Annotated in this window: 206 protein-coding genes, 2 tRNA genes, 1 other RNA gene, 9 pseudogenes and 2 riboswitches (2 of these 220 cut by a window edge); of the genes and pseudogenes, 119 read left to right on the top strand and 99 right to left on the bottom strand. The window is 65.2% G+C overall.

Annotated features, from left to right (window positions below; translation table 11 throughout):
- The 4 genes from secA to OKW40_RS14290 all read left to right on the top strand — a co-directional run.
- On the top strand, positions 1-1,553 hold the 3' portion of the coding sequence (gene secA / locus OKW40_RS14305; RefSeq protein ID WP_184058566.1) for a preprotein translocase subunit SecA. It extends 1,264 nt beyond the left edge of the window; only the last 1,553 of its 2,817 coding nucleotides appear in the window; its start codon lies off the left edge, out of view; it ends in the stop codon at positions 1,551-1,553.
- Positions 1,554-1,706: 153 nt separating this feature from the next.
- Positions 1,707-2,948 carry a bifunctional glutamate N-acetyltransferase/amino-acid acetyltransferase ArgJ gene (gene argJ, locus OKW40_RS14300; RefSeq protein ID WP_429490264.1) on the top strand — a complete coding sequence of 414 codons (1,242 nt, stop codon included), beginning with the start codon at positions 1,707-1,709 and terminating at the stop codon, positions 2,946-2,948.
- Between the two features lie 37 nt (positions 2,949-2,985).
- Positions 2,986-3,855, top strand: coding sequence for an ATP-binding protein (locus OKW40_RS14295; protein ID WP_090801949.1), 870 nt, complete (start codon positions 2,986-2,988; stop codon positions 3,853-3,855).
- Positions 3,852-4,298 carry an NUDIX domain-containing protein gene (locus OKW40_RS14290; protein ID WP_429490262.1) on the top strand — a complete coding sequence of 149 codons (447 nt, stop codon included), beginning with the start codon at positions 3,852-3,854 and terminating at the stop codon, positions 4,296-4,298. Before OKW40_RS14295 ends, OKW40_RS14290 begins: the two co-directional genes overlap by 4 nt.
- An 87-nt stretch (positions 4,299-4,385) precedes the next feature.
- Here OKW40_RS14290 and OKW40_RS14285 read toward each other — a convergent pair whose 3' ends face one another.
- The 7 genes from OKW40_RS14285 to OKW40_RS14255 form a co-directional block, all read right to left on the bottom strand.
- On the bottom strand, positions 4,386-4,589 hold the full coding sequence (locus OKW40_RS14285; RefSeq protein WP_084754177.1) for a DNA gyrase inhibitor YacG: 204 nt from the start codon (positions 4,587-4,589) through the stop codon (positions 4,386-4,388).
- Positions 4,590-4,712: 123 nt separating this feature from the next.
- Entirely contained in the window at positions 4,713-5,468 is a 756-nt protein-coding gene (gene zapD / locus OKW40_RS14280) for a cell division protein ZapD (RefSeq protein ID WP_008921182.1), read from the bottom strand.
- A 188-nt stretch (positions 5,469-5,656) separates the two neighbouring features.
- Positions 5,657-6,271 (bottom strand): dephospho-CoA kinase, encoded by a 615-nt coding sequence (gene coaE, locus OKW40_RS14275; RefSeq protein WP_429490260.1) that lies wholly within the window; start codon positions 6,269-6,271, stop codon positions 5,657-5,659.
- A 3-nt stretch (positions 6,272-6,274) separates the two neighbouring features.
- Positions 6,275-7,216, bottom strand: a complete 942-nt coding sequence (locus OKW40_RS14270) for a prepilin peptidase (protein ID WP_184058556.1) — start codon at positions 7,214-7,216, stop codon at positions 6,275-6,277.
- Positions 7,217-7,243: 27 nt separating this feature from the next.
- On the bottom strand, positions 7,244-8,482 hold the full coding sequence (locus OKW40_RS14265) for a type II secretion system F family protein (RefSeq protein WP_429490258.1): 1,239 nt from the start codon (positions 8,480-8,482) through the stop codon (positions 7,244-7,246).
- Positions 8,479-9,735, bottom strand: coding sequence for a GspE/PulE family protein (locus OKW40_RS14260; RefSeq protein ID WP_429490256.1), 1,257 nt, complete (start codon positions 9,733-9,735; stop codon positions 8,479-8,481). The genes OKW40_RS14265 and OKW40_RS14260 overlap by 4 nt, the downstream gene beginning before the upstream one ends.
- A 147-nt stretch (positions 9,736-9,882) precedes the next feature.
- Complete coding sequence (locus OKW40_RS14255; RefSeq protein ID WP_090801938.1) at positions 9,883-11,181, bottom strand: HlyC/CorC family transporter; 1,299 nt, start codon at positions 11,179-11,181, stop codon at positions 9,883-9,885.
- A gap of 95 nt (positions 11,182-11,276) precedes the next feature.
- Here OKW40_RS14255 and OKW40_RS14250 point away from each other — a divergent pair, with 95 nt between their 5' ends.
- Positions 11,277-11,408, top strand: coding sequence for a hypothetical protein (locus OKW40_RS14250; protein WP_429490255.1), 132 nt, complete (start codon positions 11,277-11,279; stop codon positions 11,406-11,408).
- A gap of 16 nt (positions 11,409-11,424) precedes the next feature.
- On the opposite strand, the gene OKW40_RS14245 is transcribed toward OKW40_RS14250, so the two are convergent.
- Together OKW40_RS14245 and OKW40_RS14240 are read right to left on the bottom strand one after the other, a co-directional pair.
- Positions 11,425-11,501 (bottom strand) — tRNA-Pro (locus tag OKW40_RS14245).
- 49 nt (positions 11,502-11,550) lie between these two features.
- The gene (locus tag OKW40_RS14240) at positions 11,551-12,543 is read right to left on the bottom strand and encodes a polyprenyl synthetase family protein (protein WP_429490254.1); all 993 of its coding nucleotides are present in this window, start codon (positions 12,541-12,543) and stop codon (positions 11,551-11,553) included.
- A gap of 285 nt (positions 12,544-12,828) precedes the next feature.
- On the opposite strand from OKW40_RS14240, the gene rplU reads away from it, so the two are divergent.
- From rplU to proB, 4 genes are all read left to right on the top strand, one after another.
- Complete coding sequence (gene rplU / locus OKW40_RS14235; RefSeq protein ID WP_007180329.1) at positions 12,829-13,140, top strand: 50S ribosomal protein L21; 312 nt, start codon at positions 12,829-12,831, stop codon at positions 13,138-13,140.
- A gap of 25 nt (positions 13,141-13,165) precedes the next feature.
- Entirely contained in the window at positions 13,166-13,426 is a 261-nt protein-coding gene (gene rpmA, locus OKW40_RS14230; RefSeq protein WP_184058546.1) for a 50S ribosomal protein L27, read from the top strand.
- A gap of 237 nt (positions 13,427-13,663) precedes the next feature.
- The gene (gene cgtA / locus OKW40_RS14225) at positions 13,664-14,785 is read left to right on the top strand and encodes an Obg family GTPase CgtA (RefSeq protein ID WP_184051016.1); all 1,122 of its coding nucleotides are present in this window, start codon (positions 13,664-13,666) and stop codon (positions 14,783-14,785) included.
- 69 nt (positions 14,786-14,854) lie between these two features.
- Positions 14,855-15,973 (top strand): glutamate 5-kinase, encoded by a 1,119-nt coding sequence (proB, locus tag OKW40_RS14220; RefSeq protein WP_184022882.1) that lies wholly within the window; start codon positions 14,855-14,857, stop codon positions 15,971-15,973.
- 133 nt (positions 15,974-16,106) lie between these two features.
- Here proB and OKW40_RS14215 read toward each other — a convergent pair whose 3' ends face one another.
- Together OKW40_RS14215 and OKW40_RS14210 are read right to left on the bottom strand one after the other, a co-directional pair.
- A complete protein-coding gene (locus tag OKW40_RS14215) occupies positions 16,107-16,664 on the bottom strand; it encodes a CNP1-like family protein (protein WP_184058542.1) in 558 nt (185 codons plus the stop codon).
- A 76-nt stretch (positions 16,665-16,740) separates the two neighbouring features.
- Positions 16,741-17,490: an RNA pyrophosphohydrolase gene (locus OKW40_RS14210; protein ID WP_090801927.1), complete on the bottom strand. Its 750-nt coding sequence runs from the start codon at positions 17,488-17,490 to the stop codon at positions 16,741-16,743.
- A gap of 300 nt (positions 17,491-17,790) precedes the next feature.
- Between OKW40_RS14210 and OKW40_RS14205 the strand changes: the two are divergent.
- Positions 17,791-19,528 (top strand): annotated as a pseudogene (locus OKW40_RS14205) (proline--tRNA ligase).
- Between the two features lie 12 nt (positions 19,529-19,540).
- Positions 19,541-20,140 carry a MarC family protein gene (locus OKW40_RS14200; protein WP_090801923.1) on the top strand — a complete coding sequence of 200 codons (600 nt, stop codon included), beginning with the start codon at positions 19,541-19,543 and terminating at the stop codon, positions 20,138-20,140.
- 98 nt (positions 20,141-20,238) lie between these two features.
- Here OKW40_RS14200 and OKW40_RS14195 read toward each other — a convergent pair whose 3' ends face one another.
- Together OKW40_RS14195 and ffh are read right to left on the bottom strand one after the other, a co-directional pair.
- The gene (locus OKW40_RS14195) at positions 20,239-20,790 is read right to left on the bottom strand and encodes a hypoxanthine-guanine phosphoribosyltransferase (protein WP_008923084.1); all 552 of its coding nucleotides are present in this window, start codon (positions 20,788-20,790) and stop codon (positions 20,239-20,241) included.
- 152 nt (positions 20,791-20,942) lie between these two features.
- The gene (gene ffh, locus OKW40_RS14190; RefSeq protein ID WP_090801921.1) at positions 20,943-22,310 is read right to left on the bottom strand and encodes a signal recognition particle protein; all 1,368 of its coding nucleotides are present in this window, start codon (positions 22,308-22,310) and stop codon (positions 20,943-20,945) included.
- An 81-nt stretch (positions 22,311-22,391) separates the two neighbouring features.
- Here ffh and OKW40_RS14185 point away from each other — a divergent pair, with 81 nt between their 5' ends.
- From OKW40_RS14185 to OKW40_RS14155, 7 genes are all read left to right on the top strand, one after another.
- Positions 22,392-23,315 carry a cytochrome C assembly family protein gene (locus OKW40_RS14185; protein ID WP_090801919.1) on the top strand — a complete coding sequence of 308 codons (924 nt, stop codon included), beginning with the start codon at positions 22,392-22,394 and terminating at the stop codon, positions 23,313-23,315.
- 8 nt (positions 23,316-23,323) lie between these two features.
- Positions 23,324-23,635: a PP0621 family protein gene (locus OKW40_RS14180; protein ID WP_090801917.1), complete on the top strand. Its 312-nt coding sequence runs from the start codon at positions 23,324-23,326 to the stop codon at positions 23,633-23,635.
- Complete coding sequence (gene ampD, locus OKW40_RS14175; protein WP_429490252.1) at positions 23,632-24,228, top strand: 1,6-anhydro-N-acetylmuramyl-L-alanine amidase AmpD; 597 nt, start codon at positions 23,632-23,634, stop codon at positions 24,226-24,228. The genes OKW40_RS14180 and ampD overlap by 4 nt, the downstream gene beginning before the upstream one ends.
- A gap of 533 nt (positions 24,229-24,761) precedes the next feature.
- Positions 24,762-27,785: a ribonucleoside-diphosphate reductase subunit alpha gene (locus OKW40_RS14170; protein ID WP_429490250.1), complete on the top strand. Its 3,024-nt coding sequence runs from the start codon at positions 24,762-24,764 to the stop codon at positions 27,783-27,785.
- A 598-nt stretch (positions 27,786-28,383) separates the two neighbouring features.
- Positions 28,384-29,619 carry a ribonucleotide-diphosphate reductase subunit beta gene (locus OKW40_RS14165; protein WP_429490248.1) on the top strand — a complete coding sequence of 412 codons (1,236 nt, stop codon included), beginning with the start codon at positions 28,384-28,386 and terminating at the stop codon, positions 29,617-29,619.
- A gap of 87 nt (positions 29,620-29,706) precedes the next feature.
- Positions 29,707-30,024 carry a hypothetical protein gene (locus OKW40_RS14160; protein ID WP_084754174.1) on the top strand — a complete coding sequence of 106 codons (318 nt, stop codon included), beginning with the start codon at positions 29,707-29,709 and terminating at the stop codon, positions 30,022-30,024.
- 29 nt (positions 30,025-30,053) lie between these two features.
- Positions 30,054-30,695 (top strand): histone H1-like DNA-binding protein, encoded by a 642-nt coding sequence (locus tag OKW40_RS14155; RefSeq protein WP_184022887.1) that lies wholly within the window; start codon positions 30,054-30,056, stop codon positions 30,693-30,695.
- A gap of 224 nt (positions 30,696-30,919) precedes the next feature.
- Here OKW40_RS14155 and OKW40_RS14150 read toward each other — a convergent pair whose 3' ends face one another.
- From OKW40_RS14150 to OKW40_RS14105, 10 genes and pseudogenes are all read right to left on the bottom strand, one after another.
- A complete protein-coding gene (locus OKW40_RS14150; protein ID WP_187617709.1) occupies positions 30,920-31,396 on the bottom strand; it encodes a glycine zipper 2TM domain-containing protein in 477 nt (158 codons plus the stop codon).
- Between the two features lie 25 nt (positions 31,397-31,421).
- Positions 31,422-32,360, bottom strand: coding sequence for a carbohydrate kinase family protein (locus OKW40_RS14145; RefSeq protein ID WP_184050998.1), 939 nt, complete (start codon positions 32,358-32,360; stop codon positions 31,422-31,424).
- Between the two features lie 95 nt (positions 32,361-32,455).
- On the bottom strand, positions 32,456-32,956 hold the full coding sequence (gene tpx, locus OKW40_RS14140) for a thiol peroxidase (protein ID WP_090801909.1): 501 nt from the start codon (positions 32,954-32,956) through the stop codon (positions 32,456-32,458).
- A 72-nt stretch (positions 32,957-33,028) separates the two neighbouring features.
- Positions 33,029-34,411, bottom strand: a complete 1,383-nt coding sequence (locus OKW40_RS14135) for a zinc-ribbon and DUF3426 domain-containing protein (RefSeq protein ID WP_429490245.1) — start codon at positions 34,409-34,411, stop codon at positions 33,029-33,031.
- Between the two features lie 47 nt (positions 34,412-34,458).
- Positions 34,459-35,361, bottom strand: a complete 903-nt coding sequence (gene prmA / locus OKW40_RS14130; RefSeq protein ID WP_429490244.1) for a 50S ribosomal protein L11 methyltransferase — start codon at positions 35,359-35,361, stop codon at positions 34,459-34,461.
- A 3-nt stretch (positions 35,362-35,364) separates the two neighbouring features.
- Positions 35,365-36,730, bottom strand: a pseudogene (accC, locus tag OKW40_RS14125) (acetyl-CoA carboxylase biotin carboxylase subunit).
- Between the two features lie 116 nt (positions 36,731-36,846).
- Entirely contained in the window at positions 36,847-37,320 is a 474-nt protein-coding gene (accB, locus tag OKW40_RS14120) for an acetyl-CoA carboxylase biotin carboxyl carrier protein (RefSeq protein WP_184058519.1), read from the bottom strand.
- A gap of 77 nt (positions 37,321-37,397) precedes the next feature.
- Positions 37,398-37,853: a type II 3-dehydroquinate dehydratase gene (aroQ, locus tag OKW40_RS14115; protein ID WP_184058517.1), complete on the bottom strand. Its 456-nt coding sequence runs from the start codon at positions 37,851-37,853 to the stop codon at positions 37,398-37,400.
- A 208-nt stretch (positions 37,854-38,061) separates the two neighbouring features.
- Positions 38,062-38,622, bottom strand: coding sequence for a TlpA family protein disulfide reductase (locus OKW40_RS14110; protein ID WP_429490241.1), 561 nt, complete (start codon positions 38,620-38,622; stop codon positions 38,062-38,064).
- A 19-nt stretch (positions 38,623-38,641) separates the two neighbouring features.
- Positions 38,642-39,292, bottom strand: a complete 651-nt coding sequence (locus OKW40_RS14105) for a UDP-N-acetylmuramate--alanine ligase (RefSeq protein WP_090801898.1) — start codon at positions 39,290-39,292, stop codon at positions 38,642-38,644.
- Between the two features lie 188 nt (positions 39,293-39,480).
- Here OKW40_RS14105 and mpl point away from each other — a divergent pair, with 188 nt between their 5' ends.
- The 16 genes from mpl to pyrF all read left to right on the top strand — a co-directional run bounded on the left by mpl (position 39,481) and on the right by pyrF (position 57,497).
- Complete coding sequence (gene mpl / locus OKW40_RS14100; protein ID WP_429490240.1) at positions 39,481-40,875, top strand: UDP-N-acetylmuramate:L-alanyl-gamma-D-glutamyl-meso-diaminopimelate ligase; 1,395 nt, start codon at positions 39,481-39,483, stop codon at positions 40,873-40,875.
- Positions 40,872-41,486 (top strand): YqiA/YcfP family alpha/beta fold hydrolase, encoded by a 615-nt coding sequence (locus tag OKW40_RS14095; protein WP_429490238.1) that lies wholly within the window; start codon positions 40,872-40,874, stop codon positions 41,484-41,486. Before mpl ends, OKW40_RS14095 begins: the two co-directional genes overlap by 4 nt.
- Before the next feature lie 215 nt (positions 41,487-41,701).
- Positions 41,702-43,846 carry a ribonuclease catalytic domain-containing protein gene (locus tag OKW40_RS14090; protein WP_429490236.1) on the top strand — a complete coding sequence of 715 codons (2,145 nt, stop codon included), beginning with the start codon at positions 41,702-41,704 and terminating at the stop codon, positions 43,844-43,846.
- Complete coding sequence (gene aroE, locus OKW40_RS14085; RefSeq protein ID WP_429490234.1) at positions 43,843-44,706, top strand: shikimate dehydrogenase; 864 nt, start codon at positions 43,843-43,845, stop codon at positions 44,704-44,706. Before OKW40_RS14090 ends, aroE begins: the two co-directional genes overlap by 4 nt.
- Before the next feature lie 25 nt (positions 44,707-44,731).
- Positions 44,732-45,475, top strand: a complete 744-nt coding sequence (gene mtgA, locus OKW40_RS14080; protein ID WP_429490232.1) for a monofunctional biosynthetic peptidoglycan transglycosylase — start codon at positions 44,732-44,734, stop codon at positions 45,473-45,475.
- Positions 45,476-45,838: 363 nt separating this feature from the next.
- Entirely contained in the window at positions 45,839-46,867 is a 1,029-nt protein-coding gene (locus OKW40_RS14075) for an IclR family transcriptional regulator (RefSeq protein WP_429356161.1), read from the top strand.
- Complete coding sequence (locus tag OKW40_RS14070; protein WP_184058501.1) at positions 46,864-47,979, top strand: 2-dehydro-3-deoxygalactonokinase; 1,116 nt, start codon at positions 46,864-46,866, stop codon at positions 47,977-47,979. The genes OKW40_RS14075 and OKW40_RS14070 overlap by 4 nt, the downstream gene beginning before the upstream one ends.
- A 45-nt stretch (positions 47,980-48,024) precedes the next feature.
- The gene (locus OKW40_RS14065) at positions 48,025-48,705 is read left to right on the top strand and encodes a 2-dehydro-3-deoxy-6-phosphogalactonate aldolase (protein ID WP_429356159.1); all 681 of its coding nucleotides are present in this window, start codon (positions 48,025-48,027) and stop codon (positions 48,703-48,705) included.
- A complete protein-coding gene (locus OKW40_RS14060; protein ID WP_429408295.1) occupies positions 48,702-49,484 on the top strand; it encodes an SDR family oxidoreductase in 783 nt (260 codons plus the stop codon). The genes OKW40_RS14065 and OKW40_RS14060 overlap by 4 nt, the downstream gene beginning before the upstream one ends.
- Before the next feature lie 120 nt (positions 49,485-49,604).
- Positions 49,605-50,603, top strand: a complete 999-nt coding sequence (locus OKW40_RS14055) for an arabinose ABC transporter substrate-binding protein (protein ID WP_184058495.1) — start codon at positions 49,605-49,607, stop codon at positions 50,601-50,603.
- Between the two features lie 207 nt (positions 50,604-50,810).
- On the top strand, positions 50,811-52,367 hold the full coding sequence (gene araG / locus OKW40_RS14050) for an L-arabinose ABC transporter ATP-binding protein AraG (protein ID WP_429356157.1): 1,557 nt from the start codon (positions 50,811-50,813) through the stop codon (positions 52,365-52,367).
- 54 nt (positions 52,368-52,421) lie between these two features.
- Positions 52,422-53,438, top strand: coding sequence for an L-arabinose ABC transporter permease AraH (araH, locus tag OKW40_RS14045; RefSeq protein ID WP_184022903.1), 1,017 nt, complete (start codon positions 52,422-52,424; stop codon positions 53,436-53,438).
- Positions 53,439-53,489: 51 nt separating this feature from the next.
- The gene (locus OKW40_RS14040; protein ID WP_429490229.1) at positions 53,490-54,290 is read left to right on the top strand and encodes an SDR family NAD(P)-dependent oxidoreductase; all 801 of its coding nucleotides are present in this window, start codon (positions 53,490-53,492) and stop codon (positions 54,288-54,290) included.
- Positions 54,287-55,228, top strand: a complete 942-nt coding sequence (locus OKW40_RS14035) for an SMP-30/gluconolactonase/LRE family protein (protein WP_429490227.1) — start codon at positions 54,287-54,289, stop codon at positions 55,226-55,228. The genes OKW40_RS14040 and OKW40_RS14035 overlap by 4 nt, the downstream gene beginning before the upstream one ends.
- A 220-nt stretch (positions 55,229-55,448) precedes the next feature.
- Positions 55,449-56,510, top strand: a complete 1,062-nt coding sequence (locus tag OKW40_RS14030) for an aldose 1-epimerase (protein WP_429408300.1) — start codon at positions 55,449-55,451, stop codon at positions 56,508-56,510.
- A 171-nt stretch (positions 56,511-56,681) separates the two neighbouring features.
- Positions 56,682-57,497 carry an orotidine-5'-phosphate decarboxylase gene (gene pyrF, locus OKW40_RS14025; RefSeq protein ID WP_184058485.1) on the top strand — a complete coding sequence of 272 codons (816 nt, stop codon included), beginning with the start codon at positions 56,682-56,684 and terminating at the stop codon, positions 57,495-57,497.
- A gap of 141 nt (positions 57,498-57,638) precedes the next feature.
- Here pyrF and OKW40_RS14020 read toward each other — a convergent pair whose 3' ends face one another.
- From OKW40_RS14020 to thiL, 4 genes are all read right to left on the bottom strand, one after another.
- The gene (locus OKW40_RS14020; protein WP_429490225.1) at positions 57,639-58,169 is read right to left on the bottom strand and encodes a cupin domain-containing protein; all 531 of its coding nucleotides are present in this window, start codon (positions 58,167-58,169) and stop codon (positions 57,639-57,641) included.
- Positions 58,170-58,201: 32 nt separating this feature from the next.
- On the bottom strand, positions 58,202-58,702 hold the full coding sequence (locus OKW40_RS14015) for a CinA family protein (RefSeq protein WP_184022908.1): 501 nt from the start codon (positions 58,700-58,702) through the stop codon (positions 58,202-58,204).
- A gap of 109 nt (positions 58,703-58,811) precedes the next feature.
- Positions 58,812-59,387 (bottom strand): phosphatidylglycerophosphatase A family protein, encoded by a 576-nt coding sequence (locus OKW40_RS14010; RefSeq protein WP_429490223.1) that lies wholly within the window; start codon positions 59,385-59,387, stop codon positions 58,812-58,814.
- Entirely contained in the window at positions 59,377-60,378 is a 1,002-nt protein-coding gene (gene thiL, locus OKW40_RS14005) for a thiamine-phosphate kinase (protein ID WP_429490221.1), read from the bottom strand. The genes OKW40_RS14010 and thiL overlap by 11 nt, the downstream gene beginning before the upstream one ends.
- Before the next feature lie 178 nt (positions 60,379-60,556).
- On the opposite strand from thiL, the gene OKW40_RS14000 reads away from it, so the two are divergent.
- The 3 genes from OKW40_RS14000 (at position 60,557) to OKW40_RS13990 (ending at position 64,307) form a co-directional block, all read left to right on the top strand.
- Positions 60,557-62,896: an NADP-dependent malic enzyme gene (locus OKW40_RS14000; RefSeq protein ID WP_429490219.1), complete on the top strand. Its 2,340-nt coding sequence runs from the start codon at positions 60,557-60,559 to the stop codon at positions 62,894-62,896.
- Between the two features lie 420 nt (positions 62,897-63,316).
- A complete protein-coding gene (locus OKW40_RS13995) occupies positions 63,317-63,730 on the top strand; it encodes a ribonuclease (protein ID WP_184058475.1) in 414 nt (137 codons plus the stop codon).
- Between the two features lie 16 nt (positions 63,731-63,746).
- Positions 63,747-64,307: a barstar family protein gene (locus tag OKW40_RS13990; protein ID WP_429356151.1), complete on the top strand. Its 561-nt coding sequence runs from the start codon at positions 63,747-63,749 to the stop codon at positions 64,305-64,307.
- Between the two features lie 129 nt (positions 64,308-64,436).
- On the opposite strand, the gene OKW40_RS13985 is transcribed toward OKW40_RS13990, so the two are convergent.
- The 3 genes from OKW40_RS13985 to speE all read right to left on the bottom strand — a co-directional run bounded on the left by OKW40_RS13985 (position 64,437) and on the right by speE (position 66,617).
- On the bottom strand, positions 64,437-65,177 hold the full coding sequence (locus tag OKW40_RS13985; protein WP_184058470.1) for a 16S rRNA (uracil(1498)-N(3))-methyltransferase: 741 nt from the start codon (positions 65,175-65,177) through the stop codon (positions 64,437-64,439).
- Positions 65,178-65,196: 19 nt separating this feature from the next.
- Positions 65,197-65,610, bottom strand: a complete 414-nt coding sequence (locus tag OKW40_RS13980; RefSeq protein WP_090801864.1) for a VOC family protein — start codon at positions 65,608-65,610, stop codon at positions 65,197-65,199.
- Between the two features lie 104 nt (positions 65,611-65,714).
- The gene (gene speE / locus OKW40_RS13975) at positions 65,715-66,617 is read right to left on the bottom strand and encodes a polyamine aminopropyltransferase (RefSeq protein WP_429490217.1); all 903 of its coding nucleotides are present in this window, start codon (positions 66,615-66,617) and stop codon (positions 65,715-65,717) included.
- Positions 66,618-66,886: 269 nt separating this feature from the next.
- Between speE and tkt the strand changes: the two genes are divergently transcribed.
- Together tkt and gap are read left to right on the top strand one after the other, a co-directional pair.
- Positions 66,887-68,908, top strand: a complete 2,022-nt coding sequence (tkt, locus tag OKW40_RS13970; RefSeq protein ID WP_184022916.1) for a transketolase — start codon at positions 66,887-66,889, stop codon at positions 68,906-68,908.
- A gap of 112 nt (positions 68,909-69,020) precedes the next feature.
- Positions 69,021-70,032: pseudogene (gap, locus tag OKW40_RS13965) on the top strand (type I glyceraldehyde-3-phosphate dehydrogenase).
- Positions 70,033-70,102: 70 nt separating this feature from the next.
- Here the strand turns inward: gap and OKW40_RS13960 are convergent.
- Positions 70,103-70,789 (bottom strand): FadR/GntR family transcriptional regulator, encoded by a 687-nt coding sequence (locus tag OKW40_RS13960; RefSeq protein ID WP_090801859.1) that lies wholly within the window; start codon positions 70,787-70,789, stop codon positions 70,103-70,105.
- A 236-nt stretch (positions 70,790-71,025) separates the two neighbouring features.
- On the opposite strand from OKW40_RS13960, the gene OKW40_RS13955 reads away from it, so the two are divergent.
- The 3 genes from OKW40_RS13955 (at position 71,026) to OKW40_RS13945 (ending at position 74,039) form a co-directional block, all read left to right on the top strand.
- Entirely contained in the window at positions 71,026-72,354 is a 1,329-nt protein-coding gene (locus OKW40_RS13955; RefSeq protein ID WP_090801858.1) for a C4-dicarboxylate transporter DctA, read from the top strand.
- Between the two features lie 134 nt (positions 72,355-72,488).
- On the top strand, positions 72,489-73,499 hold the full coding sequence (gene alc, locus OKW40_RS13950; protein WP_090801856.1) for an allantoicase: 1,011 nt from the start codon (positions 72,489-72,491) through the stop codon (positions 73,497-73,499).
- 27 nt (positions 73,500-73,526) lie between these two features.
- Positions 73,527-74,039: an ureidoglycolate lyase gene (locus OKW40_RS13945; protein ID WP_429490215.1), complete on the top strand. Its 513-nt coding sequence runs from the start codon at positions 73,527-73,529 to the stop codon at positions 74,037-74,039.
- A 102-nt stretch (positions 74,040-74,141) separates the two neighbouring features.
- Here OKW40_RS13945 and fur read toward each other — a convergent pair whose 3' ends face one another.
- Positions 74,142-74,570 (bottom strand): ferric iron uptake transcriptional regulator, encoded by a 429-nt coding sequence (gene fur / locus OKW40_RS13940; RefSeq protein WP_013090534.1) that lies wholly within the window; start codon positions 74,568-74,570, stop codon positions 74,142-74,144.
- A 153-nt stretch (positions 74,571-74,723) separates the two neighbouring features.
- On the opposite strand from fur, the gene OKW40_RS13935 reads away from it, so the two are divergent.
- The 3 genes from OKW40_RS13935 (at position 74,724) to OKW40_RS13925 (ending at position 77,522) form a co-directional block, all read left to right on the top strand.
- On the top strand, positions 74,724-75,572 hold the full coding sequence (locus OKW40_RS13935) for an outer membrane protein assembly factor BamE (RefSeq protein WP_184058620.1): 849 nt from the start codon (positions 74,724-74,726) through the stop codon (positions 75,570-75,572).
- A 354-nt stretch (positions 75,573-75,926) separates the two neighbouring features.
- Positions 75,927-76,724: a 4-hydroxy-tetrahydrodipicolinate reductase gene (dapB, locus tag OKW40_RS13930; RefSeq protein ID WP_184006535.1), complete on the top strand. Its 798-nt coding sequence runs from the start codon at positions 75,927-75,929 to the stop codon at positions 76,722-76,724.
- Between the two features lie 78 nt (positions 76,725-76,802).
- Positions 76,803-77,522: a MotA/TolQ/ExbB proton channel family protein gene (locus OKW40_RS13925; RefSeq protein ID WP_184058458.1), complete on the top strand. Its 720-nt coding sequence runs from the start codon at positions 76,803-76,805 to the stop codon at positions 77,520-77,522.
- Positions 77,523-77,594: 72 nt separating this feature from the next.
- Here the strand turns inward: OKW40_RS13925 and OKW40_RS13920 are convergent, their stop codons facing one another.
- The gene (locus OKW40_RS13920) at positions 77,595-77,720 is read right to left on the bottom strand and encodes a hypothetical protein (protein ID WP_429492061.1); all 126 of its coding nucleotides are present in this window, start codon (positions 77,718-77,720) and stop codon (positions 77,595-77,597) included.
- On the opposite strand from OKW40_RS13920, the pseudogene OKW40_RS13915 reads away from it, so the two are divergent.
- The 6 genes and pseudogenes from OKW40_RS13915 to OKW40_RS13890 all read left to right on the top strand — a co-directional run bounded on the left by OKW40_RS13915 (position 77,671) and on the right by OKW40_RS13890 (position 84,647).
- Positions 77,671-78,046: pseudogene (locus OKW40_RS13915) on the top strand (ExbD/TolR family protein). The gene OKW40_RS13920 and the pseudogene OKW40_RS13915 overlap by 50 nt on opposite strands.
- Positions 78,047-78,230: 184 nt before the next feature.
- Positions 78,231-80,822 carry a leucine--tRNA ligase gene (gene leuS / locus OKW40_RS13910; protein ID WP_429408320.1) on the top strand — a complete coding sequence of 864 codons (2,592 nt, stop codon included), beginning with the start codon at positions 78,231-78,233 and terminating at the stop codon, positions 80,820-80,822.
- Between the two features lie 88 nt (positions 80,823-80,910).
- The gene (gene lptE / locus OKW40_RS13905) at positions 80,911-81,462 is read left to right on the top strand and encodes an LPS assembly lipoprotein LptE (RefSeq protein WP_176078962.1); all 552 of its coding nucleotides are present in this window, start codon (positions 80,911-80,913) and stop codon (positions 81,460-81,462) included.
- Positions 81,463-81,516: 54 nt separating this feature from the next.
- On the top strand, positions 81,517-82,644 hold the full coding sequence (gene holA, locus OKW40_RS13900; RefSeq protein ID WP_429356144.1) for a DNA polymerase III subunit delta: 1,128 nt from the start codon (positions 81,517-81,519) through the stop codon (positions 82,642-82,644).
- Between the two features lie 264 nt (positions 82,645-82,908).
- Complete coding sequence (locus OKW40_RS13895) at positions 82,909-84,180, top strand: glutamate-5-semialdehyde dehydrogenase (protein WP_184058450.1); 1,272 nt, start codon at positions 82,909-82,911, stop codon at positions 84,178-84,180.
- 49 nt (positions 84,181-84,229) lie between these two features.
- Positions 84,230-84,647: pseudogene (locus tag OKW40_RS13890) on the top strand (CopD family protein).
- 112 nt (positions 84,648-84,759) lie between these two features.
- Here the strand turns inward: OKW40_RS13890 and OKW40_RS13885 are convergent.
- Entirely contained in the window at positions 84,760-85,605 is an 846-nt protein-coding gene (locus OKW40_RS13885; protein ID WP_090801838.1) for a MurR/RpiR family transcriptional regulator, read from the bottom strand.
- Positions 85,606-85,903: 298 nt separating this feature from the next.
- On the opposite strand from OKW40_RS13885, the gene edd reads away from it, so the two are divergent.
- The 4 genes from edd (at position 85,904) to OKW40_RS13865 (ending at position 90,689) form a co-directional block, all read left to right on the top strand.
- Positions 85,904-87,880 carry a phosphogluconate dehydratase gene (gene edd, locus OKW40_RS13880; RefSeq protein ID WP_429490212.1) on the top strand — a complete coding sequence of 659 codons (1,977 nt, stop codon included), beginning with the start codon at positions 85,904-85,906 and terminating at the stop codon, positions 87,878-87,880.
- 2 nt (positions 87,881-87,882) lie between these two features.
- Positions 87,883-88,524: a bifunctional 4-hydroxy-2-oxoglutarate aldolase/2-dehydro-3-deoxy-phosphogluconate aldolase gene (gene eda / locus OKW40_RS13875; protein ID WP_090801837.1), complete on the top strand. Its 642-nt coding sequence runs from the start codon at positions 87,883-87,885 to the stop codon at positions 88,522-88,524.
- A 256-nt stretch (positions 88,525-88,780) separates the two neighbouring features.
- Positions 88,781-90,184 carry a gluconate:H+ symporter gene (locus OKW40_RS13870; RefSeq protein WP_429490211.1) on the top strand — a complete coding sequence of 468 codons (1,404 nt, stop codon included), beginning with the start codon at positions 88,781-88,783 and terminating at the stop codon, positions 90,182-90,184.
- 10 nt (positions 90,185-90,194) lie between these two features.
- Positions 90,195-90,689, top strand: coding sequence for a gluconokinase (locus tag OKW40_RS13865; RefSeq protein ID WP_429490209.1), 495 nt, complete (start codon positions 90,195-90,197; stop codon positions 90,687-90,689).
- Positions 90,690-90,787: 98 nt separating this feature from the next.
- Here OKW40_RS13865 and purB read toward each other — a convergent pair whose 3' ends face one another.
- Entirely contained in the window at positions 90,788-92,176 is a 1,389-nt protein-coding gene (purB, locus tag OKW40_RS13860) for an adenylosuccinate lyase (protein ID WP_429408329.1), read from the bottom strand.
- Positions 92,177-92,342: 166 nt separating this feature from the next.
- Between purB and OKW40_RS13855 the strand changes: the two genes are divergently transcribed.
- From OKW40_RS13855 to OKW40_RS13830, 6 genes are all read left to right on the top strand, one after another.
- Positions 92,343-93,299 (top strand): LysR family transcriptional regulator, encoded by a 957-nt coding sequence (locus OKW40_RS13855; RefSeq protein WP_184022932.1) that lies wholly within the window; start codon positions 92,343-92,345, stop codon positions 93,297-93,299.
- Between the two features lie 162 nt (positions 93,300-93,461).
- Entirely contained in the window at positions 93,462-94,784 is a 1,323-nt protein-coding gene (locus tag OKW40_RS13850; RefSeq protein WP_184022933.1) for a Glu/Leu/Phe/Val family dehydrogenase, read from the top strand.
- Between the two features lie 284 nt (positions 94,785-95,068).
- Positions 95,069-95,962, top strand: coding sequence for a glutamate/aspartate ABC transporter substrate-binding protein (locus tag OKW40_RS13845; RefSeq protein WP_090801828.1), 894 nt, complete (start codon positions 95,069-95,071; stop codon positions 95,960-95,962).
- Between the two features lie 91 nt (positions 95,963-96,053).
- Positions 96,054-96,794 (top strand): amino acid ABC transporter permease, encoded by a 741-nt coding sequence (locus OKW40_RS13840; RefSeq protein WP_184058438.1) that lies wholly within the window; start codon positions 96,054-96,056, stop codon positions 96,792-96,794.
- On the top strand, positions 96,794-97,471 hold the full coding sequence (gltK, locus tag OKW40_RS13835) for a glutamate/aspartate ABC transporter permease GltK (protein WP_018421788.1): 678 nt from the start codon (positions 96,794-96,796) through the stop codon (positions 97,469-97,471). The genes OKW40_RS13840 and gltK overlap by 1 nt, the downstream gene beginning before the upstream one ends.
- Positions 97,468-98,193: an amino acid ABC transporter ATP-binding protein gene (locus OKW40_RS13830; RefSeq protein WP_090801826.1), complete on the top strand. Its 726-nt coding sequence runs from the start codon at positions 97,468-97,470 to the stop codon at positions 98,191-98,193. The genes gltK and OKW40_RS13830 overlap by 4 nt, the downstream gene beginning before the upstream one ends.
- A 99-nt stretch (positions 98,194-98,292) precedes the next feature.
- On the opposite strand, the gene OKW40_RS13825 is transcribed toward OKW40_RS13830, so the two are convergent.
- Entirely contained in the window at positions 98,293-99,252 is a 960-nt protein-coding gene (locus OKW40_RS13825) for a class II glutamine amidotransferase (protein ID WP_184050901.1), read from the bottom strand.
- Between the two features lie 163 nt (positions 99,253-99,415).
- Here OKW40_RS13825 and pyrC point away from each other — a divergent pair, with 163 nt between their 5' ends.
- The 3 genes from pyrC to rnpB all read left to right on the top strand — a co-directional run bounded on the left by pyrC (position 99,416) and on the right by rnpB (position 101,867).
- Positions 99,416-100,477 (top strand): dihydroorotase, encoded by a 1,062-nt coding sequence (gene pyrC, locus OKW40_RS13820; RefSeq protein WP_429408332.1) that lies wholly within the window; start codon positions 99,416-99,418, stop codon positions 100,475-100,477.
- An 11-nt stretch (positions 100,478-100,488) separates the two neighbouring features.
- On the top strand, positions 100,489-101,418 hold the full coding sequence (locus OKW40_RS13815; protein WP_429490207.1) for a DUF3025 domain-containing protein: 930 nt from the start codon (positions 100,489-100,491) through the stop codon (positions 101,416-101,418).
- A gap of 35 nt (positions 101,419-101,453) precedes the next feature.
- Positions 101,454-101,867, top strand: an RNA gene (gene rnpB / locus OKW40_RS13810) — RNase P RNA component class A.
- A gap of 86 nt (positions 101,868-101,953) precedes the next feature.
- On the opposite strand, the gene OKW40_RS13805 is transcribed toward rnpB, so the two are convergent.
- Positions 101,954-102,376, bottom strand: coding sequence for an OsmC family protein (locus tag OKW40_RS13805; protein ID WP_026226035.1), 423 nt, complete (start codon positions 102,374-102,376; stop codon positions 101,954-101,956).
- A gap of 636 nt (positions 102,377-103,012) precedes the next feature.
- Between OKW40_RS13805 and rplM the strand changes: the two genes are divergently transcribed.
- The 3 genes from rplM (at position 103,013) to erpA (ending at position 104,441) form a co-directional block, all read left to right on the top strand.
- Positions 103,013-103,447: a 50S ribosomal protein L13 gene (gene rplM / locus OKW40_RS13800; protein WP_090801822.1), complete on the top strand. Its 435-nt coding sequence runs from the start codon at positions 103,013-103,015 to the stop codon at positions 103,445-103,447.
- A gap of 11 nt (positions 103,448-103,458) precedes the next feature.
- Entirely contained in the window at positions 103,459-103,851 is a 393-nt protein-coding gene (gene rpsI, locus OKW40_RS13795; protein ID WP_011489810.1) for a 30S ribosomal protein S9, read from the top strand.
- A 224-nt stretch (positions 103,852-104,075) separates the two neighbouring features.
- Positions 104,076-104,441, top strand: coding sequence for an iron-sulfur cluster insertion protein ErpA (erpA, locus tag OKW40_RS13790; RefSeq protein WP_027198818.1), 366 nt, complete (start codon positions 104,076-104,078; stop codon positions 104,439-104,441).
- A 122-nt stretch (positions 104,442-104,563) separates the two neighbouring features.
- Here the strand turns inward: erpA and OKW40_RS13785 are convergent, their stop codons facing one another.
- Positions 104,564-105,694, bottom strand: coding sequence for an anhydro-N-acetylmuramic acid kinase (locus tag OKW40_RS13785; protein WP_429356139.1), 1,131 nt, complete (start codon positions 105,692-105,694; stop codon positions 104,564-104,566).
- 179 nt (positions 105,695-105,873) lie between these two features.
- On the opposite strand from OKW40_RS13785, the gene tyrS reads away from it, so the two are divergent.
- The 3 genes from tyrS (at position 105,874) to OKW40_RS13770 (ending at position 108,350) form a co-directional block, all read left to right on the top strand.
- Complete coding sequence (gene tyrS / locus OKW40_RS13780) at positions 105,874-107,124, top strand: tyrosine--tRNA ligase (RefSeq protein ID WP_184058432.1); 1,251 nt, start codon at positions 105,874-105,876, stop codon at positions 107,122-107,124.
- Positions 107,121-107,579 carry a D-aminoacyl-tRNA deacylase gene (dtd, locus tag OKW40_RS13775; protein ID WP_429490205.1) on the top strand — a complete coding sequence of 153 codons (459 nt, stop codon included), beginning with the start codon at positions 107,121-107,123 and terminating at the stop codon, positions 107,577-107,579. Before tyrS ends, dtd begins: the two co-directional genes overlap by 4 nt.
- A 102-nt stretch (positions 107,580-107,681) precedes the next feature.
- Entirely contained in the window at positions 107,682-108,350 is a 669-nt protein-coding gene (locus OKW40_RS13770) for a histidine phosphatase family protein (RefSeq protein ID WP_429408338.1), read from the top strand.
- Between the two features lie 36 nt (positions 108,351-108,386).
- Here the strand turns inward: OKW40_RS13770 and OKW40_RS13765 are convergent, their stop codons facing one another.
- The 4 genes from OKW40_RS13765 to ruvC form a co-directional block, all read right to left on the bottom strand.
- A complete protein-coding gene (locus OKW40_RS13765; RefSeq protein WP_429356138.1) occupies positions 108,387-109,364 on the bottom strand; it encodes an oxygenase MpaB family protein in 978 nt (325 codons plus the stop codon).
- A gap of 23 nt (positions 109,365-109,387) precedes the next feature.
- Positions 109,388-110,449: a Holliday junction branch migration DNA helicase RuvB gene (gene ruvB, locus OKW40_RS13760; RefSeq protein WP_429490202.1), complete on the bottom strand. Its 1,062-nt coding sequence runs from the start codon at positions 110,447-110,449 to the stop codon at positions 109,388-109,390.
- Positions 110,450-110,479: 30 nt separating this feature from the next.
- Entirely contained in the window at positions 110,480-111,061 is a 582-nt protein-coding gene (gene ruvA, locus OKW40_RS13755; RefSeq protein ID WP_429490200.1) for a Holliday junction branch migration protein RuvA, read from the bottom strand.
- Positions 111,062-111,137: 76 nt separating this feature from the next.
- Positions 111,138-111,680 carry a crossover junction endodeoxyribonuclease RuvC gene (ruvC, locus tag OKW40_RS13750; protein WP_090801813.1) on the bottom strand — a complete coding sequence of 181 codons (543 nt, stop codon included), beginning with the start codon at positions 111,678-111,680 and terminating at the stop codon, positions 111,138-111,140.
- Between the two features lie 131 nt (positions 111,681-111,811).
- Here ruvC and OKW40_RS13745 point away from each other — a divergent pair, with 131 nt between their 5' ends.
- The gene (locus tag OKW40_RS13745; protein WP_184058425.1) at positions 111,812-112,051 is read left to right on the top strand and encodes a hypothetical protein; all 240 of its coding nucleotides are present in this window, start codon (positions 111,812-111,814) and stop codon (positions 112,049-112,051) included.
- Positions 112,052-112,154: 103 nt separating this feature from the next.
- Here OKW40_RS13745 and ltrA read toward each other — a convergent pair whose 3' ends face one another.
- From ltrA to OKW40_RS13715, 6 genes are all read right to left on the bottom strand, one after another.
- Complete coding sequence (gene ltrA, locus OKW40_RS13740) at positions 112,155-113,525, bottom strand: group II intron reverse transcriptase/maturase (protein ID WP_429490198.1); 1,371 nt, start codon at positions 113,523-113,525, stop codon at positions 112,155-112,157.
- Between the two features lie 463 nt (positions 113,526-113,988).
- Complete coding sequence (gene purH / locus OKW40_RS13735) at positions 113,989-115,554, bottom strand: bifunctional phosphoribosylaminoimidazolecarboxamide formyltransferase/IMP cyclohydrolase (RefSeq protein WP_184058423.1); 1,566 nt, start codon at positions 115,552-115,554, stop codon at positions 113,989-113,991.
- A 55-nt stretch (positions 115,555-115,609) separates the two neighbouring features.
- Positions 115,610-115,843 carry a Fis family transcriptional regulator gene (locus tag OKW40_RS13730; RefSeq protein WP_008919619.1) on the bottom strand — a complete coding sequence of 78 codons (234 nt, stop codon included), beginning with the start codon at positions 115,841-115,843 and terminating at the stop codon, positions 115,610-115,612.
- Entirely contained in the window at positions 115,840-116,916 is a 1,077-nt protein-coding gene (gene dusB, locus OKW40_RS13725; RefSeq protein WP_090801809.1) for a tRNA dihydrouridine synthase DusB, read from the bottom strand. The genes OKW40_RS13730 and dusB overlap by 4 nt, the downstream gene beginning before the upstream one ends.
- A gap of 188 nt (positions 116,917-117,104) precedes the next feature.
- A complete protein-coding gene (locus OKW40_RS13720; RefSeq protein WP_429490196.1) occupies positions 117,105-118,376 on the bottom strand; it encodes a UbiH/UbiF/VisC/COQ6 family ubiquinone biosynthesis hydroxylase in 1,272 nt (423 codons plus the stop codon).
- Between the two features lie 15 nt (positions 118,377-118,391).
- Positions 118,392-119,801, bottom strand: a complete 1,410-nt coding sequence (locus OKW40_RS13715; RefSeq protein WP_429490194.1) for an aminopeptidase P N-terminal domain-containing protein — start codon at positions 119,799-119,801, stop codon at positions 118,392-118,394.
- 211 nt (positions 119,802-120,012) lie between these two features.
- Between OKW40_RS13715 and OKW40_RS13710 the strand changes: the two genes are divergently transcribed.
- On the top strand, positions 120,013-120,627 hold the full coding sequence (locus OKW40_RS13710; protein WP_018421769.1) for a glutathione S-transferase C-terminal domain-containing protein: 615 nt from the start codon (positions 120,013-120,015) through the stop codon (positions 120,625-120,627).
- An 82-nt stretch (positions 120,628-120,709) separates the two neighbouring features.
- Here the strand turns inward: OKW40_RS13710 and lnt are convergent, their stop codons facing one another.
- The 7 genes from lnt to OKW40_RS13675 all read right to left on the bottom strand — a co-directional run bounded on the left by lnt (position 120,710) and on the right by OKW40_RS13675 (position 128,579).
- Positions 120,710-122,467: an apolipoprotein N-acyltransferase gene (lnt, locus tag OKW40_RS13705; protein ID WP_429408348.1), complete on the bottom strand. Its 1,758-nt coding sequence runs from the start codon at positions 122,465-122,467 to the stop codon at positions 120,710-120,712.
- Between the two features lie 131 nt (positions 122,468-122,598).
- Positions 122,599-123,504: an HlyC/CorC family transporter gene (locus tag OKW40_RS13700; RefSeq protein ID WP_184058413.1), complete on the bottom strand. Its 906-nt coding sequence runs from the start codon at positions 123,502-123,504 to the stop codon at positions 122,599-122,601.
- Positions 123,505-123,723: 219 nt separating this feature from the next.
- Positions 123,724-124,383: a gamma-glutamylcyclotransferase gene (locus tag OKW40_RS13695; protein WP_429490191.1), complete on the bottom strand. Its 660-nt coding sequence runs from the start codon at positions 124,381-124,383 to the stop codon at positions 123,724-123,726.
- Positions 124,384-124,424: 41 nt separating this feature from the next.
- Positions 124,425-124,886 carry an rRNA maturation RNase YbeY gene (ybeY, locus tag OKW40_RS13690; protein WP_018421765.1) on the bottom strand — a complete coding sequence of 154 codons (462 nt, stop codon included), beginning with the start codon at positions 124,884-124,886 and terminating at the stop codon, positions 124,425-124,427.
- 84 nt (positions 124,887-124,970) lie between these two features.
- A complete protein-coding gene (locus tag OKW40_RS13685; protein ID WP_184058409.1) occupies positions 124,971-126,053 on the bottom strand; it encodes a PhoH family protein in 1,083 nt (360 codons plus the stop codon).
- A 43-nt stretch (positions 126,054-126,096) separates the two neighbouring features.
- A complete protein-coding gene (gene miaB / locus OKW40_RS13680) occupies positions 126,097-127,482 on the bottom strand; it encodes a tRNA (N6-isopentenyl adenosine(37)-C2)-methylthiotransferase MiaB (RefSeq protein ID WP_184058408.1) in 1,386 nt (461 codons plus the stop codon).
- A gap of 131 nt (positions 127,483-127,613) precedes the next feature.
- Complete coding sequence (locus OKW40_RS13675) at positions 127,614-128,579, bottom strand: LysR family transcriptional regulator (protein ID WP_429490188.1); 966 nt, start codon at positions 128,577-128,579, stop codon at positions 127,614-127,616.
- Positions 128,580-128,689: 110 nt separating this feature from the next.
- Between OKW40_RS13675 and OKW40_RS13670 the strand changes: the two genes are divergently transcribed.
- The 4 genes from OKW40_RS13670 to ribB all read left to right on the top strand — a co-directional run bounded on the left by OKW40_RS13670 (position 128,690) and on the right by ribB (position 132,316).
- On the top strand, positions 128,690-129,097 hold the full coding sequence (locus OKW40_RS13670) for a VOC family protein (RefSeq protein WP_429491973.1): 408 nt from the start codon (positions 128,690-128,692) through the stop codon (positions 129,095-129,097).
- A gap of 26 nt (positions 129,098-129,123) precedes the next feature.
- Positions 129,124-130,290, top strand: coding sequence for an MFS transporter (locus OKW40_RS13665; protein WP_429490186.1), 1,167 nt, complete (start codon positions 129,124-129,126; stop codon positions 130,288-130,290).
- A 130-nt stretch (positions 130,291-130,420) separates the two neighbouring features.
- Positions 130,421-131,128, top strand: a complete 708-nt coding sequence (locus OKW40_RS13660) for a helix-turn-helix domain-containing protein (protein WP_429490184.1) — start codon at positions 130,421-130,423, stop codon at positions 131,126-131,128.
- Positions 131,129-131,265: 137 nt separating this feature from the next.
- Positions 131,266-131,449, top strand: a riboswitch (FMN riboswitch).
- A 147-nt stretch (positions 131,450-131,596) separates the two neighbouring features.
- Complete coding sequence (ribB, locus tag OKW40_RS13655; protein WP_429490182.1) at positions 131,597-132,316, top strand: 3,4-dihydroxy-2-butanone-4-phosphate synthase; 720 nt, start codon at positions 131,597-131,599, stop codon at positions 132,314-132,316.
- A gap of 95 nt (positions 132,317-132,411) precedes the next feature.
- On the opposite strand, the gene OKW40_RS13650 is transcribed toward ribB, so the two are convergent.
- The 3 genes from OKW40_RS13650 to glpD form a co-directional block, all read right to left on the bottom strand.
- Entirely contained in the window at positions 132,412-133,098 is a 687-nt protein-coding gene (locus OKW40_RS13650; protein ID WP_184058398.1) for an HAD family hydrolase, read from the bottom strand.
- Positions 133,099-133,222: 124 nt separating this feature from the next.
- A complete protein-coding gene (glpK, locus tag OKW40_RS13645) occupies positions 133,223-134,722 on the bottom strand; it encodes a glycerol kinase GlpK (protein WP_090805462.1) in 1,500 nt (499 codons plus the stop codon).
- Between the two features lie 259 nt (positions 134,723-134,981).
- Positions 134,982-136,511 carry a glycerol-3-phosphate dehydrogenase gene (gene glpD, locus OKW40_RS13640; protein ID WP_429490180.1) on the bottom strand — a complete coding sequence of 510 codons (1,530 nt, stop codon included), beginning with the start codon at positions 136,509-136,511 and terminating at the stop codon, positions 134,982-134,984.
- A gap of 198 nt (positions 136,512-136,709) precedes the next feature.
- On the opposite strand from glpD, the gene OKW40_RS13635 reads away from it, so the two are divergent.
- On the top strand, positions 136,710-137,084 hold the full coding sequence (locus tag OKW40_RS13635) for a hypothetical protein (protein WP_184050855.1): 375 nt from the start codon (positions 136,710-136,712) through the stop codon (positions 137,082-137,084).
- Between the two features lie 28 nt (positions 137,085-137,112).
- Here OKW40_RS13635 and OKW40_RS13630 read toward each other — a convergent pair whose 3' ends face one another.
- The 3 genes from OKW40_RS13630 to OKW40_RS13620 form a co-directional block, all read right to left on the bottom strand.
- Positions 137,113-137,766 carry a TetR/AcrR family transcriptional regulator gene (locus OKW40_RS13630; RefSeq protein ID WP_429490178.1) on the bottom strand — a complete coding sequence of 218 codons (654 nt, stop codon included), beginning with the start codon at positions 137,764-137,766 and terminating at the stop codon, positions 137,113-137,115.
- A gap of 195 nt (positions 137,767-137,961) precedes the next feature.
- Complete coding sequence (locus tag OKW40_RS13625) at positions 137,962-138,159, bottom strand: hypothetical protein (protein WP_167368606.1); 198 nt, start codon at positions 138,157-138,159, stop codon at positions 137,962-137,964.
- Between the two features lie 306 nt (positions 138,160-138,465).
- A complete protein-coding gene (locus tag OKW40_RS13620; RefSeq protein ID WP_429404459.1) occupies positions 138,466-139,245 on the bottom strand; it encodes a DeoR/GlpR family DNA-binding transcription regulator in 780 nt (259 codons plus the stop codon).
- A 319-nt stretch (positions 139,246-139,564) separates the two neighbouring features.
- Between OKW40_RS13620 and OKW40_RS13615 the strand changes: the two genes are divergently transcribed.
- From OKW40_RS13615 to OKW40_RS13600, 4 genes are all read left to right on the top strand, one after another.
- Positions 139,565-141,205 (top strand): gamma-glutamyltransferase family protein, encoded by a 1,641-nt coding sequence (locus OKW40_RS13615; RefSeq protein ID WP_429490176.1) that lies wholly within the window; start codon positions 139,565-139,567, stop codon positions 141,203-141,205.
- 185 nt (positions 141,206-141,390) lie between these two features.
- Positions 141,391-142,761, top strand: coding sequence for an MFS transporter (locus tag OKW40_RS13610; protein ID WP_187609944.1), 1,371 nt, complete (start codon positions 141,391-141,393; stop codon positions 142,759-142,761).
- A 336-nt stretch (positions 142,762-143,097) separates the two neighbouring features.
- The gene (locus tag OKW40_RS13605) at positions 143,098-143,925 is read left to right on the top strand and encodes a ferritin-like domain-containing protein (protein ID WP_026226031.1); all 828 of its coding nucleotides are present in this window, start codon (positions 143,098-143,100) and stop codon (positions 143,923-143,925) included.
- A gap of 138 nt (positions 143,926-144,063) precedes the next feature.
- Positions 144,064-144,597: a hypothetical protein gene (locus OKW40_RS13600; RefSeq protein ID WP_090801778.1), complete on the top strand. Its 534-nt coding sequence runs from the start codon at positions 144,064-144,066 to the stop codon at positions 144,595-144,597.
- Positions 144,598-144,656: 59 nt separating this feature from the next.
- Here OKW40_RS13600 and OKW40_RS13595 read toward each other — a convergent pair.
- The 4 genes and pseudogenes from OKW40_RS13595 to OKW40_RS13580 form a co-directional block, all read right to left on the bottom strand.
- Positions 144,657-146,238: pseudogene (locus OKW40_RS13595) on the bottom strand (DEAD/DEAH box helicase).
- Positions 146,239-146,462: 224 nt separating this feature from the next.
- Complete coding sequence (trhA, locus tag OKW40_RS13590; RefSeq protein ID WP_035471054.1) at positions 146,463-147,083, bottom strand: PAQR family membrane homeostasis protein TrhA; 621 nt, start codon at positions 147,081-147,083, stop codon at positions 146,463-146,465.
- Between the two features lie 132 nt (positions 147,084-147,215).
- Positions 147,216-148,517, bottom strand: coding sequence for a c-type cytochrome (locus tag OKW40_RS13585; RefSeq protein ID WP_429490174.1), 1,302 nt, complete (start codon positions 148,515-148,517; stop codon positions 147,216-147,218).
- Positions 148,518-148,538: 21 nt separating this feature from the next.
- Positions 148,539-149,270: a c-type cytochrome gene (locus OKW40_RS13580; protein ID WP_184058384.1), complete on the bottom strand. Its 732-nt coding sequence runs from the start codon at positions 149,268-149,270 to the stop codon at positions 148,539-148,541.
- Between the two features lie 394 nt (positions 149,271-149,664).
- Between OKW40_RS13580 and copC the strand changes: the two genes are divergently transcribed.
- Both copC and OKW40_RS13570 read left to right on the top strand, forming a co-directional pair.
- The gene (gene copC / locus OKW40_RS13575; protein ID WP_184022972.1) at positions 149,665-150,042 is read left to right on the top strand and encodes a copper homeostasis periplasmic binding protein CopC; all 378 of its coding nucleotides are present in this window, start codon (positions 149,665-149,667) and stop codon (positions 150,040-150,042) included.
- A complete protein-coding gene (locus OKW40_RS13570) occupies positions 150,039-150,968 on the top strand; it encodes a CopD family protein (protein WP_429490171.1) in 930 nt (309 codons plus the stop codon). The genes copC and OKW40_RS13570 overlap by 4 nt, the downstream gene beginning before the upstream one ends.
- Positions 150,969-151,103: 135 nt before the next feature.
- Here the strand turns inward: OKW40_RS13570 and OKW40_RS13565 are convergent, their stop codons facing one another.
- Both OKW40_RS13565 and dgoD read right to left on the bottom strand, forming a co-directional pair.
- The gene (locus tag OKW40_RS13565; RefSeq protein ID WP_429490169.1) at positions 151,104-151,406 is read right to left on the bottom strand and encodes a hypothetical protein; all 303 of its coding nucleotides are present in this window, start codon (positions 151,404-151,406) and stop codon (positions 151,104-151,106) included.
- Positions 151,407-151,653: 247 nt separating this feature from the next.
- Entirely contained in the window at positions 151,654-152,802 is a 1,149-nt protein-coding gene (gene dgoD / locus OKW40_RS13560) for a galactonate dehydratase (protein ID WP_090801766.1), read from the bottom strand.
- 172 nt (positions 152,803-152,974) lie between these two features.
- On the opposite strand from dgoD, the gene OKW40_RS13555 reads away from it, so the two are divergent.
- Complete coding sequence (locus tag OKW40_RS13555) at positions 152,975-153,688, top strand: FadR/GntR family transcriptional regulator (RefSeq protein WP_429356120.1); 714 nt, start codon at positions 152,975-152,977, stop codon at positions 153,686-153,688.
- A gap of 11 nt (positions 153,689-153,699) precedes the next feature.
- Here OKW40_RS13555 and OKW40_RS13550 read toward each other — a convergent pair whose 3' ends face one another.
- On the bottom strand, positions 153,700-155,169 hold the full coding sequence (locus tag OKW40_RS13550) for a DHA2 family efflux MFS transporter permease subunit (protein WP_260321050.1): 1,470 nt from the start codon (positions 155,167-155,169) through the stop codon (positions 153,700-153,702).
- 205 nt (positions 155,170-155,374) lie between these two features.
- Between OKW40_RS13550 and OKW40_RS13545 the strand changes: the two genes are divergently transcribed.
- Positions 155,375-155,818 (top strand): MarR family winged helix-turn-helix transcriptional regulator, encoded by a 444-nt coding sequence (locus OKW40_RS13545; protein ID WP_184050828.1) that lies wholly within the window; start codon positions 155,375-155,377, stop codon positions 155,816-155,818.
- 76 nt (positions 155,819-155,894) lie between these two features.
- Here OKW40_RS13545 and OKW40_RS13540 read toward each other — a convergent pair whose 3' ends face one another.
- From OKW40_RS13540 to OKW40_RS13505, 8 genes are all read right to left on the bottom strand, one after another.
- Positions 155,895-156,233 carry a hypothetical protein gene (locus tag OKW40_RS13540; RefSeq protein ID WP_184066583.1) on the bottom strand — a complete coding sequence of 113 codons (339 nt, stop codon included), beginning with the start codon at positions 156,231-156,233 and terminating at the stop codon, positions 155,895-155,897.
- Positions 156,234-156,347: 114 nt separating this feature from the next.
- A complete protein-coding gene (gene atzF / locus OKW40_RS13535) occupies positions 156,348-158,180 on the bottom strand; it encodes an allophanate hydrolase (RefSeq protein WP_429490167.1) in 1,833 nt (610 codons plus the stop codon).
- Positions 158,181-158,197: 17 nt separating this feature from the next.
- A complete protein-coding gene (gene uca, locus OKW40_RS13530) occupies positions 158,198-161,797 on the bottom strand; it encodes an urea carboxylase (RefSeq protein ID WP_429490165.1) in 3,600 nt (1,199 codons plus the stop codon).
- A 172-nt stretch (positions 161,798-161,969) separates the two neighbouring features.
- Positions 161,970-162,611, bottom strand: coding sequence for an urea amidolyase associated protein UAAP2 (locus OKW40_RS13525; protein WP_429490163.1), 642 nt, complete (start codon positions 162,609-162,611; stop codon positions 161,970-161,972).
- A gap of 15 nt (positions 162,612-162,626) precedes the next feature.
- Positions 162,627-163,343: an urea amidolyase associated protein UAAP1 gene (locus tag OKW40_RS13520; RefSeq protein ID WP_429490161.1), complete on the bottom strand. Its 717-nt coding sequence runs from the start codon at positions 163,341-163,343 to the stop codon at positions 162,627-162,629.
- 13 nt (positions 163,344-163,356) lie between these two features.
- Positions 163,357-164,148 (bottom strand): ABC transporter ATP-binding protein, encoded by a 792-nt coding sequence (locus OKW40_RS13515; RefSeq protein WP_187616419.1) that lies wholly within the window; start codon positions 164,146-164,148, stop codon positions 163,357-163,359.
- The gene (locus OKW40_RS13510; RefSeq protein ID WP_429490159.1) at positions 164,145-164,957 is read right to left on the bottom strand and encodes an ABC transporter permease; all 813 of its coding nucleotides are present in this window, start codon (positions 164,955-164,957) and stop codon (positions 164,145-164,147) included. The genes OKW40_RS13515 and OKW40_RS13510 overlap by 4 nt, the downstream gene beginning before the upstream one ends.
- Before the next feature lie 75 nt (positions 164,958-165,032).
- Positions 165,033-166,103 (bottom strand): putative urea ABC transporter substrate-binding protein, encoded by a 1,071-nt coding sequence (locus tag OKW40_RS13505; RefSeq protein WP_429356113.1) that lies wholly within the window; start codon positions 166,101-166,103, stop codon positions 165,033-165,035.
- Positions 166,104-166,160: 57 nt separating this feature from the next.
- Positions 166,161-166,260, bottom strand: a riboswitch (guanidine-I (ykkC/yxkD leader).
- A gap of 299 nt (positions 166,261-166,559) precedes the next feature.
- Here OKW40_RS13505 and OKW40_RS13500 point away from each other — a divergent pair.
- Positions 166,560-167,771, top strand: coding sequence for an MFS transporter (locus OKW40_RS13500; RefSeq protein ID WP_429356112.1), 1,212 nt, complete (start codon positions 166,560-166,562; stop codon positions 167,769-167,771).
- A gap of 182 nt (positions 167,772-167,953) precedes the next feature.
- Here the strand turns inward: OKW40_RS13500 and OKW40_RS13495 are convergent.
- From OKW40_RS13495 to OKW40_RS13480, 4 genes are all read right to left on the bottom strand, one after another.
- A tRNA-Met gene (locus tag OKW40_RS13495) sits at positions 167,954-168,030 on the bottom strand.
- Positions 168,031-168,116: 86 nt separating this feature from the next.
- Positions 168,117-169,775, bottom strand: coding sequence for an MFS transporter (locus OKW40_RS13490; protein WP_429404486.1), 1,659 nt, complete (start codon positions 169,773-169,775; stop codon positions 168,117-168,119).
- Positions 169,776-169,982: 207 nt separating this feature from the next.
- Positions 169,983-171,542 carry a sensor histidine kinase N-terminal domain-containing protein gene (locus tag OKW40_RS13485; protein WP_429490157.1) on the bottom strand — a complete coding sequence of 520 codons (1,560 nt, stop codon included), beginning with the start codon at positions 171,540-171,542 and terminating at the stop codon, positions 169,983-169,985.
- Between the two features lie 9 nt (positions 171,543-171,551).
- A complete protein-coding gene (locus OKW40_RS13480; protein WP_429490155.1) occupies positions 171,552-172,349 on the bottom strand; it encodes a response regulator in 798 nt (265 codons plus the stop codon).
- 254 nt (positions 172,350-172,603) lie between these two features.
- Between OKW40_RS13480 and recA the strand changes: the two genes are divergently transcribed.
- The 8 genes and pseudogenes from recA to OKW40_RS13440 all read left to right on the top strand — a co-directional run bounded on the left by recA (position 172,604) and on the right by OKW40_RS13440 (position 181,096).
- Positions 172,604-173,680, top strand: a complete 1,077-nt coding sequence (gene recA / locus OKW40_RS13475) for a recombinase RecA (protein WP_018421721.1) — start codon at positions 172,604-172,606, stop codon at positions 173,678-173,680.
- A 7-nt stretch (positions 173,681-173,687) separates the two neighbouring features.
- Entirely contained in the window at positions 173,688-174,455 is a 768-nt protein-coding gene (gene recX / locus OKW40_RS13470; protein ID WP_429490153.1) for a recombination regulator RecX, read from the top strand.
- 130 nt (positions 174,456-174,585) lie between these two features.
- Positions 174,586-175,260 (top strand): DUF2889 domain-containing protein, encoded by a 675-nt coding sequence (locus OKW40_RS13465; RefSeq protein ID WP_176078965.1) that lies wholly within the window; start codon positions 174,586-174,588, stop codon positions 175,258-175,260.
- 55 nt (positions 175,261-175,315) lie between these two features.
- Entirely contained in the window at positions 175,316-176,485 is a 1,170-nt protein-coding gene (sucC, locus tag OKW40_RS13460; RefSeq protein ID WP_429490150.1) for an ADP-forming succinate--CoA ligase subunit beta, read from the top strand.
- Positions 176,486-176,615: 130 nt separating this feature from the next.
- Positions 176,616-177,497 carry a succinate--CoA ligase subunit alpha gene (gene sucD, locus OKW40_RS13455; RefSeq protein ID WP_184058350.1) on the top strand — a complete coding sequence of 294 codons (882 nt, stop codon included), beginning with the start codon at positions 176,616-176,618 and terminating at the stop codon, positions 177,495-177,497.
- A 164-nt stretch (positions 177,498-177,661) separates the two neighbouring features.
- Positions 177,662-178,367: pseudogene (locus OKW40_RS13450) on the top strand (TerC family protein).
- Positions 178,368-178,524: 157 nt separating this feature from the next.
- On the top strand, positions 178,525-179,148 hold the full coding sequence (locus tag OKW40_RS13445; protein WP_090801738.1) for a pilin: 624 nt from the start codon (positions 178,525-178,527) through the stop codon (positions 179,146-179,148).
- Between the two features lie 163 nt (positions 179,149-179,311).
- Entirely contained in the window at positions 179,312-181,096 is a 1,785-nt protein-coding gene (locus OKW40_RS13440) for a PglL family O-oligosaccharyltransferase (protein WP_429490148.1), read from the top strand.
- A 53-nt stretch (positions 181,097-181,149) separates the two neighbouring features.
- Here OKW40_RS13440 and OKW40_RS13435 read toward each other — a convergent pair whose 3' ends face one another.
- Both OKW40_RS13435 and moaC read right to left on the bottom strand, forming a co-directional pair.
- Entirely contained in the window at positions 181,150-181,500 is a 351-nt protein-coding gene (locus OKW40_RS13435; protein ID WP_090805453.1) for a nucleotide pyrophosphohydrolase, read from the bottom strand.
- A 31-nt stretch (positions 181,501-181,531) separates the two neighbouring features.
- Positions 181,532-182,011 (bottom strand): cyclic pyranopterin monophosphate synthase MoaC, encoded by a 480-nt coding sequence (moaC, locus tag OKW40_RS13430; RefSeq protein WP_184058346.1) that lies wholly within the window; start codon positions 182,009-182,011, stop codon positions 181,532-181,534.
- A gap of 186 nt (positions 182,012-182,197) precedes the next feature.
- Between moaC and OKW40_RS13425 the strand changes: the two are divergent.
- Positions 182,198-182,921: pseudogene (locus OKW40_RS13425) on the top strand (hypothetical protein); the annotation flags it as partial.
- A gap of 64 nt (positions 182,922-182,985) precedes the next feature.
- Here OKW40_RS13425 and OKW40_RS13420 read toward each other — a convergent pair.
- The 7 genes and pseudogenes from OKW40_RS13420 to OKW40_RS13390 all read right to left on the bottom strand — a co-directional run.
- On the bottom strand, positions 182,986-183,561 hold the full coding sequence (locus tag OKW40_RS13420; protein WP_429490146.1) for a DUF2946 family protein: 576 nt from the start codon (positions 183,559-183,561) through the stop codon (positions 182,986-182,988).
- Positions 183,554-184,606 carry a hydrolase gene (locus tag OKW40_RS13415; protein ID WP_429490144.1) on the bottom strand — a complete coding sequence of 351 codons (1,053 nt, stop codon included), beginning with the start codon at positions 184,604-184,606 and terminating at the stop codon, positions 183,554-183,556. The genes OKW40_RS13420 and OKW40_RS13415 overlap by 8 nt, the downstream gene beginning before the upstream one ends.
- A 52-nt stretch (positions 184,607-184,658) precedes the next feature.
- The gene (locus tag OKW40_RS13410) at positions 184,659-185,105 is read right to left on the bottom strand and encodes a nuclear transport factor 2 family protein (protein WP_184051410.1); all 447 of its coding nucleotides are present in this window, start codon (positions 185,103-185,105) and stop codon (positions 184,659-184,661) included.
- Between the two features lie 165 nt (positions 185,106-185,270).
- Positions 185,271-186,296: a lipopolysaccharide heptosyltransferase II gene (waaF, locus tag OKW40_RS13405; protein WP_184058338.1), complete on the bottom strand. Its 1,026-nt coding sequence runs from the start codon at positions 186,294-186,296 to the stop codon at positions 185,271-185,273.
- On the bottom strand, positions 186,296-186,490 hold the full coding sequence (locus OKW40_RS13400) for a hypothetical protein (protein WP_429293882.1): 195 nt from the start codon (positions 186,488-186,490) through the stop codon (positions 186,296-186,298). Before OKW40_RS13400 ends, waaF begins: the two co-directional genes overlap by 1 nt.
- Positions 186,491-186,542: 52 nt before the next feature.
- Positions 186,543-186,662 (bottom strand): zinc-finger domain-containing protein, encoded by a 120-nt coding sequence (locus OKW40_RS13395; RefSeq protein ID WP_429491971.1) that lies wholly within the window; start codon positions 186,660-186,662, stop codon positions 186,543-186,545.
- A gap of 168 nt (positions 186,663-186,830) precedes the next feature.
- A pseudogene (locus OKW40_RS13390) lies at positions 186,831-187,736 on the bottom strand (branched-chain amino acid transaminase); the annotation flags it as partial.
- Between the two features lie 226 nt (positions 187,737-187,962).
- Here OKW40_RS13390 and OKW40_RS13385 point away from each other — a divergent pair.
- The 9 genes from OKW40_RS13385 (at position 187,963) to OKW40_RS13345 (ending at position 197,645) form a co-directional block, all read left to right on the top strand.
- Positions 187,963-188,718: an AzlC family ABC transporter permease gene (locus OKW40_RS13385; protein WP_429490141.1), complete on the top strand. Its 756-nt coding sequence runs from the start codon at positions 187,963-187,965 to the stop codon at positions 188,716-188,718.
- Positions 188,715-189,038, top strand: coding sequence for an AzlD domain-containing protein (locus tag OKW40_RS13380; protein WP_090801726.1), 324 nt, complete (start codon positions 188,715-188,717; stop codon positions 189,036-189,038). The genes OKW40_RS13385 and OKW40_RS13380 overlap by 4 nt, the downstream gene beginning before the upstream one ends.
- 278 nt (positions 189,039-189,316) lie before the next feature.
- A complete protein-coding gene (locus OKW40_RS13375; protein ID WP_184058330.1) occupies positions 189,317-190,510 on the top strand; it encodes a phosphoglycerate kinase in 1,194 nt (397 codons plus the stop codon).
- 487 nt (positions 190,511-190,997) lie between these two features.
- Positions 190,998-192,434 carry a pyruvate kinase gene (gene pyk / locus OKW40_RS13370; protein ID WP_018421702.1) on the top strand — a complete coding sequence of 479 codons (1,437 nt, stop codon included), beginning with the start codon at positions 190,998-191,000 and terminating at the stop codon, positions 192,432-192,434.
- Positions 192,435-192,621: 187 nt separating this feature from the next.
- Entirely contained in the window at positions 192,622-193,686 is a 1,065-nt protein-coding gene (gene fba, locus OKW40_RS13365; RefSeq protein WP_429490140.1) for a class II fructose-bisphosphate aldolase, read from the top strand.
- Positions 193,687-193,818: 132 nt separating this feature from the next.
- Positions 193,819-194,709 carry a phosphoribosylaminoimidazolesuccinocarboxamide synthase gene (locus OKW40_RS13360; protein ID WP_429356100.1) on the top strand — a complete coding sequence of 297 codons (891 nt, stop codon included), beginning with the start codon at positions 193,819-193,821 and terminating at the stop codon, positions 194,707-194,709.
- 56 nt (positions 194,710-194,765) lie between these two features.
- On the top strand, positions 194,766-195,284 hold the full coding sequence (gene purE / locus OKW40_RS13355; protein WP_429490138.1) for a 5-(carboxyamino)imidazole ribonucleotide mutase: 519 nt from the start codon (positions 194,766-194,768) through the stop codon (positions 195,282-195,284).
- Between the two features lie 104 nt (positions 195,285-195,388).
- A complete protein-coding gene (locus OKW40_RS13350; RefSeq protein WP_429490136.1) occupies positions 195,389-196,585 on the top strand; it encodes a 5-(carboxyamino)imidazole ribonucleotide synthase in 1,197 nt (398 codons plus the stop codon).
- 10 nt (positions 196,586-196,595) lie between these two features.
- A complete protein-coding gene (locus OKW40_RS13345; RefSeq protein WP_429404550.1) occupies positions 196,596-197,645 on the top strand; it encodes an L-threonylcarbamoyladenylate synthase in 1,050 nt (349 codons plus the stop codon).
- Between the two features lie 151 nt (positions 197,646-197,796).
- Here the strand turns inward: OKW40_RS13345 and OKW40_RS13340 are convergent, their stop codons facing one another.
- The 3 genes from OKW40_RS13340 to dacB all read right to left on the bottom strand — a co-directional run bounded on the left by OKW40_RS13340 (position 197,797) and on the right by dacB (position 201,862).
- Positions 197,797-199,020 carry an SGNH/GDSL hydrolase family protein gene (locus tag OKW40_RS13340; protein WP_429490134.1) on the bottom strand — a complete coding sequence of 408 codons (1,224 nt, stop codon included), beginning with the start codon at positions 199,018-199,020 and terminating at the stop codon, positions 197,797-197,799.
- Between the two features lie 95 nt (positions 199,021-199,115).
- Positions 199,116-200,033: a sterol desaturase family protein gene (locus OKW40_RS13335; protein WP_429490132.1), complete on the bottom strand. Its 918-nt coding sequence runs from the start codon at positions 200,031-200,033 to the stop codon at positions 199,116-199,118.
- Positions 200,034-200,221: 188 nt separating this feature from the next.
- Positions 200,222-201,862, bottom strand: a complete 1,641-nt coding sequence (gene dacB, locus OKW40_RS13330; protein WP_429490130.1) for a D-alanyl-D-alanine carboxypeptidase/D-alanyl-D-alanine endopeptidase — start codon at positions 201,860-201,862, stop codon at positions 200,222-200,224.
- Between the two features lie 264 nt (positions 201,863-202,126).
- On the opposite strand from dacB, the gene OKW40_RS13325 reads away from it, so the two are divergent.
- From OKW40_RS13325 to OKW40_RS13300, 6 genes are all read left to right on the top strand, one after another.
- Positions 202,127-202,789 carry a response regulator gene (locus OKW40_RS13325; protein WP_027198735.1) on the top strand — a complete coding sequence of 221 codons (663 nt, stop codon included), beginning with the start codon at positions 202,127-202,129 and terminating at the stop codon, positions 202,787-202,789.
- A 4-nt stretch (positions 202,790-202,793) separates the two neighbouring features.
- Positions 202,794-204,092: an ATP-binding protein gene (locus OKW40_RS13320; RefSeq protein ID WP_429490128.1), complete on the top strand. Its 1,299-nt coding sequence runs from the start codon at positions 202,794-202,796 to the stop codon at positions 204,090-204,092.
- Between the two features lie 168 nt (positions 204,093-204,260).
- Complete coding sequence (locus tag OKW40_RS13315) at positions 204,261-205,778, top strand: DegQ family serine endoprotease (RefSeq protein WP_429490126.1); 1,518 nt, start codon at positions 204,261-204,263, stop codon at positions 205,776-205,778.
- A 278-nt stretch (positions 205,779-206,056) separates the two neighbouring features.
- The gene (locus OKW40_RS13310; RefSeq protein ID WP_429490124.1) at positions 206,057-206,551 is read left to right on the top strand and encodes a carboxypeptidase regulatory-like domain-containing protein; all 495 of its coding nucleotides are present in this window, start codon (positions 206,057-206,059) and stop codon (positions 206,549-206,551) included.
- A gap of 147 nt (positions 206,552-206,698) precedes the next feature.
- A complete protein-coding gene (locus OKW40_RS13305; protein WP_429490123.1) occupies positions 206,699-207,079 on the top strand; it encodes a DUF427 domain-containing protein in 381 nt (126 codons plus the stop codon).
- 34 nt (positions 207,080-207,113) lie between these two features.
- Positions 207,114-207,836, top strand: coding sequence for a CoxG family protein (locus OKW40_RS13300; RefSeq protein ID WP_018421687.1), 723 nt, complete (start codon positions 207,114-207,116; stop codon positions 207,834-207,836).
- Between the two features lie 107 nt (positions 207,837-207,943).
- Here the strand turns inward: OKW40_RS13300 and OKW40_RS13295 are convergent, their stop codons facing one another.
- On the bottom strand, positions 207,944-208,939 hold the full coding sequence (locus OKW40_RS13295; protein WP_429490121.1) for a helix-turn-helix domain-containing protein: 996 nt from the start codon (positions 208,937-208,939) through the stop codon (positions 207,944-207,946).
- Between the two features lie 170 nt (positions 208,940-209,109).
- Here OKW40_RS13295 and OKW40_RS13290 point away from each other — a divergent pair, with 170 nt between their 5' ends.
- Positions 209,110-209,748: a cysteine hydrolase family protein gene (locus OKW40_RS13290; RefSeq protein ID WP_184058304.1), complete on the top strand. Its 639-nt coding sequence runs from the start codon at positions 209,110-209,112 to the stop codon at positions 209,746-209,748.
- 92 nt (positions 209,749-209,840) lie between these two features.
- Here OKW40_RS13290 and OKW40_RS13285 read toward each other — a convergent pair whose 3' ends face one another.
- Positions 209,841-210,482: a TetR family transcriptional regulator gene (locus tag OKW40_RS13285; protein WP_184058302.1), complete on the bottom strand. Its 642-nt coding sequence runs from the start codon at positions 210,480-210,482 to the stop codon at positions 209,841-209,843.
- 428 nt (positions 210,483-210,910) lie between these two features.
- Between OKW40_RS13285 and OKW40_RS13280 the strand changes: the two genes are divergently transcribed.
- From OKW40_RS13280 to OKW40_RS13270, 3 genes are read left to right on the top strand one after another with little or no spacing between them, the layout of a single operon-like run.
- Positions 210,911-212,134 (top strand): efflux RND transporter periplasmic adaptor subunit, encoded by a 1,224-nt coding sequence (locus OKW40_RS13280; protein WP_429490119.1) that lies wholly within the window; start codon positions 210,911-210,913, stop codon positions 212,132-212,134.
- Positions 212,135-212,152: 18 nt separating this feature from the next.
- Positions 212,153-215,383, top strand: a complete 3,231-nt coding sequence (locus tag OKW40_RS13275) for an efflux RND transporter permease subunit (RefSeq protein ID WP_429490118.1) — start codon at positions 212,153-212,155, stop codon at positions 215,381-215,383.
- A 1-nt stretch (position 215,384) separates the two neighbouring features.
- A complete protein-coding gene (locus OKW40_RS13270; protein WP_184058296.1) occupies positions 215,385-216,905 on the top strand; it encodes an efflux transporter outer membrane subunit in 1,521 nt (506 codons plus the stop codon).
- 115 nt (positions 216,906-217,020) lie between these two features.
- On the opposite strand, the gene OKW40_RS13265 is transcribed toward OKW40_RS13270, so the two are convergent.
- Complete coding sequence (locus OKW40_RS13265) at positions 217,021-218,430, bottom strand: nucleobase:cation symporter-2 family protein (RefSeq protein WP_184058294.1); 1,410 nt, start codon at positions 218,428-218,430, stop codon at positions 217,021-217,023.
- 466 nt (positions 218,431-218,896) lie between these two features.
- On the opposite strand from OKW40_RS13265, the gene OKW40_RS13260 reads away from it, so the two are divergent.
- The 3 genes from OKW40_RS13260 (at position 218,897) to fghA (ending at position 222,508) form a co-directional block, all read left to right on the top strand.
- Positions 218,897-220,363: a xylulokinase gene (locus tag OKW40_RS13260; protein WP_429490116.1), complete on the top strand. Its 1,467-nt coding sequence runs from the start codon at positions 218,897-218,899 to the stop codon at positions 220,361-220,363.
- A 171-nt stretch (positions 220,364-220,534) separates the two neighbouring features.
- Positions 220,535-221,641: an S-(hydroxymethyl)glutathione dehydrogenase/class III alcohol dehydrogenase gene (locus OKW40_RS13255; protein WP_184023024.1), complete on the top strand. Its 1,107-nt coding sequence runs from the start codon at positions 220,535-220,537 to the stop codon at positions 221,639-221,641.
- A 15-nt stretch (positions 221,642-221,656) separates the two neighbouring features.
- Positions 221,657-222,508: an S-formylglutathione hydrolase gene (fghA, locus tag OKW40_RS13250; RefSeq protein ID WP_429490114.1), complete on the top strand. Its 852-nt coding sequence runs from the start codon at positions 221,657-221,659 to the stop codon at positions 222,506-222,508.
- 82 nt (positions 222,509-222,590) lie between these two features.
- Here the strand turns inward: fghA and OKW40_RS13245 are convergent, their stop codons facing one another.
- From OKW40_RS13245 to OKW40_RS13230, 4 genes are all read right to left on the bottom strand, one after another.
- Positions 222,591-223,373, bottom strand: a complete 783-nt coding sequence (locus OKW40_RS13245) for a metal ABC transporter permease (RefSeq protein WP_429404570.1) — start codon at positions 223,371-223,373, stop codon at positions 222,591-222,593.
- Positions 223,366-224,316 carry an ABC transporter ATP-binding protein gene (locus OKW40_RS13240; RefSeq protein WP_429490112.1) on the bottom strand — a complete coding sequence of 317 codons (951 nt, stop codon included), beginning with the start codon at positions 224,314-224,316 and terminating at the stop codon, positions 223,366-223,368. Before OKW40_RS13240 ends, OKW40_RS13245 begins: the two co-directional genes overlap by 8 nt.
- Positions 224,313-225,248: a metal ABC transporter solute-binding protein gene (locus tag OKW40_RS13235; protein ID WP_429491969.1), complete on the bottom strand. Its 936-nt coding sequence runs from the start codon at positions 225,246-225,248 to the stop codon at positions 224,313-224,315. The genes OKW40_RS13240 and OKW40_RS13235 overlap by 4 nt, the downstream gene beginning before the upstream one ends.
- Before the next feature lie 155 nt (positions 225,249-225,403).
- Positions 225,404-225,901, bottom strand: coding sequence for a Fur family transcriptional regulator (locus OKW40_RS13230; RefSeq protein WP_184058283.1), 498 nt, complete (start codon positions 225,899-225,901; stop codon positions 225,404-225,406).
- A gap of 298 nt (positions 225,902-226,199) precedes the next feature.
- Between OKW40_RS13230 and OKW40_RS13225 the strand changes: the two genes are divergently transcribed.
- Together OKW40_RS13225 and OKW40_RS13220 are read left to right on the top strand one after the other, a co-directional pair.
- Positions 226,200-226,979, top strand: a complete 780-nt coding sequence (locus tag OKW40_RS13225; RefSeq protein WP_184006440.1) for an L-iditol 2-dehydrogenase — start codon at positions 226,200-226,202, stop codon at positions 226,977-226,979.
- Between the two features lie 97 nt (positions 226,980-227,076).
- A protein-coding gene (locus OKW40_RS13220; RefSeq protein ID WP_184058281.1) for an ABC transporter substrate-binding protein crosses the window boundary here: on the top strand, positions 227,077-227,684 show its 5' end (the start). The gene runs 715 nt beyond the window's last position; 608 of the gene's 1,323 nt are visible here — the first part of the coding sequence; it begins with the start codon at positions 227,077-227,079; its stop codon lies off the right edge, out of view.

The raw sequence follows: 227,684 nt of genomic DNA, 5'->3' as shown, positions 1-227,684 counted from the left end.
AGCGGATCGACAAGCAGGATCAGATCTACAAGACCGCGAAGGAACGCTACGACGCGGTGATCCGCGACATTCGCGAGTGCTTCGAACGAGGTCAGCCGGTGCTGGTTGGCACGACGTCGATCGAGAACTCGGAGCTGCTGTCGCATCTGCTGAAGCAGGTCAGCTTGCCGCACGAAGTGCTGAACGCGAAGCAGCACGCGCGCGAAGCGGAGATCGTCGCCGAAGCGGGCCGTCCGCAGCGCGTCACGATCGCGACCAACATGGCCGGCCGTGGTACGGACATCGTGCTCGGCGGCAACGCGGAGAAGCAGGCGTCGTTCATCGAGCAGGACGAAACGCTGGCCGCCGACGAAAAGCAGCGCCGCATCCAGAAGCTGCACGACGAATGGCAGACGCTGCACGATCAGGTGAAGGCCGCGGGTGGTCTGCACATCATCGGCACCGAGCGTCACGAGTCGCGCCGGATCGACAACCAGCTGCGCGGCCGTGCGGGCCGTCAGGGCGACCCGGGTTCGTCGCGCTTCTATCTGTCGCTGGAAGATCCGCTGCTGCGCATTTTCGCGGGCGACCGCGTGCGCGCGATCATGGACCGCCTGAAGATGCCGGAAGGCGAGGCGATCGAAGCAGGCATCGTGTCGCGCTCGATTGAATCGGCGCAACGCAAGGTCGAGGCGCGCAACTTCGATATTCGTAAGCAATTGCTCGAATACGACGACGTATCGAACGACCAGCGCAAGGTGATCTACCAGCAGCGCAACGAACTGCTCGAAGCGAACGACATCACCGAGACCATCAGCGCGATGCGTCACGGCGTGGTCGGCGACATCGTGCATCAGTTCGTGCCGGTGGGCAGCATCGAAGAGCAGTGGGACGTGCCCGAGCTCGAGGAAGTGCTGCGCAACGAATGGCAGCTCGACCTCGCGATTCAGGAAATGATCAACGAGTCGAACTCGATCAGCGCGGAAGAGATTCTCGAAGCGGTCGAGGCCGCCGCGGACGAAGGGTACGAGGCGAAGGTCCAGCTGGTCGGCCGCGAATCGTTCAGCGCGTTCGAGCGCTCGATCATGCTGCAGACGCTCGACCGCGCGTGGCGCGAGCATCTGGCCGCGCTCGATCATCTGCGTCAGGGCATCCATCTGCGCGGCTATGCGCAGAAGAACCCGAAGCAGGAATACAAGCGCGAGGCGTTCGAACTGTTCGCCGCGATGCTCGACGCCGTGAAGCTCGAAGTCACGCGCATCGTGATGAACGTGCAGATCCAGTCGCCGGAGCAGCTCGAAGCGGCCGCGGAGCAGATGGAAGAGCAGGGCGGTCATCTGGAGAACGTCGAGTTCCGTCATGCCGAGTTCGCGGAAGCCGGCGCCGCCGCACCGGTCGCGGCCGAAGCGGCCACCGCCGCGATGATCGGCGACGCGATGAGCCACGGCCACGGCGCAGCGCCGCAGGCGGCCGTGCACATGAATGCCGACAACGTGCCGAAGGTCGGCCGCAACGACCCGTGCCCGTGCGGCAGCGGCAAGAAGTACAAGCAGTGCCACGGCAGGATCGCCTGATGGCGATGCGGCGCGCTTCCGGGCGCGCCGTGTCGTTTTTAAGCGCCGTTTGGCCGTTTTGATTTCGCGGGTGACCCGGCAACACACCCGGGTCATCAGTTCCGTTTCCCCGATGCCGGCGTCCGCCGGCATTTTCTTCGACAGGTCGCGACCATGGCTGTCAACTTTCCCTCGATCGATCCCGCTCAACTTCACCCCGTCGCCGGCGTCACGCTAGGCTGGGCGGAAGCGAATATCCGCAAACCGAACCGCAAGGACGTGCTCGTCATTTCCGTCGACGAAGGCGCGACGGTAGGCGGCGTGTTCACGCAGAACCGCTTCTGCGCGGCGCCCGTCACGGTCTGCCGCGAGAACCTGCAGCGCGTGCGCGCGGGCGGCAAGCCGATTCGCGCGCTGGTGATCAACACCGGCAACGCGAACGCGGGCACCGGTGAGCCGGGCCTCGCCGCGACGCGCGAAACCTGCGCGGAACTCGCGCGTCTCGCCGACATCGTGCCCGACCAGGTGCTGCCGTTCTCGACGGGCGTGATTCTCGAACCGCTGCCGGTCGATCGTCTGAAGGCGGGCTTGCCGGCCGCGCTCGCGAACCGCAAGGAAGCGAACTGGTACGACGCGGCGCAGTCGATCATGACGACCGACACGCTGCCGAAGGCGAGCTCGCGCCAGGTCACGATCGACGGTCACACGGTCACGCTGACCGGCATCAGCAAGGGCGCCGGCATGATCAAGCCGAACATGGCGACCATGCTCGGCTTCCTCGCGTTCGACGCAGCCGTCGCGCAGCCGGTCCTCGACGAGCTCGTGAAGCACGTCGCGGATCGCTCGTTCAACTGCATCACGATCGATGGCGATACGTCGACCAACGATTCGTTCATCCTGATCGCGTCGGGCAAATCGAGCCTGCCCGCGATCACGTCGACCGATTCGCCCGTTTATGCAGCGCTGCGCGACGCGGTGACCGAGGTCGCGCAGAACCTCGCGCAACTGATCGTGCGCGACGGCGAGGGCGCGACCAAATTCATGACCGTGCATGTCGAAGGCGGCTCGAGCGTCGGCGAATGCCGCCAGATCGCCTACGCGATCGGCCACTCGCCGCTCGTCAAGACGGCCTTCTATGCATCGGACCCGAACCTCGGCCGTATTCTCGCGGCCATCGGCTATGCCGGCGTTGACGATCTCGACGTCGGCAAGATCGATCTGTATCTGGACGACGTGCTGGTCGCGACTGCCGGCGGCCGCAACCCGGCCTACCGCGAAGAAGACGGCCAGCGCGTGATGAAAAAAAGCGAGATCGGCATTCGCGTCGTGCTCGGCCGCGGTAATGCGCAAGCCACGATCTGGACCTGCGATCTGTCGCACGACTACGTGAGCATCAACGCCGACTACCGCTCGTAATCAGCTTCAAAGCGCGGCCACGGGCCGCCTACTCACCATGGACAAACTCGAACAGTTTCTGAACCGGGCCGAAGCCGTGCTCGGCCGCCTGGAAGCGATGCTTCCGCCCGCCGCGCCGGACATCGACTGGTCGGCCGCGGTCGCTTTCCGCTGGCGCAAGCGCCAGGGTCGCGGCTACTTGCAGCCGGTGCATGCCATTTCGCCGATCACGCTCGACGACCTGCAGAACATCGATCGCCAGAAGGGGTTGATCGAACAGAACACGCGCCAGTTCGTGCGCGGTCAGCCGGCCAACAACGTGCTGCTGACGGGCGCGCGCGGTACCGGCAAGTCGTCGCTGATCAAGGCGTGCCTGAACGCGTATGCGAAAGACGGCCTGCGCCTGATCGAAGTGGACAAGGACGATCTGCACGACCTCGGCGACATCGTCGATCTGATCGCGAAGCGGCCGGAGCGCTTCGTCGTGTTCTGCGACGACCTGTCGTTCGAAGAAGGCGAATCGGGCTACAAGGCGCTGAAGGTCGCGCTCGACGGCTCGGTGGCCGCGCAGTCCGACAACGTACTGATCTATGCGACGTCGAACCGCCGCCATCTGCTGCCCGAGTACATGAGCGACAACGAGACGTACAAGCACACTTCGGACGGCGAGATTCATCCGGGTGAACTGGTTGAAGAGAAGATTTCGCTGTCCGAGCGTTTCGGGCTGTGGGTCAGCTTCTATCCGTTCAAGCAGGACGACTACCTGACGATCATCGCGCACTGGCTGCGCCATTTCGGTTGCGACGACGCCGAGATCGAATCGGCGCGCGGCGATGCGCTCGTGTGGGCGCTCGAACGTGGCTCGCGCTCGGGACGGGTCGCATGGCAGTTCGCGCGCGACTGGTCCGGCCGTAAGACGCCGGCATGAGCGACGCTAACAAAAGCGCCGGCAATAGCGTCGGCGCCAACGGCGCTGGCCGTCCGGTCACCGAAGTCGCGGTCGGCGTGCTGGTGCAGCCGGATGGGCGCTATCTGCTCGCGCAGCGTCCGACGGGCAAGCCGTACGAGGGCTACTGGGAGTTTCCGGGCGGCAAGCTCGAAGCGGGCGAATCGGTCGAGGCCGCGCTCGCGCGCGAGCTGCACGAGGAGCTGGGAATCGAGGTCGAGGCGAGCCATCTGTGGCATACGCTCGAACACGATTATCCGCACGCCTATGTGCGCCTCTTCTTCTGCAAGGTGACGCAGTGGTCGGGCGAGCCGCACGGCCGTGAAGGCCAGGCCTTCGTCTGGCAGAGCTTGCCTGCGGATGTCTCGCCGTTGCTGCCGGCCACGATCCCGGTGCTGGAGTGGCTCGCGGCTGAGAAGAAGTGATCGATTGAAGGCAGTGGCTGAAAAAGCCACGCGGTAGCGGGCGCTGTATCGGCAGCGCCGGTTCGCGTGGCTTTTTTACTGACTCGCTCAGTGCGGGTTGTAGTCGCCGCGCGGCGTTTCCTCTTCGGACGAAGATCCTTCCTGTTCGTTGCCGCCAATCCTGTATTTTTCGGCGGCCCATGCGCCCAGATCGGTCTGTTTGCAGCGCTCGGAGCAGAACGGACGGAAGCGGCTCTCGGAGGTCCAGCGGACATCTTTACCGCAGGTAGGACATTTGACGACGGTAGGCATACGGTCGGACGGTCAATCGCAAACGGAACAAGTAACGAATATAGGGCTATTTCGCGCCGGTTCAAAGGCGCGTTCGGTCAAATCCGGTGTGCGCTGCTCAATGCGGCGGTGATTGACAGGCGATTACAGGCTGCAGAGCGTGAGTTGGAACGGCACGTCGACGTCGACCGCGCGCGGCCGCAGATCGCCGTCCTGCACCGTAAAGCGCACCCACAGCATGTACTTGTTGGCGCTCGCTTCGGGAATCACGCGCAATTCGGGAGCGACGCGAACCTGCATCAATTGATACGAGCGGCCCGACAGCATTTGCTGATAGCTGCCTTGCATCGCCATCACCTTCGATGCCTGGCCCGACTCACGCGCGAGCCGCAGCACGATGGTGGCCGCGTCGCGCAGCGGCAAAAGCGGTGTCACCCACTTGGCGATGTCCTGGCGACGCTGATCGGGATGCAACTGTTGCCACGCGTAATACGAGGGCAGGTCGAATTTGCAGGTACCACCGGGGATGATTGCGCGGCTGCGAATGCTCGCGAGCCACTCGTTGTCTGCAAGATGCTGGCCGGTCTTGCCTTGCATCTGCGTGAGCCCCGCAAGCGTCTGCTCGATTTCGCCGAGCACCGCTTCGAGCGCGTTCTGCTCGATGCCCGGATTGCCGCGAAATGGCGCGAGCGTTTGCCGCTGCCGCTCGAGCTCTTTCATCAGATCCGATTTCAGATCCGCGCGGCCCGCCACTTCGGAGATTTCGAACAGCGTTGTCAGTGCGACGTGATGTTCCCGCGCGTCTTCCTGAGTCAGAAAGAACGTGAAGCGCTCGAACAGATCTTCGAGCCGCAACAGCGTCCGGATTCGCTCATTGAAGGGGTACTCGTAAAGGATCAAGCGGGCTCGCCTCGGGCGTGGTCGGTGACAGGAATGCAAAACATTCTAATGCCGTGGGACTACCCAGGCAATCACGCACTTTTTCTGCGCGCTTTCGCAACTTTTTTGTGAGTTCCCGGTGTTACGAGCGCTTCGGCTCCCGCGTGCGCGCAAAGTTCAATGTGCCGGTGACGACGCGTCTGCGCGCGCTACAACTCGGCATCGCCCTTCGCCAGCGACAGATAGGCTTGATGGTGAGCGTCCACCTGCGCCTCGAGTTCTTCGAGCGGCGCATTGTCATTGACGATCACGTCGTCGGCGGCGGCGAGCCGCGCTTCGCGCGTGGCCTGGCGCGCAATGATTGCGAGCACCTGCTCACGGCTGAAGCCGTTGCGGCTCACCACACGCGCGATCTGCGTGTCGACGCTGCAATCGACGGTGAGCACGCGATTCACGCGGTTCTTCCAGGTCCCGGACTCGACCAGCAACGGCACCACGACGATCACATACGGTCCTTTCGTTTCGCGCTCTTCGCGCTCGGTTTCCGCGCGAATCAGCGGATGCGTGATGCCTTCGAGACGTTTGCGCGCGGTCTCGTCGCTGAACACGAGCGCGCGCATGCGCGCGCGATCGAGGGAGCCGTCGGCGGCGACGAATTGCGCGCCGAATGCGGCGGCGATGTGCGGCATTGCGAGGCCATGCGGCGCGGTGATGCGATGCGCGATCACGTCCGTGTCGACGAGCGGCACGCCGCGCGCGGCGAACAGATTGGCCACCGTCGATTTGCCGCTGCCGATGCCGCCAGTGAGTCCCACAACGAACATGGTTCAGCCCCCCAGAGCCAGATAAAGCGGCGTGCCGGCAAACAGCGTCAACACACCGCCCGCCGCGAGAAACGGCCCGAACGGCAGCGGCTCCTCGAAGCGCATTCGGCCGCGCCACGTCGCCGCGAGGCCGATCACGGCACCGGCCACCGCGGCGACCAGCACGATCTGCGGCAGCGCGGGCCAGCCGAGCCACGCGCCGAGCGCGGCGAGCAGCTTGAAGTCGCCATAGCCCATGCCTTCGATACCACGCACGAGCTTGAACGCCCAATGCACGGCCCACAACGCCAGATATCCGAAGATAGCGCCGAGCACCGCATCATGCAGATTCGTGAACATGCCGTTGAAATTGACGATCAGGCCGGCCCACAACAGCGGGAGCGTCAAGGAGTCGGGCAGCAAATGCGTGTCGACGTCGATCGCGCTCATCGCGAGCAACGTCGCGCACAGGCCGAACGCGGCGAGTGCCATCAGCGTCGGGCCGAACGCTATCAGTGCGCCTGCCGCGAAAGCGGCGCTCGCGATTTCGAGCAGCGGATAGCGTGCGCTGATATGCGTGCCGCACGCGGAACAACGGCCGCGTAACAGCAGGTAGCTCAGCACCGGCAAGTTTTCCCACGCGCTCAGCACATGGCCGCAATGCGGGCACGCGCTGCGCGGCACCCACAGGTTGTAGCGCGCGGGCAGTCCGTGGTCGGGCGGCGGCACGTCGGTGGTCTCGCTGATTTCGGCGCGCCATGCACGCTCGAGCATGATCGGCAATCGATGCACGACCACGTTCAGGAAGCTGCCAATCACGAGGCCAAGCACGATCGCGAATGCGATCTGCACGCCGGCGGGTAGGCTCGCGAGCGCGAGGCCGATATCGCTGGCAAAGCGGCCCGGCAGTAAGCCCGCGAGCAGGCTGGAGGAAGTTTGTGACACGAGCGGAAGAGGAGCCTGCATGGTGACGAAGTGGATTCGGCTGCGATGCTACACCACGTTGCCGAGTTGAATAATGGGAAGATACATCGCGATGACGAGGCCGCCGACCAGGGTGCCGAGCACGACGATCACGAGCGGTTCACACAGGCTCGATAGCGTGCCGATCCTGTCGTCGACCTGGCGATCCGCAAGCGACGCGACATCGAGCAGCATGCTGTCGAGCGCGCCGGATTCCTCCGCGACCGCAACGGGCTGCACGACTTCGGGAGGAAAGCAGCGGGCCGCGAGCATAGCCGCGGCGAGCCGTTCGCCGCGCCGCAATCTGATGGCGATGCTTGCCGTCGCGCGATCGAAGAAGGCATTGCCGGTCGCCTGAGTGAGCGAATCGAATGCGTCGGCGAGCGGCGTGCCGGCGGACAGCAAGGTGCCAAGCGCGCGACTCCAGCGCGCCGCGCACAGCGTGCGCAGCAGCGGGCCGGCCACCGGCAGGTCGAGCGACAGGCGCGCGAAGCGGATGCGCGCGCTTACCGAACGACGCAGCACGAGCGTGATGGCCGAGCTCATTGCGAGCATCAGTATGAACAGCGGCACACTCCAGCGCGCGGCGGCCGCCGAGAGCGCCAGCACGAACTGCGTCGGCGCGGGCAGCTTCGCGCCGAAGCCATCGAAGATCTGCTTGAACGTCGGCACGACCCACACCAGCAATGCGACAGTTATCGCGAGCGCGAGCAGCAGGATCGCGGCTGGATAGGTGAGAGCCGCGCGCACCTTCGCGCGCTGCGCAGCGGCGCGTTCGCGATCGTCGGCGAGGCGGGCGAGCACGGTGACGAGCGCGCCCGCCGCTTCGCCCACCTCGACGAGCTGGCAATACAGCGCATTGAACTGCGCCGGGTGCCGCTGCAAGGCCGCCGAAAACCGCAGGCCGGCGGTGATGTCGCGCGCGACAGTGCCGACGATGCGCGGCATGCCTTGCCGCTGACCCGACGTCGACGCCTGCGCGAGTAGTTCGAGCGCGGGCGCGAGCGCCAAACCGGCACGCAGCAGACTGGACAGTTGTCGCGTGAACAGCGTGACAGCGGCCGCGCTCGTCTTCGGGCGTGGCGCCGGCCCTTGCGTTGCGAGTTCGACGATAAAGAGGTTGTCGCGTTTGAGCATCGTGCGTGCGGCGCTCGCGTCGGGCGCGATCAGCGTGCCGCTTTGGCGCGTGCCGTCCGCGTCGACGCCGCGCCATCTGAAGCGTAGGTCGGCTGAGACGGACCGGGTTGGTGACAGCGCGGCGGTACTCATGCGACCTCCGTGGCGGCGAGCGCTTCGGCGAGACTCGTGGTGCCGTCGCGCACGCGCGCAAGCGCCGCGTCGCGTAACGTCGCGACCTGTTCCATCTGCGCGAGGCGGGCCAGCTCGTGCGCGCCCGCGCTCGCGACGATCTGCTCACGCATCGCGTCGGAGACGGGCATCACCTGATGAATGCCGACGCGCCCCCGATAGCCGATGCCATGACAAACCGCGCAGCCGGTCGCCGCATACGGTTGCCAGCCGTCGAGCTCATGTTCGCCAAAGCCCGCGGCGTGGAGTGCCGCCGGCGAATGCGGCGCGGGCGCGCGGCATGCGACGCACAGTCGCCGCACCAGCCGCTGCGCGGTCACCATGCGCAGCGCGGCGGCAAGGTTGTACGGCTCGACACCGATGTCGATGAGCCGCGCGATGGCCGCGGGCGCGTCGTTCGTATGCAGCGTGGACAGCACGAGGTGACCGGTTTGGGCGGCCTTCACTGCAACGTCGGCGGTTTCGTTGTCGCGGATTTCGCCGACCATGATCACGTCCGGGTCCTGACGCAGAAAAGCCCGCAGCGCGACCGCGAAAGTCAGTCCGGCTTTTTCGCGCACGCTGACCTGGTTGATGCCGGCCAACTGGATCTCGGCTGGGTCTTCCACCGAGCAGAGGTTGCGTGCCTCGCCATTCAGCAGGTTCAGGAAGCAGTACAGCGATAGTGTCTTGCCGCTGCCCGTCGGTCCGGTGACGAGCATCAGACCGTGCGGCGCGCGGATCGCGGCGTCGACGGCTTCGCGCTGCCGCGGATCGAGGCCGAGCGAATCGAGCGAAAGATCGGCGGGCAACGCGTCGAGCCGTCGTAGCACGAGCTTTTCGCCGAACAGTGTCGGCAGCGAATTGACGCGGTAATCCTCGAGCCGCCCTGGCGACGTCGCCAGGCGTAGCCGGCCGTCCTGCGGCACGCGTCGCTCGGCGATGTCCATGCGCGCGAGCACTTTCACACGCGTGACGAACGCGTCGCGCAGATGGGCGGGCGGCCGCGGGATTTCATGCAGCACGCCGTCGATACGCAGGCGCACACGCCAGCCATGCTCGGCCGGCTCGATGTGGATATCCGACGCATTGCGCCGCGTCGCTTCGTGCAACGTGTCGGTCAACAGACGCACGGCCGGGGCGTTGTCGGGATCGTTCAGACTCGTTGCGCTGGATTCGCCGTCGACAGCGAGTGGGCGCGGCAATACCGCGGCGGTGGCAAAAGGTGTTTGCATGAGAGACCGGTGATGAGCCGCCTTTAGAACATGACGGCGTCATCTTCCGGTTGCGGGCGTCCGAATGCCATTCGGCCATTCGGCTAATGGCGCGTTTCGCGAGCCTGTGCGATGCTGACCGTACATCAGCGTGCGGCGGCGCGAAGTTCAGCCTGACCTTGCTTTACCGGCCTTCGTGCGCGACGGCGGTTTGAAAAGCTTGACGGTGCGGATCGCCTGATCGTCGCTGCGCATCACTTCGAGCTTGGTGTCTCCGATGTGCACGCAGACGTCGCCGTCGGGGATGTCTTCGAGGATTTCGAGAATCAGGCCGTTCAGCGTTTTGGGGCCATCGGTGGGTAGCCCGAGTTGCAACCAGCGGTTCAGCTCGCGCAACGGCATGCTTCCCGCGACGATGCATTCGCCCGCCTCGTTCCAGCCGCCGCGTGAGCTGGCGCTACGCGGAATCGACGTGGTGAATTCGCCGATCAGTTCCTCGATGATGTCTTCCGGTGTGACGAGGCCTTGCAGTTCGCCGTATTCGTTGACGACGAGCGCGATGCGTTGCCGGCTCTCCTGAAAGTATTGCAGCTGCTGGAACACCGGCGTGCCGCTTGGCACGAAGTACGGCTCGGCGAGCAGTTCGCGCAAGGTATCGCGCTCGAGCTCCTGGTTGTGCAGCGCTGACAGCGTCTTGCGCACGTGCAGCACACCGAGCACGCGGTCGATGTCGCCCTGGTAGACGATCAGCTTGTTGTGATAGCAGGTCTCCAGTTGATGCAGGATCTGTTCGAACGGGGCATCGAAGTCGAGGGCCTCGATACGGCGACGCGGGATCATCACGTCATCGACGGAGATGTTTTCGAGGTCGAACAGGTTCAGCAGGATGCTGCGGTGCTTGGTGGGCATGAAGCTTCCCGACTCGAGCACGATGGTGCGCAGTTCTTCGGTGGACAGCCGCTGGTCGCGCGCGCCCTTCGTGTTGATGTGCAGCACGCGCAGGATGCCGGTCGCGAACAGGTTGACAAACCAGATCAGTGGTCTCGCGACGCGCATCAACGGCGCGATCAGCAGGCTCGCGGGCAGCGCGATTTTCTCGGGAAACGTCGCGCCGACGATCTTCGGTGTGATCTCCGCGAACACGATAATGAGGAACGCGACGATACCGGTCGCGATCGACAGCACGAGGCTATTGCGGCCGAACGTATGCAGCGCGAGCGATGTCGTGAGTACCGGAATGATCGTGTTGAACAGGTTGTTGCCGATGAGGATCACGCCGAGCAGCTGATCGGTTTTTGCGAGCAGGCCCTGAGTCGTCTTTGCGCCGAGCGTGTTCTTGCTGGCGAGATGTTTGAGGCGATGACGATTGAGCGCCATCATCGCTGTCTCGGAAATGGAAAAGAAGGCGGAGCAGACAAGCAGCAGAAGGACGGCGCCGATCTGCGCCCATAAGGGAAGTTGTTCCACGCGTCGTGAAAAATAAGGGAAAGGATGGAGAGAATATAGCAGAGGGGGCCGCGCGCTCCGGCGTGGACGAAGGCTGACGCCGCTAGGACGACAACGTGGCAACGTACGCGCTGTGCCTGGCGAGCCGGAGGAAAGAAAGCGGCGAAGGGCAGCACGAGAGCAAAGAAAAAAAGCGCCGCGCAAAACAAAAAACCGCCCAGCAACGCTGCGGCGGTTTTGAACCTTGAGCTAACAAGGAGAATCTGGTCGGGGTGAGAGGATTCGAACCTCCGGCCTCTACGTCCCGAACGTAGCGCTCTACCAGGCTAAGCTACACCCCGATTGGGTACTGCTGACTCGATTCAGACTAATTCGGTGTTTCAGTCTCGTTCAAGACTGTCTTGCCGTCGAGTAAGAGCATAATTCTAGCAGGCTCTCCTTGAAAATGGAATGGGGAAATGACGATATTGCTGCCGCGGCTGCATGCGCCTCCTGTTTCGCGCACTCGAGCGTGTGATCCAGCGCGCCCGAGCGCGTGATCGCGTCGAAAATGGTATCGAAACGGTCGGTGCCACCTTGCTCGATGGCTTCGCGCGCAAGCGCCGACTGCTTGGGCGTGCCGCGTTCGATCAGATAGATGAGCGGAAGCGTCGGTTTGCCTTCGCGCAGATCGTCGCCGGCGTTCTTGCCCATCGACTCGGCCGTCCCCGTGTAGTCGAGCCAGTCGTCCATGATCTGGAACGCGGTGCCGATGCGACGACCGTACTCGGCGGCGGCGGCTTCGGTTTTCGCGTCCGCGCCGGCCAGCACCGCGCCGAGCTGGGCGGCCGCCTCGAACAACTTTGCGGTCTTGTAGCGGATCACCTGCATGTAACGGGCTTCGTCGACGTCGGCATCGTGCATGTTCAACAACTGCAGCACTTCGCCTTCAGAGATGATGTTGGTCGCTTCCGACAGAATTTCCATCACGCGCATCTTGCCCACGCCGACCATCATCTGGAACGACCGTGAGTAAAGAAAGTCACCGACCAGCACGCTCGCCGCGTTGCCGAACAGCGCATTGGCGGTCTGGCGGCCGCGCCTCAGGTCGGACTCGTCGACCACGTCGTCATGCAGCAGCGTGGCCGTGTGGATGAATTCGACGACCGCTGCCAGCTCGTGCCGGTGCCCCGTCGTATCGCCGAGCGCGCCCGCCACCAGCAACAGCAGCGCGGGCCGCAGCCGCTTGCCGCCGGCGCTGATGATGTACTCGGAAATCTGATTGATCAGCATCACGTCCGACGCAAGACGTTGCCGGATGACGCGATTGACCTGCTGCATGTCTTCGGCGATTGGAGCAAGCAGGCTGGCGACGTTGGGGGAGGTGGTGGCAGTCGACGACATGATGGCTGAATTGGGTAGTGCCGCGAATTATAAGGCGATCGGGGCGCTTCCGGGTCGTCGGCTGCGGCGTGGATGCGCTCCGCATGGCGCGCGGGGCGCCTGCCAAGGCCGTCTGCGGGGCGCCGCGCGTCGCAGGTATGCCATCTGCGAGCGCCTGCGAGGGAGGGCGAAGCCGGACGGTAGACGGTTTGGCAAGCAGGTTTTGACCGAGCAGCTAACTCTATGTATAATCGACAGTTTCCGCGCGCGGTGCGTGGGAAAAATGAATACAGAGTGAGGTTCTCAATGTACGCGGTCATAAAAACCGGTGGCAAGCAGTACAAGGTTGCCGTCGGCGAAAAACTTAAAGTAGAACAGATACCGGCAGACATTGACGCTGAAATCACGCTCGACCAGGTTCTCGCAGTGGGCGAAGGCGAATCGATTAAGTTCGGTACGCCGCTGGTCAGTGGGGCTTCCGTCAAGGCTACCGTCGTGTCGCAAGGTCGTCACGCCAAAGTGACGATCTTCAAGATGCGTCGCCGGAAGCACTACCAGAAGCATGGCGGCCACCGCCAGAACTATACCGAACTGCGCATCGACGCGATCAACGCGTAAGCGCACCGGTTAAGGAGCAAATCAAATGGCACACAAAAAGGCAGGCGGATCGTCCCGAAACGGCCGCGACTCCGAATCGAAGCGCCTCGGCGTGAAGGTTTACGGCGGCCAGGCTATCAATGCTGGTGGCATCATCGTGCGTCAGCGCGGTACGCGCATGCACGCTGGCGACAACGTCGGCATGGGCAAGGATCACACCCTGTTCGCGCTGAAGGACGGCCACGTCCAGTTCTCGACGAAGGGCGCGGCGAAGAAGCACACCGTTTCCGTCGTCCCGGCAGCCTGAGTTTAATCAGGCACGGGCTTCAGGACCGGAAAAAGGCCCCGCGAAGTTCGCGGGGCTTTTTTTATTGCGGCGCCCCTTTAGCTTGGCGCCCAAGCCGCGCAGCCGACCGCTCCTCATAGGCGGACTATGCCGGTCGGTCGATTGATCAACGCGCGGCGCGCGCGGCAAAATAGCAGCATCCAATCAGTATCAACCCCTGCATCGAATCGGGCAGTACACCACGGGACGGAGTAACACATGAAGTTCATTGACGAAGCGAGGATTGAAGTCATCGCCGGCGACGGAGGGGATGGCAGCGCGTCGATGCGCCGCGAGAAGTTCGTCCCGTTCGGCGGCCCCGATGGCGGTGACGGCGGCCGGGGCGGCAGCGTGATCGCGGTGGCTGACCGCAACATCAACACGCTGATCGATTACCGCTACGCGAAAAAACATCTGGCGCGCAACGGCGAAAACGGCCGCGGCTCGGATTGCTACGGCAAGGGTGGTGATGACATCACGCTGCGCATGCCGGTCGGCACCACCATCACGGACATGGAAACCGGCGAGCTGATCGCCGATCTGACCGAGCACAACCAGAGCGTGCAAATCGCGCAAGGGGGAGCCGGCGGCCTCGGCAACCTCCATTTCAAGTCCAGCACGAACCGCGCGCCGCGTCAGAAGACCGACGGCAAGCCGGGCGAGCGCCGCATGGTCCGCCTCGAACTGAAAGTGCTGGCCGACGTCGGTCTGCTCGGCATGCCGAATGCGGGCAAGTCGACGTTTATCTCGTCGGTGTCGAACGCGAAGCCGAAAATCGCCGATTACCCGTTCACCACGCTCGCGCCGAACCTCGGCGTCGTGCGCGTCGGGCCGAGCCGCAGCTTCGTGATTGCCGACATTCCGGGGCTGATCGAAGGCGCGGCGGAAGGCGCCGGCCTAGGCCATCAATTCCTGCGTCACCTGCAGCGCACCGGGCTGCTGCTGCACATCGTCGACATCGCACCGTTCGATGAATCGATCGATCCGGTCGCCGAAGCGAAGGCGATCGTCAACGAACTGCGCAAGTACGACGAAGAGCTTTATCAGAAGCCGCGCTGGCTTGTGCTGAACAAGCTGGACATGGTGCCTGAGGACGATCGCGAAGCGCGCGTGGCGGCGTTCCTCGAAGGCTTCGGCTGGGACGGTCCGGTGTTCGAGATCTCGGCGCTGACTGGCCAGGGCTGTGAAAATCTTTGCTACGCCGTGTTCGACTACCTCGCCGAGCACTCCGACGCGCAACGCGCGGCCGAAGCCGAAGACCTGGCCTCCGACGTGCGTTTCCGCGACGGGACGCAAGTACCGGCCGCAACCCGCGAAGCCGGAACCGATCCGCAGGAATAACAACTCGAGCGCCGGCGCCAGCGGCGGGTGCCGGTATGCATCACGCGTCATCTTGGGAGACAGCGCACAATGCGTTCCGTCATCGCAGATTCACGGCGATTGGTCGTCAAAGTCGGTTCGAGTCTCGTCACGAACGACGGGCGCGGCCTCGATCATGCGGCGATCGGCCGCTGGGCCGCGCAAATTGCCGCACTGCGCGCGCAAGGCAAGGAAGTGGTGCTGGTCAGCTCGGGCGCGATCGCCGAGGGCATGCAGCGGCTCGGCTGGACGAAGCGGCCGCGTGAAATCGATGAGCTGCAGGCGGCCGCGGCGGTCGGTCAGATGGGTCTCGCGCAAGTGTACGAAAGCCGCTTCGCCGAACATTCCATCCAGACTGCGCAGATCCTGCTTACTCACGCTGACCTTGCTGACCGCGAGCGTTATCTGAACGCTCGCTCCACGCTGCTCACGCTGCTGGGGCTCGGAGTTGTACCGATCATCAACGAGAACGACACGGTCGTCACCGACGAAATCAAGTTCGGCGACAACGACACGCTCGGCGCGCTGGTTGCCAATCTGATCGAGGGCGACGCGCTGATCATTCTGACGGACCAGCAAGGCCTCTTCACCGCAGATCCGCGCAAGGACCCGACCGCGACACTCGTCCAGCAAGCCGACGCCGGCGCGCCCGAGCTCGAGGCGATGGCGGGCGGTGCGGGCTCGAGCCTCGGCCGCGGCGGCATGCTGACCAAGATTCTCGCTGCGAAGCGTGCGGCCCATAGCGGCGCCAATACGGTGATCGCAAGTGGGCGCGAGTCGGACGTGCTGGTGAGACTGGCGGCCGGCGAGGCGATCGGCACCCAACTGATCGCGCGCACCGCGCGCATGGCGGCGCGCAAGCAATGGATGGCCGATCACCTGCAGGTGCGCGGCCACGTCGTGATCGATGACGGCGCGGTCGAAAAACTGACCGCCGGCGGCAAGAGCTTGCTGCCGATCGGCATCGTCGGTGTGCAGGGTGCATTCGCGCGCGGCGAGGTGATCGCGTGTCTGAGCGCGTCAGGCCGCGAGGTCGCACGTGGTTTGACGAACTACAGCAGCGCGGAAACCAAACTGATCCAGCGGCGTCCGAGCGGCGAAATTGAGTCAGTGCTCGGCTATATGCTCGAGCCCGAACTGATTCATCGCGACAATCTCGTGGTGCTTTGATCTGCGAGGCGGCGCGCATATCGCGCGTATGAAGAGCCAACAATTAAGCCGTTCCAGCGCAGGCTGGAACGGCTTTTTAATCGTCACGGATAAGCAACGGCGCCTGAGTCGGGCGCGCGCCGCGCAACCGGCCTCAATGAATCTGCGACGTCTGCGTGCGCTTGTAACGAATGTTCTCGACGATGTGCTGCGCGCTGCCGGTCGGAATCTTGTTTGCGCACATATAGTCCTGATACAACGCGGCCTGGTACGCATTCAGCGCGCCGTTTTCTATCCGCGAAAACGGGTTTGCGACCGTCGTGTCCCAGCCGTCGTGATCGGCGTTCAGGCCCGCATACTGACGCCATTCATACGTGTCGCAGCGGATGCCCTCGTAATTGACGTTGCGCGCACCGCCCGGGCTCGTGACGACCACCGTGTAACGCACCACGCCGTCGTCGCCGACGCTGACGGACTTCGGGTCGATCGCAAATTGCAGCGGCGTATTGCCGGAGACTTCGAACGGCAGCAGGTTCGCGTCGGAGGGCAGCGGCGGCAACGTGTCGACCTTGTTTTCAACCCAGTTGCTCTTGCGATCCAGCAGATAGGTGAACTCGCTGTCGTCTTTGTTGGTCGGTTTGCCGGCGCTCGAACAGCCTGCCAGCAGGGCGCCGGTGGCGACGCACGCCACGGCGAATGCAAGTGCTTTCAATCTGATTCCCTCGAGAGACAGACGCGGCTCGAAAGCCGCGCCAGAGAGAGGCGGCGCGAGCCGCCGCCTGGAATGGTTAATCGCGCACGCCTCGTCGTACTAACGGGGCGACGGCCTCGTCGGCTTCGGCCGTTTCGCGCTCATCCTCCGATCTCATGTTGGCATCCGGTGAGCCGGGACCGCAATCCGGCGCGACCAGCACGTGCGTCGAAGTTTCGACGCTGACCGAAGTTACGGTCGTGACGGTGGTGACCACCGTGCTTACCGTGGAATCCGGCGGGCTTTGCATCGACGACGCTATCCGGGGATAACGCGACCCATGATGCCCGCCAGGTTTTTCCGCACGCGGCGCAGGCCGGCGCATGAAACGGGACAGCTCCGTTAGCGCCAACTGATACACATCCCGCTTGAACTCGATCACACAGTCGAGCGGCACCCAATACTCGTTCCAACGCCACGCATCGAACTCAGGGTGGTCGGTGGCGCGCAAACAGATGTCGCAGTCGCGTCCTACCATCCGGAGCAAAAACCAGATTTGTTTCTGGCCGCGGTAATGACCGCGTACTTCGCGCTTGATGAACTTGTCAGGCACCTCATAACGCAACCAGTCGCGCGTGCGACCGATCACCTTGACGTGCTCAGGAAGCAGCCCGGTCTCTTCGTGTAACTCCCGATACATCGCTTGCACGGGGGTCTCACCATATTTGATGCCCCCTTGCGGAAACTGCCAGGAATGTTCACGGAGTCGTTTGCCCCAAAACACCTCGTTGTGCGCGTTCAAGAGGATGATGCCGACGTTCGGGCGAAAGCCTTCACGATCCAGCATACAACCACCTTCGAATCCTTTAAAATTGCTTTGATTATAAACAGATAACGGACCCTACGCACCGAATCGCATCAGAATGGAGCGATTCGCCGCAACAGGCCCGGGTTTGCGGTAGCCTGTCGGTTTTCCGTGCCTATCCCTTGTGAGAGAGGCTTTGCGCGGCGGTTTCGGCGCCGCACGGGGGCAGGGCGCCGCCAGTCGGGCGAACCCTTCCGGCTTCGCCGCGGATCTGTGTCGATTTCCCTCATTTTCCCCTTTTCTGGCGGTCCTACCGGAAGCCGCCGCTTTTGGACACCTTGAATGAAAGCTTCCCGTTTCTTTATCGGCACTCTCACAAGAAGCGCCCGCCGACGCCGAAATCATCAGCCACAAGCTCATGGTGCGCGCGGGCATGATCCGTCGCGTCGCGGGCGGTATCTATAACTACCTGCCGGTCGGCCTGCGTTCGATCCGCAAGGTGGAAGCGATCGTGCGTGAGGAAATGAACCGGGCGGGCGCGATCGAGCTGTTGATGCCGGCCGTGCAGCCGGCCGAACTGTGGCAGGAATCGGGGCGCTGGGAGAAGTACGGTCCCGAGCTGCTGCGCTTCAAAGACCGCAAGCAGGCCGATTTCGTGATGGGCCCGACGCACGAGGAAGTCGTCACCGACATCGCGCGCAACCAGATCAAGAGCTATCGCCAACTGCCGGTCAACTTCTATCAGATCCAGACGAAGTTCCGCGACGAGATCCGTCCGCGTTTCGGCGTGATGCGCGGCCGCGAGTTCATCATGAAAGACGCGTACTCGTTCGACAAGGACGCGCAGGGTCTGCGCGAGTCGTATCGCAAGATGTACGACGCGTACGTGCGCATCTTCACGCGCCTCGGTCTGGACTTCCGCGCGGTGGCGGCCGACAACGGCTCGATCGGCGGCAGCGGCTCGCATGAGTTCCATGTGATCGCCGACACCGGCGAAGACGACATCGCGTATTGCCCGACCTCCGATTTCGCCGCGAACGTCGAGGCGGCCGAAGCGCTACCGCTGATCGCAGAGCGCGCGGCGCCGGCAGAAGAGATGAAGAAGACCGCGACGCCCGGCAAGGCGAAGTGCGAGGCGGTTGCCGAACTGCTGAACATTCCGCTCGAACGCACGATCAAGTCGGTCGTGCTCGCCACCGAGAACGAAGGCGCCGAGCCGACGATCTGGCTGCTGATGCTGCGCGGCGATCATGATCTGAACGAGATCAAGGCGGCCAAGCTCGCGGGCCTCGGTAATTTCCGCATGGCGACCGAAGCCGAGATCGTCGAGACGTTCGGCACACCGCCGGGCTATCTCGGTCCGATCAACACGAAGAAGCCGGTCAAGGTGATCGCGGACCGCACGGTCGCGAACATGAGCGACTTCGTGGTCGGCTCGAACGACGTCGACTATCACACCACCGGCGTGAACTGGGGCCGCGACCTGCCGGAGCCGGTCGTCGCCGACATCCGCAATGTGAAGAAGGGCGATCCGTCGCCGGACGGCAGGGGCGTGCTCGACATCTGCCGCGGCATCGAAGTGGGCCACGTGTTCCAGCTCGGCACCAAGTATTCCGAAGCGATGAACGCGGCCTGTCTCGACGAAACCGGAAAGCCTCGGCCGATGGAGATGGGCTGCTACGGCATCGGCGTCACGCGGATTCTCGGCGCCGCGATCGAACAGAATTTCGACGACAAGGGCATCATCTGGCCGGAGTCGATTGCGCCGTTCGAAGTCGTGCTGTGCCCGATGGGCTATGACCGCAGCGACGCGGTGCGTGAGCAGGCCGACAAGCTGTACGCGGAACTCGTCGCGGCCGGTATCGACGTGATCCTCGACGATCGCGGCGAGCGGCCGGGCGTGATGTTCGCCGACTGGGAACTGATCGGCGTGCCGCATCGACTGGTGATCGGCGACCGTGGTCTGAAGGACGGCAAGATCGAGTATCAGGGCCGTCGCGAGGCCGAAGCGACGCTGCTGCCGGTCGCGGACGCCGCGCAGACCGTGATCGGCAAAGTGCGCGCGGCGCTGGCGAACTAAGCGGAGCGGGCGGTGGAGTACACCTTCCTGTCCGCGACGGTGCTGCTAATCCTGATCACCGATCCGCTCGGCAACATCCCGATCTTCGTCAGCTGTCTGCGCGGTGTGTCGCCGGAGCGTCGCACGGTCGTGATCCTGCGCGAGGTCGCGATCGCGTTTGCGATCCTGCTGGTGTTCATGATGCTCGGGCAGAGCTTTCTGCGCATGATGAGCCTCAGCGACCAGTCGTTGCGGATCGGCGGCGGCATCGTGCTGTTTCTGATTGCGCTGCGTATGGTGTTTCCGCATCCGGACGGTCCGTTCGGCGGCGACGCGCGCGGCGGCGAGCCACTGATCGTGCCGCTCGCGATTCCTGCGCTAGCGGGTCCGTCGGCGTTGGCGACGGTCATGCTGCTGACCTCGCAGGCGCCGGGCAAAACGGTCGAGTGGGTCGGCGCGCTGACCGTCACGATGATCATCTGTGCGATCGTGCTGATGCTCGCCGAGCGCATTCAGGCGTGGCTCGGTGAACGTGTGATGGCGGCGTTCGAGCGGCTGATGGGGCTCGTGCTCGTCGCGATTTCAGTCGAGATGATGCTCGGTGGAATCCGCTCTTTCGTGCACAAGCTGTGAAACGCGAGCCGGTGCGCGCATTGCCACTGTCGCAGCCATAAAAAAGCAGCCAGGCAGGCTGCTTTTTTTTCGCCGGTGGGGCGGGGCGGATGCCCCGCTCACGCTCCCTCGGTCAACGCCCGAATGGTCGGCAGGTTGCGCCAGTAGCCCTTCGCATCCATCCCGCAGCCGAACACGTACCGGTCCGGCACTTCGAAGCCGCAGTAATCGGGGCGCAGCGGTTTCGCCTTCGGAATGATCTTCTCGCACAGCACCGCGGACAGGAAGCGCTTCGCGCCCATCGCGAGGATGCGGTCGCGGATTGCGGCCATCGTCTCGCCTTCGTCGAGGATGTCGTCGAGCACGAGCACCACGCGATCCTTGACCGACTCGGCCGGCGCGACGCGCCATTGCATCTCGTTGCTGCCCTTCGTCGTATTGCGGTAGCGCGTCAGGTGGATGTAGTCGAACTCGAGCGGGAAATCGAGGTGCGGCAGCAGCATGCCGGTGAATACCGCGGCGCCGCCCATCACCGACAGCACGAGCGGGAAGTCCTCGCTCATCTCGTCGCGGATGGCAGCCGCCATGCGGGCGATCGACGCAGTGACGTCCGAGGCCGAAACTATCTCTTCGGAGTGTTGAAAAATATGGAGGGCTTCTTCGCGGTTCATGACGTCTGACGGACGGTAACTGTATACATAGTGTGAGTGGCAACGTCCCGAGGGACGTTCCCGCGAGGGACGGCGCAATGCGCTACAGAATAAACCCGCACGATGCCGAAGTCATCCGCACTCGGCGCGAGCGCGCGCCGGTCCCATCAAGCTTAGCGCATGCCGGGCATCATGCCCTTCATGCCGCGCATCATCTTCTGCAGGTTGCCGCCCTTGAGCTTCTTCATCATCGTGCGCATCTGTTCGTACTGGTTCAGCATGCGGTTGACTTCCTGCACCTGCACGCCCGCACCCGCGGCGATGCGGCGCTTGCGGGTCGCCTTGATCAGTTCGGGCTTGGCGCGCTCGGCCGGCGTCATCGAGTTGATGATGCCTTCCATGCGGCGCATCTGCTTCTCGGCCTGACTCATGTCGGCGCCGGCCGCGGCTTGCTGAAACTGCGCGGGCAGCTTGTCCATCAGCGACGACAGGCCGCCCATGCCCTTCATTTGCGTGAGCTGAGCGCGGAAATCGTTGAGGTCGAAGTCGCCGCCTTTCTTGACCTTGTCGGCGAGCTTCTGCGCGGCCTGCACGTCGACGCCGCGCTGCGCTTCCTCCACCAGCGCGAGAATGTCGCCCATGCCGAGAATCCGGCTCGCCATGCGGTCCGGGTGGAACACTTCGAGGCCGTCGAGTTTTTCGGCGACACCCACGAACTTGACCGGCTTGCCCGTCACGTGACGCACCGAGAGCGCCGCGCCACCGCGCGAATCACCGTCGAGCTTGGTGAGCACGACGCCGGTGAGCGGCAGCGCGTCGCTGAACGCCTTCGCGGTGTTGACCGCGTCCTGGCCGAGCATCGCGTCGACGACGAACAGCGTTTCCGCCGGCTTCAGCTCGGCGTGCAGCGCGGTGATTTCGTTCATCATCACCTCGTCGATACCGAGACGGCCGGCCGTGTCGACGAGCAGCACGTCGTGATAGTGGCGCTTGGCCCAGTCGAGCGCGGCGCGGGCAATGTCGACCGGCTTCTGGTTCAGCTCCGACGGGAAGAAGTCCGCGCCGACCTGCTCGGTCACCGTTTTCAGCTGCGCGATGGCGGCGGGACGATAGACGTCGCACGAAACGGTCAGCACCTTCTTCTTGTACTTCTCGCGCAGCAGCTTGGCGAGCTTGCCGACCGTGGTCGTTTTGCCGGCGCCCTGCAGACCCGCCATCAGGATGATCGCGGGCGGCGCGACGGCGAGATTGAGCTCGGAGGCCTTGCCTTCGTAATCGCCGCCGATCACCGCGGTCAGTTCGCGCTGCACGACGCCGACGAGCGCCTGACCCGGCGACAGGCTGGAGATCACTTCCTCGCCGAGCGCCTTCTCCTTGACCTTCGCGATGAACTCGCGCACGACGGGCAGCGCCACGTCGGCCTCGAGCAGTGCGAGACGCACCTCGCGCAGCATTTCCTGGGTGTTCGCCTCGGTGAGCCGGGCTTCGCCGCGCAGCGTCTTGACGACGCGCGCCATCCGTTGAGTCAGATTGTCGAGCATGGGGAGCGATGAACGGTGGGGCCCGCGCAGCGCGCGAAGCGCAAGACGTCGCGGAGTAGGGCCCTAGTGTAAACTTCGAATATGGATATTGTACTGTATGCCCTCACCGCGCTTCTCTATGGCGGTCTTGCCGTGGCCGGCTGGCGCTCGCACCGGCACGCGGCCGTGCGGCCGCTGCTCGAGAGCGTGCCGCCGCTGCCCGGTCATGCCGCCAACGCGGGCGCTCTGGTGGCCTCCGGCATGAGCGCGCCCGGGCGCGCGCTGCTGTTCGTCGCGCTGCTCGCTCACGGCGTGCTGCTGCATAGCACGATCTTCCCGCAGAACGCGATGGTGTTCGGCTTCGCGTTCGCGCTGTCGGCGATGTTCTGGCTCGGCGCCGGCATCTACTGGATCGAGAGTTTCTTTTTCCCGCTCGACGGACTGCGCCTGCTGGTATTGCCACTCGCGTGCGTCGCGTCGCTGCTGCCGCTCGCGTTCGGCGGCGTGCGCGTGCTGCCGTATGCGGCCGCGCCGATGTTCAAGCTGCACTTCCTGATTGCGAATATCGCATACGGTCTGTTCGCGATCGCGGCGCTGCACGCGGTGCTGATGCTGGCGGTCGAGCGGCGTCTGCATTCGATGCGCGGTGGTCTCGCGCAAAGGCACGCGGCGGCGGACAATGGCTGGTGGTCGAGTTGGCTCGACGCGCTGCCGCCGCTGCTCACGCTCGAGAAGCTGCTGTTCCGTCTGATCGGCGCCGGCTTCGTGCTGCTCACGCTGACGCTGCTGTCGGGCATCCTGTTCAGCGAGCAGCTGATCGACCGCGCGTTGCGGCTCGATCACAAGACCGTGTTCGCGATTCTTTCGTGGGTGATGTTCGGCGCGCTGCTGACCGCGCGCAAGGTGTCCGGCTGGCGCGGCCGTGCGGCATTGCGCTGGGTGCTGGCCTCGTTCGTCGCGCTGTTGCTCGCGTACGTCGGCAGCCGTTTTGTTTTCGAGGTGCTGTTGCACCGGCCCGTGGTGTGAGTGTCCCCATGCGACAAATCTTTTTGCTGATTCTGCTGTTCATCGTCGGTCAATGGCTCGTGAAGGCGCTGCGCCGCCACGACGCGCAGTCCGCGCAACGCACCGGTGCCGGCGGTGCCAACGCTGCCGGCACCGCGAATGGCGGCGCGCGTTCTTCGAATGGGCAACAGCCGCAGCTTGCCGAGCCGATGATCCGCTGCGTCGAGTGCGGCGTGCACGCACCGAAGAGCGACTCGGTCAGCGTCGCGGGGCAGGCGTTCTGCTGCGCCGCGCACGCGCAGCGCCACGGCGCGCGTCCGAGCGGCCGCGACGCCCGATGAGCGGCGCGTACACCGTCGATGCCGACGGTTGGGTTCCTGCCGCACGCAAGCTTGCCTCGCCAAACTTCGAAGCGCGGCCGCAAGGCGCGCTGCCGACGCTGATCGTCGTTCACAACATCAGCCTGCCGCCGAACCAGTTCGGCGGCACCGCGATTGCCGAGCTGTTCCAGAACGCGCTCGACTGCGACACTCACCCGTACTACGACACGCATCTGCGCGGCGTGCGCGTGTCCGCGCATTTCGTGATTCATCGCGATGGCGCACTCGAGCAGTTCGTGTCGTGCAACGAGCGCGCGTGGCACGCGGGGCCGTCGAATTTTTTCGGCCGCGAGCGCTGCAATGATTTCTCGATCGGCATCGAGCTCGAAGGCAGCGACACCATGGCCTTCGAAGCGGCGCAATACCGCACGCTCGCCGCGCTCGTCAGAGCACTGAAGGCACGCTATCCGATCGACGCGCTTGCCGGCCACTCCGACATCGCACCCGGTCGCAAGAGCGATCCCGGTCCGTATTTCGAGTGGCCGCGACTGCAGCGCGACACGTTGCTCGACGGGCGGTATTTCCCCTATCTCAAGTTTTCCGAAACGCGGTAACCCCTTCGCACGATCTTGCGTGATCCACGGAGAACGAGGCGCAGCCTGCTTCTCCGGGGAGCTTCTGCGCGCCGCGTGAAGCAAAAGTCAAGACTGCGAGCGCAAATAAAACCTTTTGACCTGTCTCGAAACTCCACTATACTTGGTGCCAACAACTGAGTTTCGCACTATATCTTGTGTTGTGCTGTGAATAACCATGTGCATAACCGAGTGAATAGGAGTGGATAAGTCTGCGGCGTCCCGCTCCCCGAGCATGGCGCCGCAAGCATTCCAGACAGCGAAAAAAATTCCTGGGGCGCAGCCGGTAGGGGATCTCCGGCCGCATCCAGAAGCATTCAGGAAAGGACCAGCCAGTGATCGCGACCGACCCGATGAAGACCGTCATCAAATCGAATCAGGCTTCCTCGAAGTTGCATCCCGCCAACCGGCGTAGCCGGCCTTCCTGCACCTCATCGCACGCTCACGCGGCGGCGCGGCGTTCGATTTAATCCGCGGCACTCGCCGCAATATTTCCAAGACCAGGAGCTTTGCACATGCAAACCACCGACAACGTGACGACCCGTTACGAGGGCTCACCGACTGGCCAGGCCTTCGGCCAGACCCAAGGCGCGCAGGCACTCGCGGCGCAAGCGAATTACGCCGACTACAAGGTGATCCGCCGCAACGGCAGCGTGGTGTCGTTCGAGCCGTCGAAAATCGCGATCGCCGTGACGAAGGCGTTCCTCGCCGTCAACGGTGGTCAGGGCGCGGCGTCGGCACGGGTGCGCGAACTGGTCGAGCAACTCACGCAGAACGTGGTGCGCGCGCTGGTGCGCAGCCGTCCGAATGGCGGCACGTTCCATATCGAAGACATTCAGGATCAGGTCGAACTCGCGCTGATGCGCGGCGGCGAACACAACGTCGCGCGTGCTTACGTGCTGTATCGCGAGAAGCGCAACCAGGCGCGCGCGCATGACGCTCATGAAGGTCAGACAGCGGAAGGCGCCAGCACCCCGGGCCTGAACGTGACCGACAACGGCATCACGCGTGCGCTGGACATGGCTGCGCTGCGCGGCATCATCGAATCCGCGTGCGCGAACCTCGGCGACGCCGTTAGCGCCGAGCCGATCGTCGCGGAAACGGTGAAGAACCTGTACGACGGCGTGCCGATGAGCCAGGTGTACGACTCGGCGATCCTCGCTGCCCGTACGATGATCGAAAAGGACCCGGCCTACAGCCAGGTCACCGCGCGCATCCTGCTGCATACGATCCGCCGCGAGATTCTCGAAGAGGAAGTCACGCAAGCCGAGATGGGCGAGCGCTACGCCGAGTACTTCCCGCAGTTCATCAAGCGCGGCGTGCAAGCCGAGCTGCTCGACGACAAGCTGCTGCAGTTCGACCTGAAGCGCCTCGGGGCCGCGCTCGACGCGAACCGCGACCTGCAGTTCGGCTACCTCGGTCTGCAGACGCTGTACGACCGCTACTTCCTGCATCACGACAACGTGCGTATCGAAATGCCCCAGGCATTCTTTATGCGTGTCGCGATGGGTCTGTCGCTGAACGAGATCGACCGCGAAGCGCGCGCGATCGAGTTCTACAACGTGCTGTCGAGCTTCGACTTCATGAGTTCGACGCCGACGCTGTTCAACTCCGGCACGCGCCGCTCGCAGCTGTCGTCTTGCTACCTGACCACGGTCGATGACGACCTCGACGGCATCTACGAAGCGCTGAAGGAAAACGCGCTGCTGTCGAAGTTCGCCGGCGGCCTCGGCAACGACTGGACGCGTGTGCGCGCGCTCGGCTCGCACATCAAGGGCACCAACGGCAAGTCGCAGGGCGTGGTGCCGTTCCTGAAGGTCGTCAACGACACGGCGGTCGCCGTGAACCAGGGCGGCAAGCGCAAGGGCGCGGTGTGCGCGTACCTCGAATCGTGGCACCTCGACATCGAGGAATTCCTCGAGCTGCGCAAGAACACCGGCGACGACCGTCGTCGCACGCACGACATGAACACCGCGAACTGGATTCCCGACCTGTTCATGAAGCGCGTGATGGAAGGCGGCGACTGGACGCTGTTCTCGCCGTCCACCTGCCCGGACCTGCACGACAAGTTCGGCGCCGAGTTCGAAACGGCTTACACGGCTTACGAAGACAAGGTCGCGCGCGGCGAGATCAAGCTGTTCAAGAAGATCCCGGCGGCGCAGCTGTGGCGCAAGATGCTGGGCATGCTCTTCGAAACCGGCCATCCGTGGATCACGTTCAAGGATCCGTGCAACGTGCGCTCGCCGCAGCAGCACGTCGGCGTCGTCCACTCGTCGAACCTGTGCACCGAAATCACGCTGAACACGAGCGACGCCGAAATCGCCGTCTGCAACCTCGGCTCGGTGAACCTCGTCGCGCACCTGAAGGAGCAGGCCGACGGCACGCTCGCGCTCGACCACGACAAGCTGAAGCGCACGGTCAGCGTCGCGATGCGCATGCTCGACAACGTGATCGACATCAACTACTACGCGGTCGCCAAGGCGCGCAACTCGAACCTCAAGCACCGTCCGGTCGGCCTCGGCATCATGGGCTTCCAGGACTGCCTGCACGTGCTGCGCACGCCGTACGCGTCGCAGGAAGCGGTCGAGTTCGCCGATCGCTCGATGGAAGCGGTTTGCTACTACGCGTACTACGCGTCGACCGAGCTTGCCGAACAGCGCGGCCGCTACTCGAGCTACCGCGGTTCGCTGTGGGATCGCGGCATCCTCCCGCAGGATTCGGTGGCGCTGCTCGCCGAGGCGCGCGGCGGTTATGTCGAGGTCGATTCGAGCGAGTCGATGGACTGGCCCGCGCTGCGCTCGCGCATCTCGACCTACGGCATGCGCAACTCGAACTGCGTGGCGATCGCGCCGACCGCGACGATCTCGAACATCATCGGCGTGTCGGCGTGCATCGAGCCGACCTATCAGAACCTGTACGTGAAGTCGAACCTGTCGGGCGAGTTCACGGTGGTCAACGACTACCTGGTGCGCGACCTGAAGGCGCGCGGCCTGTGGGACGAAGTGATGGTCGCCGACCTGAAGTACTTCGACGGCACGCTGTCGCGCATCGACCGCATCCCGGCCGACCTGCGCGCGATCTACGCGACCGCGTTCGAAGTCGATCCGGTGTGGCTCGTCGAGTCGGCTTCGCGTCGTCAGAAGTGGATCGACCAGGCGCAGTCGCTGAACATCTACATGGCGGGCGCATCGGGCAAGAAGCTCGACGAGATCTACAAGCTCGCATGGCTGCGCGGACTGAAGACCACCTACTACCTGCGCACGATGGCGGCGACGCACGTCGAGAAGTCGACGGTCGCGCACGGCGCGCTGAACGCGGTGAGCTCGGGTCATGACGGCTCGGGTGGCGCGGGCGGCGCGGCAGGCGGCTTCGGCGTGGGCGGCGGCGCGGCGGGTGGTGTGGGCGGCGGCTTGCAGGCTGCTGCAGCGGTCGCAGCGACTGCCGCGGTCGCGCTCGACGCGGCACCCGAAGCGGATGGTCCGGTCTGCATGATGCGTCCGGGCGATCCTGGCTTCGACGAGTGCGAGGCTTGCCAGTAAAGATTGGCAAGCAGCGGGAGCGATGCTTGCTAACTGCACGCGAGGGTCGTAGGTGGTGATCCGCAGGCGGTCAGCGACGCGCCCCGTCGATGAAGTAGAAAGCAGGTCGACGAGCGGTGAGCAGTATCGAAGTCTCACCGCTCGTCGATGCAATGAAGCAACCCAGCCGTTGGCAACACCAGACGATCGCACGACATGGCATCGCACCTCGACCGCCAACGCTGACGCAACACGCTCGACACGGCTCACCGCCGACTCTCGCGATGCGCGGCTCGTGCGGCATCGATCAATCCATCGATCAGTCCATCGATCAGTCGGCGGATGCCGTGAACGCACTGCGCAATGCATATAGATAGAGCAACGAAACGTCGTGTCGAAACGTTGCTCTTCGAGTTCGCGAAGGACCTCGGCAACACATGTTCAACACGCGTTCATCACGCGTCACTCGATGCGTCACTGGATGGGTCACACGCAGCATGTCGAACAAAGTGTTGTATGAACGTAGCAACGCGAATCGAAAACAGGAATTTTCGCGAGTGAACTCTTTTATCGCTCGTGAAAAGATGGTACAAACCGTTCTAAATTGATGGTGACATTTATGCTCAACTGGGATGACGAGATCACTGCCGTAACTCCCTCGAGCGCGACGCAACCGAACGTGTTGCGCAACGCTGCGGGGTCGGCTGTTGATTCGCAAATCGGAACGCGTTCCGCTCCGCATGCTCCCTCCGCTCAAGAAGTCTTCGCGAACGACGTCGCTGTCGCTCCCGTCGCTCATATTGGCAACGCGGTTGCCAACGCGGCGGCCGCTTCCGAAGCGCGCGTCAATGTCGCCGACAAGCGCATCATCAACGGCCAGACTGACGTCAATCAGTTGGTGCCGTTCAAGTACAAGTGGGCTTGGGAAAAGTATCTGGCGGGTTGCGCCAACCACTGGATGCCGCAGGAAGTGAACATGTCGCGCGACATCGCCCTGTGGAAAGACCCGAACGGGCTGACCGAAGACGAGCGCCGCGTCGTCAAGCGCAACCTCGGCTTCTTCGTGACGGCAGATTCCCTCGCCGCCAACAACATCGTGCTGGGCACCTACCGCCACATCACGGCGCCCGAATGCCGCCAGTTCCTGCTGCGCCAGGCGTTCGAAGAGGCGATCCACACGCACGCTTACCAGTACATCGTCGAGTCGCTCGGTCTGGACGAGGGCGAAATCTTCAACGCGTATCACGAGGTCCCGTCGATCCGCGCGAAAGACGAATTCCTGATTCCGTACATCCACGTGCTGACCGACCCGGCCTTCAAGACCGGTACGCTCGAAGCAGACCAGACGCTGCTGCGCTCGCTGATCGTGTTCGCCTGTGTGATGGAAGGCCTGTTCTTCTACGTCGGCTTTACGCAAATCCTGGCGCTCGGCCGCCAGAACAAGATGACCGGCGCGGCAGAGCAGTACCAGTACATCCTGCGTGACGAGTCGATGCACTGCAACTTCGGCATCGACCTGATCAACCAGATCAAACTCGAAAACCCGCACCTGTGGACGACCGAATTCCGCGCCGAAATTCGCGCGATCTTCCAGCAGGCGGTCGAGCTCGAATACCGCTACGCCGAAGATACGATGCCGCGCGGCGTGCTCGGCCTCAACGCGTCGATGTTCAAGAGCTATCTGCGCTTCATCTGCAACCGCCGTTGCCAGCAGATCGGTCTCGATCCACTGTACCCGAACGAGGAAAACCCGTTCCCGTGGATGAGCGAGATGATCGACCTGAAGAAGGAACGCAATTTCTTCGAGACGCGAGTGATCGAATATCAGACTGGCGGTGCGCTTTCCTGGGAGTAAGCCGGGATTCGTATCGCGGATGTATTCATTGATGGGGATGCCGCCGCCTGTGGCCGCGGCGCCCCGGGTTAGGAGCAGAACGGCCTGATGCAAAGCGTGCCCGGTGCCTTGACGGCCCACAAACATGACAGGCACTTTGCGGACCCTTCAGTGGGATGGGCAAACTTCCCCCCGGAAAAAGCCGCTGGCGTCGTTGCCGGCGGCCCGATCAAGCAATTGCCGGCGTCGCCTTGCGACGCCGACCAGATTTGGCGCGCGGTGCCTTCGGGCACGGCGCGCCTTACCGCATTCATTAGCGTAAGCGCGCCGCACCTGCGTACGCCGATGAATAGCCCGCTTCGTAGCGCGCGCCCTGAGAAGCGTCCGCGGGAAGCGGGTTTTGACGAAGGGTGTAGTTTGAACTGACCTCATCTGAAAACCTAAAGGAGAAAATGATGGCAACTGCAAAGAAGGCCGCGGCCAAGAAGCCCGCAGCAAAGAAGACCGCAGCAAAGAAGGCTGCTCCGGCTAAGAAGGCTGCTCCGGCCAAGAAGGTCGCCGCGAAGAAGGTCGCAGTGAAGAAGGTCGCTGCGAAGAAGGTTGCAGCGAAGAAGGTTGCAGCGAAGAAGGTCGCGGCGAAGAAGGCAGCACCGGCGAAGAAAGCCGCAGTGAAGAAGGTCGCGGCGAAGAAGGTTGCAGCCAAGAAGGTCGCGGCGAAGAAGGCAGCACCGGCGAAGAAAGCCGCGGTGAAGAAGGTCGCAGCGAAGAAGGTCGCAGCGAAGAAGGCAGCACCGGCGAAGAAGGCCGCAGCGAAGAAGGCAGCACCGGCGAAGAAGGTCGCGGCGAAGAAGGCCGCTGCCAAGAAGGCGGCGCCTGCCAAAAAGGCTGCAGCCAAGAAAGCTGCACCTGCCAAGAAGGCTGCCGCGAAGAAGGCCGCTGCGCCTGCGAAGAAGGCTGCCCCTGCGAAGAAGGCTGTCGCCAAGAAGGCCGCGCCTGCTCCCGCTGCGCCTGCTGTCTCGAGCGCACCGGCGGCGACGGTGAAGACCGCGCTGAACCCGGCAGCGGCATGGCCGTTCCCGACGGGCAGCCGTCCGTAAGCAGTAGCAGTGAGTCGACACATCGTACGATGTGCCGGATGACCGGGTCGTGCTCGATTTCTTGCGGGCGCCACCCGGTCAATGACCCGTTACCGGTGTGTCGGTGGCGGGTTTTTTTGCCCGTCGTCCCCGAAAAGAAAAAACACGCATGGACCCGTGAGGACCCATGCGTGTGAAGTCGTCGTCGCGGCGCTGAACTACGCGCCGCCGCGCGGGAGGTGCGCTTAGTGTGTGACGCGCGTGACGCCGCCGCTCGACAGCAGCCTCACGCGATCGCCGGCGCGGAAGATTTCGCCGGTAGCAGTTTGGGTGACGGCGCGCATGTCGCCGTTGTCGAGGCGCACGGTGATTTCGATACCGTCACGCATGGCGACGCGGTTTTCGATTGCATTGCCGGCGACCGCACCGCCGATGCCGCCGACGATACCCGTCGCGACCGAGCCACGTCCGCCGCCGATCGTGCTGCCGGCGAGCGCGCCGAGCGCCGCGCCACCGAGTGCGCCGATGCCGATCGGCTGACCGTCGTTCGTGCTGATCCGCACCGCGCGCACGCTCTCCACCGTGGCCATGCGAACCGTCTGTTCACGCTGCGCCTGCGAGGCGGTGAAAACGTCGGGAGAGCTGCTGTTGACCGCACACCCCGACATGGCCAGCGAACCGGCGAACAAGGTGACGACGATCAGGCGACTCGATGTTCTCATTCCCAAACTCCCATAGCACGCGATATCAGTGCAGGTCGTATCCGAAGGCCTGCTTGAACCGCTCGTTGATTTCCGCCCGACTGGGCGCGTAGTTTTGCGGGCCTTGATGCTCGATCTTTAGTGCGCCCATCAGGCTGGCGAGACGGCCGGTCGTGGCCCACCCGAGACCCTTCTCGATACCGTAGAGCAAGCCGCCGCGAAACGCGTCGCCGCAGCCGGTGGGATCGAGCACCTGCCTGGCCGTGACCGCCGGAATCTCTTCGATACCGCCGCCGTGATGGATCTGCGCACCCTTCTCGCCGAGCGTGATGATCAGCGCGTCGACCTTGCCGGCGATCTGTTCGATCGACCAGCCGGTCTTGTTGCTCACCAGCGCGGCTTCGTAATCGTTGACCGCTACATAAGTAGCAAGTTCAATGATGCGCCGCAGCGTCTCGCCGTCGAACAGCGGCAAGCCCTGGCCCGGATCGAAGATGAACGGCACGCCTGCGGCGGCAAGCTGTTCGGAGTGCTGGACCATGCCGTCATAGCCGTCCGGCGCGACGATGCCGAGCGTCAGGCCCGCCACTTCGTCGGCGCGGTTCTGATGCGACTGCATCATCGCGCCCGGATGGAAAGCGGTGATCTGGTTGTTCTCGAGGTCGGTCGTGATCATCGCCTGCGCCGAGTAGGTGTCGGGCACGACGAGCACGTTTTCCGTCGACAGGCCGAGCTGCGCGAGCCGGTCCAGATAGAGCCGTGCGTCGACGGCGCCGATCGCGCCCATGATGCGTGCGTCGCCGCCGAGCAGATTCAGCGCATAGGCGATGTTGCCCGCGCAGCCGCCGAACTCGCGACGCATGGTCGGCACGAGAAAGCTTACGTTCAGGATGTGGACCTGCTCCGGCAGGATGTGCTCCCGAAAGCGGCCTTCGAAGGTCATGATGTTGTCGTACGCGAGCGAGCCGCAGATGAGCGTAGCCAAGGCGAGCGTTCCTGTATGAAAGCGGTGGGAAGAGACGCGCCGCGCCGACGGCGCCGCGCGCGAGGCGCGGCGCCGTGGTTCGCGCGCGAGAGGGCTTACTTCAGCGCGGCGAGCGCTGCGTCGTAGTTCGGCTCGTTCTTGATCTCGCCGACCAGCTCGGCGTGCACGACCTTGTCGTTTTCGTCGAGCACGACGACCGCGCGCGCGGTCAGGCCGGTCAGCGGACCGCTCGTCACGTCGACGCCGTACGCTTGCGCGAACTCATGGCCGCGGAACGTCGACGCGGTCACCACGTTCTCGATGCCCTCGGTCGTGCAGAAGCGCGACGCCGCGAACGGCAGGTCGCCCGACACGACGATGACGGCCGTGTTGCTGAGCTTCGCGGCGGCTTCGTTGAACTTGCGCGTCGACGTCGCGCAGGTCGGCGTGTCGAGACTCGGGACGATGTTGAGCACCTTGCGCTTGCCGGCGAAGTCGGCGAGCGTCAGCGGCTTCAGGTCTCGGCCGATCAGCGAGAATGCGGCGGCCTGCTGGCCGACCGACGGGAACGTGCCGCTTACTTCGATCGGGTTGCCACCCAGCGTGACTTGACTCATGTGTTGTGCTCCGAAAAGGGCGTCAGTGATGACAATGATGCGCCCGCTCGGGAGCGGGCGCGCGAGGGTGCGTTACGGATAAAAAATCTGTACGCGAAAATTGGAGGCAATCGCGCTGCCGGTGTCGAGGTGCACGATCATCGTCTGCGTCGCGTGCGCGGGCAGGCCGGACGCGATCACGGTGCCGGGCGGCACGTAATCCTGCGGCCACAGCACGCGCCGCACGGCGACGTTGTTCTGATCGTCGAGCAGCGTGAGTTCGATCGCGGGGTAGGCGAGCGCGATGTTCAGGCGGTTGTGCAGCGGCATCTTCAACTCGAGCTTGTGCGGGCCGTCGATCTGCCGCAGATCGGAGGGCTCGACCAGCAGGCCTTCGATATCGTGCGGCGGCGTCAGCTGACAGCCGAGACGCGCGCAGGCCTGCGCGTACAGGATCTGCGAGCGCGGCAGGTTCACCATCACGGTCTCGCGTTGCCACCACGCGAGTTGCGCGAGCAGCGCAATGACGAGCAGTGCGGCGAGCACCACACCGGCGACGATCCAGCCGACGCGTCCGGCGTCCACCGGGCGGGTTTCGCGCACGACCGGGAACGGATCGTCGCCATCGCTGACGGGCGGATTGACCGAGAATGGCTCGCCGCTCGATGGGGCGAGCGACGGACCGGCCGGCGGGCGCGGGCCGCCGGGACCGCCGGCGCCCGAAGCACCTGCGGCAGCCATGCCTGCGGCGGCGCCGAAGCCGCCCACGCCCCCACCGACCGGGCCGAAGTGCGGCTCGTTGTCGGGCATGCCATGCAGACTTGCTGGTTCGCGCAGCGCCGGTTCATCGAGCGTGGACGGCTCCGGGCGTTCGATCTTGTGCCAGACGCGCGGCGCTTCGTCTTCGACTCGCGGTGGGGAAGCAGGCGCGGTGGGCGGGACAACAGGTGGTTCATCGACCGCGTTGTCGGCGGGATAGGCGAAGGGTTCGAGCGGCGCATCGGCCAGCGTCGGCTCATCGTCCGCGGGTAGCGGTGCCGTGAAAGCGCCGGCGCGCAATTCCGGTTCGGTCACCTGGCGAGGAGTGCCCGATGTGACGGGTGCGTGCTCGTTGCCGCCAGGCGGCAGCGGCGCGAGCGGCACGCTGCTCGCGTGGTCGCGCAAACGGGCATCGAGCGTGCTGCGGGAAATGCTGGTGGAGTCTTGTTCCGAAGCCGGCGCCCATGGGTCCCACGCGACCCCGCTGAAGTCCGGGTTGGGTTGCCGCACACCCGACAGCGCTTCGATTGCCGCCGCGGCGGCAACCGGTTTGGCCGTGGAAAAATCGCCGCCTTCGGAGACGTCGAACAGACTGCTCGACGCGTCGAAGACTTCCTGGCAATGCCCGCACCGCACGAGGCCGCGGCGCTGCGCAAGCTGCGCCGGTTGCAGAAGGAAGACAGTTTCGCAGAAGGGGCAACGCGTCGCCAGGTGCATATCGAGCCGTTAAGCCTGAGGCCGTTAGGTTGACAATACGCCTTATTCTAATTGCTTTCGCGGCGCGTTCCGGCGAGGCACACCCAACCTTCATGTTCGCGCCACACGCTGATATCGATCCAGCGCGCGTAGACCTGCGCGACCTCCTCGGCCTGGCGGGCGAGAATGCCCGACAGCGCGATGTGGCCGCCCGGCTTCACCTTCGACGACAGCATCGACGCCATCAGCTTGAGCGGATTGGAGAGAATGTTCGCGACCACGACGTCGAATTGGCCGGCCGGACAGGCGTCGGGCAGGCCATAGGTGACTTCGGCGTGATTGCGTTCGCTATTGTGACGCGCCGATTCGACCGCCTGCGGATCGATATCGATGCCGATCACCGGATCGGCGCCGCACTTCTTCGCGAGAATCGCGAGGATGCCCGAGCCGCAGCCGTAGTCGAGCACGGACTGGCCGGGCTTGATCGACTGCTCGATCCACTCCATGCACAGACGCGTGGTGGGGTGGCTGCCGGTGCCGAACGCGAGACCCGGATCGAGTTCGAGCACGAGCGCCTCGGGGTCCGGCGCATCGTGCCACGACGGCACGACCCAGATGCGCTCGCCGATCTGGATCGGATCGAACTGCGACTGCGTGAGCCGCACCCAGTCCTGCTCCTCGACCTCGCGCACGGTATATGCCGGCGCGGCATCGAGTCCGATCTCGTTGGCCGCGGCGGTCAGCAGCACGGCCGGATCGTGTTCCGGCGCGAGCAGCGCGATCACGCGCGAATGCTGCCATGCCGTGCGATCCGGCGTGAGGCCGGGCTCGCCGAACAGCGGCTGCTCGTCGGGCGTGTCGGCGTCGGCGTCTTCGACCGACACCGACAGCGCGCCCAGCTCGAGCAGCGCGTCGGACAACTCCTCCGCGTGCTCGCGCGCCAGTTCGGCAACCAGTTCCCGATAGCTCATGACTTACGCTTCTTCCGCGACCTGCTGACGCGCGGCCAGCCGGTTTTCGAGGTAGTGGATGCTGGTGCCGCCTTCGACGAACTTCGCGTCGAGCATCAGCTCACGGTGCAGCGGGATGTTGGTCTGAATACCTTCGACCACCATTTCCGACAGCGCGATGCGCATCCGCATGATCGCCTGTTCGCGCGTGGCGCCGTAAGCGATCAGCTTGCCGATCATCGAATCGTAGTTCGGCGGCACGAAATAACCATTGTAGGCGTGCGAATCGACGCGGATGCCGGGACCGCCCGGCATATGCCACGAGGTCAGGCGTCCCGGTGACGGCGTGAACTTGAACGGATCTTCGGCGTTGATCCGGCATTCGATCGCATGGCCGCGGAACTGGATGTCGCGCTGACGGAACGTGAGCTTCTCGCCGGCCGCGATGCGGATCTGTTCCTGCACGATGTCGACACCGGTGATCAGATTCGGTCACCGGATGCTCGACCTGCACGCGCGTGTTCATCTCGATGAAGTAGAACTCGCCGTTCTCATACAGGAACTCGAAGGTACCCGCGCCGAGATAGCCCATCTTCTTGCACGCGTCCGCGCAACGATCGCCGATGCGGTCGATCAGACGGCGCGCGATGCCCGGCGCCGGCGCTTCCTCGATCACCTTCTGGTGACGGCGTTGCATCGAGCAGTCGCGCTCGCCGAGCCACACGGCGTTCTTGAACGAGTCGGCCAGCACCTGGATTTCGATGTGCCGCGGGTTCTCGAGGAATTTCTCCATGTAGACCTGCGGGTTGCCGAACGCGCGGCCGGCTTCCTCGCGGGTCATGATGACCGCGTTGACGAGCGCCGCTTCCGTGTGGACCACGCGCATGCCGCGGCCGCCGCCGCCGCCAGCCGCCTTGATGATGACCGGATAGCCGACCTGGCGGGCGATCTTTACGATCTCCTTCGGATCGTCCGGCAGCGCGCCTTCCGAACCCGGCACGCAAGGCACGCCGGTCTTGATCATGGTCTGCTTGGCCGTGACCTTGTCGCCCATCATGCGGATCGTTTCCGGACGCGGGCCGATGAAGGTAAAGCCGGACTGCTCGACGCGCTCGGCGAAGTCGGCGTTCTCCGACAGGAAGCCGTAGCCGGGGTGGATCGCTTCGGCGTCGGTGACTTCGGCCGCGCTGATCAGCGCGGGCATGTTCAGATAACTCAGATTCGACGGTGCCGGGCCGATGCAGACCGCCTCGTCGGCGAGCTTCACGTACTTGGCTTCCTTGTCGGCTTCCGAATAGACGACGACCGTCTTGACGCCGAGCTCGCGGCAGGCGCGCTGGATACGAAGCGCGATCTCGCCACGATTGGCAATGAGGATTTTTTCAAACATAGCGGGTTTTCGACTCATCAATGGGCGCCGGGTCGGTCACGACGCCGGCTGCCGCAGAGGATCGGTCGCGCGCCTCGGGACGAGCGGCGCGCGGGCGGCAAATAGTGCGTGCCGCGTTAGCCGACCACGAACAGCGGTTGGCCGTATTCGACCGCCTGGCCGTTTTCGACGAGGATTTCCTTGACCACGCCGGACTTGTCCGACTCGATCTCGTTGAGCAGCTTCATCGCTTCGATGATGCAGATGGTCTGGCCTTCCTTGACCGTGTCACCGACCTGCACGAACGGATCGGCGCCCGGCGACGGCGCGCGGTAGAACGTGCCGACCATCGGCGAGGTAACGACGTGACCCTGCGGCGCGGCGGCGGCCGGCGTGGCCGGAGCGCCCGCGGGGGCTGCCGGTGCTTCGACAGCGCCGAACGGCGCCGGTTGTGCGAATTGCGGTGCGGCGTATGAGACGGACGGTTGGACGTAAACCGGCGGCGCATTCTTGACGATGCGGACCTTGCCTTCGCCCTCGGTCACTTCGAGTTCGGAAATACCGGACTCCGAGACGAGGTCGATCAGAGTTTTGAGTTTACGTAGATCCATCAGGTTGCCCCTTTCAATGCGTAGTGTGCCGGCGTGTACAAGTCGCAGTAGCCGGCTCAAATTGGACGTGTTTGGATTCAGCCGCGCGACGACCCGGCCGCGAGCCGGTCGAGCGCGAATTCGAGCGCGTACAGATACCCCTTCCAGCCGAGGCCGCAAATGACGCCCTCAGCCTGGTCGGAGAAATACGAGTGATGCCGGAACGGTTCGCGGCGATGCACGTTCGACAGATGAATCTCGACGAACGGGATGCCGACCCCCGCCAGTGCGTCGCGAATGGCCACGCTCGTGTGTGTGTACGCGGCGGGATTGATCAGGATGAAATCGGTTTGCTCGGTGCGGGCCGCCTGAATACGGTCGACCAGTGCGCCTTCGTGATTGCTCTGAAACGACGCGAGTTCGACGCCTGCGTCGGCTGCGCGGTCCACCAGCGCCTGATCGATCTGCGGCAGGGTCACGCGACCGTAGACCTCGGGTTCCCGGCTGCCGAGAAGATTGAGGTTGGGTCCGTGCAGTACCAGCAGTCGCGTCATGGTCGCTTCTTTTTCCGTGGAATTGCGCGCACTTTAGCGCTGATTAGAGAAACTTGTCTAGTTTCGCGCGCGTACGCGGCGACGGCCGGCGCGGGCCGCGGCGCAGCCTTGGGTCCAACTTCACTCAAATTCGGGAATTATCCGTGTATTTTTGCTCGTTCTGCACGGAATCGCATGCCAAAAAGCGCAGCGTGGGAAATCGGGGAATTTACAGCGCGTCGAGCGTCTGACGCAGCGCCGTCGGGTCGATCTGGCCCAATTTTGTCGAGCGGATGTTGCCTTTTGCGTCGATCACGACGGTAAACGGCAAACCGCCCGCATTGTTGCCGAACGCGCGCGCGAGGTCGGCGCCGCCGAAGCCGGTCACGTAGACGGGGTACGCGACCTTGACCTTCTGCAGGAAGGTCTGGATGTTCTTTTCCGAGTCGACGCCGAGGCCGACGAACTGGACGCCTTTCTTCGCGTACTCGCGCTGGATCTGCGACAGCGCCGGCATTTCCTCGACGCACGGAGCGCACCACGACGCCCAGAAGTTGACGACGATCGGGTGGCCCTTGAGCAGGTTCAGCGACTGCGGTTTGCCGTCGACGTTCGTGACCGGCGCGCTCCACAGTTGCTGCACGGGACTCGCAGAGGTGGCAGGCTGCGCTCCGGCCTGCGCCGCGTTCGCGACGTCGGAACCGCGATTGAGCCAGTGATTGGCCAGTACGCCGCCGCCCGCGGCAATCAGCGCAACGACCGCGCCCGCCAGCATACGTCTCGTGTTCATCGTGCTCCGTTCTGTCTGATCAATTGGTGAAGGACGGCACTTCGTCGCCGTCGAGCAGCGCCTGCACCGCCGGCAAATTGGCCCGCGCCGTGCGGCCGCGCGCGTCGGCGCGTACCGCGCCACGCAGGTCGTCGGTTTCGTACAGCGCGACGTGGATGCCGACCGGCTCGGCGTTGCGCTCGCCCGCGGGGCGCCACAGAAAGCTCAGCGTCTCCACGTAGCCGCGGCCCGCGAAGTGGCGCGTTTCCGACACGTCGTACTGGATGTTTGCATTGAGCATGTAGATCGCGACTTCCTTCGGGTTGTCGCAAAACACCTGCAGATGCACATCCGAATGCTCGCCGGCCGTACCGCCGAGCACCGCGCCCGTCAGATACGGATTGAACGGCGCGAGCCGCTCCATCCAGTCGACCGCGATCATGCGCAGGCGCCGCAGCAGCGCCGGCTGGCTGTCGCTCTGGAACAGCGACTGATATTCGCGGATTTCTTCTTCGATCTGATCGTTGTCCGGCAGCCATTCGCCGGCAACACGAGTCTCGCCGACGACTTGCCGGGCCGCCTTGCGCTTCGCGCTGGCGTAATCCAGGCCGTCTTCGGCAATCAGGCGTGCCGCCGCGATTGCGATTTCCTCGCGCACGCGCTGCGGGTCGAAATGTGATTTGCGGACCATCCTTGCATGATACTCGATCGAGCCTGCGACGCGGTTCGGCGGCCCGCACGGGGCGGCGCCGGGCGTGGCCGGCAGGGGGCAGCGCGCGTCGCGTCGGTTACAATAGGCGTCCTTTGCAGACGGTCGTTCCGACCGTCCTGTGGCTCTCTCATCCCTCGCAAGAAACGCCCCCGCGGCACGACAGGCTTATGCATATCCACATCCTCGGCATCTGCGGCACCTTCATGGGCGGTCTCGCGGTGCTCGCGCGCAATGCGGGCCACACGGTGACCGGCTGCGACGCCGGCGTCTATCCGCCGATGAGCACGCAGCTCGAGGCGCAAGGCATCGGTCTGATCGAGGGTTATGACGCGGACCAACTGAACGGCCTGAACGCGGATCTATTCGTGATCGGCAACGTGGTCACGCGCGGCAACCCGCTGATGGAAGCGATTCTGGACCGCGGCCTGCCGTACGTGTCCGGTCCGCAGTGGCTCGGCGAGCACGTGCTGAACGGCAAATGGGTGCTGGCGGTGGCCGGCACGCACGGCAAGACCACCACGAGCTCGATGCTGACCTGGCTGCTCGAAGACGCGGGCCTGAACCCCGGCTTCCTGATCGGCGGTGTGCCGCTCAATTTCGGCGTGTCGGCGCGGCTCACCGATTCGAGCTTCTTCGTGATCGAAGCCGACGAATACGACACCGCGTTCTTCGACAAACGCTCGAAGTTCGTCCATTACCGCCCGAAAACGGCGGTGCTGAACAATCTCGAATTCGATCACGCCGACATCTTCCCTGATCTCGCCGCGATCGAAACGCAGTTCCATCATCTGATCCGCACGGTGCCACGCTTGGGCCGCATCGTCACGAACGGTCGCGAGGACGCGCTCGAGCGCGTACTGACGCGCGGCTGCTGGAGCGAGGTCGAGCGCTTCGGCGTCCAGGGCGGCTGGGAGATCCAGGCGGCGGAGCAGGGTGTGCCCGTCGACGAACGCTTCGCCGTCTATCACAACGGCGAGCGCGTCGGCGTGGTCGACTGGCAGGTGCAGGGCGAGCATAACCGCCTGAACGCGCTCGCCGCGATCGCCGCCGCGCGCCATGTCGGCGTGCCGCCCGCGCAGGCCGCGAAGTCGCTGTCCGGCTTTCGCAACGTGAAGCGCCGCATGGAAGTGCGTGGCAGCGTCGAGGGTGTGACCGTGTACGACGACTTCGCGCATCACCCCACCGCGATCGAGACGACGGTGGCCGGCCTGCGCGCGCGGGTCGGCCGCGACAACACGCGAATCCTTGCGGTGCTGGAACCACGCTCGAACACGATGAAGCTCGGCATGATGAAAGCGCAACTGCCGGCGAGCCTCGCCGACGCCGATCTCGTGTTCGGCTACGGCGCGCCGAGCGGGCGCGACGCGCTCGGCTGGAACCTCGGCGAAGCGCTCGCGCCGCTCGACGGCAAGGCGCAGGCGTTCGACAACCTCGACGCGCTCGTGAAGGCGGTGGTCCGCGCGGCGCGCCCCGGCGACCAGATTCTGGTGATGAGCAACGGCGGCTTCGGCGGGGTGCATCAGAAACTGCTCGACGGTCTTTCGACGCGAGGCGCGTCGTGATTCTGTATCTGCACGGTTTCCGTTCGTCGCCGAATTCGTTCAAGGCGCGCCTGCTCGCGGCGCGTCTCGCCGAACTGGGCCGCGCCGACGAGTGGTGCTGCCCGATGCTGCCGGTGTCGCCGTTCGAGACCGTGGCGCTCGCCGAATCGCTGGTCGCCGACGGACGCGCGAAGGGCGATGCGCGGCAGGTGACCGTGATCGGCAGTTCGCTCGGCGGCTACTTCGCCACCCATCTGGCCGAGAAACACGGCTGGCCGGCCGTGCTGCTGAACCCGGCGGTCGTGCCGCAGCGCGACCTGAGCGCGTATCTCGGCGAGCAGCCGTTGTGGCACGGTGGCGGCAGCATCGTCGTCGAGCCGCATCATCTGGATGAATTGCGCGCGCTCGGCGTGGCGTCGATCACGCTGCCCGAACGCTATTATTTGATGGCAGCCACCGGCGACGAAGTGCTCGACTACCGCGAAATGCTCGCGCACTATCCGGGCGCGCGCACCACGCTGATCGAGGGCAGCGACCACGCGATCAGCGAGTTCGCGCAGTATCTCGGCGACGTGCTGGCCTTTTGCGACGCCGAACATGTCGAGCCGCCGGTGCCGCGCGCAGCGGCCTGACGGCACGCAAGGGCGGCGGCACCGAACCCTGCCAGGACGTCAATTAGAAAGACACACCGACCGCCACCGCTGGTCGCAAGATTCAACCCGCTGGCACGCGCAGTGCGCGCCGCGGATTCACTATCACGAACAGGTTGCCGTGCCGCGCATGCAGTGATCGATCGCCACAGGGCGTCGGGCGCGACGGCAGACGCAAGTCAGAACGAGAGTATTGAGTGAACGTCTTCTTCGAGGAATCGGGCAGTTTCAAGGCCGGCAGCGTGCTGTCGCGCCAGGGCGACGCGTTTCAGGTCGAGTTGCCGGGCGGGCGGCGCGCGAAGGTGCGCGCGAAGGATGTGCTGATCGAGTTCGAGAAGCCCACCGCGGCCGAACTGATGCAGCAGGCCGATGCGTTGGCGCAAGAGATCGATCTGGACTTCCTGTGGGAATGCGCGCCGGACGATGAATTCCCGTTCGCGACGCTGGGCGCCGAGTACTTCGGCGCGAGCTTCGGCGCGATCGAGCGCGCGGCGCTGGTGCTGCGCATGCACGGCTCGCCGGTGTACTTCCGCCGCAAGGGCCGCGGCATGTACCAGCGCGCGCCGCAGGAGCAACTGAAGATGGCGCTCGCGGGCCTCGAGCGCAAGCGTCAGCAGGCGCTCGTGCAGGCGCAGTACGAGGAAGAGCTGAAGGCAGGCCGTCTGCCTGAAGCGTTCGCGGGCGGCAAGGGGCTCGCGCTCCTGACGAAGCCCGACAAGAACACGATCGAGTACAAGGCGCTCGAGGGCGCCGCGGCCGCGCGCGGCATCTCGCAGGCGCGGCTGATGCTCGAATGCGGCGCGATCGCATCGCCTCGCGCGCTGCACGAAGCGAAGTTCCTGTCCGAATTCTTCCCGCACGGCACCGGCTTCCCGTCCGTCGCGGCCGCGAACGTGCCCGACGATCTGCCGCAGGCGGACGTCGAAGCGTTCTCGATCGACGACATCACCACGACCGAAATCGACGACGCGTTCTCGGTCGAGCATCTGGCCGACGGCCGTGTGCGCATCGGCGTGCACATCGCCGCGCCGGCGCTCGGCATCCAGCGTGGCGACGAAGTCGATGCGATTGCGCGCGCGCGTCTGTCGACGGTCTACATGCCCGGCGACAAGATCACGATGCTGCCCGACAGCGTCGTCGACACCTTCACGCTTGCCGAGGGTGGGTATCGGCCGGCGCTGTCGCTGTACGTGATCGTCAATCGCGAGACGCAGGAGATCGTCGCGAGCGAAACGCGCGCCGAGCGCGTGTTCGTGAAGAACAATCTGCGCCACAACACGCTCGACGAAATCGTCACCGAGAAGGCGCTCGCCGAGGGCACCGGCGAGTATCCGCACAAGGACGATATCGCCGTGCTGTGGCCGTTCGCGCAAGCGCTGTTCGAAAAGCGCCAGACCGCGCGCGCCGGCTACGGCCTGCGCCGCGAAGTGCAGCGCAATACCGACTTCAATTTCTACGTCGACGGCGAGCATGTCACGATTACGCCGCGCCGGCGCGGCTCGCCGCTCGACACGATCGTCGCCGAGCTGGCGATTCTCGCGAACTCGTCGTGGGGCGGATTCCTGCACGATCACGGCGTGCCGGGCATCTATCGCACGCAGCGCGCGTTCGGCGTGCCGAGCGGCCCGAAGCGCACGCGCATGCAGACCAACGCCGCGCCGCACGAAGGGCTCGGCGTCACGCAGTACGCGTGGAGCACGTCGCCGCTGCGCCGCTACGTCGACCTCGTGAATCAGTGGCAGCTGATCGCGTGCGTGCAGCATGGCGTGACCGCCAAGCTTGCCGCGCCGTTCAAGCCGAAGGACGCCGATCTGTTCGCGGTCGTGCAAGGCTTCGACGACACCTACACCGCGTACGCCGACTATCAGCGTCGCATGGAGTACTTCTGGTGTCTGCGCTGGCTCACGCAGGAAAACCGCAAGCAGGTGGTCGCGTCGGTCGTGAAGGGCGATCTCGTGCGTCTCGAGGAAATTCCGCTGCTGCTGCACGTGCCGGGCCTCGGCGTGCATGCGCGCGGCACGCGTTTGCAGATGGAAGTCATGTCGATCGATGAACTGACGATCGAAGCGTCGGTGCGTCTGTTGCACGTGCTCGATGCACCGACCGTGACGAGCGGCGGCGAAGCCGAAGAAGGCGAGGACGAGAGCGAGGAAGAGTTGCTCGACGCATCCGATGACAGCGCCGAAAGCGAAGCCGAAGCTGAAGCGGAAGCCGAAGCCGAAGGCGAAGGCGGCAATCCCAACGACAACCCCAGCGCAGACGAATCCGCGGCGACCGGCGACGGCAACGACGCCGCGAACAACGCCGACAACGACCAACACGTCACGGAGCCGGGACGATGAGCGGCAACCCAACGCGCGAGCGCTACGCGGTCATCGGCAACCCCGTCGGGCATAGCAAGTCGCCGTTCATCCACGGCCGCTTCGCCGCGCAAACCGGCGAGCCGGTCGAGTACGGTCATCTGCTCGCGCCGCTCGACGCGTTCGTGCCGCACGTGCGCGCGTTCATCGAAGCGGGCGGACGCGGCCTGAACGTGACGGTGCCGTTCAAGCTCGACGCGCATGCATTCGCGAACACGCTGTCGCCGCGCGCGGCGGCGGCCGGCGCGGTGAACACGCTGCGGGTCGACGCCGACGGCATCTACGGCGACAACACTGATGGCTTCGGCCTCGTGCGCGACATCGAGGTGAATCTCGGCGTGTCGCTGAAGGGCGCGCGCATCCTGCTGCTCGGCGCGGGCGGGGCCGCGCGCGGTGTCGTGCTGCCAATGCTCGAGCGCGCACCGCATACGCTGACGATCGTCAATCGCACGGCGCAGAAGGCCGAGGCGCTGGTCGACCAGTTCGCGCAGGCTGCCAGCGACGCGCACTGCCGTCTGACCGGCGGCAGCGCGCGCGCGATCGAAGCGGGCCAGTACGACGTGATCGTCAACGCGACCGCGGGCAGCCTCGATGCGTCGCTGCCCGAGTGCGACGATCGCGCGTTCGGCAACGGCACGCTCGCCTACGACATGATGTACGGCGCGCATCCGACCATCTTCATGCAGCACGCGGCGAAACTCGGCGCGCGCGGCGCCGACGGACTCGGCATGCTGGTCGAGCAGGCCGCCGAATCGTTCCATGTGTGGCGCGGCGTGCGTCCGGACAGTGCGCCGGTGCTCGCCGAATTGCGCGCGCTGCTGACGGCGCCGTCGCCCGCGTAATGTCGGCGCGCGGATAGCACGCACCATGACAGCGACGCGGGCGACGCGGCGCGCCAGCGGTTCGCGCGGTCAGTCCGGCCCGCTGCGCTGGCTCGCCTGGTTGACCGCGGTCGTGGCCATCGCCTGGCTCGCGACGCAGGCGTACTACTTCGCGCAGATCGCAATCTGGAACGTCGTCAATCCGCGTTCGACCGCGTTCATGCGCTCGGACGCATGGCGTCTGTCGCAGGACCGGCCGGATCTGTCGGTGCAGCGAACGTGGGTGCCGTACGAGCAGATTTCGCGCAACCTGAAGCGCGCGATCATCGCGTCCGAAGACGCGAACTTCGTCAACAACAAAGGCTACGAAACCGACGCGATCCTGCAGGCGTGGGAGCGCAACAAGGCGCAAGGCCGGATCGTGCGCGGCGGCTCGACGATCTCGCAGCAGCTTGCGCGCAACCTGTTTCTGTCGCGCGAGAAAAGCTATATCCGCAAAGGCCAGGAGCTGATCATCACGTGGATGCTCGAAACGCTGATGGACAAGCAGCGCATCTTCGAGATCTATCTGAACTCGGTCGAATGGGGCAGCGGCGTGTACGGCGCCGAGGCGGCCGCGCAGTACTACTTCAAGACCTCGGCGAGCAAGCTCACGGCCGCGCAGTCGGCGCGGCTCGCGGTGATGCTGCCACGCCCCAGGTATTTCGATGAACACAGGAATTCGGCGTATCTCACGCAACGCGCGCGCGTGATTGCGCGGCGGATGGGCGCGGCCGAATTGCCGGATTGAAAGAGCCCTCGATCCCGTTGTCCTGCTTCGAAGCCCGCCTCGCGCGGGCTTTTTTGCGTCAGCAGACCGCGACCGCGACAGTTCGCTAAACACTCGATCGCCCACTAAAATCTCACTATATGGACTCAACATTCACATATTGGTGATTCTCAAAAGTCGCCCTACAATCCAAGCCAACATGCATCGCGAGTCGGCGCCCCAGCGCGCCGAAACAGCGAACAGCGACAGAAAAAAACCGGAGACGAGACCGACCATGTCTGGCAGCCAACCACAGCAGCCGCGCGAGCGCGGCGCCGCACCCGTTCCCGCCCTGTTCTCCGGCCCCGCGCGCTAAGCGCAGAAACCATCCGAAGGCGAATCGCCATGAACAAAGCGATGCCCACTCCCGCTGCCAGCGCGGCCGAGGCCGCGCAGGGCTCGAACGGCGGGCCGAACAGCGCCGCGAATCCGGCGCTGAATTCCGCGCCGCGCGAGGCTTCAGCCGTCACCGCCAATGTCGCCGCCAATGCGTCCGCTACCGCGAGGGCGTCGCGCCCGGTGGCGCGCGCGGCGACCGTCGACGGTCTCGGGCTGCCGGTCACGCTGCTGGAAATCACGCCGCAGCAGGCCGGCACGCAGACGCTGTTGCGCGGCCTTGCGATTCTCGAGGCGGCCGCGGCCGGTGTGCGCGATCTGCGCAGCTTCGGCGCCGCGCTCGGCACGACCCGCAGCACCACGCACCGGCTCGTCAGCAGCCTCGTGCAGGCGCGCTATCTGCGCCAGGTGCAGGGCGGCTATCTGCTCGGGCCGAAGCTGATCGAGCTCGGCACGATCGCGCTCGAACAGATGCCGCTGACGGCCGTCGCGCGTGCGCACCTCGAGTCGCTGGCCGAGCAGACGCTCGACACGATCCACCTCGGCGTGCGCGACGGCGACGACGTGCTGTACATCGACAAGATCCCCGGCACGCGCGGCCTCGAAATGCGCTCGCGCGTCGGCCATCGGATGCCGCTCGCGTCGACCGGCATCGGCAAGGCGATGATGCTCGACCTCGCGCCGGACGCATGGCAGTCGCTGTTCGACGCGTCGCGTCGCGCGCTCGCGGGCGTCAGCTTCAAGCCGGACAACCGTCCCGATGCGCCGACCTTCCTGCAGCGCATGACGAACTACGCGGCCGGCGGCTACACGTTCGATCTCGAAGAGAACGAAGCGGCGATCCGTTGCGTCGCGGCGCCGGTGCGCGATGCGTCGGGCGCGATCGTCGCGGCGTTGTCGGTGGCCAGCACGATTCCCTATATGCCGCTCGAACGGATGGACGAACTGATTCCGGTCGTGCAGCGCGAGGCGCGCGCGATTTCGGAAGAACTCGGTTGGCGCGCACCGCGACCGGCCACGCGCAGGATCAAGCGATGAAACAAGCGGGCACCGCCACGCCGGCGGACCACCGGGCGCCCGCCGCGCCCACCTCGGGCGTGAAGCCGGACGCGACCGCCGCCGCCGATACCGCCGCCGTCGATTTCACGCACGCCGCGCTGATCGCGCTCGACTGGGGCACGACGTCGCTGCGCGCCTATCTGTTCGACGCGCACGGCCGCGTGCTGGCGACGCGCGCATCGACGGCCGGCATCATGAATCTGCCGCGTAGCGCGGCCGAGGGCGGCTTCGACGCCGCCTTCGACGACGCCTGCGGCGCATGGCTCGACCGCGCGCGCGGCGTGCCGGTGATCGCGGCGGGGATGGTCGGCAGCGCGCAGGGCTGGCTCGAAGCGCCGTATGTCGAGACACCCGCGAACGCCGATGCGTTGGTGGCCGGTATCGTCCGCGTGCAGACCGCGCGCGGCGCGACGCTGCATATCGTGCCGGGCGTGCTGCAACGCGGTGAATTGCCGAACGTGATGCGCGGCGAGGAGACGCAAATTTTCGGCGCGCTCAGCGCGGACGCGGACGGCGCGCACGACGCGAACTCGGTCGACAGCAACGCCCGCTCGCTGATCGGCCTGCCCGGCACGCACGCGAAATGGGCGGTCGTGCAGGCGGAGCGCATCGAGCGTTTTCATACGTTCATGACCGGCGAGGTGTTCGCCGCGCTGCGCGAGCACACGATTCTCGGCCGCACGATGGTCACGCCCGATCGCCCGGATACCGAAGCATTTCTGCGCGGCGTGAACATCGCGCGCGAGCAGGGCCAGGCAGGCGTGCTCGCGACCGTGTTCAGCACGCGCACGCTCGGCTTGACCGGCGCGCTGTCGAGCGAGGCACAGCCGGACTATCTGTCGGGCCTGCTGATCGGGCACGAACTCACCGGCCTCGAAGCGGTCCTCGCGCAGCAAGGCAGCTCGCTCGCGCAGCAGAGTCTGCGGCTGATCGGCAATGACGCGCTGTGCGAGCGCTACCGCCTCGCGCTCGCGCAATTCGGCTGTCTGCGCGCGGAACCGGTCAGGCATGCAACCGAACGCGGCCTGTGGCGCGTCGCCGTCGAAGCGGGGCTCGTCCGGCCGTCCGCCCAGGCGGCGCGCGCAGGCTGACCGGCGGCAGAGCCCTTTACGACGCTCACGAAACAAGGAACCGACATGCAACCACACATCAATCTGCCCGCACCGTACATGCCGCACGCGGGTCTGATCGCCGCGTTCGAAGCCTGTCCGCTGATCGCGATCCTGCGCGGCGTCACGCCCGCCGACGCGGCCGATCACGGTCAGGCCCTGTACGAAGCCGGTTTTCGCATCGTCGAAGTACCGCTCAATTCGCCGCAGCCGTTCGACAGCATCTCGGCGATCCGCAAGGTGCTGCCGGCCGACGCGATCGTCGGCGCGGGCACGGTGCTGCATCCGCTGTTCGTGGACGACGTGAAGGCCGCGGGCGGCGAACTCATCGTGATGCCGCACAGCGATCCGGAAGTCGTGATCGCCGCGAAGGCGCGGGGCCTCGCCTGCGCGCCCGGCGTCGCGACGCCGACCGAGGCGTTCATCGCGCTGAAGAACGGCGCGGACGTGCTGAAGATGTTCCCCGCCGAGCAGCTCGGCTGCCAGGTCGTCAAGGCATGGCGCGCGGTGATCGCCGCGCAGGTGCCGCTCGTGCCGGTCGGCGGCGTCACGCCGGACAACATGGGGCCGTTCCTGAGCGCTGGCGCGAACGGTTTCGGCCTCGGCTCGGCGCTGTACAAGCCGGGCCAGAGCGCGGCGGTGACCGCGTCGCATGCGAAGGCGTTCATCAACGGTCTGCGGATCGCCCGCGCGGGCGCGAAGAAATGAACCGCCTCGCCGGCAAAGCCGCTCTAGTAACCGGCGCCGGGCGTGGCATCGGCGCGGCGATCGCGCTGGCGTTCGCGCGCGAGGGCGCGGCGGTCGTGCTGGCGGAACTCGACCTCGACCTGGCGCAGCGCACGGCCGCGCAGATCGAGGCGGAAGTTGGCACCGGCGCGCGCGCGCTCGCGATTCAGACTGACGTGACGCAACCGGCGTCGGTGCGGCACGCGGTCAGCGAAGGCGAATGCGCGTTCGGCGCGCTCGACATCCTCGTCAACAACGCGGGCATCAACGTGTTCTGCGATCCGCTGACGATGACCGACGCCGACTGGCGGCGCTGCTTCGCGGTCGATCTCGACGGCGTGTGGAACGGCTGTCGCGCGGTGCTGCCGGGCATGGTCGAGCGTGGCGCGGGCAGCATCGTGAACATCGCGTCGACGCACGCGTTCAAGATCATTCCGGGCTGCTTTCCGTACCCGGTCGCGAAGCATGGCGTGATTGGCCTCACGCGCGCGCTCGGCATCGAGTACGCGCCGCGCAACGTGCGCGTGAACGCGATCGCGCCGGGCTACATCGAAACGCAGCTGACGCACGACTGGTGGAACGAGCAGTCCGATCCGGCCGCCGCGCAGCAGGCGACACTCGATCTGCAGCCGATGAAGCGCATCGGCCGCCCGGAGGAGGTGGCGATGACCGCGGTGTTCCTCGCGTCGGACGAAGCGCCGTTCATCAACGCGAGCTGCATCACTGTCGATGGCGGACGCTCGGCGCTGTATCACGACTGAATTCGCATCGCGAAAAGATGCACAGAACACCGGACGACGCGCTGGCCGCGTGTGTCAGACCGGTACAAGAAGACGCGGCCGATTACCTTCTCGTTATCAATTAGTCAGGAGACACGCATCATGAAACGAAGAATTTTCCTCACGCTGGCAGCGGCGGCGGCGGGTGTGCTCTTCAACGCACCGGTCGTTCAGGCCGCCGATACGGTCAAGATCGGCTTCCTCGTGAAGCAGCCGGAAGAGCCCTGGTTCCAGGACGAATGGAAGTTCGCCGAGATCGCCGCCAAGCAAAAGGGCTTCACGCTCGTGAAGATCGGCGCGCCGTCGGGCGAGAAGGTGATGAGCGCGATCGATAACCTCGCCGCGCAGAAGGCACAGGGCTTCGTGATCTGCACACCCGACGTCAAGCTCGGGCCGGGCATCGTCGCGAAGGCGAAGGCGGACGGCCTGAAGATGATGACGGTCGACGACCGCCTCGTCGACGGCGCGGGCAAGCCGATCGAAGCGGTGCCGCACATGGGCATCTCGGCGTATAACATCGGCAAGCAGGTCGGCGACGGCATCGCGGCTGAAATCAAGAAACGCGGCTGGGACATGAAGGACGTCGGCGCGATCGACGTGACCTACGAGCAGTTGCCGACCGCGCATGACCGCACCACCGGCGCAACCGACGCGCTGGTCGCCGCGGGCTTCCCGAAAGCGAACATCGTCACCGCGCCGCAGGCGAAGACCGACACGGAAAACGCGTTCAACGCCGCCAACATCGCGCTGACGAAGAACCCGCAGTTCAAGCACTGGGTCGCTTACGCGCTGAACGACGAAGGCGTGCTCGGCGCGGTGCGCGCGGCGGAAGGCCGTGGCTTCAAGGCCGACAACATGATCGGCATCGGCATCGGCGGTTCGGAGTCCGCGATGAACGAGTTCAAGAAGCCGCAGCCGACGGGCTTCTACGGCACCGTGATCATCAGCCCGAAGCGCCACGGCGAGGAAACCTCGGAACTGATGTACGCGTGGATCACGCAGGGCAAGGAACCGCCGCTGCTGACGCTGACGACCGGCATGCTGGCGACGCGCGACAACGTCGGCGAAGTGCGCGAGAAGATGGGCCTCGCGTCGAAGTAGTCGCAAGACTGGCGGTGGTATGAAGTACACAGCCGGCGCGTCGCTTTCCCTGCCTGGCGCAGGGGACGGCGCGCCGGCGGCGAGAGACGATCTGCGGTAGACAGACGGATCGCGCGCGATACGCGTACGGTCAACATGAAGCAGCAATATCTTGCATGGGACCGGAGTAAGCGCTAAAGCGCTAACTCCGGTCGACAAGGAGGCGAAGTGTCAGCGACGCTACGTTTTGACAATATCGGCAAGGTTTTTCCAGGCGTGCGTGCGCTCGACGGCGTGTCCTTCGACGTCAACGTCGGCCAGGTGCACGGCCTGATGGGCGAAAACGGCGCCGGGAAATCGACGCTGCTGAAAATTCTCGGCGGCGAGTATCAGCCCGATTCGGGCCGCATGATGATCGACGGCAACGAGGTGCGCTTTCCGAGCGCGGCCGCGTCGATCGGTGCCGGCATCGCGGTGATTCACCAGGAACTGCAGTACGTGCCCGACCTCACGGTCGCGGAGAATCTGCTGCTCGGCCAGCTGCCCAATGCGCTCGGCTGGGTCAACAAGCGCGAGGCGAAGCGCTTCGTGCGCGAGCGGCTCGCAGCGATGGGCGTCGCGCTCGATCCGAACGCGAAGCTGCGCAAGCTGTCGATCGCGCAGCGGCAGATGGTCGAAATCTGCAAGGCGCTGATGCGCAACGCGCGCGTGATCGCGCTCGACGAGCCGACCAGCTCGCTGTCGCACCGCGAGACCGAGGTGCTGTTCAAGCTGGTGCGCGATCTGCGCGCCGACAACCGCGCGATGATCTACATCTCGCACCGCATGGACGAGATCTACGAGCTGTGCGACGCGTGCACGATCTTCCGCGACGGCCGCAAGGTCGCGTCGCATCCGACGCTAGAAGGCGTGTCGCGCGACACGATCGTCAGCGAGATGGTCGGGCGCGAAATTTCGGACATCTATAGCTATTCGGCGCGGCCGCTCGGTGAAGTGCGTTTCGCGGCGAAGGCGATCGAAGGTCATCCGCTCGCGCAGCCGGCGAGCTTCGAGGTGCGGCGCGGCGAGATCGTCGGCTTCTTCGGACTCGTCGGCGCGGGCCGCAGCGAGCTGATGCATCTGGTGTACGGCGCCGAGCATCGCAAGGGCGGCGAACTCATACTCGACGGCAAGCCGATCAAGGTGCGCAGCGCGGGCGAGGCGATTAAGCACGGCATCGTGCTGTGTCCCGAGGATCGCAAGGAAGAGGGCATCGTCGCGATGGCGAGCGTCGCGGAGAACATCAACATCAGCTGCCGCCGTCACTATCTGCGCGCGGGCGTGTTTCTCGATCGCAAGAAGGAGGCGCAGACGGCGGATCGTTTCATCAAGCTGCTGAAGATCAAGACGCCGCATCGGCGGCAGAAGATCCGCTTCCTGTCGGGCGGCAACCAGCAGAAGGCGATTCTGTCGCGCTGGCTCGCCGAGCCCGATCTGAAAGTCGTGATTCTCGACGAACCGACACGCGGCATCGACGTCGGCGCGAAACACGAGATCTATAACGTGATCTATCAGCTCGCGGAGCGCGGCTGCGCGATCGTGATGATTTCGTCGGAATTGCCGGAAGTGCTCGGCGTGTCCGACCGGATCGTCGTGATGCGCCAGGGCCGCATTTCCGGCGAGCTCGCGCGCAAGGACGCGACCGAACAGTCGGTGCTGAGCCTCGCGCTGCCGCAAAGCTCGACCGCGCTGCCTGAAAACGCGAACGCCAACGCCGCCAACCAGAGCGCGTCGCGCGCGGCCTGAACCTTATCCGGACGCGAGTCCGCAACCCGTGGGGAACGGGGAGGAGTATTGAACATGCAAGCCAGAGAAAATCTCGCGCAGCAGACCGCCAAGAGCGCGGCCGACGCGCTGATTCCGCAGACCGGCGACAAGGCCAAATGGTGGCAGCAGATCACCGAATACAGCCTGATCGTGATCTTCATCCTGATGTTCGTCACGATGTCGCTGACCGTCGATCATTTCTTCTCGATCGAGAACATGCTCGGCCTCGCGCTGTCGATCTCGCAGATCGGCATGGTCGCGTGCACGATGATGTTCTGCCTCGCGTCGCGCGACTTCGACCTGTCGGTCGGCTCGACCGTCGCGTTCGCCGGCGTGCTGTGCGCGATGGTGCTCAACGCGACCAACAGCACGGTCATCGCGATCATCGCGGCGGTCGCGGCGGGCGCGGTGATCGGCTTCGTCAACGGCGCGGTGATCGCTTATCTGCGCATCAACGCGCTGATCACGACGCTCGCGACGATGGAAATCGTGCGTGGCCTCGGCTTCATCGTGTCGCATGGGCAGGCGGTCGGCGTGTCGTCGGATACGTTCATCGCGCTCGGCGGCCTGACGTTCTTCGGCGTGTCGCTGCCGATCTGGGTCACGCTGATCTGCTTCATCGTGTTCGGCGTGATGCTTAACCAGACCGTGTACGGCCGCAATACGCTGGCGATCGGCGGTAATCCGGAAGCGTCGCGGCTCGCCGGTATCAACGTGGAGCGCACGCGCGTCTACATCTTTCTGATCCAGGGTGCCGTCACCGCGCTTGCCGGCGTGATTCTCGCGTCGCGTATCACGTCGGGTCAGCCGAACGCCGCCGAAGGCTTCGAGCTGAACGTGATCTCCGCGTGCGTGCTCGGCGGCGTGTCGCTGTTGGGCGGCCGCGCGACGATCTCCGGCGTCGTGATCGGCGTGCTGATCATGGGTACGGTCGAGAACGTGATGAACCTGCTGAACATCGACGCGTTCTATCAGTACCTGGTGCGCGGCGCGATCCTGCTCGCGGCCGTGTTGCTCGACCAGTTGAAGAACCGCGGCTCGCGCGATTGAGTCGCTTTCACCCCATCCCAAGCACATCCAAGCTCATAAAGGAATCGAACGATGTCGTCTCCGGCCAATGCAAACGCCAGCCTCGCTGACACCGCGTACGCGCGCTATCCGAGCCTCGTCGACCGTACGGTGCTGATCACGGGCGGCGCGACCGGCATCGGCGCATCGTTCGTCGAGCACTTCGCGGCGCAGGGCGCGCGCGTCGCGTTCTTCGATATCGACGCGAGCGCGGGCGACGCGCTCGCCGACCAGCTCGGCGATTCGAAGCGCAAGCCGCTGTTTCTGGCCTGCGATCTGACCGATGTCGACGCGCTGCAAAAAGCGATCGCCGACGTAAAGGCCGCGCTGGGTCCGATCCAGGTGCTCATCAACAACGCTGCGAACGACAAGCGCCATCAGATCGGCGACGTGACGCGCGAGTCGTTCGACGCGGGCATCGCCGTAAACATCCGCCATCAGTTCTTCGCGGCGCAGGCCGTGATGGAGGACATGAAGGCCGCGCGTAGCGGCTCGATCATCAACCTCGGCTCGATCAGCTGGATGCTGAAGAACGGCGGCTATCCGGTGTACGTGATGTCGAAGTCGGCGGTGCAGGGGTTGACGCGCGGGCTCGCGCGCGACCTCGGCCACTTCAATATCCGCGTCAACACGCTGGTGCCGGGCTGGGTGATGACCGACAAGCAGCTGCGCCTGTGGCTCGACGACAACGGCCGCCGCCAGATCAAGGAAGGCCAGTGCATCGACGCCGAGCTGATGCCGGCCGACCTCGCGCGCATGGCGCTGTTCCTCGCCGCCGACGACAGCCGCATGATCACCGCGCAGGACATCGTCGTCGACGGAGGCTGGGCGTGAGCGCCAGCCCGCGCGTGCAGCGGGGCACGCTGCTGCTCGACGCGCAATGCGAGCTCGGCGAAGGCGCGACCTGGTGCGCGAGGAGCGGCCGCTTCTACTGGACCGACATCGAAGGCGCGCGGCTGTGGCGCTACGATCCGGCCGACGGCCGCAGCGATTCGTTCGACATGCCCGAGCGGCTCGCCACCTTCGCACTGTGCGAAAACCCGCGCTACGTGCTGCTCGGGCTCGCATCGCACCTCGCGTTTTTCGATCTGGAGAAGGGCGGCACGCAGCGCATCGTCGACGTCGAGCCCGGCATGAATACACGCGTCAACGACGGCCGCTGCGATCGGCAAGGACGCTTCGTGTTCGGCACCAAGGACGAAAGCGGGCAACGGCAGACGGTCGCCGGCTTTTATCGGTTGAATCACGATCTGTCGCTCGAACGCTTACCGTTGCCAGCGCCGGCGATTTCGAACAGCATCGCATTCAGTCCCGACGGCGCGACGATGTACTACTGCGATTCGCCGACGCGTGAAATCCGCGCATGCGACTATCGCGCGGACGGCGGCATCGCGAACGATCGCCTGTTCACTCGCCTGACCGATGCGAACGGCATCCCCGACGGCTCGACCGTCGACAGCGACGGCGGCCTGTGGAACGCGCAATGGGGCGGCGCGCGCGTGGTGCGTTACGGCCCCGATGGCGTGGAAACCGAGCGCATCGACGTGCCCACCACGCAGCCGAGCTGCGTCGCGATCGGCGGTGCCGCGCTCGGCCAGGCCACGGGCAGCGCCCAGGGCGAGTCGGCGCTCGACACGCTGTACATCACGAGCGCCTACGCCGAGCTCGATGCGACGGCGCGCGCGGCCGACACGCTCGCGGGCGACCTGTTCGTCGCGACGCTCGCGCGGCGCGGTGTTGCGGAGCCGCTGTTCCAGGGCGCGCCTATCTAGCGCAGAATGACGCAGCCCCGGCCGCACGCCGGGGCCGCGATCCTGAAGGTGAAGCAGAAGTCGATGTGGCAGTTTCGGTCCGCGAGCAATACGCCCGCGACCGGCCGGCAACGAATCGGCAGCATGCAGTTCGGACTCGAGGCGAATTGGTCACAAAAAGTCGCCCGCCACTCCCGTCAACCCTGACGGCAACGTCCCACGCCTCTCGATGGAGCCAGATATGACTGTTGCGAATCTCGTTTCAGCCTCATCCCCAACCTCTCAAACGCGACGCTCGCGACTCGCCGCGGCGGCCAATCCCGTGCTGGCGGGCCCGAGCACGTCGGCGGTGGCCCTCGGCGAAGGCAGCGCCGGCGATGTCGCGTGCATCACACTCGCCAACTCGCAATTGCGTCTCGATGTCGCGCCGACGCTCGGCGGCGGTGTGACCCGCTTCGACTGGCGCGACGACGGCGCGCTGACGCCGATCTTCCGGCGCTGCAGTCACGTCGGTGTCGATACGCAACCGAACCAGCTGGCCTGCTATCCGCTCTTGCCGTACTCGAACCGCATCGGCGGCGGCCATTTCAGCGTGGCCGGGCGGCGCGTCGAGGTACCGCGCAACCGCGCCGACGAGCCGCTGCCGATTCACGGCGACGGCTGGCTCGCGCAATGGCAGGTGCTCGACGCGGGCCGCGAGCACGTGCGTCTCGCGCTCGACCGCAGCGACGGCAAGCCATACGCGTTCCGCGCGACACAAACCTACACGCTGGACGGCCCAACGCTGGTCGTCTCGCTCGACATCGAAAACGCTGGCCGCGAGACGCTGCCGTTCGGGCTCGGCGTGCATCCGTTCTTCGTGCGCGACGCGGACACCGAGCTGTCGGCGGCGGCCGGCGGCCTGTGGCTCTCGGGCGACGACTGGCTGCCGGTGCGCCACGTGCCGGCGCCCCCCGCGTGGCAGTTCGGCGTCGCGTATCCGCTGCCGGAGACGATCGTTAATCACGCGTTCACCGGCTGGAGCGGCCAGGCGGCAGTGGTGTGGCCGAAGCGCCGTCTGTCGCTGAACATCGCCGCCGACACTGACTATTACGTGCTGTACACGCCGCCCGGCGAAGACTTCTTCTGCTTCGAACCGGTCGATCATCCGATCAATGCAATGAACCTGGCGGGCGGCGCGAGCGAAAACGGCATGACGCTGCTCAAGCGCGGCGAGCGGTTGACGCGCACGTTCCGCTTCACGGTCGAGCGGACTGGACTGCGCTCGATGCCGGGCGGGCGCGGCGCGCGGCGCAGGAAGTAGCCGCAGTCGTAGCCGCCGGGCCGCCGGCCGGACGAACGTCCGAACGGGCGGCCTGGCGCTGCTATCGCCTATGAGGCGCGGGCCGCGCGGTGACCGCCATCGACGGACGGCGTTCGTGGGACAGGTAAAATACGCGCCTCCTCCGATTACCGGCTCGCCGCGAGACTCACCATGTCCAATTTCATCCAGACACTCAACGACGCCTGGCAGCGCACGAACTCGCTGCTGTGCGTTGGCCTCGATCCCGAGCCCAGCAAATTCCCGGGTGCGCTCGCGGGCCGCGCCGACGCGATCTTCGAGTTCTGCCGCACGATCGTCGATGCAACCGCGCCGTACGCGTCGTCGTTCAAGCCGCAGATCGCCTACTTCGCCGCGCATCGCGCAGAAGAGCAGCTCGAGCAGCTGATCGCCCACATTCACGCGAACCATCCGGGCCTGCCGGTGATTCTCGACGCCAAGCGCGGCGATATCGGCAGCACGGCCGAGCAATACGCACGCGAGGCCTTCGAGCGCTACCAGGCCGACGCGGTGACGGTCAATCCGTACATGGGTTTCGATTCGATCGAGCCGTATCTCGAGCACGCAGGCAAGGGCGTGATCGTGCTGTGTCGCACGTCGAACGCGGGTGGCTCGGATCTGCAGTTTCTCGAGACAAGCGGTCGGCCGCTGTATCAGGTCGTCGCGCAACTGGCCGCGCAGAAGTGGAATGCAAGCGGCCAGCTTGGGCTCGTGGTCGGCGCGACGTTTCCGAAGGAAATCGAAGTGGTGCGGGGGATCGTCGGCGACATGCCGCTGCTGATTCCGGGCATCGGCGCGCAAGGCGGCGACGTGCAGGCCACCGTGAGCGCCGGACGCACCGCGAACGGCACCGGCATGCTGATCAACTCTTCGCGCGCGATCATCTACGCGGGCAAGGGCGACGATTTCGTGCAAGCGGCCGCGCAGGCCGCGAAGGACACCCGCGACCGGATCAACGCGTTTCGTTGAACCGGCGGGCGATCCCGCGGCGGGCGATCCCGCGGCGGGCGATCCCGCGGCGGGCGATCCCGCGGCGGGCGATCCCGCGGCGGGCGATCCCGCGGCGGGCGATCCCGCGGCGGGCGATCCCGCGACGGCCGGCGCGGCGCGTCAGCGCGCCGGTGCGAGCCGCCCGATCAACCCCGCATGCCGCGGATGCCGCGCCTTCAGCGCGTCCACCTCCGCGAGTTCGAACTCGCTGAATTCGAAACCCGGCGCGACCGTGCAGCCGACCAGCGCGAACGATGCCGGATCGGCGCACTCGGCCGCGAACCACAAGCCGGCCGGCACGACGGCCTGACAGACCGTATCGGGATGCGTGAGCGGATTGCCGAGCCGGTGCGTGACGAGCGCACCGCCGGCATCGCTTTCATCGAGCACGTGGACCAGCAGCGGCTCGCCGGCATAGAAATGCCAGACTTCATCGGAACGGATCCGATGCCACGCCGAATGCGCGCCGTCGCACAGCAAGTAATGGATCGCAGTCGACGCCGCACGGGCGTTCCCAACCTTGCTCGGCTCGCCGGCGCGCAGCACGCGCGCGGCCGAGCGGTAGGTCTCCGCAAAAAAGCCGCCTTCAGGATGGGGCTTCAGATCGAAGCGGCGGATCAGTTCGTCTGCGATCGCGCGCGAATCCGGCATTGTCCGCCTCCTCGGTGATAGTTAGCCGCCGCTCAATGCTCGCGTTCGTCGAGTAGCGCCAGCAGGCCGCGCAGCGCGTGCGCCGCGGCCTGCACGCGGATCTGGTCGCGGTCGCCCTTGAAAATCTTCGTTTCCACCGACGTGTGCAGCCGGTTGCTCCAACTGAACGACACCATGCCGACAGGCTTGGTTTCCGTGCCGCCGCCGGGGCCGGCGACACCGGTGATCGACAGCGACACCTGCGCTCGGCTGTTGCGCAGCGCGCCTTCGGCCATCGCTCGTGCGACCGGCTCGCTGACCGCGCCGTGCTTTTCGATCAGGTCGGCCGGCACACCGATCATTTCGCTTTTCGCCTGGTTCGAATACGTGACGAAGCCGCGTTCGAACCAGCCGCTGCTGCCGGAGATGTCGGTGATCGCGGTCGCGACCATGCCGCCCGTGCAGGACTCGGCGGTCACGAGCATCAGGCGCTCGTCGCGCAGACGGTTGCTCACGCGGATCGCAAGCTGGTGAACGACGGAATCGGTAGGCATGATCTCAGTCAATCCGGAAAACGAAGCCGGCCGGGCGGCGCGGCGAACGGCAGGGGCCGGGCGGCGACCAAAACAGTCGAACGGTACTCGAACGGTGAACAGGCAGCGCTCAAACCGACATCCGCCACAGCGCAATCACCAGCAACGTAAAAAATGCGGCGATCAGGTCATCGAACATGATGCCAAAGCCACCTTTCAGCCGGCGGTCGAAGTAGCCGATCGGCGGCGGCTTCACCATGTCGAAGAAGCGGAAGATCAGGAACGCCCACACCTGGCCGGTGAGCGTGGCAGGCGTGACCATCAGCAGCACGAGCCAGATCGCGACGATTTCGTCCCACACGACCGCCGACGGATCCTCGACGCCGAGCCGCTTCGCGGTAAAGCCGCACAACGCGATGCCGCCGAGAAAGCCGACGCCGATCAGCACGCCCCATTCAATAACTGTCAGATAACGACTCAGCACCGCGAACGAGGCCCACCCGAGCAGCGTGCCGATCGTGCCCGGTGCGACGGGCGACAGCCCGCTGCCGAAGCCGAGCGACAGAAGGTGGACTGGATGCGACAGCATGAAGCGCGCGGTCGCGCGGCGCGGCTGAGCAGGCTTCGGCTCGCGCGGTCCAGGCGCCTGGGGCGGCTCGCCGCCGAGGAAGTCGTCGGCGGGGCCGAGCGGGGGGTCATTCTGCATGAAAGTGATCGAAACCTTGCAAGGTCAGAGTGAGCGGCGCGCCGCTGGCGTTGCGCCACGCGATGGCCGGGCGGTCGGTGGCCGCCTCCAGTGCGCTTATTGTACCGATGCGGGTGACCGGCACGGCGGCCTTCTGCGCGGCGGCCTCGACCGCGGCGCGCGCGGCGGCGGGCGCGGTGAAGCACAGCTCGTAGTCGTCGCCGCCGGCGAGCGTGCAGCGCTGCTGGACGTCGGGCGGCAGGCGGCGTAGCGCGGCCGAGCGCGGCACCGCATCGACGTCGACGCTCGCGCCCACCAAAGAGCGTTCGAGGATGTGCCGCAGATCGCCGGCGAGTCCATCCGACAGGTCGAGCGCCGCGTGTGCGATGCCGCGCAGCGCGAGGCCGAGCGCGATGCGCGGCTCGGGGCGTTCGAGCGCCCGGCGGAACGTCGCGGCGTCATTCGGGGTGGCGGACCATTCGCCGCGCTGCGCGCCGAGGCCGGCGCGCGCGTCGCCGAGAGTGCCGGAGATCCAGATGTCGTCGCCGGGTTGCGCGGCATCGCGGCGCAAGGCTGTTCGTGGCGGCACGCTGCCGAATACCGTAATGCACAGATTGAGCGGCCCGCCCGTCGTATCGCCGCCGATCAGCTCGCAACCGTAGCGCTCGGCGAGCGCGAACAGGCCTTCGCTGAAACCGGAAAGCCAGGCTTCGTCGGCTTTCGGCAGCGAGAAGGCCAGCGTGAACGCCCGCGGCTGCGCGCCCATTGCGGCGAGGTCAGACAGATTGACGGCAAGCGCCTTGTGACCGAGCGCTTCGGGATCGATATCGGCGAAGAAATGACGGCCTTCGACCAGCATGTCCGTCGATATCGCCAGCATTTCGCCGGCAGGCGGCGCCAGCAACGCGCAATCGTCGCCGATGCCGAGCGTGCTGCCTTCGGCATTGGCGGGCCGCACGGCGGCGGCGCGGCGGGCAAAGAAACGATCGATCAGCGAAAACTCGGAAAGCATGATGGCGGACGGTGAGCGGAGAACGATTGGAGAAATGGCGCGGATCAGGCTGATTGAGCGTGATGCCCCGTCGCAAGCGCCGGACCATCCGGACAACGGGCAACGCGCGCTTTCACGCTGTTTCAGTCGCGGCTGTTGTACCCGTATTGAAGGAATTGCGTAGGCAATTGGGGCTACAATGCCGTCGAACGTCTATTCTAATCTGCCCTCCGAAGCCCGCCTTATGTCGAATCCCGTCAATACCAAACTCCGCGAAGCAGCTCTCGATTACCACGAGTTCCCGACTCCCGGCAAAATCGCGATCGCCCCGACCAAGCAGATGATCAACCAGCGCGACCTCGCGCTGGCGTATTCGCCTGGCGTCGCGTTCGCGTGCGAGGAAATCGTCGAGAGCCCGCTGAACGCCGCGCGCTTCACCGCGCGCAGCAACCTCGTTGGCGTCGTCACGAACGGGACCGCGGTGCTGGGCCTCGGCAACATCGGGCCGCTCGCGTCGAAGCCGGTCATGGAAGGCAAGGCCGTCCTGTTCAAGAAGTTCGCCGGCATCGACGTGTTCGATATCGAGATCAACGAGAACGATCCGCACAAGCTGGTCGAGGTGATCGCCGCGCTCGAACCGACCTTCGGCGGCATCAACCTCGAAGACATCAAGGCGCCGGACTGCTTCATCGTCGAGCGCGAATGCCGCAAGCGCATGAAGATTCCGGTCTTCCACGACGACCAGCACGGCACCGCGATCGTCGTCGCGGCGGCGGTCACCAACGGCCTGAAGGTCGTCGGCAAGGACATCAAGGAAGTCAAGCTGGTCGCGTCGGGCGCGGGCGCGGCGGCGCTCGCGTGTCTGGACCTGCTGGTCGACATCGGCCTGTCGCTCGAAAACATCACCGTGACCGACCTCGCGGGCGTCGTGTACAAGGGCCGCACCGAACTGATGGACCCGGACAAGGAGCGTTTCGCGCGTGAAACCGGCGCGCGCTCGCTTGCCGAGGTGATCGAAGGCGCGGACGTGTTCCTCGGGTTGTCGGCTGGCGGCGTGCTCAAGCAGGACATGGTCAAGCAGATGGCCGCCAGGCCGCTGATCCTCGCGCTTGCGAACCCGACGCCGGAAATCCTGCCGGAACTCGCGCTCGAAGTGCGTCCGGACGCGGTGCTGTGCACGGGCCGCACCGACTACCCGAACCAGGTCAACAACGTGCTCGTGTTCCCGTTTCTGTTCCGCGGCGCGCTCGACGCCGGCGCGACGACGGTCACGCGCGAAATGGAAATCGCCGCCGTCAACGCGATCGCCGAACTGGCGCGCCAGGAGCAGAGCGACATCGTCGCGACCGCGTACGGCATCCAGGATCTATCGTTCGGACCGGAATACCTGATTCCGAAACCCTTCGATCCGCGTCTGATCGTGAAGGTCGCGCCCGCGGTGGCGAAGGCCGCGATGGAATGCGGCGTCGCCGAGCGTCCAATCGAGGACATGGACGCATACGCGCAGCATCTGCAGCAGTTCGTTTATCACAGCGGCACGACGATGAAGCCGATCTTCCAGCTCGCGCGCAGCGTCGAGCCGGAGAAGAAGCGCATCGTGTTCGCGGAAGGCGAAGAAGAGCGCGTGCTGCGCGCGATGCAGATCATCGTCGACGAAAAGCTCGCAAAGCCGATCCTGATCGGCCGGCCGGCCGTGATCGAGCAGCGGATCGCGCGTTATGGCCTGCGGCTCGTCGCGGGGCAGGACTACACGGTCGTCAACACCGATCATGACGAACGTTACCGCGAGTTCTGGCAGGAATACGCGAAGATGATGTCGCGCAAGGGCATCACCACGCAGATGGCCAAGCTCGAGATGCGCCGCCGCACCACGCTGATTGGCTCGATGATGGTCAAGAAGGGCGAGGCGGACGGCATGATCTGCGGTACGGTCAGCACCACGCACCGCCACCTGCACTTCATCGATCAGGTGATCGGCAAGAAGCCCGGCGCGAAAGTCTATGCGGCGATGAACGCGCTGGTGCTGCCGAATCGGCAGATTTTCCTCGTCGATACGCACGTGAACGTCGATCCGACACCGGCCGAGCTGGCTGAGATCACGATCATGGCAGCCGAGGAAGTGCGCCGTTTCGGCATCGAGCCGAAGGTTGCACTCGTGTCGCACTCGAACTTCGGTTCGAGCAACGCGCCGACGGCGCAGAAGATGCGCGATACGCTCGAGATCCTGCGCGAACGCGCGCCGGGGCTGCAAGTTGACGGCGAAATGCACGGCGACGTCGCGCTCGACGCCAACTTGCGCCGCGAGGTATTGCCCGATTCGACGCTCGAAGGCGACGCGAACCTGCTGGTGCTGCCGAACATCGACGCGGCCAATATCTCGTACAACCTGCTGAAGACGGCGGCCGGCAACAACATTGCGATTGGCCCAATTCTGCTCGGCGCGGCCAAGCCGGTGCACGTGCTGACGCCGTCGGCGACGGTGCGCCGGATCGTCAACATGACGGCGCTGCTGGTCGCGGACGTTAGCGCAACCCGCTAACTGCGCATCGTGATCGCGCCGCGACGGGCCCGGCGCCGGTTTTCCAACCGGCGTACCTGAAAAAAAAGGCGTGCCCGCAATGGGCACGCCCTCAGGGCAAGCTGGGGATCGCCACCCCGAAAAATGGCAATGACACGGCCTTTCGGCTCAGTGGTTTCAGGCTCCAACAACCGCAATCGAGCGTCTCGGCCAGCGGCCGCTTGCACCGCCCGCACTGCATTCGATCACGGTTGAGCTCAGTTTAGCCTGATCGAGCTAAACATTCTGTCAAAAGTCGTCAAAGTCCGCGCCACCGGCTTTTCCGCGGGGTGAGGCGGGGTGCCATCGGCCGTCGAACGTTGATTCCAAAGGCTATTAGCGATACCCTTACGACTTTCATGGTCGTCAAACTCGTGATCTGACAGCGGGGAAACCTGATACATGGCACGCAACTGGTTGCGCATGAAAGGCGTGCTGATCGGTGCCGCCGCACTCTGCGCGTTGTCCAGTTCCGCGCCCGAAGCGCTGGCGCGAGATTACTCGGCGCCAGCTGGGGTGGAAGCGCAGGTGGGCACCATCGCGCTGGCGCAATTGCCGCGCGAGGCGGTCGATACGTTGAACCTCATTGCCGCCGGCGGGCCTTACCCGTATCAGAAGGACGGCATCGTATTCGGCAACTACGAACGGGTGCTGCCCGCCCACCGGCGCGGCTATTACCACGAATACACCGTCCCCACGCCTCACGCGCGTAATCGCGGGGCGCGCCGCATCGTCTGCGGAGGTCCGCTACAGCGGACCGACAATTGTTATTACTCGGACGACCATTACACCAGTTTTAACCATATTGTTGAATGACATTGGGATGAACGGCATGAGCGACAACATCTACGCGCACGATTCCGGAGTCGCGACGGATCTTTTCGCGGCCGGCGACGGCAATTTGTTCCAACGCGTCATGAAGATGCGCGCCGACGAGCAGGGTCGCGACAAACAAAGCGAGGCTGCCACGGTGGTTTCATCGAACGAGGAGCCCATGAGCCTTTTCAGGACGGTGCGGCCGAACATCGTGCAGTCGATCCGCGCGTTCCGCGTGCAGGATCTCGCCGACGAGGCCAACCTGCTCGGCCAGCACTTTCTGTATGCGTACTGCGCGAACGCCGCCTCGAAGCAGGAAGTGCTCGAGACGATCGCGACGTCGTTCCTGTTTCCCAAGCATTTCGGCAAGAACTACGACGCGCTCTACGACTGCCTGACCGACCTCGTGCACAAGGCCGGCGCGCAGCCCGGCTTCGTGATCGTGCTCGAACACCTGCCGATCGCGCAGAAATTCGACAAGGAAGGGCGCGAGACGCTGCTCGACGTGTTCCGTGAAGCGGCCGAATTCTGGGCCGAGCGCAAGGTCGCGTTCCGGGTGTTCTACTCGTTCGCTTGAAGTTCGCCGGATTTTCGCCTGTTCAGGCGTAGCTGCTTGAGTCTGGCAGTGAACGTCGCGGTATAAACGGCAAAGGCCCGCTAATTGGCGGGCCTTTGCTTTTGTCGCGCTGCTTGGGCAAGCACTCGCTCACCAGCCGCCCCAGCGTGCCGCGAGCCCCGCCAACACTGCGATTCCGGCGGTCTCGGTGCGCAGCACACGCGGTCCCAAGCCAATCGCGGTAAAGCCCTGTTCGCCGGCGGCGGCTTCCTCGTCGGCGCAAAGGCCGCCTTCGGGGCCGATCAGCAGCGTCACGCCACCAGGCGGCGGCGCGTCAGGCAGCGCCGCAAAGCCGATGCTCGCGCGCGGCGATAACAGCAGGCGCAGCTCGTCAGGCGCCGGCTCGCGCGACAGCGTATCGAGCCACGCGCCAATCTCGCACACCGGCATCACGTCCGGAACCCGATTACGTCCGCACTGCTCACACGACGCCCGCACCACACCCTGCCAGTGCTGCTGCCGCCGCTGCGCGCGCTCGCCGGTAAGCCGCACGATGCTGCGCGCGGTCGCGAGCGGCACGAAGCCCGAGGCGCCGAGTTCGACCGCCTTCTCGATCAGCCAGTCCATCTTGTCGCCGCCGGCGATGCCTTGGGCGAGCGTCAGCCGATACGGCGGCTCGACCTCGATCGCGCGAAATTCGCCGATTTTCACGCGAGCCGCACGACGCTCGACCTCCACGAGTTCGGCGCCGTATTCGCCGCCCTGGCCGTTGAACAACGTCAGGGAATCGCCTGGCTGCAGACGCAGCACGGCCACGTGGCGCACGACGTCGTCGGGCAGTGCGATCACGTCGTCGGCGTAAAGCGGGATATCAACAAAAAAACGGGGCATCGACGGGAGACTCTTGAATTCAGGACAGGTGGCGGGCGAGTGCCCAGCGATAGCCGTCGATATCCTCGACCTGCGCGAAGCGGTCGCCCCAGAACTGGTCCTGTGGCTCGCTCAGCGACTTCGCGCCGGCCGCGAGCGCGCGAGCATACACGGCGTCGACGTCCTCGACATAGACATAGAACGATTGCGGCGCGATCGTGCCCGCGCTTTTCGGCGTCTTCGCGGTCGAGCCGAACGCGCCTTCAGGCGCGAACATCACGATCAGCTGGCCTTGATAGGTCATCTCGACGTGCATGACGACGCCGTCGTCCTGCACGCTGTCGCGCACGTCGAAACCGAACGCCGCCGAGAAGAATGCCGTCGACGCGCGCGCGTCGCGCACCGTCAGATAGGGGGTGAGCCAGGGCACACCGGCGGGGTGGGGGGCGGTCATGGAGTTCTCCGGATCTCGTGAGGCGGCGAGGCCACGGTTGCGGGTTTCGGTCGGGCGCGGCACGCCGGCATCACACGAACCGATTCGCGCAAGGTGTCCGCGCTTCAAAAGGACGACTTCGTCAACGGGCTCAGTTTATCGCGCGCCGATCGCGCCGCCGAGAATAGCCCCGCGTGCAGGGCTGGTTCGTAATGACGCAGCGAATCGATGCCGCGCGCGGCGAGACGCTCGGTGAGCGTGTCGGCGGTGAGCGCGGCGGGGTCGAGCGTGTCGCTGGCGATCGCCATCAGCCATAGCGAGCCGTAGAGCGGCACGAAGGTGCCCAGCGTGCGCACCTGTGCGAACGCGGCGTGCAGATCGCCGAGCAGCGCGGCGATGCGCGGCGCGTGGTGGTACGGCGAGCCGAGATGGAGCGACAGCAACGCATCAGCACGCAGCACGCGCTTCAACTGCGCGTAGAAGGTCGGCGTGTACAGGCCGGCCGCGGGCGAATCGGGTGGCGTCAGGTCGAATACGACGAGGTCGAACTGCGCGGCCGCGACGTTCGTTGCACCCTGCGTCGCGCGGGCCGCCGCCGCGACGTAGTCCGCCGCATCGCCGATCACCAGCTCGACGCGCGGATCGTCGAACGCACCGCCATGCACCTGCGGCAAATGTCCGCGCGTGAGCCGCACGACCTCGGGATCGAGCTCCGCGACGACGATCCGCTCGATGCCCGGATGCCTGAGCAATTGCCTCGCGGCCCCGCCATCGCCGCCGCCGAGCACCAGCGCCGCGCGCGGCGCCGGATGCGCGAGCGCGGCCGGATGCACCATGCATTCGTGGTAGATGAACTCGTCGCCTGCGGACGTCATCGGACGGCCGTCGAGCGTGAACAGCGCGCCGAGCTGCGGCGTGTCCCAGATCTCGATCGCTTGATAACGGGATTCGACACGCTCGACGAGGCGCGCGTGAGGAAAGCCGTAGACGGCGTCGGGACAAGGCTGGAACAATAGCGGGGCGTTCACGGCGGACGGGCTCGATCGGTAGTGCGGGCAAACAGCTGCTCGAATTGTAAATGCCGCCGCCTGGCGGTGTGCGTTGAACCGCACGGCCAGGCGGCTTTCCGGCCGGATAGGGGTTAACCTTCTGCTAGAATGTAACGCTTTCAGCCTTGTCCGCTTGCTCTGCCCGTTTCGCGTCTCCTGGCGCCGCATCGTGCGCCGTAGCGAAGTGACCGCCGAGCTTCCGGGCCTCAAGCGCGCCCCCGCTTTCTGACTCTGTCTCCGGACTCGACATGACGACCCCGTCTCCCGCACCCACCTCCCTGATGGCCAACGCGATCCGCGCGTTGGCCATGGACGCCGTTCAAAAGGCGAACTCCGGTCACCCCGGCATGCCGATGGGCATGGCCGAAATCGGCGTCGCCCTGTGGTCGCGTCATCTGCGCCATAACCCGAAGAACCCGCAATGGGCCGATCGCGACCGCTTCGTGCTGTCGAACGGTCACGGCTCGATGCTGCTGTACTCGCTGCTGCATCTGACCGGCTACGACCTGCCGATGGACGAGCTGAAGAACTTCCGCCAGCTCCATTCGAAGACGCCGGGTCACCCGGAATACGGCATCACGCCAGGCGTCGAGACGACCACCGGCCCGCTCGGCCAGGGTCTCGCGAACGCGGTCGGCATGGCGCTCGCCGAATCGCTGCTCGCCACCGAATTCAACAAGCCCGACGCCAGGATCGTCGATCACCACACGTACGTGTTCGTCGGCGACGGCTGCCTGATGGAAGGCATCTCGCACGAAGCCTGCTCGCTCGCGGGCGTGCTGAAGCTGAACAAGCTGATCGCGTTCTACGACGACAACGGCATTTCGATCGACGGCGAAGTGGTGCACTGGTTCCACGACGACACGCCGAAGCGCTTCGAAGCGTACGGCTGGAACGTGATCCCGAACGTGGTCGGCCATGACGTCGACGCGGTCGACGCGGCGATCAGGCAGGCGAAGCTGTCGGACAAGCCGACGCTGATCTGCTGCAAGACCGTGATCGGTGAAGGCGCGCCGACCAAGGCGGGCTCGCACGATTCGCACGGCGCGCCGCTCGGCGACAAGGAAATCGCGGCGACGCGCGAAGCGATCGGCTGGAAGTGGGAGCCGTTCGTGATTCCGCAGGAAGTCTACACGGCATGGGACGCGAAGGAAGCGGGCGCGCGCTTCGAAGCGGAATGGGACGAGGCGTTCGCTGCCTACGCGGCGAAGTACCCGCAGGAAGCGGCCGAATTCAAGCGCCGCAGCGCGAAGCAACTGCCGGCCGACTGGAAAGATAAGGCGCAAGCGATCATCGCCGGCGCGAACGAGCGCGCTGAGACCGTGGCGACGCGTAAGGCATCGCAGCAGGCCATCGAAGGTCTGTCGGCCGTGTTGCCCGAACTGCTCGGCGGTTCCGCCGACCTGACCGGCTCGAACCTCACCAACTGGAAGGCCGCCAAGCCGGTGCGCGTGAATGCCGAAGGCCGTGCCGCCGGCAACTACGTGAACTACGGCGTGCGCGAATTCGGCATGAGCGCGGCGATCAACGGCGTCGCGCTGCACGGCGGCTACAAGGCGTTCGGCGGCACGTTCCTGACGTTCTCCGACTACAGCCGCAACGCGCTGCGCGTCGCCGCGCTGATGAAGTCGCCGTCGATCTTCGTGTTCACGCACGACTCGATCGGTCTCGGCGAAGACGGCCCGACCCACCAGTCGATCGAACACGTCGCGAGCCTGCGCCTGATCCCGAATCTGCAAACGTGGCGCCCGGCCGACACGGTCGAAACCGCGGTGGCCTGGACCCATGCGATCGAGCATGAAGGTCCGTCGTGCCTGATCTTCAGTCGCCAGAACCTGCAGTTCAACGAGCGCACCGACGCGCAGATCGCCAACATCGAGAAGGGCGGCTACGTGCTGCGCGACTGGGATGAAGAGATCGTCGCGCGTAAGATCATCCTGATCGCGACGGGCTCGGAAGTCGAACTCGCGATGAAAGCCGTCGAGCCCCTCGCGCGCGAAGGCATCGCCGCCCGCGTCGTGTCGATTCCGTCGACGACCGTGTTCGACAGGCAGGACGCCGAGTACCGCGAACGCGTGCTGCCGCATGGCGTGCGTCGCGTCGCGATCGAAGCGGGCGTGTCGGATTTCTGGCGCAAGTACGTGGGTCTGGAAGGCGGCGTGGTCGGCATCGACACGTTCGGCGAATCGGCCCCGGCAGGCGTGCTGTTCAAGCATTTCGGTTTCACCGTCGAGCACGTGGTGGCGACGGTCAAGGCCGCGCTCGGCTGATGGTTGCGTCGCGTTGCCGTCGTGCCCCTCGTGGCTGCGCGCGGCAACGCACCGAACCGGATGTCCGACCAGGCGAACCTAAACGGATTTTTTAGCCATCAGGAGATAAATCATGACGATTCGCGTCGCAATCAACGGCTACGGCCGGATCGGCCGCAATACCCTGCGCGCCTTCTATGAAAACGGCAAGAAGCACGATATCGAAATCGTTGCCATCAACGATCTGGGCGATGCGAAGACCAACGCCCACCTGACGCAGTACGACACCGCGCACGGCAAGTTCCCGGGCGACGTGTCGGTAGACGGCGACTACCTCGTCGTGAACGGCGACAAGATCCGCGTGCTGGCGAACCGCAACCCGGCCGAACTGCCGTGGGGCGAGCTGGGCGTCGACGTCGTGATGGAGTGCACGGGCTTTTTTCACGACCAAGGAAAAGGCGAGCGCGCACATCAAGGGCGGCGCGAAGAAGGTCATCATCTCGGCGCCGGGCGGTAAGGACGTCGACGCGACGATTGTCTACGGCGTGAACCACAACGTGCTGAAGGCGTCGGACACGGTCATCTCGAACGCATCGTGCACGACCAACTGCCTCGCGCCGCTGGTCAAGCCGCTGAACGACAAGATCGGCCTCGTGAACGGCCTGATGACGACGATCCACGCGTACACGAACGACCAGGTTCTGACCGACGTGTACCACGAAGACCTGCGCCGCGCGCGTTCGGCCACGCATAGCCAGATCCCGACCAAGACCGGCGCGGCATCGGCGGTCGGCCTCGTGCTGCCGGAACTGAACGGCAAGCTGGACGGCTACGCAATCCGCGTCCCGACGATCAACGTATCGGTCGTCGACCTGTCGTTCATCGCCGCGCGCGACACGACGGTCGAGGAAGTCAACGCGATCATGAAGGAAGCATCGGAAGGTGCGCTGAAGGGCGTCCTCGGTTACAACGACGCACCGCTCGTGTCGATCGACTACAACCACAACCCGGCTTCGTCGACGTTCGACTCGACGCTGACCAAGGTGTCGGGCCGACTCGTGAAAGTGTCGAGCTGGTACGACAACGAGTGGGGCTTCTCGAACCGCATGCTGGACACGGCTGTGGCGCTCGCGAACGCGAAGTAAGTTTCGGGTTTCACGCTGCATGAAAAAGCCGCTCTTCGGAGCGGTTTTTTTCGTCTGCGATTTTTGCCGTCTACGGCGTGGGGAAATAGACGCCGGCGCGCTGCGCGGCGTTCGCGATGTGCGTCTCGATCGCCTTGCCCGCGGCGAGCGAATCGCGGGCCTTCAACGCGTCGAGAATCGCGCGATGCTCGGTGTACGTGGACAGCACCCGCTCGCGCCGGTAGAACGGCATGCGCTGGCTTTCCTGCATGATCTCGGCGCTGCTGCGCAGGATTGACTCGATCGCCGCATTGCCCGCGATGCTGACGATGCGCATATGGAACGCGTAGTCGAGCCGAGCTGCTTCGTCGAGTTCCTCGCAGGCGAGCGCGCTTTGCATCGCGGTGATGTTTTCCTCGAGCCACGCGAGGTCGTCGTTGGTGACCGCGAGCACCGCCATACGCGCGACGAAGCCTTCGAGCGCGTAGCGCATCTGATACGTGTCGGGCAGCGACGACTGCTCGGCGAAGCGCCACGCCTGCGCGTTTTTCGCCTGCGCGCTTTCCACGTAGACGCCTTTGCCAGGGCGGATCACCAGCAGACCAAGCGCTTCCAGCGTGGAAAGCGCTTCGCGCAGTGACGCGCGGCTGATCGACAGTTCATCGGATAGCTGGCGCTGCGCCGGCAGCAGACTGCCCACCGGATAGACGCCCCCCTCGATACGCTCGCGGATGGTCGCGATGGCCGCGTCGGTGACGGTGTGCGGGACGTTTTTCATGAGGGATCGCTCGGTAGCGTGGTCTGACCGCAATTCTAATACTTGCGCGCGCGAAGGCGTGCCGCGCGCCGTCTGAAATCCCCAATCCGACCGAAATCGCCGAAAAAAATAACGGGTAAACACTGCTCGATGAGTCCTTGACGCGGGTATATCGGCTTCCTACTATTCGCCATAACAGCACTGGTCGGACCAGTCTGAACAGAAGTGACCGACACAACCATCCGCAGGAGGAAGCCGTGTTGAAATTCTTCAATTCGCTATTTGGCCGGGTCGTGATAGCGCTCGTGGCCGGCATCGTGCTCGGTGCCGTGTTTCCGCATTTCGCGCAGTCCTTGCGGCCGCTTGGCGACGGCTTTCTGAAGCTGATCAAGATGGTGATCGGGCCGATCGTGTTCTGCGTGGTGGTGAGCGGCATGGCGCACGCGGGCGATCTGCGCAAGGTCGGCCGCGTGGGCTTGAAGTCGGTGATCTACTTCGAGGCGATGACGACGATCGCGCTCGTGATCGGCGCGGTGCTCGCTTACGCGACGCGTCCTGGTGCAGGGATGAACGTGAACCTGAACTCGCTCGATGCGGCGTCGCTCGCGACCTATACCGAGCACGCGAAGAGCCTGAAGGACACAGCGGGCTTCCTGCTGAAGATCATCCCCGACACGGCGATCAACGCGTTCGCGACCGGCGACATTCTGCAGATCCTCGTGTTCTCGGTGCTGTTCGGCTCGGCGCTGTCGCTGCTCGGCAAGCGCGCGCAGCGCGTGAGCGGGTTGATCGATGAGCTGTCGCAGGTGTTCTTCCGCGTGATGGGCTTCATCATCAAGCTCGCGCCGCTCGGCGTGCTCGGCGCGATCGCGTTCACGACCGGCACCTACGGCGTCGAGTCGCTGAAGCAGCTCGGCATGCTCGTGCTGGTGTTCTACGCGAGCTGCGTGGTGTTCGTCGTGCTCGTGCTCGGCGCGGTGATGCGGCTCGCCGGCTTCAGCATCTTCAAGCTGATCCGCTATCTGCGCGAAGAACTGTCGATCGTGCTCGGCACCGCATCGTCCGACGCCGTGCTGCCGCAGATCATGCGCAAGCTCGAATGGATGGGCGTCAAGGATTCGACGGTCGGTCTCGTGATTCCGACCGGCTACTCGTTCAACCTCGACGGCTTCTCGATCTATCTGACGCTCGCCGTGCTGTTCATCGCGCAGGCGACCAACACGCCGCTGTCTATTCATGACCTGATCGTCGTCGTGCTGGTGTCGCTGGTGACGTCGAAGGGCGCGCACGGCATTCCGGGCTCTGCGATCGTGATTCTCGCGGCGACGCTCTCCGCGATTCCCGCGATTCCTGTGCTCGGTCTCGTGCTGATTCTGCCGGTCGACTGGTTTGTCGGCATCGCCCGGGCGCTCACCAACCTGATCGGCAACTGCGTCGCTACGGTGGTGGTCGCCGTGTGGGAAAACGATATCGACAAGGCGCGCGCGCATCGCGTGCTGAATCGCGACGCGGCGCTGCGCTACGTGCCCGTCGTCGACGACACGCTCGTCGAACCCGGTGCGGCCGAACCCGCGCCGGCGGTCTGACGGCTGCGCGGGATCTGGTCTGACCAGACGAACCCGCATCGCTTCCTAGATAGCTCCTCGACCTTTTTTCGCAAAGCCGGCGGTTGCCGTGGCGCCGCCGGCTGTTTCCGACCTCTTCGACACCGACCGACATCATGGCCAACCCGATCCTCGACCCGAACGCTCCCGCCTTCACACGCCGCTACATGAACCTCGCCGATCCGCGCCTCGGCGCGAAGGCGCTGTTCGCCAGCGACGAATTCTTCGCGCCGAAAGAGCGCATGCTCGACCCGCAGCCGGCGGTGTTCATCCCCGGCAAATACGACGACCACGGCAAGTGGATGGACGGCTGGGAGACGCGTCGCAAGCGCACGACCGGCCACGACCATTGCGTGATCCGGCTCGCGCGGCCGGGCGTCGTGCATGGGGTCGATCTCGATACGAGCCACTTCACCGGCAATTTCCCGCCGGCGGCGTCGATCGATGCCTGTCATAGCGACGCTGACGTGCCGCCCGAGCACGCCGACTGGCAGCCGCTCGTGCCGGCGACAACGCTACAGGGCAACCAGCATCACTACGTCGAGGTGAAAGACGCGCGCCCGGTCACCCATCTGCGCGTGAATCTGTATCCGGACGGCGGGCTCGCGCGACTGCGCGTGTATGGCCAGCCGCAGCGCGACTGGAGCCGCGTCGAGCGCGGCACGCTGCTCGATCTCGCCGCGATCGAAAACGGCGCGTACCTCGTCGCCGCGAACAACCAGCATTTCGGGCCGGCCTCGCAGATGCTGATGCCGGGCCGTGGCGTGAACATGGGCGACGGCTGGGAAACGCGGCGGCGTCGCGAGCCGGGCAACGACTGGGCGATCGTCGCGCTCGCGCGGCCCGGCGTGATCCGCAAGATCGAAGTGGACACCGCGCACTTCAAGGGCAACTTCCCGGATCGCTGCTCGCTGCAGGCGGCATCGGTGACGGGCGGCACAGACGATTCCCTCGTCACGCAGGCGATGTTCTGGCCGGTGCTGCTCGGCGAACAGAAACTGCAGATGGATCACGTGCACGCGTTCGCGGACGACCTCGCCGCGCTCGGGCCGGTCACGCACGTGCGCTTCAACATCTTCCCGGACGGCGGCGTGTCGCGCCTGCGTCTGTGGGGCGAGATCGCTTAACGCAAGCAACGTCATGGAGCGGCACGCATGAAGATCCTGCAGATGGAACGCCTGACGCGCGCGGCCTTCGCGCCGTTCGGCGACGTGATCGAACTCGACGGCGCGCGTCGTTTTCCGATCAACGGCGGTACCACCGAGCGCTATCACGACCTCGCGCGCGTCGACGTGGTGGAGCAGGGCGGCCGGCCGCTCGTCAGTCTGTTTCGCGCGCAGCCGCGCGCGCTGCCCGTCGAGATCACGATGATGGAGCGGCATCCGCTCGGCAGCCAGGCTTTCATTCCCTTACGCGCGGGCCGATATCTGATGGTGGTCGCGCCGGCCGGCGAGTTCGACGCCGCGCGCATGCGCGCGTTCTGGACCGATGCGTGGCAGGGCGTCAATTACGCGAAAGGGGTCTGGCACCATCCGCTGCTCGCGCTCGATCAGGTCAGCGATTTCATCGTCGTCGATCGCGGCGGCGATGCGCCGAATTGCGACGAATTGCAGTTGGCCGAGCCGTGGCGGCTAGCCTTCGAGCCGAGCGCGGAGCTGGTCGGATAGCGGCGATTGCCGCCGCCTGAATAGAAAAGACCCGGCCGATGCCCATCGGCCGGGTCTTTTTTCTGACTTGCCAGGTCGCGTTCGCAGGCGACCCGCGACGCATCAGTGCTTACGATGCGGGCAATTTTCCTTCGTGCACGCCCCATACAGCGCCAGCGCGTGTTCCTGCAGCTTGAAGCCGCGTGCTTTGGCGATGGACTGCTGACGGCTTTCGATTTCGGGGTCGAAAAATTCCTCGACCAGCCCGCAATCGAGGCACACGAGGTGGTCGTGGTGCGACCCCTCGTTCAGTTCGAACACCGCCTTGCCCGATTCGAAATTGCTGCGCGAGAGCAGGCCGGCCTGCTCAAATTGCGTCAGCACACGATACACGGTGGCGAGACCGATATCGAGTTCCTCGTGCAGGAGGTTGCGGTACACGTCTTCGGCGGTCAGGTGACGCACCGGGCTATGCTGGAAAATCTCAAGGATTTTGAGGCGCGGAAGGGTCGCCTTGAGCCCGATGTTCTTGAGATCGGTTGGATTGGTCATGACAAGGGATCCCTAGAGTACAATGCTGGGCTCTCATAGTAATGTGTTTTTGCCGTTCTGGTCATCTTCGATGGAATGAGCGCGGCCCGCAAGCGGGCCCGCACGGTGAGTGAAATGATTTCTAAATCTCAATTGATCTACCGGGGGAGCCGCATGCGGGGTACCTTGATCGCTGTTGCGACTGTCGCGGTTCTTGCCGGATGTTCCACATACGACAGCCTGACCCAGCGCATTGCCCAACGCATTACGCCGTATCGGATTACGGTTGTGCAAGGTAATTTCGTGTCGCAGGAAATGGCCGACCAGATGAAGGTCGGCATGACGCGCGCGCAGGTGCGTCAGTTGCTCGGCACGCCGCTGTTGACCGACATGTTCCACGCGAATCGCTGGGATTACGTGTTCTATTTCAAGCGCGGCTCGACGTCGATCGTGCAGCAGCGTGACTTCGTCGTGTACTTCTCCGGCGACCTCGTGACCCACTGGACGGGCGGCGAGGATCTGCCGACCAATCTCGAATTGCTGGCCGAGATCGACGGCGACCGCCGTGGCCGCAGCCCGAACGCGACGCCGCCGCGCGCGGCGAGCGCGGCCGAGGCCGCCAACGCCGTGGCCGCCAGCGACGCAGCCGCCGCCAGTGCGGCGGCCGCCGCGGCACCGGCTACCGTGGATACGACGCGCTCGCCGTCGGTCGAAGGCGCCCAGCAGGCCGCCACGCCGTCCATGGACGCCAACGCGGAAGCCGCCCAGGCGGCCAATCGCGCAACGAGCGCGGTGCCGACGCCGAGCCGCGCGCCGTCCGTGCGGTCGGCCGTGCCGCGAGCGAACGCTGGCGGGATCCCGACGCAAGGCCCGACGTCCGGCGGTCAGCCGCAGTTCCAGTTCAAGCGTCCGCCGCCGCCCGCTCAGGAGAACGAAAGCAACCCGGTCGGCCCGACGGGCTCGCAAAGCAGCGGCAGCCCGACGCTGAACACTTCGCCGGCGACGCCGGGAACGAGCAACTGATTTGCTCGTCGGTGTTGTGAGGCGGGCTGCGCGCCACATGTGCGGCGCCCGCCAGATGTGTGTTTGTCCGGCACCAGGCGAGCTCGGAAATGCGCCGCTTGGGCCGCATGAATGTGTTGCCGCGGTTTCCGCGGCAGTGGGTCGCCGCAGCGGGCCGTATCGGTCAGTCACCTGAGCGAGCCGTCCCGGTTGGCCGCCCGCATTGGCTCCAGCAGCGAGCCGGGTGACTTTGCTCCCTGCCGCCGCGTGTCCCTATATCGACCGGGCGCATTCCCCGGCACACTGGTCCGGGCATTCGCCGGGCCGCGTTTGCCGGGCTCCATACCGGTTGACTCTTTTCGAATCTTCATCGTCATGAAAATTGCCATTGCAGGCGCATCGGGCCGGATGGGCCGCATGCTCATCGAAACCGTCCTCAACGATGCCGACGCGACGCTGTCCGGCGCGCTCTGCCGCACGGGCGCTGCGCAGCTTGGCCAGGACGCCGGGGCGTTCCTCGGCAAAGAGACCGGCGTGCTGCTGTCCGACGACATCGAGCGTGTGTTCGCCGAATCCGACTATCTGATCGACTTCACGCGTCCCGACGCGACGCTCGCGCATCTCGAAGCCGCGCAGCGCCACGACGTGAAAATGGTGATCGGCACGACCGGCTTCGACAACGCGCAAAAAGCGCAGCTGCGCGCGGCGGCGCAGAAGATCGGCGTCGTGTTCGCGTCGAACATGAGCGTCGGCGTGAACGTTACGCTGAAGCTGCTCGAATACGCGGCGCGGCACTTCTCGACCGGCTACGACATCGAGATCATCGAGGCGCATCATCGTCACAAGGTCGACGCGCCGTCCGGCACCGCGCTGACGATGGGCGAAGTGATCGCCAACGCGCTCGGCCGCAATCTCGACGACTGCGCGATCTACGGCCGCGAAGGCGTGACCGGCGAGCGCGATCCGTCGACGATCGGCTTCTCGGCGATTCGCGGCGGCGATATCGTCGGCGATCATACGGTGCTGTTCGCGGGCATCGGCGAGCGCATCGAGATCACGCACAAATCGGCAAGCCGCCTGTCATATGCACAAGGCGCGCTTCGTGCTGTACGCTTCCTCGAAGGCCACGACAACGGCTTCTTCGACATGCAGGACGTGCTCGGCCTGCGTTGAGCGAAGCCCGTTGCGCAGAGGCGGAGTAGCGCATCCCGAGCGCGCCCTCCCGAAGTCACTTTCCAAAGGCGAGGTCAGATGGCAGGCAGCAGCGGCATCATCCATTACCTGCAAACGAGCGACGCAATCACGCATGGCGTCGCCTATGTGCTGCTGGCCATGTCGATTGCGAGCTGGTGTTTTCTGATCGTCAAGAGCTGGATTCTGACGCGCGCGAAACGCCAGGCCAACCGGGCGATCGCGCGCTTCTGGCAGGCGCCGACGCTCGCCGAAGGCGTCGCCATCCTGCGCCGCACTGATCGTGAGCGCGTGTTCGCGCCGCTCGCCGAAGCGGCGCTGAATGCGGCCGAGGTCGACATTCCGGGCGCGCTGCTCGCGCGCGTCGAGCGCAGCGAACGGGTGCTGCGCGCGCTGCGCCAGGCGCTCAATGCGTCGCAGCGGCGGCTCGAGTTCGGTCAGGTGCTGCTTGCGTCGGTTGGCAGCACCGCGCCGTTCGTCGGTCTGCTCGGCACCGTATGGGGTATCTATCACGCGCTCGGCAGCATCGCGGCGAGCGGGCAGGCGCAGATCGAGAACGTCGCGGGACCGGTGGGCGAAGCGCTGATCATGACCGCGTTCGGTCTGGTGGTCGCGATTCCGGCGGTGCTCGCGTACAACGTGCTGGGCCGCCTCGTGCGGCAATTGTCCGAGGAGTTGGACGGCTTCGCGCACGATCTGCATGCGTACGTATGCTCCCCAACCGAGCACGCGCCGACGCCTCCGCGCGCGCAGCAGGCGGCGCGCGAGGCGCACCGCTGACTTGTCACGCGCGGCGGGCTCGGCACATCGCGACCTTCCTCGCACGACACACCGCCCATCGCACGGGCAAACTCAGACGCAAGGAGGCGACATGGCATTCGGCGGACTCGAGAAGAAGCAGACGGCCGCGCCGATGGCCGAGATCAACATGACGCCGCTGATCGACGTGATGCTGGTGCTGCTGGTGATTTTCATCATCACCGCGCCGCTGTTCTCGCACGCGATCCGGCTCGATCTGCCGAAGGTCGCGGCGGCGCCCGCGCGCCAGACCCCGCAAACCATCTCCCTTTCGATCGACGGCGCCGGGCAAGCTCTACTGGAACGGCAAGCCGATCACGCTCGCGCAGATGCGCGCGCAGTTCGCCGAAGCCGGCAAGCAGGCGGACCAGCCGGACATCCAGTTGCGCGCGGAGCGCTCGACGCGCTACGAAGTGATTGCGCAGGTGATGGGCGCCGCGCAGCAGGCGGGGCTCGAGCGGATCGGCTTCGTGACGGACCCGCCGCCGCCCGCCGCGCAGCACTGAGCGCCACCGGGTGCGCACCGCGTTCACGAATCCGGCATACCCAGTCCCGCACCACGCCGCGCGGCGCACCCGTCCGCGAACGGTATAATCAGCCCTTTCCCCGCCGAAGGGGACACGACGCAACGACATTCTGCAGAGCACCGGGCCGGTGCGAAAGCACCGAACCTGGCGATCCCATCACACCATGCACGAAAAATACGTTCCCTCCGACGTCGAAGCCGCCGCGCAAGGGCAATGGCGCGCCGTCGACGCCTACAAGACGACGGAAACCACCGACAAGCCCAAGTTCTACTGCGTCTCGATGCTGCCGTATCCGTCGGGCAAGCTGCACATGGGGCACGTGCGCAACTACACGATCAACGACGTGATGTACCGTTATCTGCGGATGAACGGCTACAACGTGCTGATGCCGATGGGTTGGGATGCCTTCGGCATGCCGGCGGAGAACGCCGCGATGGCCAACAACGTGCCGCCCGCGCAGTGGACCTACGACAACATCGCTTACATGAAGAAGCAGATGCAGTCGATGGGCCTCGCGATCGACTGGTCGCGCGAAGTCGCGACCTGCAGCCCTGACTACTACAAGTGGAACCAGTGGCTGTTCCTGAAGATGCTCGAAAAGGGCATCGCGTACAAGAAAACCGGCACCGTGAACTGGGACCCGGTCGACCAGACCGTGCTCGCGAACGAGCAGGTGATCGACGGGCGCGGCTGGCGCTCGGGCGCGCTCGTCGAAAAGCGCGAAATCCCGATGTACTACATGCGCATCACGCAGTACGCGGATGAACTGCTGAACGATCTCGAAGGCCTCGGCTGGCCCGAGCGCGTGAAGATCATGCAGCAGAACTGGATCGGCAAGAGCTTCGGCGTGAACTTCGGCTTCCCGTATGAAATCGACGGCGAACAGAAGCTGCTGCGCGTGTTCACGACGCGCGCCGACACGATCATGGGCGTCACGTTCTGCGCGATCGCCGCCGAGCATCCGCTCGCCACGCGTCTCGCGCAAGACAAGCCGGAACTGCAGCCGTTCATCGACGAATGCAAGCGCGGTGGCGTCGCCGAAGCCGACGTCGCGACGATGGAAAAGAAAGGCATGGCCACCGGCTTCTACGTCACGCATCCGCTGACGCAGGCGAAGGTCGAGGTGTGGATCGGCAACTACGTGCTGATGACTTACGGCGAAGGCGCGGTGATGGGCGTGCCGGCGCACGACGAGCGCGACTTCGCGTTCGTGAAGAAATACGGTCTGCCGGTAAAGCAGGTCGTCGCGGTCGAGGGCAAGGAATTCTCGACCGAAGCGTGGGCGGAGTGGTACGGCGAGAAGACCGGCACGCTGGTGAACAGCGGCAAGTACGACGGCCTCGCCTACGACGAAGCCGTAGACCGCATCGCCGCCGATCTCAAGGAACTGGGCCTCGGCGACAAGCAGATCACGTGGCGTCTGCGTGACTGGGGCGTGTCGCGCCAGCGTTACTGGGGCACGCCGATCCCGATCATCCACTGCCCGAAGTGCGGCGACGTGCCGGTGCCGGAAAAAGACCTGCCGGTCGTGCTGCCGGAAGACCTGGTGCCGGACGGCACGGGCAATCCGCTCGCGAAGTCCGAAGCGTTCCTGAACTGCACGTGCCCGAGCTGCGGCGGCGCGGCAAAGCGCGAAACCGACACGATGGACACCTTCGTCGATTCGTCGTGGTACTTCTACCGCTACGCGTCGCCGGATGCGAAGACGATGGTCGACGAGCGCACCGACTACTGGGCGCCGATGGATCAATACATCGGCGGTATCGAACACGCGATCCTGCACCTGCTGTACTCGCGTTTCTGGGCGAAGGTGATGCGCGACCTCGGTCTCGTGAAGTTCGGCGAACCGGCGAAGAACCTGCTCACGCAGGGCATGGTGCTCAACGAAACCTATTACCGCGAAAACGAAGCGGGCAAGAAGACCTGGTACAACCCGGCGGAAGTGACCGTGTCGTTCGACGACAAGGGCCGCCCGGTCGGCGCGGTGCTGAACGCTGACGGCCAGCCGGTCGTGCTCGGCGGCGTCGAGAAGATGTCGAAGTCGAAGAACAACGGCGTCGACCCGCAGATGCTGATCGATCAGCACGGCGCGGACACCGCGCGTCTGTTCGTGATGTTCGCGGCTCCGCCCGAGCAGCAGCTCGAGTGGTCGGGTTCGGGCGTCGAAGGCGCGAGCCGCTTCCTGCGTCGCGTGTGGAACTTCGGCTATTCGAACGAAGCCGCGCTGCGCGCGGGCGGCCAGTTGGACGCCGCACGATTCAACGACACCGACAAGGCGCTGCGTCGCGAGATCTATAGCGTGCTGAAGCAGGCCGATTTCGACTATCAGCGTCTTCAGTACAACACGGTGGTATCGGCCGCGATGAAGATGCTCAACGCGCTCGACGGCGCGAAGGGCGCGCAGACCGCCGTGCTGCGTGAAACCTACGGTGTGATGCTGCGCGTGCTGTACCCGGTCGTGCCGCACCTGACGTTCCAGCTGTGGCAGGAGCTCGGCTATGCCGACGAATTCGGCCCGCTGCTCGACGCGCCGTGGCCGAAGGTCGACGAGAAGGCGCTCGAACAGGCCGAGATCGAACTCGTGCTGCAGGTGAACGGTAAGGTGCGCGGCGCGATCACGGTCGCGAAAGACGCGTCTCGCGAAGCGATCGAGCAGCTCTCGGCCGAGCACGCAATGGTCGTGAAGTTCAGCGAAGGCAAGGCGCCTAAGAAGATCATCGTGGTGCCGGGCCGCCTCGTGAACGTGGTCGTTTGACGTTCCAGGCCCTCATCCGGCAGACGGAGCGCCGCCCGCCCGGCGGCGTTCCTCGGCACCGCGAATCCACTGCGAACCGGGAGCGAATGTGACTCGCAGATCGTTTTTGACGCTCGCTTGCAGCGTAATGATGTTGTCGGCCTGCGGCTTCCAGTTGCGCGGCCAGCAGGACTTCGCGTTCAAGCGCCTCTATGTGGCGGGCGGCTCGCCCGCGGCCATGGCGCGCTTCACGCGCATCGTGCAGGGCGGCAGCGACACCGTGGTGGTCAGCTCGCCCGCCAATGCCGATGCGCTGCTGCAGATCACGCAGAACCGCAACGTCAGCACGCTGACGCTGAATTCGCTGGGCGTCGTCGCCGAGTATCAGCTGAATCTGCAGATGACCTACACGCTGACCGGCAAGGACGGCACCGTGTTGATTCCGGGCAGCGTGATCGCGCTGAACCGCGCGATGACCTATAGCGACCAGTTCTCGCAGGCGAAGGCCGCGGAGTCCGACATCCTGTTCGCCGACATGGAAAACGACGCGGTCGATCAGCTCGTCCGCCGTCTCGGCGTGGTGCGCTCGCTGCATCCGACGCCGGCCGAGGCCGTGCCGGCCATCGTGCCGCGCGCACCGCTGCCGCCGCCGCCGCTGTGAGCATCGCGCCGTTCGTGATTCGTCGAATCTCATTCATCCCGTCAACCGCCAGCCATGCAACTGCGACCTGACGCGCTCGAAGCGCATCTCGCCCGCGGCCTCGCCGGACTGTACGTCGTATACGGCGATGAGCATCTGCTCGCGCAGGAAGCGTGCGATCGCATCCGCGCGGCGGCGCGCGCGGCCGGCTTCACCGACCGCTCGGTGTTCACGGTCGAGCGCGGTTTCGACTGGAGCTCGCTGCTCGGCGCGAGCCAGTCGATGTCGCTGTTCGGCGACCGTCAGCTGGTCGAGTTGCGCATTCCGTCGGGCAAACCCGGTAAGGAAGGCGCCGATGCGCTGAAGGCGCTCGCATCCACCGTCAACGACGACGTGCTGACGATGATTACGCTGCCGCGCCTCGATGCGGCCACGCAAAAGTCGGCATGGTTCACCGCGCTCGCCGACGCCGGCGTCGCGTTGAAGATCGATCCGGTCGAGCGCGCGCAGCTGCCGAACTGGGTCGGGCAGCGGCTCGCGGCCCAGGGTCAGCGCGTCGCAGCCGGCGAGGAGGGGCGGCGAGCGCTCGCGTTCATCGCCGAGCGCGTCGAGGGCAATCTGCTCGCCGCGCATCAGGAAATCCAGAAGCTCGGGCTGCTGTATCCGAACGGCTCGCTGAGCTTCGATCAGGTTCAGGACGCGGTGCTCAACGTCGCGCGCTACGACGTGTTCAAGCTCAACGAGGCGATGCTCGCGGGCGACGTCGGCCGTCTCGCGCGCATGCTCGACGGGCTGCGCGGTGAGGGCGAGGCCGCGGTGCTCGTGCTGTGGGCGGTCGTCGAAGAAGTGCGCACGCTGCTGCGGATCAAGCGCGGCGTCGCGGCCGGCAAGCCGCTCGCGATGCTCACGCGCGAGAACCGCGTGTGGGGTCCGCGCGAACGGCTGATCGGACCTGCGCTGTCGCGCGTCAGCGAAGCGGCGCTCGAGAAGGCACTCGCGCTGGCGGCGCGGCTCGACCGGCAGGTGAAGGGGCTGTCGGGCGGCACGCCGGGCAATCATCGCAACGATCCGCCGCCCGATCCGTGGGACGGCCTGTTCGAACTCGCGATGACGGTGGCGGCGCCAAAACCGTCGGCAGCTTCGCCAGTGCCGCCGCCGCGACCTCGGGTGCCAACGGCGGCGCCAGCGCGGCGGCCAGTCTGAAGCGGCACAGCTGATTCGCGCGAGCGTCGAAGCAGTGGCTGATGCGAGCCATCGTGTACCAACTGCCAGTCGTTCCACACAGACAGACCAGCGTGTTTCGCGTGCCACGCGCCGAACGAAACGCATCGGCGAACCTGTGACAGCACAGTGCACCCGCCGCTCGCGTGCGAGCAAAGCCCCGGTACCCGACTTACAATCGTTTGATCTTTCGCTAATCCTGCCCGACCACCGCATGCCAACGTGCGGGGCATCACGAGAATGACCATGGATATCGACCAGTACATGACCGACCTCGGCCAACGCGCCCGTCAGGCTTCGCGCGCGATGGCGCGGGCGTCGACCGCCGCGAAGAATGCGGCGCTTGCGGCCGTTGCCGAGGCGATCGAGCGCGATGCCGATCTGCTGAAGGCCGCCAATGCGCGCGACCTCGAACGCGCCCGCGGCAAGGGCCACGATGCCGCGTTCATCGACCGGTTGACGCTGTCCGACAAGGCGCTGAAAACGATGGTCGAAGGCCTGCGCCAGGTCGCGGCGCTGGCCGACCCGATCGGCGAGATCAGCAATCTGAAGTACCGGCCGAGCGGCATCCAGGTCGGCCAGATGCGTGTGCCGCTCGGGGTGATCGGCATCATCTACGAATCGCGCCCGAACGTGACGATCGACGCGGCCGCGCTGTGCCTGAAGTCCGGCAACGCGACCATTTTGCGCGGCGGCTCGGAAGCGCTCGAATGCAATACCGCGCTCGCGAAGCTGATCGGCGAGGGCCTCGAAGCGGCCGGTCTGCCGCAGGACGCGGTGCAGGTGGTCGCGACGTCGGACCGCGCGGCGGTCGGCAAGCTCATCACGATGACCGAGTACGTCGATGTGATCGTGCCGCGCGGCGGCAAGAGCCTGATCGAGCGTTTGATGAACGAAGCGCGCGTGCCGATGATCAAGCACCTCGACGGCATCTGCCACGTTTATGTCGACGATCGCGCGGACCTGGCGAAGGCGCTGAACGTCTGCGACAACGCGAAGACGCACCGCTACGGCACCTGCAACACGATGGAGACGCTGCTGGTCGCGCGCGGCATCGCCGCTGAGGTGCTGCCGCCGCTCGGCAAGCTGTATCGGGGCAAGGACGTCGAGCTGCGCGTCGATGCGGCGGCGCGCGCGGTGCTGGCCGATGCGGGCGTCGGTCCTCTCGTCGATGCGAGCGAGGAAGACTGGCGCACCGAATATCTCGCGCCGGTGCTCGCGATCAAGGTGGTCGACGGCATCGACGCGGCAATCGAGCACATCAACACGTATAGCTCGCAGCACACCGACGCGATCGTCACCGAAGACCACGATCGCGCGATGCGCTTCCTGCGCGAAGTCGATTCGGCGAGCGTGATGGTCAACGCGTCGACGCGTTTCGCGGACGGCTTCGAGTTCGGCCTCGGCGCCGAGATCGGCATTTCGAACGACAAGCTGCACGCGCGCGGCCCGGTCGGCCTCGAAGGGCTGACGTCGCTGAAATACGTCGTGCTGGGTCATGGCGAAGGCCGTCAATAAAGCACGAATCGAAGCGCCACAACAACAAGGACCACAAGGACCCCCGCCGATGCTTTGGGTAAAGACGTTTCACATCGTATTGATTGCCTCCTGGTTTGCCGGCCTGTTCTATCTGCCGCGCATCTTCGTCAATCTGGCGATGGAAACCGGAACCCGCCGCGACGGCGCGTCTTCTGCTGATGGCGCGCAAGCTGTTCCGCTTCATGAGCTTCATCGCCGTGCCCGCGATCGCGTGCGGCCTGTGGTTGTGGCTCGTGATCGGCATCGGCAGCGGGCAGGGCTGGATTCACGCGAAGGTCGGCGTGGTCGTGCTCCTCGTCATCTATCACGCGTATTGTGGCGTGCTGTTGCGCAGGTTCGAGCGCGGCGAGAATCGCCGCTCGGACAAGTGGTATCGGATGTTCAACGAGCTGCCGGTGCTCGGTATGCTCGCGGCGGTCGCGCTGGTAGTGATCAAGCCGTTCTGAGCGGCTGACGGCGTTAAGCAGGACGCTGGAAAAGATCAAAGGGCGGTATGCCGGTTGAATGGCACACCGCCCTTTTGCGTTATCCCGTCGTTCCGCGTTCCATCGCAGCGGTTCACCCCTGTGAATCCACCCGCCGCCGGTGGATCACTTCCTTCGTTTGCGCGAGCTTCTCCAGCAGTTCGGGCCCGCGGCTCAGCGCGACGCCGACCGCCAGAATGTCGCCGATCGCCAGATGTGACACGCGCGAGGTCATCGGGGAGAAGATGTCGGTGTCTTCGTCGACGTTCGCAAAGAGGCCCACGGTTGCGAGCCGCGCGAGCGGCGAATTGCCGTGCGTGATCGCGATCACCTTCGCGCCCGCGTTCAGCGCGGCCTTCGCGGCATCGATGATGTCGCGCGTGCGGCCCGTATTGGAAATGGCGACGACCACGTCCCCAGGTCCGAGCAGCGCGGCCGACATCAGAAACGTATGCGGGTCCGAATACGCGACGCTCGGCATGCCGAGCCGAAAGAACTTGTGCTGCACGTCGAGCGCGGCGATGCCTGAGCCGCCCGCCCCGTAGAACTCGATGCGCTTCGCTTGCGCGAGCATGTCGATCGCCGCCGCGACGCTATCCGACGACAGATTGTTGCGCACCTGAATCAGCGCGCCGATCGTCCGGTCGAGCACCTTCGCGGCGACACCCGGCGTCGGCTCGTCGGGCCGCACGTCGCGATAGACGGCGGGCACTTCGCTGGCGATGCCCTGCGCGAGACGGATCTTGAATTCGCGAAAGCCGGAGAAACCGAGCGCGTGGCAGAAGCGCGCGATCGTCGGCTGACTCACGCCCGCGCGCGCGGCGACCTCGGTCATCGACAGATCGAGTACCTCGCGCGGCGCCTCGATCACGTAATCGGCCAGCTTGCGTTCGGACGGGCGCAGCTGGTCGCGCATCTCTTCCACCTGGGACAGCATCATCGGAAAACTCGCACTATGCTGAAGAACGTGTGGACTATATCCGATTGATCGTTGGCGCACAAAAGGTAGGTACAAAAACTACATATCGGCGAGTAAGTGTATTCCCTGGGTTTCTGCTATAAAGCGCTAAGGCGCCGCCAGTAGGGCGACCTGGCGATCCGCGCCATGCGGCGCTGCAACAGAGTTCGTCATTGCGATCGTGTAGTTTTTCTACTAAGATGGCGTCGTTCGATATCACAACCCCGCGATACCGCCAGGTGTCATGCGTGCGCCTGCCGCCAGCGACGAAGGAGCTCCGATGGTTTCCCCGCATTCGCAATTGTTGAAGGTCACGCAACGCGTGATCGAGCGCAGCAAGCCCACGCGCGCAGCGTATCTGGCCCGCATCGAGCATGCGCAGGGGCGCTTTCCGGCGCGCGGCGCGTTGTCGTGCGCGAACCTCGCTCACGGTTTCGCCGGCCTCGAGGGCAACGACAAGCTCGTGATCAAGCAGATCCGCGAGCCGAATATCGGCATCGTGTCGTCGTACAACGAGATGCTGTCGGCGCACGCGCCGTACAAAAACTACCCGGACATCATCAAGCAGGCCGCGCGCGAAAACGGCGGCGTCGCGCAATTCGCGGGCGGCGTGCCGGCGATGTGCGACGGCGTCACGCAGGGCAACGCGGGCATGGAGCTGTCGCTGTTCTCGCGCGAAGTGATCGCGATGAGCACGGCCGTCGCGCTCACCCACAACATGTTCGACGCGGCGCTGTGCCTCGGCATCTGCGACAAGATCGTGCCGGGCCTGCTGATCGGCGCGCTGCAGTTCGGCCATTTGCCGACCATCTTCGTGCCGGCCGGCCCGATGGCAAGCGGCCTGTCGAACGACGACAAAGCCAGGACGCGTCAGCAGTTCGCGACCGGCCAGTGCGGCCGCGACGCGCTGCTCGAAGCGGAAGCGGCCGCCTATCACAGCCACGGCACCTGCACGTTCTACGGCACCGCGAACAGTAACCAGATGCTGATGGAAGTGATGGGCCTGCATCTGCCGGGCTCGGCCTTCGTGCATCCGCACACGCCGCTGCGCGACGCGCTGACCGCGCAGGCCGCGCGCCGCGTGCTCGATCTGACGGTCGAGCGCGGCCACTACATGCCGATCGGCCATGTGGTCGACGAGAAGGCGATCGTCAACGGCATCGTCGCGCTGCTGGCGACGGGCGGCTCGACCAATCACACGCTGCACCTCGTCGCAATCGCGCGCGCGGCCGGCATCGTGATCGACTGGGACGACTTCGACACGCTGTCGCAGGCGGTACCGCTGCTTGCGAAGATCTATCCGAACGGCAAGGCCGACGTGAACCACTTCCACGCGGCGGGCGGCGTCGCGTTCCTCGTGCGCAATCTGCTCGAAGGCGGTCTGCTGCATGAAGACGTGAACACGGTCGCGGGCAAGGGTCTGAAGCGCTACACCGAGGAGCCGAAGCTGCTCGACGGCAAGCTGCAATGGGTGGCAGGTGTCGAGGCGAGCGCTGACACAGCGGTGCTGCGCGGCATCAGGGAGCCGTTCCAGCCGGACGGCGGCCTGCGTCTGATGCAGGGCAAGCTCGGCCGCGGCGTAATCAAGATTTCGGCGGTCGCGGCGCAGCATCGCAAGGTGAAGGCGCCGGCAATCGTGTTCGATTCGCAGGAAGCGGTGCAGGAAGCGTTCGACAAGGGCGAGCTCAAGCGCGACTTCATCGCGGTGGTGCGCTTCCAGGGCGCACGCGCAAACGGCATGCCCGAGTTGCATCGTTTGACGCCGCTGCTCGGTGTGCTGCAGGATCAGGGTTTCCATGTCGCGCTGGTGACCGATGGCCGTATGTCGGGCGCGTCGGGCAAGGTGCCGGCGGTCATTCATCTGTCGCCGGAAGCGTTGCTGCAAGGCCCGATCGGCAAAGTGCGCACGGGCGACATGCTGGTGATCGACGCCGAGGCGGGCGTGCTCGACATCGAGATCGACGCAGCCGAGTGGGCCGCGCGTCCGAACGCCGAGCCGCTGCATCAGGCGGACAACGAAGTCGGCTTCGGCCGCGAGCTGTTCGGCGTGTTCCGTGCGGCGGCGGCGCCGGCGGAGCAGGGCGCGTCGGTGTTCGGCAAGCTGGTCGGCGAGGACGGCGCGGTCGACGGCCAGCACGGCCACGGCAGCCATCACAAGCACGGCCACGACGGTGACCATCAGCACGGCCATCAACCCAGCGACCATCACACGAGCACCGCGCAAGCCGGCGCGGCGCCGCAGAAACAAGGAGTCTGACTATGACGTCGAAAACAGTAAGCGATATCGTGCGCCTTGGCCCGGTGATTCCGGTGCTCGCGTTCGACACGGTCGAACAGGGCGAACACGTGTCGCGCGCGTTGCACGCGGGCGGCGTGAAGGTGCTCGAAATCACGCTGCGCACGCCGGCGGGCCTCGGCGCGATCGAGCGTGCGTGCGAACTCGCGGACGATATCGTGGTCGGTGTCGGCACGATCACGAAGCCCGAGCATTGCGCCCAGGCGAAGAAGGCGGGCGCGCAGTTCGGCGTGTCGCCGGGTCTGACCAAGGACATGCACAAGGCCGCGCAGGATGTGGGTCTGCCGCTGTTGCCCGGCGTGATGACTCCGTCGGACATCATCCTCGCGCTCGAGCTCGGCTACGAGATCGTCAAGTTCTTCCCCGCACAGCAGGCGGGCGGCGTGCCGATGCTGCAGGCGTTCCACGGCCCGTTCCCGGCGCTGAAGTTCTGCCCGACCGGCGGCATCACGCCGGAAAGCGCGCCGCACTTCCTGTCGCTGCCGAACGTGGTCTGTGTCGGCGGTTCGTGGCTCACGCCGAAGGCCGCGCTCGCCGCGCAGAACTGGGACGAGCTCACCCGCCTCGCGCGCGCCGCGAGCCAACTGGCGGCACCCGCGCACTAAGCCCCACAACCCAATAGCGCATCGGTCAGCTGAACCGGGCCCAGGAGTCTCGTCGATACAGCCGCATCAGGCTGTCGCGCCGAGACTCTTTTTTTACCTGATATGCGTGCTGGATTTGCGCGCGCTTTCTGGAAACAAACAGTAGAATTCAGCGTCCGCGCGGCTAGCCGGGTTTTCAGGCATCGCGCAGGTTGCCGTGAGACGAAGTGCCGGCCGCATCCGCACTCTGAAGTCAATAAACCAAAGGAGGGGCTTCATGGAATCTGCCCACGGCAGCTTGCTGCTGGTCTACGCATTGATCGCGATCGCGCTGCTGATCTTGATGATCACGCGCTTCAAGGTCTATCCGTTTCTCGTTCTGATCATCGTGTCGTTGCTGCTGGGCCTCGTGGCCGGCATGCCGATGCAGACCATCGTCAAATCGTTCGAAACGGGGAACGGCAACACGCTCGGGCACATTGCCATCGTCGTCGGTCTCGGTACGATGCTCGGCAAGATGATGGCCGAATCGGGCGGCGCCGAGCGCGTCGCGACCACGCTGATCAACTGGTTCGGTGAGAAACACATTCACTGGGCGATGATGGTGGTCGCGATCATCGTCGGCTTGCCGGTGTTCTTCGAAGTCGGCTTCGTGCTGCTGATTCCGATCGCGTTCAACGTCGCCAAGCGCACCAACAAATCGCTGCTGCTGGTCGGCCTGCCGATGGTCGCGGGTCTGTCCGTCGTGCACGGGCTGATTCCGCCGCACCCGGCCGCACTGCTCGCCGTGCAGGCGTATCACGCGGACATCGGCAAGACGATCGCCTACGGTCTGATCGTCGGCGTGCCGTGCGCGATCGTCGCCGGTCCGCTGTTCGCGTTGCTGGTGAGCCGTCATATCCAGTTGCCGAAGGAAAATCCGCTTGCCGCGCAATTTCTGGGCAGCGACGTGAAGGACGCCAACGGCGTGCAAAGTGGTAACGCCGCGAAGGCCGCTGCACCGAAGCGCGAACTGCCGGGCTTCGGCATCACGTTGGTCACGATCCTGTTGCCGGTGGTCCTGATGCTGGTCGGCAGCTGGGCCGACCTGGTCTTCGAGCCGAAGACGCTGCCGAACGATCTGCTGCGCTTCTTCGGCAACACCGACGTCGCGCTGCTGACGGCCGTGCTGGTCAGCTTCTGGACCTTCGGCGCGAGCCGCGGCTTTAACCGCGAGCAGATTCAGAAGTTCTGCGGCGAGTGTCTCGCGCCGATCGCGGGTATTACACTGATCGTCGGTGCGGGCGGCGGTTTTGGCCGCGTACTGATGGATAGCGGCATTTCGAAGGAAATCACCAGCGTGGCGACCGCGGTGCATCTGTCGCCGCTGCTGTTCGGCTGGCTCGTCGCGGCGATGATGCGTCTCGCGACCGGCTCGGCCACCGTCGCGATGACGACCGCCTGCGGCATCGTCGCGCCGATCGCGGCGGCGGGCGCGGTGCAGGTGAAGCCGGAACTGATGGTGCTCGCGACCGGCTCGGGCTCGCTGATCTTCTCGCACGTGAACGACGGCGGCTTCTGGCTGATCAAGGAATATTTCGGCATGACGGTGGTGCAGACCTTCAAGACGTGGTCGCTCCTCGAAACCATCATTTCGGTGATGGGGCTGGGCCTGACCTTCGCACTCGCGGCGGTCCTGTAAGGAGTTTCAAATGATTCTGATCGCAATGGGCGTGTCGGGCGCCGGCAAGACGAGGATTGGCGAAATGCTGGCCGAGCGCCTGCATTGCGCGTTCACCGACGGCGACGCGTTCCATAGCGCGGCGAACAAGGAGAAGATGCACCACGGCATTCCGCTCACCGACGAAGACCGCTGGCCGTGGCTGAAGACGATCCGCGCGGCGATCGAGGAAAAGCAGAAAGCGGGCGAGACGGCGGTGTTCACGTGTTCGTCGCTGAAGCGCTCGTATCGCGACATTCTGCGTGCCGGCGACAAGGACGTGTGCTTCGTCTACCTGAAGGGTTCGCGCGAGGTGCTCGCGGAGCGTCTCGGGGATCGTACCGGGCATTTCTTCGATCCGTCGCTGCTGCAAAGCCAGCTCGATACGCTCGAGGAGCCCGGTGACGACGAAGCGATCACGGTCAGCATCGATCTGACGCCGGAACAGATCGTCGACGAGGTGCTCAAGCAGGTCGAAGCGCGCTGAGTCGTTGATTGCTTCGCGTTCCAGCTTCGAACGCGGGACGAAAAAAAGCCGCTCCTCGGAGCGGCTTTTTTATGCATTGAAGAAGCTGGGCCAGCCGATCAGCCGATCCGCTTCGCCAGTTCGACGGCCCGGCCGATGTACGAGCCGGGCGTCATCGCGAGCAGGCGGTCCTTCGCGTCCTGCGCAATCGCCAGGCCGCCAATGAAGCTCTGCAGCGCCTCGCGCGTGATGCCCTTGCCGCGCGTGAGCTCCTTCAGCTGCTCGTACGGATTCTCGATGCCGTAACGGCGCATTACGGTCTGCACCGGCTCGGCCAGCACTTCCCAGCAGTTGTCGAGGTCTTCGTTCAGACGCTGCGCATTCACTTCGAGCTTGTCGAGGCCGCGGATCAGCGAGTCGTACGCGAGCAGCGAGTAGCCGAACGCGACGCCGATGTTGCGCAGCACCGTCGAGTCGGTCAGGTCGCGCTGCCAGCGCGACACCGGCAGCTTGTCGGCGAGGTGACGCAACGTGGCGTTCGCGAGGCCGAGGTTGCCTTCCGAGTTTTCGAAGTCGATCGGGTTGACCTTGTGCGGCATCGTCGACGAACCGATTTCGCCGGCCTTCGTGCGCTGCTTGAAGTAGCCGAGCGAGATGTAGCCCCACACGTCGCGGTCCAGATCCAGCAGGATCGTGTTCGCGCGCGAGATCGCGTCGAACAGCTCGGCCATGTAGTCGTGCGGCTCGATCTGGGTCGTGTACGGATTGAACGCGAGCTTCAGACGGTTCTCGACGACGTCCTTCGAGAATGCTTCCCAGTCGAACTCCGGATACGCGGACAGGTGCGCGTTGAAGTTGCCGACCGCGCCATTCATCTTGCCGAGCAGTTCGACCTTCGCGATCCGCTCGATCGCACGCGCGAGCCGCGCGGCGACGTTGGCGATTTCCTTGCCGAGCGTGGTCGGGCTGGCCGGCTGGCCGTGCGTGCGCGACAGCATCGGCTGGGCGGCGTGCGCGTGCGCGAGCGCAACGAGGCGTTGATGCACCGAGCGCAGCGCCGGCAGGACCACGTGTTCGCGCGCGCCGGCGAGCATCAGGCCGTGCGACGTGTTGTTGATGTCTTCCGACGTGCACGCGAAGTGGATGAACTCGCTCGCGCGCTCCAGTTCTTCATGGCCCTTCACCGATTCCTTCAACCAGTATTCGACGGCCTTCACGTCGTGGTTCGTCACGCGCTCGATTTCCTTGATGCGCGCGGCATCGTGCGCGGTGAAGCGCTCGGCCAGTTGCAGCAGGAATTGCTCGGACGCCTCGGAGAAGCGCGGCACTTCAGCGAAGCCGGCGCGCGACAGCGCGATCAGCCAGTGGATTTCGACCGTCACGCGATTGCGCATGAAGGCGGCTTCCGAGAGCCAGTCGCGCAGGGCTTCGGTTTTGGCGGCATAGCGGCCGTCGAGCGGGGAAAGCGCGTTCAGCGCGAACAGGGTGTCGGGGCGGGTGTCGGACATGATGAGGACCGGGTTGAAGCGGGGTTGAGCGCTCAGCGAGCGGGTCGGGAACGGAGGGAACCGTGGATTTTACCACTGTGACGCGATGTGCCCGCCCGGATGCGTCGGTCGCAATCCGCGCCGCTAGAATGCAGACTTCTTCCCTCTCGACGGCAAGCGCAATCGCATGGAACTGAAATGGCTCGAAGACTTCATTTCGCTCGCGGAAACGCGTAGCTTCAGCCGCTCGGCCGAGTTGCGCCACGTCACGCAGCCGGCTTTCTCGCGCCGCATCCAGGCGCTCGAGGCGTGGCTCGGCACGGAACTGATCGACCGTTCTGTTTATCCGACGCGGCTCACGGCGGCCGGTCAGGTGTTCAACGAGCAGGCGCTCGCGATGCTGTCGCAATTCCACGAGGCGCGCGCGCTGCTGCGCGGCCACACGGCGACGCCCCAGGCGACGATCGAATTCGCGGTCCCCCACACGCTGTCGCTCACTTACTTCCCGCGCTGGCTGCAGCGCATCGAGGCGCAGATGGGCCCGATCCACACGCGGCTGCGCGCGCTGAACGTGCACGACGCGGCGCTCTCGCTGGTGGAAGGCGGCTGCGATCTGATGATGGGCTACCACCATCCGAGCCATCCGGTCGCGCTCGATCCGGCGCGCTACGACATGCTGACGCTCGGCCACGAGCCGATCAGCCCGTTCTCGGCGCCGGCCCGCGCGGGGCGGCCGCGTCACACGCTGCCAGGCTCGGCCGAGGCGCCCGCGCCGTATCTGTCGTACACGCCGAACGCGTACCTCGGGCGCATGACCGAGGTGATTCTCGCGAACGCGCCGGAGCGCCTGTACCTCGACCGGCTCTACGAAACCGACATGGCCGAGGGGCTCAAGGCGATGGCGCTCGCTGGTCACGGCATCGCGTTTCTGCCGCATAGCGCGGTCGAAGATGCGGTGGCCGAAGGCCGGCTGATCCGCCTCGATCGCGCGACGCGCGGCACGCCCGAAGGGCAACTGACGCTCAGCATGGAGATTCGCCTGTACCGCGACAAGCTCGCCGCGAAAAGCGACGACGCGCGCCAGATTCTCGTGCGCCAGTTGTGGGACGTGGTGTCGGAGGAACTCCGGCAGAGCGCCGCCTGAGCCGCGGCATAAAACTCAAACTCGAACCTGCCTCGCGACGACGCGAATTTGCGGCTTTGCGAACGTTATGCAAGAAAAACATAACGGGATAAGGAAACGGCATTGGATTTCGATACGGCGTTTTTCCACAATGCCCGTACTCGATCAAACGCCGGAGCGTTCATGTCATCCCAGCAACAAGCCGCAGAATCGGTACAAGCCGCCTCAACGTTGCAAGCCGTTCCCTCCTACCTCAATAAGGAAGACCTCGGCCCTTGGGGCAACTATCTGCGCCAGGTCGACCGCGTCGCGCCGTATCTCGGTTCGCTGTCCCGCTGGCTCGAAACCCTGAAACGCCCGAAGCGCATTCTCGTCGTCGACGTGCCCATCGAACTCGACAACGGCACGGTCGCGCACTTCGAGGGTTATCGCGTGCAACACAACGTGTCGCGCGGTCCGGGCAAGGGCGGCGTGCGTTATCACCAGGACGTTACGCTATCCGAAGTGATGGCGCTGTCCGCGTGGATGTCGGTGAAGAATGCGGCGGTGAACGTGCCGTACGGCGGCGCGAAGGGCGGCATCCGCGTCGATCCGCGCACGCTGTCGCGTGGCGAGCTCGAGCGCGTGACGCGCCGCTACACGAGCGAGATCGGCATCATCATCGGACCGAATACCGACATCCCCGCGCCGGACGTGAACACGAACGAGCAGATCATGGCGTGGATGATGGACACGTACTCGATGAATCAGGGCCAGACGGCCACCGGCGTCGTGACTGGCAAGCCGATCACGCTCGGTGGCTCGCTCGGCCGTCGCGAGGCGACCGGCCGCGGCGTGTTCGTGGTGGGCTGCGAAGCGGCTCGCCGCATCGGCTTCGACATCGAAGGCGCACGTATCGCGGTGCAGGGCTTCGGCAACGTCGGCGGCATCGCCGCGCGTCTGTTCCAGGAGGCGGGCGCGAAGGTCGTCGCGGTGCAGGACCATACAGGCTCGGTGTACAAGTCCACCGGCATCGACGCGGTCGCGCTGCTCGACTACGTCGCGAAGACGGGCGGCGTCGGCGGTTTCCCCGAAGCCGATGCGATCACCGGTGATGAGTTCTGGACCGTCGAGTCGGACATCCTGATTCCGGCGGCGCTGGAAAATCAGATCACCGAAAAAAACGCCGGCAAGATCAAGACCAGGATCATCGTCGAGGGCGCGAACGGCCCGACCACCACGGCGGCGGACGACATCCTGCACGATCGCGGCATCCTCGTGATTCCGGACGTGGTCGCGAATGCCGGCGGTGTGACAGTGTCATATTTCGAATGGGTCCAGGACTTCTCGAGCTTCTTCTGGACCGAAGACGAGATCAACGAGCGCCTCGAGCGCGTGATGCGCGAAGCGTTCGCGGCGGTGTGGCAGGTGTCGAGCGAGCAGAACGTGTCGGTGCGCACGGCTGCGTTCATCGTCGCGTGCAAGCGGATTTTGCAGGCGCGCGAGATGCGCGGCTTGTATCCCTGATGGACCGTGTCCTATCTTGTTTGAAACGGCGGTGACGCGGCCCGGTATCCGGGCCGGGAGGCGCACACTGCCGAAACTTCGTGCATCAACGCGGTCCACAAGACGGCGTGTTTGACCGGCGGGCGGCATCCTATCGATGCCGCCCGCCTTCTCATATGCGCGAAACGGCCGTGCCACGGCGCTGCAAGCCCATCGCGGCGTGCGCGCAACAGAATGGTTAATAGCGATACTTTCAGAAAAATTACTTTGTTACACTGGCGCCGGTTCTTGCCAAGGAGATCAAGATGAAGATTAAAAAAGCTGCGCTGCTGCTCGCGACTCTCGGACTGTTTACGGTTGGCGCGCATGCGCAAGACTCGGGCACGCTGAAAAAGATCAAGGATACGGGCGTCATTTCGCTGGGCCATCGCGAATCGTCGATCCCGTTCTCCTATTACGACGAAAAGCAGAACGTGATCGGCTACTCGCAGGATTACGCGATGAAGATCGTCGAGGCCGTCAAGCAGAAGCTGAACATGCCGAACCTGAAGGTGAAGCTCGTGCCGGTCACGTCGCAGAACCGCATTCCGCTCGTGCAGAACGGCACGGTCGACATCGAGTGCGGCTCAACCACGAATAACCTCGAGCGTCAGCAACAGGCCGCCTTCACGAACACGATCTTCGTGATCGGCACGCGCCTGATGACCAAGAAAGATTCCGGCATCAAGGACTTCCCGGACCTGAAGGGCAAGACGGTCGTCACGACCGCCGGCACCACGTCCGAGCGCCTGCTTCGCAAGATGAACCAGGACAAGAACATGGGCATGAACATCATCAGCGCGAAGGATCACGGCGAATCGTTCCTGACGCTGTCGACGGGCCGTGCCGCCGCGTTCATGATGGACGACGCGCTGCTCGCCGGCGAGCGCGCCAAGTCGAGCAACCCGGGCGATTTCGTGATCGTCGGCACGCCGCAATCGCGGGAGGCGTACGGCTGCATGCTGCGCAAGAACGACCCCGACTTCAAGAAGGTCGCCGACGACGCCATCGCGAAGGTGCAAACGTCGGGCGAAGGCGAACAGATCTACAAGCGCTGGTTCGAATCGCCGATCCCGCCGAAGGGCCTGAACCTGAACTTCCCGATGAGCGACGATATGCGTGCGCTGTTCAAGAATCCGAACGACAAGGCAATCGACTAAACCCTAGCTGCTTTTTCGACACTTTCGAAACGCTGAACGCAACGGAAGGGGCCACGCGCTTCTTCCGTTTCTTTTTGCCGGAGTCTTGGCCATGTCATATCACTGGAACTGGGGCATTCTGCTGAGTCCCGTCTCCACGGGCGAGCCGACCACCTATCTGGGCTGGCTGTTCTCGGGGCTGCGGGTGACGGTCACCGTGTCGCTGTCGGCATGGGTGATCGCGCTGATCGTCGGCTCGCTCTTCGGTGTGCTGCGCACGGTGCCCAACAAATGGGCGTCGGGCGTCGGCACCGTCTACGTCGCGATTTTCCGTAACATTCCGCTGATCGTGCAGTTCTTCATCTGGTATCTGGTGATACCGGAGCTGCTGCCCGTGTCGATCGGCAACTGGTTCAAGCAATTGCCGCCGGGCGCGCAGTTCTTCTCATCGTCGATCGTGTGTCTGGGCCTCTTCACCGCCGCGCGCGTGTGCGAGCAGGTGCGCTCGGGCATCAACGCGTTGCCGCGCGGCCAGCGCGCGGCCGGTCTGGCGGTAGGCCTCACGCAGTGGCAGACGTATCGCTATGTGCTGCTGCCGGTCGCGTACCGCATCATCGTGCCGCCGCTCACCTCCGAGTTTCTGAACATCTTCAAGAACTCCGCGGTTGCCTCGACGATCGGTCTGCTCGATCTGTCCGCGCAGGCGCGCCAGCTCGTCGACTACACGTCGCAAACTTACGAGTCGTTCATCGCGGTCACGGTCGCATACATGCTGATCAATCTGATCGTGATGCAACTGATGCGCTGGGTCGAAGTGAAGGCCCGGCTGCCCGGCTATATCGGAGGAAAGTGATGCATCATTTCGACTGGAGCGGTATTCCGGGCGCGCTGCCTACGCTATGGACCGGCGCGATCATCACGTTCAAGATCACGCTGATCGCGATCGTATTCGGCATCATCTGGGGCACCATTCTCGCGATGTTTCGACTGTCGCCGATCAAGCCGCTCGGATGGTTCGCGCAGGCTTACGTGACGCTCTTCCGTTCGATCCCGCTCGTGATGGTGCTGCTGTGGTTCTTCCTGATCGTGCCGCAGGTGCTGCAAAGCGTGCTCGGTCTGTCGGCCGACATCGACATCCGGCTCGCCTCGGCGATGGTCGCGTTCTCGCTGTTCGAGGCCGCGTATTATTCGGAGATCATCCGCGCTGGCATTCAGGCGGTGCCGCGTGGTCAGGTCAACGCGTCGTTCGCGCTCGGCATGACCTATGGGCAGGCGATGCGCCTGATCGTGCTGCCGCAGGCGTTCCGCGCGATGGTGCCGCTGCTGCTCACGCAGGGTATCGTGCTGTTTCAGGATACGTCGCTCGTCTACGTGATCAGCCTCGCCGACTTCTTCCGCACGGCTACGAATATTGGCGATCGTGACGGCACGAACGTCGAGATGGTACTGTTCGCGGGCGCGTGTTATTTCGTGATCTGCGTGATCGCGTCGAGCCTCGTCAAAGGTCTTCAGAAAAAGGTCGCAAGATGATCTCTATCAAGAATGTTTCGAAGTGGTACGGCCATTTCCAGGTGCTGACCGACTGCACGACGGAAGTCAAAAAGGGCGAAGTGGTCGTGGTGTGCGGGCCGTCCGGTTCGGGCAAGTCCACGCTGATCAAGACCGTCAACGGACTCGAGCCGTTCCAGAAGGGGGAGATCGTCATCAACGGCCAGTCACTGACCGACAAGAAAACCAATCTGTCGAAGCTGCGCTCGAAGGTCGGCATGGTGTTCCAGCACTTCGAACTGTTTCCGCATCTGTCGATCGTGCAGAACCTGACGCTCGCGCAGGTCAAGGTGCTCGGCCGCTCGAACGACGAGGCGACCGCGAAGGCCCTGAAGCTGCTCGATCGCGTCGGTCTGCGCGCACATGCGGACAAGTATCCGGGGCAGCTGTCCGGTGGTCAGCAGCAGCGCGTGGCGATTGCGCGTGCGCTCTCCATGGACCCGATCGCGATGCTGTTCGACGAGCCGACCTCGGCGCTCGATCCGGAGATGATCAACGAAGTGCTCGACGTGATGGTCGAACTCGCGCAGGAAGGCATGACGATGATGTGCGTGACGCACGAAATGGGCTTCGCGAAGAAGGTCGCGCATCGCGTGATTTTCATGGACAAGGGTTTGATCGTCGAAGACGACCGCAAGGAAGACTTCTTCGCGAATCCGAAGTCGGATCGCGCGAAGGATTTTCTCGCGAAGATTCTGCACTGAGGGTGGGTGCGCAGGCCTCGTTTCGGGGCTCGCGCGGGACGAAAAAAGCCGCTCCGTGGAGCGGCTTTTTGTTTCGCAGGCGTAGGGTCACGCGGCGGCTTACGACTCGAACGCTGCCGTGTCATCGGCGGCTTCGAGATCGGTTTCGCTGTCGGGTGAAAGCGTGGTTGCGCTCGTGCCCACCGCGTGCGCGCCGTTCGACGCCGCGATCGTCGTGGCCGACGCCGATGCGTCGAGTGCCGGATTGCGCAGCTTTTCGAGCACCGACTGCGGCACCGGAATATTGGCGCGGCCGATCACGTCGCCATGCTGGAACATCAGCAGATCGCCGGGCTTGAACGCGGTCCACACTTCGTTGTCGGTCAGCGGCTTGGTCGCGATGACTGCAACGCGGTCTTCGGGTGTCGTGTATTTGGCGAAATCGATCGATACGTCCGCGTCGACCAGATGCGCGGTCGAAAACGGCCAGCGACGCACGACGTAATGCAGATGCGTCGAGCAATGCGCGAACAGGGCCTGGCCGTTAGACATCAGGAAATTGAACACGCCGTACTGCGTGATTTCACGCGTGAGCGTCTCGAGCGCGGCGAACAGCTCGTGAAGCGGCGGCTGCTGCGCGCCCGGAAAAGCCTTACGCAAACCTTCCAGCAGCGCGCAGAACGAGAGTTCGCTGTCGGTCGTGCCGACCGGCTGATACACGCCGTTCAGTTCCGGCGCGTAAGCCTGCAGATCGCCGTTATGCGCGAAGATCCAGTGACGCCCCCACAGTTCGCGCATGAACGGGTGGCAGTTTTCGAGCAGGATGTGCCCTTGCGTCGCCTTGCGGATGTGCGCGATCGTGTTTTTCGATTTGATCGGGTAGCGCTTGACCATCTCGGCGATCGGCGACGTGGCCGACGATTGATGATCGATGAACAAGCGGCACGCCTTGTCTTCAAAGAAAGCGATGCCCCAGCCGTCGGCGTGGTGATCGGTGACGCCGCCACGCGCCGCAAAGCCGGTAAAGGAAAACGTGACGTCCGTCGGCGCGGCGCAGTTCATTCCGAGAAGTTGGCACATGTTGCAGGTGAGCCTGTGAACGGAGTGAGCCGTTACAATGATGATTTCCCAAGCATATCACCGAGCCGGAGACGCCAAATAGCAAAATTGACATGTGTTTGGGCCGCTACAACGCGGTTTGACCGGTCGATCAGCGAGGCGCGCGAAGTCTCGTATTCCTGCCATGACTGCTTCCAACGTTTCCCCCGATGCCATCACACTGGTCCGCCCGGACGACTGGCATCTGCACGTGCGCGACGGCGCGATGCTCGCGGCCGTGCTGCCTGACACCGCTCGCCAGTTCGGTCGCGCGATCATCATGCCGAACCTGAAGCCGCCGGTCACGACGACCGCGATGGCGGAGGCATATCGCGAGCGCGTCATCGCCGCGATTCCCGAGGGCGCGAAATTCGAGCCGCTGATGACGCTGTACCTGACCGACAACACGCCGCCCGACGAGATCCGCCGCGCGCGCGAGAGCGGCTTCGTGCACGGCGTGAAGCTGTACCCGGCGGGCGCGACGACGAACTCCGACGCGGGCGTCACCGATCTGATGAAGTGCGCGAAGACGCTGGAAGTGATGCAGGAAGTCGGCATGCCGCTGCTCGTGCATGGCGAGGTGACCGATTCGGACATCGATCTGTTCGATCGCGAAAAGGTCTTCATCGATCGCGTGATGATGCCGCTGCGCCGCGCATTTCCGGCGCTGAAGGTCGTGTTCGAGCACATCACGACGAAGGACGCGGCCGACTACGTCCGCGAAGCGGGCGTCGCGCCGGAACTGCTTGGCGCTACGATCACCGCGCACCATCTGCTGTACAACCGCAACGCGATTTTCCAGGGCGGCATCCGTCCGCATTACTACTGCCTGCCGGTGCTCAAACGCGAGACCCATCGCGTCGCGCTGGTCGAGGCGGCGACCTCGGGCGATCCGCGCTTCTTCCTCGGCACCGACAGCGCGCCGCATCCGAAGGGGCTGAAGGAACACGCGTGCGGTTGCGCGGGCTGCTACACCGCGCTGCACGCGCTCGAGCTCTATACCGAAGCATTCGACAAGGCCGGCGCGCTCGACAAGCTCGAAGGCTTCGCGAGCTTCCATGGTCCGGACTTCTACCGTCTGCCGCGCAATACGGAGAAGGTCACGCTGCGTCGCGAGGAATGGACGCTGCCGGCCGAACTGCCGGCCGGCGATACGCCGGTCGTGCCGCTGCGAGGCGGGGAGTCGATTGGCTGGCGTCTCGTTTGAGGCTGCGGTAGATGCGGGAGCGTGAGGCGGGGCAGCGCGCTGCCAATATTGATAAGGCGGCGAAAGCGGGCTCCGCGGTAGCGCATGAAGCCGCGGCGACCAAAGCTGCGCGCGGCATGGCACCCGAGCCTCTGCCACAGTGCTTCGCCGCGATCGACTGGTCGAAGCCGTGGTTCGCGCAATTCGCCACACGCGGTCAGCGTTGGCAGCAAGCCGCGCTGACCGGCTACGCGGACCTTCTCGCCGCGATGAACGCCGACGCCGCCCAGATGCAACAGACCACCGGCCGCGGCCAGCCTCTTGCGTTCATCGCGCAGAACGACCTGCCACCGGGTGCCGCGTACGAGGGGCATATAGCGTCGACCGGTTGCGTGCCGACGCGCCACAATCTGCACGACTTCTTCAACGGTTCGATGTGGTTCGCGTTTCCGCGCATCAAGGCGGCGCTGAACGCGCGCCAGTCGGCGGAACTCGACGTGCTCGGCGTCGGCCCGACGCGTGGCGGTGTGCGCGACATGCTGACCCTCTTCGACGAAAACGCGCTGCTGTTCGCTTGCGCCGATTCTTCGCTGAGCGCCGCGCTACGCGGCTTCGAGTGGCAGACGCTGTTTGCCGCGTGGCGCGATGCGTGGGGGCGGCGCTGCGAAGTGCGGTGCTTCGGCCATGCGCTGCTCGAAAAGCTGATCGCGCCGTTCAAGGGCTGCACCGGCCATGCATGGATCGTCGACGTTCCGGAAGAGTATTTCGAATGGGACACCCCGACGCGCGACGCATGGCTCGATGAAGCCGTCAGCGCGGCGCTGCTCGGCCCCGACGCTTTGACGAGCCGGATGTTCGCGCCGCTGCCAGTGCTCGGCATTCCGGGCTGGTGGCCCGAGAACGAATCGCCGGCGTTCTACGACGACACGTCCGTGTTCCGCACGGGGCGGCGCAAGCGCTAGGCGCTTCCAAGTTCGGTGTTAAAATTCGCGCCAGCAAAGCAGGCTAGGCAGTCGCGGCCTCGACGGCTTCGGCCAACGAGGGCGAGGAAAGTCCGGACTCCACAGGGCAGGGTGATGGCTAACGGCCATCCGTGGCGACACGCGGAACAGGGCAACAGAAAGCAAACCGCCGATGGCCCGGCGCAAGCCGGGATCAGGTAAGGGTGAAACGGTGCGGTAAGAGCGCACCGCGGCTGTCGCAAGGCAGACCGGCACGGTAACCTCCACCCGGAGCAATTCCAAGTAGGCAGGCGCGCATCTTCGCGATGCAGGACGGGGCCCCCGTCTCGTCTGCGGGTAGGAAGCTTGAGCGCGTCAGTAATGGCGCGCCTAGAGGAATGGCTGCCACGCGGGTCGAGTCTTCGGGCGCGGCGCGTGCACAGAATCCGGCTTATCGGCCTGCTTTGCCGCTGAATAAGAAAAGCCGGCGTCCGTTGGGACGCCGGCTTTTTCATTTGGGGCGGGGTGGCGGCCGTAGCCGCCATCGCTTTCGCGCTCAGAGCGCGACGATGTCGAACGAATGCGTGAGCTCGGCGGTCTTCGCGATCATGATCGACGCCGAGCAGTATTTGTCGTGCGAGAGGTTGATCGCGCGCTCGACGGTCGCCGGGTTCAGATTCTTGCCCGTCACCGTGAAGTGGAAGTGGATCTTCGTGAACACCTTCGGATCTTCGCTCGCGCGCTCGGCCTTCAGCGTCACCGAGCAGCCGGCGATCTCCTGGCGGCTCTTCTTCAGGATCATCACGACGTCGTAGGCGGTGCAGCCGCCGGTGCCGAGCAGCACCATTTCCATCGGGCGCGGCGCGAGGTTGCGTCCGCCACCCTCGGGTGCGCCGTCCATCGCGACCAGATGACCGCTGCCCGTCTCGGCCGCGAACGCCATCCCGTCTTGTCCCATCCAGCTTACTTTGCATTCCATGCTGTCACTCCCACCGCGCATCGCTTTGTCGAGACGGCATTGTAGCCCGGCGTCTGACGATTGGCGCACGCTGAGCGCATCCCGCGTCCATGCACGGTGATTGCTTTCTTGTTGCGGTGCGGAATGGGCGGGTGGTTCCAGAATTCCTCGGACAGTTTAGGGTACTTACTCTAAGGCATGTCTGATGCGATTCGAATTTTTTGGCCTTTAGTGCTTGAGCCAAAAGGAGTTTCGTCAAATGTCCTCCCTGCCTCGAATCTGTCACATTGTGAAAACTAATTTCACAATGCAAATCTTCTTGCGTTGCACAAGGGTGACTCTTATAATTTACTTCATCGTTGCAGCAGTTCTGCAACCTCCGCTGTCTCCTCCACCTCCTCCTTTGGTGGATTAAACCCGAGCCGCTCGTTCGGGTTTTTTTTCGCCCCGTTTGTCAGGCGTTTCGCCCCGTTTCCTGGCCGCTCGCGGCGAGCGCATCGCACGTTTTGACTTGCCAGCACAAATTCCTTTATAATTCAGGGCTTTTCCGCATCCGCGCCCGCGGAAGAAGAACCAGGGAGAGCCTGCACGCGCCTCGATGCGCACACTACAAGCAGGAAAGAACACATTGGGCGCAGCAATTTTTTTGGATCGATCATGAAGACGTTTTCCGCAAAAGCCCATGAGGTGACGCGCGAATGGTACGTGATTGACGCGACGGATAAGGTTCTCGGGCGTGTCGCCAGCGAAGTGGCACACCGTCTTCGCGGCAAGCACAAGCCTGAATTCACTCCCCACGTCGACACCGGTGATTTCATCATCGTCATCAACGCCGGCAAGCTGAAGGTCACGGGCAACAAGGTTACCGACAAGAAGTACTACCGTCACTCGGGCTACCCGGGCGGTATCTATGAAACGACGTTCGGCAAGATGCAGGAACGCTTCCCGGGCCGTGCGCTCGAGAAAGCGGTCAAGGGCATGCTGCCGAAGGGTCCGCTCGGCTACGCGATGATCAAGAAGCTGAAGGTCTACGCTGACGCAACGCATCCGCATTCGGCACAACAGCCGAAGGCGCTCGAGATCGAGATCTAAAGGGAGCCCACATGATCGGTAACTGGAATTACGGCACGGGCCGCCGCAAGAGTGCCGTCGCTCGCGTGTTCATCAAGGCAGGCAAGGGCGACATCGTTGTGAACGGCAAGCCCATCGCCGACTACTTCTCGCGCGAAACGTCGCTGATGATCGTGCGTCAGCCGCTGGAACTCACGAACCACGGTGTCACGTTCGACATCAAGGTCAACGTGACCGGCGGCGGTGAAACGGGTCAAGCAGGTGCGGTTCGCCACGGCATCACCCGCGCGCTGATGGACTATGACGCAACGCTGAAGCCGGAACTGTCGAAGGCTGGCTTCGTCACGCGTGACGCTCGTGAAGTCGAACGTAAGAAGGTCGGCTTCCACAAGGCGCGTCGCCGCAAGCAGTTCTCGAAGCGTTAATCGTTTCGGGCGCGAACCGGCCTTCACGCCGGTTTGCAGCAAAAGCCGCCAACGCCACGCGCGAAGGCGGCTTTTTTTATGGTTCACCGGCCGGTCTCGTTCGCTCAAGCGGCATCGGCTCGCCTTGCATCGACCTTGCAGCAAGAACCCATTGATTTTGTGGGCTTCAGCACGATATCCGGAACAGCCCTACAATATCGGCTAAAGCTATTTGGAGAGTTCGAATGAACGCAGTCACCGACACCCCCGTGACCGAGATGCCGGCCCCCTTCGTCTTCACCGACGCAGCGGCTGACAAGGTCAAGCAACTGATCGATGAGGAAGGCAACCCGGAGCTCAAGCTGCGCGTGTTCGTGCAGGGCGGCGGCTGCTCGGGCTTCCAGTACGGCTTCACGTTTGATGAAGCGATCAACGAAGACGACACCGTGATGAACAAGAGCGGCGTCCAGCTGCTGATCGACTCGATGAGCTACCAGTACCTGGTCGGCGCAGAGATCGACTACAAGGACGACATCAACGGCGCGCAGTTCGTCATCAAAAACCCGAACGCGAGCACGACCTGCGGTTGCGGTTCGTCGTTCTCGGTCTGAGCGGACAGGCTCTTCGTGCCACAGTGAAAACGGCGCCTCGGCGCCGTTTTTTTTATTGTTTTCGCGCCGCAGAGGCAACCCGCGACATCAAGAGGCGTGGGTTTGTTCGCATCTGCCTTTTCTCAGCGCGGGTAAATAGCCCCCAACACCCGCTCCGCGGATGCCCCGGTCACGCTTGGCAGACTGCCCGGCAGACGCGCGATGCAGCGCATCGCGAGCCACGCGAACGCGAGCGGCTCGACCTGGCTCGGCGGCACGCCGAGCGCGTCGGTCGTCATCACGGGCACGCCGCTTACACCACTGTCTTCGAGCGCCTGCTGCAACGCCTTCATGATCTCCGGATTGCGCGCGCCGCCGCCGCACAGGTACACGGCCCGCGCATCGGATGCATGCCGCTCAATCTCGCGCGCGACCGTCACCGCGGTCAGCGCGACGAGCGTCGCCTGTACGTCGGCTGGTGCGAGCGCGGAGAACGGCTCGAGCTTCGCATCGAGCCATGCGGTGTTGAACAGATCGCGGCCGGTGCTCTTGGGCGGCTGCTCTGCGAAGAATGGTTCGTCGAGCAACGCGTTCAGCAGCTTGCGATCGACCTGGCCACTCGCCGCGAAATGACCGTTTTCGTCGAATGGCTTGCCGAGCTGGCGCTCGGCCCATGCGTCGAGCAGCGCGTTCGCCGGGCCGCAGTCGAAGCCGCGCACGCCGCCGGTCGCGTTCAGGATCGTGATGTTGCTGATTCCGCCAAGATTGCAGACGACGCGCGTTTCGTCCTTCGCACCGAAGATCGTCGCGTGAAAAGCGGGCACGAGCGGCGCGCCCTGGCCGCCTGCCGCGACATCGCGGCTGCGGAAATCGGCGACCACGTCGATATGCAGCATTTCCGCGAGCAGCGCCGGGTTGTTGATCTGTCGCGTATACCCCTTTTCCGGCCGATGCCGCACGGTCTGCCCATGCACGCCGATCGCACGGACGTCATCGGCCGATACGCGGCTGTCGCGCAGCAGATCGTGGCAGCACACCGTGTAGCGCGTCGCGAGCGCGTTGGCGGCGAGCGCCTCGCGCTCGATCTCGTTGTCCCCCGGCTGTTGCAGCGCGAACAGCGCTTCGCGGATGCCGGCCGAAAAGCCGACGAACGCTTCGGCCAGCACCTCGGGCGGCTTCCCATTGGCAAACCGGACGGCCACGCCGTCCACACCGTCCATGCTGGTTCCCGACATCAGTCCGAAATAGATGCCGTCTGCGGGATCTTGCGCCACGTCGCTGCTCCTGTCGATGTTCATTCCGATTCGTTGTAGCAGATTATCGGCGCAAACGGCGAAGGCGACGCGAGCCGCAACGAATTGGCCCGTCGCGGGGCCGTGCGGGGCGCGTGAGAGGGCGCGGCGGCGCGCATCTATGGGACAATCCTGTTTTTTCGCGACTTCACGTTTCCAGCATGAGCACCGAGTCCACCCAGCCCAATCCCGCTTCCGCCTTCCCGATCACCGACGAAGTCCGTCACGCGCTCGCCGTGACCAGGCGCGGCGTCGACGAACTGCTGATCGAAGACGAATTCGCGCAAAAGCTCGCGCGCAGCGCGGCGACGGCCAAGCCGCTGCGCATCAAGCTCGGGCTCGATCCGACTGCACCCGACATCCACATCGGCCACACGGTCGTGCTGAACAAGATGCGCCAGTTGCAGGACCTCGGCCACACGGTGATTTTCCTGATCGGCGACTTCACGTCGCTGATCGGCGATCCGTCCGGGCGTAACGCGACCCGCCCGCCGCTTACGCGCGAGCAGATCGAATCGAACGCGAAGACCTATTTCGAGCAAGCCGCGCTGGTGCTCGATCGCGACAAGACCGAGATTCGCTACAACAGCGAATGGTCGATGCCGCTAGGCGCCGACGGCATGATCAAGCTTGCGTCGCGCTACACGGTCGCACGCATTCTCGAGCGCGAGGACTTCACGAAGCGCTTCCAGGGCGGCGTGCCGATCTCGATCCACGAATTCCTGTACCCGCTGATGCAGGGCTACGACTCGGTCGCGCTGAACGCGGACCTGGAGCTCGGCGGCACGGATCAGAAGTTCAACCTGCTGGTGGGTCGCGAGTTGCAGAAGCAGTACGGCCAGGAGCAGCAGTGCATCCTGACGATGCCGCTGCTCGAAGGGCTCGACGGCGTCGAGAAGATGTCGAAGTCGAAGAACAACTACATCGGCATCAGCGAAAAGCCGACCGACATGTTCGGCAAGCTGATGAGCATCTCCGACACGCTGATGTGGCGTTACTTCGAACTGCTGTCGTTCCGTCCGATGGATGAGATCGCCGGCTTCAAGAGTGAAGCCGACGCGGGCCGTAATCCGCGCGATTTCAAGGTGATGCTCGGCCAGGAAATCGTCGCGCGTTTCCACTCGCAGGCGGACGCCGAACGCGCGCTCGAGGACTTCAACCATCGCGCGAAGGGCGGCGTGCCCGACGACATCCCGGCCGTGACGCTCGCGGGCGCACCGCTCGCGATCGGCCAGTTGCTGAAGCAGGCGAACCTCGTACCGTCGACGAGCGAGGCGCTGCGCAATATCGAGCAAGGCGGCGTGAAGATCGACGGCGCCGCGGTGTCCGACAAGGGCCTGAAGGTCGAAGCGGGCGAGTACGTCGTGCAGGTCGGCAAGCGCCGTTTCGCGCGCGTGACGCTGACGGCGTGATCGCGCTGATCCAACGCGTGCGGTGCGCCGAAGTGCGCGTCGCCGATCGCGTGACCGGCGCGATCGACGCGGGCCTGCTCGCGCTCGTCTGCGCGGAGCGTGGCGACACCGAGGCCACGGCCGACAAGCTGCTCGCCAAGGTGCTCGGTTACCGCGTGTTCAGCGACGCGGCCGGCAAGATGAACCTGTCGGTGCAGAATCTCGACGGCGCCGGACGCGCGGGCGGCCTGCTGCTCGTGTCGCAGTTCACGCTCGCGGCCGATACCAACAGCGGCCTGCGCCCGAGCTTCACGCCGGCCGCGCCGCCCGACGAGGGCAAGCGCCTGTTCGACTACTTCGTCGCGGCCGCGCGCGCGAAGCATCCGATCGTCGAGACTGGCGAGTTCGGCGCGGATATGCAGGTGTCGCTCGTCAACGACGGGCCGGTCACGTTCTGGTTGCAGACCAACGCGTAAAAGAACGCAAACGTTCGAGCACGCCGTCGCCGCAGGCGAGCCGTGCCGCTGCTTTTTGCGACAATAGTCGCTCGACACAACCGCGAACGGCACCTCTCTCTCATGACGACGCAGATCCTGTTTATCCGGCACGGCGAGACCGACTGGAACCGCATCAAGCGCATTCAAGGCCACATCGACATTCCGCTTGCGACGACCGGCGTCGCGCAGGCGCGACGTCTCGCGCAGCGCCTCGCCGACGAGGCGAAGCAGGGCGCGCGGCTCGACGCGATCTATTCGAGCGACTTGCAGCGCGCGCAGCAGACCGCGCAGCCGATCGGCGAGGCGCTCGGCCTGCCGCTGCAGTCGCGCGAGAACTTGCGCGAGCGCTCGTACGGCGCGTTCCAGGGCCATGACAGCGACGAGATCGCGCTGCGTTTCCCCGACGAATACGCGCAGTGGCAAACCCGCGATCCCGGCTTTGCGCCGCCCGAGGGCGAGTCGCACCGCGTGTTCTACCACCGCATCGTGCATGCGATCGAGCCGCTCGTCGCCGCGCATCCGGGCGGGCGCATCGCCTGTGTCACGCATGGCGGCGTGCTCGACTGCGTGCGCCGCTTTGCAACCGGCATGCGGCTCGAAGCACCGCGCGACTACCCGCTGCTGAACACCAGCCTGAACGTCGTGGATTACGGGGACGGTCGCGCGACGATCGTGTCGTGGGCGGACGTAACGCATCTCGACGCGGGCAGCGCCGACGATGATGGTTTCAGGAAGGGACCGGGGCGGTAAGCAAAGGCGGGCAATGGCCCGAGACGCGTGCCGCAATCAATCCTGCTCCCGCACCGCCGCCGCCGCGCGGCGCCGAGCCCGCTTCGATACTCCATTGACCAGCGCCCAGCGGATCACCGGCGCGACGACCCGCACGCCAGGCCGCGCGAAGGTTCGACGCAGCGCCGCGTGGCGATTCAAGCCGAGCATCGTCTGCGCCCAGTCGGGCAACAGATCGACCCCCGCGTTGAGCATTAGCGTGCCAGCGGGCCGCATCGCGAAGCTCGGTGCCGGCGCGTTCATCAGAATACTCACGACTTCGCGCGTGCGCTCGCTCGCGACGAGCGCGGGCCGCATCGCGAGCAGGTACGCCTCGATCTCGGCGCGCGAGCGCGGAATATCGACGGCGCCGAGCATTTCCGCGATGCGCGCGGTTTCCGCGAAGTATTGATCCTGCGCCGCGACGGACAGCACCGGATTCACATAGCGCAGGTGCGCGGTCATGAAGCTCGACACTTCCGCGACGTGCACCCACGTCAGCAGCGCGGGCTCGCTCGCGCGATACGACTGGCCGTCCGGTGCGACGCCGGTCACGTCGAGATGAATGCGCTTCACGCGCTCGATCAGCGCGAGCGCATCGTTCTTGCTGCCGTACGTTGTGCCGGCGATGAACGTCGCCGTGCGACGCAGCCGGCCCAGGATGTCGGTGCGAAAGCTCGAGTGATCCCAAACGCCCGCGAGCGCGAGCGGATGCAGCGCCTGAAGCAGCAGCGCGCTGATGCCGCCGGTCATCATCGACGTGAAGTCGGCGTGGACCTTCCAGCAGACGGAGTCCGGCCCGAACAGACCGGGGTCGCCCGGCGGCGACGAGTAGTCGAGCACCGGTCCGCTGCCGGTCGTCAGATGCGTGACGCCGGCGGCGAGCTTCGAGCGCAGGCGGTGGGTGAGGCGCTGCGTGACATTGCCGGACGGGTCGCCGGCGGGATTGACAGGTGAACGGTTGGAAGGGCCGGGTTGCTGGGTCTGGTCTGACATCCTGGTCGGCCTCGTCGCGTGACTCAGTTCGTGGAATCCCACAGACCCGGCCGCGCGCTCGCCGAATCCGGCGCGGCCAGTCCGAAATGCCGGTACGTGAGCAGCGTGGCGATGCGGCCGCGTGGCGTGCGCTGCAGGAAGCCCTGCTGGATCAGATACGGCTCGAGCACGTCTTCGATCGTGTCGCGCTCCTCGCCGATCGCCGCGGCGAGGTTGTCGACACCGACCGGGCCACCGTCGAACTTGTGCAGGATCGCTTCGAGCAGCTTGCGGTCCATCAGGTCGAAGCCGACCGCGTCGACGTCGAGCATGCTGAGCGCGGCGTCGGCCACCTGCGCGGTGATGTTGCCGTCGGCCTTCACTTCGGCGAAGTCGCGCACGCGCCGCAGCAAGCGGTTCGCGATACGCGGCGTGCCGCGCGCGCGACGGGCGATTTCGAACGCGCCGTCCGGATGGATCTGCGCGCCGAGCAGCGCGGCCGAACGCGTGACGATGCGCGTGAGCTCCTCGGCGTTATAGAACTCGAGTCGCGCGACGATGCCGAAGCGGTCGCGCAGCGGATTGGTCAGCATACCCGCGCGCGTGGTCGCGCCGACCAGCGTGAACGGCTGCAGATCGAGCTTCACGCTGCGCGCGGCCGGCCCTTCGCCGATCATGATGTCGATCTGATAATCCTCGAGCGCTGGATACAGGATTTCCTCGACGACCGGCGAGAGCCGGTGGATTTCGTCGATGAAAAGAACGTCGTTGGCTTCGAGATTGGTCAGCAGCGCGGCGAGGTCGCCGGCGCGTTCGAGCACCGGCCCCGACGTTTGCCGCAGATTGACGCCCATCTCGCGCGCGATGATGTGCGCGAGCGTGGTCTTGCCGAGGCCCGGCGGCCCGAACAGCAGCACGTGGTCCAGCGATTCGGAACGGCGCCTCGCGGCCTCGATGAAGATTTCGAGCTGGCCGCGCACTTTCTCCTGCCCGACATATTCGTCGAGCTGACGCGGGCGCAGCGCGCGCTCGAACGCTTCTTCGTTCGGCGACACGGGCGTGGCCGCGATGATGCGCTCGGCGGCGAGTTTGTCGGTTTCGATCATGCGGTCATTGTACCGCGCGCGGCTTGGCGCTTAGCCCTTCGACAGCGCCTTCAACGCGAGCTTGATGCCCTCGGACACGCCCGTACCGGCCGGCACGTTCTTGATTGCCGCGAGCGCTTCTTTTTCCGAGTAGCCGAGCGCGAGCAGCGCATTGAGGATGTCGGAGGCGTGGTCGGATGGCGACGCGGCGCCCGCCATCGCGCCGAGGTCGGCGCCGAGCTTGCCCTTCAGTTCGAGCAGCAGCCGCTCGGCGGTCTTCTTGCCGATGCCCGGTACACGCGTGAGGCGCGCGGAGTCCTGCATCGTGACCGTCTGCGCGAGCTCCGCGACGCTCATGCCCGACAGCACCGCGAGCGCCATGCGCGCGCCGATGCCGGAAATCTTCAGCAGCTCGCGGAACGTCGAGCGTTCCTGCGCGGTGCCGAAGCCGTACAGCAGATGCGCGTCCTCGCGAACGATCATCTGCGTGAGCAGCACGATGCGCTCGCCGGTCGACGGCAGGTTGTAGAAGGTGCTCATCGGCACGTCCACTTCATAGCCGACGCCGTTGCAGTCGACGAGCAGATGCGGCGGATTTTTTTCCAGCAGAACGCCGGCAATGCGACCGATCATGGCGGATTAGTTTTCAGAGTCGGATGGGAAAGCGCGAGTGTAGCGCAGCGGATCGGCGGCGCGGGGCATAGTTGCGCTAGCCCACCAGACGCCCGCGCCGCACGCGCAACCCCTTCTTCGCGAGCGCCGGTGCGATGCCGCCGAGCGTGCTCAGCGTCGAGCCGCCGTGCGCGTGGCAGATGGCCATGCCGAGCGCGTCGGCGGCGTCGGTGCCGGGCACGCCCGCCAGGCTCAGCAGCCGCACGACCATCTGCTGCATTTGCTCCTTGGTCGCGCGGCCATAGCCGACCACCGACTGCTTCAGCTGCAGCGCGGTGTATTCGGCGACCGGCACGCCGCCCGCGACGAGCCCGCAGATCGCGGCGCCGCGCGCCTGGCCGAGCAGCAGCGTCGACTGCGGATTGACGTTGACGAAGACTTTTTCGATGGCCGCCTGATCCGGCGCGTGCTCGCGGATCAGCGTCGAGATGCCCGCGAAGATGGTGCCGAGCCGCGACGGCAGATCGGCGTCGGCGGTGCGGATCACGCCGCTCGCGACGTAGCTCAGTGTGTGGCCGTGTTGTTCGATCACCCCGAAGCCGGTCACGCGCAGGCCGGGGTCGATGCCGAGAATTCTCATGAGGTGCCGCACAAGCGATAAAAACCAGGTGCCTGCGATACTACATCGAACGCGGCGCGCGGCGGTCCGCTGACAGCATGCTTAGCGGAATAAAAGCTGCTAATGGCTTTGCGCAAGGAGGGCGATCGAGAATGGAGCGCTACCGCAATCTCAGCGGCGACTCGGGTGTCGACGCTTACGAAATCGGCGACGATTTAATCAAGGTGCGCTTTCGGCCGGGCGTCGTGTATTGGTACACAGAGGCGAGTGTCGGCGCCGAACATGTCGCGGTGCTGAAGCGTCTCGCGCGGCGGGGCCGGGGTTTGGGCACGTACATCAGCCAGCATGCGCAGGTGCGGGACGGTTACGCGCGCAAAGAGCCGGACGATTGAACGCGTCGCCGCGATCGGGATAGGGGCGGTCAGTTAGCCTGACCGATCCCCTCCCACACCACCCGGCATGCGGGTCCGCACCGGGCGGTTCGAGCAGTTGAGGTCATGAGAGGCGGGGTACGCCAAGACGGTCGAAGTAAGCAACTGGCATGGCCCGGTTCAGCAACAGGTAGCTGTTGTGCCACCAGCGACGGCTGTTCGCCGCCACCAGCCTGGCCTCTGATTCCGAAGCACCCAGCGCTCGCAACTCCCGATACATTGTCTTGCCCCGGCGCCAGTGCTTGAGCTGCAGCGCACGCAGACGGTGCCTGATCCATTCGTCGAGTTCACGGAACACCCGCGGCGTCTGGGCCAGATTAAAGTACGCCTTCCAGCCCAGCATATACGCCCGCATTCGCTCCGCCACCTCCGGCAGGCTGCGCCCGCACGAACGGCGTGTCAGTTCCCGGATGCGTTGTTTGAAGTTCGCCAAGGCCTTGCCAGCTACCGCGCATTTCACCTGCCGGCCTTTCCCGTGCCACAGCGTGTAGCCCAGGAACTTGCGCCGGGATGCTGGCGCGACCGCTGTCTTGGCCTCGTTGACCTTCAGATGGAGTCGTGCATAGAGCCTGCACAGGCCCTCCAGCACCCGTTCGCCCGACCTCCGGCTGCGCACGTACACGTTGCAGTCGTCGGCGTAGCGCACGAAGCGGTGGCCACGCTTCTCTAACGCCCGATCCACCTCGTCCAGCAACACATTGGCCAGCAGCGGCGAGAGTGGCCCGCCTTGCGGCGTACCCTCGTATCGCTCGCGGAGCACGCCGCCATCCATGATTCCGGCCGCAAGGTAATGCCGGATCAGACGCAATACCGCCTTGTCGCCGATCCGCCTCGATAGGCGTTCCATCAGGATGTCGTGATTGACCCGGTCGAAGAACTTCTCCAGATCCACATCGACCACCACCCGATAGCCGTCCTGCACATGCCGCTGTGCCATCAGCACCGCGTCACGCGCCCGACGCCCCGGCCGGAAGCCATAACTGTGTTCGGAGAACGTAGGGTCAATGATGGGTTGCAGGACTTGCAGCAGGGCTTGCTGGATCAGCCGGTCCGTCACCGTCGGTATCCCCAGTTCTCGCATCCCGCCCCCGGGCTTCGGTATCTGCACGCGCCTCACCGGCTCGGGCCGGTAGCTGCCATCCAGTAACGCTTCCCGTATCCAGGGCCAGTGCGTCTTGAGATATGCCGCCGTCTCAGCGATCGACCTCCCATCCACCCCTGCACTGCCGCGATTGGCTTTGACGCGTTTCCACGCCATCACCAGATTCGCTCTCGCGAACGCCTGCGCAAGCAGGTCGTCTCGCCCCAGGCTTCCGGCTTCATCGTGCGCCGCCCGTGCTTCATCACGCGACGCTTCCGGCGCGGCTTCACCACGCCTCCTTTCGTCGCGCTCCGCCTTCGCGGAATTCGGATGCATTGCACGTCCGAGCACCACGGCCTTCGGCCCTCCTACTCGTTCGGCCCTTCGCTGGCGGCTTTAGCCTTCCCGGCCACGCCTTCCAGCTATTACGGCCTCTGCTGACTTCTCGCTCCGGTTCAGCACCGTCGCCCTTTCAGGCATGAGGCGAGATCTCCCCAGGTAAGAACGCACTCCTTCATCGCACAACCGCCGCATCTACGCCGCATCGCCTTGGTCACAAGAGCTTCGCGGCCGTTTGCCCGCTCGCCCTGCTCAGCAGCGCCTTCTATGCAGTTCTTGTTCATCGGCTCACGATTTACGCTCCGCGCTTCCTCCCCACACCCGGTCGCCCTCGTGCAGTTGCGCTTCACTTCATTCGCTGTGACCAGCTTATGGCGGGACTTGCACCCGCAGGAGTGCGCCCATGCTGGGCGCACAAACAAAAGGCCCGGCGGGACAACCCGCCGGGCCTGTCTTGCGGCTACCGAACTTCAGCCGATCAATGACGGAAGTGACGCACGCCAGTCAGCACCATCGCGATGTTGTGCTCATCGGCGGCGCTGACCACTTCGTCGTCGCGCACCGAGCCGCCCGGCTGGATCACGCAGGTCGCGCCTGCCGCGACGACCACGTCGAGACCGTCGCGGAACGGGAAGAACGCGTCCGATGCGACCGCCGAACCGGCCAGCGTCAGACCGGCGTTCTGCGCCTTGATGCTCGCGATGCGCGCCGAATCCACGCGGCTCATCTGGCCCGCGCCGACGCCTAGCGTCATACCGTTCGCGCAGAACACGATCGCGTTCGACTTCACGTACTTCGCGACTCGCCATGCGAACAGCAGGTCGTCCATTTCCTTCGGCGTCGGATGACGCTTCGTGACGACGCGCAACTCGCGCGGCTGCACGTTCTTCGAGTCGAGCGACTGCACGAGCAGGCCGCCGCCGACGCGCTTCAGATCGAACGTGTTATGGCCTTCGCCAAGCGTGATTTCGAGCAGACGCACGTTCTGCTTCGCCGCGAACACCTGACGCGCTTCGGCGCTGAACGACGGCGCGATCAGCACTTCGACGAACTGCTTCGCCACCGCTTGCGCGGTCGCTTCGTCGACTTCACGGTTGAACGCGATGATGCCGCCGAACGCCGAGGTCGGATCGGTCTGGAATGCCTTCGAATACGCTTCGTGAGCGTCCGCGCCGAGCGCGACGCCGCACGGATTCGCGTGTTTGACGATCACGCAGGCCGGCACGTCGAAGGTCTTCACGCATTCCCACGCCGCGTCGGAGTCGGCGATGTTGTTGTACGACAGTTCCTTGCCCTGCAACTGGTTGTAATTCGCGAGCGCGCCGGCCGGCACCGCCAGGTCGCGGTAGAACGCCGCGCTCTGATGCGGGTTTTCGCCGTAGCGCAGGTCCTGCACCTTGTCGAACGCCATGTTGAAGGTAGCCGGGTACTCGTTGCGCGACGAATGCTGCAACTCGTCGGTCAGGCTCGTCAGGTAGTTCGTGATCGCGCCGTCGTATTGCGCGGTGTGTGCGTACACCTTGGTCGCGAGGCGGAAGTTCGTCTTGTACGACACCGTGTTGCCGTTCGAGCGCATTTCGTCGAGCACGACCGCGTAGTCGGCCGGATCGACCACCACCGTCACGTCGCGGTGATTCTTCGCGGCCGAGCGCAGCATCGTCGGGCCGCCGATGTCGATGTTCTCGATCGCGTCCTCGAGCGAGCATTCTTCCTTCGACACGGTCTGCACGAACGGGTACAGGTTCACGACCAGCAGGTCGATGGTCGGAATGTCGTGCTTCTCGAGCGCGGCCATGTGCTCGGGCAGGTCGCGGCGCGCGAGGATGCCGCCGTGCACCTTCGGATGCAGCGTTTTCACGCGCCCGTCGAGCATTTCCGGGAAACCCGTGTAGTCGGCGACTTCGGTGACGGACAGGCCCGCGTCCGCGAGCAGTTTCGCGGTGCCGCCGGTCGACAGGATCTTGATGCCGAGGTCCGACAGCGATTTGGCGAAGTCGACGATGCCGGACTTGTCGGAAACGGAGATGAGCGCTTGCTTGATCATGATGAAGACGAAAAGCCGAAGGGAAACGTGGCAGGGCGCGAGAAACTACGACGCGCTACAGCAAACCGTGTTGTTGCAGCTTCTTGCGCAGCGTATTGCGGTTGATGCCGAGATACTCGGCGGCCAGCGACTGGTTGCCGCCGGCCTGCTCGAGCACCACTTCGAGCAAGGGTTTTTCCACGCATGAAATGACCATGTCGTAGACGTCGTGCGGATTGGAGCCGTCGAGATCCTGGAAATACACGTCCAGGCTGTCGCGGACAGATTGTTCAATGTTGTTCTTGCTCATGCTGCCAGTCGGTCGGAGTTGTCCTCGCTCTCGCTGTCGAGCCCGGGGTTGCCGGGCGCTTCGTCGACGTAGACGAGGCGGTCTGAGATCGCCTTTTGCGCGTCAAAGAACTCGTTGACGGCGAGGAGTTGTTCGCGCGTGGTGTCCAGCGTATTCATGCGATGCCGGAACAGGTTGGCGCCGGAAAGGCCGCGAGTGTACCAGCCGATGTGCTTGCGCGCAGTGCGGACACCGGTAAATTCCCCGTAAAAAGCGTAGTGATCTTCGAGATGTTCGTTCATCACCTGCTGGATTTCGTCGATGCGCGGCGGCGGCAGCAACTCGCCCGTTTGCAGGAAATGCTCGATCTCGCGAAAGAGCCACGGACGCCCCTGCGCGGCGCGCCCGATCATGATCGCGTCCGCGCCGGTCGCGGCGAGCACCTCGCGCGCCTTTTGCGGCGACGTGATGTCGCCGTTCGCGACGACCGGAATGCGCACCGCCGCCTTTACCGCGGCGATGGTTTCGTACTCGGCGTCACCGTGGTACAGGTCCGCGCGCGTGCGGCCGTGCACGGTCAGCATCGAAATGCCCGCTGCTTGCGCGAGACGCGCGACGTTCAGCGCGTTTTTGTTCTCGCGATTCCAGCCGGTGCGGATTTTCAGCGTGACGGGCACCGCGTCGGGCCCGACGCCGACCGCGTTCACGACGGCCTCGACGATGCGCTGCACGAGCGGTTCGTTTTGCAGCAGCGCCGAGCCGGCCGCGACGTTGCAGACCTTCTTGGCGGGGCAGCCCATGTTGATGTCGATGATCTGCGCGCCGTTCGCGACGTTGTAGCGGGCGGCTTCGGCCATCATCTCCGGGTCCGCGCCGGCGATCTGCACCGCGATCGGCTCGACCTCGCCTTCGTGGTTCGCGCGGCGCATGGTCTTTTCGCTCTTCCACAGCTGCGCGTTCGACGCGACCATTTCCGACACCGCATAGCCCGCGCCGAGCCGTTTGCACAGCTGGCGGAACGGTCGGTCGGTCACGCCGGCCATCGGGGCGACGAACAGGTTGTTACGCAGATTGTGGGGGCCGAGAGGGGGCATGGCGTGAGCGCGCGCCGACGACGGGCCAGGATTTGACAATCGTGACAACCGGCGCAGCGCGAAATGCGAGGGAAAACCGCTATTTTAGCGTTAACGGGTTGCCGGGACTCGCGAACCGAGTCTCGTAACCCGTTAAATCTTCTATGAAAGTCGCCCGGCTCATAGAACCGCGCAGCGATTTCTCGCGCTTAACGGCGCTGGCCGAACATCATCTGCCGGGCGAGCGCGGTTTTGACCGGCGGCACGAATTCGAGTGCGGTCAGGGCGAGGCCGCGCAGTACCGCGAGCGGCGCGAAGTCGATGGTAAAGAGGCGCGCAAGCGTGTCGGTCGAGCCGATCGTCAGGCGCCGGTCGAGCGCGCGGCGTTGCGCGAAGGTGGCGAGCGCGAGCGGGGTCGGGCCTTCGGCCGACAGCGCGTCGACGAGTGCGTGCGCATCGCGCAAGCCCAGATTGAGGCCCTGGCCGGCTACCGGATGCAACGTCTGCGCCGCATTGCCGATCGCGACGATGTGGCCGTTCACCAGCGTGTCGACCGTGTTGAGACCGAGCGGGAACGACGCGCGACCCTTGAGGTGCGTAAAGCGGCCCATGCGGTTGCCGAACGCGGCGTCGAGCTCGCGCAGGAACGCTTCGTCGGAAAGCTGCGCGCGGCGCGCGGCTTCGTCGGGCGCGCAGCACCAGACGAGCGCGTAGTCGGCACCACGCACGCCACCCATCGGCAGTAGCGCGATCGGACCTTGCGGCGTGAAGCGCTCCCATGCGACGTGCGGCTGCGGCGCGGACACGGTGACCGTGCCGACCAGCGCGGTCTGGCCGTAGTCGCGCGAGCCGGCGCTGTTTTTACCGATGTCGCGTGCGCCGGCGTATTCGTCCGTGGCGCGGCTCGGATTTTTCGCGTGCTTCTGGTCGCCGAACAGGCCGCCCTCGGCGTTGACCAGAATCCGCGTGCGCAACTGGCGCGCGACGCCCGCGGTTTCGATCGGCAGCGTGACGCCGTCGAGCTCCTGAACCGGCGCGCCGGCCGAGGTCGAGCGGAACCAGTGGACCGGCGTCGCATGCACGGCGTCGGCGAGGCCGTGCACGATCGAGCCATAGCGCAGCACGTAGCCGAGCGCGGGCAGGCCGTGCTCGCGATGATCGATCAGCGTGCGGCCGAAATGACCGCGTTGCGACACGTGGATGCGCTCGATCGCGGTGGCGTCGGCGGGCCAGCGCAGCGGCTCGAGGATCATCCGGCTGCCGTGCGAGACCGCGATCGCGCGCGGATCGGCGATCGAGTCTTCCGGCTCGCGCGCGTCGACGAGCGCGATCTTCAGCTCGCGCGTCACGCTGCGGCGCGCGAGCCAGCCGGCGAGCGCGAGGCCGACCGGCCCGGCGCCGACGATCGTCACATCGAAATCGAACCCCTGCTGGTGGGAGGCGGGCCTCAGGATCACCGCCGAGGGAGATGCTTCGTTCATCGCGGATCAGGTCCTCTATCGATGCGACGCTTGATGGAGGGCTCGTGCTTCCTGCATCAGCGCCTCGATCTCGTCGGCGGCGACCGGCACGTCGCGCGTGATCAGCTCGCAGCCGGTCGGCGTCACGATCGCGTCGTCCTCGATGCGGATGCCGATGTTCCAGTAGCGTTCGGGCACACCCTCGGCCGGGCGGACGTACAAGCCCGGCTCGATCGTCAGCGTCATCGACGCGCGCAGCGTGCGCCACGGCAGCACGCCCGCTTCGTCGCGCGGCGCGCCGCGCTCGCGGTAGTCGCCGCAGTCGTGCACGTCCATGCCGAGCCAGTGGCCCGTGCGGTGCATGTAGAACGGCACGTAGGCGCGCTCGGCGATCACGTCGTCGACCGAGGCGAACTTCGCGCGCGGCACGATGCCGGTGTCGAGCAGCCCCTGCGACAGCACGCGCAGCGCGGCCTGATGCGGATCGTCGAAGCTCGCACCGGCGCGCGTCGCGTCGACGGCGGCCTGCTGCGCTGCCAGCACGATGTCGTACAGCTCGCGCTGCGCCGGCGTGAAACGCCCGCTTGCCGGAAACGTGCGCGTGATGTCGGACGCGTAGCCGTCGAGTTCGCAGGCCGCGTCGATCAGGATCAGCTCGCCGTCGCGCGCGATCGCGTTGCCGGCCGGGTAGTGCAGCACGCACGCGTTCGCGCCAGCCGCGACGATCGACGTGTAGGCCGGCGCCTGCGCGCCAAACTTGCGGAACGTGTAGAGCAGTTCGGCCTCGAGTTCATACTCGCGGATACCGGGCCGGCACAGCGCCATAGCGCGACGATGCGCGGCCGCCGAAATCTGTCCGGCGCGGCGCATGATCGCGAGTTCGTGGTCGTCCTTGACGAGCCGCATCTCGTCGAGCAACGGCAGCAGGTCGCGCGCGGCCGTGGGCGCGACGGTGCCGCCGCGGCTTTGCGCGCGCACCGCGTCGAGCCAGCCGCGCACCTGCTCGTCGAAATGCGCCGAGGTGCCGAACGCGTAGTGCAGCGCCGGCTTGTCGGCGATGATGCGCGGCAGCTGCGTGTCGAGTTCGCCGATCGGGAACGCGGCGTCGAGCCCGAATGCTTCGCGCGCGCCGTCGGGGCCGAAGCGGAAGCCTTCCCATGTCTCGCGCTCGACGCTTTTCTCGCGGCAGAACAGCATCGACGCGGGCGCGCCGGGCGCGGCGCTGGCATCGAGCACCAGCAGCGCTTCGGGCTCGGTGAAGCCGGTCAGATAATAGAAGTAGCTGTCGTGGCGGTACGGGTAGTCAGTGTCGCGGTTGCGCAGCGCTTCCGGCGCGGTCGGGACGATGGCGACGCCGCCGCCCGCGGCGCGCAGCGCGGCGAGAACGCGCTCGCGGCGCGTGCGGTAGACGTCGATGGCGATGGTGGGTTCGGTCGGCTGGTTCATCGTGCGATTGTAGCGCCGCGATTCTCCTGGCCCCATTCTCCGCGCAGGACATTGACTCGCTTTGTGCGGCTCCGGACGGCGCGGCGGCCGCCGTCATGTTGCAATCTGTCCACAGCGGCTCGGCGGGCGGTTCGCGAAGATGGCGCCAGCACGCTCGCGGAAGCCTTGGACCACTTATACTTTCGCCGGATTCAGAAAAAGGCAGAAGGTCATGATGAAACTCATCGGTTCGTTCGGCAGCCCGTTCGTGCGCAAAGCACGCATCGTGCTCGCCGATAAGAAGATCGACTACGAACTGGTGCCCGAGAACGTCTGGGCGCCGGATACCCGGATTCACACCTTCAATCCGCTCGGCAAGGTGCCGTGCCTCGTGATGGAAGACGGCGAGGCCGTGTTCGATTCACGCGTGATCTGCGAGTACGTCGATACGCTGTCGCCGGTCGGCAAGCTGATTCCGCCGTCGGGGCGCGAGCGCGTCGCAGTGCGCTGCTGGGAAGCGCTCGCCGACGGCATGCTCGACGCGGCCGTGCTGATCCGTCTCGAAGGCACGCAGCGCGCGCCCGAGCAGCGCGTGGACGCGTGGCTCGCGCGGCAGCAGCGCAAGATCGACGAAGCGCTGATCGCGATGTCGCAAGGGCTCGGCAGCAAGCCGTGGTGCGCGAGCAATCACTACACGCTGGCCGACATCGCGGTGGGCTGCGCGCTCGGCTATCTGGACTTCCGTATGCCGGAACTGAACTGGCGCGAATCGCATCCGAACCTGGACAAGCACTTCCAGAAGCTGTCACTGCGGCAGTCGTTCATCGATACGGTGCCGAAGGATTGATGAAGCTCGAACGAGCATGAAAAAGATGCGCCTGCATGTCAGGCGCATTTTTTTTGCGGGTGTCGTGCCTTTGGCGTCGGCGTTACCGCTTGCCGTTGCGTCGCCGCGCGAGCCCCGGTCCGAACGCGAAACCGAACGCGAGCAGCAGCGCCGACACCGCGAGCACCGTGTTGTTGCCGCTCGTAACGTAAGGCGTGTAGCCTGAGGTGCCTTGCACGCGCACGTCGAGCGAACCGACCGTGTAGGGCGTCAGGCGCCCGATCACGCGGCCGTTCGCGTCGATCGCGGCGGTGATGCCGGTGTTGGTTGCGCGCAGCATCGGCCGGCCGGTTTCGAGCGAGCGCATGCGCGCGATCTGCAGATGCTGGTCGAGCGCGATCGTGTCGCCGAACCACGCGAGATTGGTCGAGTTGATCAGCACGCCGGCGGGCGTCGCATTCTCGCGCAGCGTGCGCGCGATCTCCTCGCCGAAGATGTCCTCGTAGCAGATGTTCACCGCGACCGGCTGGTTATGCACCATGAACGGCTTTTGTACCGGCGGGCCGCGGAAGAAATCGCCAAGCGGAATGTTCATCAGGTTCACGAACCAGCGGAAGCCCCACGGCACGAATTCGCCGAACGGTACCAGATGGTGCTTGTCGTAGCGATAAATCTCGTGCGAGCCGGGCGTGACGCCGAACAGGCTGTTGGTGTAGTCGACCACCCGGCCGTCCGGCGTGATCGTGCCGCCGATCGCGCCGAACAGCAGCGCGCTGCCGGTCGAATCCGTGAACTGGCGGATCGCGGCCGCGAAGTTCGGCGGAAGCTGCTGCGCGAGCACGGGGATCGCGGTTTCCGGCGTGACGATCAGATCGGCCGGCTTCGACGTGATCATCCGCTGATACTCGTCGACCGCCGCGCGCAAGCCGGCTTCCTCGAACTTCATCTCCTGCTTCACGTTGCCTTGCAACAGCCGCACCGACAGCGCCGCGTTGGCGGGCGTGGTCCACTGCACGAGCGGCAGCAGCAGGCCGATCACGAGCAGCGCGAGCGCGACGCCAGCAGGCACGACGATGGGGGCGATGCGCGTGCCGCGGCCCCGCGCGGCGCGACCGCCGGCGTCATCAGCGGCGCTGGCGTTCGGCTCGAGCGATTCATTCGCCCGCCCGGAGCGCCACGACGGCAGTAGCGCCAGCAACGCCTGCACGATCAACGCGGCCGTCAGCGCAACCATCCAACCGACGCCATATACGCCGACCACCGGCGCAAACCCCGCCAACGGGCCGTCGACCTGCGCATAACCGGTGGCGAGCCACGGAAACCCGGTGAACACCGTGCCGCGCAGCCATTCGCCGATCGCCCACGCGCTTGCAAAGGCGAGCGCGCCGTGCCAGGTCGGCGAGAATGGCGCGCGCTCGTCGGCCGCGCCGTTGCGCGCATGGCCCGCGCAGAACGACCACACCCCCGCGGCGAGCGCCGGATAGACCGCGAGATACAGGCAGAACAGCACGAGCGCCGTGCCGGCGAGCGGTGCCGGCATGCCGCCGTAGAAGTGCATGCTCACATACAGCCACCAGACCCCGCTCACGAAGTTGCCGAAGCCGAACGCGCCGCCCGTCAGCGCGGCGCTTTTCCAGCCGGTGCTGCGCGTGAGCCACGCGAAGAAGAACACGAAGATCGCGAGTTGCAGCCAGCCGCCATGCGGCGTTGGCGCGAACGACAGCGTATTGGCCGCGCCCGCGGCCAGTGCGACGAGGTAGTGCCAGCGCGGCAGCGCGCGGCTGCGCGTGCCGTCTTCGGTGGGAGCGGGAGCGGTGGCGCTCACGCCGCGGTGCGAACGGGAAGTGATCGGGTCGGCCATTGTTGCGCGGTCGGCGTCGGTAGTTGAAAGGGCAACTCAGTAGGCAAACGAGTTGGCAAATGGAGTTGGCAAATGCGCCGGCAATGAAAGCGCGCGGGCGCTCAGGCCGTGCATCGGCCCGAGCCGCCGGCTCAGGTCTGCACGTGCTGTGACTCGCGCTCGCGCTGGCCCGCGAGCGGGTCGCGACGCACCAGCAGCATGTGGATCTGGCGGGCGTCGCCGCGCAGGATCTCGAAGATCAGGTCGTCGAGGCGGACTGTCTCGCCCCGATGCGGCACCCGGCCGAAGTGATGCGTGACCAGCCCGCCGATCGTGTCGACCTCGTCGTCCGAATAATGCGTGCCGAAGGTGTCGTTGAACTGCTCGATCTCGGTCAGCGCGCGCACGCGGAAGCGTCCGTCCGGCGAAGCGATGATGTTGCCGCTCTCCTCGTCGAAATCGTATTCGTCCTCGATGTCGCCGACGATCTGCTCCAGTACGTCTTCGATCGTGATCAGGCCCGCGACGCCGCCGTACTCGTCGACGACCACCGCGAGGTGGTTGCGGTTCACGCGGAAGTCGTGCAGCAGCACGTTCAGCCGCTTCGACTCGGGGATGAACACGGCAGGGCGCAGCATGCCGCGCACGTCGAACTCTTCTTCGGCGTAGTAGCGCAGCAGATCTTTCGCGAGCAGCACGCCGATGATGTTGTCGCGATTGCCCTCGTAGACCGGATAGCGCGAATGCGCCTTGTCCAGCACGTAGGGGATGAATTCAGCGGGATTGTCCGCGATGTTGATCGCGTCCATTTGCGCGCGCGGCACCATGATGTCGCGTGCGCTCAGTTCCGACACCTGGAACACGCCTTCGATCATCGACAGCGAGTCGGCGTCGATCAGGTTGCGCTCGTGCGCGTCCTGCAGAATTTCCAGAAGTTCGGCGCGCGAGTCGGGCTCGGGCGAGATGAAGTCGGTCAGACGCTCGAGCAGCGAGCGCTTTTCCTGCGGTTTGTCGAGTTGACGTCCGGTATGGCGGCGACTGGGATACGTGTCGTTCATGGTAGTGCGCCCGGCGAGACTGGGCGCGCTGTTGCAGAGCGTTAAGGATACACCAGGCGCATGGCGGAACCGTGTCCCGCCGGGCCCGGCGATGAGCGAAGCCAGGGTGAAACGGCCCCGCCGCGACGGCGGAGCGTGGAATCATCCTAACCGATTACGCGGGCAAAAGTGCTCGCCGGCAAAAAAGTCGCGGGTGGGGTTTTCGCCGAGATGCCGCGGTCACACGGTCGGCTTGCAGCGCGCGAGTAGCGCTTCGAGCGCGCGGTCCGGCATGCCGCTTTCGCGCAGCGCGTGCACGGTGCGGCTCACGTAATCGAAGGTCGTGCCGTAGCGGCCGCTCGCGCAGCCCAGCACGGTCTGGATGATGTCGTCGCGCAGCTTGCCGGTGTAGCTCGGCACGTCGCGGCGCATCACGAATGCGAGCGCGTCGACGCGCCGGCCGTCCGCGAGCACGCACGGCAGCCACGCGGGACGGTACGAGCCCATCGGCATTTCGCGGCGCCACAGTGCTTCGAGATGCGGCCTCGAGCCATCGGCCGCGAGCCGGAAGGCCATGCCGGTGCACGAGCCGCCGCGATCGAGCGCGAGCACGAGGCCGGGCTGCTCTGGCGTGCCGCGATTGACTCGCGACCACAGATAGAGGCCGCGGTGATAGCCGTGCACCTTCGAGCGCATCGCCTCGACGGTCGGCAGGCCCGGGTTCCAGATCAGCGAGCCATAGCCGAACAGCCACAGATCGCTTTGGCGGTCCCAGCCGCGCAACGTGGATTCGAGCGACGCGCGCAGTTCGTCGTCCGTCAGAAGCCGCGAGTCGCCGAGCACCGGCGGGTAGTCCGGACAGCGCGCGGGGATATCGGCTTCGGGGGACGGAGTGCTCACGGTGGGTTCGGGCGGGCTGGCGTCGAGGAGGGGCGGAACGCCTATTGGTAAGGGTCCGGAAAGCCGAGCTTGCCGAGGATTTCGGTTTCGATCGCTTCCATTTCCTCGGCTTCTTCTTCGACCTCGTGGTCGTAGCCCTGTGCATGCAGCGTGCCGTGCACGAGCAGGTGCGCGTAATGCGCGGCGAGCGGCTTGCCCTGCTCGGCGGCTTCCTTCTCGACCACCGGGCAGCACAGAATCAGATCGCCCGTGACCGGATCATCTTCCGATTCGGCATAGGCGAAGGTCAGCACGTTGGTCGCGTAATCCTTGCCGCGATAGGTGCGATTCAGCGTGCGGCCTTCTTCGGCGTCGACGAACCGAACCGTCAGTTCGCCGTCCGCGAACAGCGCCGCCTTGATCCAGCCGGCCACCGTCGCGCGCGGCAGCAGCGCTTTGTGTTCCGGCCAGGCTTTGGCGGCGGGGAATTGCAGGCTCAACGTCAGTTTCGGGGTGCGGCTCATGCGGTTTCTATGCGTGGCATTCCTGGCTCAGTCTTTTTTTTTGCGGCGAGGCGACGCGGGCCTCGCGCTGCTAAGCGCATCGCTTTAGCGCGGATCGACCGCGGCCGGCGACTTCTGCGCATGCGCATCGTACGCCTCCACAATTCGCGCGACCAGCGGATGCCGCACCACGTCCGCGCTCGTGAAACGCGTGAGCGCGATGCCGCGCACGTTCGCGAGCACCTGTTGCGCTTCGATCAGCCCGCTCTTCTGGCCGCGCGGCAGATCGACCTGGGTCGTGTCGCCGGTGACGACCGCCTTCGAGCCGAAGCCGATTCGCGTGAGGAACATCTTCATCTGCTCGGGCGTGGTGTTCTGCGCCTCGTCGAGGATGATGAACGCGTGATTCAGCGTGCGGCCGCGCATGTATGCGAGCGGCGCGATTTCGATCATCTGCCGCTCGAACATCTTCGCGGTTTTGTCGAAGCCGAGCAGGTCGTACAGCGCGTCGTAGAGCGGGCGCAGATACGGATCGACTTTCTGCGCGAGATCGCCCGGCAAAAAGCCGAGCCGCTCGCCCGCCTCGACGGCCGGGCGCGTCAGCACGATGCGTTTGACCTGGTCGCGCTCGAGCGCGTCGACCGCGCAGGCCACCGCGAGATAGGTCTTGCCGGTGCCGGCGGGGCCGACGCCGAACGTGACGTCGTGCGACACGATCTGCTTCAGGTACTCGCGCTGCGCCGGCGTGCGGCCGCGCAGATCCGCGCGTCGCGTGTACAGCTTCGGGCCGTATTCCTCGAAGTCGTCCTCGCTCGCATTGGTGTCGGCGGGCTGGTCGAAAGGGTGGTCGGGATTGCCGGCGAAGTGCGCGTCGACGGTGTCGCCATTGCCATTGCCGTTGCCATTCGAACGATGACGCACCGGATGACGCACTTCGACGAGCGCGAGCTGGATGTCGTCGACCGACAAAGGCTCGCGCGCGTTGTTGTAGAAGTTTTCGAGCGCGGTGAGCGCGAGCTTCGCGCCGCGCCCGCGGATCGCGATGCGGTGGCCGCGGCGCTGCAGGGTCACGTCGAGCGCCTGCTCGATCTGCCGCAGATTTTCGTCGAGCGGTCCGCAGAGGTTGGCGAGCCGCGCATTATCTTCGCGCGGTGCGGTGAATTCCAGAGGCTGCTGAGTGGTCTTCAAGGCGGTGAGTCGATCCTGTCGGTTGCGGTACTCAGAATGTCGTTCAATGCGTCGTCGCGGCGCTGTCGTCGTGAACCATCACGAGTTCACCACGCAGCGAGTGTGGATACGCGTGCACGATCTTCACGTCGACCATCTGACCGATCAGCCGTGCATGCGACGCGACCGGCGCCGGGAAATTGACGACGCGGTTGTTCCCGGTGCGGCCCGCGAGCTCGTTCGGATCCTTGCGCGCCGGGCGCTCGACCAGAATGCGTTCGACCTTGCCGACCATCGCGTGGCTGATGCGCTGCACGTTCTCTTCGATCGTGGCCTGCAGATGCTGCAGGCGCTTGAGCTTCACCTCGCGCGGCGTGTCGTCGTGCAGGTTCGCGGCCGGCGTGCCGGGACGCGGGCTGTAGATGAACGAGAAGCTCGTGTCGTACTTCATCTCTTCGACGAGCGCCATCATCTTCGCGAAGTCTTCCTCGGTCTCGCCGGGGAAGCCGACGATCATGTCCGTCGACAGCGACAGGTCCGGGCGGATCGCGCGCAGCTTGCGGATCACCGACTTGTACTCGAGCACGGTGTAGCCGCGCTTCATCGCCATCAGGATGCGGTCGGAGCCGTGCTGCACAGGCAGATGCAGGTGGCTGACGAGCTTCGGCACCTTCGCGTAGGTGTCGATCAGGCGCTGTGTGAACTCCTTCGGATGCGACGTCGTGTAGCGGATCCGTTCGATGCCGGGGAGGTCCGCGACGTATTCGATCAGCGTCGCGAAGTCGGCGATCTCGGTCGAACCCACGGTCAGCGCGCCGCCGAATTTTCCACGATAAGCGTTCACGTTCTGGCCGAGCAGCGTGACTTCGCGCACGCCCTGGTCGGCGAGGCCGGCGATTTCGGTCAGCACGTCGTCGAGCGGACGCGACACTTCCTCGCCGCGCGTGTACGGCACGACGCAGTAGCTGCAGTACTTGCTGCAGCCTTCCATGATCGACACGAACGCGCTCGGACCTTCGACGCGCGCCGGCGGCAGGTGATCGAACTTCTCAATTTCGGGAAACGAAATATCGACCTGCGCGCGGCCGCTCGCGCGGCGCTCGTCGATCATCTGCGGCAGGCGGTGCAGCGTTTGCGGACCGAACACGATATCGACGTACGGCGCGCGCGCGACGATCGATGCGCCTTCCTGACTCGCGACACAGCCACCCACGCCAATGATCAGATTCGGATTCGCGTCCTTCAGCTCGCGTACGCGGCCGAGGTCGGAGAAGACTTTTTCCTGCGCTTTTTCGCGCACCGAGCAGGTGTTGAACAGGATCACGTCGGCGTCTTCCGGCGTGTCGGTCTTGACGAGTCCTTCAGCGGCACCGAGCACGTCGACCATCTTGTCGGAGTCGTACTCGTTCATCTGGCAGCCAAAGGTCTTTACATAAACTTTCTTGGTCATCGAATTTCGCCGGTCGCAGTGGTTAACCTGGGGGCGTCGTAAAAGGTGAAGGAGGCCGCGGCGCGGGGCAGCGCGGCGCGTGATGGCCGGCTTGCGCGTGTCTTTGCAGCGTAACTGCATATTATAGCCCTTCACGCAACGGGGGTTTCGGCGCTCATTGGCCGGTCCGGCGGCAGTCCCAGCAGGCTTTCCAGTTCATCCGACACCTGCGCGAAGCGCTCGGCGAGGAAATCGAGCAGCACGCGCACGCGCGGCGCCATGAAGCGATTGCGGTGATACAGCGCGTGCAGCGGCGCATCGGGGTAGCGCCATTCCGGCAGCAGGATCTTCAGGCGACCGGCGCGCAGGTCCGCTTCCACGTCCCACATCGATTTGATCGCGATGCCGTAGCCGCGCAGCGCCCATTCGCGCGCGACCGCGCCGTCGTTGGTTTCGCGCGCCGCTTCGAACGGCACGCTGTAGTGCTGCACCTCGTCACCGCGCGTGAAGCGCCATTCGCTGGCCGGCCCCGATGCGGTGCCGAGCACGATGCAGTCGAAATTGGCGAGGTCGAGCGGGTTCTTCGGCTCGCCGCGACGCCCGACGTATTCCGGTGATGCGCACAGCACCCGCCGGTTCGGCGCGAGCCGGCGCGCGACCAGCGAGCTGTCCTGCGGCACGCCGAAGCGGATCGCCAGATCGATGTCCTCCTGCACGAGATTGGCCAGCGCATCCGACAGCGTCAACGCGAACGTCACGTCCGGGTACAGCGCGTTGAATTCGTCGAGCCAGTGCATCAGCAGGTTGCGGCCGAAGTCCGAGGTCGCCGACACCCGCACCTTGCCGCGCACGACGCCCTGGCCCGCTTGCAGCGCGGCTTCGGCGTCGTCGAGCGATTGCAGCGCCTGGCGGCAGCAGTTCAGGTAGAGGCGGCCTTCGTCGGTGAGCCGTAGCTGCCGCGTGGTGCGCTCGAACAGGCGCGCTTTGAGCCTCGCTTCCAGTTTCGCGAGCCGCGCGCTCGCCGCGGCGGGTGTCAGGCCCATCTTGCGGCCCGCCGCCGACAGGCTGCCTTGCTGCGCCGCTTCGACGAAGAGGCGGATGTCGCCGAGGTTATCCATCGCTGGCTTTCAAGCGGAATTTGAAAATGCTTCAAATGCTACGCCAATTATCAAATTGGCGTCACGCCGCGACAATGCAGCCGTCGAAACCTCCGCTGCTGTCCTTCGTCATGCAACTCGGTCACGCGACCATCGTCACCGCCGACCTCGATTCCGCCCGACGTTTCTTCGTCGACATCGTCGGGCTCACCGAAGGCGCGCGCCCGCCGTTTTCCGTCGACGGCTACTGGCTGTACGCAAGCGGCCGCCCGGTAGTGCATCTGATCGCCGCGCCGGCTTCCGGCGCGGCGGGCCGCGTCATGCCGCGCATCGATCACATCGCCTTTCGGCTCGATAGCGCCGGCGAATGGCAAGCGTTGCTCGAGCGGCTCGGCGCGCACGACATCGGCTATCAGACCGCGCAGGTGCCGGCGAGCGCTGTGCAACAGGAGCAGCGGCAGCTGTTCGTCGCGCTCGCGCCGGGCGTCGTCATCGAATTCGTGACGGCGGCGCGCCAGGCCCTTCAACCCAAACCCTGATCCCACCTCATTCCCGGAGCGGAAAAATGCCCATGCCATTACTCGCGCTCGCGATTAGCGCCTTCGCCATCGGTACCACCGAATTCGTCATCATGGGCCTGTTGCCCGAAGTGGCGCGGGATCTGGCCGTGTCGATCCCGTCCGCGGGCCTGCTCGTCAGCGGCTATGCGCTCGGCGTCGCGGTCGGCGCGCCACTGCTCGCGGTAGTCACGAGCAGGATGTCGCGCAAGTTCGCGCTGCAGCTGCTGATGGGCGTGTTCATCGTCGGCAATGTGTTGTGCGCGGTGGCGCCGGGTTATTCGGTGCTGATGATCGCGCGCGTCGTGACCTCGTTCGCGCACGGCTCGTTCTTCGGCATCGGCGCGGTGGTCGCGGCCTCGCTCGTGCCGGTCGAAAAGCGCGCGAGCGCGATCGCGCTGATGTTCACGGGCCTCACGCTCGCGAACGTGCTCGGCGTGCCGTTCGGCACCTTCATCGGCCAGCAGTTCGGCTGGCGCGCGGCGTTCTGGATCGTCAGCGGCTTCGGCGTGCTGTCGCTCGCGGGCATCAGCGCGCTGGTGCCGAACCGCCACGACACCGGCCCCGCCGGCCTCGCCCACGAAGTGCGCGTGCTGCAAGACCCGCAAGTGTGGAGCGCCCTCGCGATGACGGTGCTCGGCTTCGGGGGTGTGTTCGTCGTGTTCACCTATATCGCACCGATCCTCGAGCAGGTGAGCGGTTTTTCGCCGCGCGGCGTGACGCTGATCCTCGTGCTGTTCGGCGTGGGCCTGACGGTCGGCAACATGGTCGGCGGCAAGCTTGCGGACCGCGCGCTGATGCCGTCGCTGATGGGCATTCTCGCCGCGCTCGCGGTCGTGATGGCGATCTTCGCGCGCACCAGCCATTCGCAAGCGGCTGCCGCGATCACGGTGTTCGTGTGGGGCATCGCGGCGTTCGCGACGGTGCCCCCGTTGCAGATGCGCGTGGTCGAGAAGGCCGCCGCCGCGCCGAATCTCGCGTCGACACTGAACATCGGCGCGTTCAACGTCGGCAATGCAGCGGGTGCGTGGCTCGGCGGTCTCGTGATCAATCACGGCCACGCGCTCGATACCTTGCCGTGGGTTGCCGCCGCGGTCAGCGTCGCCGCGCTGCTGCTGACGTGGTTCGCGGCGCGCATGGATGCGCCGGCGCGCGCGCTCGCGCAAAGCGCGTGAGTCGTCAGTTGCTTGCCTCCGCCATGCTGATAACAGTGTGAGGATAACTTCGTTGGGCGCGGCCAAAGCCGATGCTATCTTGCTTCCACTTACTGCTCTTGCCCCGCCTGGCGGGGCTCTGGAGGCCAATATGCATTCCCCGCTCGCGCTGGTCCGCGATCCCTCTGCCGATGCCGACACCGACGCGTCACCGCGCTCCGCCGAACCCTTCGATGCGCTCGAACAGCTGGTCGGCGTGAATCTGGCGCGGCTGCGCGCCGAACGGCAGCTTTCGCTCGATGCGCTGGCGCGCGCATCAGGCGTGTCGCGCGCCATGCTCGCGCAGATCGAGTCGGCGCGCAGCGTGCCGTCGATCAAGGTGCTGTGCAAGGTGGCGGCGGCACTGAAGGTGTCGGTGGCGGCGTTCCTGCGGCGTCACGCGACCAACGGCTTCGAGCATCTGCCGGCCGAGCGCTCGGCCCGCGTGGTCAGCGCGAACGGTCGCTACTCGGTGCGGCCGCTCTATCCCGACGACGAGTCGATCGCCGCCGAGTTTCACGAACTGCGGATCGCCCCGCTGCATACCGAAGCGGGCGTGCGCCGCGCGCCTGGCACGACGGTGAATCTGGTGGTCAGCGACGGTACGCTCGAAGTCAGCGTGCACGACCAGCGTCAACTGCTCGCGACCGGCGACGCGATCGTGTTCGACGCCGACCAGCCGCACAGCCTGCGCAATCCCGGCGACACCGAGGCGCGCGCGTTTCGCGTGACGCTGCGGGCTGAGACGCCGCCGCGCTGGGAAGTGCCGGCCGCGGGCGCCGCACGCGACGAAGCCGCACTCGAAGGTGTGCCGGGTTGAGAATCGACGGCGTCGAGGTTCAAGCGCGGGTCAGGGCGTCGATGCAGGTCAAATGCAGTGAGTAGGGTCTTTGTTCGTCGCGCTGCAGCGCTCGCGCGACTGTTGTATGCTTCGCCCGCCGGTCGAACCGGCAATCAGTGCGTCTTCAGGGCGGGGTGAAATTCCCCACCGGCGGTGGGCCGGCAGCGCGACAGCGTGAGCCGGCAAGCCCGCGAGCGCCCGCATCGCTTAGCCTTCGGCATAGCGCAGACAGGAGCGGGGTCAGCAGATCTGGTCAGAAGCCAGAGCCGACGGTCATAGTCCGGATGGAAGAAGATGTGCAGATAGTCATGTGCGTTCCGCGACGCCGCCTGTAGCCGGGTGGCGTATCAGCGTCCGCTTCCGCGCGGCGCCTGGGCGGCGCGTGTCAGTCTGTTTGCAATGCCCTGAAACGTTTCTCGCCCAACTTTTGCGATGAGCGTTTCAACCATGTCCTTTGCTGCTTTTCCTGCTCCGTCGACGATTGCAGACGATGCCTTCGCCGATCTCCCGCTGCTTGCCACCGAAGCCGTTCCGCCGCGTATCGCCGCCGCCTTGCAGGCGCTGCGCGAGGGCCGCGCCGTGGTGCTGCAGGACGACCACGACCGCGAGAACGAAGCCGATCTGATCGTCGCGGCCGAGCGCCTGTCGGTCGAAACGATGGCGCTGCTGATCCGGGAATGCAGCGGCATCGTCTGCCTGTGCCTGCCCGACGACAAGATCCGCGCGCTCGAACTGCCGCCGATGGCCGTCAACAACGAAAGCCGTCACGGCACCGCGTTCACGGTGTCGATCGAAGCGCGCGAAGGCGTCAGCACCGGCGTGTCCGCGCAGGATCGCGTGACCACGATCCGCGCCGCGATCGCCGATACGGCCAAACCCGCCGACATCGTGCGCCCCGGCCACGTGTTCCCGCTGCGCGCGATGCCGGGCGGCGTGCTGGCGCGGCGCGGCCACACCGAAGGCACCGTCGATCTGGCGATTCTCGCGGGCCTGAAGCCGGCCGGCGTGCTGTGCGAACTGATGAACGCCGACGGCACGATGACGCGCGGCGCGGACGTCGAGCGCTTCGCCGTGCAACATGATCTGCCGATGCTGACGATCGCCGAGCTGGTCGAGTTTCGCGAGTCGCTCGCGCAGGTGCGCGAGGGCGCGATGGCCGAGGCTTGACGGGCCGTCCATCGAGCGGCACGCGACGCCATGACGCAAAAAAGCCGGTTCTTCTTCCGAAGAACCGGCTTTTTTATCGGCGTTGCGCAAAACCGCTACGACTGCACGTCGCCGAATTCGCCGCGCACGCCCGCCTCGATGAGCGCCGGCAGTTCATCCATATGCTTGATGATTCGCGTGATACCCATCGCGCGCAGCGCATCCGCGTAGCCGTCCGGAATATGGCTCGCGCCGACGAACGCGATCGTCTTCATGCCTGCCGCGCGCGCCGCGTTCAAACCCGCGACGCTGTCCTCGACGACGAGGCAACGCGCCGGCACGACGCCAAGCGTCGTGGCCGCGAACAGATAGACGTCCGGATACGGCTTCGGCCGCGCGACCTGCTCGGCGCTGAACACGCGCTCGCCGAAAATCTGCTGCAGACCCGCGCGCCGTACCGATGCGGCGACGCGCGACATACGGCTGTTCGACACGACCGCTGCCGGCAGCGTCACGCGTTGCAGCGCGTCGCGCACGCCGTGGATCGGACCGAGCGACGCGGCGAGCGCGAGCTCGACATGGTGCTCGATCGTGTCGAGGAAGTTCACCGGCAGCGTGATGTCAAACCGCGTTTCTAGGCCGGCGAGAAAGCGCGAGGTTTGCTGGCCGAACGCGGTTTTGACGACGGGGGCGAAATCGATGCCGGGGAAGGTGGCCGTCAGCGTGTCGAACATCACGCGATCGGCGATGACTTCACTGTCGACGAGCACGCCGTCGCAGTCACAGATGAGGTGGTCGATCATGCCTGAAAAACGGTAAGCGCAAAACGCGCGGGGCGGCGGGTTACTGGCCCGCGCGCCGGGATGAAAAGCGTCATCATACGTACTTTCGGACCGCGTCCTTTTGGCGTTCTGCGCGCCCGCGGCCTTACGGCGTATCGGCCCACGCCTTCGCCGCGCGGATCGCGCGCTGCCAGCCATCGAGGCAGGTCCTGACCTCCGCATGCGGTAGCGCCGGCGTGAAGCGGTGCTCGAGCTTCCACTGGCTTTTCAACTCGTCGATGTCCTTCCAGTAGCCCACCGCAAGACCGGCCAGATAGGCGGCGCCGAGTGCGGTGGTCTCGGACACCTGGGGGCGCACCGTGTCGACGCCGAGGATGTCGGCCTGGAACTGCATCAGCAGATTGTTCGCGCAGGCGCCGCCGTCCACGCGCAACTCGCCGATGCGAATGCCCGAGTCGGCTTCCATCGCCTTCAGCACATCGAGCGATTGATAGGCGATCGAATCGAGCGCCGCGCGCGCGAGATGCGCGGAGGTCGTGCCGCGCGTGACGCCGAACAGCGTGCCGCGCGCATGCGCGTTCCAGTGCGGCGCGCCGAGGCCGGCGAACGCGGGCACGAGATACACGCCGTCGCAATGCGGCACGCCGCGCGCGAGCGTTTCGATTTCCGCCGCGTTCCTGATGATGCCGAGGCCGTCGCGCAGCCACTGCACCACAGCGCCGCCGATGAAGATGCTGCCTTCGAGCGCGTAGTCGATACGCTCGCCGATCTGCCAGGCGATCGTCGTGACGAGATTGTTGTTCGATTCGATCGGTTTGGCGCCCGTGTTCATCACGAGGAAGCAGCCGGTGCCGTAGGTGTTCTTGACCATGCCGGACTCGGTGCACATCTGGCCGAACAGCGCGGCGTGCTGATCGCCGGCGATGCCCGCGAGTGGAATCTTCGACGCGAACACGGTGGTCACCGTCGGTCCGTACACCTCCGACGACGGCCGTACTTCCGGCAGCATGCTGCGCGGAATGTCGAGCGCGGCGAGCAGTTCGTCGTCCCACTTCAGGGTGTGGATGTTGAACAGCATCGTGCGCGACGCGTTGGTCACGTCGGTGACGTGCAGCGCGCCCTTCGTGAAATTCCACATCAGCCAGCTGTCGACGGTGCCGAACGCGAGCCGGCCCTGACGCGCTTTTTCGCGCGCGCCTTCGACGTTGTCGAGAATCCAGCGGATTTTGGTCGCCGAGAAATACGAGTCGATCGGCAAGCCGGTCTTCGCGCGCACGCTCGCTTCGAGACCCTGCGCTTTCAGGTCGTCGCAGAAGTCGGCGGTGCGGCGGTCCTGCCAGACGATCGCGTTGTAGATCGGGTGGCCGGTTTCGCGATCCCACACGATCGTGGTTTCGCGCTGGTTCGTGATGCCGATCGCCGCGATCGACGTGCCGTTCATGCCGGCTCGCGTGACCGCCTCGGCGGCGACGCCGGCCTGCGTCGACCAGATTTCCTGCGGATCGTGCTCGACCCAGCCCGGGTGCGGGTAGATCTGCTGGAATTCCTTTTGTGCGGTCGACACGACGTTGCCGCGCCGGTCGAACAGCATCGCGCGCGAGCTGGTGGTGCCTTGGTCAAGCGCGAGAACGTACTGATCCAGCATTGTCTCTTCTCCATGCATGTTACGGATCGCCGGATTGCTGGCCGGCGATGCGAGCGGCGTGTTGTCGTGAGCGGGCCGCCATAGTGTGAGGGCGCGTGCCGGTGTCGTCCAGCCGAAGCTGCGGTGGGGCCGGCCCGGGACGCGCGGATGGTGTGCGCCGTTTCTACGGGCTCGCGCCGTTTGCTTCACCCGGCATTGGCGCCGCGTTGTGTTTGCCGCCGCTTTTGTCGGGGCATGCCAGTTTGCCCGGCCGGGCCGCCTACGCGCTCTGCCGGGCCGGTTCGCGCGCGAACCACGCGTCGATATCGCGCGTAACCTCATCGAGCGTGCCCGGCTCGACGTGCAGGCCGAGCTTCGAGCGCCGCCACAGCACGTCCTGCGCGGTGCGCGCCCATTCGGTATCGCGCAGATAAACCAGCTCGGCTTCGTGCAGTCCCGGCGCGAACTCGCGACCGAGCTCGGCGCGCGAGCGCGCGAGGCCGATCACGCAATTCGCGCGCGTGCCATACGCGCGCGCGAGCCGATGCGCGAGCGACGCCGGCAGCCATGCGTGCTCGCGCGAGAACTCACCGAGGAAGCGATTGAAGTTCGCCTGTGCGATGTCGCCGCCCGGCAGCGGCGCGTCGACGGTCCACGCGGACCCGCCGTGGCGCAGCGCGTCGGTGAGCGTATCGACGGCCTGCTCGGCGAGCTTGCGAAACGTCGTGATCTTGCCGCCGAACACCGACAGCAGCGGCGCCTGTTCCGCGGGCGCGTCGAGTTCGAGCGAGTAGTCGCGCGTGACCGCCGACGGATTGTCCGCGTTCTCGTCCTCCAGCAGCGGGCGCACGCCCGAATAGCTCCAGCGCACGTCGGCCGGCGAGATCTTCTGCCTGAAGTAGCGGTTGATCGAATCGCACAGATACTGCGTTTCGTTGGCGTCGATCGCGACTTGCGACGGGTCGCCGCGATATTCGAGGTCGGTGGTGCCGATCAGCGTGTAGTCGTGCTCGTAGGGAATCGCGAAGATGATCCGCTTATCGGCGTTCTGGAAGATGTACGCGTGGTCGTGCTCGAACAGGCGCCGCGTGACGATGTGGCTGCCCTTGACGAGCCGCACGCTATGCGCCGATGGCCGGCCGAGCGCGCCCTTCAGCAGCTCGCCGACCCACGGGCCCGCCGCGTTCGCGATCGCGGCGGCGCGCACGTCGAGCGTCGTGCCGTCCGCCCGTTGCAGTTGCGCGCGCCACTCGCCGCCGGCGCGCTCTGCGTTGACCAGCTTCGTGCGCGTGAGGATCGTCGCGCCGCGCTCGTGCGCGTCGAGTGCGTTCAGGACGACGAGGCGCGCGTCGTTGACCCAGCCGTCCGAATAAACGAAGCCGCGCTTGATCGTTTCGACGAGCGGCGCGCCGGCCGGATGCCGGCTCATCACGATGCCGCGCGAGCCCGGCAGCAGCTCACGTTTGGCCAGATGGTCGTACAGGAACAGACCCGCGCGGATCAGCCAGGCGGGGCGCAGATCCGGCATATGCGGCATCACGAAGCGCAGCGGCCAGATGATGTGCGGCGCCGCGCGCAGCAGCGTCTCGCGCTCCTGCAGCGCCTTGCGCACGAGCCCGAACTCGCGGTACTCGAGGTAGCGCAGGCCGCCGTGGATCAGCTTGGTACTTGCCGACGAGGTGTGCGCGGCCAGATCGTCCTGCTCGCACAGCAGCACCGTCAGGCCGCGGCCGGCCGCGTCGCGGGCGATGCCGGCGCCGTTGATCCCGCCACCGACGACGAGCAAATCGTATTTCGTGCCTTGCGTCACCTGGTGAGCCTCTGCATCGAATCTGGGAGTAAGTTGGAAAGCTGATTGAACGAATCATGTTCGTTTTCGAACTTTAATGAACGTATTCGAAAAAGTAAAGTTCGCTTCGACCCGAGCGAGCCTGGGTCGAATGGCACGGAGTGGCGCAACGCGCGACCGCGGACGATACTCTCGGTAGCAGCCATTTCGAGGTGATGTATGCGTGGACTTTTGATGATCGGCGCGGCGGCGCTGCTGGCGGGATGCGTGAGTACGCCGAGTCTGGAAGGGACGAGGGGCGCAACGTCGTTCGAGGCGTTACAGAAGATGTGCTCGCCGCAAACCGTCGACTACGGCAGCGACGCGCAGAACGTCTATGAGACGTTCTTCGATGCCTATGTGGCGAACCGGCGCGGCCGGCTGTCGAACGACGACTTCTGCGCGTTCCAGGCATCGATCGCGCAGCGCCATGCGAGCGAGGCGACGAGCAGCGATCCGAAGGTGCGCAACCAGTGGGTCGAGTTCTTCAACGAGCAGCGCGCAAGGGCGATCAGCTGGCGTGCGAGTGCCGATCCGACCTTGCGTAACGGGTAAGCAGCAACGGTTTGACCGGCGAGCCGGTTCACTTGTGCGGCGCCAACGCTCCGCGCCACAGCATGCGCAAAAGCTGCGCGAACACGGCTTCACGTGATGGCTGCCGCGCTCCGTCGCCGGCGGAATCCGCCTGTTGCGCGGCCGACGGCGGTAGCTGGTTCGCGAGCGCAAGCATCGTGAAGCCGTGCAGGCCCGTCCAGTACGCATAGCCGATCAGGCGCGGATCGCCTTCGAGAATACCCGCCTCGACGAGCCGCTCGAAGTGCGCTTCCAGCAGACGCCACGCGCGCTGCGACGCCGCGGCCAGTTCAGGGTAAGCGCCTTGCTGTTGCGGCGTCTGATCGAACATCAAACGGTAGGCGTGCGGTTCATCGAGCGCGAAGTCGACGTAGGCCCGGCCGACGGCGCTGTGATCGATGGCGGGGGCGTTCGCGGGGATGCCGCGCGCGGCCGCTTCGAGGCGCGCGGCGAAGCGGTTGAACGCGGCGGCGCGGACCATCGCCAGAATTTCTTCCTTGTCGCGGAAATAGCGATACGGTGTCATCGCGCTGCAGCCGAGCTCCTTCGCCAGCTCGCGCATCGTCACGCCTTGCGCGCCGCGGGTCGCAAATGCGTTTTCGGCGACGCGTCGCATGGCTTCGCGAAACTGCTGGATGTCGTCGGCGGAGAGCGTCTTGGGCATGCGCGAGGGCGGGGAAGTCCGTCGCGTGAATTTACTGTGTAAATGAGATGCGCACAACAAAGGGCCGCGAAGGCGGCCCGCTGTCAGGGGAGTTGAACGATACGAGACCGGTAGTCTCGAGCGAAGCGCGCGGCGCATCCGCCAGGGCGGCGCGGATACGCCGCCAACGGCTCTCGGATCGAACGACAGGGAATCTCAGGAAAAACGTTTGATGGCCCGCAATGCGGTGTCGCCGGTTTCGGTCACGCGCCATTCTTCGTTGCCCGATGCGAGGCGTTCGAGTTGCACCAGTTGGCGTTCGAGCAACGCATCGAGTTCTTCTCGGTCCATTTCGACCTGGTTGGGGGCGTCCTTGACGAGTAACAACGTGGCGAATTCATGCGGACTCAGCATCGTTCTCTCCATGTCAGCAAATTGCGGACAGCCTTGCAGTCGACCGACAGGCCGGGGCGGGGTCCGCTAAGGATCAGGGCGGGAGGTACGGCTTACACGACAGATTCACAAACCGACGCCGTGCGAAACTCGCAACGCACGTTGGGGAACTGGAGTGTAGGCGAGCACCGATGAAACGCCAACCTGGTCCCCGTAAATTTTCCATTTGACAATTGGTCGCGCGATCGGCGGTCCGGCCCCGCAGCCAGATTCTTGATTTCACGCGAGGTTTTGCGTGCACCGCAGCATGGCGGAGATCGCCTGGAATTATCCGGCGATATAGATTTGACAATTCGCGGCGTTCAGCGCTTCGGCCATGTCGGCGGCCGGCGCGGCGTCGGTGAACAATGCGTCGATCTGCTCCAGATGTCCCTGGCGAACTAGCGCCGGGCGGCCAAACTTGGAGTGATCCGCGGCGAGGAACACGGTGCGTGCGTGCTCGATGATCGCCTCGGCGACACGCACTTCGCGCGTGTCGAAATCGCGCAGCGTACCGTCCGTTTCGATGCTCGACGTGCCGATGATCGCGAAATCGACTTTGAACTGCCGGATGAAGTCGATCGCCAGTTCACCGACGATGCCCTTATCCCACGGCCGCACGATGCCCCCCGTCACCAGCACTTCGCAATCCGGGTAGCCGCTCATCATGCTCGCGACGTTCAGATTGTTCGTGATCACGCGCAGTCCACGGTGGCGGTTCAGCGCGCGTGCCACTTCCTCGGTGGTCGTGCCGAGGTTGATGAAAAGCGATGCCTGATCGGGAATGTGAGTGGCGACTAGCGCCGCGATGCGTCTTTTCTCTTCATGAAACATGCGCTGGCGCGCGGTGTAGGAGACGTTCTCGGAACTGGTCGGCAGACTGGCGCCGCCGTGATAGCGGCGCAGCAGATTCATATCGGCGAGCCAGTTGACGTCGCGGCGGATCGTCTGCGGGGTGACGTCGAAGTGGCCCGCGAGGTCGTCCACGGTCACGAAGCCGTCGCGTTGCACCCATTCCAGCAATTCCTGTTGCCGGGCGTTGAGAGTCAGGCGGGGGTCTCGTGTCATGTGTCTCGGGTGGTGGCTGTCGTGTCGGCGTGGTCCGTCGCGATCATCGAGCGGCCGGCAGAAAGCCCGCCGTCGACGAACGCGATTGCGGCTATTGTAAAACCATCGCGCCCCTTGTCCGCCAACTGGCCGCGAACGCTCCGAACCTGCTCGAACCTTCACTCAGGTGCAATACGCATTTATTCATTTGATAAATGAATTTGTTTTTTGGTGCGCTTCGCGATGCAATCCTGGGTTCCGCGATTTACCTGCCTTACAACCTTTCCCATGATGTCCGGCGACTTTTTCGTGCCGGCCCGCGCTTTCGAGAGTGTTCGACATGACTGGCTTCAGCAACTGGCAAAACCCTTATCCGACGCAACGTCTGCCCGTATTCGCACGCAATATCGTTTCGACCTCGCATCCGCTCGCGGCGCAGGCCGGGCTGCGCATGTTGTGGAAGGGCGGCAATGCCGTCGACGCGGCCATCGCGGCGGCCGCAGCGATGACAGTGGTCGAGCCGGTGTCGTGCGGCTTGGGCGGCGACGCGTTCGCGCTCGTGTGGGACGGCAAGAAGCTGCATGGTCTGAACGCGTCGGGCGTGTCGCCGGCTGCGTGGAACGTCGATTACTTCAAGCGCAAATACGGCGAGGAAAACGGCTTCGCGAAACAGCCGAAGCGTGGCTGGGACGCCGTCACGGTGCCGGGCGTGATCGCCGGTTGGGAAGCGCTGCACCAGAAGTTCGGCAAGCTGCCGTTCGCCGACCTGATGGAGCCGGCCATCGAGATCGCCGAGCGCGGTCACGCGGTGGCGAGCATCGTCGCGTACAAATGGGCGGCCGCGGTGCCGGAACTGAAGGATCAGCCGGGCTTCGCGCAGACCTTCATGCCGCGCGGCCGCGCGCCTGAGGTCAGCGAGCTGGTGCGCTTGCCCGGTCACGCGAAGACGCTGCGCCTGATCGCCGAGCAGGGCCCGCGCGCGTACTACGAAGGCGAGATCGCCGAGCGGATCGCCGCGTTCGCACGCGAAGGCGGCGCCGCGCTGAGCGCCGACGATCTCCTCAATTACCGCGCGGACTGGGTCGAGCCGATCGGCAAGGACTATCGCGGCTACACCGTGCATGAGATTCCGCCGAACGGCCAGGGCATCGCGGCGCTGGTTGCGCTCGGCATCCTCGAGAAGTTCGACGTGAAGTCGCTGAAGGTCGACAGCGTCGAGTCGCAGCATCTGCAGATCGAAGCGATGAAGCTCGCGTTTGCCGACCTGTATCGCTATGTGGCCGATCCGCGGTCGATGGAAGTCACGCCCGAGCAGATGCTCGACGACGCGTACCTGAGCTCGCGCGCGAAGCTGATCGATCCGAAGCGGGCGACGCACTTCGACTTCGGCATGCCGAAGGCGGGCGGCACGATCTACATGTCGGCCGCGGACGAGAGCGGCATGATGGTCAGCTTCATCCAGTCGAACTACATGGGCTTCGGCTCGGGTGTGGTGGTGCCGGACAGCGGCATCGCGCTGCAGAACCGCGGCTGCGGCTTCTCGATGGATCCGAAGTCGCCGAACGTCGTCGAGGGCGGCAAGCGGCCGTTCCACACGATCATCCCGGCGTTCCTCACGCAGCAGGTGAACGGCCAGCAGGAAGCGGTGATGAGCTTCGGCGTGATGGGCGGCGACATGCAGCCGCAAGGCCATCTGCAAACGGTGGTGCGCATGCTCGACTACGCTCAGCAGCCGCAGGCCGCGTGCGACGCACCGCGCTGGAAGGTCAACCGCGACTTCACGGTCGATATCGAGTCGACGCTCGATCCGAAGACCACCGAGGGCCTGCAGAAGCTCGGCCACACGATCAAGTCGGTCGACGATCCGTACATGGACTTCGGCTCCGGCCAGTTCATCTGGCAACTCGATCGCAACGAGCCGGAGCGCGGCTACGTGGCGGCCAGCGACAGCCGCCGCGACGGTCTCGCCGCCGGCTTCTAGGCCACAACGAGGCGACGCACGGGGCCGAGGTCCGCACCGGGACTCAGGTCCGACACCCGGGTAACACGTAACGAACGCGCGGCATGGCATATGCCGCGCTATTGCGCGCCCGCCAGCCGCCTCGCTGACCCAGGCGGTGCCGCACCTACCACAGCTATCACGCAGCAGACAGGCAGGAGACCATCATGAACACCCCCGCGTCGCACTCGACGACCGCTTCCCCCCATGCCGCGCCGCTTTCGAAAGCGATGGTGCGGCGGATCGTTTTCTCGTCGTCGATCGGTAACGCGCTCGAGTGGTTCGACTTCCTGGTCTACGGCTACTTCGCGACGATCATCGCGAAGCAGTTCTTCCCGATGCAGGACGAGTGGCTGTCGACGCTGCTCGCGATCGCCACTTTCGGCCTCTCGTTCCTGATGCGCCCGCTCGGCGCGGTCGTGCTCGGCGTGTACGGCGACCGCAAGGGCCGCAAGGCGGCGCTCACGCTCGCGATCGCGCTGATGATGGTCGGTACTTTCACGATGGCCGTGATGCCGCCGTTTTCGACGATCGGTCTCGCGGCGCCGCTGCTGGTGCTGCTGGCGCGGCTCGTGCAGGGCTTCGCGGTCGGCGGCGAGTTCGGCAGCGCGACCGCGTTCATGGTCGAGCACAGCGCGACCCGGCGCGGCTACTACGCGAGCTGGCAGTTCGCGAGCCAGGGTCTCGCGGCGATCACCGCGGCGGCCTTCGGTTCGCTGCTGACCGCGTGGCTGCCGGCCGAGCATCTGAACAGCTGGGGCTGGCGTGTGCCGTTCGTGTTCGGTCTGCTGGTCGGGCCGGTCGGCTACTACATCCGCTCGCATCTCGACGAGACGCCCGAATTCCTCGCATTGCGTGAAGAACGCGCGGCTCGCGAGGCGGCTGGCGAGCACAAGGTCGTCAGCGGAACGAAGGACGCATCGTTCTCGAATCAGTGGGTCAACCTGCTGCTCGCGATCGGCATGGTTGCGCAGTCGACGGTCGGCGTGTACGTGCTGCAGCTCTACATGCCGCTTTACGCGGTCAAGCAGCTGCATATGGCGGCGGCCGCGTCGTTCGGCGTGGTCGTGCTGAACGGCGGCATGCAGTTCATCTTCTCGCCGATCATGGGCGCGCTGTCCGATCGCATCGGCCGAATTCGCATCATGCTGAGCACGTCGATCCTGATGGGCCTGCTGATCTATCCGATGTTCGCATGGCTGCAGACACATCCGACGATTGGCTGGCTGCTCGTGCTGCAAGGCGTCGCCGGTATTTTCAAGGCCTCGTACTCGGGGCCGATGCCCGCGCTGATGTCGGAGATCTTCCCGACCCAGGTGCGCTCGACTGGCCTTTCAATCGGTTACAGCATCGGTGTGACGATCTTCGGCGGCTTCGCGCCGACCATCGTCGAAACCTTCATTCATTTGACCGGCGACAAACTCGCGCCAAGTTATTACGTCCTGCTTGCGGCGGTGCTTTCGGGCGTATCGCTGATCATCGTCGCGCTGCGCATGCGTCGCGTGCGTCCCATCCCGGGCGACGTCCAACCTGCCTGAGGAAGAGGGGGCCCGCCCAAGGCGCCCGCCCGTGTCCCCAACCCCGCCGGGTCTGACGTCTGTCCGAAAAGCCAGCCTTTTGGGCTGGCTTTTTTTGCCTTGCGCACATGTTTTAACACGTTGGAAGATTTCGACTATCTTGAAATCGGAACTGCGTCGATGCGGCATGGTCTGTGCTGTGTGATCTGCATGGTCGGATATCTCCGGCTAAGATGCAGAGTACAAGGGCCCAACTCTAATTCACGGCGTTGTATCCGACACGCAGAAACATCACGGCGAGCGCGGTGGCAGTTGCGAAGAACTCCACGGGTCGGTACAGCATGGGAGCAAGACACGATGCACACAGAGCTGAACCATGTCATGCCCTGGCGGATCGAAGACATCGATCTGACGCGCATTGACCGTCAGAAGGCCGCGGCCAACGAGGACCTGCTGCTGTTGTTGTGCGCGGCTTCGTTCATCGAAAGCGGCACCGATCTCTACACCAGCAATCTGAGTACGTTTTTCAACGACGACCCCGAGGTCTCGGCCTGGCTCAACCACGAGTGGGAGCCCGAGGAAATGCAGCACGGCCGGGCGCTGAAGACCTATATCGCGTATGTATGGCCCGAGTTCGACTGGGACACCGCGTTCCGCAATTTCATGGGCGAGTATTCGCTCACGTGCTCGGTCGAGGATTTCGAAAAGACCCGCGCGCTGGAGATGGTCGCGCGTTGCGTAGTCGAAACGGGTACCGCGACGCTGTACCGCGCGATCAACGAGTGCTCGGACGAAGCGGTCCTCAAGCAGATCACCGACAACATCCGCACCGACGAGGTCCGTCACTACAAGCACTTTTTCAGGTACTTCAAGAAGTACAACCGGATCGAGGGCAACGGTAGGCTCGCGGTGCTGGGCGCGCTGATGCGTCGCGTGATGGAAATCAAGAACGAAGATTCGGAGATCGCGTTGCGGCACGTGTTCGCAATTCGCTATCCGGAGCGCGTGCACGACTCCGCGTATAACCGCGAGCGCGCGGCGCGCATCAACAAGCTGGTGCGCCGCAATCTGTCCGCCGACATGTGCGTGAAGATGCTGCTCAAGCCGCTCGATCTGCCGGCGCGCATTCAGCCGGGCGTGCATTATCCGCTCGCGAAGATCACGCAGCACGTATTCTTTCGCTGAGCTATCGATCATTGCGCGAGGCATCGGCTGAATGCAGCTGCAACGACCTGACGAAGCGAACCGCAGCCCGCTCATGCGGGCTTTGGTTTTTCCGAGGCATGATGGAGCTTTACCGACTACTTCGACTGGATCGATGGCATGAGCGCTTCCTCCTCCGCATCTACGTCCGCGCGTCCGCTCGAACAGATCGTGTTCGATGAATGGCCGGCCAACGTGCGCGCGTTGTTCGACGGTTCGTCGCTTGCGGACAAGCTGGGCTTCACCGCGTCGCTACTGAGCGTCGATGCGAACGGCCACGTGCGCACATCTCTGCTGAGCGTCGGCGAACTCTATGCGCCCGACTCGCGCACGCTGTGCATCGCGCTATGGCCGCAGGCGCGCGCGACGCGCGCGATCGCGCAAAGCGGGCGCGCGGCGCTGAGCTTCGTCTGCGATGCGGCGTTCTATCAGGTGCAGTTGCGTGTCGCGCCGCTGCCCGGTGTTGCTGGCGACGACAGCGGCCTCGTCTATCTGCTCGGCTCGATCGACACAGCGGAAGCGCAAAGCGTCCGTTATGCGCGCCTCACGGGCGGCATCACGTTCGAATTGCAAGGAGAGGGGAGTGTGGTGCTCGAGCGATGGGAACGGCAGGTCGAGCATTTGAAGCAGGCTGCCGCCGCGAGCAGCCGTTAGTCTTCGAGCAGGGAAGCGCTAACGGCTGATGCGCGGGCAGCCTTCAGGCCGCGCGACGCTTAACGGCCACGGGCGCCGTTGCGCGACGGTTGCGCACCACGCGGCGCATCGTTGCGCTTCGCGCCGCCGCCGAGCAACGCGCCCGGATTGCCGTTGTGCGAACGATTGCCCTGCGGCTTGCGCGGCGCATGGTGCGCGGGAGCGCCATCATGCGCGGCGGTACGCGGCCCGATCGTCGTGACGCTGCGTATCGCGACGCGGCTGATTGCCATTGCCGGCCGGCTTCGCACCTTGTGGCCGCGGCGTGGGCTGAGCGTTCGACGCAGGCTGGCCCGAACGCTGACCCGTGCCTTGTCCCGAACGCTGACCGGAGCCTTGAGCCGGCTTGGCCGGTGCGCCACCACCAGCACCGCCGTCACGACGCACCGCGCCTTGTCCCTGACGCGGCGAGCGCCCGCCGCCGCCCTGCCCGCGTCGCAGGATCGGCTCCGGCTTCGCGGTCGGGTCCGGCTCGAAACCGGCGATCACTTCCTGCGGGACCGGACGCTTGATCAGCTTCTCGATGTCCTTCAGCAACTGCAGTTCATCGACGCACACGAGCGACACCGCCTCGCCGGTCGCACCCGCGCGACCCGTGCGGCCGATGCGGTGCACGTAGTCTTCCGGCACGTTCGGCAGATCGAAGTTGACCACGTGCGGCAACTGATCGATATCGATGCCGCGTGCGGCGATGTCGGTCGCCACCAGCACCTGCAGCGTACCGTCCTTGAACTCGGCGAGCGCGCGCGTGCGTGCCGACTGGCTCTTGTTGCCGTGAATCGCGAGCGCGCTGATGCCGTCCTTCGCCAGCTGCTCGGCGAGGCGATTCGCGCCGTGCTTGGTGCGCGTGAACACGAGCACCTGGAACCAGCTGTGCTGACGGATCAGATGCGTGAGCAACTCGCGCTTGCGGTCGCGATCGACCGGGTGAATCTTCTGCGCGACCGTTTCGGCCGTCGTGTTGCGGCGCGCGACTTCGATCAGCGCCGGCGAGTCGAGCAGGCCATCGGCGAGTGTCTTGATCTCGTCGGAGAAGGTCGCCGAGAACAGCAGGTTCTGGCGCTTCGGCGGCAGCTTCGCGAGCACGCGCTTGATGTCGTGGATGAAGCCCATGTCGAGCATGCGGTCGGCTTCGTCGAGCACGAGGATCTCGAGATGCGACAGGTCGATGGTCTTCTGCTGCATGTGATCGAGCAGACGGCCCGGCGTCGCGACGACGATATCGATGCCGCGCCTGAGCGCATCGATCTGCGGATTGATGCCGACGCCGCCGAACATCACGGTCGACTTCAGCTTCAGATACTTGCCGTAGGCGCGCACGCTTTCTTCGACCTGCGCGGCGAGTTCGCGCGTCGGCGTGAGGATCAGCGCGCGCACCACGCGCTTGCCGCCGGCGGCCGGCGGCATCGAATTCAGGCGCTGCAGGATCGGCAGCGTGAAGCCGGCGGTCTTGCCGGTGCCGGTTTGCGCGCCGGCGAGCAGATCGCCGCCGTTGAGCACGGCCGGGATCGCCTGAGTCTGGATCGGAGTCGGGCTGGTGTAGCCGAGTTCATTGACAGCGCGGACCAGCGGTTCGGACAAGCCGAGGGAATCAAAAGACATAAAAGCTCTTTGCAATGCAGTGTCGCGAACGGCCCCGCTGGGCCCAAAGGACCCCAACGCGGAAAAACCAGCGCGGCATCGACACGCCCGCATGGGTGTTCGAGGCCGAGGCCCGGTTCCGTTCACGGAGAAATCGGCGGCACGCTCACAGATGTGCCGAATGTTTCAACGCGCTATGCAGACACGTCGACTGGCCTTAAGTTGCAATTCGTCGCCGTGGAATGTCACGCGACATAGCGCGCGACACTGACGAATTGACACAGACTGCCCGCCAGTACGAACAGGTGCCAGATACCATGTCCGTGGCGGATGCGCTCGTCGTTGATGAAGAAATAGATGCCGACGCTATAGATGACGCCGCCGGCCACGAGCCACGCGGTCCCCGCGGCCGGCAACGCCTGCACCAGCGGGTGGACGGCTACGAGCGCGAGCCATCCCATCAACACGTACAGCACCATCGACACGCTGCGGGTGCGTCGCCCGAGCGTGAGTTCCTGCACGATGCCGAGGGCAGCGAGCCCCCAGCTCACGCCGAATAACGACCAGCCCCACGGTCCACGCAACGTGACGAGCGTGAACGGCGTGTAGCTGCCGGCGATCAGCAGGTAGATCGCCGAATGATCGCATTTCTGCAGAATCGCCTTCAGACGCGGATGGCTGACGCTGTGATACAGCGTCGAGATCGCATACAGCACAAACAGCATCGCACCATATACGGCGAAGCTGACGACCTTGTACGCGTCGCCGGCGAGCGCGCCCATCGTGACGAGCGCCGCCAGCCCCACCACCGACAGCACGGCGCCGACGAGATGGGTGATGCTGTTCAAACGCTCACCGAAGGGCACAACTCTTTCCTCCTGCACGGTCCCACGAAGGCAACCTCCAACACAAATAGCCCTACATGATACCGGTCCTGAAAAAACGAAGGGCGCGGCCGCGAATTTCGCAGGCCGCGCCCGGGGTGCGTCGAACGCTGCTTAGTCGAGCGGCGCCGAACGCAAGTCGGCCACTTGCTGCGGCGACACGGCCGTGCCGTGGTTGCCCCAGGACATACGGATGTACGTCACGACCGCTGCGACTTCCTGATTCGACAGAGCCTGCGCGAACGGCGGCATGCCATACGGATGCGGGTTCCCTTCCGTGCTCGGCGGATAACCACCGTTCAGCACCATGCGGATCGGGTTGACCGCCGACGGCATCTGGATCGACTGGTTGTTCGCGAGCGGCGGGAATGCCGGCGGCCGGCCGAGACCGTTATCCTCGTGGCACTTCGCGCAGTTGTCAGCGTAGATCTTCTGACCTTGCTTCAACAGTTCGCCGCCGAACTTTTCCGAGGTTTCGAGCTGCAGCGGTTCCGGTGCTTCGCTCTTCTGCGGAATCGTCTTCAGGTACGTCGCCATCGCGTTGATGTCTTCGGTCGACAGATACTGCAGGCTGTTGTGAACCACTTCGGCCATCGGACCGAACACCGCACCGCGGCTCGACACGCCGGTCTTGAGCAGGTCGGCGATGTCCTTGAGGTCCCAGTCGCCGAGCCCGGCTTCGCGGTTCGACGTCAGCGACGGCGCATACCAGTTCTGCAGCGGAATCAGGCCGCCCGCGAACGCGGCCGAGTTGACCGGGGCGCCCATCGCATTGATCGACGTGTGGCACATGCCGCAGTGACCAAGGCCTTCGACCAGATACGCACCGCGGTTCCATTCGACCGACTTGGTCGGATCCGGCTTGAACTCGCCTTCACGGAAGAACAGCGTGCGCCAGCCAATCAGCATGTTGCGCTGGTTGAACGGGAATTTCAGTTCGTGCGGACGGCTCGGCACGTTGACCGGCGCGACCGAGCGCAGATATGCGTAGATCGCGTCGGAGTCCGCGCGCGTGACCTTCGTGTAGCTCGTGAACGGGAAGCCCGGATAGAGCAGGCTGCCATCTTTCGAGCGGCCGGTGTGCATCGCGCGATAGAAGTCGTCCTGGGTCCACTTGCCGATGCCGTACTGGTCGTCCGGCGTGATGTTCGGCGTGAACATCGTGCCGAACGGCGTGGCCATCGGCAGGCCGCCCGCGAACGGCAGCCCGCCGCGCACCGTGTGGCAGGCGATACAGTCGCCGGCGCGGGCGAGGTACTCGCCCTTCTTGATCAGGTCGGCCTGGTCCGCGGGCGTTGCCGCCACGGCTGCGCCGCTGCTATGCAGACGGTCGCCGCCCGACCACAGGACGGGAATGAGTGCGGCGGCCGCGACCACGACGACTGCCGAGAGGGCGAACAAAGACTTGTGTTTCATTTGAATGTCTCTCCCGGCGCCTTATTGCGGTTCGCTGCCGCAGGCAAGCGGAGTCTTCAAGGAGCGGGCCGGAGCCGGCACGGGGTTTTGCGGAGCCTGCTGCGTGGAAAGCCAGGCCGCGACGGCGTTCACGTCTTCGTCGCTGAGGCGCGTGGCGATGGTGTGCATGCAGTCCGGCGCGATCGCGTGACGCGTGCCCGAGCGCCATGAACCGAGCTGCGCGCTGATGTAGTCGGCGTGCAGACCGACGAGACCCGGAATTGCCGGTTCCATACCGGTCAGTGCCTTGCCGTGGCAAGCCGCGCAAGCGGGCACCTGCTTCGATGCATCACCGTGCAGCACGATCTGCTCACCGCGCGCGAGCGTGGCGGCCGAGACGGTCGGCTTGGCCGGCGTCGGATACGGCGGGCGTTGTTGCGAGAAGAAGGTGGCGATCTGATGCAGGTAGTCGTCGGAGAGATACGTGACGAGGTAGTTCATCGGCGGGTACCTGCGGCGCCCTTCACGGAAGTTCTGCAACTGATTGAACAGATATTCCGCCGGCTTGCCCGCGAGGCGCGGGAAGTAGTCGTTGTCGGTGCCTTGCCCATGCGAGCCGTGGCAGGCCGTGCAGCCTTGCACGCGCGCTTCCATCGTGTCGGGGGCCTTCGGTTGAGTCTGCGCTTTCGCTGCGCTATAGACACCCGCGGCGCCGATCAACAGAAGGGCAAGCAACGGGCGGAAGAGGCGTCTTGAAGACACGCGTAACTCCATCAGAATCGGGGACCTGACCGAACTTCGGGCGGCTCGGTGTGAAGGACAGCCGTCGCTGCGGCGACGCAGCATTCTATCATCGAAGGGTAATGGTGACTATTTGCCGCATTAGAGACGGTTCCAGGTGTGACCGCCATGCGACAGTATGTCGCGTTATGCCGGTTTCGGACTTTGGTTGCGTCACGGATCGTGGTCGACGTCTTTGCCTCAAAAATAATCACGGCGTCGCCGCCGCAAGCGTGATGCCGCGTGACGCATTCGATCAAGCCAGGTTGAACCGATCCCCGCGCGCGCCATCGAAGCGTACACTTCCGGGCTCGCCGGCCGTCGTGCAGACGATGCGCCTCGCCGGCCCGCCTATGTTCCGTTCGTTCTCATCCGCTATCGGCCTTACATGAAGCTATTCGATTTCTCCTCGTCGACGCTGCGAGCGTTGATGTCCGGCGCGGTGGCGCTGGCCATGTCGTCCACCGCGTTCGCGCATGCGCATCTGATCTCGAGCGTGCCGGCCGCGAACGCCGACGCCGTCGCGCCTACCGACCTGACGATCCATTTCACCGAGCCGCTCGAGCCCGCATTCAGCAAGATCACACTCGCCGATGCAAACGGCAAGCCCGCGACGCCGGGCGCGTCGACGGTCGATAGCGCGGACGCCCGCGTAATGCACCTCGCGCTGCCTCAGTTGACGAGCGGCCGCTATGCGGTGCACTGGATCGCGGTGGCCACCGACGGCCATCGTACCCATGGCGACTTCGCGTTCAACGTCAAATGAACTTCAACGGACTGTGGATCGGGCAGGTCGCAATGGCCACGCTCATGAACGTCTCGTTCGGCTTCGCCGTCGGCTCGGCGCTACTCGGCGCATGGCTCGCGAGGGACGGGCTCCAGCGCACTTCACCGGCGCGTCCCGGCTGGATGCGCGCGCAACGCTCGATGCTCGCGGCCACCATCGTGCTGGTGCTCGCGGATCTCGGCTGGCTCCTGTATCAGGCGGCGTCGATGAGCGGTGTCGCGTTGTCCGCGGCGTTCGGCGTGGTGCCGACGGTGCTGACGCAAACGCATGTCGGCTATGGCTGGAGCGTCGCGTTCGGCGGCGCGCTGGTGCTGCTCGGCACCGCGCTGAGCCATGGCACGGGCATGCTGCGCAATACGCTGCTGTGGCTCGCGGTGCTCGCGATCGCGGCGGGTAAGGCGTCGCTCGGTCATGCGGCCGATGCCGGCGTGGTGTCGGCCGCGATCGGCATGCAGACGCTGCATGTGCTCGCAACGAGCGTATGGGGCGGACTCGCGATGGCCTCCGGCCTGGCGGTGCTGCCGGCGCTCGGGGCATCCACCGCGCGGGGCATGCTGATCCGCACGGCGACCCAGGTGTCGAACGTGACGATCGTCGCGGTCGCGTTGGTGTTGCTGTCGGGCGTCTTCAATGCGGTGCGCGACTCGGGCAGTTCGTTCGAAGCGATTCAGGCGAGCACGTGGGGTCATGTGCTGACGTTGAAGCTCGTGCTGGTCGCGCTCGCGCTGGTGCTCGGCGCGCTGAACCGCACATCGGCGCTGCCACGCCTGCGTCGCACCGCATCGACGATGGATGCGCACACGTTCGTCAACGTGATGTATCTGGAAGCGCTCGTGATGATCGGCGTGTTCGTCGTCGCGGCCGCGTTGTCACACACCGTGCCGGCGTTCGCTGCGCTCGGTTGAACGCGCGGCGCGGCATAGGCGATTGACCAATCGGCGATGGATGCGCGACGGCCGCGCGCGTCCATCGTGCGTCAGTTCTACGACAGCACCCGCGGATGCGCGCCGCGTAAAAAAGCGCCGCATTGCGAAGCCCGCTTACTCGAAGCCGAGGCGATGACCGAGAATCGGCGCGCAGAACAACGCGATCGCGCAGCCCGCGACCTTGCCTTCGAGTTCGGCGCCGGCCGCGTGCGAGCCGACCATCTGCGTGAGCAGATCGAAGACCTGCGGCAGGCAGTACAGCACCGCCGCGGCGATAAAGCATTTGCCGACTACCGAGATGTTCCATCCGCGCTCGTACGCGAGCATCGCGCCGATGATGCGCAGCACGCCAAACGCAACCAGCGCGCCGACCGCCGCCTGTTCGCGGATCAGATAGTCAGGAACGAATTCGCCCATGGTGCTCCTCGCTGCATGCGTTGTTGGCATGCATTTCAGCAAGGAGCAGGCCATACGTATGTCCGATACCGAACAAACGTCGCGAAAGCCAGGCGGGATAAGGCTCGGCGGGGAGTGATGCAGGTCGGGGCGGCAGCGCTCGAACGCCGGTTCGAGCCGGCTGGTCCGGGAAGTTACGTTACTGCGACGGCCCGCGCGTCCCGTGGCCCGCCGGCGGCGTTCCGCCTGCTTCGCTCAGGTGTTCAGATCACCATTCGGCGACGCTGCCGTCCGCGTGACGCCACACCGGATTGCGCCAGCGGTGACCGACCTTCGCCATCTCGCGCACTTTCTCTTCGTTGACCTCGATGCCGAGTCCGGGGCCCTGCGGAATCGACACGAAGCCGTCCTCGTACTTGAAGACTTGCGGATTCTTGATGTAATCGAGCAGGTCATTGCCCTGGTTGTAGTGGATGCCGAGGCTCTGTTCCTGGATGAACGCGTTGTAGCTGACCGCGTCGATCTGCAGACAGGTTGCGAGCGCGATCGGGCCGAGCGGGCAATGCAGCGCGAGCGCGACGTCGTAGGCTTCCGCCATCGCGGCGATCTTGCGGCACTCGGTGATGCCGCCCGCGTGCGACGCGTCCGGCTGGATGATGTCGACGTAGCCGCCCGACAGGATGTGCTTGAAGTCCCAGCGCGAATAGAGACGCTCGCCGAGCGCGATCGGCGTGTTGGTCTGATTGACGATGTCGCGCAGCGCCTCGGCGTTTTCCGACAGCACCGGCTCTTCGATGAACAGCAGCTTGTACGGGTCGAGTTCCTTGGCGAGCACCTTCGCCATCGGCTTATGCACGCGGCCGTGGAAGTCCACGCCGATGCCGATGTTCGGCCCGACCGCCTCGCGCACCGCCGCGACGTTGTTGATCACGCCTTGCACCTTGTCGAAGGTGTCGATGATCTGCAGCTCTTCCGAGCCGTTCATCTTGACGGCCTTGAAGCCGCGCTCGACCACCGCGCGTGCGTTGTTCGCGACATCGCTCGGACGGTCGCCGCCGATCCACGAGTACACCTTGATTTTGTCGCGCACCTGGCCGCCGAGCAGCGCATGCACCGGTACGCCGTGATGCTTGCCCTTGATGTCCCACAGCGCCTGATCGACGCCGGCGATCGCGCTCATCGTGATCGGGCCGCCGCGATAGAAGCCCGCGCGGTACATCACCTGCCAGTGATCCTCGATCAACAGCGGGTCCTTGCCGATCAGATAATCGGACAGTTCCTCGACGGCCGCGGCGACCGTATGCGCGCGGCCTTCCACCACCGGCTCGCCCCAACCGACGATGCCCTCGTCGGTCTCGATCTTGAGGAAGCACCAGCGCGGCGGGACGATAAAGGTTTCGAGCTTGGTGATTTTCATGGTGTGTGTCTCCGGTGTCGATCGAAGTTGGCGCTTACTCCGAACCCATGCAAAGCAGGTCTGCGGGCATGCAAAATTTCGGGGAATTCCATGCTACAACAAAACTGCATTAAAATACTATTAATAGTACTATTTGCCACATAGTGGTGAGATCTGCCGACTTACCGCCGCGTTGCGCGACGGGATCATCAACCGCGAGGAGAAAACCATTACGCACGATCTGCACGGGCGAGTCGCCCAACTGCTGGCGACCGCGATTCTGCGCGGCGACTATGCGCCGGAGTCGATCCTGCCTCGTGAAGCCGAGTTAATGGAGATGTTCGGCGTGAGCCGCACGGTGCTGCGCGAGGCGCTGCGCACGTTGACGTCGAAAGGGCTGATCGAATCGCGGCCGCGCGTGGGTACGCGCGTGCGGGTCAAGTCCGCGTGGAATCTGCTCGATGCCGATCTGCTCGACTGGTATTCACGCGTCGCCGAGCCGATGGCGTTCGCGCTCAAGCTGCAGGAAATGCGCGAGATGGTCGAGCCTTATGCCGCCGGCCTCGCGGCCGCCGCGCACACCGACGACACGTTGGGTGCGCTTGCGGCCGCGCATACCGCGATGGTGGCGGCGCGCAACGTCGACGAATGGGTGCGCGCGGATCTGCAGTTCCACCTGCGCGTGCTCACCGCGTGCAGCAACGAACTGCTGATCCCTCTTGGCGCGCTGATCGAGCGCACGCTCGAGGCACAATTGCGGCTCAATGCGAAACGCGCCGATGTGTTCAACGCGTCGCTCGCCGAACACACGGCGGTGTTCGAGGCGATCCGCGCGCGCGATGCCGCCGCGGCGTACGCGGCGATGGCGTCATTGCTCGGCGTGACGCGCGGGCGAATCGAAGGCTGAGGTGGACGGCGTCAATCCATCGCCGCATGCGCGATCGACGCATCCGGTGCCTTGTGCGACGGCCGGATCAGCAGCAACAGCGGGATGACCAGCAGCGTCGCCACGAACATCAGCTTGAAGTCGTTCAGATACGCGACCATCGCCGCCTGCTGCGTGATCGACGCGTTCAGCGCCGCGATGTCATAGTTCGAGCCGCTGTTGAGCATCGACTGGAGCGCCGGATTGAACGCGGTGACATTCGCAGCGAGGTCCGCGTGCGAGATCTGCGTGTTGCGCGTCATCAGCGTCTGCACGATCGAAATGCCGATACTGCTGCCGATGTTGCGCATCAGGCTATAAGTCGCGGTGCCGTCCGCGCGCAGCTCCGGCGACAGCGTCGAGAACGTCAGCGTGGACAGCGGCACGAACACGAGGCCGAGTCCGAAGCCCTGGATCACGCCGGGCCACACGATGTCCGATGCCGATAGCACGATCGTGTACTGCATCATCTGCCACAGCGCGAACGCCGATATCAGGAAGCCGCAGAGCAGCAGCAGCCGCGCGTCGACGCGCTTGAGCAGCCGGCCGGCGATCAGCATCGCGACCATCGTGCCGGCGCCGCTCGGTGCGGTGACGAGGCCCGTGGTCGCGACCGGATAGCCCATCAGGTTTTGCAGCATCGGCGGCAGCAGCGCACGCGTCGCGTACATCACCGCGCCGATCACGAAGATGAACAACGTGCCGGTCGCGAAGTTCGGGTCCTTCAATAACTTGTACTTGAAAAACGAGCGCTCGCCGATCGTCGCCGTGTGCACGAGAAAGAACGCGAAGCTGATTGCCGCGACGAGCGCCTCGATCACGATCTCGGTCGACGAAAACCAGTCGAGCTGCTCGCCGCGATCGAGCATCGCCTGCAATGCGCCGATCGCGAGGCCGAGCGTGATGAAGCCGAACGCGTCGAACTTCACGTCGTGTTTCGGCTCGCGCGTCGGCAGGAAGCTCGCGACGCCGAACAGCGCGATCGCGCCGATCGGCACGTTGATGAAGAACACCCAGCGCCAGTTGTAGCTATCGGTGAGCCAGCCGCCGAGCGTCGGACCGAGGATCGGCCCGACCATCACGCCCATGCCCCACACGGCCATCGCCTGGCCCTGCTTTTCGCGCGGGTTGATGTCGAGCAGGATCGACTGCGACAGCGGCACCAGCGACGCGCCGAAGATCCCTTGCAACAGACGCGACACGACGATCTGCGACAGCGTCTCGGAGAGTCCGCACAACGCGGAAGACACGGTGAAGCCGCCGATCGCGATCAGCAGCAGCCGCTTCACGCTGAGGCGATCCGCCAGCCAGCCGGTGAGCGGCGTGGCGATCGCGGCGGCGACGATATAGGAGGTCAGCACCCACGTGATCTCGTCCTGCGACGCGGACAGCGTGCCTTGCATATGCGGCAGCGCCACGTTGGCGATCGTGCTGTCGAGCGTCTGGATCAGCGTCGCGAGCATGATCGAGATCGTGATCATCGGCCGGTTGAGCAGCTCAGTGGCGCTCGTCGACGTGGAGGCGGAAGACATGAATGGTGGGGAGGGTCGAAATAGTAAGCATGCTTAGTATATCGTCAATACGGGTTGGCGCCATCGGGAGTTGTGCTGAGGATAGAACGCACACGCAGTCGCGCTGTACGCCGAAGTGCTTCCGTATAATCCGCGCATGAAAACCCAATTCGAAGAGCGCTTCGGCTTTCTGATCTACGACGTCGGCCGGCTGGCGGGCAAGCGGTTCGACGATCTCGCGAGGTCGTCGGTCGATCTGACGCGCGCGCAGTGTCGCGTGCTGGCCTATCTCGGCCACTACGGCGACATCAATCAGGCCCGGCTGGCGGATCTGCTCGAGGTCGCGCCGATCTCGGCGGGCCGGCTGCTGGACCGGATGGAGGAGGGCGGCTGGATCGAGCGGACCGCGAATCCGCAGGATCGCCGCGAGCGCCAGGTGCGCATGACGCCGAAGGCTGAGCGCACGCTCGGCAAGGCGCGCAAGGTCGGCGACGAGGTCGCGCTCGAAGCGCTCAATGGTTTCAGCGATGAAGAAGCGGCGCAGTTGATCGCGCTGCTGCAGCGGGTGCGCGGCAATCTGAGCCGGCTGGTGGATCGCTGAAGCGTCGCGATGTTGGCGCGACGCCGAAGTCTTTCGCGCGAGCCGGGGTTACGTTGAGCTCGCGCTTCAAATCACGTTATCTGGATTCCGATGCCGGCGTGGCGCCGCTCGGCGGTACCAGCTCGTAACAGCCCGGCGCCACCGACGTTTTCGCTTTTGCATCCGGTTGCTGCGGATCGATGCATTTGAACGCGCTCTGATCGCGCTGCACGAAGATCGTGTCGGCGGGACCGTTGTTGACCACGGCGACGATCTTGTAGCCGTCCTGCAGCAGCGTCGCGAGCATGGTGGAACTGGCGCGCCATTGACTGTCGGCGGTGCTCGGCGTTTGAGCTTGTGCGATGAGGGCGGCGGTCGTGCCGGCGAGCGTGAGCGCAGCGGTGGTTGCGGCGAGCGCGACGGTGCGGAGCGTCATTAAGGAACCTCTCGAAGTTGCGAAGGAATTGCGGAAGGAAGCCGGAGGTGCCAACCAAACCCGCGGCGCTTCACTGCCCATACCCTGCGACGCCGCTGCTCATCGTTCGTTCCATCAGAAACTCGCGCAACGCTCGCTGGCAAGCCATGCTCGCCATCCGCCAAACTCCGAGATATCGGTTCCCGACTGCACGCCATACGGCTCGCAGAGGAAACCGGTAACCCACGAACCGTCGACGAGTTCGACCTTCCCCAGAACCAGCGGAGACGGAACGGTCGAAATAAACGAGCCGAACTCCGCGCTGGGCATTTCCCACACTTCGACAGCAATTTTTGCGCCGCCATCGGTGACGCGCCACAGGCCTGGACGCCTCGTGCCGTCCGCCGACGCAGGCAGCGCCGACAACCGGTATTGCGGGGCAGTCTGAGTGGCCTGCAAGAGCCGCGCGCGTCGGGCAAGCAGATCGCGGTTGAGGGGCAAACCTTGCATGTGTGCGCCGCAGACCGCGATCCGCATGCGATCGTGGCTCGCCGCGCATCGTTCGCCGCGCGGCTCCGGCTCGACGGTTAGACCTCCCACGCAGTGCACGCCGCTCTTTCGTTGCAGCAGGTCGGCCACACCCAACAGATACTGGTCGGTGAACGCGCGGCCAAAGACGGTCACGCCCCAGGGCAGATCATTCTTCATGAAACCGGTCGGCGTAGCGACGGCGGCATAGTCCAGCAGATTCATGAAGTTCGTGTAATAGCCAAGCAGGGAGTTCGGACCAATGGGGTCGCGCTCCAACTCGTCGAGCGTCACGGCACGCGGATACGTCGGCGTCAGAACGAAATCGAGTGAATCGATCGACGCATCGCAGAGGGCCTTCAATTCCTGCAAGCGGTACTGCGCGCGAAACAGTTCGACCGCGCTCGCGCCGGGTGCCTTCGCCAACACATCGCGAATGACGGGCAAAACCGCAGCGGGTTTCTCCGTCATCAGCTCGCCCGCCACGCTGTAACGCTCGGCCACCCACGGCCCCTGATAGAGCAGATTGGCGGTTTCGACAAACGGCGTGAAGTCGATTTCGACAGCTTCACCACCTGCTTCTTCGAGCAACGCGCGCACCTTCGCGAACAGCCCGGGGCTCTCGGAACAGCCGGCGAATTCCAGTTGCGCCGGCACGCCGAACTTGAACGCCGTGGGCTTGCCAAACGCGCGTGCCGTATTCCATTGCGGATTCGCGCGGCTGTATGCATCGCGAGGATCGGGGCGCGCGCTCAACGCAAGCAACTCGCTCGCTTCTTTCGCCGTCGCCGTGAAGAACGTCACGCAATCGAGCGTGCGGCACGCGGGCACCACACCCGCGGTGGACAGCAGGCCTTTAGTCGGCTTGAGACCGACGAGATTGTTCAGCGCGGCAGGCACGCGACCGGAACCGGCCGTGTCGGTCCCGAGCGCGAAACTGGCGACGCCGAGCGCGACCGCGAGTGACGACCCCGCGCTCGAGCCGCCCGACGGATAGTCGGGATGCACGCTATTACGACACTTGCCATACGGCGACCGCGTGCCGTTCAGACCGGTCGCAAACTGGTCGAGATTGGCTTTGCCGAGCGGCACCGCGCCGAGCGCGATCAATTGCGCAACGACGCTCGCCGATCGCGACGGCGTGTACGCGAACGCGGGGCACGCGGCGGTTGTCTGAATGCCGGCGAGATCGATGTTGTCCTTGATCACGAACGGAACGCCATAGAGCGGCAGGCTTTCGACCTCCTGCGTGTCGAGCCAGTCGAGGTAGGGCGCGACTTCATCTTCGGTCAGAAGATGGATGAACAGATTGAACGATGGATTGAGCGCCGCAGCTTTTTCGAGCAGTTCAGCGAAGAGCCTGCGCGGCGTGAGCGTTCCATCACGGTATGCGGAGCGAAGTGTCGGGAGGCGAAGATCGAATGACGAGAATGAAGACATGGTTTGCGTCCAGATAATTAGTGACGTTCGACGACGGCGACGCGTTGCCCCGCGCGCACGGGCGAACCCGGCGCCACGTAGATCTCGCCGACCGTTCCGGCGCACGGCGCACACACCGAGATTTCCATCTTCATTGACTCGATGATGAGCAGCACGTCGCCCGCGTCGACCGCGTCGCCGGTTTTCACCTTGACTTGCCAGAGGCTGCCGGCGATCTCGCTGTCCACGGCGACTTCGCCGTCGTGAAGCGGAGCTAACTGAGTGTCTTCGGTGACCGGCGTCTCGAACATGACTTCCGAGGTGCCCGCTTCACGCCACCGCTCGCGCTCGGCCTGGAAGGCCGCCTGCTGTCTTGAACGGAACTGCTCGATGCTGGCGGATTCGCTAGCGAGAAACGCCTGATAGTCCGGCAACGAAAGCTCGGACTCTTCGATCCGCAACGGAAAACGCCCAAGCGGAAAGTCCGCGCGGATGCGCAACAGTTCGTCGGCCGATACTTCGTAGAAACGAATCTGGTCGAAGAAGCGCAGCAAATAATGCTGGCCGGCGAAATCCGCGACTTCGCGGTAGCGATTCCACATCTGCAACGTGCGGCCGACGAATTGATAGCCGCCAGGCCCTTCCATGCCATACACGCACAGATACGCGCCGCCGATGCCGACCGAGTTCTCCGCGGTCCACGTACGGGCCGGGTTGTATTTCGTCGTGACCAGCCGGTGCCGAGGGTCGAGCGGTGTCGCGACGGGTGCGCCGAGGTACACGTCGCCGAGGCCCATCACCAGATAGCTCGCATCGAAGACGATTTGCCTGACCGCGTCGATGGAGTCGAGGTCGTTGATGCGGCGAATGAATTCGAGGTTGCTCGGGCACCACGGCGCGTTCTTGCGCACGGTGGTCATATATTTTTCGATCGCGAGCTGGCACGCGGGGTCGTCCCATGACAGCGGCAGATGAACGACCCGCGACGGCACGCGCAGATCCTTCTGCAACAAGACCTCGTCCCACGCCCGCGCGACGATGTCGAGCAACCTGGCGAGCGGCAGATCCTCGGGCCGGTAGTGGATCTGCAGCGAACGGATGCCCGGCGTGAGATCGATGACGCCAGTCAGATGCTGCGCTTCGAGGGACTGCATCAGCGCATGTCCGCGAAACCGTGCCACGAGGTCGAGCTCCGCTGGACCGATTTCGAGCAGCAGATGTGTGTCGCCGGATACACGTGCGACGAGTCTGTCGCGGTCCGCCCCGGTATCGAGCACGATCGGCGACGTCAGCGATGCTCTTCTTTCGCTCGGCGCACCCGGTGCAATCTCGAGGCTCTCCAGTTCCCGACGACGCTCACGCGCAGCCTCACGCGCTTGTTCGACTTCGACGGGCGCGAAGCGGATCTTGTCGCCTGCTTTCAGCTGGCCGATCTGCCAGAGGTCCGCCTCGATGATCGTCACCGGACAGACGAAGCCGCCGAGACTCGGGCCGTCGGGTCCGAGAATCACGGGCATGTCGCCGGTGAAGTCGACGGCGCCGACCGCGTACGGATTATCGTGAATGTTCGACGGATGCAGTCCAGCCTCGCCGCCGTCCTCGCGCGCCCACTCGGGTTTTGGTCCGATCAGGCGCACGCCGGTACGGCTGGAGTTGAAGTGAACCTCCCACTCGGTGTCGAGCAGCTGCGCGATATAGCGGGCGCTGAAGTATTCGGGTGCGCCGTGCGGGCCATAGATCACGCGAACGGTGCGCACGCCGTCGAGCGTCGGCGCGTCGACGAGCGCCGCGCCGGCCTGCGCATCGCCGAGCGGATAAAGATGCAGCACGTCGCCCGCGCGGATCGCGCGGCCGCCATGTCCGCCGAACTGGCCGAGCGTAAAGGTGCTGCGGCTGCCGAGATACAGTGCGACGTCGAAGCCGCCGCGCACGCACAGATAAGCGCGCGCGCCCGCGCCGTGTATCGTGCCGAGCGCAAGCGTCGAACCCGCCGGCACATTGAGGCTCGTGTTCAGCGGCTGAGCGACATCGTCGAGCAGCACCGGAACCTGCGCGCCGGTGATGGCGACCACGGCATCCGTGTTGAAGCGCAGCGTCGGCCCGCTCATCGTGACTTCGAGAGCGGCGGCGTCGGCCGCATTGCCGAGCAGGCGATTGCCGAGCCGCATCGCCCGGTCATCCATCGGCCCCGACGGCGGGATGCCGACTGCCCAGTAGCCCAGGCGGCCGGGATAGTCCTGCACCGTCGTCTGCGTGCCGCCGCTGACGACTTCGACCGTGCTGGCCCGATACCTGAGCCCTTCGAGACATCGAGTCCACGGTTCGCCCGACGCAAACGGCCGGTCGCGCAGAATCTGGCGCAGATAGTCGCGATTCGTCTCGACGCCGTAGAGTCGGGTGTTGCACAGCGCATCGTCGAGCGCATCGCGCGCTTCATCGCGAGTCGGCGACCACGCGATCACTTTCGCGAGCATCGGGTCGAAGTACGGCGGCACTTCGCAACCGGCCTCGATCCAGGTATCGATGCGCAATGCGCGCCCGTCGGCATTCGGGAACGCGACATCGGTCAAGAGGCCCGGACTCGGTTTGAAATCACGCCCCGGATCTTCCGCGTAGAGTCGCGCCTGGATCGCGTGCCCTCGCGGCGTCAGACTCGCCGCCAGCTCCTTCAGCGGCGCGAGCGTGCCGGCCGCCAGTTCGATCATCCAACGCACGAGGTCGACGCCCCACACCTGTTCGGTGACGCCGTGCTCGACCTGCAAACGCGTATTGACCTCGAGGAAGTAGAACTGTTCGGCGGCGCTGTCGTACACGAATTCGACGGTGCCGGCGGAGCGATAGTCGACGGCTTTCGCGAGCTTGACCGCTGCCTCGCAGAGCGCGGCCTGAATGCCGTCCGGCAGGCAGGGGGCGGGCGTTTCCTCGAGCACCTTCTGATTGCGCCGCTGCACCGAGCAGTCACGCACGCCAAGCGCGAGCGCGTCGCCTTTGCCATCGCCGAACACCTGCACTTCCAGATGCCGGGCCCGTTCGATGTACTTCTCCAGAAACACGCCGGCATCGCTGAAATTGTTTTCGCCGAGGCGCTTCACGGCATCGAAATGGGCGCCGAGTTCGTCGGCGTTCCAGCACACCCGCATGCCGATGCCGCCGCCGCCCGCGGTGCTCTTCAGCATCACCGGATAGCCGATGGCCTGTGCCGCCGCGAGCGCCGCAGCCAAGTCCGCGAGCAGCCCGGTGCCTTCGAGCATCGGCACCCCTTCGTTGGCCGCGATTTCGCGGGCCGTGTGCTTGAGGCCGAACGCGCGAAGCTGCGCGGGGGTCGGTCCGATGAACGCGATGCCGGCCGCTTCGCAGGCTTCGCCAAACGCCGCGTTCTCCGATAAGAAGCCGTAGCCGGGATGGATTGCCTGCACGCCTTCGCGACGCGCAATCGCGAGGATCTTGTCCACGTCGAGATAAGTCAGCGCGGCCGGACCCTCGCCGAGCGCATGCGCGACAGGCGCTTCGCTGACGTGGCGGCTCGCTCGGTCGGCTTCCGCATAGATGGCGACGCCGGTGACGTCGAGTTCGCGCAACGTCCTGAGAATGCGGCACGCGATAGCGCCGCGATTGGCGATCAGAATCTTCTCGAACATGGAAGGTGTGTTGATTCGAAGGCGGGCCGTCCCGCCGTGGGAATGGCCGGCCGTGGTCGTCCACGGCCGAAGTCGCGTCAGCGATGCGTCTGGGTCAGGTCTTCCCGCGTACGGCTGAAGTACCGGCCCGAGCGAACCAGCATGAGGAGAAAAAGCCAGTGGCGGATGCGCTTCAATTCCATATCAGCAGCTCCGCGGGCGTCGGGTTGTAGGCGTTGCACGGATTGTTCAGCTGCGGGCAGTTGGAGATCAGTACGATCACGTCCATCTCCGCGCGCAATTCGACGTATTTGCCCGGCGCAGAAATGCCGTCTTCGAAGCTGAGCCCGCCCGTGGCCGTGACCGGCACGTTCATGAAGAAGTTGACGTTCGCGCCGATGTCCTGCTTCGACAGGCGGCCGTCATGTGCGCAGGCACGCAGGAAGTTGTCGCGGCAGCTGTGCATGTAGCGCTTCTCCAGTGCGTAGCGCACCGTGTTGCTTTCCTGCGCGCAGGCGCCGCCGAGCGTATCGTGGCGGCCGCACGTGTCGGCGACGATCGTCAGCATCGGCTTGCCGAGGTTCGAGTACAGCACCGAGCCCGTCGTCAGGTAGAGGCTTTTTTGCCGGCGCAACGTGCGTTGCGGGTCAAAGCGCTCGCGCGGATCGGCGAGGCTGTAGAACAGCGTGTCGACCGCCTGGTTGCCTTCGAGATCGACGATGCGCAGCGTTTGCCCGGCCTTCACCTCGTGAAGCCACGGCTCGCCGGCGGCGAGTGTCTCGCGACAGACCGCGGTTTCCGGACGTTTGTCGCTGACGATAAGCGTGCTGGTCATAAGCGTGGCCTTCGCTCAAAGAAAGAAGCGTTCTGTGTTGATGAAACCGCGTGCGTTCTCTTCGCATGCGGTGCGGCAAACTTCGGCGACCTCGGGCCGCGCGTCGCTCAACTCGAGCTTGACGGGCCTCGGCGCGTACTCGGGGTTCGGGTCGAGCGGGTGCTGGATCGCGGTGAGCACGACGAGCGTGTTCATCGGTGCGTAGAGCTCGACGTAGTTGCCCGCTTTTGAGTTTCCTGGCACGAAACTGAGAACGCCGTCGTCGCTGACATCGACACGGCTGAACAGATTGAGCGTCATCAGCAGGTCAGTGATGCCGAGCCCCCACTTGCCCATTTCGACGAGCAGGTTGTCCGTGCCGTTGCGATAGAACGCGTTGCGCAGCTCCTGGTAGCGGCCCGCGCCGTATCGTTCGCGAACCTCGTCGGCATTCGAAGCTCCACCGATGCTGTCGTGCCAGCCACAGGTATCCGCGACGATCGCGGCAAGCACGCGGCCCATGTCGGAGTACAGGCAGTGACCCGCGGTGAGCCTGGCCGTGTGCTGGCACTTCAGCGAATCCGGCAGATTGAGCCGCTCGCTTTTCTCCGTCGCGTTGACCATCATCACGCTGACGTTCGCACCGCCGCGCAGGTCGGTAATGCGCAGTGATCGACCACGCTTGACGATCAGCGACGTATGGCCGCCGCCTGGGACGGTTTCTTCAAGCAATAAGGTCGTATCTGAGTTCATACCTGAGTTCCCTTCAGTCGGAGACCAGTTCGATATGCGATGCGCCTCGCACGGCAGCCTCGGCGATATGCACGGCGGACATGGAATCGCGGCTACGGTCGAGCGCAATGTTGTAGGTGATGCGCGCGCCATAGGCGCCCGGCGCCTGCGGGTCGACGCGCACCTTGTCGAAAACCAGCACGCGGCTTCCCAACGTGAAGCCTTCTTTCAGGTCATGCGTGACCATGAAGATCGTGAGCTTCGCTTCGCGCCACAGGTCGGAGAGCAGCTCATGCATGTCCTTGCGGATGCCGGGGTCGAGCGCGCCGAACGGTTCGTCGAGCAGCAGCACGCGAGGCTTCATCATCAGCGCCTGCGCGATCGCGAGGCGTTGCTGCATGCCGCCCGACAGCTGCTGCGGAAACTTGTTCAACGCAGCACCCAGCCCGACGCGCTCGAGCATGGCCGCTGCCTCGTCTCGCGCCACGCGCCGACGGGCACCGAATAGCCGGCCGGTGAACTTCGCCTGTGGAAGCTCCAGCCCCAGCATCACGTTGCGCAACACGCTCAGATGGTCGAACACCGAGTAGCGTTGAAACACGACGCCGCGATGCCGGTCCGGTTCGCCGGGCAGCGGCTTGCCGTCCAGCAGGATCTCGCCGCGCGTCGCGCGCTCCTGACCCAGCAGCAGGCGCAGAAACGTCGACTTGCCGCAGCCGGACGCGCCGACCATCGAACAGAACTCGCCTTCCTTGACGGTCAGATTCAAACGCTCGAGCACGACCTGGTCGCCGTACTCTTTCCAGACGTTGCGGACTTCGATCATCGCGCGCCTCCGTACCACGGGAAGCACCATTGCGTGATCCGGCGCAGCAGCTCGTCGGTGAGCCATGCGAGCAGCGTGATCCACGCGACGTACGGCAGGATCAGATCCATCGACAGATAGCGGCGCACGAGAAAGATGCGGTAGCCGAGGCCATCGGTCGACGCGATCGCTTCGGCGGCGATCAGAAAGAGCCACGCCGCGCCGAGAGAAAGACGCGTCGCCGCCAGCAGACGCGGCAGCAGTTGCGGCAGCACCAGACGCAGTATCAGCGTCCAGCTGGTGGCGCCGAGCGTCTGCGCCTTGACCCACAGCTCGGCCGGAATCTCGCGGGCGCGAGCATGCAGATCGCGAATGATCACCGGCGTGATGCCGACGACGATCAGCACGACCTTCGACAACTCATCGAGCCCGAACACGATGAACAGGACCGGCAGCACCGCCAGCGGCGGCACCATTGAGATCACGGTGATGAATGGCGACAGCGTCGCGCTGACGAGCGGAAACGAACCGGTCGCGATCGCGGCCACCAGTGCGATCACGGCACTGACGACAAGGCCGATGCCGAGCCGCCGCAAGCTCGACAGCGTGTCGGTCCACAACAGATACTCGCCGGTGCGCTTGTCCTCGGTGAAGGCGGCCAACTTCACCGCGTCGCTCATTTGCGCCGCGCTCGGCAGCAGCTTGTCATCGGGATTGAGCGAGAGTCGCATCGAGGACCCGGTGAAGTAGACCGCGAACAGCACGACGAACGGCAGCAGAAGCAGCATCAAGCCGCCGATCCGGCTCGGATGTCGATTGATGAGTCGCATGGTGAGCGCCTGGTTGGAAAGCTGGGATGCGAGCCCGCGATAGCGAGCCCCTGGCGAGTGCCTGGACGGTCCGTGTCAGAGCTTGCCCGCGGCCGCCATCGCGACGTAGGTCGGATCGAAACGCAGCTTGACGTTGTTCTTGTTGCCGACCACGACGCCCTTGTCGAACGCCATGCCGACCGCGTCCGCGCTCTTCGCGTCCTGTCCGAGCAGGCCGTGATCGAAAGAGAACTTCGCGACGCGCGTCATGATCTTCGGCATGTCGGCGCTGGTGACGAAGTCGAGCGCGGCTTGCGGCGAATAGAAGAGGGCGGTCGTCGCCAGTTGGCCCTTGAAGTTGGCGAGATCGGTGCCCGAGGCCTTCGCCATCGCGCTCAGCGCGGACGTGCTGGCCGCGGAGTCGGTGTGCATCAGCGCGACCATTTCGAACCATGCACCGGTCAGCGCTTTGCCGAGGGCGGGGTTCTGCTGCAACGTCTTCGTGTTGACGACCATCATGTCCATGATTTCGCCGGGGATCTTGCTGGAGTCGAAGACTTCGCTGACGTTCGGCTGCGCCTTCAGATCGGCGAGCATCGGATTCCAGGTGACCGCGTTGTGAACCGTAGGGGTCGCGAATGCGCCCGAGATGTCGGCATCCGAGGTGTTCACGACCTTGAGGTCGCGCTCGCTCATGTGAGCGCTTTCGAGCGCGCGTGCGAGCAGGTAGTGGGAGACGGAAAACTGCACGAGGTTGACCTGTTGGCCCTTCAGGTCGGCGATCTGCTTGCCCTTGCCCTTCATCAGCACGCCGTCGTTGCCGTTCGAATAGTCGCTGACGATCAGGGCCGTCGAATCCACGCCGCCGGAGGCGGGAATCGTGAGCGCATCCATGTTGGTCATCGCGCAGCCATCGAACTTGCCGGCCGTGTACTGATTGATGGACTCGACGTAGTCGTTCAGCTGCACGACGTCGACATTGATGCCGTATTTCCTGGCCCATTTGGACACGATGCCCTGGGTTTTCGCCTCACCCCATGGCATCCAGCCGGCGTAGATGGTCCAGCAGACCTTGAAGTCGTTGCGGCCCGCGGCGAACGTGGGGCTCGAGGCGAAGGTGGCGAGGGAGACGGCGGCAATGCCAAGACAGCGAACGAGCTTGAACATGGGTTGACCTCGGAGGGGACGGTTAGCGACGGCAGGGAGCAGCGCAAACATCGCGTTCTCTCCCGGGCTTTTGTCCCGCCGTGTAACCTCGCCTGAGGTCGGCAGCTCTCGGACCAGCACCTGCGTGAAGCAGGCCGGAACCCTAGCCGTCCATTTCCAGATTGTCTGTCGAACCGGAGGTTGCGCCGGCTCCTTGCGCGCTCTTTAAAGCGGGAAGTGTGCCAGGGGCCATACCGCGGGTTGGTCGTTAGCTTTGTGCGGCGAAGGGCAAGTTTTTGCCCTGGGGCGGGGAAGATGTGCACTGATGTGTGTCAGGGAGTGCACTCGATTCGGGCGTGAGAGGACGGGTATCCGACTCAGCGATGCCAGACAAGATGCAACGGTCGTAGCGGGCTGCCTTGGTGCTCGCATGCGTCCGCGCCGTTCGAACCTGTTATTTGATGCCATCCCTATCGAATGCGAAACGAACCACAAGTCAATGTCGTCCGGCAGATTCCACGCAGCGTGTGGGTTCTAGGATGTGTGAGTCTTTTCATGGACATCTCATCCGAAATCATCCACAGCCTGCTGCCGATGTTTCTGCTGGCAAGCCTTGGCGCCGGCGCCGGCACGATTGGGCTCATCGAGGGCATCGCGGAGGCCACGGCCCAGATGGTCAAGGTGTTTTCGGGAACGCTGAGTGACTACCTCGGCAACCGAAAGTGGCTCGCCGTAGCCGGGTATTCGCTCGGCGCAATGAGCAAGCCGCTTTTTGCCATTGCGTCCTCGGTTGGCGTCGTGGTGACGGCGCGCGTCATTGACCGTGTCGGCAAGGGCATTCGCGGTGCGCCTCGCGATGCACTCATCGCGGATGTCACGCCGCAGCACCTGCGTGGCGCGGCCTTCGGCCTGCGCCAGTCGCTCGATACGGTCGGTGCGTTCCTCGGACCGCTGCTGGCCGTTCTCATCATGCTGATATGGGCAGATAATTTTCGGCTTGCCTTCTGGCTTGCCGTCATTCCCGGTGTGCTCGCGGTCGCGCTGTTGACGTTTGGTATCACGGAGCCCGAGCACGAGCCTCGCGCCAAAAGAAGCAATCCTGTGCGGTGGCAGAGTCTCAGGGCGCTTGGTTTGGACTACTGGTGGGTCGTAGGGATAGGCGCCGTTTTTGCGTTGGCGCGATTCAGCGAGGCTTTTCTGGTGCTTCGTGCGATGGGCAGCGGCGTACCGATTGCGCTCGTTCCGCTCGTCATGGTGGCAATGAATATCGTCTACGCGCTGTCCGCTTATCCGTTCGGGAAGCTCGCGGACACGATGCGGCATACGCGGCTGCTGATAGGTGGTCTGATCGTGTTGATTGGCGCCGACCTCGTGCTTGCACACGGCACCCACTGGGGCATAGTCGTCGTAGGCGTAGCGCTGTGGGGGCTGCACATGGGGATGACGCAAGGCCTGCTCGCTACGATGGTCGCGCACACGGCACCTGCGCATCTGCGCGGGACTGCGTTCGGTTTCTTCAATCTGTTGAGCGGCATCGTGACGCTGGTTTCGAGCGTTATCGCAGGCCAGTTGTGGGAACGTCTGGGCGCAGCCACGACCTTTTATGCGGGCGCAGCCTTCGGTCTGATGACCGTGGTGCTGCTGCTCTTTCACCCGACACCGGCTCAATCTCTTCACGACCTGAGCTAACGTGGCATAGCCGGGGTATCCGTCTGGAAAATGCGCGCATTGTTGCCGCTATTTCCCCAACGTCGAGTGGTGTGTCGCTGCGTCTGCCTGAACTCGGATGCCCATCGGTCGTCAGGCTTCGTGGCAGCGTTTCAAAACAAAAAAGCCGCTGTCCTTGTGGGACAGCGGCTTTTTCTTGAAGCTGGTGGCGAATCAGGGACTCGAACCCCGGACCTGCGGATTATGATTCCGTCGCTCTAACCGACTGAGCTAATTCGCCGAAAGAAGGGAGATTATGCTGGGGCCACCGGAGGCTGTCAACCCCCGGCTCACAACTTTTTCAGATGGCTCCGGCTGTCGGTCCACTCAATCCTTCGCGTAGATATCCGAGTCCTTGGTTTCGCGCACGAACAGCATGCCGATCACGAAGGTGACCAACGCGATGATGATCGGATACCAGAGCCCCGAGTAGATGTTGCCCTTCGCCGCGACGATCGCGAACGCGGTGGCCGGCAGGAAGCCGCCGAACCAGCCATTGCCGACGTGATACGGCAGCGACATCGACGTATAACGGATACGCGTCGGGAACATCTCGACCAGCATCGCCGCGATCGGCCCGTAGACCATCGTCACGTAGATCACGAGGATCGTCAGGATCACGATGCTCATCGGCCAGTTGATCTGAGCCGGATCAGCCTTCGGCGGGTAGCCGGCGGCCTTCAGCGTCGCGGCGAGCGTCTTCTCGAACGTCTTGGCTTGCTCCTTCGCGTCGCCGGCGCGGCCGTCGAACGTGTTGACGACCGTATCGCCCACGCGGATCTGCGCGATCGTGCCGGCAGGCGCCGCGACGTTGTCGTAGTTCAGGCCGGCTCGCGACAGCGCGCCCTTCGCGATGTCGCATGAGCTCGTGAACTTCGCCGTGCCCACCGGGTTGAACTGGAACGAGCACTCGGCCGGATCGGCGATCACGACGATCGGCGACTTCGCGGTTGCCGCTTCGAGCGCCGGGTTCGTGTAGTGTGTGAGCGCCTTGAACAGCGGGAAGTAGGTGAGTGCGGCGATGAGCAGGCCGGCCATGATGATCGGCTTGCGGCCGATGCGATCCGACAGCGAGCCGAAGAACAGGAAGAACGGCGTGCCGATCAGCAGCGCGAGCGCGATCATGATGTTGGCGCTCGAACCGTCGACCCTCAGCGTCTGCGTGAGGAAGAACAGCGTGTAGAACTGGCCCGTGTACCAGACGACAGCCTGGCCGGCCGTCAGGCCGAGCAGCGCGATAATCACGACCTTCAGGTTCTTCCATTGGCCGAACGCTTCGGAAAGCGGCGCCTTCGAGGTCTTGCCCTCGGCCTTGATGCGCGCGAACACCGGCGACTCATGCAGTTGCAGGCGAATCCACACCGACACCGCGAGCAGCAGGATCGACACGACGAACGGAATGCGCCAGCCCCAGGCGCCGAAGGCGTCTTCGCCCATGAACGTGCGAATGCCGAGAATCACGAGCAGCGACAGAAACAGACCGAGCGTGGCGGTGGTCTGGATCCATGCGGTGTAGAAGCCGCGGCGGTTCGCCGGCGCGTGTTCGGCCACGTAGGTTGCGGCGCCGCCATACTCGCCGCCGAGCGCGAGACCCTGCAGCAGGCGCATCGCGATGAAGAGCACCGGCGAAGCGATGCCGATCGCCGCGTAGCCCGGCAGGAAGCCGACGAGGAACGTCGACAGGCCCATGATGATGATCGTGATCAGGAACGTGTACTTGCGCCCGACCATGTCGCCGAGCCGCCCGAATACGATCGCGCCGAACGGCCGCACCGCGAAGCCCGCCGCGAAGCTGAGCAGCGTGAAGATGAACGCCGCGGTCGGATTGACGCCGGAGAAGAAGCTCTTGCTGATGAAGGCCGCAAGCGAGCCGGCCAGATAGAAGTCGTACCACTCGAAAACCGTACCCAGCGACGATGCGAAGATCACCCGCTTCTCATCGCGCGTCATCGGCACGCGCGAGATTTGCCCGCCAACGGTAGCCATATTGTCGTCTCCAATATTGATATATCCACGGATCGCCGGCACAGCCGTTCCCGTGCAACCGATTATTGGAGTGGAAACTTACGGCGTTCTGACTCGGCGCCTGAACCTGGGGTAGTCCGGTAAGTCGACGAATAGGCGTTCAATTTCCGTTAATGTGCTGGTATGTTCCCGTAATCCACGCTGAAATATCTCAAAAAACGCTGACCGTCAAGCTGACGATAGAGGCGCGTTAGGGTAAGTCCCGCCCCGTTCGAGCACGTGCAAGCTGACGCGCACCAGTGTGCCGGCGAGCCGCGGCGACTCCTGGTAGACGTTGTCGTCGATGGCGAGCTCGCCGCCGTGCATTGCCGCAATCTCGCGCACGATCGCGAGGCCGAGGCCGCTGCCGTCGCCCTCGCGGCCCAGAATCCGGTAAAAGCGCTCGACCACACGCGAGCGCTCGCTGGCCGGAATGCCGAGCCCGGTGTCCTCGACTTCCAGGTGCACGAGCCGCGCGGGGGCGTCGTGCCGCACGCGCACGGTGATGCGGCCGCCCGCCGGCGTATAGCGGATCGCGTTGTCGATCAGGTTCGACAGCATTTCACGCAGCATCACCGGATTGCCGGCGATTTCGACCGGCTCGTCGGGCGCTTCGTAGCCGATGTCCATCTGCTTCGCGAGCGCGGCCTGCACCCATTCGCGCACCGCGCTGCGCGCGAGTTCGCCCAGTTCGAGCGGCGTGAAGATCTGCCCCGACCGACGGTTCTCCGCGCGCGCCAGCGCGAGCAATTGCGTGACGAGCCGCGCGGCCTGCTCGGAGCTCGTCGCGATCTGTTCGAGCGAGCGACGAACCTCGGCCGACGCGTTCTGGCGCAGCGCGAGCTCCGCCTGGGTGCGCAGGCCGGCCAGCGGCGTTTTCATCTGATGCGCGGCGTCGGCGATGAAGCGCTTCTGCAGCTCCATGTTCTGTTCGAGGCGCGTGAGCAGATCGTTGAACGACGTGACGAGCGGCTCGATTTCCGGCGGCGCGCGGCGCGCTTCGAGCGGCGACAGATCGTCCGGCCGGCGCGCGCGGATATGCGCCTGCAGCGCATGCAGCGGCTCGAGCCCGCGCGACAGTCCGAACCACACGAGCAGGATCGCGAGCGGCAGGATCACGAACTGCGGCAGGATCACGCCCTTGATGATGTCGTTGGCGAGCTGGCTGCGCTTGTCGAGCGTTTCGGCGACCTGCACGAGCACGGCCTGCGCGCCCGGCGTCTGCGGAAACTCGACGGTCGTGTAGGCGACGCGGATGTCGTTGCCGCGCAGCACGTCGTCGCGGAATTCGACGAGGCCCGGTGGCGGGCGGTCCTCCTCGTGCGGCAGCGGCATGTCGCGCTCGCCGGCCACGAGCTCGCCGCGCGTGCCGAGCACCTGAAAGAACACGCTGTCGACGTTGTCGGCACGCAGGAAATCGCGCGTCGACTCGGGCAGCGACAGCTCCGCGACGCCGTTGACCGGATGGATCTGGCGCGCGAGCACGTAGGCATCGGTTTCGAGCGCGCGGTCGAACGGCCCGTTCGCGATCGACTTCGCGACCAGATAGGTGACCGCGAGGCTCATCGGCCACAGCAGCAGCAGCGGCGCGAGCATCCAGTCGAGAATTTCGCCGAACAGCGAGCGCGGACGCGCTTCGGCGGCGGCTTCGGTTTCGTCGGGCGGGGCGAACGGATTGGCGTAGCGCGCGTCGCGCGCCTCGTCGAGGTCCGCCGCGTGCGCCGTGGCGCGATCAGCGCGTGCGGACATCGCTGGCCTCTATTTGTAGTGGTGGCTCGCCGGCATCGCGGCGGACGACGGCGCGGTGGACGATTGTGCCGCTTGTGCCGCTTGTGCCGTCTGCGGCTCGGAGCCGGCCGGGTTGGCGGGCGCGCTCGCATTCGCCGGCGGCGCCGCTTTTTCGAGACAGTAGCCGAGCCCGCGCACGGTGATGATGCGCACGCCGCTCGGTTCGATTTTCTTGCGCAGCCGGTGCACGTAGACTTCGATCGCGTTGTTGCTGACTTCCTCGCCCCATTCGCATAGATGGTCGACGAGCTGCTCTTTCGAGACCAGCCGGCCGATCCGTTGCAGCAGCACTTCGAGCAGCCCGAGTTCGCGCGCGGACAGATCGATCGCCTGGTCGTTGACGTAGGCGATGCGGCCCACCTGATCGAACGACAGCGAGCCATGCCGTACGACGGTCGGGCCGCCGCCCGCGCCGCGCCGTGTCAGCGCGCGCACGCGCGCTTCGAGTTCGTTCAGCGCGAAGGGCTTGGCCATGTAATCGTCGGCGCCGAGGTCGAGGCCTTTGACGCGTTCGTCGACGCTATCGGCGGCGGTCAGGATCAGCACGGGCAGGTTCGAATTGCGCGCGCGCAGGCGGCGCAGCACCTCGAGCCCGGACATGCGCGGCAGGCCCAGATCGAGGATCAATAGGTCGAACGTCTGCATTGACAACGCGGTATCGGCTTCTACGCCGCTTTTCACGTGATCGACCGCATAGGCCGATTGGCGGAGTGATCGAACCAGACCATCCGCGAGTATGCTGTCGTCTTCGGCAATCAGAATTCGCATGATGCGCCAGCCTGGCTTTGCCGGCACCGCGGGGTTGCCCCGGCGCGCAGCGGTCTCCGAACATTATTGTGGGTAGTTGGGGCGATGCGACAGTAAAAGATGCGCGTTCGCATCACAATCGCGCTTGCCAAAACTACTGTTTTTTTATACAGTGTCTGCGTTTCGTGTGATGTCCTGGAGATTCCGCTCAATTCGAGTGGAACCACGGGTGCACACCTGCCTCAGACGCCGTTCATCATAGCAAAGGACGATTCATGGAAGAAAGCAAGAAAGGCTCGGCTGGACTGACTGCTGAAAAGAGCAAGGCTCTCGCCGCCGCGCTCGCGCAGATCGAAAAGCAGTTCGGCAAAGGGTCGGTCATGCGGCTCGGCGCAGGTGAGGCAGTCGAAGACATCCAGGTGGTCTCCACCGGATCGCTCGGCCTCGACATTGCACTGGGCGTCGGCGGTTTGCCGCGTGGCCGGGTGGTCGAAATCTACGGTCCGGAATCGTCCGGTAAAACCACGCTGACGCTGCAGGTCGTCGCCGAAATGCAGAAGCTCGGCGGCACCGCGGCGTTCATCGACGCGGAACACGCGCTGGACATTCAATACGCGGGCAAGCTCGGCGTGAACGTCGCCGACCTGCTGGTCTCGCAGCCGGACACTGGCGAACAGGCGCTCGAAATCGCCGACGCGCTGGTGCGCTCGGGCTCGATCGACATGATCGTGATCGACTCGGTCGCGGCGCTGGTGCCGAAGGCGGAAATCGAAGGCGAAATGGGCGACTCGCTGCCGGGTCTGCAGGCGCGTCTGATGTCGCAGGCGCTGCGCAAGCTGACCGGCACGATCAAGCGCACGAACTGCCTCGTGATCTTCATCAATCAGATCCGCATGAAGATCGGCGTGATGTTCGGCAACCCGGAAACCACCACGGGCGGTAATGCGCTGAAGTTCTACGCGTCGGTGCGTCTGGACATTCGCCGCATCGGCTCGATCAAGAAGAACGACGAAGTGATCGGCAACGAAACCCGCGTGAAGGTCGTCAAGAACAAGGTGGCGCCGCCGTTCCGTGAGGCGATTTTCGACATCCTGTACGGCGAGGGCATCTCGCGTCAGGGCGAAATCATCGACCTCGGCGTGCAGGCGAAGATCGTCGACAAGGCCGGCGCATGGTACAGCTACAGCGGCGAGCGGATCGGTCAGGGCAAGGACAACGCGCGTGAATTCCTGCGCGAAAATCCGGATATCGCTCGCGAAATCGAGAACCGTATCCGCGAATCGCTGGGCGTTACCGCGATGGCGAACGCCGTGACCGGCGCGGACGCTGAAGTCGCGGGCGAAGAAGAGTAAGCATCAAGTGATACGCAAAGGCCGGCCGCTGTCCGGTTTCGACTCCGGACGCTATCCGGACGGCCCGCGCGACGCGGCGGACGGATCGCCTGAGTCCGGCGATCCGTTCGAACCGTTCGAACCGTTCGACGCACATGACCGCGCCGCGGGCCGCGGCCCGCAGCGTACGCGGTCTGCGCCCGCTGCAGCGTCGTCCAGCCGGGATTCCTCCGGACTCGATTCCCCAATCCCCTCCGAGGTCACCTACACCCGCTCGCGTCGCCAACCCGGCGAAGAGAAGCCGGGCCAGTCCGACAAAGACGACAACAGAAAATCCCAACGCCCCGCCCGTTCGCTGAAAGCGCGCGCGCTCGGCTATCTGTCGCGCCGCGAATATAGCCGCGCCGACCTCGCCCGCAAGCTGAAGCCTTACGTCGAGGAAACCGATTCGCTCGACACGGTGCTCGACGCGCTGCAGGCCGAAAACTGGCTATCCGACTCGCGCTTCGCGGAAAGCCTGATCCATCGGCGCGCATCGCGGCTCGGCACGAGCCGCATTCTCGGCGAACTGAAGCAACACGCGCTCAACCCGGCGCTCGTCGAAGAGGCGAGCGCGCAATTGCGCGAAACCGAACTCGCGCGCGCCCAGGCGGTCTGGCGCAAGAAGTTCGGCCAGTTGCCGCAAACGCCGGCCGAGCGCGCGAAGCAGGCGCGCTTTCTCGCGTCGCGCGGCTTCTCCGGCGCGACGATCGGCAAGATCCTGAAGGGTATCGACGAGATCGGGGACGGCGACTAACACGCCAGTCTCGACGGGTAGGGCAATTACCGCGCCGTAACCTGGCGCCAGGCCGTGCGCAATCGGGGCTGTCCCAAATACCCGTTATGCTAAACTCCAGAAGTTTTCCAATCCGGCCTTTCCTTCCCGCATGTCGCTCTCCCCGCCAGTGTCCCGTCAGTTGCGCCATCGTCGCGCAATCAGAGCGGAAGCTTACGAGCGAGCCGATGGCCTGTGGGATGTGGAAGCGTGCCTGACCGACGAAAAGCCACGCGATGTGGCGCTTGCGTCGGGTGTCCGGCCCAATGGTCAGCCGATCCATGAACTCTGGCTTCGCATCACCATCGATCGCAAGCTCAATGTCGTCAACGCCGAGGCGTCGTCCGACTGGGTCCCCTATCCAGGGTTGTGCCAGGCCAGCAATCCCGCCTACCGTGCCCTCATCGGGCTCAATCTGTTCCACAACTTCCGTCGCGATGCTGCCCGTTTGCTGGCCGGCACGGCCGGTTGCACGCATCTCACCGAGCTGTGCGCGATCCTGCCGACCGCCGCGATCCAGGCGTTCGCCGGCGACGTATGGAACACCGATGACGGCACGCCGGGCGCGAACGCGGGTTCGGGAGACGAATCGTCCAACGGCACAGGCGAGCATTCCAACGACAAACCGCCATTCCAGCTGGGACGCTGCCACGCGCTGCGTTTCGACGGCGAGGCGGTGAAACAGTTTTATCCGCGCTGGTATGGTCATGCACCGCGTCCGGCGCAACGCGCGGCCTCGTCGGACGGTGCGGCGGCCCGCGAACGAAGCGGCGACGCGTCGGCCTGAACGGCGGCAACGGAATCGAAGTTCTATCCAACTCTCAGACTGAAGGGAATCACGCATGAAGATTCACGAGTACCAGGGTAAGGAAATCCTGCGGAAATTCGGTGTCGCGGTACCGCGCGGCAAGCCGGTCTTCTCGGTGGATGATGCGGTCAAGGCCGCGGAAGAGCTGGGCGGCCCGGTGTGGGTCGTGAAGGCTCAGATCCACGCGGGTGGCCGTGGCAAGGGCGGCGGCGTCAAGGTCGCCAAGTCGCTGGAACAGGTTCGCGAGTACTCGAACCAGATCCTCGGCATGCAGCTCGTCACGCACCAGACCGGTCCGGAAGGCCAGAAGGTGAACCGCCTGCTGATCGAAGAAGGCGCCGACATCAAGAAGGAACTGTATGTCGGTCTCGTGATCGATCGCGTTTCGCAGAAGATCGTCGTGATGGCGTCGAGCGAAGGCGGCATGGACGTCGAAGAAGTCGCGGAAAAGACGCCTGAGCTGATCCACAAGGTTGCCGTCGATCCGTCGACCGGCCTGAAGGACTCGGAAGCAGACGAGCTCGCGAAGAAGATCGGCGTGCCCGACGCTTCGATCCCGCAAGCTCGCGCGATCCTGCAAGGCCTGTACAAGGCATTCTGGGAAACCGACGCATCGCTCGCCGAAATCAACCCGCTGATCCTGACCGGCGACGGCAAGGTCATCGCACTCGACGCGAAGTTCAACTTCGACTCGAATGCGCTGTTCCGTCACCCGGAAATCGTCGCGTACCGCGATCTGGACGAAGAAGATCCGGCTGAAATCGAAGCGTCGAAGTTCGACCTCGCGTACATCTCGCTCGACGGCAACATCGGCTGTCTGGTGAACGGCGCCGGCCTCGCAATGGCAACGATGGACACCATCAAGCTGTTCGGCGGCGAACCGGCGAACTTCCTCGACGTCGGCGGAGGAGCTACGACCGAGAAGGTCACCGAAGCGTTCAAGATCATGCTGAAGAACCCGAACCTGACCGCGATTCTGGTCAACATCTTCGGCGGCATCATGCGCTGCGACGTGATCGCGGAAGGCGTGATCGCGGCGTCGAAGGCCGTGTCGCTGAAGGTGCCGCTCGTGGTCCGCATGAAGGGCACGAACGAAGACCTGGGCAAGAAGATGCTCGCCGAATCCGGCCTGCCGATCATCTCGGCGGACAGCATGGAAGAGGCGGCTCAGAAGGTCGTCGCGGCTGCTTCGGGCAAGGCGTAAGCCAGCTGTCCACGGCGCATTTACCAGCTCATTTGCCAGGTTTACGAGTGGCGGCGCGCGAGCGACACAGGCGTGAAGCATCGCGCCGAGTGGCGCTACCGCGCGACGCCAAACGAACAGAGGTCAATACATGTCGATTCTGATCAACAAAGACACCAAGGTCATCACGCAGGGCATCACCGGCAAGACCGGTCAGTTCCACACGCGTGCTTGCCGTGAATACGCAAACGGCCGCGAAGCGTACGTCGCGGGCGTGAACCCGAAGCGCGCCGGCGAAGATTTCGAAGGCATCCCCATCTACGCGAGCGTCGCTGAAGCCAAGGCTGAGACGGGCGCGACCGTGTCGGTGATTTACGTTCCGCCGGCAGGCGCTGCCGCCGCAATCTGGGAAGCAGTCGAAGCCGACCTGGATCTCGCAATCTGTATCACGGAAGGCATTCCCGTCCGCGACATGATCGAGATCAAGGACCGTATGCGTCGCGAAAACCGCAAGACGCTGCTGCTCGGACCGAACTGCCCGGGCACGATCACGCCGGACGAGCTGAAGATCGGCATCATGCCGGGTCACATCCATCGCAAGGGCCGCATCGGCGTCGTGTCGCGTTCGGGCACGCTGACGTATGAAGCAGTCGGCCAGCTGACCGCGATCGGCCTCGGCCAGTCGTCGGCAGTCGGCATCGGCGGCGACCCCATCAACGGTCTGAAGCACATCGACGTGATGAAGATGTTCAACGACGATCCGGATACGGACGCCGTCATCATGATCGGCGAAATCGGCGGTCCGGATGAAGCGAACGCCGCTGAGTGGATCAAGGACAACATGAAGAAGCCGGTGGTTGGCTTCATCGCTGGCGTCACGGCACCTCCGGGCAAGCGCATGGGCCACGCCGGCGCGCTGATCTCGGGCGGTGCGGACACCGCCGAAGCGAAGCTGGAAATCATGGACGCGTGCGGTATCAAGGTCACGAAGAACCCGTCGGAAATGGCGCGTCTTCTGAAGGCGATGCTGTAAATCGAATTCGCGTGCCGTTGGCGCGCGATTTTGTTACGCTTACGAACTCCTTTCGTGAGCGGGCGGTCCCGAAAAGCGGGGGAGTGCAGACTCCCCCGCTTTTTTTGTCCGCGCTTGCGCCGCGGTTCTGCCCGCGCCGTCGATTTTTTCTTATGCTTTTTTCCATGCTCGAATTCTTCACGACCCTCCATTGGGGCTCGGTCTTTCAGATCATCGTCATCGACGTTCTGCTCGGCGGCGACAACGCGGTCGTCATTGCGCTCGCCTGCCGCAACCTGCCGCAGTCGCAGCGCATGCGTGGGATCGTGTGGGGGACCGCCGGCGCGATCGCGCTGCGCGTCGTGCTGATCGCGTTCGCGGTCGTGCTGCTCGACGTGCCGTTCCTGAAGTTCGCGGGCGGCTTGCTGCTGCTGTGGATCGGCGTGCGCCTGCTCGCGCCGGCGCACGACGCTCACGACAACGTGAAGCCGGCCGACAAGCTGATCTCGGCGGTGAAGACGATCATCATCGCGGATGCGGTGATGAGCGTCGACAACGTGATCGCGATCGCGGGCGCGGCCGAAGCCGCGGAGCACGAGCACCGGTTGGCTTTGGTGATCTTTGGCCTCGTCGTGAGCATTCCGCTGATCGTGTGGGGCAGCCAGCTGATTCTGAAGCTGCTCGATCGCTTTCCGGGCATCGTACTGTTCGGCGCGGGCCTGCTCGGCTGGATCGCGGGTGGTCTGATGGTCAACGACCCGGCCGGCGACCGCTGGCCGATCCTCGACACCCCAGTCGCCGAATACGGGATGAGCATCGTGGGCGCGCTGTTCGTCGTGATCGTCGGTTAATCTGTTGAAGCGCCGTAACGCGAAACGTGCGGCGGTGTGAGCATGGTGCTGACGGTGCATCGCTGCCTGATTCGTGATGCCGTCCGAATGCAAGCCTGGCCATCCGGCTGACTGTGACGCGCGAGCTTCGCTCGCTACGATTGAAACGCCTGTTCCCGATCCACGGGCCAGGCGTTTTTCGTATCAGGAGTCTGCCGATGATCGTTACCCTGCCATATTCCCCATACTCTCAATCGACGCAATCCTCGCGTAGGTCGCGCCGCGCACGCTGGCGCGCGAGCTGGTTCGCGCGCATCTGCCGCCGCTGCGGCGTCGGCTTCACGCTGATCGAGTTGATGATCGTGCTCGCGATCGTCGGCGTGATCGCGGCCTACGCGATTCCCGCGTATCAGGACTATCTGGCGCGCAGCCGGGTCGGCGAGGGCTTGTCGCTCGCGGCGTCGGCGCGGCTCGCGGTGGCCGAAAACGCCGCGAGCGGCAACGCGTTCAGCGGCGGTTATGCGTCGCCGCCCGCCACGCGCAACGTCGAGTCCATCCAGATCGACGACGACACTGGTCAGATCACGATCACGTACTCGACGCGTGTCGCGCAGGCCGGCGCAAACACCATGACGCTGGTGCCGTCGGTCCCGGACAACGTAGATGCGCCGAGCGCGCGCGTCGCGTTGAGCAAGGACGCGGTGCAGACTGGCGCGCTGACGTGGGAATGCTTTGCGAGCGGCAAGAGCGCGTCGTCGTTGCCGGCGCCGGGTTCGGGGCCGATGCCAAGCGAGGCACCGACGCTCGCCGCGAATCTGGCGCCGCCCGAATGCCGTTCATAAGGGGCAAAATGAGTGAGTGAACGAGACAGCAGCCGAGCGCTGACTGGATGAGTCGAAGCCACAACGTAAAGGGCTGATTTTCAGCCTATTTCGGCCGGACCGGCGCACAGTGCAACGAAATTTTTGTATAGTGCGCCGGTTGCTGACGCCCACTGTTGATTCGATGCCCACCCCTTTCGCACGCTACCTGTCTCTCGTACTGCTGGCTCTTGCGTTGATCCTGCCCTACGCGGTTGCCAACCATACGTATCCGATCCCAACCTTCTACGCCGAATTCACCTCGCTCGCGCTGTTTCTGCTGACCGGGGCGGCCGTCGTGCTGCTGGTCGCGACCACCCGGCCGCGCGTGAGCTTCGCGTCGCCCACGGTCGCGCTCGTACCCTTGCTGTTCGGCCTCGTGCTGGTCGTGCAGACGCTGGTGCTGCCGGTCGCGGAGCCATCGATGAACTGGCTCGGCGCGGGCTTCCTGCTCGCTGCGTGGATGGCCGTGCATGTGGGCTACGGCTTCACGCGCGTGAAGCTCGACGAGACCGCGTTGCGCTGGGCGGCGGGGGCGTTGATCGTCGGCGGTCTGTTCGCGGTGTTCAGTCAGGTGATCCAGCTGTTTCACCTCGAGGCGCGCGTGGCTCCGCTCGTCGTCGCGTATAACGTGACCGTCGAGCGCCGGCCGTTCGGCAACATGGCGCAGGCGAACCACCTCGCGACGTATATCGCGTTCGCGATGGCGGGCGCGCTGTATCTCGTGCAGACGCGGCGCATCGCGGTGCCGATCTGGCTGCTCGTGTCGACGATTTTCTCGGTCGGCCTCGCGCTGACCGTGTCGCGGGGTCCGTGGCTGCAGATGGGCGTGATCGTCGTGGCCGGCTTCTGGATGGCCTTCGCGCAGACTCGCAACGAACCGCAATTGCGCCGTAGCAACCGTGAATGGCTGGTGCCGATCGCGCTCGCGGTGCTGTTTTTCGTGGTCAATGCGCTGATCCGCTGGGCCAACGTGCGCTATCACCTCGAACTCGGGCAGTCGGCGGCCGAGCGCTTCCAGGATGCCGGCCAGATCGCGCCGCGCCTCGCGCTGTTGAAATACGGCTGGACGATGTTCAAGCAGCATCCGCTGCTCGGCGTCGGCTGGGGCGAATTTCCGAGCCATCAGTTCGAGCTCGTCAAGCAGCTGGGCGGCGTCGAAATCGCCAACAACTCGCACGACATTTTCGTCGACCTGCTCGCGAAAACCGGTCTGATCGGTCTCGCGATCGTGCTCGTGGGTCTCGTCGCGTGGCTCGTGCGCGTCGCGCGTGCGCCGCAAAGCGCCGCGCGCGTGTTCGGCATCGCGCTGATCGGCGTGCTGACGATGCATGCGCTCGTCGAGTATCCGCAGCAGTACATGTTCTTCCTGTTGCCCGCGATGTTCGTGTTCGGCCTGCTCGAAACGCGGCCGTTGCGCGCGGTGCCGGCGAATCTGTCGCTCGGCGCTTTCGCGGTGGTGGTGTTCGGCGGACTCGCCGCGCTGTATCCGGTGTATCGCGACTATGCGCGTGCCGAGGTGCTCTACTACGGCGCGCGTCCGGCCGAGCAGTACGGCGCCGATCCGTCGTTCCTGTTCGGCGCGTGGGGCGAATACGGTCTCGCGACGCTGCAGCCGATGAATCCGCTGAACCTGCAGCGCAAGCTCGCGATGCACAAGCAGGCGATCGCGCTGTTGCCGGGCGAGACGGTGCTGCGTCGCTACGCGGTGCTGCAGGCGCTGACCGGCGATACCGCGGCGGCGCTCGATACGGTCGAACGCTTGCGGATCTTCGCCGAGGAATTGAAAGACTGGCCGGCGCAGCTCGGCTATCTCTACCAGCTCGTCGACGAGCAGAAGTCGCTCGCGGGCTTCAAGCAGCAGTTGGTGAAGCGCTACGGCACACCGGCGGCCGATGCGACGCCGGATGACGACAGCGACGACGATTGATCGGACCGCGGAAGCTTGGGCGTGCTGGCGCCGCGGCTTCCTCCCTTCAAAGTTCAAAGCTCGGAATACTTCGCGGCCGTGCCTTTCGCCTTGTCGATGGGGTAGCGCGCTTCGTTCAGCTTCAGTTTTTCCGCTGCCGCGTCGACGAGATCGAAGCCGGCGGTATGGGCGACCAGCAGCAGATACATGAACACGTCGGCGCACTCGTGCCTGAGGTTCGTCGATTGCGCGGGATCGCCGAGCAGCGCGTCGATCTGCGCATCGGTTTTCCACTGAATCGTCTCCAACAGCTCGCCGGCTTCGATGCCGGTGGAGACGATCAGGTTGCGCAGCGTGTGAAACTGCCGCCAGTCGCGCGCGTCGCGAAACGCCAGTAGCTGCTCGAGCAGTTCGTCGATGGTCATGTTGCTATCCGGATAGTTGTCGAACCGCACGTCAAGCTTGCGCCACCCAATCCCCCGACTTCCCGCCATGCTTTTCCATCACCTTCACATCGGTGATGGTCATGCCGCGATCCACCGCCTTGCACATGTCGTACACGGTCAGCAGCCCGATCTGCACGGCGGTAAGCGCCTCCATTTCGACGCCCGTGCGTCCAAACGTCTCGACCTGGACCGTGCAATGCACGCCGGGCATCTGCTCGTCGAGTTCGAAATCGGCCTTCACGCGTGTCAGCGCGAGCGGATGACAGAGCGGAATCAGATCGGCGGTGCGCTTCGAGGCCTGGATCGCCGCGATCCGCGCGACGCCGATCACGTCGCCCTTTTTGGCGTTGCCGTCGCGGATCAGCGCGAACGTGTCGGGCAGCATGCGGATCGAGCCACGCGCGATCGCGATGCGCCTGGTCTCCTGCTTGCCGCCGACGTCCACCATATGCGCGTCACCGGCCGCATCGAAATGAGTGAGTTCAGGCATGGTTGACTCCTTCAGAGGGCGCCTATCATAGCAGTGCGGCGCGGCCTCGAATCGTCGCGGCGACTGATTCCACTTGCGCTGTGTCGTGCGCTGAGTTTTGCCTCGTACGCGTCCTGCGACGCCCTTGCCCGTTATCTTAGTCCGGGCCACGCGCGGCGTTTTCGACTTCGTCAGACCGGCTTCGCGTTGCATCCAAAACGATTCCTCGCTGCGTCGCTATCCGTCGCGCTCGCGATGCCGCCGGGCGCGCTCGCGCAATCGACGGGCGGGGCGGCCACCGTGCCGGGAACGTCATCGTCCGAGGCGCCGCTCGTGAACGGCCCGAGCGACGCGCATGCCGATCCGATCCTGCCGCCCGACATCGCGCGCGGCGTGTTCGGCACCTACGGCGGCGCGCAGAGCCGCTTTTCCAATGGCAGCGGTAGCGGTCGCACTGGCGGCAAAACCGGCAGCAACGACTGGCGCGCGCCGATCGTCGCGCAGCAGTTGCCCGATCTCGGCAGCGGCGGCGCCGGCTCGCTGAGTCCACAGGCCGAACGCAAGCTCGGCGAGCGCGTGATGCGTGAGATACGCCGCGACCCCGACTATCTCGACGACTGGCTCGTGCGCGACTATCTCAATTCGGTCGCCGTCAAGCTCGCGGCAGCGGCAGCCGCATCAGGATCCCGAGTACGGCTTCGTGCGGGCGCGCTCGCGTCTGTTGCAGGACCATTCGCGCAGCGAATACGCGGACGAGATTTCGCGATTGCGCTCGGCAATCGAGGACCGCACCGCGCTGAACGTCGCGGCGAACTGGTACGGCATCGCTTACGGGCAGCTGCTGCTCGAGCGCTACGACGACGCGGCGGCCTCGCTCGCGAACGCGCGCGCGACGTTCGTCTCGGGCGCGCGTGCACGAGATGGAGAGCCGCTACAAGGAGGAGCGGCTCGACGAGAAAGGGTAGGGTGGACGTGAACGCGCACCGCTGCGCGCGTCAGACCTGCGCCGCCGGGCTCGCAACGAAGCCAAAGCGCGCGGCCACCTGATCGCGTCGCACGCTTTGCAGCGGCAAGGTGCGCTGAACACTCCAGTGGAACGCACCGCTCAATGAGCCATCGTCGGCGAGCGTCGCGTGATCGGAGAAGATCTCGAGGTCGTGGTCGTGCAGCACCGCGATACGTGCTGGCTGCGAGCGATCGGCAAACAGAATGCCGCCGTCTTCATCCGCGAACACCGCCGCCGGCTCGAACGCGCCGCCGCCCTGGTCGTGCAGCGCAAGCGTTCCATCCGCGTGCGCGGACAATCTGACCACCCACGGCGTATAAGCCAGCTCGACATACACGCGCTGTGGTCCGTTCTGAAAAAACCACTGTCCGCGCTCATCGGCCTCATAGTTCCGGTTGATGAAGCCAAGCAGCGCCTCATGCCGGATCGGCACGCCGGGCGCGCCGCTCGTCTGGGCCGCTTCGTCGCGCATGCGCCAGTTGCCGCGCCGGTCGAGCATCAGCCAGCCGGTGCAGCTCGGCACGTTCGGCCATTTGGCGAGCGCCTGTTTGACGATGTCATCCATGATCGACGTGTCGCTCCAGATAGCCGAACACGCGCCGCGACAGCCAGTCGATGCGGCCCGGGAACGGCCCGGTCATGAAGCCCGCGTGGCCGCCGTGCTCAGGCTGATAAAGCTCGACCGCCGCCGACACCTCGTGCCGCGACGGCAGCGCTTCGGCCGGCAGGAACGGGTCGTTGCGCGCGTTGAGCACGAGCGTCGGCACCTGAATGTGCGGCAGCAGCGGGCGGGTGGTTGCGGTGCTCCAGTAGTCGTCGGTATCGCGAAAGCCGTGCAGCGGCGCGGTCACGACGTTGTCGAACTCGTACATCGTGCGGCTCGCGAGCATCGCGTCGCGATCGAACAGGCCCGGGAACTGCTCGAGCTTCTGGTTGGCCTTGTGCTTCAGCGTCTTCAGGAAGCTGCGCGTGTAGACGAGGCCGAAGCCCTGCGACAGCGCACGGCCGCCCGCATGGACGTCGATCGGTGTCGAAATCGCGGCAGCGGCGGCTACCACCCGCGCCGCATCGGCCTGCCGCTCACCGAGCCAGCGCAGCAGCACGTTGCCGCCGAGCGACACGCCCGCCGCGACCACCGGCCCGCGATGCGCGGCGCGCAGGCGGCGCAGTATCCAGTCGACCTCGTTGCTGTCGGCGAGATGGTAGAAGCGCGGCAGCCGGTTCAGCGGGCCGCTGCAACTGCGAAAGTGCGGCACCACGCCGTGCCAGCCGTATTCGCGCGCGGCGGCCATCAGCGCGAGCGCGTAGTGCGACGACGAACTGCCTTCCAGGCCGTGAAACAGCACGAAGAGCGGCGCGGTGTCGGTGGGCGGAGTATCGTGCGCGACCCAGTCGAGATCGATGAAATCGCCGTCCGGGGTGTCCCAGCGCTCACGGCGAAACGATACTGCGGGGCGGCGCGCGAACAGCGACGGGACGATCGTCTGCACATGCCGGTTCGGCAGCCAGAGCGGCGCGCGGTACAGCAGCTCGACGGTCGCCTCGATGGCGGCCGCCACCTTGGCGGGGGCCGTACCGGAGGAAGCGGGTTTATGTGGCGTCGAACTCATACCGGCGGAAGAGCGAGAAAACGTGATTCTGAATCTGTCGTGGTGCCGCGCGTCAGTGCAGCGGGCCCTGGCCATGCCGCATCTTCGTTGCGAACTGGCTGGCGGTCTCGTTCGGCATCGGGCTTGCGTGAATATGCGCAATGCGCCATTCGCCGCGTTCATGGACCATCACGTAGGTGGTGAAGACCATCGCGGGCGTGGCGGTCGGGTCGGCCGGACGATGTGCTTCGGCAATCGCATAGACGACGGTGCCGAGGCTGTCGTAGACGCGGATGTCGAGCGGCTCGATCGACACCGGCAGCGCTTCGAGCTGGACCTGCAAGCCATTGCGAATGCTCTCGAGGCCGTGCAGATGCGAGCCGTCCGCGCAGATGCAGCTGACGAACTCCTCGTCGATCCACAAGCCCATCAAGCTGTCGATATTGACCTCGGCGACGGCCTGATAGTAGGCGCTCAGGGTATCGGCGGCGGCTTCGAAGATATGGGCAAAACGTGGCATGGCTTGTCAGTCTCTTGTGCGCGGCGCGCGGTTGCGGGTCAGCGGTAGCGGGACGGTCCAGAGCGCCGGACCATCGCCCCCGGCGTCAGCTTGCCCGTGCCGCGAGGCGCGAACATGACGCGACGCGCTCGGGGCGTGCGGTGTTGCGTGCAAGTACCAGTCGGCTCAGCGCTGCGCGAGCAGCATGCCGCGCAAATCGCCGAAAACCTGCTCGGCGCTCAGCTGCTTCAGACAGTTCAGATGACCGAGCGGGCACTCGCGCTCAAAACAGGGGCTGCATTCGAGATGAAGCCATTGTACCTTCGCGAGCTCGGACAAGGGCGGGGTGTGGCGCGGATCGGTCGAACCGTAGACGGCCACGAGCGGGCGGCGCAGCGCGGCGGCGACGTGCATCAGTCCGGAGTCGTTGGTGACGACCGCGTTGGCCCGCGAGATCAGCGCGCAAGCCTCGCCGAGTGCAGTCTGGCCGCACAGGTTGCGCACGTTCGGCGCTTTCTCGGCGATCGCCTGCGCGAGCGGCGCGTCTTTCGGCGAGCCGAGCGCGACGATTTGCGTGTACGGGAACGACTGGCCGACCATCTGCGCGAGCGACGCGAAGTGCTCGGGCGGCCAGCGCTTCGCGGGACCGTATTCTGCGCCGGGGCAGAACACCAGCAGCGGCACGCGCGTATCGAGATTGAAGCGCGCCGACACGCGCGAGGCCTCGTTCAGGTCCGTGTCGAGGCGCGGCATCGGCAGATCTTCGGGGACCTTGGCGGCTGGCGCGTAGGCGAGGGCGGCGTAGTGGCCGACCATCGGCGGGCGGGCGTCCTTGCGCGGATTCGCGTGACGCACGTTCAGCACGCCGTAGCGACTCTCGCCGGTGTAGCCGATGCGCAGCGGAATGCCCGCCAGCCACGGAATCAGCGCCGACTTGAACGAATTCGGCAGCACGTAGGCCGCGTCGTAGCCGACGTCGCGCAGATCGCTCGACAGCTGCCAGCGGCGCAGCATCTGCAGCTTGCCGTGGGCGAGATCGGTCGCGTAGACGTCGCGGATTTCCGGCATGCGTTCGAGCACGGGTGCGACCCAGCTGGGCGCGACCGCGTCGATGACGATGCGCGGATGCAATTTCACGAGGCGCGCGAACAGCGGCTGCGCCATCAATGCGTCACCGATCCAGTTCGGTGCGATAACCAACGCGCGACGCATCAGAGTGAGTGTCCGGTGTCGATAACAAGCGCCGCGCGCGCGATGCGCGCGGCGCTCGGATAGGTAAATGGGGAAAGCGGAAAGCCGCACGGCGCGATGCCGTTTGGCCACACGCGCCGCGATGGCGGCGCGGCGGCGGTGCGGCCGCACGGGTCGTGCGGTCGAGCCTGCGGCGCGGCGAGCGCGTGATTCAAAACGCGCGCCTCGTGCCGCGCAAGCTGGCTCAGAACCGCTCGATGCGTTGGATCAATGGCCCTTGATCACTTCGCCGTCGCGCAGCTTGTAACGCGTGCTGCAATACGGGCAACGCGCTTCGCCGTGCGACACGTCGATGAAGACGCGCGGATGCGCGCTCCAGCGCGGCATGGCCGGGTTCGGACAATACGCCGGCAGATCTTTTGCCGACAGTTCGACCAGCGGCATTTCCTTGATTTCGCTCATGAGACTTTCTCTTTGTATGCGGGGTGCTTGCAGTGCGCCGCCGTTGGGCTGCGCGGGGCATCTCGAAACGTCGCTCAGATCTTCGTGAGCGCAGTGCGCGTATTTCGCGCTCCTGCCGTTCACGACGTCGAAGAAAGCCGACTGCAGCTTTTCGGTGATCGGGCCGCGCGCGCCGGCGCCGATCGTGCGGTTGTCGAGCTCGCGGATCGGCGTGACTTCGGCCGCCGTGCCGGTGAAGAACGCTTCGTCGCAGGTATAGACTTCGTCGCGCGTGATGCGCTTTTCGATCACCTGCAGGCCCATGTCGCACGCGAGCGTGATGACGGTGTCGCGCGTGATGCCGTCGAGGCACGACGACAGATCAGGCGTGTACAGCTTGCCGTTGTTGACGAGGAAGAAGTTCTCGCCCGAGCCTTCCGACACGTAGCCGTCGACGTCGAGCAATAGCGCTTCGTCGTAGCCGTCGGCGATCGCTTCCTGGTTCGCGAGGATCGAGTTCACGTACCAGCCCGACGCCTTCGCGCGCACCATCGACACGTTCACGTGATGGCGCGTGAACGACGACGTCTTTACGCGGATGCCCTTGGTGATGCCGTCTTCGCCAAGGTATGCGCCCCACGGCCACGCGGCGATCGCGACGTGAATCGTGTTGCCCTTGGCCGACACGCCGAGCTTTTCCGAGCCGACCCAGATGATCGGGCGCAGATAGCACGACTCAAGCTTGTTCTGGCGGACCACTTCGCGCTGCGCGGCGGCGAGCGTTTCATGGTCGAACGGCACGGCCATCTGGAAGATCTTCGCCGAGTTCAGCAGGCGCTTGGTGTGCTCCTGCAGGCGGAAAATCGCGGTGGCGCCGTCGGCCGTCTTGTAAGCGCGCACGCCCTCGAACACGCCCATGCCGTAGTGCAGCGTATGGGTGAGCACGTGGATTTTGGCATCACGCCACTCGATGAGCTTGCCATCCATCCAGATCTTGCCGTCGCGGTCGGCCATTGACATACGGTTCTCCAGCAGGTGCGTTATGAGGTGCGGCCATGAGCGCAGGACATAGCCGGGAGCGCTATTTTAGCGTCTTTTGCACACACCACGGGCATTTGGGCGCACCCCGGACGCTATAATCCAGCGCACGCATAAATCAAATCCGGATGCGCTAGCGGGTGGTCTCGCAAGCTGGCGCCGACCTGGCCTTCTTGACGGCGTTTCCTGCGCCCGCACCCTTCGCCCGATGCTCGCTCGACTGTCCGACACCGATCGCCGCGCTTTTCGTGAAGGCGCGCGCGCCTATGCCCCCACGCTGATGGCGATTTTTTCCTGGGGCCTCGTAACCGGCATCGCGATGAGCAAGTCCGTGCTGACGCTGCCGCAGGCGCTCACGATGTCGCTGCTGTGCTACGCCGGATCGTCGCAGCTGGCGGTGTTGCCGCTCCTCGCCGGGAAGCTGCCGGTGTGGACCGTGTTGCTGACCGCGGCGATGGTCAACACCCGCTTCGTGATCTTCAGCGCGGGCCTCGCGCCGCACTTCTCGTATCTGTCGATGTGGCGGCGCATCGTGCTGGGCTATTTCAACGGCGACGTGATCTATCTGCTATTCGTCAAGAAGAGCTTTCCGGCCGGCTACGTGCCGGGCAAGGAGGCGTACTTCTGGGGCATGGCGGTATCGAGCTGGCTGTCGTGGCAGGTGTCGTCGATCATCGGCATCCTGCTCGCGAGCCTGATTCCGGACAACTGGGGGCTCGCGCTGGCCGGCACGCTCGCGCTGCTGCCGGTGATGGTGTCGGCGATCGCCACCCGCTCGACGCTGGTCGCGGTCAGCGTGGCCGGCATCGTGTCGCTGCTCGCGCTCGATCTGCCGTACCGGCTGGCGTTGCTGCTCGCGGTGATCGCGGCGATCGCGGCCGGCAGCGCGGCCGACCTGATGATCGAGCGCGCCGACCTGCGCCGCATTCGTGGCTTGAACGATCGCGCCGGAGACTCCCGATGACCTCCACGCAAATCTGGCTCGCCATTTTCGGCATGACCTTCGTCACCGCGCTCACGCGCGCGATGTTCCTGATCGGCGGCGAGCGCACGGTACTGCCGGCGCGCGTGCAGAAGATGCTGCGCTACGCGCCGGCCGCCGCGCTCGCCGCGGTGGTGGTGCCCGACGTGCTGACGACGTCCGATGGGCTGTCGTTCGCGCCTTCCAACCATGAGCTTTACGCGACGCTCGCCGGCCTCGGCTGGTTTTTGTGGCGGCGCACCATGCTCGGCACGATCGTGACCGGAATGGTCGTATTCACGCTGATGCGCGTCTTCCTGTGAGGGCCGGGCCCGGGGTGCGGCGATGAATGCTACGCCGCGGCATCCGCGGCCTTGCGATCAAATCCGCGACATTCGCTGTGTCGCGGATCAGAAGGCCGTTGGGATCAGTTAAAATGCCTTTTCCGGGTTGAGCGCGCCGCGGCAAGGCGCCTGGTGCCGCGGCCGGCCGCCGGCGCCCGATCCCGCGGAGCCGTTGGGCCGAAGCGCTGGAGTTCGCTGCGCCTCGTCCCCGCGCGCTGACCGTCACCGCCTTCTCATCAACTCGCATACTCAAGCCCATGAACAAGGTATTGCGTCTCTCCGACCTGATCGCCGAAGGCAAGCTGTCCGGCAAACGCGTGTTCATCCGCGCCGATCTGAACGTGCCGCAGGACGATCAAGGCAACATCACCGAAGACACCCGCATCCGCGCTTCCGTGCCGGCCATCAAGGCCGCGCTCGACGCCGGCGCCGCGGTGATGGTCACCTCGCACCTTGGCCGTCCGACCGAAGGCGACTTCAAGCCGGAAGATTCGCTCGCACCGGTGGCGAAGCGTCTCGCGGAGCTGCTCGGCCGCGACGTGCCGCTCGTCGCGAATTGGGTCGAAAACGGCGTGAACGTCGCGCCGGGCTCGGTCGTGCTGCTCGAAAACTGCCGCGTCAACAAGGGCGAAAAGAAAGATTCCGACGAGCTCGCGCAGAAAATGGCCAAGCTCTGCGATATCTACGTGAACGACGCGTTCGGCACCGCCCACCGCGCCGAAGCGACTACGCACGGCATCGCGAAGTACGCGCCGGTTGCCTGCGCGGGTCCGCTGCTCGCCGCTGAGCTCGAAGCGCTCGGCAAGGCGCTCGGCGCACCGAAGCGTCCGCTCGTGGCGATCGTCGCGGGCTCCAAGGTGTCGACCAAGCTGACCATCCTGAAGTCGCTCGCGGAGAAGGTCGACCAGCTGATCGTCGGCGGCGGCATCGCCAATACGTTCATGCTCGCGGCCGGCCTGAAGATCGGCAAGTCGCTCGCCGAAGCCGATCTGGTCGACGAAGCGAAGGCGATCATCGACGCGGCCAAGGCCCGCGGCGCCTCGGTGCCGATCCCGACCGACGTCGTCACGGCCAAGGAGTTCTCGCCGAGCGCGAAGGCAGAAGTAAAGGCCGTCGCCGATGTGCAGGACGACGACATGATCCTCGACATCGGCCCGGAAACGGCCAAGGTGCTCGCCGCGCAACTCGAGAAGGCCGGCACGATCGTGTGGAACGGCCCGGTCGGCGTGTTCGAGTTCGACCAGTTCGGCAACGGCACGAAGACGCTCGCGGACGCGATCGCGCGCTCGGCGGCGTTCTCGATCGCAGGCGGCGGCGATACGCTCGCGGCAATCGCCAAGTACGGCATCCACGACCAGGTGAGCTACATTTCCACGGGCGGCGGCGCATTCCTCGAGTTCCTCGAGGGCAAGAAGCTGCCGGCGGTAGAAGTTCTGGAATCGCGGGCTTAACGTGGCGACGCGCTCCCCAGCGGCGAAGTCGACCAAGGCGCGTGGCGTGAAAGCGCAGCGCGGTAACGCGGCAACGCCGGCAGGGGAGCGCGCGACACGCGCGGCCGCTGCGTCGGCAGCGGCCGGACAGGACGTGGCTGCCGAAGCGCCGATAGCGCCCGCGGCCACCGAACCGGCGCTAGCCGCCGGAGCGCCCGCGGGACCGGTTGCAGCGCATGCTCCGACCGGCGACGCGGAGCAGCCCCCAACGGCACAGGTCGAAGCTGCTCAACACGATTCGGCCCAGCCGGAACAGCCTTCCGGCAAGCAGGACAGCAAATCTCCGGCGCGCGAGGCGCCGCTCTCGAATACCGCATCACCCGCATCACTCCACAAAGCGACACCGGCCACAACCGGCGCGCGACCCCAGGCAGCATCTTTCGATGCGCGAACTCCGCAGCAGCCCCGCAGCGCTCTTACCAGCGATCCTATCCAGACGAGGAGACTCATGCATCGCGCCACCAAGATTGTCGCTACTATCGGTCCGGCTTCCAGCACGCCGGAAATCCTGCTGCAAATGATTCAGGCGGGATTGGACGTGGTGCGGCTCAATTTCTCACATGGCACCGCGGACGACCATCGCCAGCGCGCCGAATTCGTGCGCGAGGCGGCCCGCCAGGCCGGCCGCGAAGTCGCCATCATGGCTGACCTGCAAGGCCCGAAAATCCGCGTCGGCAAATTCGAGAACGGCCGCACGACGCTCGTCACCGGCAATCCGTTCGTCCTCGATGCCGACTGCGAGCTCGGCAACGACGAGCGCGTCGGCCTCGACTACAAGGATCTGCCGCGCGACCTGAAGCCGGGCGACGTACTGCTGCTCAACGACGGCCTGATCGTGCTGAACGTGCAGCGCCTGATCGGCAACGAGATCCACACGGTCGTCAAGATCGGCGGCGAGCTGTCGAACAACAAGGGCATCAACCGCCAGGGCGGCGGTCTGTCGGCGCCCGCGCTGACCGCGAAAGACATGGAGGACATCCGCACGGCGATGTCGCTCGGCGTCGATTTCGTCGCGGTGTCGTTCCCGAAAAACGCGACCGACATGGAAATGGCCCGCCAGCTCGCGAACATCGCCGGCGCGCCGTACGGCATCAAGCCGAAGATGATCGCGAAGATCGAGCGCGCGGAAGCGATTCCGGCGCTGCAAGGCATCCTCGACGCGTCGGACGGCATCATGGTCGCGCGTGGCGATCTGGCCGTGGAAGTGGGCAATGCCGCGGTGCCGGCGCTGCAAAAGCGCATGATCCGGATGGCGCGCGAATCGAACAAGTTCGTGATCACCGCGACGCAGATGATGGAGTCGATGATCCACGCGCCGGTGCCGACCCGCGCGGAAGTGTCGGACGTCGCCAACGCGGTGCTCGACGGCACGGACGCGGTGATGCTGTCGGCGGAATCGGCGGCGGGCAAGTACCCGGTGCAGACCATCGAGACGATGGCCGCGATTTGCGTCGAAGCGGAAAAGTCCGAGCAGTCGGAGCTCGACAAGGACTTCCTCGACCGCACGTTCACGCGGATCGACCAGTCGATCGCGATGGGCGCGCTGTTCACCGCCTATCACCTGGGTGCCAAGGCCATCGTCGCGCTGACCGAATCGGGCTCGACCGCGCTGTGGATGTCGCGTCACTGGACCCACGTGCCGATCTTCGCGCTGACGCCGCGCGTCGGCAGCGAACGGGCGATGGCGCTGTACCGCAACGTGACTTCGCTGCATCTGGACACCAACACCGACCGCGACACGGCGCTGCAGCAGGCGCTCGAAACGGTGGTCGGCAAGGGCTACGCGTCGCACGGCGACATGGTCGTGCTGACGGTCGGCGAGCCGATGGGTCAGGCGGGCGGCACCAACACGTTGAAGATCGTGCGGGTCGGTGAACCGTACTGATCAGGCAGGACTGCTCGATCGGCACAGGCTCGATTGAGCGAAGCAGGGCGGCGAAACCCGTACGGTCCATGTGCGACGGCGCACCAAAGCGCCGCTGTCATCGCGGGAACGCCCCCTGCTTCGCGATAAAATCGCCGCAAAAGATGCCGACGGCAAAAGAATTCGTTTCAATCTAAGGAGTTTCAGCATGCCTCTCGTATCAATGCGTCAACTGCTGGACCATGCCGCGGAAAACGGCTATGGCCTTCCGGCATTCAACGTGAACAATCTGGAGCAGGTGCAGGCGATCATGGCCGCGGCCGACAAGGTCAACGCCCCAGTCATCATGCAGGCGTCGGCCGGTGCGCGTAAGTACGCGGGCGAGCCGTTCCTGCGTCATCTGATCGAAGCGGCGGTCGAGTCGTATCCGCACATTCCGGTCGTGATGCACCAGGACCACGGTCAGTCGCCGGCGGTGTGCATGGCGGCGATTCGCAGCGGCTTCACCAGCGTGATGATGGACGGTTCGCTCGAAGCCGACGGCAAGACGGTCGCATCGTACGAGTACAACGTCGAAGTGTCGCGCAAGGTCGTCGAGGCGGCGCACTCGATCGGCGTCACCGTGGAAGCGGAGCTGGGCGTGCTCGGTTCGCTCGAAACGATGAAGGGCGACAAGGAAGACGGCCACGGCGCCGAAGGCACGATGACGCGTGAACAACTGCTGACCGATCCGGAGCAGGCCGCCGACTTCGTCAAGCTGACCCAGTGCGACGCGCTGGCCATCGCGATCGGCACCTCGCACGGCGCCTACAAGTTCAGCAAGAAGCCGACGGGCGATATTCTCTCGATCCAGCGCATCAAGGAAATCCATCAGCGCATTCCGAACACGCACCTCGTGATGCACGGCTCGTCGTCGGTGCCGCAGGAGCTGCTCGCGGAAATCCGCGAATTCGGCGGCGACATGAAGGAAACCTACGGCGTGCCGGTCGAAGAAATCCAGGAAGGCATCCGTCACGGCGTGCGCAAGGTCAACATCGATACCGACCTGCGTCTGGCGATCACGGGCGCGATCCGTCGCTACATGGGGACCAACCCGGGCAAGTTCGATCCGCGCGATTACCTGAAGCCGGCGCGCGAAGCGGCGATGAAGATCTGTATCGACCGTTACATGCAATTCGGCTGCGAAGGCCAGGCCGGCAAGATCAAGCCGGTTTCGCTTGATAAAATTGCGGAGAAGTACAAGTCGGGCGAGCTCGCGCAAGTCGTCCGTTAAGCTGTAGTTTTGGCTCCGCGCCTGGACGTTTGGCCAGGTTGTCGTCCGATCGCCGTTCCCGCATCATCGGGGGAACGGCGTTTCCCTTTTGTTCCGGTCACATTTTTTGCACCACTTTAGCGAACCACGACGATGTCTACCCTCTACGAATCCACGCTCCGCTCGCTGCCGCTGCTCGGCCGCGGCAAAGTCCGCGACAACTATGCCGTGGGCAACGACCAGTTGCTGATCGTCACGACCGACCGTCTGTCGGCGTTCGACGTGATCATGGGCGAGCCGATTCCGAACAAGGGTCGCGTGCTCAACGCGATGGCGAACTTCTGGTTCGAGAAACTGAAGCACGTGGTGCCGAACCACCTGACGGGCGTCGCGCCGGAGTCGGTGGTCGCGCCGGACGAAGTCGAGCAGGTCAAGGGGCGCGCGGTGGTCGTCAAGCGTCTCGAGCCGATCCTCGTCGAAGCGGTGGTGCGCGGCTATCTGGCCGGCAGCGGCTGGAAAGATTACCAGGCCACCGGTTCGGTCTGCGGCGTGCAACTGCCGCCGGGTCTGCAGAACGCGCAGAAGCTGCCCGAGCCGATCTTCACGCCGGCCGCCAAGGCCGAGATGGGCCACCACGACGAAAACATCACCTACGACGAGATGGAGCGCCGCATCGGCACCGAACTGTCGGCCACGATCCGCGACATTTCGATCCGTCTGTATAAGGAAGCCGCTGATTACGCGGCCACGCGCGGCATCATCATTGCGGACACGAAGTTCGAATTCGGTCTGGACAACCACGGCAAGCTGTACCTGATGGACGAGGCGCTGACCGCCGATTCGTCGCGCTTCTGGCCGGCGGACCAGTACCGGGTCGGCACGAACCCGCCATCGTTCGACAAGCAGTTCGTGCGCGACTGGCTCGAAACCCAGCCGTGGAAGAAAGAGCCGCCGGCGCCGAAGCTGCCGGACGACGTGGTCGCGAAAACGGGCGAGAAGTACCAGGAAGCGCTCGAGCGCCTGACCGGCCACAAGCTCGACTGATGTGATCGCGCGCGCCGTGTCAGGCGCGCATCGCCGGGAAACAAGGAAGCCGTAAGATGAGTGAAGCACAAACCGCCCATACGCATGATGCGCCGGTCGTCGGCGTATTGATGGGCTCCAGTTCCGACTGGGAAGTGATGAAAAACGCCGTCGCGATTCTGCAGGAATTCGGCGTGCCGTACGAAGCGAAGGTCGTGTCCGCGCACCGCATGCCCGACGAAATGTTCGCCTATGCTGAAAGCGCGCGCGAGCGCGGCATTCGCGCGATCATCGCGGGTGCGGGCGGCGCCGCGCATCTGCCGGGCATGCTGGCCGCGAAGACCACGGTGCCGGTGCTCGGCGTGCCGGTCGCGAGCAAGTATCTGAAGGGCGTCGATTCGCTGCATTCGATCGTGCAGATGCCCAAGGGTGTGCCGGTCGCGACGTTTGCGATCGGCGAGGCGGGTGCCGCGAACGCGGCGCTGTTCGCGGTGTCCCTGCTCTCCGGCACCAGCTCCGAATACGCGGACAAGCTCGCTGCATTCCGTGTGCGCCAGAACGAAGCGGCTCACGCGATGGTATTGCCGGCGCTGTAAGCGCGCTGTTTGTTTTATAAGACGTCTCCTGTCCGACCCCCGGCCGGATGCCCGCCGCTCGCTGTGCGAGCGCGACGCGTATCCGGCCGCGACCGACCACCAAGATGAACCCTGACAACACACCGGTTTCACCGATTCTGCCCGGCGCATGGCTTGGCATGGTCGGTGGCGGCCAGCTCGGCCGCATGTTCTGTTTTGCCGCCCAGGCGATGGGCTATCGCGTCGCCGTGCTCGATCCGGACGAAACCAGCCCGGCCGGCGCGGTCGCCGACCGCCACCTGCGCGCGGCCTACGGCGACGAAGCGGCGCTGACCGAACTCGCGCGGTTGTGCGCGGCGGTGTCGACCGAATTCGAGAACGTGCCGTCCGCGAGCCTCGACTTTCTCGGCAAGACCACCTTCGTGAGCCCGGCGGGGCGTTGCGTCGCCGTCGCGCAGGACCGGATCGCCGAGAAGCGCTTTATCGCGTCGTCGGGTGTGACGGTTGCGCCGCACGTCGTGATCGAGTCGTCGGATGCGCTTGCGGCGCTGGGCGATGGCGAGCTCGAAGCGGTGCTGCCCGGCATCCTGAAAACGGCGCGCATGGGTTACGACGGCAAAGGCCAGATTCGCGTGCGCAACGCCGAGGAAGTGCGCGAGGCGCATGCGTCGCTCGGCGGCGTGCCGTGTGTGCTCGAGAAGCGCCTGCCGCTGAAGTTCGAGGTGTCGGCGCTGATCGCGCGCGCGGCGAGCGGGGCGTCGGTGGTCTATCCGCTCGCGCAGAACGCCCATCGCGACGGCGTGCTGTCGCACACCATCGTCCCCGCGCCGGACGCGTCGCCGGCGCTCGTGCAGCAGGCTCAACAGGCCGCGCTGCAGATCGCCGAGAAGCTCGGCTACGTCGGCGTGCTGTGCGTCGAATTCTTCATTCTCGAAGACGGCTCGCTGGTCGCCAACGAAATGGCGCCGCGCCCGCATAACTCCGGCCACTACACGGTCGACGCGTGCGCGACGAGCCAGTTCGAGCAGCAGGTGCGCGCGATGACCAGCATGCCGCTCGGCGACACGCGCCAGCATTCGCCGGCGGTGATGCTGAACATCCTCGGCGACGTGTGGTTTCCGGACGGTCCGAAGCGCGCGGCGGTCACGCCGCCGTGGCAGGAAGTCGCCGCGATGCCGTCAGCGCGCCTGCATCTGTACGGCAAGGAAGAGGCGCGTTGCGGCCGCAAGATGGGCCACGTGAACTTCACCGCGCCGACCCTCGAAGAAGCCCGCACCGCGGCGCGCGATTGCGCGCGGCTGCTGCACATCGCCACCAGCTGACGCGCGCGCCATGCCGGATCAACTGAAACCCGCCGAGGACGCTACCAACGCGTTGCCGGTCAGCGCCGCGCAGATCGAGCACGCGGCGGCCTTGCTCGACGCGGGGGGGCTGGTCGCGTTTCCGACGGAAACCGTGTACGGCCTCGGCGGCGATGCCGAGAACCCGGACGCGGTCGCGCGCATTTACGCGGCGAAGGGGCGGCCGGCCAATCATCCGGTGATCGTGCATCTCGCGCCGCATGGCGATCCGAACTACTGGGTCGAGTATTTGCCGGCGGATGCGCAGCGTCTGATCGACGCGTTCTGGCCGGGACCGCTCACGCTGATCCTCAAGCGCGCTGCGCGCATTCCGGCGGCGGTCAGCGGCGGGCAGGACTCCGTGGGACTGCGCTGCCCGTCGCATCCGGTTGCGCAGGCGTTGCTCGATGCATTCAGCGCGTTGCGCGGCGGGCATGGCGGCGTCGCCGCGCCGTCGGCGAACCGCTTCGGGCATGTGAGCCCGACCACCGCGCAGCATGTGCGCGACGAGTTCGGCAGCGCGATTCATGTGCTCGATGGCGGCGCGTCGGATGTCGGTATCGAGTCGACGATTCTCGATCTGTCGCGCGGCTTTCCGGCGCTGCTGAGGCCCGGTCGCGTGACGCCGCAGGATATCGCCGACGTGCTCGGCGAGGCGCCGCGTCTGCCCGACGGGTCGGACGCGACCGCGCCGCGCGCGTCGGGCACGTTGAAAGCGCATTACGCGCCGCGCACGCCGCTCGTGCTGCTGCCATTCGGCGAGCTCGAGCCGCTGCTCGCGGTGCGCGAGCCGGGCGAGCGCGTCGCGCTGGTCGCGCGCGCGTCGCGTGCGGGACAGTGGGCCGATGTCGACGGCGTGCATTTCGTCGCCGCGCCGGAAGATCCGCACGTCTATGCACGCGAGCTCTACGGCTTGCTACGCGCGCTCGATCGCGCGAACGTCACGCGGATTCTGATCGAGAAGCTGCCCGATACGATCGAATGGATCGCGGTCAACGATCGGCTCGGGCGCGCGGCGGCGGCGTTCGAAGCGCAGCACTGACGCAATCGGATCGCTGCGCTGCATGGCACGGCCACCGGAAAAAGCAAAGGCCCGGCTCGTTCAACGAGCCGGGCCTTTTGCCATCTAGCCAGCCTTAGCGACGCCGGTTAGCTGTCATGTCAATACCGCTAACCCCACGGCCAACGCCGCGTTACTTGCCAAGCCCGCTAGCAGCGATCTGCGTCTCGACCTGCTGTGCGAACAGCGCTTGCAGATGCGTGGTCGGATGCACGAGGTCGGCGAACATGTAGCTCTGGTCTGCGCCGGCCACCGTGTAGGTTTGCGGCGAGCAGAACAGCGACGACGCAAGCGCGCTGCCGAAGTCCGCCGCCGTCTGGCCGGAGGCGAGCACGCTCGGATTGTTCGTCGCGTACGTGGTCGCGCTTTGGGCCATCGACGTCAGGTTACACGCGGTGCCCGTATTCGACACGGTGAAACCGAGCGACTGATAGTTCTGCAACGTCTGGTCGATCCACGCGAATGCGCTCACGTAGATGACCTGCTTGGTCGACGCGAGGCCTTGCTGCAGCACGCCGTTGTAGGTCTTGACGAGCGCGTTGATGAGCGCCTGGCCTTGCGCGCCCGCGGCGAGACCTTGCGGCGTCTGCGCGATGTCCGGCACGTCCGACACCACCACGTGCGTCGCGCCCGACGCGACGACCTTCTGCACCGTGCCGACGAACGTGGTCGCCGCGGTGGTGATGTCCTGCAGCGCGGCCAGCGTGGCCGTCTGCGACGCGGCGGCTGCCGCCGTCTGCGCGTCGGCCGGGGTACCGCCGTTCAGGAGCGCCTGCGTCGCCGCTGCCGTACCGGCAGCCGAGACCGCTTGCACCGCGACGAAGATGTCGTTCGCGCCGCCGTTCATCAGCACGAGCTGGTTCGAATTGAAGCTGTTATTGTGCCCGGCCAGATACTCGGCGACCTGCGTCGTGACCGGCACCGTCGTCGCGGCCATGTTGTTCGGCGCGTAGCCTTCGCCCGGCTGCAGATCGACACGCGAGCCGCCCTGCGCGTAACCGAGGCCGCCCGTCGCGGTGAGCGGCATGCCGAAGCCGCCGACGTACGCGGCGGTGAGCGTGCCGCCGTAGTACTCGGCGACCTTCTGCGTCCAGACCTCACCCGGATTCGTCGTGAAGCGGCCGCCGCCCGTGCCGACGTTCGCCTGGACCGCCGGCATGTATGTGCCGACATCCGACAGGCTGTCGCCGAATGACACGACCTGCAGCGTGACGCCCCCCGGCGGCGTGTTGCTGCTGCTCGAACTATTGTTGTCGCTGCCACCGCCGCATGCCGCGAGCGCGGCGAACGCTGCGCTCGCCACTGCGATCTGCGTGACGCGCAACCATTGCTGTTTCTTCGAAGCGGTTTGATTCATGTTGACTGCATCTCCTCGTATGTGTGGCCCTTGATGCCATGTGTTGCAGGCGGCGTCCACCGCGTTGGCGGCGTGACGACAGCTTACAGAATCTTCTACGGCCCGCGCGATGTCCGAAGCGCGACCGTATGGTTTGAGTTCAAGCCGGCTCCCTGCGCGCGCTGCGCATGATAAGCGGCGGCCCAGGCGGGCGGCGCGAACAGCGCACGCCACTTGTTGCGCCAGCCGCGCACGCTCGCGAAGTCGGCGGCCATCGATGCCCATTCGTGAAACGTCGCCTTCAGTGGGTTGTACGTGTGCAGCGGCTCGACGATGCCGTACCGCGGCGCCTCGTGCGGATCTTCTTCGACGTAGCTGCCGAGCAGGCGATCCCAGATCACCAGTACACCTGCGTAATTGCGATCGATGTAGCGATCGTTGCGCGCATGATGCACGCGATGGATCGACGGCGTATTGAACACGTATTCGAGCCAGCCGAGCTTGCCGATCGCCTGCGTGTGCACGAAGAACTGGAAGCCGAGATTGATCAGCACGATCGCGACGATCTGCTTCGGAGCAAAGCCAGGAATGGCGAGCGGAATCCAGAACACCCACATGCCGGCGATCGGGTACATCAGGCTCTGGCGGAACGCGGTCGAAAAATTCATCCGCTCCGACGAGTGATGCACGACGTGGGCGGCCCACAGCCAGCGCACGCGATGACTGCAGCGATGAAAGACGTAATAGAGCAGGTCCTGCGCGACGAACAGCACGACGAACGACAGCCATGTCGCCGGCCATGTATGAATGCGGTAATGCTCGTAGAAAAACGCGTAGACAGGGATGATCGCGAGCCACGCGAGCTTATCGGCGGCCTGCTGCAGCAGCGCGAGCGCGGCGTTGCACAGCGTGTCGCGCCAGCTGTAGAGCCGCTCGGCCGGGCGCGTGCGGCTCACGTGCCACGCCTCCCAGCCGATGCAGGCAAGAAAGACGGGCGCCATGGCGAGCAGCAGCAATTCGGCATCGAATTGCATCTTGTCTCCCCTCCTGGTCCCTGACCGCCGCTCGGTACGCGGCGGGTGGTGTCGTTATCGTTCGTGAGGTCGCGCGGTCTGCACGACCGGCGCCCTGCGCGGCAAGCCCGTGATGTCGCGCGCCGCATGCTGCCCGACAGCGTACACGGTTAGGAGCTTGCCGCGCGTGGCATCGCTAGAAGGAATACTCAGTGGCTGCCGCGCTTGCGCGGGTTTTTCCTGGGCTTCTCGCGTGCTTCCTCGATGGGCGCGGAGATCTTCGTGAAGCCCTGCGACGGGCCTTCGTACACCCATTCGAGCAGCGCGTCGTGCGCGGCGCGCGCCGCTTCCGAATGCGGATCGTTGATCAGGCTGACGACGACATAACTGTTGCCGTCGGCCGACGCGACGTAGCCGGCGATCGCGCGTACGTCGCGCAGCGTGCCGGTCTTGATGTGCGCGTTGCCGCCCGCGCCCTGGCTGGTCAGGCGGTTGCGCATCGTGCCGTCGACACCGGCGATCGGCAGCGAGTCGACGAACACCTGCGCGACTGGGCTCGCGTTCGCGCGTTGCAGAACATCGGCGAGCGCGAGCGCGGTGATGTGTTCGTCGCGCGACAGGCCCGAGCCGTTATCGAGCGACAGGTATTCGGTGTTCAGGCTGTCGCGCGTCAGGAAAGCTTCGACCGCGTGCGCGGCTTTCGCGGGCGTGGCGGGCGGCCTTTCCTCGGCGGCGCCGATTGTCAGGAACAGGTTGCGCGCCATCGTGTTGTTGCTGAACTTGTTGATGTCGCGAACGATGTCCGACAGCATCGGCCCCTCGTGCCTGGCGACGAGCTTCGCGCCGGCGGGCACCGCGCCTTCGCGGGTCGCGCCCGTGAATGTGCCGCCGGTTTGCTGCCACAGCGCGAGGAAGCCGCGCGCGAAGAACGTCGAGTGATCGAGCACGGCGACGTTGATCGTGCGCGCGTCGCAGCGCACCGGAAAGTCGCCGATGAACGACGCGACGAGCGTGCCGTCAGGCTCCGGCGTGACGGTCGGCGTCGGCAGCTCGCCCCGGCATGGGCCGCTCGTCGCACGCAGCTGGTTGTCGATGCGCAGTTGCGCGAGCGCGGGCAGCACGTCGATCGCCACCGTGCCATCGGGCGACGGCGTCAGCGTGAACGACAGCGATTTGAACGCGTACAGCAGCGGATCGGGGCCGACGTTGTACGGCGCGTTCACGTCGTCGTCGAACGCGGGCAGGTCGCGAGTCGACGGATCGAAGTAGCGCTTGTCGAGCACCAGCGCGCCGTCGATACCGTTGATGCCCGCCTTGTGAATCTTCTGCACGAGGTCGATCAGTTCTTCGGGCACGAGCTTCGGGTCGCCGGTGCCCTGGATGTACAGATTGCCGTGCAGCACGCCGCTCGCGTCGAGCGGGCCGTCCGCGTACGCGCTGGTGCGCCAGCGGTAACCGGGACCGAGGATCGACAGGCCCGCGTAGGTGGTGACGAGCTTCATCGTCGAGGCGGGCATCATCGGCTTGCCGGCGTTCAGCGCGAGGATCGGCGTGCGATCGCCGACCTTTTCGACGACCACGCTGATCGACGACAACGGCACGTGCGCGCGCTGCAGACCGACCATCACCGGCTGCGGCAGTACCGTCGTGACGTTGACGCTCGGATGCGTGGCCTTGACGCGGGCCTCCCCGGTCAGCGGCAGCAGCGTGCCTGCGCCGAGCGCGGCGGCGCAGAGCCAGACGGCCGCGCGCGGCACGACGCGGTTAGGCATGAAGGCTGCGCGATCGAACATACGGCGCGAGCGCAGCGCCATACGGCGTGCGACGGAAGACAGAAAAGGGTGCGTCATGAACGGGTGAACGGGCAAACGGATGAGCAGGATTTCAAGGTGTGCGGCGAGCGGCGTGCGCCGTGCGCGGGACGATGGAACGGCAAGCTGGGCGCCTTGACGGCGCGGTAGCGCGCCGCGGTCTACCCGACGGCCGTCGCGCGACGCAAAGCGCCCATTGTAGTGACATCCCGCGAGGCTGCGGTGAAAAAAGCGCCACACGCCGCACGGGTCGGAAGCGGGCGCTAGAATGCGGCATCATCGAATGTTTTGGAACGGACAACCATGCGCATCCTGCTAGTCGAAGATGACCGGATGATCGCCGAAGGCGTGCGCAAGGCGCTGCGCGGCGAAGGCTTCGCCGTCGATTGGGTCGAGGACGGCGAAGCGGCGCTGCGAGCGGCGGCGGCCCAGCCTTACGACCTCGCGTTGCTCGACCTCGGTCTGCCTAAGCGCGACGGTCTCGAGGTGCTGCGCGCACTGCGTGCGCGCGGCCATGCGCTGCCGGTGCTGATCGTCACCGCGCGCGACGCGGTCGCCGATCGTGTCAAAGGCCTCGACGCCGGCGCTGACGATTACCTTGTCAAACCTTTCGATCTCGACGAGCTCGGTGCGCGGATGCGCGCACTGATCCGGCGCCAGTCCGGCCGCAGCGATTCGACGATTCGCCACGGCAATTTGACCCTCGATCCCGCGTCGCACCAGGTGACGCTCGATGGCGCCCTGGTCGCGCTATCCGCGCGCGAATTCGCGCTGCTCGAGGCGCTGCTCGCGCGACCCGGCGCGGTGCTGTCCAAGAGCCAGCTAGAGGAAAAGATGTATGGCTGGGGCGAGGAGATCGGCAGCAATACCGTCGAGGTCTATATCCACGCGCTGCGCAAGAAGCTCGGCGCCGATCTGATCCGCAACGTCCGCGGGCTTGGCTACATGATCGCGAAGGACGCCTGAGCCGATGCGCTCGATTCGCCGACAACTATTGTTCTGGCTGCTCGCGCTCGTGCTGCTCGGCGTCGGCATCGCGGGCTGGCTGATCTACCGGCAGGCACTCGCCGAAGCGAACGAGCTGTTCGACTACCAGCTCGAGCAGATCGCCGCGGCGCTGCCGGCGGAACCGTTCTCGCAGGTGCTCGGCCGCGATACCGGCGACGAGGGCATCGTGCTGCAGATCTGGAACCGCAACGGCATGCTGATGTATTACTCGCGGCCGCGTGCGCCGCTCGCGCCGCGCGCCGAACTCGGTTTTTCGACCGAGCGCACCGACCGCGGCGAATGGCGCGTATATGGCGCGATCGTCGGCGACAACGTCGTGCAGCTCGCGCAGCCGCTGTCGGTGCGCAACCGGCTCGCCGCCGATGTCGCGCTGCGCACGCTGTGGCCGCTGATCGTGCTGCTGCCGCTGCTCGGACTCGCGGTATGGGTGATCGTTGGTCGCGGGCTGCGGCCGCTGCGGCGCGTGACGAGCGCGCTCGACACCCGTCATCCCGAAGCGCTGGATCCATTGCCTGATCAGCGCCTGCCGCTCGAAGTGCGGCCGCTCGTGCGTGCGCTGAACGGGCTGCTGCAGCGGCTCGCGACCGCGCTCGATATCCAGAAGGCGTTCGTCGCCGATGCCGCGCACGAATTGCGCACGCCGCTTGCCGCGGTACAGATTCAGGCGCAACTGGTCGCGCGCGCGAAGGACGACACAGCCCGCAGCGAGGCGCTCGCCGATCTGCAGGCGGGTGTCACGCGCGCGACGCGCCTCGCCGAGCAACTGCTCGCGCTCGCGCGCGCCGAGCCGGACGGCGCCGCCGGCGCAGTGATGCTCGATCTGCGCGAGCTGCTGCAGGAGTGCGTCGCGACCTACGCGCCGCTCGCGATGAATCGCGGCGTCGACCTCGGCATCGAGGCGAGCGAGGCCGCCAGCGTGACCGGCGACGCCGAAGCGCTGCGCGTGATGTTCAACAACCTCGTCGACAACGCGACCAAGTACACGCCGCGTGGCGGCCGCGTCGACGTCAGCCTGCGTATCGAGGACGGCCATCCGGTCGTGCGGATCGCCGATAGCGGCCCCGGTATCGATCCCGCCGATCGCGAGCGCGTGTTCGACCGGTTCTATCGCGCGGGAGCGGGCGCGAATCGCGCGCGCACCGACGTGGCGGGCAGCGGCCTCGGTCTCGCGATCGTGCGTCGGATCGCCACCCAACATCATGCGCAAGTGTCGCTCGATGACTCGCCGGCCGGTGGTTTGCAGGTCATCGTACGCTTCTGATCATGGTGATTTACTGTTCGGCCAACGCCGGCGTTCGTGCTGGCGCGGCGGTCCGTAGCGGCCGGTCCGATAAGGTTCCCATGATCTGGCGCTGCTTAAGACTCTTTTAAGTGATGCCCCTTACGCTCCTCGACATCCCAAGTCACTTTCTCCAGTCAGGAGCTCATGATGAACGCGAAAACCTTGTCCCGCGGCGCCGTTGCGGTAGCTGTGGCCGCTGCGCTTTCAGCCGGCTATGTGGCGGGCCATCGCGATGTGCCAGCACCGCAGATCATCTCGCCGGCGCAAGCCGCCGCGATGATGCCAGCCGAAGCAGCCGCCAAGACCGGTATCCCCGATTTCTCCGGTCTCGTCGAAACCTACGGTCCGGCCGTCGTCAACATCAGCGCGAAGCACGTGGTCAAGCAAACCGCGATGCGTGGTAATGGCGGCAACCTCAACGGCAACCAGCTGCCGATCGATCCGAACGATCCGTTCTATCAGTTCTACAAGCGGTTCTTCGGCGGCGTGCCCGGCATGCAGGGCGGCGATGGCGGAGACGCGCCCGACCAGCCGAGCGCGAGCCTCGGCTCGGGCTTCATCATCAGCAATGACGGCTACATTCTGACGAACGCGCACGTGGTCGATGGCGCGAACGTCGTCACCGTGAAGCTCACCGACAAGCGCGAATTCAAGGCGAAGGTGGTCGGTGCCGACAAGCAGTCCGACGTCGCCGTGCTGAAGATCAACGCGAGCGATCTGCCGACGGTGAAGATTGGCGATCCGCGCCAAAGCAAGGTTGGTCAGTGGGTCGTCGCGATCGGCTCACCGTACGGCTTCGACAACACCGTGACCTCGGGCATCATCAGCGCGAAGTCGCGTTCGCTGCCTAACGAGAACTACACGCCGTTCATCCAGACCGATGTGCCGGTGAACCCTGGCAACTCGGGCGGTCCGCTCTTTAATCTGCAAGGCGAAGTGATCGGCATCAACTCGATGATCTACTCGCAGACGGGCGGCTTCCAGGGCCTGTCGTTCGCGATCCCGATCAGCGAGGCGATCAAGGTCAAAGACGATCTCGTCAAGACCGGTCACGTGAGCCGCGGCCGCCTCGGCGTCGCGGTACAGGGCTTGAACCAGACGCTCGCCGAGTCGTTCGGCATGCAGAAGCCGCAAGGCGCGCTGGTCAGCTCGGTCGACGCCAACGGGCCGGCGGCCAAGGCTGGCTTGCAGCCGGGCGACGTGATCCTGTCGGTGAATGGCGACGAAGTGAGCGATTCGACGGATCTGCCGGCGAAGATCGCAGGTCTCGCGCCGGGCAGCTCGGCGACGCTGAAAGTGTGGCGTGATAAGGCCAGCAAGGACGTGAAGGTGACGATCGGCTCGTTCTCGGACGCAAAGGTTGCGTCGGCGAACAAGACCGATCAGCAGGCCCAGTTGCAAGGCCGTCTCGGCGTCGCGGTGCGGCCGCTGACGCCGGAAGAGAAGAGCAGCGCGTCGGTGTCGCACGGTCTGCTCGTACAGCAGGCAGGCGGCGCGGCGGCGAGTGCCGGCATCCAGGCGGGCGACGTGATTCTCGCGGTCAATGGCCGTCCGGTCACGAACATCGATCAGCTGAAGCAGATGATTTCGGGCGCAGGCAACAGCATTGCGCTGCTGATCCAGCGGGATAACGCGCAGATTTTCGTGCCCGTAGATCTCGGCTGATCCAGTATCCGGGCGGTTCGAACGGATCGCCCATCCCAGTTTGAGCTGTAGTAGCGATTGCCGGTCCTTTGCATTTACTGCAAGGACCGGTTTTTTTTCGCCTGTCCGCCCCGTGCTACGGCGAGCAGCGCGGACAGGGCGAAACGCGCCACGCGGCTTGTTGCCACGGTCGCGCATGTCCAGTCGACGCAACCGGATGGTTGGCACGCAGGTTGCTTCGACCTTGATTTGGGCCTGTTCGGGGACTGGGCAAGGACTGCAACAAGGAGAGCGAACCGATGAAAACCCAACGCAATCAGCAAAGGATCGTAGCCGTCGCGCTGTGTGCGGCGCTCGCGCTCGGACTGGCGGGCGGTGCGTACGCGCAGCAGGCGGGCGTGACCGGTGGCTCGACGACCGACAACACCAGCGCGGGCAACACCAACGGCGGCGGTCTGCCGCAAGTCCAGCAGCAGGGCGACGTGTCGTACGTGTCGGGCGGCGTCGGCCTCGACGAATCGCGGGCGTTGCGACAAGCGCAAAGCCAGTGGCCACTGACGTTGCGCTTCACCGGACCCAACGCCGAGTTTCTCGCGGATGTGCACGTGCGTATCGTCGATGCCCATAACGGCGAAGTGCTGAACACGACGTCGCGCGGACCGTTCATGCTGGTGCGCTTGGGCCCCGGCCGCTATACGGTGCACGCGAAATACAACGACAGCGAGCAAACCCGCTCGGTTAGCGTGCCGGCGCACGGCAACGTCAAATCCGCGTTCATCTGGAACGCGAAGTAACGGGTCGATCGGTCCGCCGCCGCGCAGCAAGCTTGCGCAATCGGCCGAAGTTTGGCCGATAATGAAGCCACGGGCCGCTCCCGTGGCTTTGCCGTTCGGGCGGCAATAGCCGGCAGTGCAGCACCCACCCCATCACGGAGCCTGGACATGAGCGATGCGTCGACATCTGCGGGACGGCTGGACGGCCATACCATCGTGATCCGCGACAACGGTCACCGCGTGCGCGTGATTCACGGCGGCGTGACGATGGCCGACACCCAGGCCGCGCTGACGCTATCGGAGACCGGCCTCGCCGACGTGTTCTATTTCCCGCGCGAGCACGTGAACATGGCCCGGCTCGAACGCTCGACGCACACGTCGCATTGTCCGTTCAAGGGCGACGCGTCGTACTTCCATCTGCGCACCGAAGATGGCGTGATCGAGAACGCGGTGTGGTGCTACGAGGCGCCGTTCGAGCCGGTCAGTCGCATCAAGGGCTATCTCGCTTTTTACGCATCGCGCGTCGACCGCATCGATCAGACGTCCTGATCCCGCAGTCGGCGCGTTCATCGGGGAGGTTGTCATGGAACTGAACGACGCGTTACGGATTCCGCTGGCGCCGTCCGAGGTCTGGGACGCGTTGCAGGACCTCGCGCTGTTGCGTGCCAGCCTCGACAACTGCGAGTCGTTCGTGCGTCTCGCCCACGGCGAATACGCGCTGACGATGACCGTGCCGCTCGGCCCGTTGCGCGCGCATTATCAGGCGCGCGCGCACGTCGCCGGCCAGGATTCCGGCCCGGCGGACGCGCAGCGCCGCACCATCAACTTCAAGGCCTTGGCCGAGGGCATCGGCGCGTTGCGCGGTCAGATCGAAGTGCGTTTGCGCGCGGACGAGGGGCGGGAGCGCGGCACGCGCATCGACTACACACTGTGGGCAACGTCGTCGGGACCGCTAGCCGAGCTGCCGACGCGCCAGCTCGAGAACGCCTTGCGTCAGATCGCCGACGATTTTTTCGCCGAGTTCGACGCCGTCGTGCGCGCCAAGCACGGCAAAGGGCCGAACCGCGCGCGTGGCACGGCGCCGCGTCGCCAGTACGTGTTTTTGCGGCCGATCACGCTCGGCGGCATCGCGCGGCGAGCGCGCATCGAGCACAGCCATGCGCTGTCGGGGCGCGCGGCGAGCGCGTCGCATAGCTGGTCGCATCACGAGCCCGGTCAGCATGTCGTGCCGTACTGGGCGTGGGCCGGGATGATCTTTCTGGTCGCACTATTGTTGTATGTCGCGCGCTGGTTCAGCGAGCATTGAGGCCGCGAGCCGCGCGCAGCCCCTGATGGAACGCGCGACAAACATCCCGCGCGACTACGAAATCCCGGTGACGCACTACGAAATAGCGGTGCTCCCGCCGCCTTCATCTAATCCCCGCGAAACTCCCGCCGCCAAGCGCTCGGCGACGTGCGAAACGCGTCCGCGAAATGCTGCCGCAGCGATGCGGCCGAGCCGAATCCGGCGCTCGCCGCGATCGCTTCGACCGACCCGTCGGTGCTTTCCAGCAGCTGTTGCGCACGCGCGAGCCGCTGCGCGAGCAGCCACGCGCCGACGGTGGTGCCGGTCGCGAGCCGGAAGCGCCGCGTGAAGGTGCGGCGGCTCATCAACGCGCGCGCGGCGAGCGTGTCGAGCTTATGCGGCGTGGCCAGGTTGCCGCTCACCCAGTCGAGCAGGCCGGACAGGCGATCGCCGCGCGGGTTCGGCGGCATCGGCTGCTGCACGTATTGCGCCTGGCCGCCCTGGCGATGCGGCGACACGACGAGCCGGCGCGCGACGTGGTTCGCCACCCGCGCGCCGCAGATCTTGCGCAGCACGTGCAGGCAGCAGTCGAGGCCGGCGGCGGTGCCGGCCGAGGTCAGCAAGTTGCCGTCGTTGACGTACAGCACGTCGGCGTCGAGCCGCACGCGCGGGTAGCGGCGCGCGAAGTCGTCGGCCCAGGCCCAGTGCGTCGAAGCGGGCCGTTCATCGAGGATGCCCGCGGCGGCCAGCACGAAAGCGCCGAGGCATAGGCCGACGAGCAGCGCGCCGCGCGCATGCGCGGCCCTCAGCGCGTCGAGCAGCGCGTCGGGCGGGGTTTCGGCGGGATCGCGCCAGCTCGGCACGATGATCGTCTGCGCGTCGGCAAGCGCTTCGAGTCCGTGTATGACCGCGATCGAGAAGCCCGCGGTCGTCGCGAGCGCGCCTGTCTCCGCGGCGCAGACGCGGAAGTCGAAGTCGGGAACACCGCCGGCGCGACGGTCCTCGCCGAACACGACGCACGGCACCGACAGATGGAACGGGCTGATGCGGTCGAACGCGACGACGGCGACGACGTGGCGCGGCGCCTGAACGGAGACGTCGTCGGAAGATGCGAAGGTGGTCATGTCGGGCGCCTCATGAAAGCCATCAGTATGGCCCGATCCTAGCGAAGGTTGTCATCCGGGCCGCTGTCGACAGGCGGGCAGCGGAGCAACAATGCCGTCATTGCCGTTGCGCCGCGGCCACCGCGCTGGGCGCGCACCATCGACCGCTTTTTCTGACAAGGAGCCTTGCCATGAGCACACCCGCGCCGCGCCGTGCGCTGATCGTCATCGACGTGCAGAACGAATACGTGAGCGGCGACCTGCCGATCGAATTTCCGGACGTGCGCACGTCGCTCGCCAACATCGGTCGCGCGATCGATGCAGCGCGCGCCGCCAGCGTGCCGGTCGTGATCGTGCAGAACGTCGCGCCCGCCACCTCGCCGCTGTTCGCGCGCGGCAGCGCGGGCGCGGAACTGCACACGGTCGTGAGCTCGCGCGCTCATGATCATTTCGTCGAGAAGTCGCTGCCGAGCGCATTCGCTGGGACCGATCTGGGCGACTGGCTCGCCGCCCGGCAGATCGATACGCTGAGCGTCACCGGCTACATGACCCACAATTGCGATGCCTCGACGATCAACCACGCGGTGCATGCTGGCCTCGCCGTCGAGTTCCTGCACGACGCAACCGGCTCGGTGCCGTATGAAAACAGCGCGGGCTTCGCGAGCGCGGAGGAGATTCATCGCGTGTTCAGCGTGGTGCTGCAGTCGCGCTTCGCGGCGGTCGCGAGCACCGATCAATGGATCGCGGCGCTAAAGAGCGGCGCGCCGCTCGATCGCGGCAACATCTATGCGTCGAATCAGGCGGCGCGAGCGCGCCGAGCGGTTGCCTGAACCCGGCGCAGGGGCGGTGGTCCGGTCCAAAAACAGAAACGGGCGGTTCACCGAACCGCCCGCTTTTCCAATCCGTCACCCTCGCGCGCCTTCTACGCCGCCTTCCTGCGCAACGCCGGACTCAGGCGCAAGGCGTCGAACATCGCTTCCACCATCTGCTGCGCATGCGCGCCGAAGTCGGTCGCGTCGGGCAAAAACAGCATGTCGCGCAACGAGCCGCCGACGAACGCGTGGACCATCGCCGCGGCAAGCTTCGTGTCGAGGTCGGCGGGCATCTGGCCTTTGGAGATCGCATTGCGCAGACCGCCCTCGATCTTCGCGAGCCCCTCGCGCATATTGGTCTGATACCGTTCCATCACCGGCCCCATGTCTTCGACCAGCTCGCACTTCAGAAACAGGATGTCGAACACGCGGCGGCGGCGCGGATCGTTGGCGGTGTCGCGCAGGCAGACGATGCAGACTTCCATCAGTCGCCCGAGCGGGTCAGCTTCGTTGGGATCGAGCGACGCCGCCTTCAGTTCGTCGAGCGGCAGCAGCACGCGGTCGAACATTTCGGTGAACAGCTCGCTCTTATGCGCGAAATGCCAATAAATGGCGCCGCGCGTGACGCCCGCGGCCTGGGCGATATCGGCCAGCGACGTGCGCGATACACCCTTCTCGAAGAAGACCAGTTCGGCCGCGTCGAGAATCCGGTTGCGCGTCTCCAGCGCCTCTTCTTTGGTTCTTCTGACCATATTGGTGTAGCCTGCGCTGATCCTGGGGTTTATGCGGACAGTTTTAAGTCAGTCTGATGACGCTTTGACTACTTCTGAGGCGAATTGCGACGCGAATCTGCGGTACCCCAGCCTCGGAAGATATAAATGCACTTTTACATGCATTCATGGATGTATATATAATAGCACCCCACGATCGGATAGCCCAAGCCGTGACGAGCGGTTAATATCCGTCACTGTTGCCTTTCGAAAGCGCTTTCGCGGCCGCCAAACGGCGGCGTTGCGCGGCATTCCCCGGTATGGCGCATTCGTAGCAGGGTGCCCTGCAGGCGCAGGTTTGCATCCATGGGCTTCCGGTCGAGCGTCGCGAGACGCTTGTGTGCGCTGTCGTCCCCGGGGTAGGGATGCGCGCACTTTTTCATTACTCAGTCTTTGACAGAGGTCGCTCCATGCGCGTCGAACGGGTTCCATTCCGCTTAATCAGTGCCGCGACGGCTGCCATCTTGCTGGCGGCGTGCGGACCAAAACAATCTGCCCCGCCGCCACAGACGCCCGAAGTCGGCGTCGTCACCCTCCAGCCGACGACCGTGCCCGTCGTCACCGAACTTCCCGGCCGTACCAGTGCCTTCCTCGTCGCGCAGGTGCGCGCGCGGGTCGACGGCATCGTGCTGCGCCGTGAGTTCACCGAGGGTAGTGAGGTCAAGGCCGGCCAGCGTCTGTACAAGATCGATCCGGCGCCGTACATCGCGTCGTTGAACAACGCGAAGGCATCGCTCGCGAAGGCGCAGGCAAACCTGGTGACGACCACCGCGCAGGCCAATCGCTACAAGGTGCTGGTCGCGGCGAACGCGGTCAGCAAGCAGGACTACGACAACGCGGTCGCCGCCGAAGGCCAGGCCGCCGCCGACGTCGCCGCGGGCAAGGCCGCGGTCGATACCGCGCAGATCAACCTCGGCTATACCGACGTGACCTCGCCCGTGACCGGCCGGATCGGCGTGTCGCAGGTCACGCCGGGCGCCTTCGTGCAGCAGAGTGCGGCCACGCTGATGGCCACGGTCCAGCAGCTCGACCCGGTGTACGCCGACCTCACGCAATCGAGCCTCGAAGGTCTGAAGCTGCGCCGCGACATGCAGGAAGGGCGTCTCAAGACGACCGGCCCGGGCGCCGCGCAGGTCACGCTGGTGCTGGAAGACGGCCGCGTCTACTCCGAGAAGGGCAAGCTGCAGTTCACCGACGTGACCGTCGACCAGGGCACCGGCTCGGTCACGGTGCGCGCGATCTTCAAGAACCCGAACCACGTGCTGCTGCCGGGCATGTTCGTGCGCGCGAAGATCGACGAGGGCGTCAACCAGAACGCGCTGATCGTGCCGCAAGTCGGCGTCACGCACGACCAGAAGGGTCAGCCCACCGCGCTCGTCGTCGGCAACGACAACAAGGTCGAGCTGCGTCAGCTCGTCACCTCGGGCACCTTCGGCTCGTATTGGGTGGTCTCGGACGGCCTGAAGCCGGGTGACCGCGTGGTCGTCCAGGGCACCGACAAGGCGCGTCCCGGCCAGCAGGTCAAGCCCGTGCCGGCGCAGCTGCCCGGCAACCCGGCTTCCGACGCCGCTGCAAACGGCGCCCAGACAGGTCAACCCGCGGCTCAGCCTGCCTCCGCCGCTTCGGGCGCGTAATAACAGGGAGCCCGCCTCATGGCAAAGTTCTTTATTGATCGCCCGATTTTTGCATGGGTGATCGCCATCATCCTGATGCTCGCGGGTATCGCGTCGGTGTTCACGCTGCCGATCGCGCAATACCCGACCATCGCGCCGCCGTCCATCCAGATCAGCGCAACCTATCCGGGTGCTTCGGCGAAGACGGTGGAAAACACCGTTACGCAGGTGATCGAGCAGCAGATGAGTGGTCTTGACCACCTGCTGTACCTCGCGTCGACCTCGGACGACTCAGGCACGGCCACCATCACGCTGACGTTCGCGGCCGGCACCAACCCTGACATCGCGCAGGTGCAGGTGCAGAACAAGCTGCAGCTCGCCACGCCACTGCTTCCGCAAGCGGTGCAGCAGCTCGGCACCAAGGTCACGAAGTCGAGCAGCAGCTTCCTGATGGTGATGGCGTTCGTGTCGACCGACGGCAGCATGAACAAGTACGACCTCGCGAACTACGTGGCGTCGAACATTCAGGATCCGATCAGCCGTATCGACGGCGTGGGTACGGTGACGCTGTTCGGCTCGCAGTACGCGATGCGGATCTGGCTCGACGCGAACAAGCTGAACAACTTCGGCCTGACGCCGCTCGACGTCTCCTCCGCGCTGCAGGCGCAAAACGTGCAGGTCGCGGGCGGCTCGCTCGGCGGTACGCCGTCGGTGCCGGGGCAGGTGCTGCAGGCCACGATCACGCAGGCCACGCTGCTCAATACGCCCGAGCAGTTCGGCAACATCCTGCTGAAGGTGAACCAGGACGGCTCGCAGGTGCGTCTGCGCGACGTGGCGCGCGTGGAACTGGGCGGCGAAAACTACAACTTCGACACCAAGTACAACGGTCAGCCGACGGCAGGCTTCGGTATCCAGCTCGCCACGGGCGCGAACGCGCTCGCCACCGCGAAGGCGGTGCGCACGAAGATCGCCGAACTGTCGAAGTACTTCCCGCACGGTCTGGTGGTGCAGTACCCGTACGACACGACGCCGTTCGTGCGCCTGTCGATCGAGGAAGTGGTCAAGACGCTGCTCGAAGGTATCGTGCTGGTGTTCCTCGTCATGTACCTGTTCCTGCAGAACCTGCGCGCCACGCTGATTCCGACGATCGCGGTGCCGGTGGTGCTGCTCGGTACCTTCGCGATCATGAGCGTGGTCGGTTTCTCGATCAACGTGCTGTCGATGTTCGGTCTCGTGCTCGCGATCGGCCTTTTGGTGGACGACGCGATCGTGGTGGTGGAAAACGTCGAGCGGGTGATGCAGGAGGAGGGCTTATCGCCTCGCGAAGCAACCCGCAAGGCGATGGACCAGATCACCGGCGCGCTCGTTGGCGTGGCGCTCGTGCTGTCGGCGGTGTTCGTGCCGGTGGCGTTCTCGGGCGGCTCGGTGGGTGCGATTTACCGGCAGTTCTCGCTGACGATCGTCGCGGCGATGGTGCTGTCCGTGCTCGTCGCGCTGGTTCTGACGCCGGCGCTGTGCGCGACGATCCTGAAGCCGATTCCGAAGGGTCATCACGAAAAAGCCACCGGCTTCTTCGGCTGGTTCAACCGTACCTTCAACACCAGCCGCGACAAGTACCACTCGGGCGTGCACCACGTGATCAAGCGCTCGGGCCGCTGGCTCATCATCTACATGGTGGTGATCTTCGCGGTGGGGCTGTTGTTCGTGCGTCTGCCGAAGTCGTTCCTGCCTGACGAAGACCAGGGCACGATGTTCGTGCTGGTGCAAACGCCGTCGGGTTCGACGCAGGAAACCACCGCCCGCGCGCTGAAGGACGTGTCGGACTATCTGCTGAACGACGAGAAAGCGATCGTCGAATCGACCTTCACGGTGAACGGCTTCAGCTTCGCGGGTCGCGGCCAGAACGCGGGTCTCGTGTTTGTGCGGATGAAGGACTACGCGCAGCGTCAGCACGCGGACCAGAAAGTGCAGGCACTGGTTGGGCGTCTGTTCATGCACTTCAGCAGCTACAAGAACGCGGTCGTGTATCCGGTCAATCCGCCGTCGATTCCTGAACTCGGCACCGCGGCGGGCTTCGACTTCCAGCTGCAGGACCGCGGGGGTCTCGGTCACGCGAAGCTGATGGAAGCGCGCAACATGCTGCTCGGTCTGGCGGCGAAAGATCCGACGCTCGCGCAGGTGCGTCCGAACGGCCTGAACGATACGCCGCAGTTCAAGGTGAGCATCGACCACGAGAAGGCTTCGGCGCTCGGCGTGTCGCTTGCCTCGATCGACCAGACGTTCTCGATCGCTTGGGCCTCGTCGTACGTGAACAACTTCCTCGACACGGACGGCCGGATCAAGAAGGTTTACCTGCAGGGCGACGCACCGTTCCGGATGAAACCGGAAGACGTGAATGCCTGGTTCGTGCGCAACGGCGCGGGCGCGATGGTGCCGTTCTCGGCCTTCGCGAGCACCGAGTGGACCTACGGTTCGCCGAAGCTCGAGCGCTACAACGGTATTTCGTCGGTGGAAATCCAGGGTGCGGCCGCGCCGGGCAAGTCGACCGGTCAGGCGATGGCGGCGATGGAACAGATCGTCACCAAGCTGCCGGCGGGAGTCGGCTACGAGTGGACGGGTCTGTCGCTGCAAGAGCGTCAGTCGGGTTCGCAGGCGCCAATCCTGTACGGCATCTCGATTCTCGTCGTGTTCCTGTGTCTCGCGGCGCTGTATGAAAGCTGGTCGATCCCGTTCTCGGTGATCATGGTGGTGCCGCTCGGCGTGATCGGCGCACTGCTGGCCGCGACGCTGCGCGGGCTCGAGAACGACGTGTTCTTCCAGGTGGGTCTGCTGACCACCGTGGGTCTGTCGGCGAAGAACGCGATTCTGATCGTGGAATTCGCGCGAGAACTGCAGCAGGGTGGAGGCATGGGACCGATCGAAGCCGCGCTCGAAGCGGCGCGTCTGCGGTTGCGTCCAATCCTGATGACCTCGCTCGCGTTCATTCTCGGCGTGCTGCCGCTCGCGATCAGTAACGGCGCGGGGTCGGCCAGCCAGCACGCGATCGGTACCGGCGTGATCGGCGGCATGTTGACGGCGACCTTCCTCGCGATCTTCATGATCCCGATGTTCTTCGTCGTGATTCGCGCGAAGTTCGGCGGTGAGAAGGAAGACCCGGATGAGGCGCTGCGCCACTATCAACAGCACCATCCGCACGATCCGCAAGGCGGCGCGGCGGGTGGCACGACCGACGGCTCGGATGGCAATGGCTCGGGCAAGGATGGGCATTGAGATGCAAAAACACTCTTTGATTGCAGTGGCGGTCGCGCTGCTCGCCGCGGGTTGCACGCTGGCGCCGCACTACCAGCGGCCCGCCGCGCCCGTGACGGCGACTTTCCCGACGGGCGGCGTGTACGACCAGCAGCCGGGCGCGCAGGGCGCGCGCGGCGCGAACGGCCTGGCTGCCGGCGACATCGGCTGGCGCGACTTTTTCGTCGATCCGCGTCTGCAGCAGCTGATCGAAATCGCGCTGAAGAACAACCGTGATCTGCGTGTGTCGGTGCTGAACATGCAGGCGTCGGCGGCGCAGTACCGTATCGTGCGCGCGGGCCTGTTCCCGACGCTCGACGCCGCGGCTTCGCAAAGCCGGCAGCGCACGCCGCGCGATCTGCTGGCGTTGCCCAACGGCCCGACGATTAGCAACACGTATTCGGTGGGCTTGAACGCGTCGTGGGAAATCGACTTCTTCGGGCGCGTGCAAAGCCTTAAGGATCAGGCGTTGGCCACGTACCTCGGCACCGCGCAGGCGCGCAAGTCCGCGGAAATCGCGCTGGTGTCGCAGGTGGCGAACCAGTACATGACGGTGCTCGAACTGGACGATCTGCTGAAGGTCACGCAGAACACGCTGAAGACGGCGCAGGAGTCGTTTCGGATCACCAAGCTGCAGTTCGACAACGGCACCGGTTCGGAACTCGATCTGCGCCAGTCGCAAACGGTTGTCGAAACCGCGAGCGCGGACCTGCAGGCGCAGATGCGTTTGCGGGCTCAGGCTGACAACGCGCTGGTGTTGCTGATCGGCGAGCCGTTGCCGGCTGATCTTGCGCCAGGCCTGCCGCTGAGCGACCAGAGCCTGCTCACGGATATTCCGGCGGGCCTGCCGTCCGATCTGCTGACGCGCCGTCCCGACATCATGGAGGCCGAGGAAAATCTGCTCGCGGCCAACGCGAACATCGGCGCGGCGCGCGCCGCGTTCTTCCCCAAGGTCACGCTGACCGGCAGCGCCGGCACGCTGAGCCCGACGCTCGGCGGGCTGTTCAAGCCGGGTTCGGCGGCGTGGAGCTTCGCACCGTCGATCACGCTGCCGATCTTCGAGGGCGGTCAGAACATGGCCAACCTCGATCTCGCCAACATCGAGAAGAACGTGCAGATCGCCACGTATGAAAAGGCGATCCAGACGGCCTTCCGCGAAGTGGCGGACGGGCTGGCCGCGCGCGGCACGTACGACGAGCAGATCGCGGCGCTCGAGCGGGATGTCGCGGCCGAGCAGCGCCGGCTGGATCTGTCGACCCTCCGTTATACGAACGGTGTCGACAGCTATCTTTCGGTGCTGACCGCGCAGACCTCCTTGTACGTAGCTCAGCAGGCGCTGGTCACCGCGCGCATGGAACGTCTGCAGAACCTGGTCACGCTGTACCAGGCGCTCGGCGGCGGCTGGATCGAGCACAACGGCGACCAGCCGCGTCCCGCCGACGCGCCGGTCGATTACGGTGCGGCGAGCGCACCGGTCGCGGCTTCGGCGGCGACGGCAGGCTAAGCGCTGCGGCTCGACGAACCGCTGAAGTGAAGCAAAAACGCCGCGGCATGCCGTGGCGTTTTTGTTGATTCGCGGCGTTCGGTGCCGCTCGCCGCATCATCGCTGCATCAAAAGCTCAATGCAGATCCGCCGCCCGCAGCATCTCGTTGCTCTGCGGTGCGCCGCCCGCGCTGGCGTCGAGATCGTGCCCGGCGCGGCGAAGCTCGCTCTTCGCCTTCTTCTCGCTCTTCACGCCGTTGAAGATCAGGTTCAGCGCGACCGCCGACACCGACGCGAGCAGAATCCCGCTATGTAGCAGCGGCGACAACGCCGGCGGCAGTTGCGAGAAGAAGTGCGGCGAGACGACCGGCACGAGGCCGAGCCCGATGCTGACCGCGACGATGAAGAGGTTGTGCTGATTCCTCACGAAGTCGACGCGCGACAGCACCTTGATGCCGTTCGCCGCGACCATGCCGAACATCACGATGCCCGCGCCGCCGAGCACGAACGCCGGCACCGACGCGACCACCTGCGCCATCTTCGGGAAGAGGCCGAGCAGCACGAGGATCACGCCGCCCATCGCGCACACGAAGCGGCTCTTCACGCCGGTCACGCCGATCAACCCGACGTTCTGCGAGAACGACGTATGCGGGAACGAGTTGAAGATGCCACCGATCAGCGTGCCGAGACCGTCGACGCGCAAGCCACGCACCAGCGTTTTCTGATCGACCGGACGATCGACCATGTCGCCGACCGCGAGAAACATGCCGGTCGATTCGATGAACGTGACGAACATCACGGTGACCATCGTCGCGATCGACAGCGCATCGAAGTGCGGCAGACCGAAGTGGAACGGCATCACGAAGCCGACCCACGGCGCGTGCATGACGCCGTCCAGGTTGACGCGGCCGAGCATCAGCGCGATCGCGAAGCCCGCGACGATGCCGAGCAGCACCGAGATATTGGCGACGAACCCCTTGGCAAACTTGTTGATCAGCAGGATCAGCGTCAGCACGAGCAGCGCCAGGCCGAGATAGACCGGATTGCCGTAGTCGGGATTGCCGACACCGCCGGCGGCCCAGTTGATGCCGACCTCCATCAGCGACAGGCCGATCACCGAAATCACGACGCCGATCACGACCGGCGGGAAGAAGCGCAACAGCTTGCCGACCGCGGGCGCGAGCAGAATGCCGATCACGCCGGCCGCGATCGTCGAGCCGAAGATGTCGAGGATGCCGAGCGAAGGATTGGTGCCGATCGCGACCATCGGGCCGACGGCCGCGAACGTGCAGCCCATGATGACGGGCAGGCGGATGCCGAAGATCCACAGTCCGAGCGTCTGGATCAGCGTGGCGATGCCGCAGGAAAACAGATCGGCGCTGATCAGGAAGGCGACCTGGTCTTTCGGCAGCTTCAGCGCCGCGCCGATGATCAGCGGCACCGCGACCGCGCCAGCGTACATGACCAGCACGTGCTGGATGCCGAGAGTGAGCAACTGGCCCGCCGGTAGGCGCTCGTCGCACGGGTGAACCGTGTTCGCTTGCATATCGTCTGTCTCCACCATCTCGTTTTGGGATGACTCCAAGGTATCGGGGACGAAAAGTCGCAACAAGACCATACGTGGCTATTCCGGCATTCCCGGCGGCGATATGCAGAGACCTGTTTTGAAAGGCAAATTAAAGCCACGCGTGGGACGGATCGGCCGTCGGATGCCAGAGAACCCTATGCAGTGGGGGCCGCGGGCGGTGCATGGCGTGCGCGGCGCGGGTTCGTCGCGCGAGGGGATATGTGTGAGAATCAATGACGTGTATCACGCTTCACGCATAGTCCTGTTTTGATGACGCTCGCAGCACGGCGGGGTTAACCCGCGAATGGTTTTTTTTCGCGTGTTTTCCGAGCTGTTTGTTCAACGTTCGCGGCGTCTGTGCAGCTTGGCCTTTGAGCTTCGCTTTCCCACTTCGTCGCCAGTCTCGCTGGCTCCTTCTTCACCTCGTTTCAACGTCCCTGCGCTCATGAGTTTTCTCGGCATCGATCTCGGCACCGGCTCCCTGAAAGCGGCAATCGTCGACGAACATGGACGCGAGCAGGCGGTATCGAGCGTCGCTTATGCGCTCGTTACGCCGCACGCGGGTTGGGCCGAAATCGACGTCGAGACGTGGTGGAACGCGCTCGTCCATGCGATGGCGGGCCTGCCGCGCGAACTGCGTGACGGCGTGCGCGCGATTGGCTTCTCTGGCCAGATGCACGGCGTCGTGCTGCTCGATGCAAACGGCGCAGCGGTGCGGCGCGCCATGCTGTGGCCGGACTCGCGCGCGCTCGCCATGCTCGACGCGTGGCCCGAGCCGCAACCGAATCCGGTCGCGCCCGGCATGGCCGGACCGCTGCTGCGCTGGCTCGTGCTGCAAGAGCCGGATGCCGCGCGCCGCACGCGCTGGGCGCTGCAGCCGAAGGACTGGCTGCGCGTCGCGCTCGGCGGCGCGTGCGTGACCGATGCGTCCGACGCGTGCGCGACCGCGCTCGCCGATCCCGCCGGCGCGTGGGACACGGCGCTGCTGCAACGCCTCGAGATTCCGCCCGAGTGGTTCGCGCCTGTGGCGCTGTCGTATGCGGCGGCGGGCGCGCTGTCGCCGCAGGCCGCGCAGGCACTTGGCTTACGGGCCGGTATCGTGCTCGCAACCGGCGCCGCGGATACGCCGTGCGCGGCGCTCGGCAGCGGACTCGTGCGTGACGGCGACGCGCTGCTGACGACCGGCACCGGCGGACAGATCGTCGTGCTCGCGAACGACGAGCCTGCGCCGCTAAAGGGCTTGCATCGCTATCGCGCGGCGAGCGATCACTGGTATCGGATGGCGGCGATGCAGAACGTCGGCATCGCGCTGGAGCGGGTGCGCGGGTGGCTGTCGTTTGGGTGGGCAGAGGCTTACCGAGAGGCATTTGACGATGCGGCTGATGCAAGCGCTCATGCCGCCGCTGAAGTGGCGTCGACGCTGAGCTTCCTGCCGTACCTGACCGGCGAGCGCACGCCGTGGCTGAACCCGCAGGCGCGCGGCGGCTGGCTCGGTTTGTCGCTCGAGCATACGCGCGGCGCGATGATGCGTGCCGCGTTCGAGGGCGTCGCATTCTCGTTGCGCGCGGGGCTCGACGCGATTCGCGCGAGCGGCGCGCCGGTGACGGCGCTCAAGCTCGCGGGCGGCGGCTCCGTCGATGCGCGCTGGCGACAACTGCTCGCCGATGCGCTCGACGTCGACCTGCATGCGGTCGATTGCCCGAACGCGGCGCCGCGCGGCGCGGCGATCCTCGGCGGTCTCGCGTGCGGCCACTGGCAGACGCGCGATCTCGCCGCGCTCGCGCCGGGCGCGACGCGCGTCGCGGGTCCACGCGGCGAGGCGGCGCTTGCTGAACGGTATGCGCGCTTCGTCGATCTGTATGGCCGGGTCGAGCCGTGGTTCGGTGGTAGCGCGCCGCGCGAAGCGCAGTGACAGCGACGGCGTTGAACACGGTGCCGAGCGCAGCCATCGGCGACGCAGCCTTCACGCACTATGCAATACCATGACGCTTTTCGCGCGCCACGCAGTCGCCGGCACGCGATGCCATTTCGCATTCACGCACTCACGGACTCACGGACTCACGGACTCACAGGAGCATTGACGATGAAGACCAAAGCAGCAATCGCATGGAAAGCCGGCGCCCCGTTGACGATCGAGGAAGTCGATCTCGAAGGTCCGCGCGCCGGTGAAGTCCTGATCGAAGTGAAGGCGACGGGCATCTGCCACACCGACTACTACACGCTGTCGGGCGCCGATCCCGAAGGCATCTTCCCGGCGATTCTCGGCCACGAAGGCGCGGGCGTGATCGTCGATGTCGGGCCGGGCGTCGGCACGCTGAAGAAGGGCGATCACGTGATTCCGCTCTACACGCCCGAATGCCGTCAGTGCAAGTTCTGCCTGTCGCGCAAAACGAATCTCTGCCAGGCGATCCGCGCGACGCAGGGCAAAGGCCTGATGCCCGACGCGACCTCGCGCTTCTCGCTCGATGGCAAGCCGCTGTTTCACTACATGGGGACGTCGACGTTCTCGAACTACATCGTCGTGCCGGAGATCGCGGTCGCGAAGGTGCGTGAAGATGCGCCGTTCGACAAGATCTGCTACATCGGCTGCGGCGTGACGACCGGCGTCGGCGCGGTCGTGTATTCGGCGAAGGTCGAGGCGGGTGCGAACGTGGTGGTGTTCGGGCTCGGCGGTATCGGGCTGAACGTGATTCAAGGCGCGAAGATGGTCGGCGCGGACAAGATCATCGGTGTCGATCTCAACCCGGGCCGCGTCGAACTCGCGAAGAAGTTCGGCATGACGCACTTTATCAACCCGAACGAAGTCGAGAACGTCGTCGATCACATCGTGCAACTGACCGACGGCGGCGCCGACTACTCGTTCGAATGCATCGGCAACGTGAAGGTGATGCGCCAGGCGCTCGAATGCACGCACAAGGGTTGGGGGCAGTCGTTCATCATCGGCGTCGCGGCGGCGGGCGAGGAGATCAGCACGCGGCCGTTCCAACTGGTGACGGGCCGCGAGTGGAAGGGCTCGGCATTCGGCGGCGCGCGAGGCCGCACCGACGTGCCGAAGATCGTCGACTGGTACATGGAAGGCAAGATCAATATCGACGATCTGATTACGCACCGTCTGCCGCTCGAGCGCATCAACGAGGGCTTCGAGCTGATGAAGAAGGGCGAGTCGATCCGCTCGGTCGTGCTCTACTAAGCGAGGAGCGTCGCGATGCTCGAACTACTATCGTCGCACGCCTGCCACGGCGGCGAGCAGCGCTTTTACCGGCACGAGTCGCGCACCGTCGGTCTGCCGATGCGCTTCTCGGTCTATCTGCCGCCGCAGGCGTTGCAGGGCAATGCGAAGGTGCCCGCGCTGTTCTACCTAGCGGGGCTGACCTGCACCGAAGAGACGTTCGCGATCAAGGCCGGCGCGCAGCGCTTCGCGGCCCGGCACGGCTTCGCGCTGATCGCGCCGGATACGAGCCCTCGCGGCGCGGGCGTGCCAGGCGAGAGCGATGCGTGGGACTTCGGCGTCGGCGCGGGCTTTTATGTCGACGCGACCGAGGAGCCGTGGGCGCGGAACTACCGCATGTACTCGTACGTGCGCGACGAGCTGCGCGAAACGGCGCTTGCGAACCTGCCGATCGATCGCGCGCGTCTCGGCATCTTCGGTCATTCGATGGGCGGGCACGGCGCGCTGATGCTCGCGCTGCGCAATCCGGACATTTATCGGTCGGTGTCGGCGTTCGCGCCGATCGCGGCGCCGATGCGTTGTCCCTGGGGCGAAAAGGCGTTTAGCGGTTATCTCGGCGAAAACCGTGAAGCGTGGAAGCAGTACGACGCGAGCGAGCTGGTTTCGCACGCGACGCACAAGTTCGCGGAAGGGATTCTCGTCGATCAGGGGCTCGCGGATCAGTTCCTGCCCACGCAGCTCAATCCCGACGTGTTCGAAGCGGCGTGCAAGGCCGCGGGTCAGCCACTGACGTTGCGCCGGCATGCGGGTTACGACCACGGCTACTACTTCATCTCGACGTTCGTCGAGGATCATCTCGCGCATCACGCGAAGGTGTTGCTCGGCTGAACAACGTCGTAAAACGCGGGGCAAAAAAAACGGCGGCACTTCATGTGCCGCCGTTTTTTCATTTGATCGGCGTAAGCGCCGCTCAATGCCGCTTCAACAGACTCCCGCCATACACCACCGCCGACAGCGCGGTGATCCAGAAGCTCGTCGGGCAATCGGTATAGAACGCGAGCGTCAGCCCGAGCCACGCCTGCGCGAGCGCGAACACGGCCGCGAGCACGAGACCCGTCGACAGCCGCGTGCTCAGGTTCTGCGCGGCGGCGGCCGGCCCCACCATCAGCGTGAACACGAGCAGCACGCCGACGATCTGCGTGCAAGCGGCGACGGCCAGCGCGGCGATCGCGAGAAACAGCACCGACACGCGGCGCAGCGACACGCCCTTCGCTTCGGCCAGCTCCGGTTGCAGCGACGCGAACAGCAGCGGCCGCATGATGGCCGCGAGCGCGGCCAGACTGACGACGCCCAACGCCGCGAGCACACCGAGCGTCGCTGCATTCACGCCGAGCACGTTGCCAAACAGCAGCGCCGTCACCTGCGTCGCGTAGGCGGTGAAGAAATGCAGAAACAGCAGCCCAAAGCCGAGCGACAAGGAAAGGATTACGCCGATCGCGACGTCGCGGCCGGCGAGCCGCTCGCCGAGCGCGCCCATGCCCACACCGGCCGCGAGCGTGAAGCCGATCATCCCCCAGAGAGGCGAGATGCCGATCAGCACCGCGCCGGTCGCGCCGGTGAAGCCGACGTGCGACAGCGCGTGGCCCGCGAACGTCTGTCCGCGCATCACGAGAAAATAGCCGACCACGCCTGCCAGCACCGCGACGATCCCCGAGGCCGCGAAGGCGTTCACCATGAAATCGTATTCAAACATCGTGCGTGTGTCCGTCGCGTGAGTCTTGCGGGTCTGGATGACTGTGTGAGTGGCTGTGCGAATGCGTATGTCCGCCGTCCTCGTCGTGTTCGTGCCCGTGATCGTGCTTCTCGACTTCGACGCCGCCCGACATCACGAAGATGCGGCCGTTCACGCGCATCACGTCGATCGGCGAGCCGTACAGACGCGACAGCACCGGCCGTGTGATCACTTCGTCGACGGTGCCGAGCGCCGCGACGCCGCTGCCGAGATACAGCACGCGATCGATCGAGTTCAGCAGCGGATTGAGTTCGTGCGCGGAGAACAGCACCGCGATGCCGAGCTCCTGCTGCACGCGCCGCACCAGTTCGACGACGCTCTTCTGGTGATGCGGATCGAGACTGATCAACGGTTCATCGAGCAGCAGCAGTTTCGGATTGCCGAGCAGGCATTGCGCGAGCAGGAGCCGCTGCCGTTCGCCGCCCGACAACTCCGACAGTGGCCGCTTCGACAGAGTCGTCCCGCCGACGAGCTCGAGCACCCGATCGACGTCCGCGCGCGTTTTTGCATCCGCATGCGGCAAGCCCCAGCGATGACCATCGGCTGCCATCGCGACCAGATCGCGGCCGCGCACGCGACGGCCGGCGAGCGCGCTGCGCGTCTGCGGCATATAGCCGATCGACGCGTTGCCGCGCTCGACCGTCTGCCCGAGCACGCGGATCGCGCCGCCCACGGCCGGCACGAGGCCGAGCACCGCGCGCATCAGCGTCGTCTTGCCCGCGCCGTTGGGCCCGAGCACGCCGATGAACTCGCCCTGGTTCACGACGAAGCTGGTATCGCGCAGGATCGTGCGGCCGCCCAGATCGAGCGTCACGTTGTCGAGTTCGAGCACGGGCCGGTCGCCGCGCGCGGTGGGTGCGCCTGATTGCGCACCTGCTGGCGTTTGATGGCCAGTCGGAATCATGGAGCCTTGCCTTTCGCGCTCGCGCTGGTCGCGCCGATCGCGCCGTTCGTGTCACCCGCCGCGAGCGCTTTCTGCAACGCATCGAGCTGCGTCAGCATCCACGTCTGATAGGTCTTGCCGGGCGGCAGGGTTTCGGTGACGCTCATCGTCGGTACCTTCGATTGTTGCGCGAGCTTCAGCATGCGTTTGGTCAGCGCCTCGGTGGCCTGGCTGTTATAGATCAGCACGCGCACGCGCCGCTCGCGCAGATCGCGTTCGAACGCGGCGATATCGGCCGCGCTCGCTTCGGTGTCGTTCATCGTGGCGAGCTGGAAGCGCTGGTTGCGCATGGCGAGGCCAATCGCGTCAGACATATAGCCGAACACCGGCTCGGTCGCCGTGACCGGCAAGCCCGCATAGCGGCCGTGCAGCTCGGCGACCTTCGCGTCGATCGGCTTCAGCGAATCGAGAAACTTCGCGAGGTTCGCATCGTACGCCGGCTTGTGCGCCGGGTCAGCAGCGCTGAGTGCGTCGCAGACCGCGCGCGCGACTTTCGGCATCGTCGCCGGGTCGTACCACAGGTGCGGATTGTCGCCGCCTTTTTTGCCGACGAGGTCGGCCGCGATGATCACCGTGCGATGCGCGCCTTTCGACGCGGCCAGCAGCTTCACCATCCACGGATCGTAGTCGGCGCCGTTGTAGACGACGAGGCTCGCATGCTGTAACGCGCGCGCGGTGGCCGGGCTCGCTTCGAACAGATGCGGGTCCTGGTCCGGGTTGCTGAGGATGCTGGTCACGTCGACGCGATCGCCGCCGAGTTGCCGGACCACGTCGCCATAAAAGTTCTCCGCGGCGACGACCGGAATTTTCGCGTCGGCGGCGAACGCGTTGTGGCCGAAGCCGAGCGCCGCGATCGCGAGCAGGCAGGTGCACAGATGGGTGCGCACAGACATCGAACGCTTCAGCGCGCGGTGCGCTCTAGACAACATCGAACCGATTGTTTTCATCGTTGTTTCCTGCTGGGTGAGAGTTGAATCAGCCACTCGCGGTGGCAAGGCCAAATACGGGGTGGCACGGGGTGGTGCTTAGCGCGGCGCCGCGCCTCTGATCACGACGAATTGCCTGCTGCGCCGCCGGCGCCGCCAGGCTTCGCCGCTCGCGCACATGGCCCGCACAGTCCACTTAGCTCGATCACCTGACGATGCACCTCGAAGCCATGCGCGGGTGAGCTGTGCGACAGGCGGTCGGCGAGCTCGTCGCCGGGAATCTCGACGGTCGCGCCGCAACCGTCGCACAGCAGGAACTGGCTGCGATGCGGCACGCCGATTTCGCAGCAGGCGACGAACGCGTTCTTCGATTCGATCCGGTGTACGAAGCCGTGCACGACGAGGAAGTCGAGCGCGCGATAGACGGTGGTCGGCGACATGCGACCGCGCTCGGGGGCGAGCGCGTCGAGCAACTCGTACGCGCCGACCGGCCGCTCGCTCGCGACGATCGCCGCGTACACCTGGCGGCGCAGCGGCGTCAGCGCGAGCCCCTGCGCCGCGGCGTGCGCGTCCGCATGCGCGAGCCGCATGGCGTGCTGTTCGGCGAGCGAGGTAGTCATCGGCGTGAATCTCCTGACATGGCGGCCCCCGAGCGGGCTGCAAGGTCGAAATGATATAACGTAGCGCGATTTTTTGTCAGCGGTGCGAATCTTCGCACGGCGGCACGCAGCGAACGCGTCGTGGCGACCGATGGCGCAATGGGCTTGCTCCTGCCGCGCTGCACCATCGAAATTCGTCCGCGTGCCTTGACATGATCTGGTCCGTATCCGATCATTCGATCACTAGCCGAGCAATTGTTCGCGTGATGAGCGTTCGCTCACCGCGCGCCAAAATGTAAAAACGAAGCGGAGACAGGCAGTGGCACGATTGCAGGACAAAGTCGCCATTCTGACGGGCGCGGCCAGCGGTATCGGTGAAGCGGTAGCCCTGCGCTATCTCGACGAGGGCGCGCGCTGCGTGCTGGTCGACGTGAAGCCGACCGACAGCCTCGGCGGCGCGCTGCGCGGCATCTACGGCGAGCGCGTGTTGAGCGTCAGCGCCGACGTCCGGCGCCGCGAGGACATCGAGCGCATCGTCACGAGCACGCTCGGCTGCTTCGGCCAGATCGACATCCTGTTCAACAATGCGGCGCTGTTCGACATGCGCCCGCTCCTCGACGAATCCTGGGACGTGTTCGACCGCCTGTTCGCGGTCAACGTGAAGGGCATGTTCTTCCTGATGCAGGCGGTCGCGCGGCAGATGGTCGAGCAGGGCCGCGGCGGCAAGATCATCAACATGTCGTCGCAGGCCGGGCGCCGCGGCGAGGCGCTCGTGTCGCACTACTGCGCGACCAAGGCGGCGGTGTTGAGCTATACGCAGTCCGCGGCGCTCGCGCTCGCGCCGCATAAGATCAATGTGAACGGCATCGCGCCGGGCGTCGTCGACACGCCGATGTGGAACGAGGTCGACGCGCTGTTCGCGCGCTACGAGAACCGGCCGCTCGGCGAGAAGAAGCGCCTCGTCGGCGAGGCCGTGCCGCTCGGCCGCATGGGCGTGCCCGACGACCTGACCGGCGCCGCGCTGTTCCTCGCGTCGGCCGATGCCGACTACATCACCGCGCAGACGCTGAACGTCGACGGCGGCAACTGGATGAGCTGAATAAAGAGCAGGGAGCGGGCACGTTGACTGCTCCGAGCGGCGCGTCATTCCGTCAAACGAACGCAGCATCACATAACGTACGAGAAAGGAGACAACGATGAAACCAGCTTTCAAATTCGTGCTGAAGGCGGCCGGTGCCGGCGCGGCCACCTGCTTCGCGCTGAGCGCATCGGCGGCGACGGTGACGATCGCGACGCTGAACAATCCGGACATGATCGAGTTGAAGAAGCTGTCGCCCGCGTTCGAAAAAGCGAATCCGGACATCAAGCTGAACTGGGTGATCCTCGAGGAAAACGTGCTGCGTCAGCGCGCGACGACCGACATCACGACCGGCAGCGGCCAGTTCGACGTAATGACGATCGGCGCGTATGAAACGCCGCAATGGGGCAAGCGCGGCTGGCTCGCGCCGATCACGAACCTGCCGGCGAGCTATGACCTCAACGACGTCGTGAAGACGGCCCGCGACGGCCTGTCCGCGAACGGCCAGCTGTACGCGCTGCCGTTCTACGTCGAAAGCTCGATGACCTATTACCGCAAGGATCTGTTCGACAAGGCCGGTCTGAAGATGCCCGACCAGCCGACCTACGACCAGATCGCCCAATTCGCCGACAAGCTCACCGACAAGTCCAAGGAGCAATACGGCATCTGCCTGCGCGGCAAGGCGGGCTGGGGCGAGAACATGGCGTACGCCACGACGGTCGTGAA

It is taken from the genome of Paraburkholderia sp. RAU6.4a (assembly GCF_050435625.1).
Classification (GTDB): Bacteria; Pseudomonadota; Gammaproteobacteria; order Burkholderiales; family Burkholderiaceae; genus Paraburkholderia; species Paraburkholderia tuberum.
Note: the sequence above shows the minus strand (reverse complement) of the source record. Positions and strands in the feature narration are given on the sequence as shown.

Bases quoted from the DNA above. Each gene is read 5' to 3' on its own strand.
- argJ (WP_429490264.1), top strand. From the start codon at position 1,707: ATGGCTGTCAACTTTCCCTCGATCGATCCCGCTCAACTTCACCCCGTC.
- OKW40_RS14295 (WP_090801949.1), top strand. From the start codon at position 2,986: ATGGACAAACTCGAACAGTTTCTGAACCGGGCCGAAGCCGTGCTCGGC.
- OKW40_RS14290 (WP_429490262.1), top strand. From the start codon at position 3,852: ATGAGCGACGCTAACAAAAGCGCCGGCAATAGCGTCGGCGCCAACGGC.
- OKW40_RS14285 (WP_084754177.1), bottom strand. From the start codon at position 4,589: ATGCCTACCGTCGTCAAATGTCCTACCTGCGGTAAAGATGTCCGCTGG.
- coaE (WP_429490260.1), bottom strand. From the start codon at position 6,271: ATGTTCGTTGTGGGACTCACTGGCGGCATCGGCAGCGGCAAATCGACG.
- OKW40_RS14270 (WP_184058556.1), bottom strand. From the start codon at position 7,216: ATGCAGGCTCCTCTTCCGCTCGTGTCACAAACTTCCTCCAGCCTGCTC.
- OKW40_RS14265 (WP_429490258.1), bottom strand. From the start codon at position 8,482: ATGAGTACCGCCGCGCTGTCACCAACCCGGTCCGTCTCAGCCGACCTA.
- OKW40_RS14260 (WP_429490256.1), bottom strand. From the start codon at position 9,735: ATGCAAACACCTTTTGCCACCGCCGCGGTATTGCCGCGCCCACTCGCT.
- OKW40_RS14240 (WP_429490254.1), bottom strand. From the start codon at position 12,543: ATGTCGTCGACTGCCACCACCTCCCCCAACGTCGCCAGCCTGCTTGCT.
- rplU (WP_007180329.1), top strand. From the start codon at position 12,829: ATGTACGCGGTCATAAAAACCGGTGGCAAGCAGTACAAGGTTGCCGTC.
- rpmA (WP_184058546.1), top strand. From the start codon at position 13,166: ATGGCACACAAAAAGGCAGGCGGATCGTCCCGAAACGGCCGCGACTCC.
- cgtA (WP_184051016.1), top strand. From the start codon at position 13,664: ATGAAGTTCATTGACGAAGCGAGGATTGAAGTCATCGCCGGCGACGGA.
- proB (WP_184022882.1), top strand. From the start codon at position 14,855: ATGCGTTCCGTCATCGCAGATTCACGGCGATTGGTCGTCAAAGTCGGT.
- OKW40_RS14210 (WP_090801927.1), bottom strand. From the start codon at position 17,490: ATGCTGGATCGTGAAGGCTTTCGCCCGAACGTCGGCATCATCCTCTTG.
- OKW40_RS14195 (WP_008923084.1), bottom strand. From the start codon at position 20,790: ATGAACCGCGAAGAAGCCCTCCATATTTTTCAACACTCCGAAGAGATA.
- ffh (WP_090801921.1), bottom strand. From the start codon at position 22,310: ATGCTCGACAATCTGACTCAACGGATGGCGCGCGTCGTCAAGACGCTG.
- OKW40_RS14185 (WP_090801919.1), top strand. From the start codon at position 22,392: ATGGATATTGTACTGTATGCCCTCACCGCGCTTCTCTATGGCGGTCTT.
- OKW40_RS14180 (WP_090801917.1), top strand. From the start codon at position 23,324: ATGCGACAAATCTTTTTGCTGATTCTGCTGTTCATCGTCGGTCAATGG.
- ampD (WP_429490252.1), top strand. From the start codon at position 23,632: ATGAGCGGCGCGTACACCGTCGATGCCGACGGTTGGGTTCCTGCCGCA.
- OKW40_RS14170 (WP_429490250.1), top strand. From the start codon at position 24,762: ATGCAAACCACCGACAACGTGACGACCCGTTACGAGGGCTCACCGACT.
- OKW40_RS14165 (WP_429490248.1), top strand. From the start codon at position 28,384: ATGCTCAACTGGGATGACGAGATCACTGCCGTAACTCCCTCGAGCGCG.
- OKW40_RS14160 (WP_084754174.1), top strand. From the start codon at position 29,707: ATGCAAAGCGTGCCCGGTGCCTTGACGGCCCACAAACATGACAGGCAC.
- OKW40_RS14155 (WP_184022887.1), top strand. From the start codon at position 30,054: ATGGCAACTGCAAAGAAGGCCGCGGCCAAGAAGCCCGCAGCAAAGAAG.
- OKW40_RS14150 (WP_187617709.1), bottom strand. From the start codon at position 31,396: ATGAGAACATCGAGTCGCCTGATCGTCGTCACCTTGTTCGCCGGTTCG.
- tpx (WP_090801909.1), bottom strand. From the start codon at position 32,956: ATGAGTCAAGTCACGCTGGGTGGCAACCCGATCGAAGTAAGCGGCACG.
- OKW40_RS14135 (WP_429490245.1), bottom strand. From the start codon at position 34,411: ATGCACCTGGCGACGCGTTGCCCCTTCTGCGAAACTGTCTTCCTTCTG.
- prmA (WP_429490244.1), bottom strand. From the start codon at position 35,361: ATGAGCTATCGGGAACTGGTTGCCGAACTGGCGCGCGAGCACGCGGAG.
- accB (WP_184058519.1), bottom strand. From the start codon at position 37,320: ATGGATCTACGTAAACTCAAAACTCTGATCGACCTCGTCTCGGAGTCC.
- aroQ (WP_184058517.1), bottom strand. From the start codon at position 37,853: ATGACGCGACTGCTGGTACTGCACGGACCCAACCTCAATCTTCTCGGC.
- OKW40_RS14110 (WP_429490241.1), bottom strand. From the start codon at position 38,622: ATGAACACGAGACGTATGCTGGCGGGCGCGGTCGTTGCGCTGATTGCC.
- OKW40_RS14105 (WP_090801898.1), bottom strand. From the start codon at position 39,292: ATGGTCCGCAAATCACATTTCGACCCGCAGCGCGTGCGCGAGGAAATC.
- mpl (WP_429490240.1), top strand. From the start codon at position 39,481: ATGCATATCCACATCCTCGGCATCTGCGGCACCTTCATGGGCGGTCTC.
- aroE (WP_429490234.1), top strand. From the start codon at position 43,843: ATGAGCGGCAACCCAACGCGCGAGCGCTACGCGGTCATCGGCAACCCC.
- mtgA (WP_429490232.1), top strand. From the start codon at position 44,732: ATGACAGCGACGCGGGCGACGCGGCGCGCCAGCGGTTCGCGCGGTCAG.
- OKW40_RS14075 (WP_429356161.1), top strand. From the start codon at position 45,839: ATGAACAAAGCGATGCCCACTCCCGCTGCCAGCGCGGCCGAGGCCGCG.
- OKW40_RS14070 (WP_184058501.1), top strand. From the start codon at position 46,864: ATGAAACAAGCGGGCACCGCCACGCCGGCGGACCACCGGGCGCCCGCC.
- OKW40_RS14065 (WP_429356159.1), top strand. From the start codon at position 48,025: ATGCAACCACACATCAATCTGCCCGCACCGTACATGCCGCACGCGGGT.
- OKW40_RS14060 (WP_429408295.1), top strand. From the start codon at position 48,702: ATGAACCGCCTCGCCGGCAAAGCCGCTCTAGTAACCGGCGCCGGGCGT.
- OKW40_RS14055 (WP_184058495.1), top strand. From the start codon at position 49,605: ATGAAACGAAGAATTTTCCTCACGCTGGCAGCGGCGGCGGCGGGTGTG.
- araH (WP_184022903.1), top strand. From the start codon at position 52,422: ATGCAAGCCAGAGAAAATCTCGCGCAGCAGACCGCCAAGAGCGCGGCC.
- OKW40_RS14040 (WP_429490229.1), top strand. From the start codon at position 53,490: ATGTCGTCTCCGGCCAATGCAAACGCCAGCCTCGCTGACACCGCGTAC.
- OKW40_RS14030 (WP_429408300.1), top strand. From the start codon at position 55,449: ATGACTGTTGCGAATCTCGTTTCAGCCTCATCCCCAACCTCTCAAACG.
- pyrF (WP_184058485.1), top strand. From the start codon at position 56,682: ATGTCCAATTTCATCCAGACACTCAACGACGCCTGGCAGCGCACGAAC.
- OKW40_RS14020 (WP_429490225.1), bottom strand. From the start codon at position 58,169: ATGCCGGATTCGCGCGCGATCGCAGACGAACTGATCCGCCGCTTCGAT.
- OKW40_RS14015 (WP_184022908.1), bottom strand. From the start codon at position 58,702: ATGCCTACCGATTCCGTCGTTCACCAGCTTGCGATCCGCGTGAGCAAC.
- OKW40_RS14010 (WP_429490223.1), bottom strand. From the start codon at position 59,387: ATGCAGAATGACCCCCCGCTCGGCCCCGCCGACGACTTCCTCGGCGGC.
- thiL (WP_429490221.1), bottom strand. From the start codon at position 60,378: ATGCTTTCCGAGTTTTCGCTGATCGATCGTTTCTTTGCCCGCCGCGCC.
- OKW40_RS14000 (WP_429490219.1), top strand. From the start codon at position 60,557: ATGCCGTCGAACGTCTATTCTAATCTGCCCTCCGAAGCCCGCCTTATG.
- OKW40_RS13995 (WP_184058475.1), top strand. From the start codon at position 63,317: ATGGCACGCAACTGGTTGCGCATGAAAGGCGTGCTGATCGGTGCCGCC.
- OKW40_RS13990 (WP_429356151.1), top strand. From the start codon at position 63,747: ATGAGCGACAACATCTACGCGCACGATTCCGGAGTCGCGACGGATCTT.
- OKW40_RS13985 (WP_184058470.1), bottom strand. From the start codon at position 65,177: ATGCCCCGTTTTTTTGTTGATATCCCGCTTTACGCCGACGACGTGATC.
- OKW40_RS13980 (WP_090801864.1), bottom strand. From the start codon at position 65,610: ATGACCGCCCCCCACCCCGCCGGTGTGCCCTGGCTCACCCCCTATCTG.
- tkt (WP_184022916.1), top strand. From the start codon at position 66,887: ATGACGACCCCGTCTCCCGCACCCACCTCCCTGATGGCCAACGCGATC.
- OKW40_RS13960 (WP_090801859.1), bottom strand. From the start codon at position 70,789: ATGAAAAACGTCCCGCACACCGTCACCGACGCGGCCATCGCGACCATC.
- alc (WP_090801856.1), top strand. From the start codon at position 72,489: ATGGCCAACCCGATCCTCGACCCGAACGCTCCCGCCTTCACACGCCGC.
- OKW40_RS13945 (WP_429490215.1), top strand. From the start codon at position 73,527: ATGAAGATCCTGCAGATGGAACGCCTGACGCGCGCGGCCTTCGCGCCG.
- fur (WP_013090534.1), bottom strand. From the start codon at position 74,570: ATGACCAATCCAACCGATCTCAAGAACATCGGGCTCAAGGCGACCCTT.
- OKW40_RS13935 (WP_184058620.1), top strand. From the start codon at position 74,724: ATGCGGGGTACCTTGATCGCTGTTGCGACTGTCGCGGTTCTTGCCGGA.
- dapB (WP_184006535.1), top strand. From the start codon at position 75,927: ATGAAAATTGCCATTGCAGGCGCATCGGGCCGGATGGGCCGCATGCTC.
- OKW40_RS13925 (WP_184058458.1), top strand. From the start codon at position 76,803: ATGGCAGGCAGCAGCGGCATCATCCATTACCTGCAAACGAGCGACGCA.
- OKW40_RS13920 (WP_429492061.1), bottom strand. From the start codon at position 77,720: ATGATGAAAATCACCAGCAGCACCAGCATCACGTCGATCAGCGGCGTC.
- leuS (WP_429408320.1), top strand. From the start codon at position 78,231: ATGCACGAAAAATACGTTCCCTCCGACGTCGAAGCCGCCGCGCAAGGG.
- holA (WP_429356144.1), top strand. From the start codon at position 81,517: ATGCAACTGCGACCTGACGCGCTCGAAGCGCATCTCGCCCGCGGCCTC.
- OKW40_RS13895 (WP_184058450.1), top strand. From the start codon at position 82,909: ATGGATATCGACCAGTACATGACCGACCTCGGCCAACGCGCCCGTCAG.
- OKW40_RS13885 (WP_090801838.1), bottom strand. From the start codon at position 85,605: ATGATGCTGTCCCAGGTGGAAGAGATGCGCGACCAGCTGCGCCCGTCC.
- edd (WP_429490212.1), top strand. From the start codon at position 85,904: ATGGTTTCCCCGCATTCGCAATTGTTGAAGGTCACGCAACGCGTGATC.
- eda (WP_090801837.1), top strand. From the start codon at position 87,883: ATGACGTCGAAAACAGTAAGCGATATCGTGCGCCTTGGCCCGGTGATT.
- OKW40_RS13870 (WP_429490211.1), top strand. From the start codon at position 88,781: ATGGAATCTGCCCACGGCAGCTTGCTGCTGGTCTACGCATTGATCGCG.
- OKW40_RS13865 (WP_429490209.1), top strand. From the start codon at position 90,195: ATGATTCTGATCGCAATGGGCGTGTCGGGCGCCGGCAAGACGAGGATT.
- purB (WP_429408329.1), bottom strand. From the start codon at position 92,176: ATGTCCGACACCCGCCCCGACACCCTGTTCGCGCTGAACGCGCTTTCC.
- OKW40_RS13855 (WP_184022932.1), top strand. From the start codon at position 92,343: ATGGAACTGAAATGGCTCGAAGACTTCATTTCGCTCGCGGAAACGCGT.
- OKW40_RS13850 (WP_184022933.1), top strand. From the start codon at position 93,462: ATGTCATCCCAGCAACAAGCCGCAGAATCGGTACAAGCCGCCTCAACG.
- OKW40_RS13845 (WP_090801828.1), top strand. From the start codon at position 95,069: ATGAAGATTAAAAAAGCTGCGCTGCTGCTCGCGACTCTCGGACTGTTT.
- OKW40_RS13840 (WP_184058438.1), top strand. From the start codon at position 96,054: ATGTCATATCACTGGAACTGGGGCATTCTGCTGAGTCCCGTCTCCACG.
- gltK (WP_018421788.1), top strand. From the start codon at position 96,794: ATGCATCATTTCGACTGGAGCGGTATTCCGGGCGCGCTGCCTACGCTA.
- OKW40_RS13830 (WP_090801826.1), top strand. From the start codon at position 97,468: ATGATCTCTATCAAGAATGTTTCGAAGTGGTACGGCCATTTCCAGGTG.
- OKW40_RS13825 (WP_184050901.1), bottom strand. From the start codon at position 99,252: ATGTGCCAACTTCTCGGAATGAACTGCGCCGCGCCGACGGACGTCACG.
- pyrC (WP_429408332.1), top strand. From the start codon at position 99,416: ATGACTGCTTCCAACGTTTCCCCCGATGCCATCACACTGGTCCGCCCG.
- OKW40_RS13815 (WP_429490207.1), top strand. From the start codon at position 100,489: ATGCGGGAGCGTGAGGCGGGGCAGCGCGCTGCCAATATTGATAAGGCG.
- OKW40_RS13805 (WP_026226035.1), bottom strand. From the start codon at position 102,376: ATGGAATGCAAAGTAAGCTGGATGGGACAAGACGGGATGGCGTTCGCG.
- rplM (WP_090801822.1), top strand. From the start codon at position 103,013: ATGAAGACGTTTTCCGCAAAAGCCCATGAGGTGACGCGCGAATGGTAC.
- rpsI (WP_011489810.1), top strand. From the start codon at position 103,459: ATGATCGGTAACTGGAATTACGGCACGGGCCGCCGCAAGAGTGCCGTC.
- erpA (WP_027198818.1), top strand. From the start codon at position 104,076: ATGAACGCAGTCACCGACACCCCCGTGACCGAGATGCCGGCCCCCTTC.
- tyrS (WP_184058432.1), top strand. From the start codon at position 105,874: ATGAGCACCGAGTCCACCCAGCCCAATCCCGCTTCCGCCTTCCCGATC.
- OKW40_RS13770 (WP_429408338.1), top strand. From the start codon at position 107,682: ATGACGACGCAGATCCTGTTTATCCGGCACGGCGAGACCGACTGGAAC.
- OKW40_RS13765 (WP_429356138.1), bottom strand. From the start codon at position 109,364: ATGTCAGACCAGACCCAGCAACCCGGCCCTTCCAACCGTTCACCTGTC.
- ruvB (WP_429490202.1), bottom strand. From the start codon at position 110,449: ATGATCGAAACCGACAAACTCGCCGCCGAGCGCATCATCGCGGCCACG.
- ruvA (WP_429490200.1), bottom strand. From the start codon at position 111,061: ATGATCGGTCGCATTGCCGGCGTTCTGCTGGAAAAAAATCCGCCGCAT.
- ruvC (WP_090801813.1), bottom strand. From the start codon at position 111,680: ATGAGAATTCTCGGCATCGACCCCGGCCTGCGCGTGACCGGCTTCGGG.
- OKW40_RS13745 (WP_184058425.1), top strand. From the start codon at position 111,812: ATGGAGCGCTACCGCAATCTCAGCGGCGACTCGGGTGTCGACGCTTAC.
- purH (WP_184058423.1), bottom strand. From the start codon at position 115,554: ATGATCAAGCAAGCGCTCATCTCCGTTTCCGACAAGTCCGGCATCGTC.
- OKW40_RS13730 (WP_008919619.1), bottom strand. From the start codon at position 115,843: ATGAGCAAGAACAACATTGAACAATCTGTCCGCGACAGCCTGGACGTG.
- dusB (WP_090801809.1), bottom strand. From the start codon at position 116,916: ATGCCCCCTCTCGGCCCCCACAATCTGCGTAACAACCTGTTCGTCGCC.
- OKW40_RS13720 (WP_429490196.1), bottom strand. From the start codon at position 118,376: ATGAACGAAGCATCTCCCTCGGCGGTGATCCTGAGGCCCGCCTCCCAC.
- OKW40_RS13715 (WP_429490194.1), bottom strand. From the start codon at position 119,801: ATGAACCAGCCGACCGAACCCACCATCGCCATCGACGTCTACCGCACG.
- OKW40_RS13710 (WP_018421769.1), top strand. From the start codon at position 120,013: ATGATGAAACTCATCGGTTCGTTCGGCAGCCCGTTCGTGCGCAAAGCA.
- lnt (WP_429408348.1), bottom strand. From the start codon at position 122,467: ATGGCCGACCCGATCACTTCCCGTTCGCACCGCGGCGTGAGCGCCACC.
- OKW40_RS13700 (WP_184058413.1), bottom strand. From the start codon at position 123,504: ATGAACGACACGTATCCCAGTCGCCGCCATACCGGACGTCAACTCGAC.
- ybeY (WP_018421765.1), bottom strand. From the start codon at position 124,886: ATGAGCCGCACCCCGAAACTGACGTTGAGCCTGCAATTCCCCGCCGCC.
- miaB (WP_184058408.1), bottom strand. From the start codon at position 127,482: ATGACCAAGAAAGTTTATGTAAAGACCTTTGGCTGCCAGATGAACGAG.
- OKW40_RS13675 (WP_429490188.1), bottom strand. From the start codon at position 128,579: ATGGATAACCTCGGCGACATCCGCCTCTTCGTCGAAGCGGCGCAGCAA.
- OKW40_RS13670 (WP_429491973.1), top strand. From the start codon at position 128,690: ATGCAACTCGGTCACGCGACCATCGTCACCGCCGACCTCGATTCCGCC.
- OKW40_RS13665 (WP_429490186.1), top strand. From the start codon at position 129,124: ATGCCCATGCCATTACTCGCGCTCGCGATTAGCGCCTTCGCCATCGGT.
- OKW40_RS13660 (WP_429490184.1), top strand. From the start codon at position 130,421: ATGCATTCCCCGCTCGCGCTGGTCCGCGATCCCTCTGCCGATGCCGAC.
- ribB (WP_429490182.1), top strand. From the start codon at position 131,597: ATGTCCTTTGCTGCTTTTCCTGCTCCGTCGACGATTGCAGACGATGCC.
- OKW40_RS13650 (WP_184058398.1), bottom strand. From the start codon at position 133,098: ATGATCGACCACCTCATCTGTGACTGCGACGGCGTGCTCGTCGACAGT.
- glpK (WP_090805462.1), bottom strand. From the start codon at position 134,722: ATGCTGGATCAGTACGTTCTCGCGCTTGACCAAGGCACCACCAGCTCG.
- OKW40_RS13635 (WP_184050855.1), top strand. From the start codon at position 136,710: ATGCGTGGACTTTTGATGATCGGCGCGGCGGCGCTGCTGGCGGGATGC.
- OKW40_RS13630 (WP_429490178.1), bottom strand. From the start codon at position 137,766: ATGCCCAAGACGCTCTCCGCCGACGACATCCAGCAGTTTCGCGAAGCC.
- OKW40_RS13625 (WP_167368606.1), bottom strand. From the start codon at position 138,159: ATGCTGAGTCCGCATGAATTCGCCACGTTGTTACTCGTCAAGGACGCC.
- OKW40_RS13620 (WP_429404459.1), bottom strand. From the start codon at position 139,245: ATGACACGAGACCCCCGCCTGACTCTCAACGCCCGGCAACAGGAATTG.
- OKW40_RS13615 (WP_429490176.1), top strand. From the start codon at position 139,565: ATGACTGGCTTCAGCAACTGGCAAAACCCTTATCCGACGCAACGTCTG.
- OKW40_RS13610 (WP_187609944.1), top strand. From the start codon at position 141,391: ATGAACACCCCCGCGTCGCACTCGACGACCGCTTCCCCCCATGCCGCG.
- OKW40_RS13605 (WP_026226031.1), top strand. From the start codon at position 143,098: ATGCACACAGAGCTGAACCATGTCATGCCCTGGCGGATCGAAGACATC.
- OKW40_RS13600 (WP_090801778.1), top strand. From the start codon at position 144,064: ATGAGCGCTTCCTCCTCCGCATCTACGTCCGCGCGTCCGCTCGAACAG.
- OKW40_RS13585 (WP_429490174.1), bottom strand. From the start codon at position 148,517: ATGAAACACAAGTCTTTGTTCGCCCTCTCGGCAGTCGTCGTGGTCGCG.
- OKW40_RS13580 (WP_184058384.1), bottom strand. From the start codon at position 149,270: ATGGAGTTACGCGTGTCTTCAAGACGCCTCTTCCGCCCGTTGCTTGCC.
- copC (WP_184022972.1), top strand. From the start codon at position 149,665: ATGAAGCTATTCGATTTCTCCTCGTCGACGCTGCGAGCGTTGATGTCC.
- OKW40_RS13570 (WP_429490171.1), top strand. From the start codon at position 150,039: ATGAACTTCAACGGACTGTGGATCGGGCAGGTCGCAATGGCCACGCTC.
- OKW40_RS13565 (WP_429490169.1), bottom strand. From the start codon at position 151,406: ATGGGCGAATTCGTTCCTGACTATCTGATCCGCGAACAGGCGGCGGTC.
- dgoD (WP_090801766.1), bottom strand. From the start codon at position 152,802: ATGAAAATCACCAAGCTCGAAACCTTTATCGTCCCGCCGCGCTGGTGC.
- OKW40_RS13550 (WP_260321050.1), bottom strand. From the start codon at position 155,169: ATGCTCGCGACGCTGATCCAGACGCTCGACAGCACGATCGCCAACGTG.
- OKW40_RS13545 (WP_184050828.1), top strand. From the start codon at position 155,375: ATGAAAACCCAATTCGAAGAGCGCTTCGGCTTTCTGATCTACGACGTC.
- OKW40_RS13540 (WP_184066583.1), bottom strand. From the start codon at position 156,233: ATGACGCTCCGCACCGTCGCGCTCGCCGCAACCACCGCTGCGCTCACG.
- atzF (WP_429490167.1), bottom strand. From the start codon at position 158,180: ATGTCTTCATTCTCGTCATTCGATCTTCGCCTCCCGACACTTCGCTCC.
- uca (WP_429490165.1), bottom strand. From the start codon at position 161,797: ATGTTCGAGAAGATTCTGATCGCCAATCGCGGCGCTATCGCGTGCCGC.
- OKW40_RS13525 (WP_429490163.1), bottom strand. From the start codon at position 162,611: ATGACCAGCACGCTTATCGTCAGCGACAAACGTCCGGAAACCGCGGTC.
- OKW40_RS13520 (WP_429490161.1), bottom strand. From the start codon at position 163,343: ATGAACTCAGATACGACCTTATTGCTTGAAGAAACCGTCCCAGGCGGC.
- OKW40_RS13515 (WP_187616419.1), bottom strand. From the start codon at position 164,148: ATGATCGAAGTCCGCAACGTCTGGAAAGAGTACGGCGACCAGGTCGTG.
- OKW40_RS13510 (WP_429490159.1), bottom strand. From the start codon at position 164,957: ATGCGACTCATCAATCGACATCCGAGCCGGATCGGCGGCTTGATGCTG.
- OKW40_RS13505 (WP_429356113.1), bottom strand. From the start codon at position 166,103: ATGTTCAAGCTCGTTCGCTGTCTTGGCATTGCCGCCGTCTCCCTCGCC.
- OKW40_RS13500 (WP_429356112.1), top strand. From the start codon at position 166,560: ATGCGAAACGAACCACAAGTCAATGTCGTCCGGCAGATTCCACGCAGC.
- OKW40_RS13490 (WP_429404486.1), bottom strand. From the start codon at position 169,775: ATGGCTACCGTTGGCGGGCAAATCTCGCGCGTGCCGATGACGCGCGAT.
- OKW40_RS13485 (WP_429490157.1), bottom strand. From the start codon at position 171,542: ATGTCCGCACGCGCTGATCGCGCCACGGCGCACGCGGCGGACCTCGAC.
- OKW40_RS13480 (WP_429490155.1), bottom strand. From the start codon at position 172,349: ATGCGAATTCTGATTGCCGAAGACGACAGCATACTCGCGGATGGTCTG.
- recA (WP_018421721.1), top strand. From the start codon at position 172,604: ATGGAAGAAAGCAAGAAAGGCTCGGCTGGACTGACTGCTGAAAAGAGC.
- OKW40_RS13465 (WP_176078965.1), top strand. From the start codon at position 174,586: ATGTCGCTCTCCCCGCCAGTGTCCCGTCAGTTGCGCCATCGTCGCGCA.
- sucC (WP_429490150.1), top strand. From the start codon at position 175,316: ATGAAGATTCACGAGTACCAGGGTAAGGAAATCCTGCGGAAATTCGGT.
- sucD (WP_184058350.1), top strand. From the start codon at position 176,616: ATGTCGATTCTGATCAACAAAGACACCAAGGTCATCACGCAGGGCATC.
- OKW40_RS13445 (WP_090801738.1), top strand. From the start codon at position 178,525: ATGATCGTTACCCTGCCATATTCCCCATACTCTCAATCGACGCAATCC.
- OKW40_RS13440 (WP_429490148.1), top strand. From the start codon at position 179,312: ATGCCCACCCCTTTCGCACGCTACCTGTCTCTCGTACTGCTGGCTCTT.
- OKW40_RS13435 (WP_090805453.1), bottom strand. From the start codon at position 181,500: ATGACCATCGACGAACTGCTCGAGCAGCTACTGGCGTTTCGCGACGCG.
- moaC (WP_184058346.1), bottom strand. From the start codon at position 182,011: ATGCCTGAACTCACTCATTTCGATGCGGCCGGTGACGCGCATATGGTG.
- OKW40_RS13420 (WP_429490146.1), bottom strand. From the start codon at position 183,561: ATGGATGACATCGTCAAACAGGCGCTCGCCAAATGGCCGAACGTGCCG.
- OKW40_RS13415 (WP_429490144.1), bottom strand. From the start codon at position 184,606: ATGAGTTCGACGCCACATAAACCCGCTTCCTCCGGTACGGCCCCCGCC.
- OKW40_RS13410 (WP_184051410.1), bottom strand. From the start codon at position 185,105: ATGCCACGTTTTGCCCATATCTTCGAAGCCGCCGCCGATACCCTGAGC.
- waaF (WP_184058338.1), bottom strand. From the start codon at position 186,296: ATGCGTCGCGCGTTGGTTATCGCACCGAACTGGATCGGTGACGCATTG.
- OKW40_RS13395 (WP_429491971.1), bottom strand. From the start codon at position 186,662: ATGCCGCGCTGGAGCGCGCATCCGCGCGTCTTCATCGACGTGTCGCAC.
- OKW40_RS13385 (WP_429490141.1), top strand. From the start codon at position 187,963: ATGCTCGCTCGACTGTCCGACACCGATCGCCGCGCTTTTCGTGAAGGC.
- OKW40_RS13380 (WP_090801726.1), top strand. From the start codon at position 188,715: ATGACCTCCACGCAAATCTGGCTCGCCATTTTCGGCATGACCTTCGTC.
- OKW40_RS13375 (WP_184058330.1), top strand. From the start codon at position 189,317: ATGAACAAGGTATTGCGTCTCTCCGACCTGATCGCCGAAGGCAAGCTG.
- pyk (WP_018421702.1), top strand. From the start codon at position 190,998: ATGCATCGCGCCACCAAGATTGTCGCTACTATCGGTCCGGCTTCCAGC.
- fba (WP_429490140.1), top strand. From the start codon at position 192,622: ATGCCTCTCGTATCAATGCGTCAACTGCTGGACCATGCCGCGGAAAAC.
- OKW40_RS13360 (WP_429356100.1), top strand. From the start codon at position 193,819: ATGTCTACCCTCTACGAATCCACGCTCCGCTCGCTGCCGCTGCTCGGC.
- purE (WP_429490138.1), top strand. From the start codon at position 194,766: ATGAGTGAAGCACAAACCGCCCATACGCATGATGCGCCGGTCGTCGGC.
- OKW40_RS13350 (WP_429490136.1), top strand. From the start codon at position 195,389: ATGAACCCTGACAACACACCGGTTTCACCGATTCTGCCCGGCGCATGG.
- OKW40_RS13345 (WP_429404550.1), top strand. From the start codon at position 196,596: ATGCCGGATCAACTGAAACCCGCCGAGGACGCTACCAACGCGTTGCCG.
- OKW40_RS13340 (WP_429490134.1), bottom strand. From the start codon at position 199,020: ATGAATCAAACCGCTTCGAAGAAACAGCAATGGTTGCGCGTCACGCAG.
- OKW40_RS13335 (WP_429490132.1), bottom strand. From the start codon at position 200,033: ATGCAATTCGATGCCGAATTGCTGCTGCTCGCCATGGCGCCCGTCTTT.
- dacB (WP_429490130.1), bottom strand. From the start codon at position 201,862: ATGACGCACCCTTTTCTGTCTTCCGTCGCACGCCGTATGGCGCTGCGC.
- OKW40_RS13325 (WP_027198735.1), top strand. From the start codon at position 202,127: ATGCGCATCCTGCTAGTCGAAGATGACCGGATGATCGCCGAAGGCGTG.
- OKW40_RS13320 (WP_429490128.1), top strand. From the start codon at position 202,794: ATGCGCTCGATTCGCCGACAACTATTGTTCTGGCTGCTCGCGCTCGTG.
- OKW40_RS13315 (WP_429490126.1), top strand. From the start codon at position 204,261: ATGAACGCGAAAACCTTGTCCCGCGGCGCCGTTGCGGTAGCTGTGGCC.
- OKW40_RS13310 (WP_429490124.1), top strand. From the start codon at position 206,057: ATGAAAACCCAACGCAATCAGCAAAGGATCGTAGCCGTCGCGCTGTGT.
- OKW40_RS13305 (WP_429490123.1), top strand. From the start codon at position 206,699: ATGAGCGATGCGTCGACATCTGCGGGACGGCTGGACGGCCATACCATC.
- OKW40_RS13300 (WP_018421687.1), top strand. From the start codon at position 207,114: ATGGAACTGAACGACGCGTTACGGATTCCGCTGGCGCCGTCCGAGGTC.
- OKW40_RS13295 (WP_429490121.1), bottom strand. From the start codon at position 208,939: ATGACCACCTTCGCATCTTCCGACGACGTCTCCGTTCAGGCGCCGCGC.
- OKW40_RS13290 (WP_184058304.1), top strand. From the start codon at position 209,110: ATGAGCACACCCGCGCCGCGCCGTGCGCTGATCGTCATCGACGTGCAG.
- OKW40_RS13285 (WP_184058302.1), bottom strand. From the start codon at position 210,482: ATGGTCAGAAGAACCAAAGAAGAGGCGCTGGAGACGCGCAACCGGATT.
- OKW40_RS13280 (WP_429490119.1), top strand. From the start codon at position 210,911: ATGCGCGTCGAACGGGTTCCATTCCGCTTAATCAGTGCCGCGACGGCT.
- OKW40_RS13275 (WP_429490118.1), top strand. From the start codon at position 212,153: ATGGCAAAGTTCTTTATTGATCGCCCGATTTTTGCATGGGTGATCGCC.
- OKW40_RS13270 (WP_184058296.1), top strand. From the start codon at position 215,385: ATGCAAAAACACTCTTTGATTGCAGTGGCGGTCGCGCTGCTCGCCGCG.
- OKW40_RS13265 (WP_184058294.1), bottom strand. From the start codon at position 218,430: ATGCAAGCGAACACGGTTCACCCGTGCGACGAGCGCCTACCGGCGGGC.
- OKW40_RS13260 (WP_429490116.1), top strand. From the start codon at position 218,897: ATGAGTTTTCTCGGCATCGATCTCGGCACCGGCTCCCTGAAAGCGGCA.
- OKW40_RS13255 (WP_184023024.1), top strand. From the start codon at position 220,535: ATGAAGACCAAAGCAGCAATCGCATGGAAAGCCGGCGCCCCGTTGACG.
- fghA (WP_429490114.1), top strand. From the start codon at position 221,657: ATGCTCGAACTACTATCGTCGCACGCCTGCCACGGCGGCGAGCAGCGC.
- OKW40_RS13245 (WP_429404570.1), bottom strand. From the start codon at position 223,373: ATGTTTGAATACGATTTCATGGTGAACGCCTTCGCGGCCTCGGGGATC.
- OKW40_RS13240 (WP_429490112.1), bottom strand. From the start codon at position 224,316: ATGATTCCGACTGGCCATCAAACGCCAGCAGGTGCGCAATCAGGCGCA.
- OKW40_RS13235 (WP_429491969.1), bottom strand. From the start codon at position 225,248: ATGTCTGTGCGCACCCATCTGTGCACCTGCCTGCTCGCGATCGCGGCG.
- OKW40_RS13230 (WP_184058283.1), bottom strand. From the start codon at position 225,901: ATGACTACCTCGCTCGCCGAACAGCACGCCATGCGGCTCGCGCATGCG.